This is a genomic window from Neobacillus sp. SM06, assembly GCF_050496765.1.
Taxonomy (GTDB): domain Bacteria; phylum Bacillota; class Bacilli; order Bacillales; family Cytobacillaceae; genus JAEVLT01.
Genome location: NZ_JBNWEO010000013.1, coordinates 287356 through 518041, shown reverse-complemented (window position 1 = coordinate 518041; position 230686 = coordinate 287356). Strand labels below are relative to the sequence as shown.

Here is a 230686-nt window from a genome sequence, read left to right as displayed (position 1 = left end):
CTTGAACATGTCACAAAGCGATTCGGATCCTTTACAGCCGTTGACGATTTATCCCTTAGCATTCCGGAAGGTGAAATCTTTGGCTTTTTAGGGGCAAACGGTGCTGGCAAAACGACGACTTTCCGGATGATTCTCGGTATCCTTGATTCAAGTGGCGGCAAAATTACGTGGAAAGGTAAGTCAGTATATGACACCGCAAAACGGTTTATTGGGTACTTGCCCGAAGAAAGGGGACTGTACCCGAAGTTAAAGGTACGAGATCAAATCATTTATTTAGCGAGATTAAGAGGAATGCCAAAAGACGAAGCTGCCGTTGAATTACGAAAATGGCTTGAGCGATTTAAAATAACGGAGTATGAGACCAAAAAAGTCGAGGAACTGTCGAAAGGAAATCAGCAAAAAATCCAATTTATTGCCGCTGTCATCCATAAACCAAAACTGTTGATCCTGGATGAGCCGTTCAGCGGGCTTGATCCGGTCAATGTCGAACTGTTGAAATCGGCCGTTGTTTCTCTAAAGGAGCAAGGGGCAACCATAGTGTTTTCAAGCCATCGAATGGAACATGTTGAAGAAATGTGCGAACAGCTTTGTATTTTGCACAAGGGAAAAACGGTTGTTCACGGTGGACTAAAGGAAATTAAACGATCTTTCGGTAAAAAAAATCTTGTCATTCATGCCGATGTTGCTCTTGATTTCTTGGCATCGTATCCGGGGGTAGTAAAAGCAAAGGCGACCGCAGAAGGAATGCTGCTGCAAATTGAAGGGGAGCCGGTGGCCGAGCAAATTTTCAAAGAATTAGCAGGCAAAGGATTTGTCCGCAAGTTTGCGCTTGAAGAACCATCTTTAAACGATATTTTCATTGAGAAAGTGGGTGCTTCCTATGAATAATTTTTGGATCATTTTATGGCATACCTATCTCACAAAATTAAAAACAAAATCGTTTTTGATTACGACCTTGATTACGATTGCTATTGTTCTTGTGCTGGCAAATATCAGCACGATTATTAAAGCATTTGATAAAAACGGCGGAAAGGATACAGTCGCTGTTCTCGATCAAACCGGGCAGCTGTACGAACCGCTGAAGCAACAAGTTGCAGCAATAAATAAGGACATCGTTTTAAAACGGTACAGCGGTGCTGAAAAAGACGCCGAAAAGGCTGTTGAAAAGGGAACTTATAAAGGACTGCTCCTGGTTCGTTTTAATCAGGAAAAATTGCCAGAAGCCACGTTTAAGGCAATGTCGATTGCCGATTCAAGCATCTATACCGATCTGCAAAATGGGCTGCAGCAGGTAAAAACGATGATGGCGGCAGCAAAACTAAATCTAACCCCTGCACAGCTGCAAAAACTGTATGAACCGGTCTCATTTCAAAAAGCGGCCCTTGAAAAGAATGCCAAAACGGAGGAGCAACTCAATCAGGCACGCGGACTTGTTTATGTTTTGTTGTTTGTGATTTATTTTGCCGTAATCATGTATGCGAACATGATTGCGATGGAAGTAGCCACTGAAAAATCTTCGCGGGTCATGGAAATTTTAATTTCAAGCGTTTCTCCGATTACGCAGATGTTTGCCAAAATAATTGGCATTGCCCTGTTGAGCTTAACACAGCTTGCCGCTTTCTTAGCTGTTGGGTACTTTTCTTTTAAGCAAAACAGTGCTTCGTTAACGGGCGGTTTCTTTAATGTATTTGGTTTTGGCCAAATACCGGCTGCGACAATTGGTTATGCGGTCATCTTTTTCATCCTGGGCTATTTTTTATTTGCGACAATGGCCGCTTTTCTCGGCTCGCTTGTCAGCCGGATTGAAGATGTACAGCAGATGATTACTCCGATGACAATGCTTGTTGTTGCGGGATTTATGATTGCGATGTTTGGCCTATCAAAACCAGACTCGCCAGTTATTACGGTCACGTCCTTTATTCCGTTCTTTACTCCGATGATTATGTTTCTTCGCGTCGGGATGCTAACGATTCCTTTTTGGGAAGCCTTGATCGGGATAGCGATTCTCGCGGCAACCATTGCACTGTTGGCGATTTTTGGCGCCCGCGTATACAAAGGCGGCGTATTGCTGTACGGCAAATCCAATTCGTTTAAAGATATTAAAAAAGCATTGCAATTAACAAAAAAAGAGTAAGTAGAAAAGAGCCGGTGAAAAAAGCCTGCTCTTTTTAATATAGAACGTGCATTCGCTTTTTAAGAGTGGTAGAATAAAAGAAACGATAGTGAAAGGGTTTTAGTATGAAACAAATTTCGTTTATTCATGCTGCTGATTTGCACTTGGACAGCCCAATGGCTGGTTTAAAAACACTGCCGGATTCTATTTTGAGAAGAGTAAGAGAAAGCACATTCCAAGCGTTGAAAAAATTGACAGACGCTGCGATTGAAAGGGAAGTTGATTTTGTTATCTTTGCTGGCGACTTATTTGATGGGGAAGACCGGAGTCTCAAGGCACAGTCACGGCTGCAAAATGAAATGCTGAGACTGAAAAAGTATGGAATCCCGGTTTATATTGTCCATGGAAATCACGACCATTTAAGCGGAACATGGGTAAAGCTTGAAATGCCGGAAAATGTCACTGTTTTTTCAAGCGAGGTGGAAGTCAAAACGCTTCAAACGAAAAGCGGGGCAATCGTTCATTTGTATGGATTCAGTTACCCGAAGCGCCATGTTCTGGAGCGGAAAATTACCGAGTATCAGCCAGTTGCCGGGGCCGATTTCCATATTGGCATTCTCCATGGCAACTTAGCGGGTACGACAGAGCATGGCAATTATGCTCCCTTTACGATAAAAGAGCTGCTTGGAAAACCGTTTGATTACTGGGCATTGGGGCATATCCATAAACGGGCTATTTTAGCGGAAAACCCGCCTATCGTCTACCCCGGCAATATCCAAGGAAAGAACCGCAAAGAAACAGGCGAAAAGGGCTGCTATTGCGTAACAATGACTTCTCTTGAGACAAAGCTAGAATGGATTGAGACAGCGCCAATTATCTGGGAAACTGCTTCTATTGATGTTCAAAACGCCAAGAGTTTTCAAGAGATTTTTCATGTTTGCCAAAATGCGGTTGCCGAGTATCGTAAAACAGGTAAAGGAATATTGCTGATACTGTCGTTAAAAAATGTTCAACTGGAAGATTTTAAAGAAAGAACGGCTGTTTTCGAGCTTTTCGAGTTATTGCAGGAAAATGAAGAAAATGAGGACTCGTTTGTTTGGATTGTTCAGCTTGAGATCGAAGAAGATATGAGGTTAAATAAAGAGCGGCTTGGGAAAGAGGGCGGCTTTTTTCAAGAGCTTTTTTCAACAGCTGATCAATACAATCATCAACATCACGCGCTTGCCCCTTTATACGAACATTCATTGGGAAGAAAGTATACGGCCGCATTATCAACAGAGGAACAGCAGGAACTTGTAAAAAAAGCTGAAAATTTGCTTATTTCACTGCTTACTAGACAATAAGAAAGGAGGCGTTACACTTGAGGCTGATCGATCTGCATATTTATGGGTTTGGCCGTCTTGAGGATGTGATCATTGAAAACTTGACTGATTTTCAAGTTTTTTATGGTGAAAATGAAGCAGGAAAATCAACGATTATGGCGTTTATTCATGCTGTTCTGTTCGGCTTTCCTACTAAGCAGCAGGCAGAGCTACGCTATGAGCCGAAACAAGGAGCAAAATACGGCGGGAAACTAAGGCTGTCTCATCCACAATACGGTATTGCAGTGGTTGAACGGGTCAAAGGAAAAGCAGCAGTTGGCGATGTGACCGTTACCCTTGAAAAGGGGCAAAGCGGCGGAGAAGAACTGCTGAAAGACCTTCTATTTGAACTGGATAAGGATATTTTTCAGGCGGTCTTTTCTTTTAATTTGCATGGCTTGCAAAACATTCATCAAATGAAAGGAGAAGAACTGAATCAATTCTTATTTTCCGCCGGAACGCTTGGAACCGATCGCTTAGCAGCAGCGGAGCTTCAATTGCAAAAAGAGTTGGATTACCGGTTTAAAACAACGGGAAAAAAACCGGTGCTAAATGAAAAACTGCAGGAAGTTGATCTGTTAAACAAAGAGTTGAAGAAAAAAGCGGCAAAGAATCAGTCTTATCAATCCTTGACTGGCGAGAAAGAAGACATTGAGAAGGAAATAGCCGCACTTCAAAAACGGATCAATCAAATTCGGACACGAATAGAGAAGTTAAACGAGTGGAAAAAAGTGTCTGCTCATGTCAAGGAAGAGAAATGGCTTGAACAAGAGCTGGAGGAAATCGGTCAAGTTACCTTTCCTGCTCGGGGGATCGAGCGATATGAACAACTCAACCAGCTGTTAAAGCCCTATCATGCTCAGCTGTCCAGCCTGAATGAGCGGATCAATCAAGTACAACAACAGCTTGAAAGCATTGAGCCGGATATTGATTTCCTGCAAAACCAAGCGGAAATCGAGGTGGCAGTCAATCAATTTCCGCTCTATCATCAATATAGCCTTCAAGAAAAAGAACTAGAGGCAAAACTGGGCGAACTTGAAAACAAGATCGGCAGTATAAAAGAACAGCTTCACTTGCAACAACGTGATGAAGCTGTTGCCGCGATCAATACAAACTTATACATAAAGGATCAGGTGCAAAAACTTGATAAAAAAAGAATTTTGCTTGATCAAAGCAAACAGGAACTGGAAAACCATTTTGCTGAAGAGAAGCGCAAGCTGGAAGAGTTGGAAGCGGCCGCAGAAGCTGCAAAAGCCCAGCTGCTGCCTGATGCTGAACGAAGCAGCATGGAAGCCGAGGCTGCAAAGGCTGTTGATCGGGATCAAGTTGAAGCAAACATCAAGGCGATTCGGGAAAAGATTGCTTTTTACCAAGCGGCAAATGAACGAGAAAAACGGCAAAATCAGCAGAAATCGCTACAATATTTCATTTTTGGCCTGATGTTGTTTGGGTTAATCGTTTATAGCTGGTCGATTCAGCAAACACTGCTAACCCTAATTGGAGCGTTCCTTCTTTTCGTTATAGCTGCTTTTTTTGTTAAAGGACTAAAAAACAAATCCTTGATTGTAATGGGCGAAACGCTTGGACCGCTTTTTGCAGAGGAAAGGAAATGGCAGGAATATCTTGCATCCTCACAATATGCCAATATGACAATAGTGCAAGAAAAACTTGCCATGGACAATCGACGCCGTGAACAGCTGCAGATTTTACGTGTAAAACTGGAGCAGCAGCAACATTTATTTGACAAGGTAGTCGATCAATTCGAGATGTGGGAGAGTGATGCTTCCGCCTATGGCAAAGAAATCGAAAAGATCAGCTTGGAGCTGAACATACCGAAAGAATTGGCAAAAACACAACTCGTCGATGCTTTTCAGCAACTTGACCAGTTAAAAACGATGATACGAGAAAAACGCCAGCTCCAGACCCAGTTGGAGCAATTGCGGGAAGAGCGCATGACGATTTGGTTGCGGCTTGGAAAAACAGCGGCGCGGTATCTTGGTGAAAAGGAACCGGATATACAAAAAGCAGTATTTTTACTGCGAAATAAATTAAATGAAGAACGGGAGAAAGTGATTCTAGTAAAAGCAAAACGTGATAAACTTCAAGAAATGGAGGAGAATCGCGGACAGCTTCAACAGGAAAAAAACCATATGCAAACGGAAATCGATCAGTTGATGGCGGAGGCAAATGCCGAAACAGAGACGGATTTCTTTGTAAAAGGCGAATGGTTTACCAGAAAAGTGAAGCTGGAAGAAAGGCTGACTGATGTAAAACAGCAGCTTCATTATTGCTTTCTGAGCAAGTTGGAAAGGAATAGTTATTTACATATACCAAACTGCGAGGAAATAATGGAAGAACATCACTTGGAAGCTGAAAGGCTTCAGAAGACGCTTCTGGAAAAGCAGGAAAATCTTGCAGCAAAGCGCCATGAAATCCAGCTGCTTGAAGAAGGCGGGGTTTACTCGGAAATCCTCCATCAATTGAAGCTTAAGCAAACGGAATTGGTAGAAGAAGTGAATGAATGGGCTGTCTACCGGATTGCCCAGGACATCCTTTTGCAGACGGTTGAAAAATACAAAAGCATCCATCTCCCGCGCATGCTTACGCAGGCGGAAACCTATTTGTCTTTTCTAACTGAAGGGCGGTATTGCAAAATTCTTCTGCATCCAAAGAAAACTGGCTTTCTAGTCGAAAGAGACGATCATATCCTGTTCGAAGCGTATGAGTTAAGCCAGGCGACAATGGAGCAGGTGTATGTATCCATTCGACTGGCACTTTCAACAACGCTGTTTGCAAAGTTTCCGTTTCCGATTTTAATTGATGACAGTTTTGTTAATTTTGACGGAAAAAGAACGCAAAGGATAATGGAATTGTTGAAAAATACTAAGCAAAATCAAATATTATTTTTTACATGTCATCAGCATTTGCTTGATTATTTTAGCAATCCTGATACTCTTTTCTTGCAGAAAGGTGCTGTTCAGCGAGTTTGCTAGAGTGATATACTTTTAACGATAAGAAAGGAGCGGTCTGAAGCGATGAATCGAGGAGTTCTGCAGCATGATGTCGGGGAACAGGTGGAACTGTTCCTGTTGATTAAAACTGCAACAAAGGGAATTGCCAGTAATGGCAAACCGTTTTTAACCCTGATTTTACAGGATCAGAGCGGTGACATTGAAGCAAAGCTATGGGACGCTGGTGAAGAAGAAGAACGCAGCTATGCAGCTGAAACAATCATCAAAGTGTTAGGCGATATTCAAAATTACCGTGGAAGAAATCAATTAAGAATCCGGCAAATTCGGCCGGCTGTTCCAAGCGACAAGGTGAAGCTTGAGGATTTTTTAGCGTCAGCGCCGCTTGGCCGTGAGGAAATGTCAGGGAAACTCACCCAATACATTTTCGAAATGAAAAATCCGAATATCCAAAGAATTACACGCCATTTGCTGAAAAAATACCAGCAGGATTTTCTTGAGTTTCCTGCAGCAACAAAGAATCATCACGAATTTGTGTCCGGACTTGCATACCATGTAGTCAGCATGCTTGATTTGGCAAAGGCAATTGCCGGATTGTACCCAAGTCTTGATAAGGACTTACTCTATGCCGGTGTTATTCTACATGATCTCGGAAAAGTAATTGAGCTTTCCGGCCCCATTTCAACGACCTATACGGTGGAAGGTAACTTACTAGGGCATATTACCATAATGGTAAACGAAATTGGAAAAGTTGCTGAAGAGCTGGACATTTCTGGTGAAGAAGTTATGATTTTGCAGCATCTTGTTCTTTCCCATCACGGTAAAGCAGAATGGGGGAGTCCGAAGCCGCCGTTAATTAAGGAGGCTGAAATTCTTCACTATATTGATAATATAGATGCAAAAATGAATATGCTTGACCGGGCTATGGAAAGGGTGAAGCCGGGAGAATTCTCTGAACGCATTTTTGCCCTTGACAACCGCTCATTTTACAAACCGGTATTTCACAAATAAGGACGGCCATCTTGGTCGTCCTTTTAAATTTTTTTGTGGTGAAGCATTTTTTAAAAGCTCACTGAATATGTTGGTAAAAATGGACAACCCCCATACGAGGAAAGGAGCGAATCAAGAATGGATATTCCCATTTGGGTATATATGGTCGCCGCCGGCATTATCATCAGTGCGTTAATGGCTTATAAAACAGGCAAAGAGGAACGAGAAGCAGAATTTGAGACAATTGAAAGAGAAGGGGAGGTATACATGAAACGGCTCGAGCAGGAAAAAGAGAATCGCGAGAGCCAAAAAGCGAGCGAAGCATAACGAAAGGAGAGACCAATGATCTGGTCTCCCCTTTTTTGGCTAATCAGAATTTATATGGATAAATTCTGAACGGACGATGGACAGGACGTCCTAGTCAGGCGAGTGCCACAGGATGTGGCAGGTATACGAGCGTGGTAAATTCAACTACGCCTCTGTCTACGTCCAAAGGACTCGCCAGTCGGCGAGTTTTCATTTATATTACGAAAATGATTATTGTGCAGGGGCAGCCGATGGTGCAGTTTGTGGATTGAGGGCATCTTTCAGAGCTTTGTCATCCACTTTTACACCGGCATCTTTCATTTCCTTCTGCATGACTTTATCAATGATATCGTTCGTTAATTTTGATGATTTTACTTTGTATTCAATATCCTTTTTCATCGCATCAAAAGATTCTTTCTTCTTCTCGCCGGTTTTTTGAATGATATGGTATCCGTAAGACGTTTTAACCGGTCCTGAGATTTCATTCAATTTTAAAGCAAATGCTGCTTTTTCAAATGCCGGATCCATTTTTCCGGTACCAAACCAGCCAAGATCGCCGCCTTTTTGTGCGGTACCAGTATCTTGTGAATATTTCTTCGCTAAGTCTTCAAATTTTGCACCGGCATCAAGCTGTTTCTTCACATCATTTGCGGTAGCTTCATCCTTAACGAGGATGTGGCGTGCCTTAATGTCCGGTTGATATTTATCGTAATAATCTTTCAGTTCTTTATCGGTTACTTTCACTTCTTTCAAAGCAGCTTTTTCTTGCATCATGCCGATTTTCATTGTTTTCTTTAAATCGTCTTCATTTTTATAACCGTATTGCGCAAGTGCCACTTGGAAATTTGAGCCAAGATCTTTCTTGAGCTGATCTACTTTTTGATTTACTTCCTTATCGGTGACCGGGTATTTTTTTGCTAAAACTTTTTCATAGACGAGCTGCTGCAATGCTTGTGTACCAATTTTTTCTTTCATGGCGTTATAGAGCTCGTCCTTTGTGACGTCGCCAACCTTGCTCTCAGCTACTTTTTCCGAACCATTTTGACTGCAGGCGCTTAAAGCAAGAACTCCACTCGCTAAAGCAAGGGCTAGCATCCATTTCTTCATGATGAACCTCTCCTAAATAAAATTTCATGGGAATTTTAATCCACAGGTTTTACTATAACATAAACAATCGCTACTGCAAAAATATTATCCATATTGGAAAGGAAGTTTTTCTTTCGTAGGTAAGCGCCTAAACCATTTCGTCGGGTTTTGAATAGGATATCGTAGTAATAGATAAAGGAGGTATTACGATGAGCAATGGATATGGTGCTGGCTTCGCTCTAATTGTAGTCCTCTTCATCTTGTTGATTATTGTTGGAGCAGCCTGGCTGTAACAATAAGCAGTACAAGAAAAGTAAAATCTTTGTTGATGATACGGAAGGAGGAAGGAAAATGTCTGGTGCTGCCGGATTTTATGGTGGAGGATTTGCGTTAATCGTTGTTCTCTTCATCTTGTTGATCATTATAGGTGCTTCTTGGGTTTACTAAAGAACTGCAACAAAGCGATGAGCCATTGGCTCATCGCTTTGTTTTGCTAATGTCCCCAAGCTGAAACCTTCTGATTTCTTTAGGCTATGTGAATAAAATTTCCATATACGAGGATACAAGTAGAATCGTAATGCACACGTTAATCGTTCGAAATACTTTGTGCTGCCGTTCTTCAGGTATATCCTTTTGAACACAAAGGGAATGGGTCATTTTGTTTACATAGTAAAGAATTAAAATGGCAAGAACAATAAAAATGGAGATCATCAGCGATTCCCTCCCTTTACGTAAAGATTTTTATGTACATAAAAACAACGGCACAGACTATAAAGCTGCCGTTTCATTCATTTGGGGATTTCTTTCTTCAGCTGTTGTCCATTTTCTTTATGTTTAATACAATAACAAAAATAGGGTAAAAAAGATAGTCTAAAAAGTGGAAGATTGAGTCGCAGCTTCCGGATATTTGTGGATCCAAATAGGTAGGTTTGCCATTATGGAATCGATCCAAAAAATGGTTAGCCAATCAGATAAACAGATACTACAAGAACAAAAATTCTATGGTTTAAAGCGAGGTTTTGTAAATGAATGAACAGGATGTCATGCACCGTCTCCGTCTTCTTGAATATCATCAAAAATTACTTGTCCAGCTTGTAGCAAATCCCCAGCTTGATTTTTTAAAAAAAATTGTTGAAAAAGGAATTTCCGAACAGGAAGTTGAAGCATTTTTTAAACTCTGCGATGAGCTTACATTGCAGATGGAGGAGCAAAAAGCGGAGGGGTTTCTGCACTTTTATCCGCTTTATCATAAGTTTACAGCTTCGTTGCCAAAGAATCTTCAAGCAGACGAAGCAGTCACGTCTTGTCTCAACCAAAATCTTTATTTAGATCTCATGCGAGAATTTAAAAAATATTTCTAAAAAGTTAAACAATCTCCTGTTCGGATTTCTTGTTAGGATGATGGAGTTTCTGCAATTCCTCACTGAATTCGCTTTCAATGTTGTGAAAGGATTTTTCGAAAATTTCCATGAAATCTTCTCCGTAGATATTGCGGACAATTGCCATCATTTCGATAATTTCCGGGAATTTCCCATACAGATCGCGAAGTGGTAACGCCCCTGTAAAAGCAGCATTGTTGTTAGGGTTATAGTTTTCCATTAATTGAAGTAAAATCGATTCTCCTTCATCCGTTAACTGAATATACGTGTTCCGCTTGTCATTTTCTTTTTTTGAAAACTTTAGCAGGCCGCGTTCTTCTAGTTTTTTAGAAAAGTTGAAGGCAGTGGAAACATGCATGACACCAAATTTGGCCACATCCGAAATGGAGGCGCCGTTTAAGTGATAGGCAATCCAAAGGATATGGTGTTCATTGATATTTAAGTCAAACGGTTTAATCCATTGCTGCCAATCCTTTTCGATCGATTTCCATAGAGCCTTGCTTAATTGGGCAATTCTCTGGCTAAAAAGCATCGCTTCTTTCAATGAATAATTTTTTTCCGGCATTCCCAATTTCACCTACTTTTCTATTTCTCTATTATCATTATGCCAATAAAACAAAAATTAATAAAGATATAAATTTACAAAATTTTTAGAAAATGTTTTCCTAATAAAGTCATGTTAACAGTGGGGCGAAGATGAAAAATGTATGCATTATTATCATAAATAGTTTGCAGAAATATTTCCACCTTTTCGAAAATTATGTTAACACGTTTTGAATTTAATCGATTGTTCATAAGATGTAAAGTGCTACATATAAATGGATTAACAACGGGATAGGAGTGGAGCAGTCTTTGAGTGTCATGATGAGTGCATTTTGGCTGATAAGTTTTCTGCTGTTTCTTGGCACGTTTCGCCTTTTTGCGCAATACCGCAAACCGGGTGCTTATCCGCCAAAACATATTCTTAAGAAGCAGATGATAACTTTAGGCAGTGGGTGTATTTTCTTCTTTTTATTGGGTTTAGTGCTTTCTGTGAATTTGTAGAGCATGAAGCATGATGGTTCCTAATAAGAAAAAGAACCCAAAAAGGGTTCTGTTATTAGGAAACTTTCTTTGTTGGGACAAGTTTTTGCGACCCCAGTTTCGTCCGTTTCACAATGGATAGAGCAATCGGATAAATGATCACCATGGCAACAGTGTTAAACGCTGCTGCTGGTAGGACAACTGCTGCAAACAAGCCTGTAAATGGACCAGGCAACCCGACGATGAAATAAGCCGATGTCAAGAATGCTGCTCCTGAAATTAACGTCCCAATAGCAGTCAGAACTGCAATGCTTACAAGCGAATTTCGGAATTTTTTTAGAGCTAAAAACAAACCAAAAAACAGTAAAGCCGTTACAGGTTTGTCAATCATGTTCGGAATCTGTCCGCCGGGGAAGGTTGTTGTCAAACCAGATATAACGCCAGTGACGATTGCTAAAAGTCCAACGCTTTTTATCTCCGGAAAAAGAATGATTCCTAAAAACATCATTGTCAGCATCATATCGGGCTTCATTCCAAGAAAAATCGGCGGAATCACCGCGTGTAAAACAGCTCCCATTCCAACCAAAAGTGAAAGGGCTACAAGGTTCTTTGTATTCATTTCTCATCTCTCCTCTGCTGATCTCAGCTAATGTGTATTTCCTGCAGTGCACTTATTGCCTGCAGCGAAATCTTGTCGTTATTATATCATACAATCTGATCGTTGAAAATACGCATTCTTGGTTAATTCGAAGATAGATGCTTGCTGATACCGCTGGCGATTTGCTGAAGCTGTTCCGGTGTATAATCAGCCTGATTATTTTTCCATACGGCACCAAACCCGTCACCTTTGCCATAGCGCGGAATTAAATGCAAGTGAAAATGGAAGACGGACTGACCCGCCTGTTCTCCGTTGTTGTTCACAGCATTGAGACCAACAGGGGTGAATTCTGCCTTCAAAGCGTTGGCAATGGCAGGAACTGCTTCGAAAAGGTTTTTTGCAATTTCTGGTGTCAGCTCAAACACATTTTCCTTATGTATTTTTGGTATGACCAAAGTATGGCCTTTTGTCACTTGGCTAATATCCAAGAAAGCCAGCACATGTTCGTTTTCATATACTTTCGCTGCCGGAATATCACCATGAATAATTTTACAAAAAATACAATCGCTCATCGTTTTTCGTCCTCTCTTTTTTTTATAATTTTATCATACTTACTGGTATAAAAAAAAGGAAAGGCAGGATCCGCGTGGAATCCTGCCCTTTTGAAGGGGAAATGCTTCTAGGAAAACGTTCTTTACAGGTCTCTTTCTTTGACAAACACCTCATTTATTATGGTAGTGTTCGGTAAAGAGTGACTTTGTTCAAACTGACCATCCCCAATTCTTTTTCAGTTATAAGATAAATGTAACTTTGCTGTCTGGCTGTCCTTATGGACTTGCCAATTGGCGGGTTTCATTTATCGTTTTGGTACATGAAAAGTGGTTGATGGATCTTTGATAAACACCTCATTTCAAGTAATGAAGCCGTTTATTCTCTCAATAAACAGTCTGGTGTTATCTGAACATCAAAATGGTTATATGCGTTGTGCAAAACAACCATCCCCTTAAGGTAAACGTCTAAAAGCGAACGAATTGAATGATCTTTGTCTGCCACAGACACCTCATTTCAATTGCTGATGATTTTCATCATCGCTTGTTTTCCCCTTCGAAGATTATCATGTCCGATTCTAAAAAGAATATACATCACTTTTTTAAAGTTTTAGCTCTGTTCATTTTAGTTGTGTATTTTCCGCTCCAATCAATGAGCTTTCATTTTATTTTATAGTCGGCAATTGGTAAAATAAGAGCAAATCAAGCTTCGGAAGGACGTTGAGGATGTCTTTAGTATCGATTGAACATGTGACTGGCGGTTATACAAGAAACCCTGTTTTAAAAGACATTTCGTTTGAGATCAATGAGAGGGAAATCGTTGGCTTGATCGGCTTAAACGGTGCCGGAAAAAGCACAACGATCAAACATATGATCGGCCTGATGGAGCCGCAACGCGGAACGATCAAGTTAAACGGAAAAACATTCCAAGAGGACAAAGAAGGGTACCGTAAATTGTTTACCTATATACCTGAAACTCCTGTTTTGTACGATGAACTAACGCTTGAGGAGCATTTACGATTGACTGCCATGGCGTATGGACTTGATGAAGACGCCTATGATCGACGAGTATCATCCTTGTTGGCAGAATTTCGGATGGAAAAGCGTTTAAGCTGGTTTCCGGCTCATTTTTCAAAAGGAATGAAACAAAAGGTAATGATTATGTGTGCCTTTCTCGTTCAACCGCCGCTTTACATTATTGATGAACCATTTGTCGGTTTGGATCCGCTTGGAATTCAATCCCTTCTCGATTTATTGAAGAAAATGAAGGAAAGGGGTGCCGGGATTTTGATGTCAACCCATATTCTTGCAACGGCAGAAAAGTATTGTGATCGTTTCATTATTTTACATGAGGGAAAAATAAGGGCAGAGGGGACGATGGCGGAATTAAGGAAGCAGTTTTCAATGCCGGATGCATCTTTGGATGATTTATATATTCAGCTAACAAAGGAAGAAAATTATGTTTGATGAAAAAAAACTTTGGATCAAGAGGGCAGGCCGGCGCACAAAAGATTTGGGAAGGTATTTGCGTTATATTTTTAATGGTCATTTAGTCGTTGTCATGCTTTTTTTGATCGGTGCTGCCGGGTTTTTTTATCAAAATTGGATAAATGGACTGCAGCCAGGCTTTCCGGTTGAATGGATTATGGCGACGGTCACGGCCTTGTTTTTAACCTACAGCCCGGTTTACAATTTCCTATTTGAAGCGGACAAGGTGTTTTTATTGCCGCTTGAAACAAAAATGAAGCCCTATTTTTATCGTTCCGGATTGGTAAGTCTTGTGTTTCAATCCTATGTTCTACTGCTTGTGCTAGCCGTTTTAATGCCGATGTATGCCCATGTCAACCGTCTGGGATTCCGCTTGTTCTTGCCGTTTTTTGCTGTTTTGGTTGTCTTGAAAGCATGGAACTTGGCTGTGGGCTGGCGGATTCAATATGAACTCGACACGGCGGTTTATTCTTGGGATCGGGCAGTTCGTTTTTTGTTAAATGGGATTTTTACCTTTTTGGTATTTAAACAGGCCAATTTTTTCTTCCTTTTGACTTTAGCCGCATTGCTGTTTTTTTATTATTCTGTTTTTAAGTCCCGAACAGAACGAAAAGGATTAAAATGGGATACACTCATCCATGATGAAGAAAAACGAATGAATTCGTTTTATAAGCTGGCCAACTTGTTTACCGATGTGCCGATGTTGAAAGATTCTGTAAAGAGAAGAAAATGGCTGGACTTTCTGCTTGGACGGATTTCCTTTTCACGAAGGCAAACCTATTTGTTTTTGTTTTCAAGAACTTTTTTGCGATCTGGCGATTATCTTGGGCTTTTTCTGCGGCTGACCATCATTGGCGGCCTGGCACTGTACTTTTTCTCTTTCGGCCTCTTGCAAATTGTGTTGGCTATTTTGTTTCTGTATTTAACCGGGTTTCAATTGCTGCCTTTATGGTTGCATCATCAAAATAAGCTGTGGGTGGATTTGTATCCAGTTCCAACGCAATACAAAACAAACGCCTTTTCAACGCTTTTGTCGTTTTTACTTGGGCTACAGACGCTTCTGTTTGCCGTTTTGATTAGTCTAAAAGGGGACTGGCTGCCGGCAGGGATCGAATTGCTAGCGGGGTCGGGCTTTGTCTGGTTTTTCGTTTTTGTTTACAGAAAAGGGAGAATAAGGAAACAGCACTAACTGTATGCTGTTCACGAGCTTTTTAAAATGGGGGTGAAAAAGGTGCAGGATTATGATTTAAAGGTTTATGAAGAGGTTGAAGCGTGGAAGAGAAGAATCACGAAGCGGTCGGGTATTTTTCAGCGATTATCGAAAAGAACACAACAGCAAATCAATGATTGGGTTCCGGACAAGGTTCATGCTGTCTTGACAGAAAGCATGAAAGCAATGGTTAAAGCGACTTTGTTTGGATCGCAAGTCACCACTAAACAAGAGAAGTTCAAGGCTGTAACCCTTGCCGAAAGAGATGAAACAGTACGAAGAAAAATTGCTGTATATCAAAAAACGGCAGCCATTGAGGGAGCGGGAACGGGTGCAGGGGGAATCCTGGCCGGTCTTGCGGATTTCCCGCTGCTGTTGTCCATAAAAATAAAGCTGTTGTTTGAAATTTCTGCTATTTACGGTTTTGACCCAGCTGACTATACCGAAAGATTATTTATTTTGCACGTTTTTCAGCTTGCTTTTTCAAGTGATGAAACCCGACGCCAAACACTTGCGGTGGTGGAAAATTGGAATGAAGAAAAAAACGTGTTGAAGGATATGGACTGGCGCCAATTTCAGCAGGAATACCGTGATTCGATTGATTTTGCCAAACTGCTGCAAATCGTTCCCGGTATCGGTGCAGCTGTTGGGGCAATTGCCAATTATCAACTGCTGAAACAATTAGGTGAAACGGCGATGAATGCTTACCGTATGCGCATTATCACTACCCCGCCGCCAACTATTTTTTAATAGACATTGGAAAGAGGCTGAGTATACTCAGCCTCTTTTTGCAGCTAAATGAAGAAGATTGCTGCAATGGTCGTAACGGTAAGCCCGATAATGACTGGCACTAGATTTCTCCTTGCGAGTTCGAACGGATCAACATTGCAAATTGCAGCTGCCGGGATTAATGCCCATGGAACAAGGGTTCCGCCGCCAACCCAAATCGCTGCAATCTGCCCGAGAGCTGTAAGTGTTGCGGCTCCTTTGCCAATGGAAATTGCAAATAAGTGGGCAATCGAGCCGGCGAGCGAAATGCCTGAGAAACCTGAACCATCAAGTCCGGTAATCGCTCCTACGGCCGTTAATGTCACTGCCCCGACCGCTTTACTTAATGGAACCACATTTGCAAGAGCAACGCCAAGGTCGTTGACAATTCCTTGTGATCCTTTCGGAAGAAAATCACCGATAATTTTGGTGAATCCAGCATCGCCTAGGTAAAAGAAAGCAGCAATTGGAATAACGGGTCCGAACACTTTAAAGCCAAATTGGAACCCTTCGATTAAATAGTGGGTCATTTGTTCTAACCCTTTGTTTTTGTGCCCGGTCATGGTAATCAAGATGAGAATAATGATCGAGGTTCCGCCAATTAACGCTGTAGCGTCACCTCCTTGCAGTTTAAGAAAATACATTGCTGCTACATCAATCAAAAACAAGACGGGAACCAGCAATGCAAAGAAACGTTTTTGCCCTTTCGTCATCGAAACGGAGGAATCTGCCTTCTCAGAAGTTTCTGCATCCGCTGTATAGGAAGTATTTGTAAGTAACCCTTGTTTCATATCTTTTTTTAGGAAATAAAAGGCGACAACGGTGGTAACAATCCCCATGATAAAGACAAGCGGAACGCTGGCACTGATTACACTATGGATTGGAAGTCCGGCCGCATCGGCTGTTAATTTGGGAGCTGCTTGAATGACAAAATCTCCTGACAAGGCAATTCCGTGTCCGAACAGGTTCATGGCCATGGCGACACCTAATGCAGGCAAGCCTGCTCTTAGCGCAACAGGTAAGAGAACGGCGCCTAAAAGGGCAACAGCGGGCGAAGGCCAGAAAAACCAGGAGATGACCATCATCAGAATGCCAATTGTCCAGTAGGCGAGAGAGGGATTGCGAATCAGTTTGGTAAATGGATAAATCATTACATCGTTAATACCTGTAGCTGTTAAGGTTTTACTCATTGCAACAATAATTGAGATCACGAGAATGGTCGAAAGCAGTTCGGTAATCGCATAAATAAAACTATTAAAAATACTGCTAACAGAACTGCTTAGCGATCCGGTAGCGGTAAGGGCGAGTAAAAATATTCCCACGATACAAACGAGTGTGGTGTCCCTTCTCTTCACCATAAAGCCGATGATCAAGACGATAAAGACAATATAAATCCAATGAAGAGCGGTAAGCTCAACAATCATACAGTCTCCTCCTTCCAATATCCAAACGCTTTGGGCTGGGTATTCGCCCTGTTTGGCTGTAATACAGAATATGAAATTGTTTACAAGGCGTGAGGGGACTGCAAGAATTTATTTCACAGGCTCTTGTAGTCTAATTAGCAAAAAAAGAATGGAGCATACACTCCATTCCTGCTTTAGCCTTTTTTTCAACAAGAAAGACTGATTGGCGAAACCAGACAAGTTCATTTCGAGGCCGTTCGTTTATTTGTGAATACAAAAGCTTTTTCCTTCCGTTTGTTTTACTCAACGATGCTGTATGTTTTGACATAAGGCATGCTTGTGAATAGTTTCTCAGCAGGATCGGCGTCACCAATAAGATTGAGGCTCGCCTTATACGATGAGGAGGCCTTCCAGATTTGAAAAGCTTGTTCTGTGTCCCATATGGTTATAACAATATAGGTTTGCGAACTCAACGGCTGTAACACTCTGATTGCTGAAAACCCCGCTTCAGCTTCAATTGATGCCATTTTATTTTTAAACTGATACTCAAAAAGCCGTCGTCCCTCATCGGTAACCGGAACATGGATGAATGCGGCAAATCCCGTTTCTCCAATTGTTCCTTTTGAATCAAGGATCAGGTACTTTCGTGGTTCTTTAAAGACAGGATCGCCATTTGTTTCGTGAAGCAAAAGGGCGTCATCCTCATTCGCCATTTTCACCATCTTTTCCTCAGGATTACTTGCGGCGATCGTTGACAAATACTCCAATGTTCCGGTTGTTACGTAAATCTTGACCATCATTCCATCAACCTTTCCTTAGCAATATCCTTTTATTTTCCCTACCAAAGTATGAAAAATTCTAAACGGAAAAACGACTTTTTTTTGACAGTTATTCTCATTCCCTATACATAAAAGGAGAAAATCGTTATAGTGGAAACATACTACTATCCATACTGTCCAATACCTCGAGCATATTCTTGCCTCTGCCCATGTATACCCCTATCATAGAAGTTTCACTTTATAGAAAGTTATATTAAAATGTTTAAGCAGACATGTCTCGAAAGGTGGATATTTTTACAATGGCAAAAGCGATAAATGAAACATTTTTAAAAGCGGCAAGGGGGGAGAGAACCGACTATGTTCCGGTATGGTATATGCGTCAGGCTGGCCGCTCGCAGCCGGAATACAGAAAGATAAAAGAAAAATATTCTTTATTTGAAATTACCCACCAGCCGGAACTTTGTGCGTATGTTACCCGCCTGCCGGTTGAACAATACAACAATGATGCAGCTATTCTTTATAAGGACATTATGACGCCGCTGCCAGCGATGGGCGTCGATGTGGAAATAAAGGGCGGGGTTGGCCCTGTCATTTCCAATCCGATCCGATCGCTTGCTGATGTTGAAAGACTGGGAGAAATCCATCCGGAAGAGGATGTTCCTTATGTTTTAGATACGATTAAACTTTTAACAGAAGAACAATTGTCGGTTCCCTTGATCGGCTTTTCCGGAGCGCCATTTACCTTGGCAAGCTATTTACTTGAAGGAGGACCGTCAAGAAACTATCTTAAAACCAAATCGTTTATGTATGCAGAACAAAAAGCCTGGTTTGTTTTAATGGATAAATTGGCGGATATGATTATTACATATGCAAATGCGCAAATCAATGCCGGGGCAAAAGCAATTCAAATTTTTGACTCGTGGGTGGGCGCGTTAAATGCCGAAGACTACCGGATTTTTATTAAACCGGCGATGGCGAAAATTTTTGCGGAACTTTCAAAAAGCGGAGCACCATTGATTATGTTCGGTGTCGGTGCAAGCCACTTGGCTCTTGAATGGAATGACCTTCCGCTTAATGTGATCGGGCTCGATTGGCGAATGCCGATTGCACGGGCAAGGGAAGAAGGTATTATGAAAGCGATCCAAGGCAATCTCGATCCGACTGTCCTGATGGCACCATGGCAGGTCATTGAGGAAAAAACCCGGGATATCCTTGACCAAGGAATGGAACGGAATGGCTTTATCTTTAATCTTGGACACGGTGTGTTTCCGCAAGTGGATCCGGCAGTTCTGAAAAAATTAACGGCGTTTGTACATGAATACTCTGCCGAAAAACATCGCGAATAAAAATCTGCTTTTTTCCAAAAAATTTGTTAAAAGTCTAGATGGCAGCAGGGGAACTTTGCTAAAAGTTCCCCTGCCATAGTTGCATACTAAATGGGATAGACAAAGAGGTGCGAAAATGACGAAAAAGCGAATGGGTCTGCTTGTAATGGCGTACGGAACCCCCAATCGGCTAGATGACCTGGAACGGTATTACACCCATATTCGCCGGGGAAGAAAGCCATCGCCTGAAATGATAGAAGAGCTGAGACACCGCTACGAGATGATTGGCGGAATTTCACCTCTTGCCAAACTGGCAGTCCAACAAGCAGAAATGCTTGAAAAACGGTTAAATGCAGTTCAAGATAAAATAGAATTTAAAATGTACTTGGGGCTCAAGCATATTGAGCCATTTATTGAAGATGCGGTTGAAAAAATGCACAAAGATGGGATTACACAAGCTGTAAGTATTGTACTGGCCCCGCATTTTTCAACTTTCAGCGTAAAATCGTATAACCACCGGGCGAAAGAAGCGGCAGAAAAGCTTGGCGCCCTAAAAATAATGTCAGTGGAAAGCTGGTACAGAGAACCGAAATTCATAGAATACTGGGCTAAAGGAATTACAGATCTCTACTCTCGCATGCCACAGGGAGAAAGAAACGAGGCAATGCTCATTGTTTCGGCCCATAGCTTGCCGGAAAAAATTATTGAATTGGGCGACCCTTACCCGGAGCAGCTTCAAGAAACAGCTGATTTGATTGCGGAGAAGACGGGAATTAAGCAGTATGCCGTTGGATGGCAAAGCGCCGGCAACACTCCGGAGCCATGGATTGGCCCGGATGTTCAGGATTTAACAAAATCGCTCTTTAAGGAGCATCCATACAAGGCGTTTGTGTTTGCCCCTGTTGGTTTTGTGTGTGACCATTTGGAAGTTCTTTATGATAATGATATTGAATGTAAAGCGGTAACCGCTGAATTGGGTGCCAGCTATTACCGTCCTGAAATGCCAAACGTAAATCCGGAATTGATTGATGCAATGACCTCTATCATTTTGAAGAAAGTAGCGGAGAGTGGGCAGCATGATGATTGAAAGGGGTGACATTCGTGACGAATGAGATAAAAAAAGTCGCGATTATCGGCGGCGGGATCACAGGGCTTACCACTGCTTTTTATTTGCAAAAGTCGATTCGTGATAAAAAACTTCCCATTGAAATTAAATTAATTGAGGCATCCCATCGACTTGGCGGAAAGCTGCAGACAGTGGTAAGGGACGGTTTTACGATCGAAAGGGGACCGGATTCTTTTTTAGCGCGAAAAACAAGCATGATCCAGCTTGCAAAGGAAGTGGGAATGGACGACAAGCTGGTGCACAATTCAACCGGGAAATCCTATGTTCTAGTGAATGAGCAGCTATACTCGATGCCAGGCGGATCAATTATGGGTATTCCGACGAAAATCGGCCCCTTTCTGACAACAGGACTGTTTTCGGTTCCGGCGAAACTTCGGGCTGCAGTCGATTTTATTTTACCGAGGTCTGAAACCGGAAAAGATCAATCCCTTGGCGACTTTTTCCGCAGAAGATTGGGTGATGAAGTAGTGGAAAATTTAATTGAGCCCTTGCTCTCCGGAATTTATGCCGGTGACATTGATCAATTAAGTTTACTGTCGACATTTCCCCAATTTTATGAGGTGGAACAAAAGTACCGGAGCCTGATTATTGGAATGAAGAAAACGTCTGCCTTAAAACCGAAAAAAGCGGAAACGAGCAGTGCAAAACAACAGGGAGCTTTTCTCACTTTTACAACAGGACTTCAGTCTTTTGCAGAGGCAATTGTGGATCATATTGATCCGGAAGTGATTATTAAAGGCCATCGGGTAAAAAAGATTGTCAAAACCAAACAGCAATACGAGCTTTACTTAAACAATGGGGAGTCGATTTTGGCGGATGCAATTGTAGCTGCAACGCCGCATAAGATCACCCAGACCATGTTTTCTGATTACCGCTTTTTTGATCCATTCAAAGAGGTTCCGTCTACATCTGTCGCGACGGTTGCCCTTGCTTTTCCTAAAGAAGCGGTCAAAAAGGATATTGACGGAACTGGATTTGTTGTTTCACGAAACAGTGATTATACGATTACAGCCTGCACATGGACGCATAAAAAATGGGCTCACTCGACACCAGAAGGGAAGGTCTTGCTCCGCTGCTATGTCGGCAGGGCTGGAGATGAGACGATTGTCGATCTTTCCGATGATCAAATTGTGAAAATAGTTCTTGATGATTTAAGCAAAACGATGGATATTACGATGATTCCGGATTTTGCCGTTGTCTCGCGCTGGAATGATTCAATGCCGCAATATACCGTCGGGCATAAGCAGCGCCTTGACACAATTGAAAAGCATTTAACGGAAGAATTGCCTGGCGTGTTTCTAGCTGGTTCTTCATATGGGGGAGTTGGGATGCCGGATTGTGTCGACCAAGGTATGCTGGCAGTAGAAAAGGTTTTACAGTTTTTCGAGTTATCGGATCACTAAAAAGAAGCTATTCATTTGGAATAGCTTCTTTTTTCTTGCATCTGCGGTGTCTCCTTGATCCGCTTTTTTCGCAGGGCACTGAATCTATTTAGAAAAGCTTTTAATGAAGCGGAAAGCAAGATTCGTGGTAAACTACTAATGCTGGCGGTAAAGTTTTTAGCGATTTCACTATAAAAAGGAGTCATTTTTTATGCTGTTTATTGATAATAAAGGAATGAACGATCCGCGCATCAATCTTGCTATTGAAGAATATGCACTAAAGAATCTTGATAGCAGCCAAACCTACTTACTGTTTTATATAAATGAGCCGTCGATTATTATTGGCAAAAACCAAAATACGATTGAAGAGATCAATCTTGAGTATGTGGAGAAGAATGGAATTCATGTTGTCCGCAGATTATCGGGCGGTGGTGCGGTTTATCATGATCTTGGAAATTTGAATTTTAGTTTTATTACGAAGGATGACGGCGAAAGCTTTCATAATTTCCGCAAATTTACGGAACCCGTTATCAAGGCGCTAAAAAAACTTGGTGTTAATGCAGAATTAAGCGGCCGAAATGATATTGAAGTCGAAGGTAGAAAAATTTCCGGAAATGCCCAATTTTCAACAAGAGGCCGAATGTTCAGCCATGGAACATTGCTGTTTGACTCCGAAATGGATCATGTCGCAGACGCATTAAAAGTAAAGAAGGACAAAATTGAGTCCAAAGGAATCAAATCAATTCGCAGCCGCGTTGCAAATATTTCCGAGTTTCTTGAAGAAAAAATCACTATCGGTCAATTTCGGTTGCTGCTTCTTCAATCAATTTTTGAAGGGAAAAAGGAGATTCCAGAGTATGTTTTAACAAGGGAAGATTGGGAAAAAATCAATCAGCTTTCCAGAGAACGTTATCAGAACTGGGACTGGAACTACGGGAAATCGCCAAAGTTTAATCTCCAGCGTACCCATCGTTTCCCTGCAGGACAAATTGATGTCCGGCTTGAGGTAAACAAAGGGCTGATTGAAAACTGTAAAATTTACGGTGATTTCTTTGGTGTTGGGGATGTAAGTGAAATCGAAACAACATTAATAAATATCCGATACGAAAAAGCTGCAATCGAACAGGCACTTGCAGATGTAAATACAACCTACTATTTTGGCAATGTTTCGAAACAGGAATTGATTGATTTAATTTACTAAGAGGGAACGCGCGGTCAGCTTAAAAACTGACGTGCGTTTTTCTTTTTGGCTAAACAGAATTTATATCTTAAAAAAATCGATGGTTCCCAGCAAAAATGGGAATCAACGAAGGTTTATGATTTCCAAAATCGAACCCATTTAACGTGGAGAAGCTACTGTCGCAAATACGTTTTTTGAAAAAACTTGAATACTAAAATTTCTTTCAATATAATGAATTTAGAATATTTTAAAAATGAATGACTATTCATTCACTAAGGGGAGGGGATTGTATGAATTTATCATCACAGTTTCATGAAATCGCCAAGGCAAATGCCGACAAAACTGCTTATTTTTTTAGGGAAGAAAAAAGCACTTATGCAGAATTGGATGCGGCCATTACAAAGTTTGCCTCTGCTCTCGTAAAGATAGGGGTAAAACAAGGCGACCATATTGCCCTGCTGCTCGGCAACTCGCCGCAATTTGTTATCAGTCTTTACGGGGCATTGCGTGCAGGTGCAGTTGTTATTCCAATAAATCCGATTTACACCGCAGATGAGATTGCTTACATCGTAAACAACGGAGATGTGAAAGTAGTCATTGGTCTTGATGTGATGATTCCATTCGTTGAAAAAATGCATTCGTCCTTGCCGCAGGTTGAACATTTTATCATTTGTGAAACAGCACAGGAAAATAGCTGGATTCAAGATGGGGATAACGTATCTGTAAACGGAAAAATGAAATCGTTTACAAGAATGATTGGAGAAGGTGAGTGTTCTTTTCAAGGACCAAATCTCCAGGATGAAGATGTAGCGCTTATTTTATACACTTCGGGAACAACCGGCAAACCGAAGGGGGCAATGCTAACCCATCGCAATTTATATCGCAATGCCAAAGATGTAGCCGACTACCTCAAAATGAATGAAGATGACCGGGTTATTACGACACTGCCTATGTTCCATGTGTTTTGTCTGACTGTTGCGCTCAATGGGCCGTTAATGAGCGGGGCTGCACTGATCATTGTTCCGAAATTTAGTCCGAAAGAAATTTTTGCCCTTGCCAAAACTTATCAGGCCACCGTGTTTGCTGGAGTTCCGACGATGTATAGTTTCTTGTTTCAATATCCGGACGCCGATCCCCGGGACCTAAACTCCTTGAGGCTGTGCATTTCCGGTGGGGCATCGCTTCCGGTTGCCCTTTTGCATCAATTTGAAAAGAAATTTAATGTTGTCATTTCTGAAGGGTATGGATTATCTGAAGCGTCGCCAGTTACTTGCTTTAATCCGCTTGATCGCCCGCGTAAAGCCGGTTCAATTGGTACATCGATTGTTCATGTTGAAAATAAAGTTGTCAATGAACTTGGCGAAGAAGTAGAAGACGGGGAAGTGGGCGAGCTGATTGTCCGCGGTCCAAACGTTATGAAAGGCTACTACAAAATGCCTGAAGAAACGGCTGCGGCTATTCGTGATGGCTGGCTTTACACAGGAGATCTCGCACGAAAGGATGATGAAGGGTACTTTTATATTGTCGATCGCAAAAAAGATATGATTATCGTAGGCGGTTATAATGTTTATCCACGGGAAGTCGAAGAAGTGCTCTACAATCACCCCGATGTTGTTGAAACGGCTGTCTTCGGTGTGCCTGATCCGGATTTTGGCGAGGCCATTAAAAGTGTTGTTGTCAGCAAAAATCCCGACCTGACAGAAGCTGATTTGCTGGCATATTGCAAACAGCATCTTGCTAAATATAAAGTACCGGCTTCAATTGAATTTATCGATGAACTCCCGAAAAATACAACAGGGAAAATTTTGCGCCGGACATTAAAGGAACAACTCCTCCAATCACACGCTAAATGACCGGAAAAATGAAGGCGGATAACGATTGTCTGCCTCTTTAAAAGGGGATGAAACTGTGGGAAAGATTATGTATGTCTTAAACAACCATATTGCACTTGTGACACTGAACCGGCCGGAATCACTTAATGCCTTTAATTATGAAACTTTAGCGGAATTACAGGAAATTGTTGAAGATCTTCGCGTCAATCAGGATGTGTATGTCGTTATTTTCACTGGAGCCGGGGAAAAGGCCTTCAGCGTTGGCGCCGATTTAAAGGAGCGGAGAACGCTGAGCAGTGATCAGATCAAGCGGAATTTGTACAAGATTAATGATGTTTTTTCCGCAATTGATGCTCTGCTACAGCCAACGATTGCCGCAATCAATGGCTTTGCTTTTGGCGGCGGAATGGAGCTGGCACTTGCTTGTGATTTCCGAATTGCGGCAGAAAGCGCTGCAATGGGGCTTACGGAAACGAGCTTAGCGATAATTCCCGGGGCTGGCGGAACACAGCGGCTGCCGCGCCTGATTGGCCAAGCAAAAGCGCTTGAATTGATTTTAACAGCTAGAAGGTTGTCAGCCCATGAAGCCTTTATTTCCGGCTTGCTGACAAAAGTGGTGAAAAAGGAAAAGCTGCTGGCCGAAACCTTGCAGTTTGCTTCGCAAATGCTCGAAAACGGACCGATCGCACTCAATCAAGCAAAATTTGCTGTTAAAAATGGCATGAATGCCGATTTAAATACCGGTTTGGAAATTGAGCGTAAAGCGTATGAAGTCACGATTCCAACTGAAGACCGCCTTGAGGCGCTTGAAGCGTTTGCTGAAAAAAGAAAACCAGTTTTTAAAGGAAAATGACATGGCCGCAGCCATGTTTTTTCATTTTCTCGATTGCATAAACCTGAAAATTTGCTAAAATTTATTTTTATAAACGAAGCATTTGAATGAGGGGGAGCTTGAGAAGTGGCAGAACTTGCAATTGGAAAGGAAGCTTCAGATTTTAAAAAAGGGTTTCAAGCTGGGATCAGCATTGCGATCGGGTATTTTCCGATTGCCCTAACATTTGGCCTCCTTGCCAAAACAACAGGACTTTCGATTATCGAAACGGTTTTCATGAGCCTCATTGTTTTTGCCGGGGCAGCACAATATATTTCGCTTAGTCTTTTGACTTACGGAACGGGAATTTTTGAAATTATTTTAACTACTTTTATTGTCAATATCCGTCATTTTTTAATGGCAACTTCGCTGAATGAAAAAAGTGATGCAGATTCCGTTTTGATAAAGGCGATATATGCTTTTGGCATTACGGATGAAACTTTTTCCGTCGCGGCAACGAAGGAAGGATCGGTAAGCGCGCGGTATATGTTTGGTGTCATTTCCATTTCGTACTCCAGCTGGGTTGTTTTTTCAGGACTTGGCCACTTGATTGGGGCAAGTCTTCCACAAACACTGCAGGAAAGCATGGGGGTCGCCCTTTATGCGATGTTTATCGGGCTAGTTGTACCGTCGATGAAAAAGAGCGTAAAAGTCGTTTGTTTGGCCGCGCTTTCGGCACTGTTTAATTCGCTTTTTACGTTTGGCCATCTCCTTGCCCAAGGCTGGTCGATCGTTGCTTCGACTCTTTTGTCGGCTGTGTTGATTGAAATCGTTGAAACGACGAAAAAACGGATAAGGGGGGCGGAAAAATGAAAACAGAAATTCTTTTGATGGTTATCGGAATGGGCGTGGTTACCTATTTGCCGAGAATGCTGCCGTTTGTTTTATTTAAAGGAAAAGAACTGCCGCCATTTGTTCAAGGGATTTTAAAAAATGTCCCGTATGCTACGCTTGGCGCCTTAATTTTTCCAGGCATTCTTTTACTTCAAAAAGATATTTGGTATGGGCTGGTTGGCGCTGCTGCTGCCTTTGCTGCTGCCTTTCTCGGCGCCAATGTGATTGTCGTTGTCCTTGGGACGATTGCAGTTCTTTCCGCCTATTCTTTTCTTTTGTAAAGCCGGTTTTTGCGATCCCGGTTTTTTTTTGTTCTAAATCCTCGCTTTTTATCTAAACTAAAAACAGAGAGGTTGTACGAAAAGGGGGACAATTGATGGCGCGAAAGATGGGATTTTACGCGGTTTTGGCATTTGTGATCTATGGGTTGTTTTTTTATTGGTATTTGTTTTCCTTTGCGGATACGAAACTGCCATTTGAATATCAAGGAACAAAAGCCGATCCTGCAACGTTTTTAAATGGCAGGGAATTGATGCTGACGGAGGAGTATTCCAAAATTCGCAACCTGTTGTTTTTCTTATCAACTCCGTTTGAATGGCTTTTTTACTTTCTGATTTTGTTGTTCGGTTTATCAAAAGCATTTAAGCGTTGGGCGGAAACATCTTCCAAGCGCCGGTTCATGCAAACGGCAATTTATCTCATCTGGCTTTCGGTTTTTTCTTATGTGGCCACTTTTCCGCTAAGCTATATCAGTTATTCACTTTCAAAAATGTACAATATTTCGACGCAGAGTTTTGCTTCATGGATGAAAGATGAACTGATTGATTTTTGGATTAATTATGGAACGCTGCTGATCATTGCACCTGTCTTGTATTGGCTGATGAAAAAAAGCAGCAAGCGCTGGTGGCTGCACGCGTGGCTTTTGTCCATTCCGTTTACTTTGTTTATGACGTTTATCCAGCCAGTTGTAATTGACCCGCTATACAATGATTTTTATCCATTAAAAAACAAGGAACTGGAAACGAAAATTTTGGCGATGGCCGATAAAGCTCATATTCCTGCCAAACATGTTTTTGAAGTGAATATGGCCGAAAAAACAAATGCGATGAATGCGTACGTCACAGGGATTGGGTCCAACGCGAGGATCGTTCTCTGGGATACGACATTAAACCGCCTGAATGACCAGCAGATTTTGTTCATTATGGCCCATGAGATGGATCATTATATAGAAGGGCATATTTATTACGGAATTGGTGCGTACTTACTTCTGTCGTTGATTGGCCTGTATTTGACGTACCGAATGATGCACTGGACCGTTAGAAAATGGGGAAAAGAGCTGAAAATCCCTGCTGTCAGCGATATCCGATCACTGCCGCTGTTTTTTATGATTATTTCGATGCTGCTGTTTACTGTCAGCCCATTGACAAATTGGATGTCTCGTTATGAGGAAAAGAGAGCTGATCATTATGCGATCAATATGACGAAAAATCCGAATGCGGCGATAACCTCTTTTCAAGAGTTGACCCGCTCTGGATTAAGCCAAGTCAACCCGCCGCTCTTAGTGAAAATTTTCCGCTATGACCATCCAACCATGCTTGAGCGCATCACCATGCTTGAAGAGTACGAAACCAACCAGCGCGCTCGATAAACTAAACGAAGAAGGGACGATAGGATCGCCCCGTTTTGAAGAAAAAACCGCCAGCTGCTGGCGGTTTACGTTCCAAAGCGTTTTGTGAGTTCTCTAAACTTTTGCGATAATTCGAGGAATGTTTGGCGATCACGCCGATCGATGGCGGCGTCAATTTTTTTTGTCAATTTTTCTTTTTCGATCTTTAGTTGGATTTCTGTTAAAAGCATTTCAATGTATAAGTTCTGCATAAAACGTTCTTTATCCTGACTCCGGTTCATTGCGCTCAGTTTCATTAATTCCGTGTATGATTTTTCTTTCACGAAAATCACCTCTGGTGCTTTTTACTATTATATGGAGTTTTACAAATAAAATCAACCATTTTTTAAATTTTCTGAAAAAATATTATATTCAACAATTTTGTGACCAATTTCGCAACAAATCCCTATAAATGAAAAATATTGGAATGAACATGGTATGATGGACATGTTTAATATGGGTAAAAGGAGTGAAATCATGTTGAAACAAAAGCAAATTGAAGAGTATGAAGTTAATCCATATACAATGTTTATCAAGCCAACTGTATATGGAAGTAAAGTTTATTCGCAAATATACGAATTGGAAGATGAATTTTTGTCTCCATTCAAGCCGATCGAGATTATTAAAAAAAGCTGCGAATATTTTTCAAGCAGTTTTGAAGGCCGGAAAAATGGAACAAAACAGCTAATCGGCATCACCCATAAAGTTCCGATTGCAATTGATCCAAGCAATTATATTTATTTTTTCCCAACCACCTCACCAAATCGATCTGAATGCATTTGGGTTTCCCATGAGCATGTTCTAAACTATGCCAGGTTTGCACCAGATCAAACACAGGTCACTTTTCAAAATAAGCAATCGTTTATTTTTCCCATTTCGTACAGTTCATTTGAAAATCAATTATTGCGGACGGCCTTGCTGCGAACGAAGTTGATGCAAAGAATTGGCCAGACGGAAAGAAAGTCTTTTTATTTGTTGAACAGACCTAAATTAATCCAGAGCTTTACAGAAACCAGTCCTGAATATCTCCATGATCCTTTTCAAAAAGAATAACATTTGCTGCTAGAATGATTTAGTTATGGGACTGATGCTTTTTGGAGAAATAATATGCCATTAATTCTTGAACTTTGTTGCGAATTCTTGGATTGAAATAGTTGTGGTTTTCTTCGTATCCTTTATAGATAAACAGATACATCGTAAAAGCATCGTCCCGGTTTGTTTGTATGACTTTCAGCTGATTTTGTTTCATATACCGTTTAACCTCGGCTAATTCCTGTTGCACATCCTTCATCGTCTCCTCAATGAAATCAAGATAAGGCTTTTTCAGTTTAAACGGACTTTGACCGATAACAGCCAAATCCCGATTTAAAACAATCAACACCATTGGCAGATAGATGGCCTTTTCCATCATATCGCGATCCTTTTCAGGGATTCTCGTCATCAGCTTCACAAGCTCCTTTCATTAAGTCAAGGAACGTATGTTCGATATTATTATACAAAAAAAGAAAAGGAAACGCAAGCGGTCGGCTAATGTTCTCCGTTTCTGTTTGATTGAAATGAAGACGATATAACAGGAAGGTTGGCTAAAACTGCATTTTTCAAAAGTGCAGGTTTTTTTGTTGCCAAATCCGGCTTGTTTGTGAGAAAGTTTTTTATAGAAGAGGAAATTAGGGGGAAATTACTTCTAAGAATAATGCAGACAATACTATTTGAATGGATGGAAAAACATGAGATATGAAAACAAGCAGAAGAAAAAACGGAAAAAATGGAAAGGCATTGTCCTTGTACTCTTCCTGCTGATTTTTGCAACGTTAGGCTATGCTTATTATCAATTTAAACAGGGAGAAAAACAGTCATTACAGAAACTAGAAAAGAAAAATCAGGTTGTTTACAGTTTTGAAGGGAAAAAGGATGCATACGGAAACACGAATATTTTGTTATTGGGAAGCGATGCAAGAGGGAACGAAAAATCACGATCGGATACAATCATGATTGCTTCGTATAATGAAAACAAACGGACTTTTAAGCTCGCATCGATTATGAGGGATACTTATGTGCAGATCCCGGGCTATGGAAAACATAAAATAAACGCTGCTTTTGCTTATGGCGGGCCGGAATTGCTGCGGCAAACCATCAAAGAGAATTTCGGGGTGGATTTACAATATTATGCGATTGTTGACTTCCAAGGTTTCGTACAAGTCATTGATGAAGCCTTTCCAAATGGTGTTGAGGTAAATGTGGAAAAAGAAATGTCGGCCTACATTGATGTAAAGCTTGAGCCGGGATTGCAGAGGCTCAATGGCCAGCATCTGCTTGGCTATGTTCGCTTCCGCCACGATGCGATCGGTGATTTTGGCCGGGTGCAGCGACAGCAGAAAGTGATCAAGCTCCTAGGTGAACAATTATCCACATTTGAAACCATTCCGAAACTTCCAAAGTTGGTTGGGGTTGTTTCACCCTATATCAATACGAATATGGATACGACGGACATTTTATTTATGGCCAAAGATTACTTGACCAAAAAACAGGGAAAGGTAGCAACGATTCGAATTCCGGTGGAAAATAGTTTTACGGAACCGCGAATCAGCGGTGAAGGCGATGTCTTGGCAATTGATTTGGAAAAGAATAAGCAGGCACTTGATCAATTTTTGTCCAATTAAAGAAACCAGGTCGGTTGGCAAGTCCTTTAGACAGTTCATGAGGTGTGGTTGGATTTTAAAAAAGGAGGCAGAGGTTCATGGATTTTGCGGCGTTTCAATCGTGGTTCACGCTTGAAAATATCATGGAATTAATTCGCCAATATCGTTCATTTGGGCCTCTGCCGGGTATTTTGCTGCCAATGCTCGAAGCATTCCTGCCATTTCTTCCTTTGTTCTTATTTGTCTTGGCCAATGCAAACGCCTTTGGTCTATGGCTCGGTTTTCTTTTTTCATGGATTGGCGCAATTACCGGGGCATTTCTCGTGTTTTTGCTTGTAAGGAAGTTTGGTCAAAGAAGAGTTCTCGTGTTTTTGTCGCGGCATCCGCAAGTACAAAAGTTGATGAACTGGGTTGAACGCCATGGATTTGGACCGCTTTTTCTGTTGATGTGCTTCCCATTTACACCGTCTGCTATCATTAATATTGTTGCGGGACTTTCAAAAATCAGTGTTGCTCAATATATGCTAGCGCTGACGATCGGCAAAATGGTGATGATTTTTACCATAAGTTTTGTTGGCTATGATCTTCATTCTTTGGTGACCAAACCGCTTCGCTCGATCATTGTTGCGGTGATTGTTTTTATTCTATGGTATGCGGGCAAGAGAATTGAAATAAGGATGAATAAAAGTATGGAAAAAGCCCATAATGGGGAAGTAGAATGACGCAGAGGGTGAAATTGGAGGAGTGAGGATGAGAACAGAATGGAAAAAAGAAGGAATGGAATGGGTAAAGGCATTTGCGATTGGAATCATTATTTTTGTCTTTATTCGAACCTTTTTCTTTTCAAACTATGTAGTGGAAGGCGAATCTATGATGCCGACACTGCAAAGCGGAAACAAGCTCGTTGTCAACAAACTTGGCTATAACGCAAATGATTTGCAGCGTTTTGATGTCATTGTTTTCCATGCCAATAAAAAAGAGGATTTTGTGAAAAGAGTGATCGGATTGCCGGGTGATAAGATTGTATACCAGGATGATCAATTGTATGTAAATGGTCGCAAGATTACAGAGCCTTTTTTGGATGTTTACCGTAAAAAAGCGGATGGAAAACTGACAGGTGATTTTACATTAAAAGAAATTACTGGTGTCTCAACCGTTCCAAAAGGGAAATTGTTCGTCCTTGGCGACAATCGGCTTGAAAGCTGGGACAGCCGTCATTTTGGCTTTATTTCAACGAGTCAGGTAGTCGGAAAAGTCGATCTTCGCTACTGGCCATTAAGTGAAGTGGATACTCGTTTTTAAACGTTAAGAGTGTGGGAAAACCACACTCTTTTTTTCCTGAAAAAACCAAAGGTTATTCCAAACGTTTGTACCCCTTTTGTGGTAGAATGGAAATCAAGGAGTTAGAATAGAAGTGGGGGTAGCAGGATGTCGTTACGAATGATAATGGGTAGGTCAGGAAGCGGAAAGACAACGTTATGCCTGAATGAAATCCAGTCCCGGCTGCTGGAAAATCCGGCCGGAGACCCGATTATTTATATTGTACCCGAACAAATGACATTTTTATCCGAATATCGGCTCTCAACCAGCCCGAAAATCGGGGGGATGATCCGCGCGCAAGTATACAGTTTTTCGCGGCTTGCATGGCGGATTTTACAGGAAACAGGCGGGATCAGCCGCTATCACTTGAGCAGTGTTGGCATCAGCATGCTGATCCGAAAAATTATTGAGGATCAGAAAGAACAGTTGCACATCTTCCGGCAGGCTGCGGATAAAAATGGATTTATTCAGCAAATCGAACAAATGATGCTTGAATTTAAACGGTATTGCATTCGTCCGGAGGAATTAATTCATGAGCAGCTGCGGGATGGAACGCCGAAGACTCTGAAAGATAAATTACATGATCTTGAGATTATTTACAAAAATTTTGAAGAAACAATTTTTCAAAAGTATATTGATTCAGAAGATTATTTCCGACTTTTGGCGGAAAAAATTGCTTCCTCCAAGTATTTGCAAAACGCAGAAATCTATCTAGATGGTTTTTACAGTTTTACGCCGCAGGAATATCAAATTATTGACGAATTAATGAAGGCTTGCCAGCGGGTAACGGTTGCCATGACGGCAGATGATCGCAGCTGTCTTGAGCGCGAACCGGATGAACTTCATTTATTTCGAATGCCAGGCAGTGCTTCCTATACAATTTACGAAATGGCAAAAACAGAAGGAATCCAAATTGAAGAACCGCTTCAGCTTCAGAAAGCGAAAAAATGGAGCGAACCGTCACTACAGCATTTAGAAGAAAAGTTCGACGTGCGTCCGCATGAACCGTTTGTTGGACAAGCGGCAATCCATCTTTGCCAGGCCGTAAACCGCCGGGCGGAAATTGAGGGAATTGCCCGCGAAATCTTTGACTTGGTGCGCACAAAGGGGTACCGCTACCGCGATATTGCCGTGTTAATCCGCAATGGCCGCGATTATCATGACATCATCGAGCCGGTTTTTCGCGATTATCAGATTCCTTTTTTTATTGACCAAAAGCGGACAATGTTGAATCACCCGCTAATTGAGCTCATTCGATCAACGCTTGAAATAATCAATGGCTACTGGCGGTATGAACCGATTTTTAGGGCAGTTAAAACGGAATTGTTGTACCCGCTAGAGGAAAGTCGCATCAAGATGCGGGAGAAGATGGATCATCTGGAGAATTATGTACTTGCATATGGGATTAAAGGTGATAAATGGACACGGAAAGACCGTTGGATCTACAAACGAATACGCGGCCTTGAGCTGGAAACAAGTGTTCAAACAGACGCAGAAAAAGAAATTGAACAGCAAATCAACGAATTGCGGCTGATGATCACCGCCCCTATTTTACGGCTGTCAAGAAGACTGAAAAAAGCGGATAACGGCAGAAAATTAGCTGAAGCCGTTTATTTATTTTTAGAAGAAATGGAAATTCCGGCAAAGCTTGAAAAATGGAAAATGGAAGCGGAACAGACAGGCAATCTTGTAAAAATGCGCGAACATGAACAAGTGTGGAATGCTGTGATCGACCTCCTCGACCAGTATGTCGAAGTACTTGGTGAGGAAACAATGCCACTGAAACAATTTGCTGCTATTTTAGAAGCCGGCTTTGATTCATTAAATTTTTCATTGATTCCGCCGGCATTGGATCAAGTACTTGTTGCTGATTTGGAAAAGTCAAGGTTTTCCGAGGTAAGGGCAGCATTTGTGATTGGCTTGAATGAAGGGGTGCTTCCGGCAAAAATTTCAGATGACGGGCTTTTGGCCGATGAAGACAGAGAGCGTCTTTCCATATCGGGTATAAAGCTGGCGCCAAGCAGCCGGATTCGCTTGCTGGATGAGAACTTTTTGGCCTACAAAGCGTTCACGACGCCGTCAGAAGTCCTCTATCTCAGCTACCCGCTAGCAAATGATGAAGGGAAAGCCTTAATTCCTTCAAGCTATATTAAAAGAATCGAAGAGTTGTTTCCAAATCGGTTTCAGCGCTTTTTTACAAGCGATCCAGCTGAGTTGCCGGAATCGGAGCAGCTGCAATTTGTTGCCAGCAGGGCAACAACCCTTTCCTATTTAACATCGCAATTGCAGCTTAAGAAGCATAAGTACCCGATAAACGATTTTTGGTGGGATGTATATAACCAATATCTAGATAGCAGTTGGAAAGAGATTTTAATGAAAGTTCTTGCCAGTTTATTTTATGAAAATCAAACGGTAAGGCTTTCAAGCGATGTATCAGGAGAATTGTATGGAGACAGCATTCAAGCAAGTGTTTCGAGAATGGAACTTTTTAATGGCTGTCCGTTTTCGCATTTTGCCCAGCATGGCCTGCGGCTTCGTGAGCGGCAAATCTACAGGCTTGAAGCACCGGATATTGGCGAATTATTCCACGCCGCACTGAAACAGATTGCCGAAGTTGTCAACGAGCAAAAAATTTCATGGTCGGATTTAACGAGAGCCCAGTGTGAACAATTGGCCAGACAAGCCGTTGATGCTTTGGCACCAAAACTGCAAAATGAAATTCTTTTAAGCTCCCAAAGGCATCATTATATTAAACGAAAACTGGAACAAATCATCACAAGAGCATCCATTATTCTTAGCGAACATGCGAAGTCAAGCGGTTTTTCGCCAGTTGGCCTGGAGCTGAGTTTCGGTCCGAACGGCAAGCTTCCTCCGCTGTCTTTTTCTTTGAAAAACGGAAAGAAAATGGAGCTTGTCGGCAGAATCGACCGGGTTGATCAAGCAGTAGATGCGAACAATCAGCTTTATTTACGGGTGGTTGACTATAAGTCAAGTGAAAAAGATTTAAATTTAAGTGATGTCTATTATGGACTTTCCTTGCAAATGCTGACCTATTTAGACATCATCATCGCTCATTCCAAAGAGCTGGTAGAAGTAGAGGCAAGTCCTGCTGGTGTACTTTACTTCCATGTGCATAACCCAATGGTTAGTTCAACCAAACTGCTGACGATTGAACAAATTGAGCAGGAGATGTTGAAAAAGTTTAAAATGAATGGCCTTGTTTTAAATGACCAAAATGTCATTCAGTTGATGGATCGTACCCTTGAGACCGGCAATTCCCAAATCATCTCGGCAGGGATTAAGAAAGATGGCACCTTGACGAAAAACTCCAAAGTTGCAACGATTGAAGATTTTACGGATCTAAGGCAATTTATGCGGCAATTGTACGAGAAAACCGGAAATGAAATTGTTTCCGGCAATACTGCTATTGATCCCTATAAAATGAAAGACAAAAAACCATGTACATTTTGCGCATACAAGTCTGTTTGCCAGTTTGATGAGTCAATCGAAACGAACCAATATCGCAACCTGATGCCAAAAGGATATGATGAGACAATGGAGTTAATCAGAAAGGCGGTTAGAGTGTATGACTAAACTTATCGTTCCCCCAATGCCAAGCGGTGCGACCTGGACAGAAGATCAATGGAAAGCGATCATGGCAACCAATAAAAACATTCTTGTTGCAGCGGCAGCCGGGTCTGGAAAAACAGCTGTACTTGTTGAAAGAATCATTCAAAAACTTCTTTCCAAGGAAGACCCGGTCAATGTTGATGAACTCTTAGTTGTCACGTTTACAAGTGCTTCGGCTGCTGAAATGCGTCACCGGATTGGTGAAGCGCTAGAAGCAGCTTTGATCCGCGAGCCGGATTCAAAGCATTTACGCAAACAGCTCGGATTATTAAACAAAGCATCGATTTCAACGATTCACTCTTTTTGTATGGACGTCATTCGCAAGTATTATTATTCGATTGATTTGGATCCAGGATTTCGGATTGCTGATGAAACAGAAGCGCAATTATTAAGGGATGAAGTCATCGATGAATTATTTGAAGCCGAGTATGGAAAAAAAGACAATGAAGCATTTTTCAAACTTGTCGATGCCTTTACAAATGACCGGAGCGATGCCGCTTTGCAGGACATCGTGCGTGCCATCTACGATTTTGCCCGATCCAATCCTGTGCCGGAGCAGTATTTGAAGTCGATTGTAACCATGTATGATGTCGATTTGGATGCGGATTTAGATGGGTTGCCGTTTATTCAGGCACTGCTTTACGATATTGAATTGCAACTAACTGCCGCGCGTGAAATGATTGTAAATGCCTTCGATCTAACTAAGCTTCCTGGCGGTCCAGCCCCAAAAGCCGCCACGTTTGAGGAGGATTTACTTTTAATCGATACGTTGCTTTCCGCTGCGAAAGATTCATGGTCAACCCTTTATGAAGCAATGCAAACCTATTCGTTTGCAAAAGCCAAAACGGTTCGCGGCGGCGAATATCTCAAAGAGCTGACCGATAAGGCGAACAAGCTGCGCGATCAAGCGAAGAAAAAAATTCAGGATTTAAAGGACGAGCTGTTTTCGCGAAAACCGCAGAGCTTTCTCCAAGACATGAAAGAAATGAAACCTGTAATCGAGACGCTCGTTAATCTGGTGATTTCGTTCCATGAGCGGTTCTCAGAGCTAAAAAAAGCAAAAGGGCTTGTCGACTACTCCGATCTGGAGCATTACTGCCTCGAGATTTTAATTGGACAAATAACGGATGAAGGCGAACTGCAGCCATCAGAAGCTGCCCTTGCTTATCGAAACCACTTTAAAGAAGTTTATATTGATGAATACCAAGATGTGAATATGGTTCAGGAAACGATTGTTCGGCTCGTTTCAAAGGATGAAGAGCCAAATGGGAATCTGTTCATGGTAGGGGATGTCAAGCAGGCTATTTACCGTTTTCGCCTTGCGGAACCCCATTTGTTTTTGGAAAAGTATCATCGATTTACGTATGACGGCAGCCGGTTTGGATTGCGAATTGATCTTGCAAGAAACTTCCGCAGCCGTAAAGAGATTCTAGAAGGTACCAATTTTTTGTTTAAACAGATTATGGGGGTAAAAGTAGGCGAAATTGAGTACGATGAAGCGGCAGAATTGCATCTTGGCGCTCCATATCCGCAAGAGAAACCGCATCCTGTCGAATTGCTTCTTATCGATCAAAAAGCAGAGGAAAAAGAGACAACGGAAGAGGAGACCAGCGAGACGGACGAGCTTGATGCAGTAGAATTAGAAGCATCACAGCTTGAAGCAAAGCTAATGGCTGCAAAAATGAAAGAACTGGTAGCAAATGGAGCAGAAGTTTACAATCCGAAAACGAAATCCTCTCGGAAGATGATGTACCGCGATATCGTTATTTTACTGCGCTCGATGACATGGGCGCCGCAAATTATGGAAGAGTTCAAACAGCAGGGAATTCCCATTTATGCGGATTTATCAACGGGATATTTTGAAGCAACAGAAGTAGCGATCATGTTATCTCTTCTAAGGGTCATTGACAACCCGGCACAGGATATTCCGCTTGCCTCCGTGCTTCGCTCGCCGATTGTTGGCCTCAATGAAGAAGACATGGCCAAGATCCGTATTCAGCACAAAAAGGGTTCCTACTGGGATGCAGTCTCTTCTTATTGTCGCAACAGGCATAAAGGTGAAGAGGAATTAGACAGCAAGCTCATTCCATTTTATCAACACCTTGACCGTTGGCGGTCGATGGCGCGGCAAGGTTCGCTGTCCGAGTTAATCTGGCAGCTGTACCGCGATACGAAATTTTATGATTTTGTCGGCGGCTTGCCTGGCGGAAAACAGCGGCAAGCCAACTTACGGGCATTTTATGACCGGGCCAGACAGTATGAAGAAACGTCATTTCGCGGCTTGTTCCGCTTTTTGCGCTTTATTGAAAGAATGATGGAGCGGGGGAGCGATCTCGGTGCAGCGCGAGCCCTTGGCGAGCAGGAGGATGTTGTCCGGATTATGACGATCCACAGCAGTAAAGGCCTTGAATTTCCTGTCGTCTTTGTCGCGGGACTGGCAAGGGAGTTTAATAAAAAAGATATCATGAAACCTTATTTGCTCGATAAGGAATTCGGCTTCGCCGCAAAGTATGTAAATCCAGAAAAGCGGATCACCTACCCGTCTCTGCCGCAGCTTGCATTTAAAAGGAAGAAAAAAATGGAAATTCTTGCAGAGGAAATGCGGATTTTATACGTAGCCCTGACAAGAGCAAAAGAAAGCCTGTACCTCATCGCTTCAGTAAAGGATGCTGAAAAACGAATAGAACAGTGGCTCAATGCAGCAGGGTCGAATGCGAATTGGCTGTTAAAGGATTTTGAACGGGCATCAGCACGCAGTTATTTGGATTGGATTGGTCCAGCTCTTGTCCGCCATCGTGATTTTGAGGCGGGAGAGAAGAATGGAACTTTCCAGTTGAATGAAGAAATTTCCGATCATCCTTCCGCGTGGAGTGTTTCCATATGGACGACAGAGGAGATTCACAAGCAAAAAGCGGATACCCAAGCGGAGGAAGGCGATGTATTAAAAAAGGTCCAGCGATTGGAGAAGATACCGGTTCAGTCACCGTTTGCGCCTGAAGTAGCGGAACGGTTTTCCTGGAAATACGCTTTTGAAGATGCAGCGCGCCACCGCTCTAAACAATCTGTTTCCGAAATCAAACGGCAACGGGAGGTTTCCGATGAATACAGCGGAACAGATTTGATCCGTCCCTTTAAAAAAGCGATCTCGTCCAGACCAAGGTTTATGCAGGAAAAATCGCTATCCTCAGCAGAAAGAGGAACAGCACTTCATTTGGTTATGCAGCATGTTGATTTAACGAAGCCAATTGACGCAGATGCAATCAAAGAATTGCTCGAGAACATGAAGTTTCAAGAGCTTTTGACAGAAGAGCAAAAACAAGCCATTGATCCAAAACTGGTCGTTGACTTTTTTCAATCTCCTCTAGGTCAAAGAATGATTGGGGCGAAAAAAATTCAACGCGAGGTGCCGTTTACGCTTTCGCTCAATGCCATGCAAATTTATCCTTCGTGGAAGGGGGAGGATGAGCCTGTTTTCATTCAAGGCGTCATTGATTGCATTTTTGAAGATCGAAAAGGGATTGTTTTAGTAGATTACAAGTCGGACGGGATTACCGACCGGTTTAAAGGTGGATTTGAACAGGCGCGGCCGGTACTTGAGGACCGCTACCGAATCCAAATTCAGCTCTATGCCAAAGCAATTGAACAAATTTTGAAAACAAAAGTAACGGAGCGTTATTTATTCTTCTTTGACGGTGCCCATATTTTGGAAGTCGAGTAGGAATGAAAAATGACATAAACCTTTTTGGGTTTATGTCATTTTACCTTTTTCCTATTCGGGTATACTGTTCTGGCGGAAGTTGCAGTGCTGGCAGGTTATGGATTAATTATTTCCGACAATCGGTAAGTCAACAAGGTTGGTATCCAGAACATTCGTCCCGTTCAATCCATTATTTGTAATGATCAATCCTCCGGTGTTAAAACCCCCGGCACCTGCATTCGTTTTAGAAGTAGCTTTTGGCGAGATATACAATGCATCTCCGAATTGGACAACACCGCCTGCGACATTAATGATTTGAACAGGTCCAATTATTGCTGGCATGGTAAACATCCTTTTTTGGTGGTGGTGAAAAAAGACTTGGCAATTTATGCATTGCCGGCCGTTTGCTCCTCTACTCTTGGTAGTAACTGGCGTATATGCTTTACCCTTGCTTCCATTGAAACATGCTCGCTATTGCCGATCTGCAGAACTGAAGCGGCTGAAATACCGATTACATCCATTTGCTTTACTTTAATAACTGGATTGAAATGGGTGGTTGCTGAAGAAAAATCTTCCGTTACTGGGGGGAGCGGAATCGGTTCGTTAAAGACAGAATAACTGGAAAAATTGCCTTCATTTCCAAAAAAAATCTCCACTTCCCGATGAACCGCCAATGCCCTCGAAAAGCTATTGACGATTTTCGCATCCCCGACTTGAAGCATTGAAGCAAATGATACAACTTTGACATTTAAGTGATCAACATATGCCGTCCGCTGAAGCATCGTTAGGACACATCCATTTCAAGTGGAACAAATGGACCGATTATTAGGGATTCTGGTGGCGTATCAAACGTGGATGCAAGCTGAATCGTCTGCGTGTCACCAACCATTACTAATGAGGAACTGGCTACCCCAATGATTTTAATTGAGTCTACACATAGCTCGCGGTTATAAACTTCAAAGTTCATTTTCTTTGCTCATTCCTTTCCCCATCTCTGGCAGGTGTTTAAAAAATACGGTCACACCGTTTTGAATTTCTTGTTTCAGCCGTTCAATGATTTTTTCGTTGCTTTCTTTTGTATTATCCGGAGAACGATCTTGTTTGGCCGCTGCTTTTAAGTGAAAATCAATCCTGGTTGGAAGCTGTTTTTTAATATCCTCTTTAACAAATGGTAAATAAGCTGCTTCATTCACTTGAATTCCCAGTTTCTTTTGGGTTTCTTCAATAATGACTGGCAGGTCGCTCTCAAGATAATGTAAAATGGTTTCTTCAATTTCCATTGCTCGTTGCATTTGTTTTTGCGGTGGGATCGGCGTTTCTGCCGCTTGGTTGTTGTGGTTAACGGCAAAGTCCTCGATCCCCTGCAATTCACCGGGATTTAATCCGATGTTTAACGTTCCTTCAAGGGTCTCCACTTTTAGCTGGTCAAATTTATATTCAATGGTATCCACATGGATGGACGGTTTTTCTTTTAGCGATGTTACTTCTTCTGTAAGTCGTTGTACTGTTTTCTCTAAGGCGATAATTCGACTCTCTTGTGCTTGAAGGCAACTTTGCAGCCATTGAAGGTATTGATTGTAATTTTGAAACATTTCATCACCTCACAAATTGGCTTCTTTTTGCCCCGTCAAATCGTTTTACCGTCTTGCTTTGAGTTTCGAATAGGTGCATGCAACGGTACGGATGGTGCAAGCAAATGAGGTGTTGTAGTGGTTTCGGGCTGTTTCAAGGCAACTGGTGCCGGCTGTGTAAACCCTCCAGTATTATACAGATAGGAGGCAGGTTTAATGATGCCTGCACTGCCAATCTGCAAAACGGAAGAGTTTGTGATCCCGCCGACTTTGATAGAATGAATATGAATCGATTGTTGGATGTAGAAATTCATTTTTCATCACCTATTCGTTATGCATTCAGAATAATTCCCTGATCGATCCCATCAGAATCATATGTGTTTGTTGTACTCTGACTGTTTTCCACTTTTAATGTCTCGCCGGTATTGAATGAACCAGCACCCGAGAATGTTTTTGCGTTAGAAAGCGGCATGATTTTATATACATCGCCAATATGAAAGACAGAACTGCTTCCGAGCGTAAGCACTTGGGCAACTCCTACAATTGCTGGCATCATCGACACCCTTTTCGTTTTTATTGGCTGTTAAAAGCACAGCCCAGATAGTTATCACTTCTATCTTATGTGGAGTTTGGGCAAATGTGATTAAAACGCCCAAATTTCTTTCGGCTGCTGCTTTAAAATCGGGCTGGAAATGTGGATGGTTCGTAATCTTTGCTGATTTTTACTAATAACACTGTATTAATCTTATTTTTCGTGTTTTCAGCTTTGCTATGATATGATGAAAACGATAACGAACCAATTCATTTGTTTAGGAGGTTAAGAGGGATGACGCATGCCCACATTACGACATGGGTGATAGCCCTTATCTTATTTTTTATCGCTATAAACGTAAACAAAAAAGGAAATGAAAAAGGCTTTAAAATTTTGCAAATGATTTTACGGGTCATGTACTTGCTGATTTTGGCAACAGGCGGGATTCTCCTTTCCAGCATAGCCCATATTAGCTTATTGTATATTCTAAAAGCAGTTGTCGGGTTATGGATTCTTGTACTATTTGAATTGATTTTATTGAGAACGGCAAAAAAACAGCCGGTTACCGTTTTATGGATTCAATTTGTTGTTGCTTTTTTACTTGTTCTTTATTTAGGGCTGAAATTACCGCTTGGTTTTCATTTATTTCAATAAAAAACAGAGGATGGTTCGAATCGGAGTCATCCTCTGTTTTTTTAACTTATTAATTTTTCGATAATCAATCGCTTTCCGGTATTAAGGGTGAATTCAAAACGATCGCTTGTTTTTTCAAAATAATAAAAGTGGTGCTGGACATTGCAGATGGCATCCTGGTTGTCAAAAACCATAAAATTGACCCCATCTTTGCGCTGATCATCCGATAAAAATGACAAATGGTTATAACAGTAAAGACAATCGTAAACAGAAAATTTTAAAGAATTTAAAGTTGTAACAAATTGGAAAAAAGCATCTTCATTGATGCTGTTCAATAACATTTCCAGTGAGTAAATTAGCTGTTTGCGAACCCGAATTTGATCATGGTCGCGCAGTAAAATCCGATCCTTTCCAACTTCTAAAATTCCCGTTTCGGCCAGAATTCCTTTTTTCCAGCGATTCAATCGAAAAACTTCAACTTCTTGCTGAAGAAAGTCTTCCATCCTGATCGCTTCCTCTGTTTCCCCGTCAAAAAAGATCCATTGATCGTTTATTTGTTCAATTGTACCTTCTGTATAGGCTCTCAACTGTGTTTCAAACAGTTTTGATCTTGTTGGCTCGTGATTCATTATTTGACCTCCAAACGTTGGTGCTCTCTTTTTCTTTGTAGACACCTTGGAGAGATTTTATAACTAATTGGGCGCGATTTTTTTGGACAATTTACCAATTAAAATGGGCTGAATACTATAAAACATGTGTTTAGGATTTTACCATGCTCCATTTATTGGAGAGAGGAGGCTTTCAATATGTGCGGAATATCAGGCTGGATTGATTTTCAACGGAACTTGCGAAACGAAAAGGATATTCTTGAAGGCATGGCAAACAGCTTGGAAAAGAGAGGGCCTGATGATACAAATGTTTGGGCGAGTGTACACGCTGGATTTGGCCATAAACGGTTGATTGTGGTCGACCCGGAAGGCGGAAGGCAGCCGATGACCAGACAGGCAAATGGGAGCGAGTACACGATTTGCTACAATGGCGAACTGTATAATACTGAAGATATTCGCAAAATCCTCCTTACTAAAGGATATTCCTTTAAAGGGCATTCTGATACAGAAGTTCTGTTATCCGCCTATATAGAATGGGCGGAAGAGTGCGTAAACTATTTAAATGGAATCTATGCGTTTGCGGTTTGGGATCAGCAGAAAGAGCAACTGTTTATAGGGCGTGACCGCCTGGGGGTCAAACCGTTATTTTTTGCCGAACATAAGGCTGGCTTGATTTTTGCATCAGAAATTAAAGGCATCCTTGCCCATCCGGAAATTAATGCCGTGCTTGATCGGGAAGGATTGGCAGAAGTGTTCGGCCTTGGCCCATCAAGATCACCAGGTTCGGGGATTTTCAAAGGTTTAAAAGAGCTTCGTCCAGGTCATGCCCTCACGTTTTCGAGAAACGGCTTGAAAATCTGGCGCTATTGGAATGTGAAAAGCGAACAACATCAAGACAGTGCGGAAGAAACGGCCGAGAAAGTTCGCGAGCTTGTAACCGATGCGGTAACGCGCCAGCTTGTGTCCGATGTTCCATTATGTACCTTTTTATCTGGCGGCCTTGATTCAAGTATTATTACAGCGATTGCCGCTCAAGGCTTTACCGCTCAGGGCAAAGGCCAACTTCATACGTATTCCATTGATTATGAAGGTAATGATATCCACTTTAAAGCAAATGAGTTTCAGCCAAACGCTGACGAAGTGTATATTCAAATGGTTTCAAAAGCATATCAAACTGAACACCATAAAAAAATTATTACCCAGGAACAATTGGCGCATGACTTGCTGGAGGCAGTTTATGTAAGAGATGTTCCGGGAATGGCCGATGTCGATTCATCCTTGCTCTGGTTTTGTAAAGAAATCAAAAAGGACTTTGTGGTGAGTTTGTCTGGTGAATGTGCCGATGAAATTTTTGGCGGCTATCCATGGTTTCACCGCAAAGCCGATCTGGAACGGGAAGGTTTTCCATGGATGCGTTCCGTTGTTGAAAGGCAGAACTTGCTGGCTCCGCATTGGCGCAATAAATTGCGGCTCCATGACTATGTAATGGAGAAATACCAAGAAACGATTGCAGAAACGCCTGCTCTTGAAGGGGAAAGTACGGTAGAAACCCAGCGCCGGCAATTGTTCTATCTGAACATGATTTGGTTTATGACAACACTTCTTGATCGCAAAGACCGGATGAGCATGGGGGCGAGCCTTGAGGTACGCGTGCCGTTTGCCGATCATCGGGTTGTTGAATATGTTTGGAATATTCCGTGGGATGTGAAAATGTACGGGAATCGCGAAAAAGGAATTTTGCGGAAAGCCTTTGAAGGCGTATTGCCGGAAGATGTGCTCTATCGCAAGAAAAGTCCCTATCCGAAGACCCATCATCCCGAGTATACAAGGATCGTTCAATCATTAATGGAAGAGATTATGAAAGATAAATCATCGGCACTGTATGAATTTTTTGACCATGCATATTTGAGGAGCATTGTTGATACAGGTGGCGCTGCTTTTAAAGAGCCATGGTTCGGCCAGTTAATGACAGGACCGCAGCTCTTAGCTTACTTGGCACAAGTTCATTTTTGGTTTAAAAAATACACTATTAATGTTGTCGACTAGATAAAGAAACAGCTGCTTCGAGCTATAGGGGGCAGCTGTTTTTGTTTAGCTAAACAGCAAGTTTTTTTACCAATAAAGAAAAACCGGGCAAAAACCGCCCGGTCCTTTTTAGTTTGGTTCTGACAACTAGTCTGTTGATTTCCGGTCATATAAATTCTGGTGTATAAAAAAGCTGCGTTTTAAAAAACACAGCATGACTACACGGTTGAATTCATTTATTTGGCTATCCGTTTACAACAGTGCCGCCGTTCACATGAATCATTTGCCCGCTAATATAAGCAGAATCATTAGAAGCAAGGAACACATAGCTTGGCGCTAGTTCATACGGCTGACCGGCTCGACCCATCGGAGTCGTGCTGCCAAAAGAAGCAACCTGGTTAGCAGGAAAGGTTGAGGGAATTAGCGGCGTCCATATCGGCCCGGGCGCAACCCCGTTCACGCGAATCCCCTGCGGCGCAAGCGATTTAGAGAGTGAACGTGTAAATGAAACAATCGCACCCTTTGTTGCAGAATAGTCAAGCAGCTGCTCGTTTCCTTCATAAGCGGTGATGGAGGCAGTATTGATGATCGAAGCACCGCTTTGTAAATGTGGAAGCACCATTTTTGTCATATAAAAATAAGAAAATATATTGGTGCGGAACGTTTTTTCAAGTTGAGCAGAAGTAATATTCAGCAAACTTTTCTGCGGATGCTGTTCAGCAGCATTGTTGACAAGTATATCAATGTGGCCAAACTCTTTCAGTGTGGCTTGTACGATTTCTTTGCAATTGTCTTCACTGCCAATATCCTTGGCAAAAAGCAGACATTTTCGCCCCTCTGCTTCAACGAACTGCTTTGTTTCCTCGGCATCATTTGTTTCGTTCAAATAGACGATCGCAACATCTGCTCCTTCTTTTGCAAAATAAATGGCTGCCGCTTTACCAATTCCACTATCCCCGCCAGTGATAATGGCCGTTTTATTTTCCAGTTTCCCGCTTCCTTGATAGTTCGGATCCACAAAGTCTGGGCGCGGATTCATTTCGCTTTCGATGCCAGGCTGCCGGTTTTGATGCTGCGCTGGAAAGGCATTCTTGTTCGGTTGCTGGTTACTCATTTCTCATCCCTCCAATTCATCTATTTACATAATTCCTTTTTGAACAAGGAAAAAACATGGAAATAAATGGAGAGAACCATGTTGACACGAAAAGGGGATTATTCCTTTTCGTTCGCTAATCAGAATTTATATGGATAAATTCTGAACGCACGACGGACAGGAAGTCCTAGTCAGGCGAGTGCCACAGGATGTGGCATCAACGAGCGGGATAAATTCAACTGCGCCTCTGTCTTCGTCCAAAGGACTCGCCAGTCGGCGAGTTTTCATTTAACCACTACCGGTAATTGATAAATTGGACATCAATTGAAAGATCTGCCTCCCGAACAGCGGCAATGATTTTTTGCAAATCATCGCGGTTTTTGCCACTGACGCGGATTTGATCTTCCTGGATTTGACTTTTTACTTTCAGTCCACTGTTTTTGATGATGGTGTTGATCTTTTTTGCGTTTTCTTTGTCGATTCCTTGAACCAGCTTTGCCCGCTGGCGGACTGTTCCACCGGATGCTTTTTCAATTTTTCCATAATCAAGGTTTTTAACGGGGATTTGCCGGCGAATCAATTTGCTTAGCAAGACATCTTTCAGCTGCTCTAATTTATATTCATCATCGGAAACAAGAACAAGCTCTTCTTTTTCGAGGGTAACATCGCTTTTGCTCCCTTTAAAATCATAGCGTGTTTGGATTTCTTTCATCGTTTGTGTTACCGCATTGGTGACTTCGGAAAAATCAACTTTTGAAACAATATCAAATGAACTATCTTTCGACATGATTAAACCCCCATTGCATTTTCTATACTTTTCAAACTAAAGTTTCCCTTTACGGGTTCATTATAGTAAAATATAGCAGTTCAAACAACTCTTTGGAAATGAAGAGGAGGAATTCCAATTGTCACTTATTGAACAAGTCGGGCAAACAGCCCAGTTAACCGTCGTCCGAGCTGCTGCATTTGGCTTTTTTTTATCAGACGGGACTGAAGATGTTCTTTTGCATAAAAATGAAACCGATCAAGACTTGCAAATCGGAGAGAAACTTGAAGTGTTTTTGTACACCGATTCCCAGGGCAGGGTTTCGGCTAGTGCGAAGATTCCGGAAATGACAGCAGGGCAATATGGCTGGTTAAAAGTAACAGCTGTAAAGCCGGGTGTTGGCGTATTTCTTGATATCGGAATCCAAAAAGAATTGCTGCTTGGTGAAGAAGATTTGCCAGCACATAAATCGGTTTGGCCCAAGCCGGGTGACATGGTTTATGCCACTATCCGCGTGAGCCGAAACCATCTTTTATATGCAAAATTGGCTACGGATCAAGTGATTCAATCGATTGCCGTCAAAGCAGCAAGGAAGGATTTTAATAAAAATGTTCAGGGATTTATTTACCGCACTGCAAAGGTAGGAAGCTGGATTTATACCATTGAAGGCTTCAAAGGTTTTATTCACGAATCGCAAAGACGAGAAGAACCCCGTCTTGGTCAGAAAGTCGAAGGGCGGATTATCGATATTAAAGAAGACGGGACGATTAATGTCTCCTTATTGGCGCGGAAACAGGAGGCAGCCGGTGATGATTCCCAGCGAATTTACGCTTATTTAGAAAGCCGGAACGGTGCCATGCCTTATAGTGATAAAAGCCAGCCGGAAGATATTTACGAACGGTTTCGTTTGAGCAAAGCGGCCTTTAAGCGCGCGCTTGGAACATTAATAAAACAAGGAAAAGTGTATCAAGAAAACGGCTGGACCTATAGCAAAAAAGAGTAAAAACAAGCATTTTTATATGCTTGTTTTTTTAGCTAATCAGAATTTATATGGATAAATTCTGAACGCACGACGGACAGGAAGTCCTAGTCAGGCGAGTGCCACAGGATGTGGCATCAACGAGCGGGATAAATTCAACTACGCCTCTGTCTTCGTCCAAAGGACTCGCCAGTCGGCGAGTTTTCATTTACATACCTTTGTAAAAAACAGCAGAAACTAGCTGTGTACTAGCGAACAAGAAAGGAGAGTTTAGATGCCGCATACTTCTGATAATGATAAAAAAGCGCAGGACAATAATGCCCTTCACCATGAAAAAAATAGGATGCGCGAGAAAAATCGCAAAGCAGGCAAAAACGAATATTCGAAAAAAACAAATCATTTATAAGTGAAGCGGTAAACAGGCACAGCTATAATTGGCTGTTTTCGGCACAAATAAAAGGAGTGAGGAAAAACTCACTCCTTTTCGTTCGCTAATCAGAATTTATATCCATAAATTCTGATTGCATAAGGGCAACTACACCTCATGAACCGTCAAAGGCTCGCCAATCGGCGAGTTTTCATTTAAGGCAGTTGATTGAGGAAAAAGACAGCAATCGTTCCGGCGCCAGTATGCGAACCAATTGCAGAACCAATGTCCGAAATATAGATTTCTTTTGGATGAAAGGCTTCTTCAATCATCCGACGAATTTCTTCGGCAGTTTCCTCGTTATCGGCTTGGCTGATGCCAATGGTTTGCTCTGATAAATGCGCACCGCGTTCATACATTACTTCAATTAATCGATGAAGCAATTTTTTCTTGCCCCTGATTTTTTCGATTGGAACAAGTTTGCCGTCTTCCATGTTAAGAAGCGGCTTAATATTTAACAATCCGCCGAGAAATGCTGACGCTTTTGAGACGCGGCCGCCTTTGGCGAGATATTCCAAATCCTCTACTGTGAACAAATGCTCCATATGCTGTGCCCGGAAACGAACATCTTTTAAAATCGTTTCTTTCGAAGCACCGTCTGCTGCCAATTTAGCCGCTTCTTTTACAATCAATCCTTGCCCGACTGATGCGCACTTCGTATCCACGATCGTAAGTCCGAAGTCTGGATATTTTTCTTTTACTTGATCGAGAATCATCATTGCGGTTTGATAGGTTCCAGATAGCTGCGAAGAAAAAGCAATGTATAGTCCATCTTCATTCTTTTCGGCCATATCCGTGAATATTTTTTCAAAAAGAAATGGAGAGACTTGTGATGTTTTCGGTGTTTTTCCGTTTCGAATCGCCTCATAAACCATTTTAGGCTGAATCATCTTGATGTCTTCATATTCATTGCCATCAAGCTGAACTTTTAGTGGAAGCAACGTAACGCCCGCATTTCGATAAAACGCAAGTGGTAGATCGCATGCGCTGTCTGTCAGAATTTTCACGTGCATAAGCTCACCTGCTTTCAAGCAAATTTATACTTTTTCAGTTTAGCGTTTTCATTCTAAAAACACAATCTTTTAAAAATGGCCGTAAAAATATAATTTTGTATCATACATCTGCATGGTTTTTGACAATAATAGTAAAAAGGAGTTGATCCGATGATTTGGCTGCAAACGAAAAAAACAGCTGTCGTTATTTTTGGCGCACTTCTCAATGCACTTTCGATGAATTTGTTTTTGCGTCCGGCCAATGTGTACTCAAGCGGGTTTACGGGAATCGCCCAGCTGCTTTCAAAAATTCTCACGGTATTCACACCGCTAACGGTTTCAATGGGGTATTTATTGCTCCTGCTTAATATTCCTGTAGCCATTCTTGGTTGGAAAAAAGTTGGAAAGTCTTTTACGTTTTATAGTTTTTTAAGTGTCATCTTTTCATCCTTATTTCTGGAATTAATTCCGCTAAAAGCCGTTTCACACGATATTTTGTTGAATGCAGTATTTGGTGGCGTCATTTTAGCTGTCGGTGTCGGATTAACGCTAAAGTGGGGGGCTTCGACAGGGGGAGTCGACATCATTGCCCTCGTACTGTCGAAATTAAAAGACAAACCAATTGGAACTTATCTATTTCTCATGAATGCAATCATCATTCTTACAGCCGGCTATTTATTCGGCTGGGAAAAAGCCCTTTACACACTTGTCACCCTTTATACTTCAACAAGGGTCATTGATACTATTCATACAAGGCATGAAAAGCTGACCGCCATGATTATTACAAAAAAAAGCGATGAACTGAAAAAAGCGATCCAAGCAAAGCTAGTCCGCGGGATTACGACCGTGCCGGCTAAAGGGGCTTACACGAATGAAACGAAAGACATGATGGTAATCGTTATTACCCGCTACGAACTTTTTGAATTGGAGAGAATTATAAAAGAAGTAGATCCAAAGGCATTTACCAATATTGTGCACACGGCCAGTGTTGTTGGCTTGTTTCGCAGAGATTAAAGGAGGATGAAATTTTGCGAAAGAAAATCTTGTTTTATTTAAGTTTTTTCATGCTATTTATGAATGTAGTTCAGCCTTCAGCTGATGCGGCATATTCAGGAAAGATTCGCAATGAAAACGTGCAGATCCGGCATGTGAAAGTGCTTGGCAGCGGTGGCCGTTATACCGTTACCGGACAGGTAAAGGTGGGGGAGGGCACTTATTTTTACACAGTGGAAGATGGCCACAATGTCCTCATTCCGGAAAAAACTTTGGCAAAAAAAGCCGATAAATCAAAGTGGCTGCCGTTTAAGGTAAAAATCAATCTTGCGAAAGAGCAGCTTCCGCCGAATGGAACAATCATTTTTTATGCTTATGAACGCGATGCTCAAGGAAAAATAGTTCACGCCTATTCCATTGTATTGGAAAAATTTTATCATTAAGAAGCTGGCATCCCTTTGAATGCCAGCTTCTTGTTTACCTTAGTTGTTCAAGCTCATTTTGCATTTCTTGGAGCTGGCTTTGTTCGGCAGCGGTTGAGTTCGCATAAGCTGAGCTTACTGCATTCTTCGCTTTTTCCACAGCTGCTTGCTCCTCAGCCGGACTTGCTGATTTGGCCGCCTCCACAAATCTTCTTGCTTCCTGGAAAAGCCGATTTCCCATCTTATATTCCCTCCATGGAGGAATGATGCCCGTTAGCCATTTTATAGGCTTCCGCTTCCGCATACGTCATATGGTAGGGGATGCGTTCGGCATGTTTATTGACGGTATCCTTTCCTTGTTGGACAAAGCGCTTCGATTTGTTTCGTTTACCCATCTCGGGATCCCTCCAATAGTTTCGTGAGCTTGCCGAAACAGCGTTTGAGCCGTTTCAAAAATAGTATGCCCCAGTAAGAAGGTATTCAATGAACCATAGCGTCTTATTTAATATTTAACAATTCTGCCAAATAAACACCGACCCCATCTTCCTCATTTGTGAGGGTTACATCGTTTGCAACTGCTTTCACTTGATCAATTCCGTTTCCCATCGCCACGCCCCGGCCGGCATATTCAAGCATTTCCAAATCATTGTCTTCATCGCCAAATGCCACAATCCGCTCTCGGGGAATGTCAAAGTAGTCAGCGGCTTTTTTTAAACCAATTGCTTTATGGAGACCGCTTTTAATAATTTCAATTACATGCCAAGGAGCGGCCCAGCTGCGTTGCTCAATTACTTCTGCATGCACGTCGGAAAGATGCTGGCGAATTTTTTGCAAATCATCCTCGTTTGTATGAATGAGCAAGCTTGTTGGGGAATCTGTTAAATATCGACTCAAGTCACCAGTTGTAATTTTGGGGTTCCCCATGCTGAAAATATCCAACAATTTTTCATCATGGTAATGGAAATACACTTCATCCATCACTTCTGCAATGATATTGTGAAATTGGAATGTGCGGCAGGCATCAATAATTTGTTTGGCAACATGAATATCCAGCGGCGAATGGAACAATCCCCAGCTTGGATCTTTTGGATGGTGAATAAAAGCGCCGTTAAAATTAACAATGGGGGTGTTCAGCTCCAGTTCGTTATAATACATTTCACTTGACCGAAAAGGCCTCCCGGTAGCAATCATTACAATATGACCTAACTCTTTTGCTTTTTGAATTATTTCTTTTGTCTTTTTGGATATGGTTTTATTATCTTTCAACAATGTACCGTCTAAATCGAGCGCAATTAAATGTCTATCTGCCATAATTTCTCCTTCTTCAATAAAATTCAGTGGATTTGATTTCGAAAAAAGCCAACAACGTGCTACAATACAACTAGTATTTGATTTTTTGCTCTTTCTTATGGTAACTATGTTACCAATTTTATATAGTACCTGTAAAAAAATTCACTTAAAAAGTTTTTTGCAGCTTGTATACTATCTTTATGCTGTGGGAGGGAAAATATTGATCATCATTGAAAAGGAACGGATCGAAGGGATTCCGCTCCTTCATGTTGCCGAGCACGATGCGCGCTGGCAAAAGCTGCCGTTGATTATTTTTATCCATGGATTTACAAGCGTAAAGGAACGAAATTTGCATTATGCGTATCTATTGGCAGATGCCGGTTTTCGCGTCGTCCTGCCGGAAGCGTTATACCACGGGGAAAGAACCAAGGGTTTAAAACCAGAAGATTTTTATCAACGCTTTTGGGAAATTGTCTTGGCAACGATTGAAGAGATCAAAAGTGTGAAAGAACATTATGATCAAAAAGAATTGATAATGGATGGCGAGGTTGGCGTTGCTGGAACGTCAATGGGCGGGATCGCTGCTCTCGGTGCCTTAACCCAATATCCATGGATCAAAGCGGCTGTCAGTTTAATGGGTATGCCTGCATATGAGAAATTTTCTTATTGGCAGCTAGAGCAATTAAAAAAACAAGGAATTCATCTCCCTTTCACAGACGAAGAAATCAAAGAGCAAATCGCAGCAATCCGTCAATACGATTTAAGCCTTCAGCCGCAAAAGCTTGCCAATCGGCCATTGCTGTTTTGGCATGGTAAAAAGGATCCAATGGTTCCTTATGAACTAACCCGTGGATTTTTCGAATCCATCCGCAAGATGTACTCCGGAAACGAGGAAAAGCTTGCTTTTATTTCGGACGAGCATGCTGGACACAATGTCAGCATAGCCGGTGTTGAAGCTGCGGTTGATTGGTTTAAGCAATATCTCAATAACCGGTCTCCACAAAAGACGCGGGAAACGAACAGAGTGGGAGTGAACATTTATGAATGAAGAATTAAAGGAAAATATGCTGGGTGCCCTTGAATTGGTCATTGACCCTGAATTGGGCATTGATATTGTCAATTTGGGATTGGTATACAATATCGAAATGGATGAAGCAGGTGTTGTGACGGTTACGATGACGTTAACAGCGATTGGCTGCCCGCTTGCCGGAACAATTGTCGATCAAGTCAAACGAGCTCTTGCAGACATTCCGGAAATTAATGATGTTGAGGTCAACATTGTCTTTAATCCACCATGGAATAAAGACATGATGTCAAGATACGCAAAAATCGCACTAGGAATCCGTTAATCAAGGAAAAAACAGCAGGCAAACTGCTGTTTTTTGTATATCCATAAATTCTGAACGCACGACGGGCAAGGATAAGGAATTCTTCGGCAGCTTCATCATCGCACGAAGGAAAAGCGACAGCTTTTTCGAGGGTGCCCTAGTCAGGCGAAGGCCCGGGACGGTGGTAAAGGGCAACTACGCCTCATTGAACCGCCAAAGGCTCGCCAATCGGCGAGTTTTCTTTATAATTTTTCAGGGTAAACCGGTCATTACTAGCTTCTCTAATGCCCAATGTTCCTATTTTTCAGGCCTAAGCGGTCATTACTAGCTCCCGTAATGCCCGCTTCTCCAACTTTTCAGGCCAAACCGGTCATTACTAGCTTCTCTAATGCCCAATGTTCCAATTTTTCAGGCCAAACCGGTCATTACTAGCTCCCGTAATGCCCAATGTTCCTATTTTTTAGGGTAAACCGGTCATTACTAGCTTCTCTAATGCCCAATGTTCCTATTTTTCAGGCCTAAGCGGGCATTACTAGCTCCCGTAATGCCCGCTTCTCCAATTTTTTAGGGTAAACCGGTCATTACTAGCTTCCCTAATGCCCGCTTCTCCAATTTTTCAGGGTAAACCGGTCATTACTAGCTTCCCTAATGCCCAATGTTCCTATTTTTCAGGCCTAAGCGGTCATTACTAGCTCCCGTAATGCCCGCTTCTCCAATTTTTCAGGGTAAACCGGTCATTACTAGCTTCTCTAATGCCCAATGTTCCTATTTTTCAGGCCTAAGCGGTCATTACTAGCTCCCGTAATGCCCGCTTCTCCAACTTTTCAGGCCAAACCGGTCACTACTGGCTTCACCGGAACGCCCCCCGGAAAGCGAGTGCCTGGAGTGGAAATCAACAGACTCCGTTTATCAGCCAAACTAAAAAGGACCGGGCGGTTTTTGCCCGGTTTTTCTTATTGGAAGAAAAAAGGATTCGCTGCCTTTTCTTTTTATTCCCGAAGATAGTGAGGTAATTCACTTTTTCTGGAACAAAAGCCCTCTATAATAAGAAATAGATAGGCGTTAGCCGTTTTTAGGGGGCGTTACAATTGGTATTCAACCGTGATTTTAATCAGGATCCGTTTATTGTGATTTGGGAGTTGACCCGGGCATGTCAACTAAAGTGCCTTCATTGCCGTGCTGAAGCGCAATACCGCCGAGACCCTAGGGAGCTTACATTTGAAGAAGGCAAGCAATTAATTGATCAACTAGATGAAATGAACAATCCGATGCTTGTTTTTACGGGCGGAGATCCGTTGATGCGAGAAGACGTTTTTGATATTGCCAAATATGCGGTGGATAAAGGTGTACGTGTATCGATGACACCGAGCGCTACGCCGAATGTGACAAAAGAAGCCATCGAAAAAGCGAAAGAAGTAGGCCTTTCTCGCTGGGCATTCAGCCTTGACGGGCCGACGGCAGAAATTCACGACCATTTCCGAGGGACAGCTGGTTCATTCAAGCTTACGCTTGAAAGAATTAAGTATTTGCATGAGCTGGAGATTCCGGTGCAAATCAATACCGTAATATCCCGGTACAATATTGATTTTTTAGATGAAATGGCAAAAGTAGTAGAAGAATTAAACTGTGTGCTCTGGAGTGTCTTTTTCCTCGTGCCAACAGGAAGAGGACAGGAATCAGACATGATTTCACCGGTAGAGCATGAAAAAGTATTCAGGTGGCTGTATGATTTGAGCAAGCGTGTTTCCTTTGACATTAAAACCACGGCAGCACAGCACTACCGGCGTGTTGTGATCCAGCAAAAAATGCGGGAGGCAAAAGACCAGAGGCAGGAAATCAACTATTTAAATGCCTTGACTGAACAGGGATTAACCGGCTCGATTGACGGGCTTGGCCGGGCGCCAAAAGGGGTAAACGATGGGAACGGCTTTGTGTTTATTTCCCATATTGGCGACGTATATCCGAGCGGGCTTTTACCGGTAAAAGCAGGGAATATACGCGAAACGCCGCTCGCTGAAATTTACCGTGAATCGCCGATTTTTAAATCGCTGCGCAATCCGGATCTTTATAAAGGGAAATGCGGTGTTTGCGAATTCCGCCATGTGTGCGGCGGGTCAAGATCAAGAGCATATGCGGTCACAGGAGATTATTTAGAAAGCGAACCTTTTTGCATTTATATCCCGAAAGCATTAAGGGAAAAACAAATGCAAGGGTAAAAAAACTGGGTCAGCATTTGATCAATAAAAAGAGGGGCGGCAGATGCCGTCCCTTCTTTATCAAAAACTATTCGATGCTGCAATAAACCGCCGGGCAATTTTCGCAACCGATTTCATCTTTCAAATACTGCAGATCAAGGATTGAAATTTTCCCTTTTTTTATCGAAATGATCTGATCCCGTTTTAATTCACTTAAGATGCGGTTTGTACTTTCTCTGGAGGTGCCGCAAAAATTGGCAAGCTCCTGGTTGGTTAAAGGCAGATCGATTAGGATTCCGTCCTTTTGCTTTACTCCATAGCTATTGGACATGCGAATTAAGGTCGAAAATAAAGCGCCGCGTTTCCCGTTTAAGACAAGATCGCGAAATTTTGTTTGTGTTTTGCGAAAATGGTCGCTCATCCATTTCATAAATTCAAATGCAAGAGTGCTATCTTGAAAAATTTCCGTTTCAAGGAAATCTTTTCGAATGGCGGCAACCTCAGTTGTTTCCAGAACTTTTGCGCTTAGTAAAAATTTAGGTTCATCGGTAAATAAAGTGAGTTCGCCGCAAATATCATTCGCACCACAAATACGTAAGGACAGTTCCCGGCCGTCAGAAGTAATTTTGCTGATTTGAACTTTACCGGACAAGATGATGTAAAGCTCTTCTGCTTTCATTCCTTCTTGAAACAAATAAGTTCCGCGATCCGCTGTGAATTTTCGGTCAGCAAACCGAAGCAGCTCTTTAATTTGAATGGAGTGAGTGGCTTTCATATTCGTCATCATTCATCTACACCTTCTTCTTCATGATAAAAATTGCCTACAGGCAAACAGTTTCATCACTGCTGAACTAGATAAATTCATTTCTAAAACCATTGTAGCTCAAGATTAGCCAAATAAAAGATATTAACAATGACAATATAGTGAAAACTTTTGAAAAAAATGTTTTTTTGAAGCGAAATGTGATAATCTTTACATCGACAGGGTAAATGAGAAAGTAAAATAAGAGATTAGCTTGCCGAATAAATCATAGTTGGCAACATAAGTATAGAGCTAAGAAAGTTTTTTAAGGGAAAAAATTAACTGTTATCTTGCTTCCGAAATGTGCCGGATAACTGGTTTTTAAAATAATGGAGTTGATAAATATGGGAAAAACCATTATTAAAGATACATTAAACAGGCCTTTAAGGGATCTAAGGATTTCAGTCATTGACCGCTGCAATTTTCGCTGCCAATATTGTATGCCGGCCGATCAATTTGGACCGGAATTTGCCTTCTTGCCGAAAAGTGCTTTGTTAACATATGAAGAAATTGAACGGATTTCAACTCTTTTCGTTCAGCTTGGAGTTGAAAAAATCCGCTTAACTGGCGGTGAACCCCTTCTCAGAAAGGACTTGCCCCTGCTAGTTGAGAAGCTTTCAAAAATTGAAGGATTGTCGGATATCGGGTTAACGACAAATGGTGTAATGCTTCCAAAGCTTGCCGGTGATTTGAAAAAAGCAGGACTTAAAAGGGTGAATATCAGCCTTGATAGTCTCAATGATGAACTGTTTGGCAAAATTAACGGCCGGAAAGTAGGTACAAAGCCGGTGCTTGACGGAATTGAAGCGGCAAAAAAGGCTGGATTGGGCGTTAAAATTAATATGGTTGTAAAAAAAGGCTTAAACGATTCAGAAATTATTCCAATGGCCGATTTTTGCAAGCGAGAAGGTCTGCAACTTCGGTTTATTGAATACATGGATGTCGGCTCAACAAACGGCTGGAAAATGGATGACGTTGTTACGAAGAAGGAAATTTATCAGCTGTTAAAACAACAGTATGAGTTGGAACCCGTTGAACCTGCTTATTTTGGTGAAGTGGCGAAGCTGTATCATTACAAAGGAACGAAAGTGGATGTCGGCTTTATTACATCGGTTTCGGAATCGTTCTGCAGCAGCTGTACTCGGGCACGGCTGTCAGCGAACGGACAAATCTTTACTTGTTTGTTTAACGGAAATGGCCATGATATCCGAAATATGATGAGAAACGGGGCTACAGAAGAAGAGCTTCGCAATCGAATCATTGATATCTGGGGCGGCCGCAAAGACCGTTATTCGGATGAAAGGACGTTAGCGACAGCTTCTAACCGGAAAAAGATCGAAATGTCCTATATTGGCGGTTAACTTAGGAAAGATGGGCTTGCTGGATGCGGCCCATCTTTTTTAGCCAAAGGACTCGCCAGTCGGCGAGTTTTCATTTAGCCAAAGGCTCGACAATCGGCAAGTTTTCTTTAAAATAATGAACGCCTGCTGCCATAATCGGCAGCAGGCGTTCGCCTTCTTAGTTTGTATAGCGCGGGAAGAGAATGTTATTTTCTAAATGGACATGCATAAAAGTTTGTTCTTCGAGTGCCTCCAGGCGCTTGTATACTAAACGATATGTACCGCAAGCGTCAAAAGGAAGTTCGTAATCTGCTGTTACATCACGCAGTTCCTTTAAGATTGCCCCTGCGGCATCATGTTCTTTTTCCAATTCAACAATCGCGTTGATCGCTTCTTCCCGGTTGGGTGCGGTGCCATCATTTAGCTGTTGAATAAGCGGGAATACTGTTTCCTCTTCTTTTGCCGTGTGTTCGAGCATTTCCTTTTTAAAGGCATAAAACAGTTCATAAACTTTTAAAAGCTCAGGATGGTTCTCCCCGTGAACACGGGCAACTTTTGTTACATACGGGCTTAACATTGCTAGCTCTTCTTCAAGTGGGCGATGGTATGCTAAAACAATATGCTCGATTAATGAACGTGTATCGGAATGAATCCATTCTTCCATTTCATTTTCGTTTGGTTCGCTTGCCGTGAAAAGAGTTTGCAGCTCGGCAACAATTGTTTTTGGATCAAGTCCTCTTTCCTCGGCAGCATTTGCAAGTGGAATATTTCCGCCGCAGCAGAAATCGATTCGGTGTTTTTTAAATAAATCACTTGATTTTGGCAGTTCATTGACAATATCTTTCACAAGGGTGTTTTCACTAAAAGGAAAGCTCATCCTTCATTCCTCCTTTTTTTTCTATTAAAAGAATAACGGAACCCGATCATCATTTTGGTGATATGCATCACATTTTAAGGATGATTTTTTTGGTTCTTTTTGTACTATCGCACAATTTTTCGAACATTGGTTTGAAAATTTGCCATGTTTAAAAGTTTCGTATACCCTTAAAGTGAGAAAATCGGTTGAATGAATTCATTTACATGCTTTTAGGAGCTGATAACCATGTTAGAGAGAAGAAAGCCTATTTCCGTGAGTGAAGCGGTGGCAAAAATAATGGAGACACGAGTACAAGGTGCAACGGAATACGTAACAATTGATGAAAGCTATGGAAGGTTTCTTTCTGAAGATTTGACAGCAACAAACGATGTGCCGCATTTTGATCGTGCTCCCTATGACGGGTTTGCCGTCCGCAGTGTTGATACAAGCCTTGCATCACTTTCAAACCCAGTCGAATTAGAAGTGATTGATCATATTGGTGCAGGTGCCGTATCAGATAAAGTAGTAAAAGAAAACCAAGCTGTACGAATTATGACAGGTGCAATGATGCCGGAAGGTGCTGATGCCGTCGCTATGCTCGAAGTGGTGCAAACATCTGAAAAAAACGGCAAACCCTATATTACAATTAAGCGCAACTTAAAAAAAGGTGAAAATGTGTCCTTTCGTGCTGAGGATGCAAAAGAAGGCGAAGTGTTGGTGAAAAAGGGGACAAGGATTAACCCTGGTATTCAAGCAATGCTTGCAACATTTGGCTATGCGATAGTTCCAGTTGCCAAAAAACCGATCATTGGCTTATTCGCAACCGGCACAGAATTACTTGAAGTCGATGAACCGCTCGTTCCCGGAAAAATACGCAACAGCAACTCCCATATGATTATCGCCCAAATTGAAAGGGCGGGAGGGGAAGTACAGTACTTCGGCAAACTGCCTGATGTGTTCGATACATGCTTTGAAGCAGTTAAGGATGCGATTGAAACAGTTGACCTGCTCATAACCACCGGGGGGGTCTCTGTAGGTGATTTTGATTATTTGCCGGCCATTTATGAAAAGCTTGGGGCAAAAGTGTTGTTCAACAAAGTGGGAATGCGTCCTGGAAGTGTGACAACCGTGGCACAGTACAATGGCAAAGTTTTGTTCGGTCTATCCGGCAATCCATCTGCCTGCTATGTTGGGTTTGAATTGTTTGCCCGTCCGATCATTCGGACAATGCTGTTTTCACCAAAACCGCATTTACGCAAAGAAAAAGCTGTTCTTGGCGCCGATTTTCCAAAAGCGAATCCTTTTACCCGCTTTGTCCGCAGCACTGTAACGATCGAGGAAGGCAGGTTAAAAGTATCGCCGAGTGGTGTGGATAAATCAAATATTATTATGAGCCTTGCAGGCGCCAACTCGCTGATGATTCTTCCTGGTGGCACAAGAGGGTATGAAGTAGGAACAGATGTGGAAATCCTGCTGCTTGAGGATCAAACCGGCAGTGAGTGGCCTTGGTAAATCCTTTTATTTTCCAAGTTGTTGGTTACCAAAATAGTGGAAAAACGACGGTTGTTTCCACATTGATAAAGGAATTGAACAAGTTGGGCAGGCAGGTGGCGGTGATCAAGCATCATGGTCATGGCGGCCGGCCTGAAGTCGTTGAAACGAAGGATTCTGTGCAGCATGTAGTTGCTGGCGCCTTAGCGGCAGTTGTTGAGGGTGGCGGGAGGTTGATTCTGCAAGCGGATCAGCCGTCATGGAATTTAGCCGATGAAATTCAGCTAATCCGTTTCTTTCAGCCTGACATCCTTTTAATTGAAGGTCACAAAAAGGAAAATTATCCAAAACTATTGCTGGTAAAAGAAAAAAAAGATCTTGAATTACTTCATTTCATCAGCAATATTAAAATCGTGCTGGCGTGGGAACAAGCATTGCAAAAACAGATTGAATCCATCTCCACTGCTCCGTCCTTTCTTCTCAATGACCAGCAAGGGGTAGCCTGGACGGTTCAATACATTGAGGAGCAAGTAAAGAGGATTCCTTCTCAGTCGAAAAAATGACAATTTTGTTACAATTTTAATGCAATTTCCTGCTGCTTCCGTTATACTAGAAGTAGGGGAAAATATGTTTGTTGATATAGAATCGGAAAAAGAAGGCGGAAGCCTTCTTTTTTGCATTGAAAAAGTTAATAAAATCGCCAAAATGGCTTCGATTCATGTGACATCTTTCACTTAATTTTCCTGATTCCTGACTTATAGTAGGGGTGAGTGAAAGGAGGGTGGAGGATGAAATTATTTATGCCAAAACAACACGGAGCCTGGGCAATGGTGACGGTTCCATTCTGGCTTGGTGTGATCGCAGGTGGATTTGTTTGGCAGGATGTTCCGTTTTTTCTTGGATGGGTGTTATTATACTTGGCTACCTATCCGATGCTTCTTTTATTTAAAAAGAAGAAAACGGCCTTCTATATTGGCTGGACAACGCGCTATTTGATTCCGGCTGTACTATTATTACTGTTTCCGCTCGCTGAAAATCCAGCAGTCGTTTATTTTGGTTTGCTGATGATTCCTTTTTTTATGATCAATGCTTTTTATTCTTCCCAAAACAAAGACCGTGCGTTTATGAATGATTTAAGTGCGATTTTTGCCTTTTCTTTTGCCAGTCTGGCAAGCAGTTTTTTAAGCAGCCGAATTGTCACTGGTGAATCCATCTTTGTTTTTTCCGCATCCGTGCTTTTTTTCATTGGCAGCACTTTTTATGTCAAAACAATGATACGTGAAAAAAAGAACCCGCAGTTTAAATGGCTTTCTTGGATCTATCACTTGATCCTGCCGTTGATTTGGCTGGCGTTTGGCTATTGGATCGCAGCTATTGCTGTTTTGCCAAGCTTGCTCAGGGCAGTTGGTTTTTACGGCAAACCGCTCTCAACCAAAATGGTTGGGATTTATGAAATTGCAAATGCAGCACTTTTCTTTGCGGTCATGGCTGTTCAAATCATCGTAAACTAAAAACAGCCCATAGCAGGCTGTTTTTGTATCATCAATCGATTCTGCAAATTTCAATCGGACAGTTTTCGCAGTCAATTTCAACTTTTAAATAATCAAGATCGTGTATAGTGATCGTTCCTTTATCAACTGAGATTACATTCGCTTTGCGCAAATCACTTAACAGCCGGTTGACCACTTCTCTTGACGTGCCGCAGAAATTTGCCAATTCTTGGTTTGTTAACGGCAGCTGAATTAAGATGCCGTTAGCGGTGTTTATCCCATAGCTGTTGGAGATTCGGATTAAAGTGGAATACAATGCACCTTTTTTCCCGTGAAGAACTAAGTCGCGAAATTTCGTTTGTGATTTTCGATATTGGAGGCTCATCCATTTCATAAATTCCAAGGCTAGCGGTAAGTTATGCGAGAGCTTTTCTTCAAGCGTGTCTTTCATGATTACAGCTACTTCTCCGCTCTCTGTAACCCTTCCTGTTAATAAATATCGCTGCGATGGACAAAATAAATCAATCTCGCCAATGATATCGCCGGTTGTGCACATTCTTAAACTCAATTCCCTACCGTCTGGAATCACTTTAGTCAAATGAACCATGCCGCTTTTGAGAATAAAAAGCTCATTTGCAAAGCTTCCTTCTTGGAACAGAAAAGTTCCCTTTTCAATTTTTTTTATGTGATGGACCAATTCGAAAAGTTCACTTATGGATGCCGGTAGCTCTTTGACCGTTTGCATATTGTAACCACCTTTATAAGGGGCGAACTGAATCGCTCTTTTAGAATAAACCGTTTTACAGGCTACTAACGAAATATTAATAACATCATTATATTGTTTATTTGCGATTATTCGCAATATTAGCGGGAATGAATTCATAGATTTGTCATAATTACATTTCTATTACCGGGGAAATATTTGTCGAAAGCTGAAAATAGAAAAAAGCCCAACTGGAAATAATAAAGTCAACTGCCAGTACGCGAACCAAGAACGAGCTAGCGGCGCAGTTGCTATAAATGAACGACTGTCTTCAATTTGTAAGGAGGTATGGAAGTTGGGTCAAAACCGTCAATTCAAACCAGGCCAAAAGGCGCCAAATAATGGTGTTTATATTGAAATTGGGGAAACAGGCAGCAATGTCAATCATCCGCAAAAAATCAAGTTGAACGACGGAGATTCGTTTCCGGAAACATCCAATCATAACCGCGTTTGGACGTACAGCAGAAAACCATAAGGCGCGATAAACGTTGAAAAGTCATCGAACTCGATGGCTTTTCTTTCATACATGCATGGTCTATAATGGGGTTAATAGGTCAAAAAAGGTCAAAAAGGAGTGATCGTTTGATGGATTTGAATCAAATGACAGAACGTCTGCAAAAGGGGCTGCTCGATTCACAATCGTTAGCGATCAAATCAAATCATCAAGAAGTCGATGAACCACATTTGTTTGTTTCCTTAATGAGCCAAGAGGAAAGTCTACTTCGTGCTATTTTTGTAAGAGCAGGCATCTCTAGTGAAAAGGTTCTTGAATTTTTGCAGAACGAAATCAAGAAAAAACCGCAAGTAAGCGGTACGGGTGTTGAGCAGGGGAAAGTTTATATCAGTTCAAGGCTGCAGCGGATTTTTGTTCAGGCAGACGAAAAAGCAAAGCAGTTTTCCGATGAGTATTTGTCCGTTGAGCATGTATTGCTTGGAGCGCTTGATGTGGATGATTCCGTACTGAAAAAAGCCTTTCGGCATTTTGGTGGTTCTGCTGCGGAAGTTTTACAAGCAATTAAGGAAATAAGGGGGAATCAGCGCGTGACGTCACAAAATCCTGAAGCAACCTATGAAGCCTTAAAAAAATACGGCAGGGACCTAGTTGCTGAAGTAAGAGAAGGAAAAGTCGATCCGGTCATTGGCCGAGATGCGGAAATTCGCAATGTCATTCGCATTTTATCGAGAAAGACAAAAAATAATCCGGTTTTAATCGGGGAACCGGGTGTTGGAAAAACCGCGATTGTTGAAGGGCTTGCCCAGCGCATCGTTAGAAAAGATGTTCCGGAAGGACTAAAAGACAAAACGATTTTCTCACTTGACATGAGCGCATTGATTGCTGGCGCCAAATTCCGTGGAGAATTTGAAGAACGGTTAAAGGCCGTTTTAAATGAAGTGAAAAAGAGCGAAGGAAGAATCCTATTATTCATAGATGAACTTCATACCATTGTCGGTGCCGGCAAGACCGATGGTGCGATGGATGCCGGCAATATGTTAAAACCGATGCTTGCCCGCGGGGAATTGCATTGCATTGGGGCAACAACGCTTGATGAACATCGTAAATATATTGAAAAAGATCCAGCGCTTGAACGAAGATTCCAGCAGGTACTTGTACAAGAACCAAATGTGGAAGACACCATTTCAATTTTACGCGGTTTAAAAGAACGATTTGAAGTTCATCATGGTGTCAGAATTCATGACCGTGCGCTAGTGGCAGCCGCAACTTTATCGGATCGCTATATTACGGATCGGTTTCTGCCAGATAAAGCAATTGATCTTGTTGATGAAGCATGTGCATTGATCCGAACGGAGATTGATTCAATGCCAACAGAGCTTGACGAAGTCACCCGGAAAGTGATGCAGTTGGAAATTGAGGAAGCGGCATTAAGAAAGGAACAAGATGATGTTAGCAAACGGCGTTTAGAGGTGCTGACAAAAGAACTTGCCAATCTTAAAGAACAAGCGGATGAAATGAAAGGCCGCTGGCTCCAAGAAAAAGAAAGTATCCAAAAATTGCAGGAAAAAAGGGAGCAGCTTGAGAAGCTCCGCAGGGAATTGCAAAAAGCGGAAGATGAATATGACTTGAACAGGGCTGCAGAACTGCGGCATGGAAAAATTCCGCAAGCTGAAAGAGAGTTAAAAGACTTGGAAGCAATGACAGCAGCGCGAAATGAAGAGCGGCTGCTTCGGGAAGAAGTGACAGAAGAGGAAATCTCCACTATTGTCTCAAGATGGACAGGCATCCCGCTTTCAAGATTAATGGAAGGTGAAAGGGAAAAATTGCTCCGGCTTGAAAGCCTTTTGCACAAACGGGTGATCGGCCAAGATGAGGCAGTAAGGCTTGTAACGGATGCTGTCTTGCGAGCAAGGGCTGGGATTAAAGATCCAAACCGGCCGATCGGTTCATTTTTATTTTTAGGACCGACAGGGGTTGGAAAAACAGAGCTCGCCAAGGCACTCGCAGAATCGTTATTTGATAGCGAAGAGCAAATGACAAGAATTGACATGTCCGAGTATATGGAAAAACATACAGTTTCAAGGTTAGTCGGCGCCCCTCCAGGGTACGTTGGTTATGAAGAAGGCGGTCAATTAACAGAGGCTATTCGAAGACGGCCTTATTCAGTTGTGTTGCTTGATGAGGTTGAAAAAGCCCATCCTGAAGTATTTAATATTTTATTGCAAGTGCTAGATGATGGAAGGATTACCGATTCTCAAGGGCGTATGGTTGATTTTAAAAACACGGTGATCATTATGACGTCGAATATCGGCTCGCAACTCTTGTTAGAACGAGCGGAAAAAGAAATCAGTGAGGAAACGTCCAACCGCGTTTTCCAACAATTAAGAGCCCATTTCCGCCCTGAATTCCTCAACCGCATTGACGAAACGATTCTATTTAAGCCGTTATCGATTTCGGAAATTAAAGAGATTGTCGTAAAACTAATCGGCGATTTACAGGAACGACTAAACGATCAGCAAATCGCGCTAAACCTGACGGATGCTGCAAAAGAGTTTATCGCGGCCAACGGATTTGATCCCGTTTATGGAGCCCGTCCACTGAAACGATTTATTCAGCGGAATTTGGAAACCAAATTGGCTCGCGAAATCATCGCTGGCAATGTCCGGGAACATTCCCGTATCCTGATCGATGTTGAAAACGGGGAATTGACACTCAAAGCAGTGTAAAAGACGATCGATAAACCGCGCGATATCAATGCTTTCAGAAAGCGGCACACAACAAATGGTAAAAGGTCATCCTGCTAAATTGCAGAATGACCTCTTCACAAAATTATTTTAATGGCTCTCTTTTGGTTCGTTCGGAATAACGGCTGTAATAATCGCTACAAAAACGGTAAACACAATGGCTAACAAGAGACCGGTTTCAAATTTGTAGGCAATCCCAAGCATTGAGCTGACAACATAGGTTAACATCTGTGTAAGAAGAAAAGCCCAGAATAAAGTCCAAAAATAACGCATCATTCTCACCTCAACTCGATTATAGATCTTTTTCGGATTCCTTGCATCCATACAACTGCCAGTTTCATTTATTAATCTTAACATAAGCGAAAAAAAAGATAAATGTTCAATTGGTTGATTCCGCGACTTTACAAAAATATATGGCAAGTTTGGGCTAATTTCCTTTCAGATTATGTGAACAAACATACAATAGGGTGAGGAAAATATGTAAAAGGAGATATTTCGATGGAAAACCGGAATTTTCAGCTGGATGCAGAGTGGAATATAATCCATTCTCCTGAAAAGCCTACAGGTTTTGGCATCTTACTTATTGGGGATGAACGGCATTTTGTAGATGAAAGCAAAAGCTTCTGGTTGCAGAATGAAGGCAGACTGGCGATGATCAATCAATTGAAAGAGGCAGGGTATACGATTTTTTCCTCAAATCTTTATGGACGTAACTGGGGCAGCGATGAAGCAGCAGAGCTTGCTGTTAGGCTGTATCATTATGTTTTAAGAAGCGAGATCATGAATAATAAAATTCATATCCTTGCCGAGGGAATGGGCGCACTTGTTGCTGTCAAATTATTCGAGAAATTGAAGGGTTCGATCCGCTCAACCGTATTACTCAACCCTATTTTGTCATTAAAGCATCAGTTGGAACAAGAAAAGGAGCATAAATTTTTTTATAAAAAACTGACAAAAGAGATCGAAGCTGCATATAAACAAGATTATCGCCATTTAGAAAAAGAAATTTTTTCAAGCCAGTTGAACGTTGGAGATGAAATCCCGATCAAGCTCATTCAAGTCATGACTGGCGGCAGAAGTTACAACCAAGCAAAATTAAATCAGCAGTTGTTAAAAAAGCAAATTGACAACCATGTTGTGCAAACCAGTTTTATACTGCCTGAAAAAAAGCTGCGGCTTGGCTCAATTATCGTAAAGTTTTATAAAAGCCATGAAAAAGTCCTCTAACCATCCACCCTCCCTTACTGAAGAAATAATCTCGCTAGATTTTGCATAGGATTCATTAGTACTAAGGGAGGAGATTCGGATGGACAAGGCTGTTATCATAGGTGCCTTTGAATTTATTGGATTTTATTTTTGTGAAAAAATGCTTGAAATGGGATATGAAGTACTAGGCATCCATTTTGATGATCAGGATGACAAACTGGTGGAGGAAAAAAAACTTCAAATCGGGAGAAATGCCAATTTTAGTGAAACAAAAATTGAGGATTGGCTGAATGATACCAAACAGGTTTCAGAAAAACAAATTTTTATCTTGGACTTATATGATTTGTATATCGGTCGCCGGGATGCGACATTCCAAAAGCAGCTGGTTGCAACTCAATTGGCTGAATTTTTCAAGAGTCGCAATCAGCTGAATGACACGGTTGTGTTTGTTCTTCCAATTCAATGCCTTACCGTTGATGAACGAAACGATTCCATCGGTTTGCTTAAGGATTTTTTGGAAAAATTCTCTGCTCAAGCGGATATATGCCAGTTCCTGTACTTACCGGCTGTATATGGACGTTGGCAGCCGTCCGTTTGCTGCTTTCAAAAATGTTTCGAAGGGAAGCACGAAGATGTGCAGGAATTGGATGACAGAGAATGGAAGGGCGATGCGCTTTATGCCGATGACCTTATTGGCCCAATGATGGAAATTATTGAGGAAGGAAAACCGGGACATTATTTACTTGAAAGCGGCGAAGCAAATCGATGGAAAAATTGTGCGGAGTTTTTAACTATTCAGTATAGAGAAGACGATCGGTTTATTGCCAGAGAGGGCGATCAGATTCAGCGTGTTTCGCTTCCGAAAAACACGTCCATCCCAGATTCGTTGACAAAACAACAGGAACATTTTAATCGTTCAAGGCGATAAAGGGATACCTTAATCCGTGGGGGTTCTTCCTTCTCGTTCATGCGGGATTGCTGTACCATGCAATAATTTTCTTTTCAATTTACCTTTCCAAGGTTAGAATAATAGTGATTCAATTTAATTTTCAAGAAAAGCGATTCCAAGGGTGAGTAACAGCATCCTTTCAAGAAGGAGATTTATGGAATGATCAAAAGGTTCGGAGTCGTTCTATTAATCCTGCTGGTACTTGGTGCATGCAGTCAGCCGAAGTCAACGGGAAAATTGCGAAATGTGGGTCTGCTCGTTCCCGAGACAGTCAATGACCAGGTATGGGGAACAAAAGGCTTCAAAGGAATGTTAAAAATCCAGTCCGATTACAAAGTGGATATTTTTTATAAAGAAGGCATGAATTCCGAGGCCGTTGTTGAACGGGCAGTAAAAGAGTTTGACCAAAAAGACGTCAATTTAATCTTTGGACATGGCTCTGAATACGCGGAATATTTTAATAAAATTTCGAAAAAATACCCGCATATCCAATTTGTCAGCTTTAATGGAGATGCAAAAAACGCCAACACAACGAGTTTGAATTTTAAAGGCTATGCGATGGGTTTTTTCGGGGGAATGGTTGCTTCCCATATGTCAAAAAACCATAAAGTAGGAATTATTGCAGCCTACGAATGGCAGCCGGAAGTAGAAGGCTTTTACCAAGGGGCACTTGCTGAAGAGAAACAGACAGCGGTTGACATTCAGTATGTCGGCAGCTGGGATGACAGCAAGAAAGCTGTTCAACTTGCCGAAAAAATGATGCAAAGCGGCGTCGATGTGATTTACCCAGCGGGGGATGGCTATAATGTTCCTGTAATTGAAAAGGTGAAAGAAAAAGGCTATTACGTGATCGGTTATGTTTCGGATCAATCGGATTTAGGGGAAACGACCGTGTTGACCAGCACGATCCAGCAAGTCGATGCCCTTTATGAAAAAGTGGCTAAAGACTATAACGATGGAAAATTAAAATCAGGGAATTTATCGTTTGATTTTCAGGATGATGTCGTTACATTAGGAAAGTATAGTCCGCTCGTGGATAAAAAATTTATCCGTAAAATGAATAAAAGCATCGAAACGTATAAGCAAACTGGAAAATTGCCGAACAGCCAGTAGATGCAAAAAATGTAAGCTGCCTGAGTTGTTTCAAGGCAGCTTATTTTTTTTGAAAGAGCTGAAGAACTTTCGGATATACTTGCTGAAACAGCGGTTTTAACTGACGGGCTGATTCGACCAATGTATCAATGTTATACATAAGTTCCTCATAATCAATGCCAGTCTGCTGTACCCTTTTTTCTGGAATTTTCCTCGGCCCGAACATAAAACGGGTAAAATAATCCTCTTCCTGCTCGTTCGTAACTGGATTATCATTTTGTGTAAATGAATCTTTAGATTCACTCATCGTTCTTCCTCCACCTTCGAATTTTCCTTATTTTAGTCTATGAACTGGATGATAAAAAGACTGGATATTAGCGGATGCTAAGAAGGAATTTAAAGGTTGCTTTTTTTCATCAATGTTTGATAAAATTAGTACCAAGTCATAATAATTGATAATAATATATTTTAATAAAAAGGAGATGCGGGATATGAACGCAGGGATTGTTGGGATCGGAAGATTTTTGCCTGAAAAGGTAGTTACAAATTTTGATCTTGAAAACATGATGGATACATCTGATGAATGGATTCGCACAAGAACGGGTATTGAAGAACGCCGAATTGCCGATGATGATACCGATACATCGGATATGGCGTTTGAAGCAGCCAAAAAGGCGATTCAAGATGCTGGCATTACAGCAGAAGAAATTGATTTAATCCTAGTGGCAACGGTAACGCCAGATCAACCGTTCCCATCTGTTGCCTGTATGCTTCAGGAAAAATTGGGTGCCGCCAAAGCGGCAGCAATGGATATAAGTGCTGCTTGTGCCGGATTTATGTATGGAATGGTTACCGCAAAGCAATTTATCGAAGCAAATGTTTACAAGTATGTTTTAGTCGTCGGGGTAGAAAAGTTATCAAAAATAACAGACTGGAGCGATCGCAACACAGCTGTCCTATTCGGCGATGGTGCTGGGGCTGCAATTCTTGGGCCTGTTTCTGGAAATCGTGGTATTCTATCATTTGAGCTTGGTGCGGATGGAACAGGAGGAAAACACCTCTACCAGGATGAATACATCATTATGAATGGCCGAGAAGTGTTTAAATTTGCTGTACGACAAATGGGCGAAAGCTGCATCAATGTTCTTGAAAAAGCAGGACTTGCTAAGGAAGAAGTCGATTTCTTTATTCCTCATCAAGCCAATATCCGCATTATGGAATCTGCAAGACAGCGATTGGAAGTTCCTGAAGAGAAAATGTCAAAGACCGTGCAAAAGTACGGAAACACTTCCGCCGCTTCGATTCCGATTTCGATGGTTGAAGAATTGGAAGCTGGAAAAATTAAGGATGACGATCTGATCGTCATGGTAGGTTTCGGTGGCGGTCTTACTTGGGGAGCGATTGCGCTTCGCTGGGGAAAATAAAAACGCTTGAGTTTTTACTACTGGAAGTTCTTTTGGAAAAAAGGTAAAGTCTTATGAAGAGATAACTTAAAAATATAGATAGAGATAGAAGGAGATGGAATCAATGGAAAAACGCAGAGTTGTTGTGACCGGTGTAGGAGCCATCACTCCGCTTGGGAACAACGTGGAATCAACTTGGCAAAATATTATAGATGGAAAATCCGGCATTGGGCCATTGACTCGTGTAAATGCAGATGAATATCCGGCGAAAGTTGCCGCGCAAATAAATGATTTCAATCCGGAAGAGTTTATGGACCGTAAAGATGCACGAAAAATGGATCGTTTTACCCAATATGCGGTTGCGTCATCACTGATGGCAGTAAAAGATGCCAATTTGACGATCAATGAAGAAAACGCTGATCGTGTCGGCGTCTGGATCGGTTCCGGCATCGGTGGGATGGAAACATTTGAACAGCAATATGAAACTTTCTTAAACCGCGGCTACCGCCGGGTAAGCCCGTTCTTTGTTCCGATGCTCATCCCGGACATGGCAACAGGTCAAGTCTCAATTACCCTTGGGGCAAAAGGGTTTAACTCTTGTACAGTTACTGCTTGTGCGACTGGAACGAATTCTATTGGTGATGCCTTTAAAGTCATTCAACGCGGGGATGCGGATGTGATGATCACCGGCGGAGCCGAGGCGCCCATTACGAAAATGTCGGTTGCCGGTTTTTGTGCCAATACAGCACTCTCTACCAATCCAGATCCGCAGACGGCAAGCCGGCCGTTTGACAAAAACCGTGACGGCTTTGTAATCGGGGAAGGTGCAGGCATTATTGTTTTGGAAGAGCTGAACTGCGCTTTGGCACGCGGTGCAAAAATTTATGGCGAAATCGTCGGCTACGGCGCGACCGGGGATGCTTATCATATCACGGCTCCCGCACCAGGCGGTGAAGGCGGTGCAAGAGCAATGAAAATGGCATTGAACGATGCGGGATTAAAACCGGGGGATATTGATTATATCAATGCGCACGGAACAAGCACTGAATACAATGACAAATTCGAAACCGCTGCAGTTAAGGAAGTTTTCGGGGAACATGCATACAAACTGGCGATGAGTTCAACGAAATCAATGACTGGCCACTTGCTTGGTGCCGCTGGCGGTGTCGAGGCAATCTTCTCCTTGCTGACACTAAAAGAAGGCATTCTTCCGCCAACGATCAATTATGAAACACCTGATCCGGATTGTGATTTGGATTATGTCGTCAACAAAGCCCGTCGCCAACAGATTCAAGCCGTTATGAGCAATTCACTCGGCTTCGGCGGCCATAACGCAACAATTGTTTTTAATAAATATGAGTAAAAAATCGGCAGGGAAACCTGCCGATTTTTTAGCTAATCAGAATTTATATGGATAAATTCTGAACGCATAAATTCAACTACGCCTCTGTCTTCGTCCAAAGGACTCGCCAGTCGGCGAGTTTTCATTTATTGCGTATGAACGAGACTTCATGACGTAAAATGGCAAAAACACTGCTTTTATAGTATTCCAAATTTTAGTTAACCAATTTTCACTCTTTTCATAAACTGCTTTATATATACAATGAAATGGTGTGAAAAAAATGGGCGTAATCGAGACAAGCAATTGGCTGGAGAAAGACTTTGCAAATCCCGAAACTGTTTGCAAGAAACTGGTACCTTATTTTAACGGCATTTCCGCGAAAGAAATTTACCACCAACTAACGGAATTTGGAATGTACAAACCATCACGAACAACCTGGCAATCGTTTGAATCCCTCAAAGAAGCAAATGTAACAAAAAAAATCACAGAAATGTATCGATCCTATCAAAAAAAATGGAACGGTCCCGACGTTCCGCTGTTTCTTTTTCCCATCGACCAAGGCGGAGGTTTTTTCCGTCGGGAGAACAAAAAGAAATCTGGAGTTTCTTTCCCTGATAAGCTGTTTTTATTTTTATCTCCGGAGTGCAGCGAAAGAGAAATCGAAGCACTATTTGTCCATGAATACCACCATGTCTGTCGCCTAAATAAGCTGAAAAAGGACCCGGCAGATTTCACCTTACTCGACTCGCTGATGATTGAAGGACTGGCCGAATACGCTGTCCTCAAAAACTGCGGCGAAAAGTATTTAGCACCATGGTGTCGTTACTATACCAAAAAGCAGCTTGATTCTTTTTGGAAAAAATATTTATCCGATCATTTGGAAGTTCGGAAGGACGAAAAACACCATGATGCCCTATTATATGGCCATGGATGGATACCCGATTTACTCGGTTATGCTGCGGGTTTTGACCTTGTCAAAGAGTATTTTTCCAAAAACCGCTATACCACGGAGCTTTCGTTCGCCATTCCAGCTGAAAATTTTTTGCCAAAATAAGCATCCATCAACAAGCAAATAAATGTCTTCGCAGTCTGGAGGAGGCATATATTTGCTTGTTTTTACATATGTATAGGGAAAAGTAGACAGGGATTTAAGGTGATGATTGAGATGGAAACGGACAAGTTTTATCGTTTGTTTTTCTGGCTGTTTGGAGTTGTGATGGCTGCCGCTGGCGGTGTATATGCAATTACCTACTTAAACTTGTTGCCGGCTGGTTACACTTTCGATGAATACCTCCTTTTCCTTTCCCGCCGAATCGAATTTTACCTCTTGCCGCTAGGCTTGATCGTAATTACTGCAAGCATTTTTCACCCTGAAAATGAAAAAGAGAAATAACTGGTGCAATGTATATAAACAGGAATAATTTAACTGATGTCTGCCCATACTGATTGACAAACAGATTCTTGAAGTGAGGGGTTATGCAATGTTATATCTTCATGATGTTTGGGTAAATTGGTTTGAAGGGGAAGAAAACGGTTATAATATTTGCCATTTTCACGAGTGGCGCAAAGATGATGGGGTTGAACTTCTGGATCAAGTGCCCCTCATTAAAGTGGAATCGATTTTATTTGACTATATTGAAAATCAATTAGCAGAATTGCCTCAACAACTTCTTGATGATATTTTTCAAAAGGCCTATTTGCGAAAAAATCATGAAAGGATTCAGCTGGAATATTGCTTTGTTGTTTCGGATGGGAGCGGAATTTTAGCTGTTGACACAATTGGCTACAACTTGCCGATCCGTAAAAGCAGACTGATTCCAAGGCAGGAACAGCTCGTTTATGAAATGCTCGAAAATCAAGAAACAAAGGAGTATCGCTTTGACGTCAAACAAGCCGCGAAAGAGTTTCATATCCTTTCGCCAGAACCGGATTTAATGCGAGGATTAACAAGAAAGGAACGGCAGTTAAAGCAGCTTTTGTTTATGGCCCTTGATCAGCTTCATTCTTCAAGTAATGAAGCGGAGGTTCGCTATTGGTATACCGAATGGTGTCCCGAACGCTATTCATTCATTCAAGAATTGCCGTTTGAAGAGGCATGGAATCAGCTGTATGAAGAAAGCAAATATGGCTGGTCGAAAAAGCATGAACATTTTTGCGAGAATTTAATTAAAGGACAGCCATTTTTTGAAAAACTTTGGGAAATGGAACATGGATCAAAAGTAAATTAAAAGCCTGACCCAAAAGGTATTTTTGCAATACCTTTTGCGGGTCAGGTTTTTGAATTGAAAGGATTATCTTTTTCTTCCCAAACCCATTGCGTTTTCCATTTTTTTTAGCATTTTGCTGGCAACCTTATTTGCCCGTTCAGCACCTTCGTCCAAAATATCATCCAGCTCTTTTGAATCAATTAACTGATGATATTTTTCTTGAATTGGCGCAAGTTCATTGATGACCACTTGGGCGAGATCACCTTTAAAATCACCATAGCCTTTGCTTGCGTACATTTCTTCAATCTCTGAAATCGGTTTATTGCTTAAAGTAGAATAAATGGAAAGCAAGTTAGAAATTCCTGGCTTGTTTTCAAGGTCAAATTTAACGATTCCATCTGAATCGGTAACAGAACTTTTAATTTTTTTCTCAATTTGCTTTGGATCATCTAGAAGGGTAATGAAAGCCTTTTGATTTGGATCGGATTTGCTCATTTTTTTCGTCGGCTCTTGAAGCGACATGACCCTTGCCCCGACTTTTGGGATCCGAACTTCCGGAATGGTAAAAATTTCATTGTATTTTTTATTAAATCTTTGCGCTAAATCGCGCGTTAATTCCAAATGCTGTTTTTGATCCTCTCCGACAGGAACAAGATCTGTACGATACAATAAAATATCTGCAGCCATCAATGGCGGGTATGTCAATAGACTCGCTGATACCGCTTCCTTCCCAGCCGATTTGTCCTTAAACTGCGTCATTCTTTCCAGTTCACCAATATACGAAATGCATTGCATCATCCAGCCTGCCTGGGCGTGTGCCGGCACTTCTGATTGAATGAACAACGTCGCTTTTGAAGGATCAATCCCAACAGCTACATAGAGAGCAGCCAAACTTTTGATATTTTTCCTTAGCACCAAGCGATCCTGGGGCACGGTGATTGCGTGCTGATCCACGATACAAAAATAGCAGTTGTATTCATGCTGCAGCTCCACAAACTGCTTTAGGGCACCGATATAATTGCCAAGGGTAATCGTTCCGCTTGGCTGAATGCCTGAAAAAATAGTTTTCACGTTAAAAGCCTCCTAAATAATTTTTATCTAAAACAAAAAACCATCCATCCCAAACAATAGGGACGAATGGTTCGCGGTACCACCCTAATTACTCAAATCTTGAGTCACTTCAATTCCATACTTCAAAAAAAAGCATGGCTCCCCGTTAACGCAGGGTCACGTCTATTCCTACTATCCTCATTTAAGTGCAGAGTTCAGATAGAAGCTCAAAAGTCCATTCCGTACTGTCACGTGTTTGTTTTCACCAGCCACAAACTCTCTCTAAACGCGATCAATACGTACTATTCTTTCTCAATGCCGTAAATTTTAAATTAGCTAATCCTATTATAATGAAATGCATATTTGTAATCAAGCATGCTAAACATAATAGATAGCAAGAGCAATTAGCATACATAGGATTAGAAGCAATCCGTATAGTAACAATGGTTTCATGCTAAGTGAAACAAGCTTGGATAAAGGGGTGATTTCTGCTATTTTTGATTTTTCGTGTGCCCGTGAAAAGGCTTTCGAGAATCCTTTTGTTACCATATCAAAAAAACCGGTATGAATAACGTAAATCAACAAGGCGCTTAAAAGAAACAGGGAAGCGAAGGAAAAGGACATATTAATATAATATTCTAATGTAATTTTATTATAATAAAGTAGTAAAGTGATGAAGATCACTAACTGGATCATTAAAAAAATCCCTACTTTTTTTATAGGAAATTTCAAAGGAAAACCTCCAATTCCGAGTTTCTAAAGGGGGAATTACCAACATAAATAGAGTGTAATATAAATTATAACATATATAAAATATAAGGTAGATGACAAACATGTGTAATTATTGTTTCTAACATGTAAATTTTTTTTAAAAAAGTAATGTACAAAGTTTTTCTGGAAATGTATAATTAGCATTGTAGAATTTTTCAGAAAATAGAAAAGGGAGGTCTACATACTTGAAAAAGTCAAAATTTTCATTATTAGTTGTATCAACACTTGCTGCAAGTATATTTTTGAGTGCTTGTTCTGGCGGATCAGGCACGAACAAAGATACAAGCAAGGATACAAAGGGTACTACTCCACAGCTTGCCGAAAAACAAGTCATTAATGTTCTGGAAACGGCTGAAATTCCAACTTTGGACAGCGTAATGAACCAGGATGTGTTAGGCAGTGAGATACTTGCTCAAACAACTGCTGGTTTATATCGCTTGGATCAGACGGGTACTAAGGCAATTCCTGATGATGCTGCTGGAATGCCGAAATATAACGCTGATAAAACAGTATTGACCATTAGTTTGAAAAAGAATGTCAAATGGTCTAACGGAGATCCTGTTACCGCAAATGATTACGTTTTTGCATGGCAGCGTGCGATTGATCCTAAAACGGCATCACCATATGGTCCATATATGATGTCAGATAAAATCAAAAATGCAACTGCAATCAGTGAAGGAAAAGCACCGGTTTCTTCTCTGGGTGTTAAAGCAATAGACGATTATACATTGGAAATCACATTAGAAAGACCGCTTCCATATATTGATTCATTATTAACATTTACAGCATTCTATCCGCAAAATAAAAAGTATGTGGAATCACAAGGTGCTGATTATGCAAAAGATGCTGCTCACTTGCTTTACAGCGGTCCATTTAAATTAACTAAATGGGACGGAACATCAGCTGCTCAATGGACGTTAGAAAAGAATGCTGATTATTGGAATGCAAAGAATGTTACATTGGAAAAAGCTAATTTTAACGTTGTAAAAGATCCACAAGCTGCTGTAAACGCATATGAAGCTAAACAAGCTGATATTACTGGAAGACTTGCTTCATCAGCAATCATTTCGCAGTATCAAGGCACTAAAGATTTAGTACAATATCTCGAGCCATCGATGTGGTGGTTAAAGATGAACGAAAATAATCCTGTTTTGAAAAACGTTAATGTACGTAAAGCAATTGCATTAGCAATTGATAAGAAAGCATATACGAACAACGTATTGTCAAACGGTTCGATCCCTGCTAACTTCATTGTACCAAAAGAGTTTGCGTTTAATAATGGCAAAGACTTCCGTTCTGATGCCGGAAACTATTTGAAGACTGATAAGGCAAAAGCTAAAAAACTTTGGGAACAAGGTTTGAAAGAAGTAGGCAAAACAAATGTAACGTTTACTATGGTTGGTCAAGATACTGAAACAGCTAAGAAAGAGGATGCATTCATTAAAGACCAATTAGAGAAAACTCTTCCTGGTTTAACGGTTAATATTCAAAGTGTTCCTTTCAAAATCCGTATCGATCGTGAAGATAAACAAGAATATGATTTATTGCATGCTGGATGGGGACCAGACTACTCTGACCCAATGACCTTCATGGATCTGTTCTTAACAGGTGGAGGCCAAAACCACATGAGCTACAGCGATGCAAAATATGATAAGTTAGTTAAAGATGCTCAAACGACTTTGGCTGCTAAACCGGATGAGCGATGGAAAGCTTTGCAAGATGCTGAGAAAATTTTGTTGGAAGATGATGCAGCATTGGCACCACTATATCAGCGTTCTGTAAACCTTTTAGTAAATCCGAAAGTAAAAGGCCTGCAACACAATCCGTATTCTGACTTTAGTTTCGAATATATTAAAGTTTATAAATAAGAGGTATTATTTGTTAAAAATAACAAATAAAAGGTGTTTATAATCAAATAAAAAGAGAGTATATTAAGTTATACTCTCTTTTTACCTGTAACAGAATTGTCGAAAAGTGTCTAACATTTTGTGAATTAAGAGGTGTCGACATGGTAAAATATATCCTCCAGCGGATTGTCTATATGATTATTACGTTATTCATAGTTGTATCTGTAACCTTTTTCCTCATGAAGTTAATTCCAGGAACTCCTTTTAATAGCTGGGAAAAACTTTCAGAGACCCAGCGCCACATTTTATTGGAAAAGTATGGATTTGATCAGCCTGTGCCTGTTCAATATGCTCACTATATAATGAACATGGTAAAAGGCGATTTGGGTGTCTCCTTTCAGTTTAATAATACCCCGGTAACTGAACTTATTGCGCAACGACTTGCTCCATCGGCGATACTTGGCGCCCAGGCGATGATTGTTGGGGCAGTGCTCGGTATCCTTTTAGGAGTTTTGGCTGCCCTAAAACAAAATAGTTGGGTTGATTATGGCGCTACGTTTATTGCTGTTATTGGAAAATCCATTCCAAGCTTTGTTTTTGCCGGCCTATTGCAATACTATATTGCGGTGAAACTAGGATGGCTACCAGTAATGTTTTGGAAAGGTCCTGCCTATACCATTCTGCCAACCATTGCTTTGGCAATGTTCCCGATTTCCATTGCCGCCCGTTTTATGAGGACAGAGATGGTGGAAGTGTTGGGATCGGATTATATAACTCTTGCAAAAGCTAAAGGCGCAAGCTATTGGCAAATAAGTTTTAAACATGCACTAAGAAATGCATTAATTCCGGTCATTACCGTAATGGGACCGTTAGCAGTAAGTCTAATGACGGGTTCGCTCGTTATCGAAAATATTTTTGGAATTCCTGGTATCGGGAATCAATTTGTGCAATCGATCATGGTAAATGACTATCCGGTTATTATGGGAACTTCCATTTTGTTTGCGGCATTATTTGTCGCTATTATCTTGGTTGTGGATATTCTTTATGGAATTATTGACCCGCGCATTCGTATTCAGGGGGGGAAAGGGTAAATGCTTAATAAAGAAGAAATTTCAAAGGATATGTTTGTACCCGCCCAAATTGATCCATCCAAAAGTGAGACCATTGCCAAGCCAAGTCTAAACTTTTGGCAGGATTCCTGGCTGCGGGTTCGTAAAAATAAAGGAGCAGTCATCAGCTTAGTGGTTATTGTTCTTTTACTTATTCTTGCGTTTATTGGTCCATTACTTTCACCATATAAATATGATTACCAAAATACTGATAATCATGACTTGCCACCACGGGTACAGGGTTTGGAAAACATTCATTGGCTTCCGTTTGACGGCACTTTAACCAATAAGGCCGGCATAACTTATAATGCCTACGAAGTTCGTCATGTGAAAGAGTATTATTGGTTTGGAACGGATGAACTGGGGCGTGATATTTTTGCCCGTACTTGGAAAGGAACACAAGTATCTCTGTTCATCGCCTTCATGGCAGCATTAGTAGATATGGTGATCGGTGTTACCTACGGAGCTGTTTCCGGATACGTCGGCGGCAAAGTGGATAGTGTTATGCAGCGAATTATGGAAATCATTATTGGAATTCCGAACCTGATCGTTGTCGTCTTAATGATTCTCGTATTAAAACCGGGTATTATCCCAATCATTATTGCCATCACTATTACCAGTTGGACGAGTATGGCGCGTGTGGTTCGTGCCCAAGTTTTAAAGTATAAAAATCAGGAATTTGTCTTAGCTGCTAAAACATTAGGGGCGAGCAATATTTCGATAATTTTTAAGCATATGATTCCGAATATGTTTGGTATTATCATTATTAATACGATGTTTTCAATACCAAGTGCGATTTTCTTTGAAGCGTTTTTAAGTTTTATCGGATTAGGGCTGCAAGAACCCAATGCTTCATTAGGAACTTTAGTAAACGAGGGCTACAAATCAATGCGTGCATATCCATATCAAATGATTACGCCTTCGATTATGATTGCATTAATCATGATATGCTTCAATTTAGTTGCAGATGGATTACGGGATGCCCTTGATCCAAAAATGCGTGATTAGAAGGCAGGTGAACGGCAGTGGAAAAAATATTACAAGTAAAAGATTTAAATATATCTTTCCATACATTTGCGGGCGAAGTGAAGGCGATTCGAGGAATCAGCTTTGATTTATATAAAGGGGAAACATTGGCGATCGTTGGCGAATCAGGTTCTGGAAAATCTGTTACCACAAAATCCATTATGCGTCTACTTCCTGAGAACAATTCCGAAATTAAAAACGGTGAAATCTTATTTAATAATCAAGATCTTACGAAGCTTTCGGATAAGCAAATGCAAAAAATCCGTGGTCATGATATTTCGATGATCTTCCAAGATCCAATGACTTCATTAAACCCGACGATGAAAATCGGAGTTCAGATTATGGAACCTTTAATTAAACATCAAAAAATGAGCAAGTCTGCGGCCAAAGAGAGAGCAGTTGAATTGTTGAAACTTGTTGGGATACCTAAACCGGAATTGCGTGTTGATCAATACCCGCATCAATTTTCCGGGGGTATGAGGCAAAGGGTCGTCATTGCGATTGCATTGGCCTGCAATCCGAAAGTTCTTATTGCGGACGAGCCGACAACGGCGCTTGATGTTACGATCCAGGCGCAAATTCTTGAATTAATGAAAGATTTACAGAAGAAGATTGATACTTCGATCATTTTTATCACGCACGACCTGGGTGTTGTGGCAAATGTCGCAGACCGCGTTGCGGTTATGTATGGCGGTAAAATTGTTGAAATTGGTACGGCAGATGAAATTTTTTATAATCCAAAACATCCATATACATGGGGATTAATCAGCTCAATGCCTAGTCTGGATACCCGCGATGAGGAACTTTTTTCGATTCCGGGAACACCACCGGATCTTTTGGATCCTCCGAAGGGAGATCCGTTCGCACCAAGAAATCCATATGTTTTAAAAATCGATTTAGAGCAGGAGCCGCCAATGTTCAAAGTTTCGGATACTCATTATGCTGCTACTTGGCTTTTGCATCCCGATGCACCGAAAGTGGAGCCGCCTGACGCTGTAAAACGGCGTCAAAGCCAATTCCCTGGTAAAAAGGAGGGGAACTAATTGTCACAGGCTGAGAAACTGCTTGAAATTAAAAATCTCAAACAGTATTTTAATGTTGGAAGGCCTAATGAAGTAAGGGCTGTTGACGGAATCTCCTTTGATATTTACAAAGGGGAAACGCTTGGACTTGTCGGTGAGTCTGGATGTGGCAAATCAACCACAGGCCGGACCATTATCCGTTTATATAATGCAACGGATGGAGAAGTATTGTTTAATGGTGTAAATGTTCATGGCAAAAAAAATCATGCCCAGTTAAAAGACTTTAATCGAAAAATGCAGATGATTTTTCAGGATCCTTATGCCTCGTTGAATCCTAGGTTAAAGGTTGCGGATATCATCGCCGAGGGTATTGATATTCACGGGTTGGCTAAGTCGAAGAAAGAGCGGATGGAGAGGGTGTATGAGCTGCTTGAAACAGTCGGCTTAAACAGGGAGCACGCCAATCGTTACCCGCATGAATTCAGCGGCGGTCAGCGGCAGCGGATCGGCATTGCCCGCGCCCTTGCTGTTGAGCCGGAGTTTATCATTGCTGATGAGCCGATCTCCGCTCTGGACGTATCGATTCAGGCGCAAGTCGTTAACCTAATGAAGCATTTGCAAAAGGAAAAAGGGTTGACGTATTTGTTTATTGCCCACGATCTTTCGATGGTGAAATACATCAGTGATCGAATTGGCGTTATGTATTTCGGCAAACTAGTGGAACTGGCTCCCGCGGATGAATTGTATAGGAATCCGATTCACCCGTATACCCAGTCATTGCTATCGGCAATCCCTTTACCGGATCCGATTTCGGAGAGGACGCGCGAACGGAAATCTTATAACCCTAGTGTTCATCATTATGCAGAAGGAGAACAGTTGGAGTTTAGAGAAATCACGAAAGGCCATTTTGTTCTCTGTTCTGAAAAAGAATATAAGGAATACAAAGGAAAATACTGAGCATAAAAAAACGATCTCAACTTGAGATCGTTTTTACTTTCTGTTACCGCCAACTTTTTTCCAACCGGTTTGAAAATGCTCGGATTGCATCACATATTCAGAACGTTTTTTTCCGCCAAACACTTTTTCTCCAATTCCGTTTGCGATAACACCCATTAATGCAGTAAGACCAACAATCAATAATGCAACGATCAGTAAATCGGTTATGTATCCAGCCAATCTAATCACCTTCCTGCTTTTCTCGATACTCAATACCAATTTCATTTCCTCTCTTTCTATTCTAAAAGAATTTTTTTCATATGGAAAGGGCAAAATGCGGAAAAAACAGCAATACCCCAAAAGAGTGAATGCGTTTTCAATTTTCATTTTGTAAATGAGAATAAAAAATTAATAAAATTTTAAGGTTTTAAAGGTATAATGTAAGGGTAAAAAGAAATGAAATAAAATGAAAAGGAAATGTGGACAATAAAAATCACATAAAAACGAATGTTATCATGTTAATTCATGAAACAATGTAAAAATCAAGGGTTTTTTTAAGGGAAATGTGAGACTTTTGTAAATATTTTTCGTCTAATTAACGAAAGAAATAGTTGATTATTTTTCAAAAAGGATACCTTTTTAGGATGCAGTGGTGTATAATAAATGATATAAATTACTTATTTATAGTTATTTTAATTTAGAGTAAGTCCAATTCAATTGCACATACGTTCCATTTATAGATTCAGAACTAATTTTGAAGGAGTGTGGGAACAAATGGTAACTTTATACACTTCACCAAGTTGTACATCATGTCGCAAAGCTAAAACATGGCTCGAAGAGCACGAAATTCCATACAAAGAAAGAAATATTTTCTCTGAACCGTTAACCATTGATGAAATAAAAGAAATTCTCCGGATGACAGAGGATGGAACAGATGAAATTATTTCAACTAGATCAAAGACGTTCCAAAAACTAGACGTTAACCTTGAAACCATGCCGTTGCAAAATCTGTTTGAATTAATCAAGTCAAATCCAGGGCTTCTTCGCCGCCCGATTATTATCGATGAAAAACGGCTGCAGGTCGGATACAATGAAGATGAGATTCGCAGATTTTTGCCTAGAAAAGTTCGTACATTCCAACTGCGCGAAGCACAGCGCATGGTCAATTAAGCCGTAGAAGGTCTTCATATGGAAGGCCTTCTTTTTTATTTTAACACTTGCGCCATAAGATTCTGTTTGATATTATTAAAAGAATCTAAATGTGAACTTTTGCTTATGGGCGAAATAACAGTTTTTCAATTTTTGTTATATTTTATTTCCCTTATTGCTCCTTTTGTCATAAAATATAAGTACAAGAGTATATTCTTTTTTGTTTTGAAAGAAATGCTCGTGTTGGGTAAATGGTAATACTCAGCACTATCTGTTTTGGGGGTATTTTGTCCCTTCAATCTGGAAACGGAAGGGAGAGTTAACGATGGATATCGAACGAATCAACGAGAATACTGTGAAGTTTTACATTTCATATGGTGATATAGAAGAACGAGGCTTTGACCGTGAGGAAATATGGTACAACCGCGAGCGAAGCGAAGAACTTTTTTGGGAAATGATGGATGAAGTTCATCAAGAAGAAGAGTTTGCAGTAGAAGGACCGCTGTGGATCCAAGTTCAAGCTTTAGAAAAGGGGCTTGAGATTTTAGTAACAAAGGCACAGTTGACAAAAGACGGGCAAAAATTTGAATTGCCGATACCGCCGGAAAAATTTTCAGATTTACCGGGTGACGCGAATATTGTAGATCTTTTGGATCAACATGCTTCTTTTCAGAATGAGGATGATTATCTTTTAAGCGGTGATGATGAATCATTAGATTTCCTCCTTGTATTTCAAGATTTTGAGGATCTGATCATGTTATCGAAACAGCCGGGGCTTGAGAATCTGGATGCGAAACTGTATCATTTTGAAGGCAGATATTATTTATATGTTGAGTTCCCGGAAGATTCGATTGATGAGGAAGAAATCGACGATATTTTAAGCATTCTGTCCGAATTTGGAAATGAGACACCCGTTACGATCCACCGGCTTCAAGAGTATGGGAAAGAAATTCTTTCGGAAAATGTCTTTACTGAAATCAGCAAATATTTTACTTAATTTTTTACCGATTTCCTAGCTGAAATCGGTATTTTTTGCAATTAAGGCAAAATGCTCTGCATAGCGACGAAAATAGTTGGGTAAAGGAATGGACTGGCAGGTGATGAATTCTGAAGAACACAGTAAAAATCTTTCTTTTCTTACTTGTTTTAACGGCTTTTTTGTTTATTTTTAAAGATCGGTTGGAAGGAGGAGTGTTTGGCTTTCTAAGTCTATTGATTACATTGTCCGTCATTTTTATTGGATTTGTGATTTTCTTTGAGAATCGCCATCCGACGCAAACATTGACATGGCTGATTGTGTTGGGAAGTTTTCCACTGGTTGGATTTATTTTTTACCTTTTGTTCGGTAGAAGTTACCGAAAAGAAAAAATGTTTCGCAAAAAATATTTTCTTGATAAGCAGGCATTCTTAACCGTTGAAGGGGAGAGCGATCCGCGCAGCGAGGAAAAAATTCAGCAGATGGGGGATCATCAAAGCCGGCTGTTCCAATTGGCGCAAAAGCTTGGCAACAGTCCGATTTCATTTGATACGGCAACGAAAACTCTCACAAATGGAACTGAAACGTTTTCTCATATTATTCGTCAATTAAAGCGGGCAAGACATCATATACATTTGGAATACTACATTGTGCGTCACGACCATATCGGTCAGAAGATTAAAGACATCTTAATTCGAAAAGCGAAAGAAGGTGTAAAAGTCCGGTTTTTATACGATGCGGTTGGCTCGTGGCAGCTTTCAAAGAAGTATATTGCTGAATTAAGGAATGCTGGGGTTGAAGCTGTGCCATTCGGGCCGGTAAAACTTCCTTTTTTAAATAACAAATTTAACTTTCGCAACCATCGCAAAATTATCGTGATTGATGGAAATATTGGCTTTGTAGGCGGACTGAACATTGGCGATGAATATTTGGGTAAGGATAAGAGTTTTGGTTTTTGGCGAGATACGCATTTAATGTTAAGGGGAGAAGCCGTTCGTACCTTGCAGTTAATTTTTCTCCAAGATTGGTACTATATGACCAACCATAGTTTTTTGACCGCTGAGTATTTATCACCCCAGCTTGGCAACAAAAGCCATGGCGGTGTTCAGTTAATTGCCGGAGGGCCTGACAATGAATGGAGCGTGATCAAAAATATCTTTTTTTCGATGATCACCTCGGCAAAGGAATCGGTTTGGATTGCATCCCCCTATTTCATCCCGGATGAGGATATCTTGTCGGCGATTAAGGTCGCTGCACTTAGTGGAATCGATGTACGGCTGCTTGTCCCAAACCGGCCGGATAAGCGTATTGTGTTCCACGCATCCCGTTCTTATTTTCCCGAGCTTTTAGAAGCCGGTGTCAAAGTATATGAGTATCAGCTTGGGTTCATGCACAGCAAAATAATTATTGTTGATCACGAGTTAGCCTCAATTGGGACTTCCAATATGGATATGCGCAGCTTCCATTTGAATTTTGAAGTCAATGCCTTTTTGTTTCGGACGAAAAGCACGCAAAAGCTCGTCGCAGAATATATTAAGGATCTTGAAACAAGCGTAGCGCTAGACAGCGAAACATTTAACAAAAGACATCTTGGCTTTCGCTTTTTGGAGTCCATGTCGCGGCTTCTATCACCACTGCTGTAATAATGAACTTTTTTTGAAACCATTCCTTTTTCGGAATGGTTTTTTCATAAAAAAAAGGATTTTCCGGTTGAACAGCGAATTGTAGAAATAGAGGTGGTGATAAAATGTTATCGGCGTTGACAAAAGCCGGGAAACGAATCAGCTTAGGTTATCCTTATAAAAAAGAAACATTGCTCTATTTTCGAAGCAAAGAAGAATTTTTTTGTCCGATCTGCGGCGAAAAGGTGTATCTCAAACTTGGTGAACAGAAAATTTTTCATTTTGCCCACAGAAGCGGCGGAGCATGCCGGGAATTTTACGAAAATGAAACCGAGTATCATATGGATGGAAAACTGCAGCTTTACCGTTGGTTAAAAAAACAAAAGATTGATGCGGTGCTGGAGTACTATGACAAAGATATTAAACAGCGGCCGGATATTGCTTTTCAAGTCAATGGCCAAAAATTCGCGCTGGAATACCAGTGCTCCTCTCTCCCGGAAAAAAACTTCACGAAAAGAACAAATCTGTATTTGCAAAAAGGCTACATGCCACTTTGGATTGTTGGCGGGAACCATCTGAAGGAAAGTCAGCCGGGAGCCGTCAGCTTGAACAGCTTTCATTATTTATTTTTACGGGAAAATGCAGATCGCCACATGTTCCTTCCCTTTTTTTCACCAGAACACAGCCGCTTCATTGTCCTTTCTTCCATTTTTCCTTACACAACAAAATACGCTCTTGTAAAAAAAGCTGAGTTTCCATTAAAGCAATCAAGTGTGCAATCAATCATCAATCCCGTCATTCTGCCGGTAGTAAATTCAAGTTTGTGGAAAACAAGAGCAGATTTGCATCAATCGAATTGGTGTATGCATCCTGGAAAAGAGCAAAAGAATTTTTTTGAGGAATTGTACATCAACCGTTTAAACCCTTTTCTGCTCCCGGTTGAAATCGGGCTTCCGATTCCACATGGCCAACTTATTCAAACCCTTCCATTTGTTTGGCAAACGTATTTTTACCTCGATGTCCTGTTCCATAAGAATCCGGGAGAGTGGATTTCACCTGATGAAATAAAATCGTCGTTTTTGAAAAGAGTTGCGTCGGGACAAATCATGGTTCGGATTACCCCGCAGGTCACCAGCGATTATGCGCTAGAGGCAGTGAAGGAATATTTGCACATGCTCGAAAAACTAGGCAGGATCACACCGCTTCAGAATGGTTATTTTCGCGTTGAAACTCCTTTAGTTATTCCAAAAACGAACAGTGAAAAAGAAGCAATCTCCAAAAATTTTGCAATGTTAAAATAATGGAATCTTGAGAATGGATATTTGCAATGTTAAAATTATGGAATCTTGAGAGTGGATAAATGATACCGAATGGATTAGCATAAAATAGGGTGGAATGGAAGGAAAAACGCAAGGGTATGGAGAAGAATAGGACGTTACTCTTTTCGTATTTCGAAATTTTGGTTAGGAGGCAGAAACAAGATGGCAAATGAATCAGCAGTCAAAATGCTCCCCGCAAGAAGGGAAATCCCAGTTGAAGATACATGGAAACTGGAAGATATTTTTTCAAGTGATGAGGAATGGGAAAAGGAATTCCAGGATGTTAAAAACCAAATCCCCGGGATACAGGAGTTTCAGGGCAAGCTCGGGGAAAGTGCTGAGAAATTGTACGAGGTTCTTCAATATGAAGACCGTCTGCTTGAACGGATCGGCAAGTTATATACGTATGCCCATATGAGATATGATCAGGATACAACCAATTCTTTTTACCAGGGATTGGATGACCGGATGAAAAATCTCTATTCGCAAGCAGCCAGTCAGCTTGCGTTTATTGTCCCGGAGATCCTTTCGATTGATGAAGGCAAGTTAGCTGGATTTTTAAATGAAAACAAGGAACTGAAGTTATACGCACATGCACTAGAAGAAATCAATTTGCAGCGTCCTCACGTCCTTTCGGCTGAAGCGGAAGCCCTGTTGGCCCAGGCTGGTGAGGTCATGAACGCATCGAGCACTACTTTCGGGATGTTAAACAATGCCGACTTGCAGTTTCCTTCCATTAAAGATGAGAATGGAAACGAAGTAGAAGTCACACATGGCCGCTATACAAGATTTCTTGAGAGTGCCGATCAGCGCGTTCGCCATGATGCGTTTAAAGCGGTTTATGACACATATGGACAGTATCGTAATACATTTGCCAGCACTCTTAGCGGCAATGTGAAAAAAAATAATTTTAATGCGCGGGTAAGAAAATATGATTCTGCTAGACAGGCTGCCTTGGCCGCCAACAAAATTCCAGAAAGCGTCTACGATAATCTTGTCAATACGGTAAATGACCATTTGCCGTTATTGCATCGCTATGTGAAGTTGCGCAAGAAAGTGCTGGGTCTTGATGAACTTCATATGTATGATTTATACACACCACTTGTCAAAGATGTCAAAATGGAAATTCCGTATGAAGAAGCAAAGGAAATCGTTTTAAAAGGGCTGGCGCCAATGGGCGAAGACTATACCAAGGTGTTAAAAGAAGCATTTGAAAATCGGTGGATTGATGTTCATGAAAATAAAGGAAAAAGAAGCGGCGCTTATTCATCGGGTGCTTATGGCACCAATCCGTATATTTTGTTAAACTGGCAGGACAATGTGAACAACTTGTTTACACTTGCCCATGAACTCGGCCATTCTGTCCACAGTTACTATACAAGAAAAACGCAGCCATATCCATATGGAGATTATTCCATTTTTGTTGCCGAAGTTGCTTCAACGTGCAATGAAGCGTTGCTAAATGATTATTTGCTAAAAACAATTGGTGATGAACAGAAGCGGATTTATCTTTTGAATCACTATTTGGAAGGGTTTAGGGGAACGGTTTTCCGCCAGACCATGTTTGCCGAGTTTGAGCATTTGATTCACCAAAAAGCGCAAAACAATGAGGCATTAACGGCTGAGCTATTCACGAATGAATACTATCAGTTAAATAAAAAATATTTTGGTGAAGAAGATATTGTGATTGATGAAGAAATTGGTTTGGAATGGTCAAGAATTCCACATTTTTATTACAATTACTATGTGTATCAATATGCGACAGGCTTTAGTGCGGCAACAGCTTTAAGCAAGCAAATTCTTGAAGAAGGGGAATCGGCTGTCAAACGGTATATTGACTATTTAAGCGCCGGCAGCTCGGATTACCCGATTGAAGTGCTAAAACGGGCAGGTGTCGATATGACAAGCTCCGAACCGATTGCGAATGCCTGCAAAGTGTTTGAAGAAAAGCTCAACGAACTGGAAAACTTGCTTTCATAGAAACAAAAGGATGGCAGCTCGCTGCCATCCTTAAAACCCTTTAAATCTCTTCCGGTCATTTAGTGCAGCGAAAAAGAGCAGGAAAGAGATAAACAACAATGGGATGCTAATCATAAACGGGAAGATCCTAAGTAAGGCCAGTAAATGAAGAAAAAAAGACACAACCATAAGCAGCAGCAACCCAACGAACAGTAGCTTATTCAAAAAACCCCCACCTTACTGATTATTCACTACTATATTTATGGCTATTTTTTTATTCTATGATTTTGACAATATTGTGAAATCTGGCACAAACTTATTGTCAATATCCGAAATTACGTGTTATATTTTATACGTGAAGTTGATCACAACAAACATATACCCCTTTGTTTGACCGTGAAAAATTTCTCCCATCCCCTTTGTTCGTATTTATAGAAAAAGGCTTTACAGCTAGTTGCTGTAAAGCCTTTTTCCTTTTATAATCCTCATAAAAAAGGCCGTATCCGTAAATTGGATCGGTCTTTAGCTTTCAATATATTTCCAAAAAGTTCCATATTTCGCGGGTATTTGCTCTACTTTTTGTTTTAACAACAGTTTTTTCATTTCTCGTTCCACTTGGGTAATGGACATATTATATACTACGGCAATTTCCTGGGAGGCTACAAGCCGAAAAACCTTCATAAACACCTCAAGAGGAGGCGGAGGCGATTGACTGGGTTCTTCCGTAAGCATCTCTTCTAAAATTTGAACGTAAATTTCATAAGGGTATGCACCAGCAATTTTAATTCCTTCTTCCTCAGCATTTTCATTAAAGAAAACAAGCGTAGGAATTTCTTGCACTTCCATTTCAACCGTAATTTTCAAATCACATTGCAGCGCTTTTGCTGCGCCTTCTGAATGTACATCTGACAAAAACTCCTGCACGTCAAGCCCGGCATCGTTGGCACATTGTTTCAGGACATCTAGATCGGTTACATCTTTCTTTTCTAAAAAAAGCATTTCTTGCAGCTTGCGCAAAAAACGGATGCCTGCTTTTCTGCCTTGCAATTCGGCTGCTTTGATCGCAATGGAAGCAATATAAGGAGCCGCCACCGGATTTTCAAGCCAAAGATCCCCATCGCACGACATCCCTGAGCGGCTCGCCGTTTTTTCCCACAATTCTTTAATGTTTTCAAACTTTTGCTTTTTGTTGATATTTAAATTTGCCAATTTACCGCTCAATACATGTTTTAAGGAAAAGTATCGTCCGTATTCCACCTGTAATTTTTTTACTATTGGTTCCAATGCCCAACACTCCGGACAGATTGGATCGATGAAAATGTAAATTTCGATGGGCTTTTTTTCACTGCCATGGCAATGATGGGCTAAAAAACCATGCTCTTGTCCATTCACTGCATCTCACCTGGCTGCTGCACTTCATAATCAGGCGTGTTAATCATATGCTGGGCTTTTAAAACCAGCCGGGAATATAATTCATCGAGATCAGGATGTTGCCCAACCAAGCCGTAAAAAGTATCAACAAGACGATGCAATGTTTTTTCGCCAATCGCCTCAAATGGTGTCATTTTTTTCTCGATCATGTTGGTTAACTCCTTTTTCGGGTTCTGTACGTCTTATTTTACCCTATGCCGTTTTTATATCTCAAATAAATAGCTTCACTCATTTAGTAGTGTTCACAAAAAAACCCTCTGTTCATAATGACAGAGGGTCGGAAGTTTTATCCAAAGTAGGAATTTGTTATGTTTCTTACATACTTAACCGTTTCTTTAAAAGGAGGAATGCCCCCGTATTTGTCCACATTTCCCGGTCCGGCATTATATGCGGCCAGTGCCAAATTCACATTTCCTTCATATTTGTCGAGCAGTTGTTTTAAGTACTTTGTACCAGCAAAAATATTTTGCTCGGGATCAAAGGGATCGTTTACCCCAAGCGATCTTGCTGTTTGCGGCATCAGTTGCATTAACCCTGAAGCACCGGTAAGGCTAACGGCTTTTGGGTTGAAATTCGATTCGTGCTGAATAACCGCTTGAATCAATTTTGCTGGAACACCATATGTTTGAGCCGCTTGAGAGATTAGGGCGTCAACGCTTTCGTTCGTGCTTCCACTTGATGTTAACATGGATAAAGGCGGCAATGAAGGAAGATTGAAAGAAACAGATACTGATTCGGAAGGCTTTGATTGCTCAACGGTTTTTGGATGGGCAAAAGTTGAATTGCCATTTTCCGCAAGTACCTCATTTAAAAGATCTTGGAACAATGAAGAAGAATCGGATGCGGAATTGCTGAAATTTTGGACAGCCTTCAGTTCGAGCATTGCTTTCAAGTTATCGATTTTCATAAAACAGTTTCCCCTTATAAATTCATCATTGAATATTTTCTTTCGTAAAAACGACGAACCTTGTTTTTTGTTTCCCGAACAGGAATGCCGTGTTTGGCAAGGAATTTGTGGAAAAATGCTTGTCCTTGCTTTACATTCTCTACTTCGTATTCTAACTCATAATCTTCTGTATTTAAATAGGTACTGTAGTCCAATACCAACAATCCGTTCGAATCCTTTATTTCCGCCCGTTTTGTAACAAGAGAACCAAAATATTCAAGTATTGAAAAAGGAATACCCATTTTTTCAATAAGCTGCTGAACGGTTCCGCTTGGCAGTATATTGCGGCTTATAGCCTGTTGGGCTTCTTGGACTGAAAGCAGCTCATTTGTTTCCAACAAACCTTCCTTGTACGGTTGTTTCAGTGTCAGTTCGTACTGTCCATTTTTTTCCCGAATCCTTAAGGCCGCACCATTTCTCTTCAACTGAAAATCTGCCGTATCAAAATAATGATTTTCTTGGGTGAAAATCGCATCTTCTTCCAGCTTGAAAAATTCAAACAGCCGCTCATATTCCTCTTTTGTCAGCATATTTTTAAATTCAATCTCCAAATTTTGCAATAAACTCAATCCTTCCTTCATGCATGTTCTTGTTTATTTTATAATATCAGAATTTATATGTTGCCCCTTTTTAACGATTGCCTGAAGAGTAAGACATGTATTCCAATATTCTGAAACGAATCTTTTTGACCAAAATCATGAATCTGTGACATGAAAAGTAACATGCAAGGAATTTATTCCATTAGTAGGGTGTTTCATGGTTGACTGTTTGATTTCCGCTCCAGGCGGCTTCGCTTTCCGCGGGCGTGCCGGGGAGCCTCCTCAGCGCTTTTGGCGCCTGCGGGGTCTCCCCTGCCCCGTACTCCCGCTGGACATTGAATAAGCTTCTTGAATCATCAACGCACGAAGGAAATGCGATAGCATTTTCGAGGAGTCTTCGCCGCCTTCCGCTCCAATCCAAAATGTGAGCGGAATCGACCATAAGTAAAATGATAGCGTTTCTTTGTCAAATTTCTACGATAATAAATTTTTTGGTTTGCCAAATAGGCATGTATCAGGTCTTTTCAGGCTATTCACATGCATGGTTTAGGTTAAAAATGTGAGATATACTTGCGTGAATGTCTTAAATGAGGTCTATGTTTTTCAACTTCAACGATTTCAATCTTGCATGCTTCACCATTTTGTAAAACGGTCTTACTTCTTCTGTGAAACACTTTTTTTCAACGGAACCTCCTCAGCCATTAACAGTACTTGACCAACATAAGATATGTAAAAATAGGGGCAAATCCTTCGCAACCTTTGTAAGTACGGTTGACGCCTTCCTTCTTGGTATTACAGTTATCAAGTGACGAGAATCGAAAGAGAAATTGGAGCCAAGGAATAAAGGCTCAGACTGGTAAGAACCCGATGGCCTGGTCAAAGTGCTTATGTTACTGAGAGCACAAGGGATGATTGCTTATTTCATCATTGCCAAAAGCAATTCGAATAAGGAAAAAAGTGTTCCGCAAAGGAGTACAAACGAGCTGATGTTCTCTAGCAAATGATCGCTTCGAATCCTAGGGTTCATTCGTTTATGGCACTCTGTTGATTGGAGCGGAAGGCGCCGACTCCTGGGGGATTAGCGTTACAGGCGAGACCCCGCAGGACATTGAATAAGCTTCCTAGAAATAACATCGCACGAAGGAAATGCGGATGCATTTTCGAGGAGCGTTAGCGACGAGGAGGCTCAGGCGTTCTGCCACCCGGAAAGCGAGTGCCTGGAGCGGAAATCAACAGACCCCGTTTATCCGCCAAACTAAAAAGGACCGGGCGGTTTGTGCCCGGTTTTTCTTAGTCTAATTCGCCAGAAACGCAATCCTTGGGAGAAATGCCTGATTATGATAAAATAAGAAAGGCAATAAATGACTGTTTTAATGACGAAAGGAGTAAGGGGCTAGTTGATTTTGAAATCAGCATTCCCCGGCACAACGAATGAATAAAAGACTTACAATGAATTCAGCAAAACGAAACAATGATCAGGTGCAACTTATTGCAAACGAACCGATTACCTCTTTAAAACCAACAGGCCGTATGCTAGTGGATTCCGACCATTTTTCCTTTGTTTATTTAATGGAGAATGAAGAGACAACTTATACATATATATTGATTCCTGAACATGTTTGGCCGGTTTTAAAAGAGACAATGGAAGGAAATCTCCCTGTTTTCCTTACATATGGGGAAGAACAAGTCGAATTAACCGGGTTCCAAGCCGAATTTGCTTATTTGATTAGCAATATTAAGGGGAATGGAAACTACGGGGAGGAAATGGTGGAGAAAGTCGAAAAATTGTTTTAAGTTTAGATCCGAAAATTGGCTTGAGGTGTAGTGGATGAAACATTGGGATCAGTTTCTAGCGCCCTATAAACAGGCGGTTGAAGAACTAAAGGTGAAATTAAAAGGGATGAGGGGCCAATTTGAATTGGATTCTTCCCATTCTCCTATTGAATTTGTGACAGGCAGAGTTAAACCGATTGCGAGCATTCTCGATAAAGCCAATCAAAAAGGGATTCCGCTCGACCGGTTGGAAATGGAAATGCAGGATATTGCCGGGTTAAGGATGATGTGTCAATTTGTGGATGATATCCATATGGTAGTCAATCTTTTACGGAATCGTAACGACTTTGAGGTTGTCGAAGAGCGGGACTATATTTCTCATAAAAAATCCAGCGGCTACAGATCGTACCATGTGGTGATCCGCTATCCTGTTCAAACCATTCACGGGGAGAAAAAGATTTTAGCAGAAATTCAAATTCGTACGCTGGCAATGAATTTCTGGGCAACGATTGAACATTCGCTTAATTATAAATATAAGGGCGCTTTTCCATCCGATATTCAGATGCGATTGAAGCGTGCGGCAGAGGCAGCATTTCTCCTGGATGAGGAAATGTCGCTAATCCGCGGAGAAATTCAAGAAGCGCAAGCCTTTTTCACCCGGAATAAAGAGCAGAAGCAAGAGACAAAAAAATAACGGTGCATTGGTAAAAGCAAATTTGGGGAAAAAGGAGCGAAAAAGATGAAGTTTGCCATTACATCAAAAGGAGATCAAAAATCGAACACGTTAATGCATAAAATGAGGACATATTTGCTCGATTTCGATCTTATCTATGATGAGGATCAGCCCGACATTGTCGTTTCTGTCGGCGGCGATGGAACGTTATTGTATGCCTTTCACCGCTACAGCAGCCGTTTGGACCGGACGGCATTTGTTGGTATCCATACTGGGCATCTCGGCTTTTATGCAGATTGGACGCCGGAAGAAATTGAAAAACTGGTGATTGCCATTGCGAAAACACCTTATCAGACGGTGGAGTATCCGCTCGTTGAGGTTATTATCCGCTATCAGCACGGGGGGAAAGAATCACGGTACCTTGCTTTAAATGAATCAACAGTCAAAAGTGTGGAAGGGACTCTTGTTATGGATGTGGAAATCCGCGGTGAACATTTTGAACGTTTTCGCGGCGATGGTCTATGTGTCTCAACACCATCTGGAAGCACAGCTTACAATAAAGCACTTGGCGGCGCAATCATCCATCCTTCGCTGGCTGCGATCCAGGTGGCAGAAATGGCGTCGATTAACAATCGGGTGTTCCGAACGGTCGGTTCTCCGCTGATCTTGCCCGCCCACCATACATGTATGCTGAAACCGGTAAATCGGGCGGATTTCCAAGTGACGGTTGATCATCTGACCCTTCTACATAAAGATGTGAAGTCGATTCAATTTAGAGTGCCGGAGGAAAAGATTCGTTTTGCACGGTTCAGACCGTTTCCTTTTTGGAAGCGGGTGCATGATTCTTTTATTTCCGACTCTGATTAGAAAAATCATGTAGAGAAAAATGGATTGAGGTAAAAGATGGCTTTACAATTTCGACTAAACTGGTTGATTGAACCGACAGATACAGGAAAGCTAGTAAGGGATTTTGCGAAGGAGAAGGATATTTCCCGTTCGGCATTGACAGATATAAAGTTCAAAGGCGGCAAGATTCTCGTGAATAAGGCGGAAGTGAATGTCCGTTATCGCCTGCAGCAAGAAGACTTCCTGGAAATTATTTTTCCGCCAGAAACAAAAAGCGATGGTGTAGCTGGTGAGGAAATCCCTCTAGATATTGTTTATGAAGATGAATTTGTTCTTGTGATCAACAAACCTCCGGGCATGAATACAATTCCGTCAAGAGAACATCCTGCAGGAAGCCTCGCGAATGCTCTTATTGGGTATTATGAAAAAAGTGGAATTGAGGCCACTGCCCATATTGTCACAAGGCTTGACCGCAATACTTCCGGGCTTGTTTTAATTGCCAAGCACCGCCATGTCCATCATTTGTTCAGCAGGGCCCAGCAAAATGGGGGCGTAAAAAGGGGTTACGAAGCATTTGTAAGCGGCAAAGTGGCAGCTGAGCGCGGAACGATTGAACAGCCAATTGGCAGAAAAGCTGAAAGCATTATTGAACGGGAAGTGCGGGAAGATGGCCAATATGCCTGCACCCACTTTAAAGTGCTTGCAAGAGCAGAAGATTACTCCCATTTGGAATTGCGGCTTGAAACAGGGCGGACGCACCAAATCCGCGTACATATGTTATCTATTGGCCACCCGCTTCTTGGCGATGATTTATATGGCGGAAGTACGGAAAGGATCAAGCGGCAGGCGCTCCATTGCAAACAGCTCGCTTTTTGGCATCCTTTTTTGAATAAGCAAATGAAATTTACCATTCCGCTCCCCGAAGACATGAAAAAGCTGACCGCAGAATAAGGACGGTCAGCTTTTTGTCCATTTCATTTACCTGAGAAGTAAAAATGAAACCACCCTGTTTTATCACGCAAACGCCGTAACGCTACGGGCACTTATACCTTAAAAAGTCATGCATATTCCTTAAATTTATCGGCAATATATGGCATAGTAGAAGAAATTGAGACAACCTCTTTTTCCGGATAACGGAGAGCAGTGAGTTTGCCGCCAAAAACGGCACCTGTATCGATGTTGTATGTGTTGTTGATAATCCTTGCGTCTGTTACTGGCGTATGGCCGTAAACAATGGTTGCTTTGCCGCGATAGTTTTTGGCCCAGTCTCTTCTCACGGGAGTTCCGTCCGGATTTTTTTTCCCGGTAATATCTCCATATAGGACAAAGGTTTTGACTTTATTGTTTGCCAAGCCAATATACTCTTCTTTGATTCCGGCATGGGCGATAATCAGTTTTTCATTGTCAAGAACAAGGTAAAGCGGAGCACCTTCATACAGTTCAATGAATTGCTGGCGGATTTTTGGTTGTTTTTGCTTGCCAAGAGCTTCAAATTCAGCTACAGTAGTTTCTAACCCATGGGTCACTTGCACTTTATTACCAATCAGGAATCGATAGAATTTGTTGCAATGATTTCCAGGTGTGTAAAAAGCCTTTTTTTGCTCAATGACGAGCCTCCAGACAATTTCGACTGTTTTCAGTGATTCCGGGCCGCGGTCCGTAAGATCGCCAACAAAGCCGAGCACCCGATTCTCTGGATGGAGCGGAATGCCCGTTTCCCAGCTATACCCAAGTTTCTGCGTTAATTGTTGAAATTCCGGCAAACAGCCGTGTATATCTCCGATGATATCAATGTTCAACTGTAAACCTCCTATTGAAATTTTTCCGTAATAAAATTTCACTGCATTTCGGTAAATAAACAAGAAAGAAAGGAGAATGGCTTTGCAGCAACATGCATCCGTAATTTCCTTGTTAATTGTTGTGACAACTGCATTCCTGACACCGATTATTCTACACCGTTTAAAGTTAAATTATATCCCTGTTGTTGTCGCTGAGATCATTATGGGACTGATTATTGGCAAAAGCGGCTTTGATCTTGTGCAAAAAGACATTTGGATCCAAACCCTTTCGACGTTAGGCTTTATCTTTTTAATGTTTTTAAGCGGCTTGGAAATTGACTTTTCAGCGTTTAGCGGCAAGAAAAAACGTGAATTACTGTCAAACGGCAAACAAGAACCCAATTCGTTTATGGTGTCCTCGGTTATTTTTGGCGGTATATTTCTTCTTTCATTGGGACTGTCGTATTTGTTTGTCTGGGCAGGCTTTATCGAAAGCGCCTTTTTAATGACGATGATTATTTCCACCATTTCCTTGGGAGTGGTTGTACCAACATTGAAGGAAGCCCATTTGATGAAGACAGGGATTGGCCAAATTATCCTGCTGGTTGCCGTGATTGCCGATTTGGCAACAATGATTTTATTAGCGTTTTTTGTTTCCTTGCGCGAAGGCGGACAAGGAAAAACCTGGCTATTGTTAATTCTTTTCGCAGCGGGAATCGCCCTTTATTTTATCGGGCGAAGATTTAAAAACCGCAGCTTTATTGAAGCATTGTCAACAGGGACTGTGCAAATCGGAACAAGAGCCGTTTTTACTCTTATTATTGTTCTCGTTGGTTTATCGGAAACCGTTGGTGCCGAGAATATATTGGGAGCGTTTCTCGCCGGTGTACTTGTTTCATTGTTGTCACCGAATCAGGAGCTTGTCCATAAACTTGATTCGTTCGGCTACGGATTTTTGATCCCGATTTTCTTTGTCATGGTCGGGGTCGATCTTAATCTTTGGTCGCTTTTAAGTGATAAAAAATTGCTTCTGCTGATTCCGTTGTTGTTAGTAGGTTTATTGCTATCCAAATTACTGCCGGTTTATCTGTTGAAACTTTGGTATGATACGAAAACGGTGCTGGCTTCTGGATTTTTGCTGACATCCACTCTGTCGCTTGTGATTGCAGCGGCAACGATTGGGGAAAGGATGGAAATCATTTCGGCGCAAATGGGAGGTACGTTGATTCTCGTTGCCGTTATCACCTCCATTTTTACGCCAATTGTCTTTAAAAAACTTTTCCCGAGGGAGGAGGCCGCCAATCGAAAAATAAAAGTTGTTTTTTTTGGAGCAAACCAGGTGACAATGCCGGTTTCAAGAGAATTGAAGTCCGGTCTCTATGAACCGATTTTGTACCATACACGAATCGAAAAATCAGATAAGCAAATTGCCGACTCTTTGTTTGAAATCAGGGAAATTCCAGATTACTCGCCGGAAACGATCGAAAAAACGGAAGTGTTTACGGCTGATGTTGTTGTGATTTCAACAGGGGATGAAGAAGAAAATGCGACTTTGGCGATGGCAGTCAAAGAAAGAGGAATTGAGCGGGTGATTGCCAGAATTGAAAGTCCGGATTTAGAAGAGAGCCTGCGCGAGCACAATATCGAAGTATTCTCTGTGTTTATGTCAACGAAAGCGCTGCTTCGTGCCTTAATCGAATCGCCGAAAGTGATCAATATTTTGACCAATCAGGAAGCATCCTTATATGAGATCAGCATGCAAAATGCACAATTTGCAGGAATGACATTAAGAAAATTCCCATTTACAGGTGATATCATTTTCGTGAGGATATTCCGCGGAAAGGATTCGCTTGTGCCTCATGGCGATACGGAGCTGGAGCTTAATGACCGCTTGATTGTCACTGGTTCAAAAGAATATGTGGATCAGTTGAAACGCGAACTTGAATTTTGCGAGGTTTGTTAATCGCGGTAAACACTTTTCATTTAAGATGCAATAGTGTAAAATTAGTACCAAGTACTAATAACTTGTGATAACAGGAGGATTTTCAAATGAATGTATCATTAGATGGAAAAACATTTGTTGTAATGGGTGTAGCCAATAAGCGCAGCATTGCGTGGGGAATTGCCCGCTCCCTTCATCAGGCGGGTGCCCGGCTTATTTTTACATATGCAGGTGAAAGACTTGAAAGCAGTGTCCGTGAGCTTGCCGATTCGCTGGAAGCAGAAAACACGCTTGTTCTCCCATGTGACGTAACGAAAGATGAAGAGATTGCCAAATGCTTTGCGTCCATCAAAGAGGAAGTCGGCGTGATTCATGGAATCGCACACTGCATTGCGTTCGCGAATAAAGAAGAGCTTCAAGGCGAGTATTTGAATACAACAAGAGATGGCTTTCTGCTTGCCCAAAATATCAGTTCGTACTCGTTAACAGCGGTTGTGAAAGAAGCGCGCACCCTAATGACGGAAGGCGGCAGCATTGTGACGTTAACCTATCTTGGCGGCGAACGCGCAATCAAAAACTACAATGTGATGGGCGTGGCCAAGGCTTCCCTTGATGCAAGTGTCCGCTATCTTGCCGCCGATCTCGGCAAAGAAAACATTCGGGTTAATTCTATTTCTGCCGGCCCGATTCGGACATTATCGGCAAAAGGGGTTAGCGATTTTAACTCGATTTTGAAAGAGATAGAAGAAAAAGCACCATTAAGACGGACGACAACACCTGAAGAAGTCGGCGATACTGCTGTGTTCCTATTCAGCGATCTTTCCCGCGGCATCACTGGCGAAAATATTCATGTGGATTCCGGATTTCATATTTTATAATTTTAAAAAAACAGCCTGTCCCGATCATGGGGGCAGGCTGTTTTTTATGCGTTATTTTCAACACCATCGACTTTATGCATACAAATAATAGGAAGGCAGAGAAACTTTTTGAAAAAGAGGTGAGGGAGATATGCCAAAGGAAAAATTAAAAACGAAGCCTTTATTGTTTATTCGGCAGCCGGAGTTTGAAGTAAATCATTTTCAAATGCAACAGAGCTACCGATTTAAAGTTGACGACCAGGAAAATACGCTGAAAAGATATGATGAAGCTGATTTTAAAGAGGAAATTTTAATCGAAAAACAGCGGCCGAACAATGACGTAAAGCAACCGCAGGCAGCAGTCAGTGTTGAGCAGAAGGAAGAACGAATTGTTGAACGGCCGGTTGTTGAACAAAGCTTTATAGAAAAAGAAAATCATCAGGCGATTCGTGACGAAATCCTTTCTGGTAATAATGAGCGCAATGCGGGTGCACAGGGTAACGGTGAAGCTGCAACAAAATCAGAAATTTCGCGGATGACTGAAGCTGTTGTCCAAGCGGAAATTAGTGAGTTTTCAGATGCAGACAAAGATCTAGCCATGGTAGAGGAAAATCAGGTGGCAAGCGCAGAAGAAACAGATGTTGCGGAATGTGAGGTTGAAGAAGAACACGTATTCAATCAAGCGAATGAAGCAGTAATAGACCTAGACGAGGGCGGGGAAATTTTTGATGAAGCGGATGGAGAAAGTGAAGCAGACCATGAATCTGATTTAGGAGGAATGGGGGACGAAATGGGAAGTGAAGAGTCTGCTGCTGAAAATCTAACTAGCCAAACTGAACAGTTGGATGAACTTAGAGCGCTGATTACAAGATTAGCACGTTATCCAAATGTAATCGAAAGGCCAATATGTGAAGCTGTTCTTAATGGGAAAAAAGTAAATTTGCAGGTATTGAGCAAACGAGGAGATCTCGTCAAAGTCAAGGTTGCCAGGACAATCAAAAAAATTCCCATTACTGAATTTGAGCAGCTTTCGATTTTGCCTTCATGGAAGGGACTTTAAAAAACGCTTTAAAAGCGTTTTTTCTTTTTTAATTGATTCATTCGTACAAGCTAAATTTTAACACTTTCATAAATATAGTAGGGAAGAGAGCAAATCGCTTCTTTTTCCGCTATAACAACAAAAAAAGAGGGGGCTTGTTTTGACCCCCTTCGTTTCTCTCTATATTTCGATTGGCGGAAGGCATGTGACTGCACAGAAGCAATTAAGATCGACTGTAATGCAGGCGCCTGTTCCTACCAATGTTGCCCCGGTAAGAGCTGTGAAAATAGCTGGAAGATCAAGAGCTCCCGTTGCATCAAGTGGTGTTGGTAAGCTTAAAAGCTCAAGGGTGGCGCAGCATGTTTCGGGATCGACTTCGACAACTCGGAAAATAGTTGAAATAGGGAAAGTAAAGGTAGCGGTGAGCGGAACTCTTAATGCGCCAAACCCGATATATGGCAGACAAGTGTCCTTACAGGTTAAAATAACTGGAATGGTGTTGGTGCCCCCGGTCGTTACCCCGCCAACTAGTTCTTGAATTGCACGGTTACAGCTTGTGGAACAGCCATTGTCAACACGGTCTTGTGCTTCAACGATCGCAAGTAAAGTATCACATACACAATTGCTTGTGTAAAATTCAGTACCGCAACTCATGGTTTATCCTCCTTATAGTTAAGATTATTTTCATTTACAGATTATGAAGAAAGTGGAGAGATGGGAATAAGCAAAGTGCCCAACTTTTGGTTATTTTCCTTAACTGACGAGCCTTGATTGCAACAGTACAAAACAAGAGGTGAGAGGTTGTGTTTTCCGCAGATTTCTGGGAGATTCTGATTCTGGGGTTAGCATCGTTCCGATTAACAAGATTACTGGTTTTTGATAAAATTAGCGGATTTTTGCGGAGGCCTTTTTTCGACGAGCTTAGTGAGGTAAACGAAGCAGGCGAAACAGAGGTTTATTATGTTCCAAAATCATCCGGCATCAAGAAGTTTTTCGGAGAACTGCTGAGCTGTTACTGGTGCACGGGAATTTGGGCAAGTACATTTTTGGTTTTGCTTTATTGGCTGTTCCCGGTTGCCGGTGACGTCGTCATTGTCATCCTCGCTGTTGCAGCGGTCGGATCCATTCTTGAATTGTTTGTCTCCAACATGCTAGGCAACTAAAATGAGCAAGGTTTTGTTTGCTTCATATAGTATGGAGAATCAATTTTTCAAAGGAGCGATGAAGATGTATCGGCAAAAAAAGGCAGCACAGCCTGCGGCAAAACAAGTGATTAAGCAAGAACAAACCAAAGTTAAAAAAGGATGCGGCTGTGGCAAGCGGAAAAAAAACATGTGAAAACCTGTCGCTGTTTAAAAAAGTATGCAGCAGCGATAAAAAGATTGGCTGTTCCCCAGCAGCCAATCTTTTTATTTTAGGTATTAGTCGAGAACCCTCGTGACTTCAGTCATGGGTTGTTGACATGTAAATCTTTGAGCATGTCCAAAAAGTGTGCGGCATATTGGCTAGGGGTAAAATGTAGCTGAATTTGGTTAAGGGCGGTCTGACTCAAGCGGGTTCTTTCGGCTGAGTTTGACAGCAATTCGCGAGCTTCCATCACCGCTGTATCCAGATCGTCTTGCGGAAAAATTTTACCAGAAAAGTTGTGTGTGACGATGTTTAAAATTCCGTCAGAATTCGAACAAAGAACGGGGCAGCGGCAGCTCATTGCCTCAAGAACAGCATAGCCAAAGCCTTCCACCCTTGAGGTAGAGCAAAGGAATCCTCCTGAATGGCCAATCTGCGAATAATAATAGGGCATTTGTTTATGTGGAAGATTTTTATAGATTTTAAGTTTGTCAGTTAATTGGAGTTCTTCCACCTTTTTTGCAAAATGGGTACGCTCGCTTGCTGCAGAAAAAGAATCATCCTCAAACATCCATAATTCAAGCTTGGGGTTTAATGAGAGGAGCCGGGCGCCAATCTCGAGAAAGGCTTCCCAATTTTTATTTTTTTCGATCCGGCCAACCCAGCCAATGATGGGCTGTGGATGTTTAGTATTTGGCTTGTATTTAAAAATCTTTGTCGCGATACAGTTGGGAAACGAAAATTTTTTCATATCGGGGTAGTATTTATCGATTAATTGAATTAAGTGAGGAGTTTTGGGATAAAGCAGGGCATCTGCATTGGAGCGAATGGTGGTTTGGGCAGATTGAAGCCAGTTGTCGGCTTGCTGGTAACTTCCAAGACCTTGGACTTCGTATAGGATCACGCCTTTGTATCCGAAGTCCCTCGCTTTTTTTGTAAATAAATGATCAGAACAAACGATGATGGCCGCGTAATTCCCCTCCGTTAAAATCTGGCGGATTTCTTCATCGGAATGGGTGATAAATGTTTTTTCGCGTTTGATATTTTGCAGGCCGGGGCCTTTTGCGTAATACAGAAAGTGAAACTTTATTCCATACGGTTTTAAAGCAAGACTTCGTTGGCGGGCAAGCGTTTCAACTCCTCCGCTTGGATAATAGTAAACGAATAAAATATTCATGGGGTTGTCCCTCCTTAACGGATTCACATGCAGTATATGAAAAACAGACAGAAAATTCTTGTGAAAAAACAGAATTGGACTCACTCATGTTCTTTTCGTTTCATAAGGTAAAATGAAGTTTTTAGCACGTATGTTAACTGGAGGAGGGAACGCCATTGGCGGTTTTAGTAACCGGGGGCTGCGGTTTTATTGGTTCCCATATTGTTGATCAACTGGCTGAAAAAAATGTTGACGTGGTTATTTTAGATAATTTATCATCTGGATCAAAGGAAAATATCAAAGCTGATGATTTTCCGGTGTATGTAATGGATTTGCTGGATCCGCGAATCGAAGAGATTTTTCGCCATCACTCTATTCATACCATTATCCACCAAGCTGCCCAAGCAAGTGTCCCGCAATCGATTCGATCCCCCTATGAAGATGGAGCGGTTAATATTGGCGGAACGATCAGACTCGTTGAACTGGCCAAAAAATACGAAGCGAAAAAAATGGTTTTTGCGTCCTCATCTGCTGTTTATGGCACCCCTTTGTTTTTGCCGATTCCATCCGATCATGCTGCAAACCCTCTATCCCCATATGGACTTTCAAAATTAACCGCCGAAAAGTATTTGCAGCTTGCCGCTCTGTTGTATGAAATTCCCTCTACCATTTTGCGGTACGCCAATGTCTATGGCCCGCGGCAAAACGCTGCAGGCGAAGGCGGGGTGACAGCCATTTTTGCCAAAGCATTTGTTTGCGGCACCGCACCGATTATTTTCGGCGATGGCCATCAGACGAGGGACTTTATTTTTGTCGAAGATGTAGCCCGTGCAAATCTCGCCGCTTTAGAAAATGGAACTGGAGAAGTGCTGAACGTTTCAACCGGAGTTGAAACGAGCATCAATGAACTGTTTGAACGGATGCAGACCATCCAATCTTCCTCTCTTAAGCCGATTTATTTAGCGGAAAGACAGGGCGATATTAAGCGAAGCGTGCTTTGCAATAAAAAAACAAAAACAGTCCTGCAATGGACACCGCACACTTCATTGGAAGAGGGGCTTGCGAAAACTCTCGAATATTATCAACGAAGAAAATAGCAGCATATATTTGTTTTTAAAACAGGCTGTACTCCTATGGAATTTGTCCAAACCGTTTAGAGCAATCGTCATATAAAAATAGTGAGCTGTTGAATACGGCTGAGAAATAGACGGAAAGGGGATAAAACATGCAAAGAGGAAATCGATCACTAAGGAGATACTTGCTTGATCTCATGCTGGCAGGAACGGTTATTACCCAAGTGTATGTGTTACAGACACAAATTCCTGGTGAGCCTGCGTTAACAGGCGTAAGAGTGATAGATCTTGAGGGGGATTATGTAAGATTTGAATTTGTTGCCTCCCCGGGAGCCGGAACGGTTCTTGTCGTTCTTGATAAAATTGTTGCCATTGAAGAGTAAATTTATTACTTACGGAAAGAGCTTTTTTCAGCTCTTTCCGATTTTTTTAAGAAAAAAAGAGGGATCAAACGGTGCTAAAAATCTTGTTTCTGACGAAAAGTTTTTTGCAGCGGGTTGAAAAGAGCTCCTATTATTTGGAGTTGGAATTGAAAAGGCAGGCGCAAGTGCTTGCCCTTGATCGAGATGGGGACATTTCAGAGATTCTTCAAGGGATAAGCTTTACACCCGATTTTATTTTGATAAATGACTTTAAACCCGATTATTCCCCAAGAGTGTACGGTTTTCCGAAGCTTTCGATGCCATACGGCGCGATTATGCATGACTTAAAATATAAAATATTTGAACGTGGTCGATTTTTTGAAAGGGAAAATATCCGCCATATTTTTACGGTTTACCGGGAAGCCAGCTTCAAGTGGTTTCCACAGTTTGCCGACCGGTTCATTTGGTTCCCACATCATGTCCCGCATGAGATTTTTAAAGATTACAAGTTGGAAAAACAAATTAATTGGCTGATGACCGGGGCGATGTTCAAACATCTTTACCCAGCTAGGGCGAAAATGCTTGAAATCATGAGGAACGAACCAGGTTTCGTCTATCATCCGCACCCGGGTTATAAAAATCTTGCGGACGCAAGTGCCGGTGTGCTTGTTGGCGAGGACTATGCCAGAGAAATTAATCGGGCAAAAATGCAGATTACCTGCGATTCGAACGATCATTTTCCAGTGATGAAATATTTTGAAACGACGGCGTGCAACACACTGCTTCTGGCAACACCGTCTCAAGAGCTGGTGGATCTTGGTTTTGTTGATGGAATAACGTTTGTTGCCGTCGAGCCAACGACAATTTATGAAAAAGCGTACTACTATTTGCACCATGAGAAAGAACGGCTGAAGATTGCCAAACAAGGGTATGAGATGGTTCGTGAACGACACTCCACCGAAATAAGAGTAAGCGAATTACTTGATAAAATACAGGAAATCATTTCTAGCCATAAAACATCCTCGAATTCCTAAAGGGTCGAGGATGTTTCATGGATGGCTAATACCCGAACTCCAAACCGTATTGATTGCGGAAGAAATTGGCTTCCTTTTCCAGTTCTTCTTTTAGGCGAAGGTTTGAGCTTGGAACGGGAATTGGTTTGTGAATTGCTTCCGCTTTAGTGACGACGACTGTTTCATTCCAGCCGAAGCGGCGAAGTTCCAGAAACAATGACGCATCATCCCTAATATAAATGGGCGGAATCGAAATGGATTCCGAAAGAGCGGAGCGGCATAAGGCCATGCAACCGATTGGCCCCCAGTCGGTCACATCGTATTTGCCTTTTATTTCGGTTAATTCCTGACGATACAATGTTTGATCCTTGATTGTGAACTTCGAGCCGGCAAATTGAATCTTGCCATCCCGCCCTCGCACAATGCCCGTGAAAACATTGTGATTTGGATACTGCTCCATTGCTTCAAGAATAGTTTCAAGCCAGTTTGGCATTAATTGCATATCATCATCAAGTGAAACAACCACATCAAATTTGCGCTTGACTTGTTCAAACATCAGCCGTCGAGCTCCGGCTGCGCCGGATTTTTTAGAATTTAGAAGTCCTGTATCATTGTAAACGACTAGTTCAATGTCCCTTCGTTGGTGCTTGTTTAAAATTGCAAAAAGAGATTTGATAAGCGGTTTTGCATGATCATTGTAAATATACAGGTGAAAGGGAGACGGAATGTCTTTGCAGAGATGCTCAACTATCCAATAGAGAACCGGCTCTCTTCCGGCCGTGGTAGGAATCATAAAACAAACAGACGGGTTCAATCCATTCACTCCTTAAATCTTTTTGAAAGTAGTTCGTCATCCTAAATGATGGGAGTCCCACCATATCATATGAACCATTTGAATCAAGCGTATAGGTTTTGATGAACCATTTTAAAATTGCTACATATTGTAAAAGTGTACAGTCGTTAGTCAAGCTCTACCTTGTTTGTCTTAATGGAGCCAGGAAGAATGGGTAGAACATGCTAGATGATGGAGGAAGTTATGAAAATATTATTTGTTTTTTATGTGCCGAGCGGCGGGCTTGAGACCTTGAATCGTCAGCGGCGGGCCGCTCTTAAAGAACACCAATGCGAATTTCTTTATTACAGGCAAGAACGATCGTTAATCAATGATCATGGAGCACCCGTTTATATTACGAATGAGGATGAGCGGATCAAACAGATTTTGGATGAAGGGAGCTACGACTTAGTTGTGGTTACATCAGATGTTGGCACAATGCCGCGCTTTCGGAAATTAGGCTATAAAGGGAAATTTATTTATGAAATTCAAGGTTTTGGAGCTAAAGAGTATGCACGAAGGGTGCTGACTCATGCAAAACCGATGATTGTCCAGCATGCCAATGGGCTGTTAACACCACGAACGCCATATGTAATGGAAATCTTTAATGACCTGTTTCCAACGATTCCAAAATACAATTTTAATAATTGCCTTGACTGGCCGATGTATGCTTACAAACCGCTGCCAAAACACCCAAGGCCCATTATAGGATGGATTGGGAGAATTGAAGATAACAAGAATTGGAGCGAGTTTCTTAAAATTGGCCAAAAGCTGATCCAAGATCATCCGGCAATAGAACTTTATATGTTCGAGGATCCGACGCTGTCGACTACAGCAGAGCGTGAAAAATTCCAAGCATTGATCAAGGAACTTAATGTAGAAAATCATTTGACTATTTTCGAAAATGTGCCAAATAGTGAAATGAGAGATTATTTTTCAAAAATCGGCGATTCTGGCGGGTTCTTCTGCATGACTTCAAAGACTGAGGGTGCACCTTATTCACCGCTAGAGGCAATGGCCAGCCGCTGCCCTGTGCTGACAACCGATTGTTATGGTGTACGTACAGCGGTCACTCATAATCAGACCGGCAAATACTATCAAATTGGCAATATTGATGATGCGGTAAAAGAGGCGAAAGAGCTCATGAGCAATTTGCCCTTAAGAGAGAAAATCAGACAACAGGCTTTAACCCATGTTCAAACCAATTTCAGTCTTGAACGATACCATATGAATTTTTCAATCATGCTGCAATCTTTGGGCCTTGGAAAAAAATAAAGGAAGGTGAGAAAAGTGGATCAGTTTTATGTCATTGGTGCCCAGCAAAAAAATGGGGTTTTTAATGACTGGGAGCAATATGAAAAAGGCTTGATTTTAAAAGTTTCACCTAAGCAAAACACGGCAAAAACATGCGTCAAATATGTTTCCCCGCCTGAAGTCCTTCCAAATACGAATCCTTCCATCTCATTTACTGCGGGAACAATGGAACAAAACCTTCTCTATGTGGGAACAAATACCGAGATACTCGTATTTAGACTGCCTGATTTTCAAAGGATGGGGTATGTAACCTTACCTTGTTTTAATGACATTCATCATGTTCGACCCACCAAGTCGGGAAATTTCCTTATTGTAAATACTGGCTTGGACATGGTGCTAGAAGTCTCCCCAAAGGCCGAAATCAAAAAGGAGTGGTCTGTAACCGGGATGGAACCATGGGAAAAATTTTCCCGGGCGATTGACTATCGAAAAATCGCAACGACTAAACCACATCATTCCCATCCAAACTTTGTTTTTCAACTGGGCGAAGATGTTTGGGCAACACGCTGCCTGCAGAAAGACGCGATTTGTTTAACAAAGCCGGGAAAAAAAATCGATATTGGCGGAGATCTTATTCATGATGGAGTCGTTTTCGGAAATTTCCTTTACTTTACGCAAGTAACCGGGAAAGTGGTGATGGTCGATCGTCAAACTCTAAAAGTTAGCAAGATTTTAGATTTAAATAAGCTGACGCCTTCAGGAAAACATCTGGGCTGGTGCCGGGGAATCAAAGTATTGGATGATGAAAGCGTGATCGTTGGTTTTACAAGAATTCGGCCATCGAAAAAGCTTCAGGCAGACGGTACGATGAAGTGGGAGGGGCAGTACGGAACAATGCCAACAAGAATTGCCTGCTACAATTTAAGACTTGAAAAGCTGCTTTGGGAACAAGAATTGGAGGAATATGGGATGAATGCGATTTATTCCATCCATTCGGCAACGCCCGGTGAGCAAAGATGAACCCGAAAGTGTCCATTATTATTCCATTTTACAATTGTCCATATGTTGATCAAGCCATTCAGAGCGCTTTGGAACAAACTTACCCAAATACGGAAATCATCGTGGTAGATGACGGTTCAACTGACTTTGTGGATAAAATTCGCCCGTTTCGGGACAAACTTACTTATCTCAGAAAGGAAAATGGCGGGACAGCTACCGCTTTAAATGATGGGATTGCTGCAGCAACGGGTGAATACATTGCCTGGCTTAGTTCTGATGATCTGTTTGTTCCGGAAAAACTTTCAAAGCAAATGGAATTTATGCAAAACAACAAAGCAGAAATCAGCTTTACAAACTATCATGTTATAAATCAACATAACGAAATTGTGATTCCTTTTTGCGGCCGAAAACTGGGGCATATGGCGAATGATATTTATCACGAATTTTTAACCTATAATGTGGTGAATGGCTGTACCGTGATGATTAAAAAGGACATCTTTAAAAAAGTTGGGGAATTCAATCCTAAATTGAAGTACACCCAGGATTACGAGATGTGGTTCCGCTTGCTCCTGAATGGATACGAAATGCACTATTTGGATGAAGCACTGACACATTTCAGACAGCACGCAGCATCAGGCACGTCAAAATTTCGTCCGCAAATGCGCCAGGAAATGAGAGTAATTGAGAAAATCTATCGGCCAAAACTACTCTCGTTTATAAACGCACGAAATCAAAAAAATAGCTTATCGTGATAAGAGAATCAGCATTTATCCACAGGATAAGAGCTGATTTTTTTTTATACAGGCTTGTGAACTAGTCCAACGATTCTGTACGGACATAGGTTATAAGGAGTACACCATAAAGAGAGAAAGAAACGGTTATTAGGAGATGAAACAAGTGAAGATCCTTACAGTTCTAGGAACTCGACCGGAAATTATCAGATTAAGTCTGATTATAAAAAAGCTCGACCAGTATGCGGATCAGCATGTTCTTGTCCATACAGGGCAAAATTTCACGGCAACGCTTAGCGATATTTTTTTCAAAGAACTCAATATCCGCAATCCCGACTACCATATTCACATGGAGCAATTAACGCTTGGCGCACAGCTGGGTACGATATACCGAGAACTTGAGAAAATGATTGAGCATGAGAAAGCGGATAAAATGCTTGTTCTCGGAGATACAAACAGTGCGCTGTCTGCATTATTGGCCGAAAGAATCGGAATTCCCGTCTATCATATGGAAGCTGGCAATCGCTGCTTCGACTTAAACGTACCTGAGGAAAAAAACCGCAAAGTCATCGATGCAGTGTCAACATTCAATTTGCCCTACACCGCAAAAAGCAAGGAGAATCTAGTAAAAGAAGGAATTCCGTCAAAGAAAATTTTTGTCTCCGGCAACCCGATCTATGAGGTATTAACCCATTTTAAAAATGAGATTGCTGCAAGTACGATTTTAAAAGACTTGCAGTTATCGAAACAAAACTACTTTCTTGTCACTGTTCATCGAGCCGAAAATGTTGATTTTGAGAATTCTTTTAAAGAAATTCTTACAGGTTTAAATCTTGTAGCCAGCCATTTTGGATTGCGAATGATTTGCAGTGTTCATCCGCGGACACGCTCCAAGCTCAACTATATGGCCGGGATTTCAATGCATCCCCTTGTCGAATTTCACGAGCCATTCGGCTTTTTTGATTTTGTCAAACTGCAGCAAAATGCATTTTGCGTTATGACTGACAGCGGCACCGTTCAAGAAGAAAGCTGTATTTATCACGTTCCCGCTGTGACGTTGCGCAATAGTACGGAAAGACCGGAAACAGTCGAGGTCGGCAGCAATATTGTTTCAGGTGTGGATGCGGGCAGTATTTTGCGCAGTGTGCAAGTGATGACAAGGGAGCCTAGACAATGGCCATTGCCAGACGGCTATCAAGATTTGAATGTATCGGCAAAAGTAGTCAAATTTATTTTGGGAGGGACGGGTGTTGTTTGAAAATCAAACCATTTTGGTAACAGGAGCTACAGGATCCTGGGGTCATGAACTAGTCAAACAGCTTTTAGAAAAAAATCCAAAGGAAATTCGTATTTTTTCCCGGAATGAATCAAGTCAGGTTGCCATGCTGCGCCAGTTTGCGAATGAAAAACTTGTCTTTATCATCGGCGATGTTAAAGAAAAAGACTGTATCATTGAAGCCTGTGCCGGCGTTGATTACCTCTTTCATTTAGCAGCATTAAAACATGTGCCCGTTTGCGAGGATCAACCGCTGGAAGCGTTAAAAACGAATGTCATCGGAACGCAGAATGTAATAGAGGCTGCAATCAAACATCATGTGAAAAAAGTCGTGTATATTTCGACAGATAAAGCAGCCAACCCATCCAATTTTTATGGATTCACGAAAGCGATGGGCGAAAGGCTGATTATTCATGCGAATATGCTTAAGACGGATACGAAATTTGTTTGTGTCAGAGGAGGGAATGTTTTAGGAACAAATGGCAGCGTCATCCATGTATTTAATGATCAAATAAGGACTAAAAATTTGATTGGGATTACCGATAAGCGAATGACACGGTTTTTCTTAACGCTTGAGGATGCGATTAAATTGCTTTTTAAAGCATCCTATGAAAGTGTCGGCGGAGAAATTTTCGTCATGAAAATGCCCACTTGCAAAATTCTTGACCTTGCAGAAGTATTGATCGAAGCATCCGGAAAAAAAACGGTTAAAATCGTCGAGCTGGGAATCCGTCCGGGCGAAAAATTGCATGAAATTCTTTTTTCCGAATACGAAAGCAAAAATACAATTGTTTTTGATGAAAACTATTACGTCATTTTGCCGACGATCGACATCCCCGGTCTAAGAAAGCACTACAGCGGTTTTTCTTCTGTGAAACTCGAAAGCTACAACTCAAGCGAAGGACTGATGACGAAGCAAGAGCTGAAAGGGCTGTTGATAAAGGGAGGCTTCTTATCATGAGGCTTCTCATTTTAGGCGGCAGTGGAATGGCTGGACACATGATTTTGAATTATTTTCGCAAAAAGAAAGAAATCGAAGTTTTGTTTACAAGCCGAAATAGTCAAGAAAAAGATGCCATTTTTTTAGACGCTGTTCAATTTGACGAGGTTCGCAGATTAATAGAGAAGCTGCGCCCGGATGTTATTGTGAATTGTATTGGACTATTAAATGAACAGGCTGCTCGCCAACTGACCGATGCGATTTGCCTGAATAGTTTACTGCCGCATTTATTAACGGAATTGGCTGACAAATATGGCGGAAAAGTCATGCAGATCAGCACCGATTGTGTATTTGAAGGGACGAAGGGAGGGTATACGGAAACAGATCTTCCAGATGGGGTGTCCGTGTATGCGAAAACAAAATCACTAGGAGAAGTAACAAGCGGACGTCACTTAACGATCCGCACCTCTATTATCGGGCCTGAAAAGAAACAAACTGGAATCGGCTTATTTCACTGGTTTATGCAACAATCCGGAAAAATCAACGGCTATCAAAATGTTTTATGGAATGGGGTCACAACTCTAGAATTGGCAAAGGTAATCGATCAATCCATCACCCTGGACTTGTCCGGCTTGTACCACTTAACGGCTCCTGTAAAAATATCCAAGTATGAATTGCTCCTGCTCCTTCAGAACGTTTTCAAAAAAACGGATGTGGAAATCGTTCCGGACGGCAAAATCGTCCTCGACCGCACCTTAACGGATACAAGAAAAGAACTTCCCGATCCTGTCCCTGATTATCCGGAAATGATTACGGCGTTGTCCAACTGGATGATGAGCAATGGCTAAGCAAAAGAAAATTCTGATAACTGGGGCAAATGGATTTACAGGTCAGCACGCTTGTGCATATTTTTCCGAAAAAAATGTTCAGGTGGTTGGGTTAGGAAGAAGGAAAGCAGAAGGTTCATTTTTGCAATGCGATCTCGGAAATGATCGGGAAGTGATGGACGTGATTGCCTTCGTCCAGCCCGATTTTGTTCTTCACCTTGCCGGGAAAAACAGTGTGGCCGAATCATGGACAAATCCGGCTGAACCGATTCACACAAATGTGATGGGAACCGTTCATTTGCTTGAAGGCATCCGGACAAAGGCACCAAATGCCCGAACGATTGTGGTAGGTTCCACCTTACAAATGCCGTCATTGTCTTCGGATCCGCTCCATCCTTATGCCGTCTCGAAAGCGATGCAAGTCCTTGTTGCAAGAACATGGTATCAGCTTTTTGGCATGAACATCCTCATTGCCAATCCGTCCAACCTAATTGGCCCTGGGTCTTCAACAGGCGTTTGTTCAATCTTTGCCGAAAAAATTGTTGCAATGGAGAATGGTGCGATTCCACCCGTTCTTTCCATTGGGGATGGAGCACAAGTAAGGGATTTTTTGGATGTCCGCGATGCTGTCAGTGCATATGCCCTTTTGTTTGAAAAAGGAAAGCCGGGCGAGCAGTACGATCTTGGAACAGGAACAATGCGAACGGTAAAAACGGTTGCCGAGCAATTTCAAGAACTTGCAAAAGTGAAGTTCACTCTCCAACAGAAAGAAGAATCAACCTCCTTGCAGCCGGGTGGTCCCAATTCGGATCGACTTGAAGCCATCAAAAAGCTTGGCTGGAGCCCCGCATATTCCTTTCGCCAGTCCGCTCGTGATATCATTCAATATTTCCGCAGCAAATATACGAGCGGAGAGGTGTAAACAGTGACGGCGAAAGTATCAATCGTAATTCCGTTTTACAATTGCCCATATATTCAGGAAGCCGTCGAAAGTGCGCTCTCTCAAACCTACCAATCAATCGAAGTCATTGTTGTCGATGACGGTTCAACAATGCATCAGGATCTGCTGAAACCTTATTTGCCTCAAATCCGTTATTTCAGAAAAACAAATGGAGGGACCGCTTCTGCCTTAAATGAAGGCATTCGGAATGCAACGGGAGAGTACTTTTGCTGGCTAAGCTCGGATGATCGGTTTTTGCCTGACAAAATAGAAATGCAACTTGCATACATGCAACAAATGAATGCAGCTGCTTCCCATTCTGCTTTTTATATAATCGACGCATTAGGCAATATCTGTAGTGAAGCGATCGGGCAAACATTTCGAAATAAGCTCTCTTTTTTAAAAAGGATGAGAGGCGGATGCCCGATTAATGGCTGTACGGTAATGCTGAAGATGAAAGTTTTTACAGAAATAGGATATTTTGATGAAAGTCTGCCGTTTACCCACGATTACGATTTCTGGTTAAGGTTGATTCAGCATTACGATTTCCATTTTTTATCTGAGCCGTTGACGGAGTACCGCCATCACAACGAGATGGGTTCAAAAAAATATTTTGAAGAAATTCGAAAAGAGGTTCGAATGGTGAAACAACGGCATGCCGCCAATATGCAAAGTCTGATAAAAAGAACTTTCAGTAAAGAGGTGTAATTGGTGAAAAATCAGCCGCACGGTGGAAAACTGGTTAACTGTTATGGTGAGAAAGAGGAATGCGTCAAGAGGCGAAGTATTGAAATTGACACAACGGCTCTTTCGGACTTAAAATGCCTTGCAAATGGCGCCTTCAGCCCCCTCGATGGCTTTATGAGCGAAATTGATTATGAAAGAGTTGTTTTGCAGATGCGGCTCGCAAATGGGCTGGTGTGGCCGATCCCGGTCACCTTGCCTGTTTCGGAACAGGTTGCTGCAGAAATCACAAAGGGTGAAGAGGTAGTACTGACATACAATCAGCAGGCTGTCGGAAAAATCCATGTCTTGGAGCGGTTTCAGCCTGACAAACAGCTGGAGGCATTAATGGTCTATGGGACAGACGATGAAAATCATCCTGGCGTAAAAAAACTGTTTAATCGCGGCAATGTTTATCTGGGCGGTCCTGTTGAAGTCTGGCGCCAGCCTGAGTGGGAGAGCGAAGAAGCGTTTTGCCTAGAACCGCGGCAAACGCGGCAGATTTTTTCAGAAAAAGGCTGGAAAACAATCGTCGGCTTTCAAACACGCAATCCGGTTCACCGCGCTCACGAATATATTCAGAAAGCGGCATTGGAAACGGTCGATGGCCTTTTGCTTCATCCGCTTGTCGGCGAGACAAAACAGGATGATATCCCTGCAGACATCCGCATTAAAAGCTACCAAGTTTTGCTTGAAAACTATTATCCGAAAGACCGCGTTGTGCTTGCCGGCTATCCAGCGGCAATGAGGTATGCCGGGCCGCGGGAAGCAGTTTTTCATGCGCTTGTCCGCAAAAATTATGGCTGTACCCATTTCATTGTCGGGAGGGATCATGCCGGGGTCGGCCATTACTATGGAACGTATGAGGCCCAGCAAATTTTTGAACGATTTGATCCTGAGGAAATTGGCATCGCCATCTTGAAATTTGAACATTCCTTTTATTGCTATAAATGCGATGGGCTGGTATCCATTAAAACATGTCCGCATACCTTTGAAGACCGGCTCATTTTATCGGGAACGAAGGTACGCGAAATGTTGACAAATGGACAACGGCCACCGAAAGAATTCAGCCGCAAGGAAGTCATCGATGTTCTGATGGACGGGTTAAAACAACAAAGGGAAGCGGGAAACTAAACAAAAGGCAGTTTTGCGAAACTGATCGAGTATCAAACGAATTTGATGGTTGATGAGCTTGAAAGCTATTTGTTTGTGCGATCCGCTTAACAGTTTGGTTATACTGATTGCAATTTTTGAGAATTTTTTTAAAAAGGGTGTTTAGCTTGGAAAATGTTTTTTGGCAAAAACAAGCGATTGATAAAAGCCTGCGGCAAAGGCTAAATGGCCACAAAAGTCTAGTCATTTGGTTTACGGGTTTATCAGGCTCGGGCAAGTCCACAATTGCCAATGCGCTTGAGTTGGAGCTTCACAACAGAGGGCTGAGAACCTTCCTGTTGGATGGCGATCATATTCGTCACGGTTTAAATTCGGACTTGGGGTTTTCCGAAACGGACCGAATTGAAAATATTCGCCGCATCGGCGAAGTCGCAAAGTTGTTTGTGGGAGCAGGGTGCATTGTGCTTGCCGCATTTATCTCACCATACCTTCGTGATCGGGAACGGGTTCGTTTTCTGTTTGCCGCAAATGAGTTTGTTGAAGTATATGTAAAATGCCCGCTTGCTGTCTGCGAACAACGTGACCCAAAGCAGTTGTATAAAAAAGCGCTAAACGGTGAAATTTCTAACTTTACGGGAATTTCCGCTCCGTATGAAGAACCGGAAAAGCCGGAAATGGTCATTGAAAGCGACCGCGAAACAGTCGAAGATGCGATTCGAAAAATAATCCGCTACTTGGAAGAAAGAAACTGTTTTACCATCTAAGCAAAAAACCGAACTGCCAGGCAGTTCGGTTTTTTGTGGTTCAAACAAGGGAAGAATTTTCCGACCTGTTGAATGCCGTCTCGAACACAAGAACGATTTTGTTTTCGATTCCAAAATACCATCTCTTCGCCTTCTTATTGTTTATCATGAGTACGATATTCATTCAAAAAAGTTGTGAATGGACAAGTATCTACCGAAATTCCCATTTTCTTTAAAAATGAAAAAATTGGCAGGGCATAAAATTTTTTTCTCAGTGGAAAATAAAAAAACTCACCGATTGGCAAAAACAGACCATCATCCAAATGATGATGCAAAGAAAATCGTATAAAAAATTGAGTGAATAGGCGGGAAGGAATGCTTATGAAAAATTTTTGCAAATCATTTTTATGGATCCTTTTAGTCATATCTGCAATCGGAGGATGCAGCCAAAATGGAAAAACGCAGGACAGCAAACTGGCGCTGTTAAAAACAACCAACCCTGCCCCAAAACAAATCATTAACAACAACCCTACTAAGGCTGGAACTGCTGCCAGGATTAAACATGACATCAGTTCATTTCCCGAAATTTATGACGTTGCAGTTGTTCAGGGGAAAAAAGATACGCTTGTCGCCTATAAGGTAAAGCATTTGCACAGATTCCGAATGAAAGCGATTGAAGCCAAAATGAACAAGCTTCTTGAAAAAAAATATCCGAACGAAAATTTCAGTGTCTCCAGCGACTATAAAATTTTTCTAGAAGCAGTGAGACTGAACGAACGAATGAAAAATCCCAAGTTTTCGAAAAAAGCAGCTGAAAAACAGCTTCAGTCCATTATCAAGCTCAAAGATGAAACGACATAAGGAGGAGAAGGACAATGGCGAATAATCAAAAAAACGTGACGCCAGAGCAGCAAAAATATCAACAGCTTCAGCAAAAGCATGAATTAAAACGGCCTATCTTAAAAAACTGCATTAAAGCTTTTTTTGTGGGCGGATTGATCTGTGTGATTGGCCAGGCGATCAGTTATTTTTATATTTACTATTTTAATTTTACGGAACAGACAGCTGGGAACCCGACTGTTGCGACAATGGTTTTTTTGTCGATGATTTTAACAGGATTTGGTATATATGACCGGATCGGCCAATTTGGCGGTGCTGGCAGTGCTGTGCCTGTTACAGGATTTGGAAATGCTGTTATCTCCGCTGCGATAGAGCATCGTACCGAAGGCTTTGTGCTCGGTGTCGGCGGCAATATGTTTAAATTAGCGGGATCCGTTATTCTTTTTGGGGTTTTTTCCGCATTTGTGGTCGTACTCGTGAAATCAGTTTTGGTCATATGGGGGGTTTTGTAATTGTTAAAAGGGCACCAATCTTGGGTTTTTCAAAACCGGCCAATCATCGCCGCAACTGGAGTTACCGGTGGACCTTTTGAAGCAAATGGAAACCTGGCCAACGATTTCGATATTTTGCACGAGGATTTATGGATGGGGATGGAATCCTATGAAAAAGCCCATCGTGTTTTACTGGAAGAAGCAATGCATACAGCATTACATAAAGCAAATATCCAAAAAGAGCAAGTCAAGTTTCTGCTTGCTGGCGATTTAATAAATCAAATAACGCCGACAAGCTTTGCAGCCAGAACCATGCAAACTCCGTATTTTGGCTTGTTTGGCGCCTGCTCTACCTCAATGGAAGGACTTGCACTTGCTGCGTTCATTGTAAACTATCAAGGGGCTGATTATGTTCTAACAGGTGCTTCCAGCCATAATGCAGCCGTAGAAAAGCAATTTCGCTATCCAACCGAATACGGCGGGCAAAAACCGCCTACAGCGCAATGGACCGTAACCGGAGCTGGAGTTGGACTTGTTTGTCAAAATGATGGTACGCAAAATCATCCATACATCACCTCGGCAACAATCGGCAAGGTAGTCGATATGGGGCTGTCTGATCCATTTAATATGGGTGGAGCGATGGCTCCGGCAGCTGCAGACACGATCATGGCTCATTTTCGCGATTTGCAGTTAGAACCTTCGTACTATGATTTAATTATAACCGGAGATTTAGGGAAAATTGGAATTGAAGCCGCTTTTGAACTAATTCAAAAAAGTGGTTTAAACATGGAACGGAGTCAATTTGATGACTGCGGGCTGCGAATTTATAAGGAAGACCAGCCTGTTCAATCCGGTGCGAGCGGAGCAGGGTGTTCGGCGACTGTTTTATACGGGCATCTTTTAAATCAAATGAAACAGGGGGAATACAAGCGCATTCTTGTAGTGGCAACCGGAGCACTATTGTCCCCATTAAGTTTTCAACAAAATGAAACGATACCTTGTATTGCACATGCTGTGGCGATTGAAATGAATGGAGAAAAGGGGTGAAGAACGTTGGGAGCAATGTTTTTCTGGGCATTTGTGGTCGGCGGGCTCATCTGTGTGATTGGCCAGTTATTGTTTGATGTTGCAAAGCTGACTCCTGGACATACGTTAAGCTTGCTCGTTGTCATTGGTGCGGTATTGGATGGCTTCGGCCTTTATGAACCACTTGTTGACTTTGCGGGTGCAGGTGCAACAATTCCCATAACAAGCTTTGGCAACTCCCTTGTTCATGGGGCACTCCAGGAAGTGCAGCAGCATGGCATTGTCGGGGTTTTAACCGGAATGTTTGAAGTAACAAGTTCAGGAATTTCCGCTGCAATCATTTTTGGATTTATCGGTGCCTTAATTTTTAAACCAAAGGGGTAATTTTTGGAAGTGTTTGCGTGTCTGATGCCGTAATAGAGCTGTTTAACGAAAATAAAACTTGCCCGGATCCTTGTTCAATAGTGGTCGCGCCTATACACTTTTTCGTGTTGTCTCATATCTTAATCATGAGATTAGATAAGTGAGGTGACAGTCTATGTGCTTCGGATGGGGCGGTTACGGCTACGGCGGCGGTTTCTATGGCGGTTCCACTTTTGTATTAATCGTCGTATTGTTTATCTTATTGATCATTGTCGGGGCAAGCTTTTATTGATAAATAAGAGCTTTGCAGCAAGGGTGGCTATATTTTAGCCACCCTTCACCTTTTCTGCCTTCCTTCATACAATAAAGTAGTTTATGAAGGAGCGTGAAAGTTCAAAATGGATAATGGATTTTTTAAGAATATTGAGAAAAAAACAGGCGTTAATATGAAAGACATCTTCGATTTGGCGAACTCATTGCAAAATGCCAATTTTAAAGACGAAAAAACAGTTCGCAGTGTGATTCGCCGTGTTTCGCAAATTGCCAACAAACCAGTCAACAAGGAATTAGAAGATAAAATTGTCCAATCAATCATCAATGACGGCAAGCAGCTCGACTTTAACACCATTGCCAATATGATGAACAAAAAATAAATCATAACCACCCTTTTTGCAGGGTGGTTATGATTTTATGAATGCAGGGGTGCAAGAAAGCGAGAGCGCTGTGCTTTTTTCCCGCGCCGCCTTTGTGGGATTGACAAATAAAGTTGATTTCTTGCCCGGGTTACTGCTACATAAAGGAGGCGGCGTTCTTCTTCCATTGCAGCCTGATCCGCGTTTCCAAGCGCAAAGTCATGGGGCAGGCTGCCATCAACCGCTCCGATTACGTAAACAGTCCCGTATTCCAATCCTTTTGCCCGGTGAATGGTGCTTAAGGTAATTTTATTGTTTAGATGCACTCCCATCTTCTTCACTTCTTTATTCATCGCAGCCATATGGCGCGCATGCTCCAAAAGTGCCTCAACCGTTGCAAAGTTTTTTGCCACTACCTTTAAATCCCTAACATCGTCTGAACCTTTTTCAAGTTGATTTGCTTCTGTTCCCCGCTTTTTTAAAAACTCTTGAAAGCCGATTTCTTTTTCAATTACTTCGATTGCTCCAAGCGGTTTGCATGTTTTTAGCGACCGGATCAGGGCCACTGCGTTTTTCAGCTTTTTTTCCTGAAAGGAGTGTCCGGTTTTCACCTGGCCGAGTGCTTCCAAACAACTGCAATCATGTAAAATACTTGTCGCTTTGATGTCTTTTAGCACCGCTTGTTTTAAAAACAATGGCGGCAAAATATCGGAAAGTGCCGCAGTATCGTCCTCATTGATGCTAATTTTTAAAAAAGCAAGCATACTTTTGACGATCCGTCTTTCATAAAAGGAATCGGCATCTTGATCAATCGCAAAAGGGAGATTGGAATTGGCCAACCGTTCAAAAATCGCCCGCGAAGCAGCATTTGTCCGAAAGAGAATCGCAAAATCGGACGGATTGGCACCATTTTCCATTTTCTCTTGTAAATCGGTGACAATCATTGTTGCCTCTTCCTCTTCATCATATGGAAAAAATACAATCGGATGCTGGGCCGATGAATATTGGGCAGCCATTTTCTTTGGCCTCCGGCTTTTATTGGAGGAAATAATCTGATTTGCGGCAACAACAATCTCATGGGTTGAACGGTAATTTTGATTCAAGGCGATAACTTCAGCATTCGGAAAATCCGTTTCAAACTCGAGCAAATAGCGCGGGTCACTGCCGCGAAACGAATAGATTGCTTGATCGTCGTCACCTACTGCGAATACATTTTTGTTTTTCGCGGAAAACAGTTTGATGAGTTCGTATTGTACTTTATTGATGTCCTGAAACTCATCAATTAAAAAATAGTGAAACCGATTTTGGTAGCGTTCGAGCAATTGCGGTGAAGAGGTGAAAAGCTGATAACAGCCGACAAGCATATCATCAAAGTCAAACAGATCCGTTTGCATTTTATAATCCTCATACTTTTGATACAAAAAGGATACATCTGATTCCCATTTTGACTCGGGATTGACCGCATTTGGAGCAATCAAGCTGTTTTTCCAAAAGCCAATTTGCTGCAATGCAAGATCGAAGGCAAATTCCTTTTCCGAGAGTCCGAGCTCTTTGCCGGCTTCCTTTAAAATGCGATCACGTTGCCAATCCTTTTTTAATAATTTCTCTCCAGACCATTTTTCTGGGGAATGGAATAAAAGAATCCGATAAAAAATACTATGAAATGTACCCGTGACGAGTTGATTGATTGTAGTGCTGTTCATGTTCGGATAGGAAAGCAATCGCCTTTTCATTTCCAGAGCCGCTTTCGAAGTAAAAGTGACAAGCATGATCGTTCGGGGATCGATTCGCTTCACATCAAGCATATAGGCCGTTCTGGCTGTGAGTACCCGAGTCTTTCCGCTGCCAGCACCCGCCAATACGAGCAGTGCTCCGTCTGTTTTAACAACTGCAGCGGCTTGATTTCGATCAAGCACAATCCCTTGTTTAGCTAATTTTTGCAAATAAGGTTCCCCTAAATTTTGAATGGATTGATTGGAAAAGCGGAAAGGGGAATCCGTTTGAATTCTTTTAGCGGGACGAAAAGGCTTACTGTTTTTCTTTTCGGCCGTAATGGCCCGTCCTTTTGGGAGCCGAAACCCATTTTGCTCGACATAGGCTGGAACCTCTTCTTTTACTTGGTTTTGCTCGGGCGACGGATCGGAGCATATTTTTTGAACAGAATACACATGAAAAAAATATGGTTCGCGATCGATGCCGAGATATAGGCGGACTGGTTGGCCGCAAGAGGAGCAAGAAAGCTCATCTCTTTTGCCGGCGTTGTATATTTTTTGAAACTTCTCCCGTTCCAACGTTTCAAGTTTAATAAGTTTATTTTCGTAAAGTGCCGTTTTCAATGTTTTCCCTCATTTGTTATTAAAAATAGGACAAATCTAATCATACCATAAAAAAGATGTTTCAATTTTTAAAAAAAGGGTAAAGGTAAATTGTAAACAAAAAGGGGTGTTTGCTAATGGGCTATATTTTGCCAATATCTTTTGAATCCTATCAGCAATACAGTCTCAGAGATATGAGGGAAGACATCAATCCGTTTCGGGCAGATCAAATTGGGCGCACCGGAAAAGCAAGCCTGTTTCAAACCAATACTCTTCCCGTTCATAAAACATCCTTAGAACTGAAAAAGAAGGTCGAACCAGTAAATGGATCAATAGATAAGATGTACGCGGAACTCACCGGAATCGGCCGGCGTTTTGATCGGAAAGTCTAATAAAAAAGCACACGGATTGCGTGTGCTTTTTGTGTATGACTTAGTTTAAAGTCTTTTTATCATCGTTTTATGAGGAATGCCGGCATCCATAAATTCATCGGAGACCACTTCGTAGCCGAGGCGCTCGTAGAAATGAATTGCGTGCGTTTGTGCATTTAATTTTAACTTCTCTAAGCCTTTTTCAGAAGCAAAATTTTCAATTCGGTTCATGATCTCTTTGCCAGCACCAGTGCCTCTTGCTTCTTTTAACACGCAAATGCGCTCGACTTTGCCGTAGCCGTCCACAATGCGAAACCGACCAGCAGCGATCGGTGCTTCTCCTTTGTATAGAACAAAATGGTGAGAGTCATCCTCATATTGGTCAATTTCTTCTTCAACAGGAACGTTTTGTTCCTCAACAAAAACGGTTTTCCGGACGAAAAAAGCGTCCTCTAATTGTTTTTTATTTGATACGATCGTGACAGTCACTGCTTATGCTTCCTTTCCAAGACGAAATGTTTCATAAACGGTCCAAGAACCATTTTCAAGCTGATAGAGCAAATGGAAACGGTCAATCTCTTCTTTATGCTCCACTTTCAACATTCTTAAAGAGCCATAAACATCAAAATGTTCATCATTTGATAGCTTTTGCCCAATGGTAATGTGGGGCACAAACGAATATTCTGAAGGATCTCCCGGGAATTCTTGACTGATTTTCGTGTGCAGCGCTTCCAATTCTGGCGTCGAGTTTACTTTAATGTAAATCACATTATTCACCGGCTGGAAGGAACTGATTTTTGTCGTCACCAGCAGAAAAGGTTCGATTTCCTTTGCTGATTGCCTTAGTTTATCGGCGATGGGTTTAATTTCCTCTTCCGAAGCCTCAAACGCACTTTTTAGCGTTACATGTGGAGGAATTAAGGCATAATGCGGATCATACCGTTTACGATAGGAATTAGCCAAATCTTGAAGCGATTTTGATGGAAAAATAACAACTCCAAATTTCATACAGTCAACCTCCAGATTTTTCGATTTTATTTAAAAAGGTACAAACGGCTTTAAAAAATTATCACCAATTTTCTGATTTTAGGAACAGCTTAACGTTAAGGGTGAATTTTGTCAAGGAAGCTAGTCACGTCTCATATCGACGCCAGTTCATGTGTTAAAACATCCCATTTATAGTGCGGTTCACCCCAGGCTTCCAAAACGTTTATATATGATTCCCAGCACCCTCTTCATAAAAATAAGAAAATGGCTTTGTGGAAAATCGTTAAAGTGGTAAATAGCTGTTGACAACCCTTTGAAATCATATTATAGTAATTACTGTCTTCAATAAAAATAGAAAACATCACGATCTGTTAGCTCAGCTGGGAGAGCATCACCTTGACAGGGTGGGGGTCGGGGGTTCGAGCCCCTCACAGGTCATCACTACAGAAAAGAAAGAAAAACGTCCTTGGCGAATAAGGGCGTTTTTCTTTTGTGAGAAGCCTGCATTTATATAGTTACTCAAAGGATAACGAAACTGAAAAACTTCAGGTAGAAGCTGATTGCAAATAAAGCTGCGGTATTCATTTTATCCCTCGTTTTGAAAAGTTAACAAAAAGGTCATAAAAATGCTAGAAAAGTAGATTGATTTTTTTGAACGAGTGAGCTTTAATAAAGTTGTTGATAGCCTCTCGTATTCTCCTAAATTCCCCGAAAGGATGGACCCACATGACAAAAGAATATCTTGATTTGAAAATGGATTTTATGTTTAAACAATTGTTTGGAGATCCACGCCGTAAGTCGATTACCATTGCCTTCTTGAATGATTTGCTTCACCGAAAAGAGAATGACCGAATTACAGATGTTGAATATGAAAATACCGAACTCATTAAAGAGGCCCTTGATGGAAAAACGAGCAGATTGGACGTACTTGTGCACACCTCCAATGGCGAAAGAATCAATATTGAGATTCAATTGTCCCATCAGCATGACATGCCAGAACGAGTGCTTTACTACTGGTCCAAGTTGTTTTCTGCATCCTTAGCAAGTGGTGAAGATTATCAACTGCTGCCCCCCACGATCATGATCAACATAGTAAATTACCCGCTTTTTCCTCACGAAACCGATAGCTTTCATACTGTTTTTCACATAAAAGAAGATACTGAACATTTTAGTTGGAGCCCCCATCTTGAATTCCATGCGATCGATCTGTCACAATTTATGGTAAAATGGAAAAAATACAAACGAGAAATGAAGCAGAATCCGCCGAAAGAATTACCGTGGTTGATGATGCTCTCAGCAGCCAATTATCAAAAGAAAGTCTTTGACGAAGAGATTTTTCAGGAATTGGAGGTCTTGGCAATGAATGAACAGGAAATTCGAGAAGCCCTAGTCGAGTGGGAAAATTTAAGCGCAAATAAGGAAAATAAGGAACTATACGAAGCCAGGCTGAAATTTTTGCGAGATCAATTATCGAACATACGAGGAGAACGCCGGGAAGGGATAAAAGAGGGAATTAAAAAAGGAATAAAACAAGGAATTGAACAGGGAATAAAACAAGGAATTGATCAAGGATTAGAACAGGGAAAAGAAAAAGAGAGAAAGGAAATCATTCAAAAAATGCTGCGAAAAGGGATGGATGTTAAAACGATCGCCAATATTCTTGATTGCAGCAGGGAAGAGGTTGAAAAATATCAAGGATAGATAAGTTTCTCTTAGCATGAAAATAACTTCGAGCATGTTTTGTAAAATAAGCTCACGAAATTCCCTATAGTTTGTTCATAGTAGGAGCCCAGTCACCATCAGCTGGGCTTTTAATTTTGACAATTTAACGATATTTTTTTGACGAAAATGGTAACAAAATTTATTTGTGACGCTGGTCACATATTTCTTGTTTTTTAAAGGATTACGATTTCCTTATAAAGGGAGGGAATTGTATGAAGAATAAAGATCTAATTGCTAAGTACGGATTGAAAGGAAATCCGAAAACAGGTTTGACAATGGCAACGTTTGGCTATTTTGTTGGGTTTGCGGCGGTATCCTTATTTGGAACAGTTGCAACAGAGTTAAACAAAGCGCTGGGGCTGTCAGGATTGTTGCTCGGATTTTTAGTTGGTGCCCCGCAGCTTTTGGGCTCACTGTTACGAATTCCTTTTGGGGCATGGGTCGACAAGGCCGGAGGGAAAAAACCAATGATTATCCTGTTATCGATTGGGATCGTTGGAATGATCGGTTTAACTTCAATTATTTACTCAGGGCAGCTCACAACGGAAAAATTCCCATGGGTCTTGTTTTTTGGATTATTAGGCGGCTGCGGTGTAGCTACATTTTCGGTAGGCGGGCCGCAATCCTCGTATTGGTTTCCAAAAAATAAACAAGGTTTGGCATTGGGAACATATGGCGGTTTAGGAAACACCGCCCCAGGAATATTCGGTATTATCCTTCCAATGATTCTAGCAGCATATGGATTGCCGGCTGCCTATACAATGTGGCTTGCGTTCCTTATTATTGGTACTTTGATCTATGCTTTCTTCACAAATGATGCTTATTACTTCCAGTTGAAAAAGAAAGGCTTTACAGATATTGAAGCACGCAAAGTTTCCAGCGAATTGGGTCAGGAGCTTTTCCCATCAGGGAATGTAGCAACAGCTTTAAAAACTTCAGCGAAAATTCCGGGGACTTGGGCATTGGTTGCATTATATTTTACATCATTCGGCGGATTTCTAGCATTGACATCATGGTTTCCTACGTATTGGGTTAAGTTTCATGGCATGAGTATCCGAACTGCAGGCCTTTTAATGGCACTTGGTTTTTCCCTTTTTGCTTCAATTATTCGTGTATATGGCGGACGCTTAAGCGACCGATTCGGCGGTGAAAGAATTGCAATTATGAGTTTTTCGTTTGTTCTCCTCGGATCTGTTATTTTAACATTTACTTCTTCTTTTGGCGTTGCGCTCGTCGGTGAAATTATAATGGGGGCTGGTATGGGGATTGCCAATGCGGCTGTTTTTAAACTTGTCCCAACATACGTCAGTAAAGCGCCTGGAGGAGCAAGTGGATGGGTTGGTGGTTTAGGTGCGTTTGGCGGATTCGTCGTTCCACCGTTATTAGGGAAATTTACGGATGTATATGGAATTAGCGGATATGCCAAAGGATTTGTCATTTATATCATCCTTGCAGTCATTTCAATCTTTATCTCTTATTTCTTAATGAAAAAATATAGCAATCAAAACCAAAACATCGACCACACAAGAAAATCAGCCTAAAAGAAAAAAGAAAAGCCCGCTGGATATTTCAGCGGGCCTTTCTTTAATAGTTTATCAAACTTTGAACTTATGCAATTCCTGCTGTAGATGATCGGCTAATGAGGCTAATTCTTGGGACGAGGACGATATTTCCTGCATGGACGCGAGTTGCTCTTCGGTTGCTGCGGAAGATTCTTGTCCATTTGCCGCATTTTCTTGAGCTGCACTTTTTACTGTCTCTATTTCCTGTTCGACATTTTTGCTGGCTCCTGCGATTTGCTCAACAGACGCTGTTACGTTCACCACCATATCCCTGACATCGGCAATCGCATCCTCAATTGTCTTAAATGAAATATTTACTTTTCTGGAAGTTTCGATTCCACTTGCAACCTTCACGAGGCTTTCTTCAATTGAATTGACTGCCCTTGTTGTTTCCTGTTGTACCTCTTGGATCATCTTTGTTATTTCTTTTGCCGAACTTCCTGATTGTTCCGCTAACTTTCTCACTTCTTCGGCTACTACGGCAAAACCTTTTCCTTGTTCTCCTGCTCTTGCCGCTTCAATTGCAGCGTTTAAAGCAAGAAGATTCGTCTGGTCAGAAATAGCTGTAATGATACTCACAATGTTATTAATGATTTTTGATTTATCATCTAGAGATTGGATAATTTCATTTAGTGTTTTAATTGAATTGTCGATATCCTTCATCTGAATGACAATTTCTTGAACACTTTCTTCACCAATCGTTGTAAGTTGCGTAGTCTCCCTCGTTTTGACCGACATGTACTCACTGTTTTGTTTGATTTGCTCGATTCCTGTAGACATGCCATGGATGACTACTGAAACTTCATCGACGCTATTCAGTTGTTTAGCGATTTTATCAGCAGAATTTTGCGAGATGGCCGCCACTTGCTCTGCGGATTGTGAACTCATTTCAGCACTTGCATTCAGCTGTTGGGAAGAAGAAGCCAGCTGCAAGGTGGTTTGCTGGATATTGGAAATCAATACCTTCAGGTTTTCGACCATTTGATGAAAAGATTTTACGAGAATTCCGACTTCATCGTTGCGATTTATGTAAAGATTTTCACCAGTCAAATCCCCTTTTGCCACTTGATTTGCTACAGCAGACAATTTTTTTAGCGGATTGGCAATCTGAAAATAGAAAATCCACCAGCCTGCAATACTAAAAAGGATAATAATTAAATTTGAAATGAGTAAGCGAAATTTAACATCTTTCACTTTTTGCCGAGAAAAATCTCCGTAAAGCAATACTGCTTTGTTCATTTCCGACAAGAGTTGTTCATTTGTTGTAACAATATCGTTAAGCGCACGGCCCGATGGATCATTCCTTTTCTCGATTTTCTGAACATTTGCCTTAAAAGGCTGCCACAACTGGTCTACTTTCTGCAATTGCTGCAACGTCTCTTCGGAAGACATTGCGGGTACCTCAAGCTTTTTGTTCCCGTTCATAAGCGCCTGTAATAGTTGCTCAAATTCTTTTCTCGTTGCCGTCAAATTTTGAACGTCTTTATTCGAAGATGTTTGCTTAGTTGCTAAAATCAATGATTCCTTGCTCATTTTTTGAATCAACATCCGCTCTCTGCCGGCCAGGTTGATAATCTGGGCATCTTCTTCCTGATCGGATAGAAAACTGTTGATAATCAAATAGCTTGCAATACTAATCAATGACATTATCAAAAAAAATAGAGCGATTTTCACGGTGATTTTCATGTTGCTTCCTGCCTTAAACATTCATTTTCCCCCTAGAGTTTTTGTTTCATTCTATCAACTAAACAAATCCCATTCTTTGAAAAATATCACAGTTTGAATGGTGAATAGTATGGTGCTACAAGAAGTCAAGACAGTTTTTTTGAAAAATTAAGGTGTATACAAGATTAAATTACTTAGATATTTCTATAATACAAGGGTCTTGATCTCCTCTTCCTGTATGGAAATTGAGGGGAATAGCGCCAATTAGATATTGTCCACAGGTGGAGGACATAGTATAAGCGAAGGCGTGGGAGAAATGGTTTCCTCCTACACCCAAGATCACCCCAAAGCGCTGAAATGTTGGTAAAATTTCATCCTCTTCATAAAAGATTGGTTCGTTAGAACGAATCTTTTATGAAGAGGGCAGCAAGCGAAGCGCGGTAGGATTTTTTAAGTTTAGATATAAATATAAGACAACTTTCTTGACGAACACCGCTACTGTTATTCACATGTGGATAACAGTACAACATCCCGGTTATACACAGCAGCTGGTGTATGGTTATCCAATGACTGGTGTGGTAAGTAGTGGTTGTGTAGATGGATATAGCGTTCCACACCTTGCCTCGTTTCTCGCGGGCTAGTATAGTCGTTGATATAAATCTCATTGTACTTCAGGCTACGCCAGAACCGTTCTATAACGATGTTGTCCTTTGCACGGCCTTTGCCATCCATGCTGATGCGGATTTCGTTCTCCTTTAGCAAATCTGTGTACTGTGGGCTGGTAAAGTGGCTCCCTTGATCACTGTTAATAATGGCGGGTTTGCGTTTGGCTAGCGCCCTTCTCATAGTCTCTAATACGAACCCGATTTCAAGGCTTTGATCCAATTGCCAATCCACAATGAAGCGAGAATACCAATCCATGATGGCGTAGAGGTACATCCAGCCTTGCTTCATCCGGATATACGTGATATCCACACTCCAAACCTGGTCGGGCTGAGTAATGTTTAGCCCTCGAAGTAGGTAGGGGTAGATCCGGTGCTGGAGATCCCGTTTGCTAAGGTTCGGACCGGGATAGATAGCCATAATACCCATCTCTCGCATGTACTTTCTTACTGTATTTTCGTGAATAAGATCCCCTTCTCGATTCATAATGGCAGCTATCTTTCGATAGCCCAGAAAAGAATGCTTTGTGTATAGCTCATCAATCCGGTGCTTGAGGCGAATTTCCTCCGGAGAGGGAGGGACCGGCTTATAGTAAAGACTGGTGCGGTTTAGATTAAGTAAATCCGCTTGTACGAGGATGGAGTGTTCGGAGCAATCCCATTCTATGAGATCAATACGCTCTTCACGAGTAAAGTTAGAGGCCAGATTTTTTTTTAAGCCACGACAATTGGGTGGTTAACTTACCAACCTCGGCGTAGAGTTCATTGATTTGTTGTTCATATTCTTTTTTCATTTTGGTGATACCTTTACGATCATCAACAAACAGCTGTGAGAGGTTTTGTACCACCTCGGATTTCCACCGGTTGAGGACATTGGTATGGATCCCATGCTCAGAAGCGAGCTGTGAAACTGACTTTTCTTCCTTTAGGATTTCCAGTACAATTTGCGCTTTTTCTTCTGGGTTAAACTTTCTTCGAGTGGTTGACATACAACTAAGAAACTCCTTTTTTATTGTCTAGTTTATATGTAGCATTATATAGTGGCTCGTTTTTAAATGTTAAAAAATTATTCATAAATTAAAAGCCAATGAGCATTGGAATTTTTGTATTATGATAATGTTCATGAAATAGTAAAAACTGTTTGCAATTTCTGTGACCTGCATCACAACATCCATTACCGGAAAAATAGAAGATGAAAGTAGGAAAAATCAGAAACGGGAAGATAGGCAAGGCGGAAGAAGGCTAAACATGAATAGAAAAGAGCGGATTATGAACAAAGATTTGCTGCTGTTTCTGTTGAAAAATGGGATGATTGCGATGTTGGTTTCATTCGTAATCGTTCTTTCAATCATGTCCATGCTTCAAGTGGATATTCATTATCAGAATGCGCTGCCAATCTTTTTTTTCGTGTTAATGATTATCACAGTTTTTTTCATGATCATTTATGTTCAGGAGAAGAAAATTAGATCCCACCAAGAACAATTGCTTGCCGTCATTAAGAATAGCAGTCAAAGCATACTGATTCTCGATCAAGAAAAAAATATTGTCAGTATAAATAAAACAGGAAGAAAATTCCTTGGAATTGAGTCGACTGACATTACCAATTTCTGTGATATTTGTTCCACTTATCGGGGCGTAGATAAAATTTGCGATTCCTCAAACTGTTTATTATACAATGTTCAAGAAAACCCGACGGAAATTTTGCTAAAAAGTAAAAATAGCTGCTTAATTCCTGTTTTAGCTACCATATCGAATTACACAACGTTAACCGGGGAGAAAGGCATTGTTGTGGGCTTGCAAAAGGTGAGTGAAAAACGAAAGGCAGAGCATGAAAAAATTGAAAAAATGATTACCCACTCTATCTTTCAAGCTCAAGAGAAAGAGAGAAAGCTTATTTCCAGAGAGCTTCACGACGGGATTGGCCAATCCTTGTTCGGCATCTTGTTGCAAACGGATATTGTTAAGTCGGTTCTTCAAAATGAAAAGGATATGGAAAAACATCTCGGCATGCTTCAGCAAATGGTAAAACAAACGATTGAAGACGTTCGCAATCTTTCTTCGGAATTGAGACCCTCAACTCTCGATGATCATGGTCTTATTGCAACGCTAAAAAACTTTATTCGCGATTTTGGCAAACGGTTCGGAATTCAAATAAATTTTACCTATATTGGCGAAAATGAGCGGCTTCCGGCGGCAATTGAAACCGCTCTTTACCGAATCGCACAAGAGGCGCTAATCAATGCGGCAAAATATGCAGGGGCGGAAAGAATTGATATTGTGGTCAATAAGCTTGAACACTATGTATCCCTGTCAATAACAGATTTTGGGAAAGGCTTTGAACTGAATCCCTCCAATCGGAACGGAGTTGGTTTGTATAGTATGGAAGAAAGAGCTTCCATATTAGGCGGATCTTTTCAGATTCAATCGGAAATTGGAAAGGGGACGCAGATTCAGGTGACAATTCCAATTTTATCAAGGTGATGATAATGAGCAAAATTCGAATTTTTTTGGTTGATGACCATGCAGTTGTCCGGGATGGGCTGCAAATGCTGCTGAATGCCCAAAAGGATATGATCGTGATTGGTGAAGCAGCTGAAGGAAATGAAGCATTGTTGAAGATCCCGCAAACCAATCCGGATGTCGTCATTATGGATTTAAGCATGCCAAACGGAAGAGATGGACTGCCGACAACGAGTGAAATTATTCAAAACTATCCTCATATAAAAGTTCTCATACTGTCCATGCATGATGACCAGCAATCATTATTTAGAGCATTGAAAGCGGGTGCATCTGGCTTTTTGTTAAAGTCCTCGCTCGGTCAGGAACTGATTGACGCCATCAGACAGGTGTATTCCGGCCAGGCTTATCTTCATCCAACTGCTCAGAAAAAAGTAATTGAACATGTTTTCCATGATTCCGGCGAAGAATACGATGATTCCTTTGATCTTCTTTCGGAACGGGAAAAGGAAATATTCAGTCTTGTCGCAAAAGGGTATACAAATAAAGAAATTGGGGAACTGCTGAACATCAGCCCGAGAACTGTCGAAACCCATAAAGCCAAAACGATGGAAAAATTAAATCTTTCAACAAGAAGAGACTTGGTTCAATTTGCACTAAAAAGAGGCCTCTTGGACAATTAGGTGATAATGATGGGAAAAATAACATTAAAAGATTTATTAACTTTAAAACTTAATTCAGTTGTTGCTGGAATAAAGGCGGATTTCTCAGCTTTAGCATTCTATGATCCGATTAATATGGAGTTTCGCTGGAAGCTGGCAATCGGTTCTCTTAATAATCGCTACATCGGTATTGTTGTCAGAAGTGGAAAGGGGATTTGCGGCCGGGTATTAAAAACGAAAAGAGAGTTTTTGATCACGGAGTTTCCTGAAGAACTTGAAGATGAATTTCTCGAATTTCCGATTCTAATTGCTGAAGAATTGAAATCAGCAGTGGCTGTTCCACTCTTTTTTCAAACACAACTAATTGGTGTCCTGCTGATTGGCCAGCGAACGAAAAGGAAATTTTCCAATGAGGAAATTAACTATTTAAAGAAACTCTCTGATGAAATTGTTCTTTCTTACACGCAGGGAAGAAAGGGAGAGCCCCAAAATGATGAAAAAAAAGAAATCAAAAAGGCATTCCTATCCCAATACTTTGTCCAAAAGAAACTCATCTGGGGAGACAAATTAGACATTATCTTGCTTGATCAGCGGATTACCTTGCTTTCAGAAAACGCTCAGCAAAAACTAATTTCCATATTTGATTTTTTGCTTGATCATGCATTTATACAAAAGTCGCAACAAAAGGTGAACGTACTAATCGAATTGCGATCCGAGCATCAATTTTCAGTTCAAATCGAAACGGAAAAGCAAATGAAATTATCCGAAAAAGCATTCTCCCGGCTTGCCGATGAAGTAAGGATGTTAAACGGAAACATTGATATAAATTTTAAAAATGAAAAAACGATCTTAACAATGAACTTCTTTCTCAGTTTATTGATTGAAGACGAGTTATAACGAAGTTTGCGCCTTTTTGAAAAAGGCGTTTTTTAGCTAATCACCAGAATTTATATCCATAAATTCTGAACGCACGATGGGCAGGATAAGGAATTCTTCGGCAGCTTACTCATCGCACGAAGGAAAAGCGACAGCTTTTTCGAGGATGCCCTAGTCAGGCGAAAGGCACAGGACGTGCCGTTTTGAGCGTGAAAAGGGCAACTACGCCTCCTATTTTTCAAGGTAAACCGGTCACTAGTAGCTTTCCTAATGCCCGCTTCTCCTATTTTTCGGGGTAAACCGGTCACTAGTGGCTTTTCTAATGCCTGCTCCGCCTATTTTTCAAGGTAAGCCGGTCATTACTGGCTTTTCTAATGCCCGCTCCGCCTATTTTTCAAGGTAAGCCGGTCATTACTGGCTTTCCTAATGCCCGCTCCGCCTATTTTTCGAGGTAAATCGGTCATTACTGTCTTTCCTAATGCCCGCTCCTCCTACTTTTTAGTGCAAACCGGTCACTAGTGGCTCACCCGCACGCCCCCCCCCCGGAAAGTGTGCACCTGGAGCGGAAATCAATAGACTAGTTGTCAGAACCAAACAAAAAAGGATCGGGCGATTTTTGCCCGGTTTTCTTTAGCTAATCAGAATTTATATGGATAAATTCTGAACGGACGATGGACAGGACGTCCTAGTCAGGCGAGTGCCACAGGATGTGGCAGGTATACGAGCGTGGTAGATTCAACTACGCCTCTGTCTTCGTCCAAAGGACTCATCAGTCGGCGAGTTTTCATTTATATGGCAAAAACAATTTGTGTCTAATCGGGTAAGTCACTACACATAAATAAGTGATTTTCCTGATAAAACTGCGGCTTTCCCCTGATACCTCTTAGTTCTGCTTGCGTTTACACTTAAACCGAGAAGATGAAGGAGGAAAGAAAAAAATTTGAAGTTACTGAATCCTCCTATTGAAAGGAGATTTCTATGAAAACCAGATCGTCAAAATGGATGAGCAAACTCCGTTTTTTCAAGCCACTGGAAAATTATTCGGATGGCTGGAGCCAACTTTCAGCCGGTAACAGAGAATGGGAAAAAGTTTATCGTGACCGCTGGCAGCATGACAAAGTGGTTCGAACAACACATGGCGTTAACTGTACCGGTTCCTGTAGTTGGAAGGTTTTTGTAAAGGATGGAATCATCACCTGGGAAAACCAGCAGACCGACTACCCAAGCTGTGGTCCGGATATGCCAGAATTTGAACCACGAGGATGCCCCCGTGGCGCCAGCTTTTCATGGTATGTTTACAGTCCATTGCGCGTGAAATATCCGTATGTCCGCGGCAGTCTTTTAAAACGATACCGCGAAGCATTAGCCAAAGAAAACGATCCTGTTCAAGCATGGGGAAGGATTGTCGAGAATCCTGATCACTTGATGCAATACAAATCTGCCAGAGGAAAAGGCGGATTTATTCGAACATCATGGGAAGAAGTGAACGAAATCATTTCCGCTTCGCTTCATTATACGTTAAAAAAATACGGGCCGGACCGGATTGCCGGATTTACGCCTATACCTGCTATGTCCATGGTGAGCTATGCCGCTGGCGCCAGATTTTTATCCATGCTTGGCGCTCCAATGCTAAGTTTCTATGATTGGTATGCCGATTTGCCGCCAGCTTCCCCGCAAATATGGGGCGAACAAACCGATGTTCCTGAAAGCAGTGACTGGTACAATGCTGGCTATATTATGATGTGGGGTTCCAACGTGCCGATGACAAGAACGCCTGACGCCCACTTTATGACAGAAGTGCGTTACAAAGGGACGAAAATCGTTACTGTTAGTCCTGATTATGCAGAAAACGTAAAATTCGCCGATGATTGGCTCGCGATTCAGCCAGGTGAAGATGCAGCCCTGGCTCAGGCCATGACACATGTTATTTTAAAAGAATTTTATGTTGACAACCAAACAGTGTATTTCTATCAATATGCGCAAAAGTATACCGACCTTCCCTATTTAATTAAGTTAAAAACAAATGGCGACGCATATGCCGCAGACCGTTTTTTAACAGCAAATGATTTAGGTTTGCCTTTAACAAAAGCTGAATGGAAAACAACGGTCATTGACCATCAAACAAAAAAGATTATCGTTCCGAACGGAAGCATCGGGCACCGCTGGGGAAACAAGGGCAATTGGAATCTTCTTTCACAAGATGAAGAAGGAAATCCATATGAAGCGGAATTGACTGTACTTGGCCAGGAAGATGACAAGGTACAAGTTGATTTTCCTTATTTTGATAAACAGGGGACCCAAATTGTTTCGCGAAAAGTACCGGTGAAAAAAGTAACATTGGCATCTGGTGAACAAATCTGTGTGACAACGGTTTTTGATCTGATGCTTGCGCACTACGGGATAGACCGGCCGGGACTCCAAGATGGAAAGCCGGCAAATTATGATGACGATCAACCCTATACACCCGCGTGGCAGGAAAAGTTTACCGGAATCGACCGCAAACAAGTGATAAAGATTGCGAGGGAATTTGCGCAAAACGCGGTTGATACAAAAGGGCAATCGATGATCATTATGGGTGCAGGAATCAATCATTGGTTTAACGGCGATACCATTTACCGCAGCATTCTCAATCTTGTTTTATTAACAGGTTCACAAGGAGTGAATGGAGGGGGATGGGCTCACTACGTTGGCCAGGAGAAAGTGCGCGTCCCTGAAGGCTGGGGAACGATTGCTTTTAGCCGCGATTGGTCCATGCCGCCGAGATTGCAAAACGCAACGTCATTCTATTATTTTGCCACCGATCAATGGCGGTATGAAGAAATTTCGATGAATGATCTTGCCTCGCCGCTTGTGAAAAAAGCAAGGTATCAGCACTCGGCAGATTACAACGTTCTAGCAGCCCGGTTAGGTTGGCTTCCATCCTATCCGCAATTTAACCGCAATTCGTTAGAACTGTATGAACAGGCAAAACAACAAGGCGCTACAACAGCTGAAGCAGCAATTCAATATGTCGTAGACGAATTAAAAACAGGAAAAATGGAATTTGCGATAGAAGATCCGGATAATCCTGTGAACTTTCCGCGGAATTTATTCGTTTGGCGTTCAAATTTAATTTCAAGTTCAGGAAAAGGGCATGAATACTTTTTAAAACATCTTCTCGGCACAGCCAATGGCTTATTAGGAAAAGAAAACGATCAAATGAAGCCGGAAGAAATAAAATGGCGGGAAAAAGCGGCAGAAGGAAAGCTGGATCTTCTTGTCAGTGTTGACTTTCGGATGGCGGGCAATGCACTCTATTCGGATATTGTTTTGCCGGCGGCCACTTGGTATGAAAAACATGATATTTCAAGTACTGACATGCATCCGTTTGTGCATCCATTCAATCCGGCAATCAACCCGCCTTGGGAAGCAAAAACGGATTGGGAAACATTTAAAGGAATTGCCAAAGCATTTTCAGCTATGGCAGAAAAACAGTTTCCTTCACCTGTTCAAGATCTCGTTTCCATCCCGCTTCAGCACGATTCACCGGATGAGATCGCCCAGCCATTCGGCCAAGTGCGTGACTGGAAAAAGGGGGAAGCCGAACCGATACCTGGCGTGACAATGCCAAGGTTTGCGTTCGTGGAACGCGACTATACAAAAGTATATGAAAAATTCATTGCCCTCGGGCCATTAGCAGAAACGAAACCGATTGGCGCCCACGGAATCGCATTTTCTGTTCAGGAACAATATGAGCAGTTGAAAAGAATGAATGGAACGATTGAGCAAAAAGGGATTTCCCATGGACTGCCAAGTATTGAGACAGCCCGTTTCGCCGCTGAGGCCATGATGTGTTTATCGAGTGCCACAAACGGCAAAGTGGCGCTGAAAGCCTGGAAAGATGCCGAAGAAAAAACAGGTCTTTCATTGAAGGATATTGCTGAGGATCGGGCGGCTGAACAGCATACGTTCCGCGATATAACCGTGCAGCCGCGTGAAGTGATTCCAACGCCTATCTTTACGGGGTCAAATAAAGACCGCCGCCGCTATTCGCCTTTTACAACGAATATTGAGCGAATGGTCCCGTTCCGTACCTTAACAGGGAGACAGCATTTTTATCTCGATCATGAAATTGTGCTGGAATACGGAGAAAGTTTCCCTATTTACAAACCGACCCTTCCGGAAATGGTTTTTGCAAAGCGGGACAATATTCCTGGCCATCAAGAAAAAGAGGTCCAACTCCGTTATTTAACACCGCACGGAAAATGGAATATGCACAGCACCTATCAGGATAACTTGATGATGCTCACTTTGTTCCGCGGCGGCCCGCATGTATGGATCAGTGATCAAGATGCTGAGCTAGCCGGGATTAAAGATAATGACTGGGTAGAAGTGTTTAATCGCAACGGCGTTGTTGCTGCTCGGGCTGTTACAAGCCACAAAATGCCGAAAGGAACACTCTATATGTACCATGCGCAGGACAAACATATTAATACACCAGGCACTGCCATCACCGGAGAACGCGGAGGAACACATAATAGCCCGACAAAAATCCATGTAAAACCAACGCAAATTATTGGCGGGTACGCCCAGCTTAGCTATGGGTTTAATTATTACGGTCCAATTGGGAATCAGCGGGATCTTTACGTAACTGTACGCAAGATGAAGGAGGTGTCTTGGCTTGAAGATTAAAGCGCAAATCGCAATGGTAATGAATCTGGATAAATGCATCGGTTGTCATACATGCAGTGTGACGTGTAAAAATACATGGACAAATCGTCCGGGTGCCGAATATATCTGGTTCAATAATGTAGAAACAAAACCAGGTGTCGGTTACCCGATTCAATGGGAGGATCAGGAGAAATATAAGGGCGGCTGGATGCTCAAAAACAATGAGCTGGAATTAAAGTCAGGAAGTAAAGTAAACAAACTTGCTTTAGGGAAAATTTTCTACAATCCAGATCTGCCAACAATGGATGAATATTATGAACCGTGGACATACAATTACGAAAAATTAACGAGTAGTCCGGAATCAAAACACCAGCCGGTTGCCCGCCCAAAATCGCTTGTGACTGGTGAAACGATGGAACTTGAATGGGGGCCAAACTGGGAAGATGATCTGGCAGGTGCACATGTGACCGGACCAAAAGATCCAAATGTACAAAAACTGGAAGAATCAATAAAATTTGAGTTTGAGCAAGCATTTATGATGTATATGCCAAGAATGTGTGAACATTGTTTAAACCCAAGCTGTGTTGCCTCTTGCCCGTCCGGCGCTATTTATAAACGGGATGAGGATGGAATTGTGTTAGTCGATCAAGAACAATGCCGCGGCTGGCGGTACTGTATGACGGGATGTCCATATAAGAAAGTTTATTTTAATTGGGAAACGCAAAAAGCGGAAAAATGCACTTTTTGTTTTCCGCGAATCGAAGCCGGTCTGCCAACTGTTTGTGCAGAAACATGTACTGGTCGGCTGCGCTATATCGGCGTTCTGCTTTATGATGCCGATCGGGTGAAAGAAGTTGCTTCCGTTTCAAGTGAACAGGAGCTGTATCAACAACAATTAAGCCTATTTCTTGATCCAAATGATCCAAAAGTGGCTGAGCAAGCAAAAAGAGATGGCATTTCGGAGGATTGGCTCGATGCTGCCCGGAAATCGCCCATTTACAAACTGGCCATTCAATATCAGATTGCCTTGCCACTTCATCCGGAATACCGAACCTTACCAATGGTTTGGTATGTACCGCCGTTAAGCCCGTTTACTCAATTGTTTGAAGGTAAGGATCTAAACGGATCCCTTGAATCAATGTTTCCAGCAATCAGCCAAATGAGAATCCCGATCGATTATTTGGCAAGCATGCTAAGTGCCGGCGATTCAGACGTAATAAAGGACGTTCTTCAAAAGATGGTCGTCATGCGCCATTATATGAGAGCAAAAAAACTGGGTGAGACCCCGAGCAGTGTCCTGCTTGAAAAAGTTGGCATGAATGCTCATCTCATTGAGGAAATGTACCGCTTGCTGGCAATTGCAAAATACGAAGATCGCTTTGTTATACCTACGGCACATAAAGAAAATTTTGCAAATCTTTATCAGGAACAAGGCTCAACAGGTTATGAATTCGATTGTAATACATGCGAGGTAGGTGGTTATGATGGAACGAACGGACAATTTCATTTTCTCAAACAATGAAATTGAGGTGCGAAATTCTTTCCGTATGATTTCCTATTTGCTGCAATACCCTGAAAAATGCTGGCTGCAATGGAGAGAATTAGTAGATGAAGCCAATCAATTCACAGATTCTAATATAAAGGAACCATTGCTTTCCTTCTTAGGTGAAATTGGTGAAATCTCACTGGATGATCTAACCGAACAGTATGTTAATTTGTTTGACTTTAATCCAAAGTGCCCGCTCAACCTCACCTATTTAAAAGCAGGTGAACGGCGGGAACGGGGGCAGATTCTTGTTGAGTTAAAAGAATTATACAGAGAAAATGGGTTTTTAATGACAGATGAAGAGCTGCCTGATTTTTTCCCGCTTGTGCTAGAGTTTGTTTCGGCTGCCCCGCTAAAAACCGGGGCAAACTTGCTTGATAGTTTCAGAGACTCGATCCAGGAGCTGAAGGATGAATTGGAACAAAGGAAAAGCCCTTATGGCTATTTGGCCTCGGCGTGTTTATCGGGCATGGATGCTATCGAAAAAATCATTTTATTAAGGGAAGGTGATTGAAAATGAATCAATTTCTATGGGTTATTTTCCCTTATTTAATGATCACGATTTTTATCGGCGGACATATTTATTCCTACTCTGTAAATCAATTAAAATGGACAGCAAAATCAAGTGAGTTTTTTGAAAAAAATCAGTTAAAATGGGGCAGCATGCTGTTTCATATCGGGATCTTGCTTGTTTTCTTAGGGCATGTGGCAGGATTGCTGATCCCAAAAGCATTTCTGGAAAATGCGGGGATAACTGAAACAGTCTATCACGTCGGAGCGGTTTACGGAGGGGGATTTGCGGGTCTGTTGACGCTCGTGGGGATCATTATTTTATTGAGCCGCCGTCATACAAATGCGCGGATTCGGCTGACAAGTGATGTTAGCGACATGGTTACAATCTGGCTTATTTTTTTGATTATCATTGTCGGACTTTACAATACGTTAATTCGCAATCAGGTATATCCGACGTTTGATTATCGGGAGACAATCAGTCCATGGGTGAGAGGATTGCTTACCTTTACGCCTAATCCTGAGCAAATGAAAGAGGTACCATTTGGTTTTCAGCTCCATCTATTGCTGTCCTTTCTTCTAATCGGGATTTGGCCATTTACACGTTTAGTTCATGTGTGGAGCGCCCCGCTTAGTTATTTTAAACGGAGTTACATTCTTTATCGGAGAAACAGGGAGTTTTAATCAGCTATGAGGACTAGAGAGGTAACAGGATGCCAATTTAAATCTAGTCCTCTGTGATTTTTTTCGAACTCCCTAAATGGGCAACTCATTATGGGTTGGATGTTTGACCTTATGGATAGGGAGTTGGACAAAATGATTGTTCAAAAATACTCTGAAACCGTTTCTTTTCAATTAAATGAGCTGCTGAAGTCTTCTGGGCGGACTATTTTCGCAGAAAAAGGAACCTTCTTATTTTCTGAAGGGCAACCCGCGAAAGAAATGTATATTATTCGAAATGGAAAGATTATGATTTCGAAAGTGAATTCGGATGGAAAAGAACTCGGATTGCGTCTTTGTCAAACAAATGATATGGTTGGCGAGTTAACGTTATTTACGGAAAATCCAACCTATTTTTTCAATGCAAAAGTGCTTGAAAATACGGAAGTTGCTGCAATTGATATTGAAACGCTTGAACAGGAACTTTTTCAAAATAGCAAACTGGCGATGGAATATTTAAAATGGATGAACGATCATTTTCGCAGAACGATTACGAAATTTCGCGATCTTGTGCTTCTTGGGAAAAAGGGGGCTCTTTATTCCACCCTGATCCGTTTGTGCAATAGCTATGGAATTTTACAAGAAGACGGAATTTTTATTCATCTTCAACTATCAAGCCAGGAATTAGCGAATTTATGTGGGATAGCGAGAGAAACGGTTTCGAGAATGCTGACGGATTTAAGAGATCTGGGGATTATTTCAGTTAAACGAAAAATGATTACCGTCCATCATGTACAGTATTTGAAAAACGAGATTCACTGCGAAAACTGCCCTGTTGAGTTTTGTAATATCAAATGACAATGTAACAAGTTTTTCAAAACTGAATCCTCAGCACATTGCTGAGGATTCAGTTTTGCTGTTCGCTCGCTTTTGACAACGAAGGCAACTTATAGGAATGATTAAAAGCAGCCTGGATACATTCCTGTTGAGATGGCTATTCTGTTCCAGCAATTGATCGTATTAATGGCCATAATTAAATCAACATATTCTTTTTCTGAAAAGAATGTACGAACTTTCTCGTATAACTCTTGAGGTACACCGTTTTTTGCAATCAAGGTAACAGTCTCGGTTAATTCCAGAACAGCCTTTTCCTTTTCTGTAAAAATATCATTTGCTTCACGCCAAACACTTATTAAATTCACACGTTGGCTTGTTTCTCCCATTTTCAGCAAATCGGTGGTGTGCATATCAACGCAAAAAGCACAGCCGTTTATTTGTGAAGCACGAATTTTAATCAGTTCATAGATTTTTTTGTCAAGCCCGCTTTTGTTTATAAACCCTTCCAATTTAATGAGTGTTTCGTAGCTTTCCGGATTTTCTGAACGGTAATTGAACCGTAATGACATGTTAGAGCCCCTCCTTCATTTTTCATGAATTCCAAATTCCGTGATGCCGATTACCTTTATGAAAAAGATAATATCTACATATTTATTTTATACCTATTTTTAAGCCGAGCATAGTAAATAGGATGTTTACTAGAAAAATTATCAAAGCTTCAAAACGATTGCTTTTTTGGTTCGATTATTTTACTTTTAAATGTATTTTATTCCAAATCAAGGAAAATATATGGTTAGGATTCCCTGAAAAGGTAAACAGGAATTCGAAACCATATTGAACGGAGGAAAGTTTCGTGCATTACAAAAGATTATGGATTAGTTTGGCAATTGTCTTTATTGCATCATTCGCCGTGCTTGGCTATTATGGCGGACGTCTTCTTTATACTGAACCTCCTATCCCGTATCAAGTTGTTTCCTCTGATGGGACGGTTATCTATACAAAACAAGATATTCAGCAGGGACAAAATGTCTGGCAATCAATTGGCGGGCAAGAATTGGGAAGTGTGTGGGGGCATGGTGCTTATGTCGCGCCAGACTGGACAGCTGACTGGCTCCACCGCGAATCCATGTGGATGTTAGACAGCTGGGCCAAGCAGGAATTTGGTCAAAACTACTCTGCAGTAAATGATGAAAACCAGGCTGCTCTTCGTGCCAGGCTGAAAAAAGAAATTCGAAAAAATACTTACGATAAAGAAACAGGAAAAATTACGCTTTCCCCGTTAAGGGCAAGCGCGATTGCGAATGTTAGCAGGCATTATGCTTCTTTATTTACAGATGATCCTAAGTTTGACAAATTACGCAACGATTACGCCATGCCGAAAAACGTGATCAAAGATCCTGACCGCCTTCGCTCGTTTATTAGTTTTCTTTGGTGGGCAACGTGGGCAACCGAAACAAATCGCCCCGGCGATCAGGTGACCTATACAAACAACTGGCCGAATGAAGATTTAATTGGCAACCGGCCAACAGGTGAAATGGTTGTTTGGTCTGTGGTCAGTTTTGTCCTGCTGTTGGCTGGAATAGGCGGCTTGGCATGGTATTACGCTGCTCAAAAACATCATGAAGCGGAGGAATCATTTCCAGATAAGGATCCATTACTTGCGCTTGATCCTACGCCATCGATGAAGGCTACCCAAAAATACTTTTGGGTCGTTGCTGCCCTCTGGCTTGTGCAAGTTTTACTCGGAGCTATAACGGGGCATTATCAAGTTGAAGGGAGCGGATTTTATGGAATTCCGCTAGATAAATGGATTCCGTATTCGTTAACAAGGTCATGGCATACGCAGTTAGGCATTTTATGGATTGCTACCGCCTGGCTGGCAACAGGCCTGTTCATGGCACCTGCCGTTTCAGGTTACGAACCGAAGTTTCAGCGCTTCGGCGTCAATTTCCTATTTGTCTGTTTATTGATCATTGTAGTGGGAGCAATGGTCGGACAGTGGTTTGCCGTCCAGCAAAAGCTTGGTAATGTTGCAAACTTTTGGTTTGGGCATCAGGGATATGAATACACAGATACCGGACGTTTTTGGCAGCTCTTTTTAACAATTGGTTTGTTTTTATGGCTGTTTTTAATGGTTCGTGCCATTTGGCCTGCTTTTAAAAATTTAAAAGAAAGCCGGCATTTGCTTGCATTGTTTATAATCGCATCTACAGCCATACCTGTTTTTTATATTCCGGCATTGCTGTGGGGGCAGCACAGTAATTTGGCCATTGCGGAATATTGGCGCTGGTGGGTTGTCCACCTCTGGGTAGAAGGATTCTTTGAAGTGTTTGCAACAGTCGTCATGGCCTTTCTTTTTACAAGAATGGGGTTGCTGGGGCTTAGGACTGCTACCACCTCGGTGCTATTCTCCACCATTATCTTCCTGTTCGGCGGGATTATCGGGACGTTCCATCACCTGTACTTTAGCGGAACACCTACAGGGGTGATCGCATATGGTGCAGCCTTTAGCGCACTAGAAGTCGTTCCACTTGTATTAATTGGTTTTGAAGCATATGAAAACGTAACACGAAGCCGCGCCCGTCAATGGGTGGCTGCTTACAAGTGGCCAATCTATTTCTTTATTGGTGTTGCTTTTTGGAATCTAGTCGGTGCCGGGTTATTTGGCTTTTTTATCAATCCGCCAATCGCCTTGTATTATATGCAGGGGCTTAATACGACGCCTGTCCACGGACACACAGCATTGTTTGGCGTTTATGGTATGCTTGGCATCGGTCTAATGCTCTTTTGTTTACGCGGTTTGACGGTAAAAAGAGGATGGAAAACCGGTGCGCTGACATTTGCCTTCTGGGCTATTAATATTGGCCTGATTTTAATGGTATTGATTAGTCTTCTGCCAATCGGCTTGATGCAAACATGGGCAAGTGTGCAGCATGGCATGTGGTATGCCCGTTCAGCAGAGTTTATGGCGCGGCCGATTGTCCACTTATTTGTTTGGCTTAGGATCATTGGCGATACGATTTTTGCCCTTGGAGCGCTCGCCCTTGCATGGTTTATCCTTGGTCTCAAAACAGGCTGGTCTTTAACAAATGACCGGCTTGAATATGATAAAGACAATAGCAAAAAAGTTTAAAAACGGCCTGCCTGCTTTTCCATTAAGAGGAGCAGGCAGCCTCAATAAATGTGAAAGTTGGATTCTTTAACTTCTTCCTTCCTTTCAGATTCCATTGTATAATGCAGGGGAAGGGAGAAGGGATATGACGGAGACACGCAAAGATCGACTAAACCGCGTAAACAGCACACGGCAAAAAAGGGCGAGAAAACGGTTATTTTACCAATTGTTGCTCTTATTTCTAGCGACTTTTTTATTGATGTATTTTCTTAAGCAACAGGACACCACCAAGACGAAAACGAATGCCGGTAAATTGGAACATCATTTTTCAGAAAAAAAGGCGCCTTTAAAGAAGCCATTGTCTCCCGAAGTGAAAGACGTTTTGAATGACCCAGCCATTGACGAGTACTTGAAAAGTTTGCATTTTAACGGTGCTGCGTTAGTGGTGATGGATAATAAAATTTTAATCAATAAAGGATATGGATTTGCCAATATGGAAAACAAACAGCCAAATAATTCTTCGACTGTTTTTTATATTGGGTCGATTACAAAAGTGTTTATTTCGACGTCTGTGATGCAGCTGCAGGCACAGGGAAAGTTACATATCAACGATCCGCTCGCAAAATATATTCCCGATTTTCCGAATGGAGATAAAATTTTGCTCTATCATTTGTTAACCCATACATCGGGGATTCCCGAGCATGCAGAAACGGGACAGAAAATTTCCCATGATGATTTGATCAAGAAAATTGCACGCGGAGCATTGAAATTTCAGCCTGGGACACAGTGGAATTACAGCGACTCCAATTATGCCATTCTTGCGTTTATTGTTGAAAAAATTTCAGGAGAACCGCTTGATACGTATGTAAAACAGCATATTTTTGACCCGGCAGGTATGAAACATACAGGCTTTGGAGAGACATATGCCGACCAACCTTATGCTTCCAAAGGCTACAAGGAGAAGGACGAACAATACATTTCGCCCACACTTCCGGATATGTCTCAGCTGTTTGGCAGCGGTGATGTTTATACGACCCCCTATGATCTCTATTTATTTGACAAAGCCCTCTATTCGGGAAAATTTTTATCAGGGGACAGTTTAAAGCAATTTTTCACTCCATTTAAAAGCAATTACGCGCTGGGTTTATACAGCGACCCCGGAAGCTATTCCGACCATGGCGTCCTGCCCGGATGGAATGCACTGAACAGCTTTAGCAAAAACGGAAAAAAATTCATCGTTCTGCTGTCAAATGTCCAAAATGGCGTCGCCTCACTAGGAGCCGTCAATAACCAGATTTATTTGATGTTGAGGAGATGACAAATAAAGCATCCATCAACACCATGTTTTGCAAGTATGAATAGAAAAAAGCAGGCTGTAAATTTTTCACAGTCTGCTTTTTTCGCTTTACGCTGTGACCGGATTCAACATTACGGACACAAGCCGATCCATACCGAGTTTGATTTTTTCTGGTGTCGAGTGGCTAAAGTTCAAGCGGAAGGTGTTAAGCCCTTCGTTTTCACCTACAAAAAATGGCGCACCCGGCACGAAGGCAACCCCGCTTGCGACAGCCGTGTTTAACAGAGTGGCTGTATTCAGATTGCCTGCGGCCTCTACCCAAATGAACATACCGCCTTTTGGTTCTTTCCAATTAAAGATGCCAGGCTCCAATTTCGTTAAAGAATCGCGCATGATCAGCATTCGGCTGCGATATTGCTCTCTTAAGACTTGGATGTGCCTGTCAAGCGGAAAGTCCCTTAGTAAATAGTATAGTGCCTGCTGATCGATGGAACTGGAATGCAGATCAGCCATCTGCTTTGCTTGCGCCATCATTCGCACCACTTCAGCCGGACCCGTTACCCAGCCTGTTCTTAGTGCCGGGGCGACCGATTTTGAAAACGTACTCGTGTACATGACATGGGTTAGCTGCTTATCCAGCGAAGCAATTGGTTGATAAACTTCGTCTTCCTGAAATTTAATATCTCCATATGGATCGTCTTCCAGAATTAAAATATTATAGCGATCGCATAATTCCAAAGCGGCTTTGCGACGTTCCAAGCTCCATACCTTCCCATCCGGATTCGAGAAAGTTGGGATAACATACACAAATTTAGGGTGATGTATTTTTATTTTTTCTTCAAGATCAAGCGGATCCATTCCGTCTTGATCACCATTTACGGCAATAATTTCAGCACCGTTGAAGCGGAACACTTGCAATGCCGAGAGGTAGGTGGGGTTTTCTGTTAATACAACATCTCCCGGCGAGAGCATTACCCTTGAAAATAAGTCAATGGTCTGTTGCGAGCCGGTTGTAAGCAGAATGCGGCCAGGATCCGACTCGATCCCTTTTTGCGCCATTCTTGCCTGAATGGCTTCTCGAAGCGGGATAAATCCTTCCGTTAACCCGTATTGCAAACACGATCTTCCGGATGCAAAAACTTTTTCGTACGCTGCATTGATCGCATCAAGCGGAAAATTTTCCTCCGACGGAAGGCCACCTGCAAAAGAAATAACATTTCCTTGCTGAATGACATTTAAAATATCCCTGACTGCCGATGACTTTAAATTATGGGTTTGCTCTGCAAATAAATACTCCATTTTATACCCTTCCTTATGATTGTTCTTACTCCATCTTAAAAGGAGCTAGTGGAAAATAAATGCACTCGAATAACAAGTAGTATAGCACAAAATGAAAAAGAAAAAACAATAATTTCTGAATATTAATAAATTTTAATCTTTACCGATCCAGTTTCAACTTTTTCCAGAAAAAAGTACTGGATCAACTCGTTGATTTCGAGAAGGCAATTAATGCGTTAACCGCAAAACAATAAATGCAAAGGATGGGTGTTTTTACTAGGCCGGAATGAGCCCCCAGACAAACAAATAATAGAATCCAAATGCAAGGACAATCAATAGTAAGGAGAACGACAAGGTTAAAATGAGAAATTTCGAGAAGACAAAAGATTGCCTGTTAATGTCGATGCTTTTTTTAAAATAGCTGACTGTGGTAGAAATAAGGGTCACGATGCCAACAATAATCGAAGCAAGGCCACCGATTTGCGCCAGCAAATCACTCAAGCCAATTTTTGCGGAAAGGCTGGAAAAGTGAAGATTGGTTATTAAAAATCCGACGCCAATGATCGTAATGCATGTGCGAATCCATGCTAGATATGTGCGTTCGTTCGCCAAATGCTGCTGAATATACCGTGAATCGACTGTTTGCTGCTTGTTTTCTTCCATCTTCATCCTCCGCTCTGGCAGTTCTAAAATGACACTCCCCTTTATCGTTACCATTTTGCAAAACAGGGTAAACTATTTGCAAAGCAAATGAGGAGGAAAATAATGCAAAAATTATTAACCATTGTTCAGCAAAATGATACACACGGTGTTCTTACGGAACATCCAGAATTATTTTGGGGAGGGAATGGGCCGTTTATTCGAAACGTCGGCGGATTTGCGAAAATGGCTCAGTTCGTAAAAGAACTCCGCTCCAAGAATGAAAATGTCCTTTTTGTCGATGGCGGTGACTTATTTCATGGGACAGCACCACTTGTTTTTTCCAAAGGAGAGGCGATTCTTCCATTGCTGGAAAAAATGAGTCTTGATGCGGTTGTTCCCGGAAATTGGGATTTTGCCTATGGAAAAGAACAGCTCTTAACGCTGACGGAAAAGCTGCCATTTTCCACATTGGCCTGCAATGTTTTGGACCAGCAAACAAAAAAGCCGATTTTTGCTCCGTACGAAATAAAAGAAATCGGGGAGGTGAAAGCTGGGTTGATAGGCTTAACCTATCCATATGTCAATGTCACAATGCCAGCATCTTTTTCAACCGGATTGGTTTTTAATAAAGGAATCAATCAGTTGCCAAACATTATTCAACAGCTGAAAGCAGAATCGGTTGATGTCATTATTTTGATCAGCCATATGGGTTTGCCGCTTGATGTAAAACTCGCTTCATTGGTCAGTGGAATTGATGTTATTTTGAGCGGACATAGTCATGATAGGGTCATGAAGCCCATTGTGGAGAATCAAACCGTTATCGTACAGGCTGGGTCAAGCAGCTCATTTGTTGGCAGGCTTGATATCGGACTGGAAAACAGCCATATCGCAGCAATGAATTACCAGTTGGTTCCGCTTGAGTCGGAAGATTATCAGGGGGATGGGGAGATTTCTTCTTTGACTGCCAGCATTCTTGCGCCCTATGAAAGCATGCAAGAAAACAGAATCGGAGCGACAAAAACATTGCTGCACCGTGGGACTTTAAACGAAGCTCCGATGGACAAGCTGATTACGGAGGCATATTTGCATCAATACGAGGCGGATCTTGCTTTTTCCCATGGATGGCGGTACGGTACGCCGATTCCGCCCGGGCCGGTTACGGAATATGACCTGTTTCAAATCATACCGGCCAATCCGGAGATTTTTCTCGTCGAACTATCCGGCGAACAGTTGATTAAAGCACTCGAAACCAATTTGGAACAGGTTTTTTCTGCCGATCCATTTGAGCAAAAAGGGGGCTATATTTTGCGTTCAAGCGGAATGTCTATGACGTTTAAGCCGTATAATCCAAAAGGTCATCGAATTCAGACATTATCGATCAACGGTCGGGAGTTTAAACGAGAGGATCGCTACAAAATTGTATCGGCGGGAGAACAAATTTTAAAAAAATTTGAAAATGCAAAAACGTATCAGAATACGAAAGCGATTGACGTTCTTAAGGAATTTTTCCGCATGAAAAACACCATCGAATTGGATTTAGTGCCAAAAATCAGTAGTGTCTAGCAGTTTTTAATAAAAAATTAACATTTCTTTGGCATAATCGAAGTGGAAGGAGGGAGAATGATGAAGTTTAAACTGAGTGAAACGGGTGCATTTCAAACAGAATTTGAATTTGGCCAGCTGAGCATTTCCGGAAATTCCGATATTGGCTTTAAGCCGGTGCAGTTGATTGTTTCGGCAATCGCCGGATGTAGCGGAGGTGTTTTTAAAAAAATATTGGAGAAAAAAAGAATTGCCTATAACGGAATTGAAATCACAGCCGAAGTAGAAAGAAATCCGGACGAAGCAAACCGGATCACAAAGATTTCGTTCCACTATGTAGTCGATGGGGAAAATCTGCAGCTTGAGCAGCTTCAAAAGTCGCTGGACGTTGCATTTAAAAACTGCGCAATGGCCCAATCCGTCAAAGGCGCAATTGAAATCAGTGAAACTGTATCAATCAAAGATCAAGACTAATAACAGGTGCCCGCTTTTCGAAGACGGGTTCCTGTTTTTTTGATACAAATAAAAATAATTGTGAAATCATCTGGTTTGCTGCTAAACATGTTATCGAGATTCCTTTCCTGCCAGTATGTTATAATGATTCAAAAAAGCTAGGACTGGGGGAAAGCCAATGATTCAATCGGTCGACAGGGCACTTCGAATCATCACGTATGTAAGCCAGAAAAAGGATGGAATGGGGGTAACCGAACTTGCCTCTCTTTTGGATCTAAATAAAAGTTCGATTTTTAAACTATTAAGTACCCTTGCCGCTCATGACTTTATTGAGCAGGATCAGGAAACCAAAAAGTACAAATTAGGCTATAAATACTTGGAATTAAGCTCTATGCTGCTTGAATCTCTTGATTTGCGAACACAAGCAAAACCCTATTTAAAGGAACTGGAATCTGCGACAAACGAAGTGATTCATCTTGTCGTTTACGACCAGGGAGAAGTGGTTTACATTGAAAAGTTGGAAGGAACCGAAACCTTAAGAACCCATTCGAGGGTCGGAAAAAGAGCTTCCATGCACTGCACGAGTGTCGGAAAAGTGATTTTGGCGCATTTACCGGGGGACGAAGCGGCGGAGATTATTGCGAAAAAAGGGTTGGAAAAACATACAGAAAAAACAATCACTGATCCAACCATTTTCGTTAAAGAACTGCAAAAAATACGGAAACAAGGCTACGGCGTTGAAATGGAAGAAAATGAAGAGGGAATTACCTGCATTGCTGTGCCAATTTTTGATCATAAAGGCGATATCACCGCTGCTGTTAGTATTTCAGGACCATCTACAAGGATGACAGAAAAACGGCTGGAGGAATTAATGCCGTTGATTAAGAAAACAGGTAAAACGATCTCAAAGCGGCTCGGGTATCAGCCCAATCGGACGAGTTAGAGAATTTGGGGTCAAAAAGGGGGAAATTAAGTGTATAATCAAATTGAAATTTTCTGAAAAAAATGTTATTTTGGAGATAAACCAAGTCATTTTCCTGTGGGAAATTTATTTTTTGCAAAATAGGCGAAACTCGGTTTCTTATAATGAAACGTATGCTTACTTTTTAAACAAAAAAGGAGACTGGCAAATTTAATTCCTCAGAGGGGAGGAATTGGGTTTTAATTTTTCTAAAAACTTCAAATAGTCGAATTTCGCGGGATTTTTTTAAAATTGTCAAATAGGGGTGTCTATATGATTGTTGCCGATTTAATGACGGGATTGCAAACGGTAATTCCGAAAGAGCAAATGGAAGATGGGAAAAGCAATTTTTCATCACTGGGGAACAATGGGCACATCATCGTCTATCCAAAAACAGAACAGGAAATCAGCGATCTACTGAAGTATGCTAATGACAATGGAAAAACGATTACGATTGCAGGTGCCGGAACGAAGAGGGGATTCGGTGGGGTAGTAGAATCCGCGGACATTCTGTTGTCATTAAAGTACTATACCGGTATTATCGAACATTCTGTGGGCGATATGATTGTTACAGTGAAAGCCGGAACAAAATTTAACGAACTTCAGGACACTCTCTTACTGCATCACCAGAAAATTCCCTTGGACCCTGCCTGGGCATCCGAAGCGACGATCGGCGGGATTGTGGCGGCAAATGACAGCGGTCCGAAACGGCTTGGATATGGGTCTGCAAGGGATTTGGTCATCGGCATGCGCATTGTGTATCCGGATGGCACAATCATCCGCACTGGCGGCAAAACAGTAAAAAACGTCGCAGGGTATGATATGAACAAATTATTTATTGGTGCAATGGGAACTCTTGGTGTCATATCTGAGATTACCCTTAAACTTCGTCCTCAGCCTAAGTTTGAGAGCCTTATTTTGCTGGCTTTTCCCAATGGAAAATTGGATAAGATCCGCGACTTTGCTGTGAAACTATTGGATTCAGCAATGGAGCCGGTTTCACTTGAAGCAATCGGTCCATCTTTGGCGGAAAAATTGACTGGAAATGCCAACTATATAGTAGCCATCAGCTTTGAAGATGTCGAAAGTTCGGTTCGTTACCAAGAAGAATTTGTCCGAAAAAATTTGCCGGATGGAGCTGAAATGGTTGTTTTTGAACAGGATGAAGCGGCTGCTTTCTGGCAAAGGTTCACGGAAATTTCTCCAAACGGCTTGCGGGTAAAAAATGAAAACGCTACCGAAGCATCGCTGAAAATTGGGGTGAAAAACCTGGATGTTTTGAACGTAATCAAACAAAGCACTCTCCTCCAAGATCCTCACCAGCTTAAAATTGAAGCGCACGGCGGACTCGGCCATGGAATTGTTCATATAAACCTAATTGGCGCCAGTCAAGATGTAATAAAGGCCACATCCCTTATTCGAACATTTGTCGCCAGTCTAGGCGGCTATACCATTATTAAGCATTTACCTTTTGTTTTTCGAAAGGAAATCAGTGTTTGGGGTGAGAAACCTCCTTACTTTTTCTTATTGGAAGGAATTAAAGCAAAAGTTGATCCAAATCGCACTCTGAATACAAAACGTTTTGTTGGAGGGATTTAGACGATGAGCCTTAGAGAAATCGATGTGAACGAAGGTCCTGCATGCACGGAGGGCGGGCTGGGCAATTATTTGTGGAGCGACCCGCCAAAGGAGAGCAAATGGGCGGATTGTGTGCATTGCGGCATGTGTTTGGAATCCTGCCCTACCTATGAACAACTTGGCCAGGAGCAGCATTCGCCAAGGGGACGGGTGCATTTGATCAAGTCGGTTGCCGAAGGAAAATTGGAAGTAAATGAATTTTTCAAGGATCCGGTCTTTACGTGCCTTGATTGCCGTGCTTGTACAACCGCTTGTCCGGCAAATGTTGACGTTGGCGGATTGATTGAGGAAGCGCGCGGGCAGGTTCTTCAAGCCATGCCGCTGACCGGGGCGAAAAAAATCGTCAGCAAGCTGTTTTTAGAAGGGCTGTTCCCGCATCCGAACCGTTTAAATTCAGTAGGGAGCCTGCTAAAATTTTACCAAAAAAGCGGCCTGCAAAAAGTTGTCCGAAAAACAGGGCTGATCCATGTCATGCCAGATCATTTGGTTGAGATGGAAGCGATCATGCCGGAAGTTAAAACGCCAATGCGGAAAAAATACAAAAATATCAAGCTCATAAAAGCGAAGAACGAGAGCAAGCGTGAAGTGGCGATGCTGACGGGCTGCATTATGGATGTGATGTTCAGCGATATTAATGAATCGACAATCAATGTTCTTACCAGAAATGGGAACGATGTCACGATTCCAAAAAATCAAACATGCTGCGGGGCATTGCACGTCCATGCTGGAGATCGCGAAATGGGAAGAAAGCTTGCCAAACAAAACATTGAAGCGTTTAAAGATGCTGAAACAGTGATTGTCAATGCGGCTGGTTGCGGCTGTATGTTAAAGGAATACCCCGAATTATTCCATAATGATCCGGAATGGAAAGCAAAGGCGGAGGAATTCTCGGCAAAGGTCGAAGATATTTCCAAATTCCTTTATGACACAGGCTATGAAAAGCCAAAAGCAGAGATTAAAACGAGGATTACGTACCATGATGCCTGCCATCTGGCTCACGGACAAGGAATTCGCGAAGAACCGCGTGACCTGTTACTAAACATTCCGGGTGTGGAAATGGTGCATATGCCAAACTCTGACCGGTGCTGCGGAAGTGCGGGAATCTACAATATTACCAATCCGGAAATGGCTAGTGCGGTACTGGAAAGCAAGATGACAAATGTTCCGGATGACGTTGAAATGATCTCCATGGGCAATCCGGGCTGCATGCTGCAAATGGCGATGGGCGTTCAAAAATATGGCAGAAACCAAAAAATTGTTCATACCGTGCAATTATTAGACTGGGCCTATAAAAAAGAAGAGGAACAGGAGGGCCGGAAATGATCGATCAACCGATTCAATCCAAAGATCCGCATATTTTAAATCTTGCCAAGTTGCTAAAAGGCCCGCGCTCAATCTTGTATAAAAAAGAAGATTTGCTTTCCTATGATTGCGATGGTTTTACGATTCACAAAGCGTTGCCGAAAGCGGTTGTTTTTCCGCGCAATACCGAAGAAGTGGCGGCTGTAGTGAAATATTGCCACAACAACCAACTGCCGTTTTTGGCACGGGGGGCCGGCACGGGTTTAAGTGGTGGGGCAATCCCGCTTAACGGAGAGGTAATCATCAGTTTAGTCCGCATGAAAAAACTGCTGCATGTGGATACGGAGAATCGAAGAGCGGTTGTTGAACCGGGCTTTGTCAATTTGAAATTGACAAACTCGATTGCTGATCGGGGTTATTACTATGCTCCGGATCCATCAAGTCAATATGCCTGTACTATTGGCGGCAATGTCGCGGAAAATGCCGGCGGTGCCCACTGTTTAAAATACGGTGTTACAACGAACCATATTTTAGGTCTGGAAATTGTGCTACCAAATGGAGAAATCATTGAGATTGGTGAAAACGGTATTCCTGACTCTCCCGGATATGATTTGCTTGGATTGTTGACAGGGTCGGAAGGAACACTTGGAATCGTTACGAAAATCACAGTGCGAATATTAAAAAATCCCGAAGGCAAAAAAACGGTGTTAGCGTATTTTGATAAAGTTGAAGACGGCAGCCAGGCAGTATCAGATATCATTTCTGCAGGGATGGTTCCGGCGGCATTGGAAATGATGGATAAGATTGCGATTGAGGGTGTTGAACAAGCCGGTTTTCCCGTCGGTCATCCTCTTGACATTGAGGCCCTGCTATTAATTGAAGTCGACGGAATTGCCGCCGGGATTGATGACCAGATTGAAGCAATTGTAAATGTTTGTAAAAAGCGAAATGTCCGTGAAGTGAAGGTCGCAAAGGACGAACAAGAACGAGCCAGATGGTGGGCAAACCGGAAAACAGGATTTGCCGCAATGGGTGCCATTTCTCCGGATTATTTGGTTCAAGATGGTGTTATTCCGCGAAGCAAGCTTCCAGAAGTGTTGGAGCGGATTGATAAAATTAGCAGAGAAGTCGATTTGCGCATCGCCAATATTTTTCATGCTGGGGACGGAAATCTTCATCCGCTTGTTTTGTTTGATGCGCGCAAGCCTGGAGAAATCGAACGGGCACTAAAAGCCGGGAGTGAATGCCTCCGCGTTTGTGCAGATGTCGGCGGTTCGATTACGGGCGAGCATGGCGTGGGCATCGAGAAGCGGGAAGAGATGCGATTTGTGTTTAATGATGACGAAATTTTGGCCCAAACGGCCATTCGTGATGTATTTAATCCAAACAATCTATTAAATGCGGGCAAGCTTTTTCCAACGCCGGGACGCTGTGCCGAGGTAAAAATGGAATTGAAACAGGCAAAATAAGAGATATGAATGAATCGGGCATACAAGAAATGCCCGGTTTTTTGTTCTACTATCAGAATTTATATCTTAACTTCTCTCTTGAACAGTAAAAGGAAAATACTGGTCGGCATAGACGTTTATCGCCATAAGATAGTAATAAAAATGGGGAATTCTAGGTAATCGGGTGATGATTCGTTTATGGACCCTGCTGAGTGCCCGTTTCACCTATTTTTTAGAGCAAACCGGGCATTACTGGCTTTTCTAATGCCCGATTCCCCTATTTTTTAGAGCAAACCGGGCATTACTGGCTTTTCTAATGCCCGATTCCCCTATTTTTTAGAGCAAACCGGGCATTACTGGTTTTTCTAATGCCCGATTCCCCTATTTTTTAGAGCAAACCGGGCATTACTGGCTTTCCTAATGCCCGTTTCACCTATTTTTTAGAGCAAACCGGGCACTACAGGCTTTCCTAATGCCCAATTCTCTTATTTTTTAGAGCAAACCGGGCACTACTAGATTTTCTAATGCCTAATTCTCCTATTTTTTGCTAGTTTGTTGCAAGGTCTAAATAAAATGATGTCCTGAAGCATTATTTAAAACTTTTGTCATTCGTGCTACATTGAATAGAGTGAATTGTGTTTTTGAAGGAGGGTTAGAGCATGGCTAAACGGATTTTAGTTGTTGAAGACGAAGCCCAAATCGCTAGGGTGTTACAAATGGAATTAGAATTTGAAGGATATGAAGTGCATGTTGAGGACAATGGGAAATCAGGGTTGGAGTCCGCATTGAAAGCAGGAGTCGATTTGCTTCTCCTTGATGTAATGCTGCCTGAACTTAGCGGAATAGAAGTGCTGAGGCGGTTGCGGAAAGTCAATGAACGATTGCCGGTGATTTTATTAACAGCAAGGAATTCGACATTCGATAAGGTAAATGGACTTGATCAGGGGGCAAATGATTATATTACAAAGCCTTTTGAGATTGAGGAATTACTTGCGCGTGTCCGGGCTAGTCTTAGACAAGCTTCTGCAGGAAAAGACGTTGCGGAAACAACCTCAAAAATTTCGATCGCGGATTTAAGTGTAGATCTGGATACGAGAGAAGTGAAGCGCGCAGGAAACATAATTGCATTGACTCCGAAGGAATATGATTTATTGCTTTACCTGCTTTTGAATAAAAACAAAGTCGTTCCTCGGGATAACATTCTCCTTAATGTCTGGGGGTATGAATACGAGGGAGAAACAAATGTCCTTGATGTTTATGTCCGACATCTTCGGAAAAAAGTCGACGAAGGATTTCCGGTTCAACTCATCCATACTGTCCGCGGAATTGGTTTTACATTAAAGGAGAACTAAATGAAGATCTCAACCAAAATTAACTTGCTCACAACCGCATGGATGATTGGTATTTTAATTGTTGCCAATATCGTCATCTTTGTTTCATTCATGAAATTTACTGTTAGTATGGAAGAAATCGTTTTAGTCCAGCGGGCTAAAGACATAATTGATGAGTTGAATACATATGGTACCCAATCAAATACCCGTGATATTTTAAAGGATAACTTAACCTCCCATACGTTGATTCGAATGATTAGGCCTGATGGCAGTATCGAGGAACAAGTAACAAATGACCGTCATCTAACAGGGCTTAAGGGGAAATTCAGTAAAAAGCCGCAGGTTGAACAGCGAGTGATTCGAATTCGTCAAGGAGAAAAGCAAGTTTTAATTGTCCGCAGGCCGATCATTATCAATAAAAATGTAGTCGGGACAATCGAAATAAGTGAGCGATTGCTTGGGCTTGAACTGCGTAAAGATATGCTTATTTTCATTCTAACAATCACTACGATTCTTGCCGGGTTGCTGGCATTACTTGGGGGCAGATGGCTGGCAAATACCATCATGCGGCCAATTGCAGAGATGATCGGCACGATGGAAAAAATTGAGCGAAGCGGTGTGCCGCAGAAAATTGCTATACCAGCCGATAAAAAGGATGAACTGCAAAAAATGGCAGCAACCTTCAACCGGATGATCGAAAGACTGCAAACCAATATGGAAAAACAAAAGCAGTTTATCTCGGATGCTTCTCATGAGTTAAAAACTCCATTAACCATTATCAAAAGCTATGCAAGCCTATTGAGACGAAGAGGGACCAGCAACAAAGAAATTGCCGACGAGGCAATAACGGCCATTGATTCAGAAGCAAGCAGAATACAAAAAATGACAGATACCCTATTAGCATTAGCCACCTTGGAGAATGAAGTTGTTCTTGAAAAAAATGTGATTGATTTAGCAAAATTAAGTATGGAAATGGTAAGAAATTTTACAAATGTGTACAAACGGGAAATTACGCTTAAGGTAAGCGATCCTCCGGTTATTTTTGAGGCGGACGAAGAAAAAATCAAACAATTATTGATTATTTTTCTTGATAATGCACTAAAGTACAGTGCCAACAAGATCGAGATGGAAGTAGAAAAAAATGAGAACTCGATTCGGATTGTCATTAAAGATTATGGGATCGGGATTCCGGCACACGAACTTGCAAATATTTTCGAACGGTTTTATCGGGTTGACAAGGCAAGAAGCCGCTCGACAGGCGGTACTGGACTAGGCCTTTCGATTGCACAGAGCATTGTGAAATTGCATAAAGGTGAAATCAATGTCACAAGTACAGAAGGAAAGGGTACGACGGTAGAATTGAGGTTCCCTCTATAAGCGAACTAAGATCAGCTTCTGAAACATTAAAATTCTCTGCTGCTTACTATCTGCGAAGAGTAATTTCCTAAAACGAAAATTGAATAAAATCACAAAACTAATTAGAACTTATCGAACCGATTCAAAGTCTTTTAAAATAATGAAACCCAATCCAGGAATGGTGAGGTTTCTTACATTACAATATGAGGAAGGTAGACAATGTCGCATTTTGTTCAGTCGATTTTTGACATGCTATCAAATTTAGGGTATACCGGAATTGCCCTAGCGTTGATGGTCGAAGTGATTCCAAGTGAAATTGTTTTGGCGTACGGAGGGTTTTTAATCTCAAAAGGTGATCTGTCATTTTTCGGAGCGGTTATTGCCGGTACGATTGGCGGGGTAGTTGCCCAGTGGTTTTTGTATTGGATCGGTCGCTATGGCGGCAGACCGGTATTGGATAAATACGGAAAATATTTGCTGATCCGCCCGCACCATATTGATCTTTCGCAGCAATGGTTTAGCCGCTATGGTTCAGGTGTTATTTTTACCGCCCGGTTTATACCTGTTGTTCGGCATGCCATTTCGATTCCGGCCGGGATTGCCCGAATGTCTTTTGCCCGTTTCACCCTGTATACCGTTTTGGCGATTATTCCGTGGTCGATTTTATTTCTTTATTTAGGCTATACGCTTGGAGCAAATTACACGCATATAAACCAGGCGGCTGCACCTTATGTCCGTCCGGCCATTATCCTTGCCATAGCACTAACAGCTATATATGTTTTTATCAAATGGAGGGGAAAGCGCACCGCCGGCAAAGATTGATACTCTTTTTTTCAAAACTGTAGAAATCTGCCTGATTGGCAGGTTTCTTTTTTTCATATAAGAGCAACAGGACTAAATTAAAATTGGGATAAAGCAACTTGAAATTTTTGGGATGGAGGAGAAGGCCTTAGATGATTTTTCTTAGTTTCTCGACTTCTTATTTATCTTTTTTGTAAATGGAACCTAAAAAAGGGCATACTTATCCCGTCATCAGTTTTCGCACTTACAATAACTGGTAGTTACGTTATTAAAAATTTCTATGCGGATAGTTTTGTCCACCCTCGATAGAGCTGTCCAGTTTCTTGAACGGACATATAAGCCAAGACGTGTGAGGTTATGATGCATCGATCTACATGGGCCTCTACTGCTACACGTCCCCGTTTGTGGACTCTACGTAAGCTAAGTCCTTCTTTGGCTTGTGCGTTAACTCGCTCGATGGCCGTTCTTTCCGAAAATTTTGTTTTAAATGATTGAAGATGTTGCGGAAATTCCGGATCTATTTGCGGCGTTTGCGATTGTTGAATCCGAATTGTTCTGCCTGTTTGGGCTCCGCTACAACATTGAATATGGCAGGCTTCCGAACAAGTGAGCCCTTCTTGTTTATACTTTGGATCAAATACGGGACATGTCCAAACGTATTGCTTTTTTGTTTCATCCAGCCCTTTCAATTTTAACTTATGTCCACTAATACAATGTGGAACACCATACTTATCGAGTTTTGCCATTCCACGGGCATCCAGTTCTTGATCCTTGATTTTTCGTGGATTAATCGGAGCCAATAGTTTGGTCTGAAGAATGTTTTTTGCATATTGTTGATTATCTTTACTTTGATAGATTCCATCTGCGCTTACGTATTGCACGTTTTCCAGAAATTTTTCAGGAAGATCTTGCTTTACCTTTTCCAAAGTCGGTTCGAGAGTTATGGCATCACTTTCTCCACCTTTAAAAACACATCTAGATAATGGGAGTTCCGATTTAACACCGCATACAAGCGCTACTTTATGGGCTATGTAAGAAACAGTATTGCTTTTTCTCATAAGTCCAACATTGTCATCCGTAGGGATTTTCGGACAATCGCATGGTTCAGAATGGCCACATTTGCGAACTGCATTTAAAGTGGCTTCGGCTTCGACATGTGTAGTATCGACGGCCAATTGTTCTTCTTTCTCTATAATTCCTTGTTGGATGTTGAAATTCACCATAAGCTGACGAGCCTTTTCCCATAATCCGTTTTCGATCATAATCTGATCAAAACGTTCAAAGGTCCTAAGGCACGGAGTGCTGGTAAAACCGCAAACCATTCGAAAATCAGAGTTCCCCACCACTTGGAAATGAACACTTGTGACCATGACTTCCACATAAAGAAGTGGGGCTAAGAGAAACGATTTTAACAGTACATAAAAGTCAATTCCCTCTCGTCCTCTAGACGATTTTTTTGGCTTCGCACTCACGTCCCTTGGCAAATGTGGAAATAATTCGACTTGAGATTCATCAGAATTCCTTTGATTCCTCTTGTCCCAATTTCGCTGAAACCTTGCATTAATGTACTCTTGTTCAATGGGAGCGAAAACCTCTTCCCAAGGGAAATCAAGCGCCAATTTTACATAAGGAAGGTGGCGCAAAGAGGAGAAGTTGTCTTGCGCAAATGAAAATGAGGGTTGAAGGTAGATTACATTTGAATATGATTTTGGTATAATAGAATCAGTCATAATGAATTCCTTTCGTAATGGTTGTGTTGGTACTTCTATTTTACCAAAGGAGATTCATTATGGCTTTTCTTTTTGTCTAAATAGGCAAAGTTTCTATCTTCCATTAAACCCCTGTAAAAAATTAGGGTAAAAAAATTATAAAACGACCGAATTTGGTCCTATTTCGTCTAAAGTGAGATTTGACAACTCGAAAGGCATTCGTTCCACGCAGTGACCGTGGAAACACTTTTTCAATTAATAATCAAATAAAGTCAATACTATCAAGGGTTCAGGATTTTTGTCCTGTGGCTCATAAGGGAAAAGATTTTGAAATAATATAGCCAAGTAGAAAATAATTTCTGTGCCTTTTTTGCATACGTATGGTATATTTATAAGTAAAAAATTTAGAGAATCTTTTGATTAAGGGAAGGTGAAACAATGCTAACAAGCGCAAAAGTTAATGACAGCAGTCTTCCGTTGCGCCGGGATGTCAAGCTGCTTGGCCAAATTCTTGGTGAAATTCTTGTCAGTCACGGTGAACCAGAACTTTTTAACAAAGTTGAAAAAATCCGGTTGATGTGCAAATCCCTGAGGAATGAATTTGATAAACAGACTTATTCAGAATTAAAAGATGAAATTGCGCAAATGAGCGCACCAATAAGAATGCAAATTATTCGGGCTTTTTCCATGTATTTTCACTTGATTAATGCTGCAGAGCAGAATCATCGCATCCGCCGCCGCCGTCAATACCAGCTGGAAAAAGAAACAATGGTCCAGCCGGGGTCGATGGATAGTGCGGTGCTTTCATTAAAAGAAAACCAAGTCAGTGAAGAAATTATTCAAAATGTTCTCAATACGCTGTCGCTGGAATTGGTGATAACAGCCCATCCGACAGAAGCGACAAAGCGATCGATTCTCGAAATCCAAAAACGGATTGCTGAAATTTTGAAAAATATGGATAATCCAATTTTAACAAAAAATGAACGGACAAATTTGGAAGAAAGCCTATTTAATGAAGTAACCATTCTTTGGCAGACAGATGAGCTGCGGCACCACAAGCCATCCGTGTTGGATGAGGTTCGCAACGGATTGTATTACTTTGATCAGACGCTTTTTGATGTCCTTCCCGATATTCACCAAGAAGTGAAAGACTCATTGGATAACCATTATCCCGATTTTCATTGGAAGGTCCCGAATTTTCTCCGCTTTGGATCATGGATTGGCGGGGATCGCGACGGGAATCCGAATGTTACATCTGAAATTACTTGGGAAACTCTTCACAAGCAACGCCGTTTAGTGTTAAAAAAATATAAGGCTGTTTTGGTCGACTTGATGAAGCGCTACAGCCATTCAACCACAAGGGCTCTGATCAGTGACGAAATCCTGAATTCGCTCAAAGAGGATGAAGAGAAATACTTGACTGAAGATAAAAGATGGCCGATTGAAGCCGAGGCGTATCGTCGCAAGTTTGCCATCATTATTGAGCGTTTAAAAAATGTCGGTAAATCGGAATTGGGCTATGCTTCCTCTGAGGAGCTGTTAGAAGATCTGTACATGATCAAGCGAAGCTTAACAAAGCACCATCCAGCTGCACATGAAATGAAATTGCTGCAAAAACTGATCAGGCAAGTGGAACTGTTTGGCTTCCATTTGGCGACATTGGATATACGCAATCATAGTGGAGAGCATGAGGCTGCTATTTCGGAGATTTTGGCCAAAGTTCGTCTCGCGGAGAACTATGCTTCGCTTTTGGAAGAGGAAAAAGTCGCGATTTTACAAAATATTCTCCAAGATCCACGCCCGCTATTGTTGCCAAATGAGGATTATTCACCAGAAACACAAGAGATGATCAAAGTATTCCAAATGATCAAGAAAGCCCATAAAGAATTTGGTCGGCGTTCAATTATGGTTTATCTTGTCAGTATGACGAAATCGCCGAGTGATTTACTCGAGGTACTTGTATTGGCAAAAGAAGCAGGGGTAAACAACTATCATGCCGACGGTACTGTCGAAAGTCATTTAAATGTGGCTCCATTGCTTGAAACGATTGATGATTTAAACGCAGGTCCGGCAATCATGGAAACATTATTTCAAATGCCCGTTTATCGTCAGCATTTGAAAAACATGGGTGATCAGCAGGAAATTATGCTCGGCTATTCGGACGGTAGCAAAGATGGCGGAACCCTCACAGCCAACTGGAAGTTGTACAAAGCGCAAATTGAGATTCACAACATGGCGCTAAACTATCAGATTGGACTTAAATTTTTCCATGGGCGCGGTGGTTCGCTCGGACGAGGCGGCGGAACCCTTAATAGCAGTATTCTTTCCCAGCCGGCGGAGACACTTGGGGAAGGTGTGAAAATTACGGAGCAAGGGGAAGTCTTATCCTCCCGCTATTTGCTTGAAGATATTGCTTACCGCAGTTTGGAACAGGCTGCGTCAACGTTGTTGAAAGCTGCTACCCATGTTTCGACTGATTCAGAACAAGGACATTTGCGCGATGTAACGTGGGAAGAAGCAATGGAAGAAATTTCTGCCATTTCGCTAAAAAAATATCAATCCCTTGTGTTTGAAGATCCGGATTTTCTAACGTATTTTCATGAAGCAACCCCATTGCGCGAGCTTGGAGATTTAAACATTGGTTCAAGGCCGATGAGCCGGAAAAACCGCGGCCGATTTGAAGATCTAAGGGCCATTCCGTGGGTGTTCGCCTGGACGCAATCCCGCCAGCTCCTGCCTGCTTGGTATGCTGCAGGAACCGGTTTAGAAAGTTATGCAAGTGCAAGCGAGGATCATTTAAAATTGCTGCAAGAAATGTATGCAGAATGGCCGTTTTTCCGTTCAACGATTAATAACTTGCAAATGGCGTTGATGAAGGCAGATATTACCACAGCAAAGGAATATACTTCTCTAGTGCAAGATCAGGAAGTGGCAAAACGAATTTTTGATAATATTGTTGATGAATTCAAACGAACAAAAGAGGTTCTTTTAAAAATCACGGGCGATGATGATTTGCTCGACCATACGCCAAACATTCAGGAATCGGTTTACCGCCGCAACCCGTATGTTGATCCGTTAAACTTCATGCAAGTGGAATTGATCCGTCAGCTGCGAAAACAAGAAGAACCTGCAGATGACTTGCTGATGGAAGTGTTGCTTACCATCAGCGGCATTGCAGCAGGACTTCGAAATACCGGTTGATGATTAAAAACTCGCCTCGGCGAGTTTTTTTCTATTTGCCAAACAGAAAAATCATGAACACGTAGTGAGTTATTAAAATTGTCCATTTTGTGAAAAAAAATCGAAAAATGCGATTTGAAACATAAATGTAATCTATTTATTACCTTTTTGACAAAATATGATGCTATACTTATGAAAAGTAGGACAATAGTAGCTGTAATAGTAAGAATTTTGTCACAAAATAGAGTTTTATAAACAAGTAGATACATAGATTTATGTCGAAATAGGATAAAAAGACCTCGTGTGAGCGAAAGGAATATGTATGTTTGCCGGGAGAATAGGGGAAGAACGATGAAAAACAAGCTGGCAGTGATTAGTACAACAGTTATGCTCGGGATTGGAAGTTTTATGGCGGTTCCAAATGTGAAAGCGCAATCAAATAATCCTTTGCAAAGTATTCAAGGACAACGCACAACTATTCAGGCAAGTATTTCGCAGGCTGATTCCACCATTTCTCAAGTTCAATTTCAACTTGCACAACTAAATGAACAAGTAAGCCGCCTTGATCAGGCGATTCAGAAAAACAGTGACATGATGGTAAGCACCGAAGGGAAAATTACAGATACAAACGCAGAAGTCGCTCAGCTTCAAAGTCAAATTACTATTCTTAAAGATCGAATCGCTAAGCGAAATGAGGTACTAAAAAAGCGTGCACTCTCCTTCCAAGAATCGGGCGGAGAACTAAGCTATCTTGATGTATTGCTCGGGGCATCAAGCTTTAGCGACTTAATCGACCGCGTCAGTGCGGTTACAACGATAGTGGAAGCTGACCAGGACTTGATCAGACAGCATGAGGCGGACAAACAGCAAGTAGAAGCGAAACAGACAGAAGTTGAAAAAAGGCTTGCTGACTTACAATCAATGAAAGCTGATTTGGTTGCGATGCAAGCGCAAATCAACAGCCAGAAAGTGCAGAATGATACATTAAAGCAGCAACTCCAACAAAAACAACAAAACAGTCTTGCACAAAAAGCCAATTTGCAAAAACAAGATACTATATTGGCTTCACAGCAGTCGGTAATGGAACAGGCACTTATTCAGCAATCAGTTGCCCAACCTTCTACATCAATTCCGGCACAAAACACCAATTCAAGTGTAGTATCGAGCGTTGGAACATCTGCAAGTTCAAGTTCAGCAGCAAGTAGCAATACTAGTTCATACACCACTAGCCGGCCGGCAGCTTCTAGCAGTTCAAAGGGAAGTGTAAATACGGTTTTAACTGCCGGGTATCGTTATTTTGGAAAATCAGTTTATGTTTTTGGTGGCGGCAGATCAGCTTCCGATATCGCCAATGGATTCTTCGACTGTTCCGGTTTTGTTCATTGGGCATTCGCCCAAGCAGGTATTTCCGTCCCTGCAAGTACAGATGCTCTAACCGGAGCAGGCAGACAAGTTCCTGCAAGCCAAATGCAGCCGGGTGATCTCGTATTCTTTGATACATATAAGAAAGATGGACATGTTGGAATTTATATGGGCGGCGGTAAATTTATCGGTTCCCAAGATTCAACAGGGGTAGCCATTGCCAATATGGCAAGCGGATATTGGGCTCAACATTTCAATGGCCGAGTGGTTCGGGTTTTTTAAACAACGTAGCCAATGTTCAAAATTGATTGAATGAAAAAAGGGATCATCCCATTTGGGGACGGTCCCTTTTGTTTTCACCAAAAACAAACATTCGCTGTCCGAGATAATTGCTGATTGTGTAGATCCCGGTTCCAACTAAAACGGCTGCATCTGCAGCGTATTTATCACTGATCAACGGTAATTGCTGAAGAACAATTATGGCTAGTTTTTCCCCAAGATAGTAGGAAAGAAAATAGCAGGCAAGAATGACAGCAACAAAACGGAACATGCTTTTTCCGACAGCTGTGCTGCTCTTAAAGGTGAATGTTCGGTTTAGAAAATAACTGACAACTGCGCCGACACTATTTCCGATAAAGGTGGCAGTCCAATAGGAAAAAGACAGACCATGCAGAAAAAAGTACATGGCGGAAAGGCCGACAATTGTGTTAACAACCCCGACTAACAAAAAGCGGACAAAAGAGTGCTGCAGCATTTATTCGTTTCTCCTTGAAAAATAAAATGATTTTTCTTTCACAAGTGTTTCTTCTTCGGAAAACAGGTCTGTTTCAATGGAAAACCGCGGGCGGTTTTTCGTTTCTTCGTATATTTTTCCAATATACTCACCAATCAATCCGACGCTCATTAATAGCAGTCCGCCAATAAACCAAATGGAAATGATAATGGACGTCCAGCCCAATTCAGCCCGGCCAAGAAATTTCACCACCAATGCATAGATTCCGGCTATGCTGCTAATGAAAAAGGATAGCGCTCCGATTAAAGTAATCATCCGGATCGGCACAACGCTGAAGGAGGTAATCCCGTCAAATGCAAAGGCAAGCATTTTTTTTAGCGGATATTTGGAAACTCCGGCGAAGCGTTCTTTCCGGTCATAATATACTTTTGTCGATTTCAGGCCAATCAATGAAACAATGCCGCGCAGAAATAAGTTTTGTTCAGGGTAACGGCTCAATTCTTCTAGTGCTCGTTTGCTTAACAAACGGTAGTCGGCATGATTATAAACAACATTGACTCCCATTTTATTCATAAAGCGGTAAAAGCCTTGAGCCGTTGCTCTTTTGAAAAAGGTATCGGTATCGCGACTTTTACGAACCCCATACACAATATCGTACCCTTCGAAATATTTAACCATAAATTCACGAATAACAGAAATATCATCTTGCAAATCGGCATCAATCGAAATGACACAATCTGATTTTTTTCGAGCCGTTTCAAGACCTGCAAGTAATGCCTTTTGGTGACCATAGTTTCTTGTTAGTTTTATCCCTTTGACGAAGGGATGCTGTTGGGATAGTTCTTCAATCAGTTCCCACGTTTTGTCGGAGCTGCCATCATCTACATAAAGAATTTTACTCGTTGGGGCCGCAAGCTTTTCGACGATCAGAGACGAAAGCATTTTGCTTAACTGGCTGGTTGTTTCGAATAGAACTTCTTCTTCGTTATAACACGGCACAACAATCGTAAGTACCGGTTCGTTCATTGTGTATTCCTCCAATATGACTAAAAATCCCTTTGCGGCTAATCAGTTATTTATTCTACAATGAAAAGACGAAAAAAGCGAAAAAAAGGTTCACTTTTTTGGCAAAGAAAATAATTTGTTTCGAATGAACTTTTTTTGACATTCATCTGTCTTTTTAATCGAACCGTTCATACGGCGTTAGGAAAATGCTGTTGATTTCGTTTCCATGCTACATCGTGAGCAAAGTCAACAATGCGGTAACAACCCTTTTCGTAAAAATGAATTGGAAACAATGGTAAAAAACATTGTGAGGAGATCAATATGAGAAGAAATCGCGGAGGAAAAATCCTGATTTTGTCAGGCAGGTTTGGCGAAGGGCATGTACAGGCGGCAAAAGCAATTGAAGAGGCAGCCAAACTTGACGAACCTGGCATTCAAACAATGATTGTTGACTTTATGGAATGGGCTCATCCAGCTTTATTTCCAGTCAGCCATTTTGTGTATATGAAAGGGATTAAAACCTTCCCACAATTATATGGATACATTTATCAAAAAACGTACAAAAGCACTGCCTTCTCAAAAAAATTGAATGCGGCTTTTTCGATGGGAATGCGCAAAATGTTGTCGCTTTTAGTTATAGAGAAGCCATCTATTGTTGTCAGCACATATCCGTTTGCTTCAAGCGTGCTATCTAAATTAAAAGAAGCTGGTTTGACAACTGTGCCATTAGTTACCGTGATTACCGATCACACGCATCACAGCTATTGGCTGCATCCCCATACGGATCAATATATTGTCGGCTCGAATGAAATAAAGGAAAAACTAATTCGCACCGGAATTCCAGCAGAAAAAATTGCGGCAACCGGAATCCCGATTAGGTCAAAATTTCTTAAAAAAAAGAATCCTAGTGCCTTAATAGAAAAATTTAGTTTGGAAAAAAACAAACGGACGATAATGATTATGGGAGGCGGCGAGGGGTTAATTGGCAAGGGATTGCTGAACCGAAATACGCTTGAACAATTTCCAGAGCCGCTGCAGCTTCTTGTTTTATGCGGGCATAATGAAAAATTAAAAGAACGGCTGCAAAGCGAGTTATCCGGTTCGAAGCATGCTATCAAGCTAATTGGCTATACGGATCTTGTTGATGAACTGATGACTGTTTCGGATATTCTGATTACAAAACCGGGGGGAGTGACAACGTCAGAAGCGGCGGCAATGGAGCTGCCGATGCTGCTATACAAACCACTGCCCGGTCAAGAACAGGACAATGCCCGCTATTTGACGGATGCCGGGGCAGCCATTCAGGTAAAGCAGCCAGATGAGTTATTTTGCGAACTAAACGGCATGCTTGAGAACGAGCTTTTGCTTGCCAGAATGAAAGAGAATTGCCGAAAAATCCAAACAAATCGATCAGCCTTTTATGCCGTACGGCTGATTGTTGATTTGATGGACAATCGGATATTTGTTCCTGCAAATTTAAGCAAACAAAGAAAGTTTGGACGATTTGGTGCGTGGCGAAAAACCATTTTGCATGGATAATAGATTGCAAGATTGGAAGGTCTTATAAAGATTTCATACAAGGAAGGTCAAATACGTGTTGCTACTTCTAATTATTTTACTCTCTTTGCTATTATTGTATACTCTTATTCCGTTTGGATTATCGCGCTTGGGCGGGATTGGCGTTTTTCAAAAAGCGAGCCATGATGAACGACTTGCGTTCACCTTTGATGATGGACCAGACCCGGTTTATACAAATGAATTGCTTGATTTGCTGCAAAAATATCAAGTGAAAGCAAGTTTTTTTGTTGTTGGATCAAGGGCGGAGCAATACCCGGAAGTGATTCGCAGGATATACAAGGAAGGTCATTTAATCGGAATTCACAATTATGTTCACCGTTCCAATTGGCTGATGACTCCATGGAGGGTTAAGCAGGGAGTGGCGAAAACAGCAGACATCCTTGAGGGAATTACAGGAGAACGGCCGGTTTATTACAGGCCGCCGTGGGGGGCGCTGAATATCTTTGACCTATTTATTCACAAAGATTTCCGCCTTATTCTTTGGTCGGTCATGGCGGGTGATTGGCGCAGCAAGGGCGGAAAAGACAAGATTTTACATCATCTCAGGAAGAATATTAAACTCGGTTCAGTCATTTTGCTGCATGACTGCGGTGTGACCTTTGGAGCAGAAGAAGAAGCGCCAAAATATACAATTCAAGCGCTGAAGCAGCTGATCAAGGAACTGATAGAAAAAGGGCATTCCTTTGCCCGGATTGACGAAATGGTCATAAAAGAAAAGAGGTAATCCGATGGATTTACCTCTTTTCTTTTTTAATTTCTGCTTTGATCAAGTTTAGGAGCCTTGATCCCTCTATTAATAAAATAATTAGGCTTACCCAAACACCGCCGAAGACATAGCCGGCAGTCAAATCACTTGGATACTGCAAATTTAGATATACTTTGCTGATAAATAGAAACAGTAAGAAGAAAAGGATCACAAGTGCCATTATGCTGTTCATGAACGTGCTTCTGCTGTGCCGGATGATCACATACATGAAAAAGATAAAAAGGACAATCGCAATCAATGCTTGGTCATTTGGAAAGGATTTGCTAATCGGTTTTGCCGTCGGAATAAACGAGAACAAAAAGTTCAGCCCTTTGCCAAATGTAACTGCCCCCAACATGGCGATGATAAAATACTGAATTTCAAGCCATTTATTCTTTCCTTTGAACAAAATCCAGATAACAGCCAGTATACCAACAACTACAAAGGTGACCCACGAAGTTAGCTGATTGAACATCAACATGCTATTTTTCCACGTACCATTAAACGAATAAAGAATGACTGTTTTGGCAATTGTATTAAATTGGCCAAATTCGTTTTCGATGAAATCCTGAATCAGGCCGATCATTAAGCTGAAAAGAGCGATAAAAACAAGCGCCATTGCAAAAACAATGAGCTTAATTTTGAGAAAACTGTTGAAGCGCTTGAAAAAATTTTCGAACAGTAAAACTGCATTTTCGGATAGTTTCTGTCTGTTTGTTTTGATCAGAAAATAAACGATATAGCCGCCGCCAAGGACGAGAATAGCTATCACGATATACAAGTTTGCCTGCTGATGGAATTTCTCCCACTGCGGACCAAAGATTCTTCCTAGCGAAATAAACGTCCCCACCCAGAAAAATACACCAATATAGGCGAAAAGGGCATACGATTTAAAAGGGATCCGGGTAATGCCTGAGAATAAACTCGTAATATGGCGAACGCCTGGAATGAAATAGGAAAATACGAGCAGTCTTTTACCAAAACGCTCATTCCATCTGGATATTTTTGCGATCTTTTCAGGCCCCATATGAATCTTGCTTCCGTATTTTTCAAAAAAGGGCGCCCCTAATTTGTATCCAATCCAATACGATATCGAAACCCCGATAATGCCGCCCAAACCGCCGAAAAGGATCGTTAAATAATAATTCAATTTTCCTTGATAAACGAGAAATCCTACATAGCTCATTAAAATTTCGTTTGGGATTGGAATGATAATTAATTCCAACATCAAGGAAAAGAAAAGGACGATGTATCCGTATTGATCTAACAGCTGAATGAGCATGTTCATTTTTTCTCCTCCTGAAAGCTGATTACTTGTTAAAAGACATTGATTGATGTTTAAAAGTTCATATAAGAATCTTTCTATTTTTCCAAACTTCTTGAAAAGCTAAACGTCTTTGGGAATTTATTCTGCACCCGGAGCGGAAATCAACAGACTCCGTTTATCCGCAAAACTAAAAAGGATCGGGCGGTTTTTGCTCGGTTTTTCTTAATTGAATACGATGGATAATGTTGGACATCCTTACATACTCTATACCTATCATAATGAATTTATTGGAGCGGTGACAAGGGAATGGTAACATTGGCGTTTTTTATCATCAGTGTGCTGTTGTCAATCATCATCACATTTTTTGACACAGTGATTTTTGGCTATTCATTTTGGGAATCGTATTTAAACCTTTTCTATACCGAAATTGCTGTCGGAAAATACATTGTTTTTACGGGTGCATTTTTTGGTTTCCTTATAAGCATGATCATTGATTTGCGCATGTATCTTACAAAACGAAAAATAGGGGAGAATCAACGGTAACATGCAAAATCAAAAAGAAAACATTTCGTTGAGCCAGCTGCTGACATTGCTGTTGAACTTTTTACTTGGCAGCGCAATCGTGATAGGCAGCGGCAATGATGCCAAAAATGATGCATGGATTGCCAATATCATCGGCGCTAGTTTAGGAATTGGAATCATTTGGTTTTATTATTTGCTAGTAATGCGAATGCCAGGTAAGAATCTTTTTGAAATCATAAACGATTGTTTTGGACGTAAAGTTTCGATTATCTTGTCATGGTTGTATATCGTTTATTTTTTTTATATTTCATGCAGGGTTGTTCGTGATTTTGTGAATTGATGGCGTCGGCCATTATGCCCAACACGCCGATTGAAATTATTTCACTGACATTCACTTTGCTGATGGGCTATGTCATTTACCTCGGAATAGAAGTATTGGCAAGGACTTCCGAGATTTTTACACCTTATCTTTTTGGCTTTTTTGCATTACTAACAATCTTTCTAATGGTAAGCGGAGAGGTGAATTTTTTTCAGCTACAGCCGATGTTGTCAGATGGGTTCAAACCGGTTGCCAAGGCAGTGTTTCCCGGCGTTGTCACCTTTCCGTATGGTGAATTGATTGCTTTTACTGTCATTCTTCCAAATGTCACCAATACGAAATATTTGTTGCGGACATCTATGATTGGGGTCGCTGTTGCTTCATTTTTTATCATTGTTTCTTCCATTTTGATGGTCAGTACGCTCGGTGTAGATACGATGCTGCGTTCAAATTTTCCCTTGTTAAGTGTAGCGCGCAATGTGTCAATTGGGAACTTTATCGAAAGGATTGATGCCCTTGTTGTTTTTATTATGATGCTAAATCTTTTTGTTAAGGGGTCCATTTTTTTCTTTGCTGGTTTAAAAGGTTTGGAGCATATTTTTCAAATCCCTTTTCGCTATTTTTCTATGCCAATGGCTATGGTTATTTCATTTTTTTCTGTCCTCCTTTCCGTAGATTTTGCCGATCATTTGCAGGAAGGGACAAAAATCGTACCTTACTTTTTGCATCTGCCTTTTCAATTTTTTATACCAATGATTGTGTTTGTCTTGTTGGTGTGGAAACAGCAGAAAACTACGCTGAAACAATGAAGGTGAGAAAATGCCTCCGTTAATTACGATCCGTAAATTAAAAAGCAAAATAAAAGGGAAAGAAGAACGAGGGACATGTGTCGAGGAGCCACAGGAGGCAAGTAGCGAAAATATTACTTTTGAGACCTTGCATAAAGCGTTAATGACTTCATTTGGCACTTCTGCTGATTTCTGTGCCGTCGAAGGGAAGATTGTCAGAAAAGAAGCTTATTTTTACTACCTGGAAACAATGGTTGATTCAAAAAGTGTAACAGAGACAACGGCAAGGCTTCTTAGTATCCATTTGGAAGACGACACAACTATTAATACGATTGAAGAACTAGGAGCGTTAATCAAAGAAAGCTTTGGCGGTGCAAACATTCATTTGCTGAAAACGCCGGAAAAAGTTAGCTGGGCCATTTTAAATGGCAGTATCGTTATTTCGGTTAGAGGGATTGCGCAAACGATTGCCATCAATATGATGATTGATGAAAAAAGAGCTGTGACAGAGCCGAGTACCCAAACGGTTGTCCGCGGCCCGAAAGATGGATTTATTGAGTCGCTTGCGACAAATGTCAGTTTGATCCGCAGAAGGATTCGCAATCCGAATTTACAATTTGAAGAATTTATTATTGGCGATGATTCGAGAACATCGGTTTACCTTGGGTTCATTCGCGGGATTGCCAATGAGAGCATCGTTGAGGAAGTCCGCAATCGCTTGAAAAAAATTCATGTCAGTGCCGTTTTTGAATCGGGCAATATTGAAGAAATGATTGAAGACAAAACATTTACCTTTTTCCCGCTTACTTTAAATGCGGAAAGGCCGGATACCGTTGCCGCCAATTTAATGGAGGGGAAAATGGTTATATTGATTGACGGAACACCCTTTTGTTTACTTGTTCCGGCTGTTTTTGTTAATTTTTTTGAAATCTCTGAGGACTACTACCAGCCTTTTTTGCTTGGTAGTTTTATCCGGATTATCCGCTATCTATCCTTTATGATTGCTCTATTGACACCGTCCATTTATGTAGGGGTGCTAACATTTCATCAAGAATTGCTTCCGACTAATTTTTTGTTGAGTGTAATTGCCCAGCGGGAAGGGGTTCCTTTTCCGGCGGTTGTTGAAGTGTTTTTAATGGAGATTACGTTTGAAATCCTTCGCGAAGCAGGTGTAAGGATGCCAAAAGCGGTCGGGCAAATGGTATCGATCGTCGGAGCACTCGTTATCGGACAGGCGGCTGCCGAAGCGGGGATTATTTCCAATATTATGATTATCGTTGTTTCGATAACGGCAATTGCCAATTTCGTGTCGCCTACATATAGCTTCGCTGCTGCTTCCAGGCTGCTGCGGTTTATATTTATTATTGCTGCATCGATTTTAGGTTTGTATGGCGTGCTTTTAGTACTGATTTTTATGGTCGCACATTTGAGTTCGCTACGGTCATTTGGCGTTCCCTATCTGGCTCCGATTGCCCCGTTCATTGTTGAAGATCAAGGAGATGTGTTTGTTCGTGCGCCCTTTTGGGCAATGAAGAAACGTCCGAAATACTTGCGCACGGAAAACAATGTAAAAGTATATTCGGATGTCAATCCATCGCCGCCCCAAGCAGAAGGAGGGCCTAACAAATGAGCAAAAAACGGTTTGTCCTTTCCTTTCTTAGTCTTTTGCTGCTGAGTGGCTGCTGGGATCAGCGCGAGCTTTCTTCCATCACCGTTGTAACAGGAATTGCGGTTGACAAAGGAGATGATGGGAAATATCGAATGACTGTTGAGGGTTTGAATGCGCAGGAGCTGAACGCTAAAACGACTAGCGGCTATGCCCCGTCCATTATTTTTAGCTTGGAAGGGCGGACACTGTCTGAACTGGCGCAAAAAATGAACATCGGGATATCAAGAAATTTGATTTACTCCCATATGAAAACATTACTATTTAGCGAAGAAGCAGCGAGAGGAGGAATGATGAGTTTTTTGGATTATCTTGAACGGAATCGGGAAATCCGCGATGATTTCAATATTGTCATTGCAAGAAACAATCAAGCGAGTGACGTTCTAAGGGTAACATATCAATTTCAAAAATCAACTGCATTAAAGCTTTTTACCCAATTGAATTCGATGGTGAAAAATTGGGGCGGCGATCCCGATGTCCGCTTGAATGACGTGATTTCGGCAATGGTTTCCCCAGGAAGGCAACCTGTTATGGCAGCAGTCACGATCCAAGGCAATCCCAAAAAGGGCATAAGTGTTGACAATATGAAGAAAGTAACACCAGATGCGCTGGCCGTCCTCAATTCGTTGGCTGTTTTTAAAAAAAAGAAATTGGTTGGCTTTTTATCGATTTCAGATGCCCGCAATTATTTATGGATTGAAGACAATATTCGCCGCACTTCCGTTTCCGTCCCTTGCGGAAGAAACAAATTTTTTGCTCTCCAAATTTATAATTCAAAAACGCGGAGAACGGCGCGAATGATCAATGGAATTCCCCGCTTTCGTGTAAATGTCCGGGCGGAATCGTATTTGGATGGGGATCAATGTGTTGAAAAGTTAACAGATGTACATACCTATGCAAAATATGAGAAATTAGCTGAAGCGCAAATTAAAAAGGAGATCACATCTACGATTCAAAAAGCACAAAAAAAATATCAATCGGATATATTTGGTTTTGGTGAAGTTCTTTTTCGCCAGCACGCCCAGCAGTTTAAAAAAACAAAAGATCAATGGGATAGGCGGTTTGCTGAGGCGTATGCAGATATTGACGTTAAAGTGAAAATCAGAAGAACCGGTATACGCACAAGGGGACCAATCGAAAAATAGATAAAGGCGCCTAACGCGGAATCTTGTAAGGCGTAAGCCCATTTTTATAGAAATGGGCTTATTTTCTTTGCGAAATGCGGTTTATTTGTTATGGTGTCAATTGCACTTTTTCTCTTTGTTGAATAGGATATATGGAATTTACAAAAGGAGGTAATGAACATGTCAGGTGCTGTAGGTGCATACGGCGGCGGTTTTGCCCTGTTAGTAGTTTTGTTTATCCTGTTAATCATTATTGGGGCTTCTTGGGGATTTGGAGGATTCTATTAAAATAATAAGGAGGTTATTTATATGCCATTCGGGTATGGATATGGATACGGAGGATACGGATTTGGAGGATGCGGCTACGGTGGATTTGGCGCTGGCTATGGCGCCTTTGCTTTAATCGTTGTGCTGTTCATTCTGCTCATCATTGTTGGTGCTGCATGCTTTACTTGGTAAAAGAATAAAAGCGGGGTTTCCCCGCTTTTTATTTTGCCTCTGTTTGCCAATGTTTAAAAGCCTCGAGTTCGGAAGCGATTTTTTTTAAGGTAAAGCCGATGACGGCGGCATCATCAAATAAGCCAAGACCAACAATAAAATCCGGGACAAGATCAACTGGTGAGACAAAATAAATAATTGCTCCGATTACGGTTAAAATCGTTCCGGGAGATACGTTGCGATAATCTCCTTTTGTATAGGCTCTGACAAGGTCTGTTAATAGTTTCAGCTTGTCCCATGCATTCCCTAAAGAATCTTTCTGGATCATGGCTTTTTTTACTGCTTTCGTAAGCAATTTATCTGTTTTTTTCGGTTTGTTTAAGTATTCCTTTGCTTTCAGTTCATATTTTTCTTCGTGAAAGGACAAATCATGCTCATTTTTTTGCAACATCGGTGCACACTTCCTTACCGTAAAATTCGGAAAACGGATCCTTTTTCAATACCTTTCCACCAGAAAAGAAATTTAAACAAAAAACACCAGACAGTTGTCTGTCTGGCGTTACGCGATAACGAGGGTGTTTGCCCCGTTAACAATTTCTTCGACTTCCGCCCCTTCAAGCGTTTCTTTGTGCAATAATGCATCGACAAGCTGCATATACTGTGCCTGATTGCCTTTGATAATTGCTTCGGCCTTTTCAAGCCCTTTTTGAAATAATTCCTGCATTTTTGTTTCTTTGTCCTGTTTATTGAATGTCAGTGAAAACCCGTCCTCCAACATTCCAGTATCAACCATTTGCTCGATAATATGCTTGGCCTGCTGGACATCGCCGCTGACACCAATGCTATGTTCACCAAGATACAGTCTCTCAGCGACCCCTCCGGCAAGTACCATTGCGACGCGGTCGAGTAAATCACTTGTCGTTGAAAGGTGTAGTTCCTTTGGAATAGGAGCGACATATCCGAGAGCCTCGCCACGCGGAATAATCGTTGCTTTTCTTACAGAACCTGGCTTTGTAATAGAAGCAACAACAGCGTGTCCAGCTTCATGAATTGCAACCCTGCGTTTTGTCTCCGCGTCCTGCAAAGAACGGGAAGTGTTGCCAAGAATGGTGCGATCAAGTGCATAATCAAGATCGCTTTTTTCGATCACTTTATGGCCATTGCGAAGGGCTCGTCTGCTAGCTGTTTCAAACAGCGACTGCAGTTCGGCACCTGAAAATCCAGAAGTGCTTTCAGCCAAATCATCCAATACCATGTAAACATCTTCAGCAAGCTGTTTTCCTTTGGAATGAATGTCAATAATCTCCCTTCTTCCTTTTGTATCAGGAAGGGGAACATGGAAGGTAAAGTCAATTCGTCCCGGGCGAAGGAACGCTTCATCAAGCATATCTTTTCGGTTTGTTGCTGCAATGAAAAGAATGCCATCATTGTTATGACCGCCATCCAATTGAACGAGCAGTTCGGTTAATGTTTTTTCTGCTTCTTCTCCGCCATGTGCTTTTCTTTTTCCGGCCAAGGCATCGACTTCATCGATGAAGATAACCGCCTTGTCTGCTTTACGGGCGCTCTGAAACAATGAACGGACGCGGCTAGCGCCGACCCCGACAAATAATTCGTTAAAAGCAGACCCGCTAGTAGAAAAGAAAGAAGCGTTCATTTCTTTGGCAATCGCTTGTGCTAGAAGCGTTTTTCCCGTGCCAGGGGGTCCGTAAAAAAGAATGCCTTTCGGCGGTTTGATGCCCATTTTGATTGCTTTTTCCGGTTCTTTTAAAATGGCAAGGGTTTGGGTGATTTCTTCTTTCATCTCCGCACTGAGTCCGCCAATGTCCTCCAGTGTGATCAAAGGAAGCGGACGCGGTTTGGCAAGACTGTTCTTCATTGAATTGCTGAGCCCAAAACCGCCTTTTGTTTTCTGCAGCGCAAAAGCGGCAGCAGCAAGCGCGACAACAACACCGCCTAATATCCACTTACCGTATCGGCTGCTGCTCGAAAAAGAATAATCAACATTGTATTTTTCAACGAGTTTGTTCACCATTTGACTATTTGGCGGCACATGAGACACATATTTTCCGTTTTTCGTCACTAAATGCAGGCTGCCATCCGCATTTTCTGTAAGTGAAACGGCTTGTCCTTTTTCAGCTTGAATCGTTTTTTCCATTTGGGAAAATGGGATGGATGTTTCCTGATTCGATCCGATTAAAAACCAAGTTAAACCTGCTGTGATTATAAGAAACGCTGCCAAGAGCGGTATGAACTTTGAAACTGCTTTTTTACTTTGATTCAAACCCTTCATCTCCTATACTTTAAGAGTCTGTCTCTATTATAAAAGGTCTAGCTGAAAATAGGGGATGGTAATTAGTGGTAAATACTAGAATGAATGCATCAATTAAGTGAACTGCGCAATTTTACGTAAAGGATTGCAAACTTTGCTTGAGAACTATAAGATTGAATTTATGGATATAAAGTCTGATTAGCAAAAAAAGAGAGGAAAGCGAAATGAGTATCAATTTTAAAGATGATGTAATGTCGCGCCGAACATTCGCGATCATTTCCCACCCTGACGCCGGTAAAACGACGTTAACGGAAAAACTATTATTATTCGGCGGTGCCATCCGTGATGCTGGTACGGTAAAAGCCAAGAAAACCGGAAAATTTGCAACAAGCGACTGGATGGAGATTGAGAAGCAGCGCGGGATCTCGGTTACGTCAAGTGTTATGCAATTTGATTACGACGGTTTTCGGGTCAATATTTTGGATACACCAGGACACCAGGACTTTAGTGAAGACACGTATCGGACGCTGATGGCTGTTGATAGTGCAGTCATGATCATTGACTCGGCCAAAGGAATTGAGGAGCAAACATTGAAATTGTTCAAGGTTTGCCGCATGCGCGGAATCCCGATCTTTACATTTATGAACAAACTGGACCGCCAAGGGAAAATGCCGCTTGAGCTTCTTGCAGAGCTCGAGGAAGTTCTCGGAATTGAATCCTATCCAATGAACTGGCCAATCGGCATGGGAAAAGAATTTCTCGGCATCTATGACCGTTTTTACAACCGAATCGAACAGTTCCGCGTCGATGAGAGCGACCGGTTTATTCCACTGAACGATGACGGAGAAATTGATGGCGACCATCCATTGAAACAGTCTGGCCTCTATGACCAGACATTGGAAGAAGTCTTGCTCTTAAATGAAGCAGGAAATACATTTTCGCCCGAAAAAGTAGCAGAGGGAGCATTAACACCCGTATTTTTCGGGAGTGCATTGACAAATTTTGGAGTCCAAACCTTTTTGGAAACGTATTTGCAATTTGCCCCGCCGCCTAAAGCCCGGAATTCGACAGCTGGAGCAATTGATCCGCTATCAGACCAATTTTCCGGGTTTGTTTTTAAAATTCAGGCCAACATGAATCCAGCACATCGTGATCGGATTGCCTTTGTACGGATCTGTTCCGGGAAATTCGAGCGCGGCATGATGGTTAACCTCCCGCGTTTAGGAAAGCAACTAAAATTGTCTCAGTCAACGTCGTTTATGGCAGAGGAACGGAACACAGTTGATGAAGCTGTCAGCGGTGACATCATTGGACTTTACGACACGGGTACCTACCAAATTGGTGATACGCTGACGACTGGCAAAGAAGATTTCCAGTTTGACCGCCTGCCTCAATTTACGCCTGAGCTGTTTGTTCGTGTGTCGGCGAAAAATGTGATGAAACAAAAATCGTTTTATAAAGGAATTCAACAGCTTGTTCAGGAAGGTGCGATCCAGCTGTTCAAAACAGTAAAAACAGACGAATACCTTCTTGGTGCTGTCGGTCAGCTTCAGTTTGAAGTGTTTGAACACCGGATGAGAAATGAGTATAATGCAGAAGTGTTGATGGAAAGACTGGGTTCCAAAATTGCCAGATGGATTGAAGGCGATGTGGTTGATGAAAACCTCTCCAGCTCGCGCAGCCTGCTTGTTCGCGACCGCTTTGACCATTTTGTTTTCTTATTTGAAAACGACTTTGCCATGCGCTGGTTCCAGGAAAAAAATCCAGACGTTAAACTTTATAACCCAATGGATCTCCATGACTAAGAAAAACCGGGCAAAAACCGCCCGGTCCTTTTTAGTTTGGCAGTTTAGCTCAAAAAGAGCGAGAAAACATCTCGCTCTTTTTGTCTGTTTATAAAAAACGTAAACAAGTTATTTTGATGTATTCAGACGTAAATTTTCCAGAAAAATGGATATCCTAAATTCACGATGATAAAAATTTAACCTGCCTGGAAAAAAATAAAATAAAAAGAGAGAAATAATGATGAAAACAATGAGTCGACTGGAAGCTATTTTATGGAACATTGCCTTGCCCGGCTTCAGCCAACTGCTGCTGGGAAAGTATATTAAAGGGATTTTGTTTGTTTTACTGGAGTTTGTCATTAACGTTAACAGTCAATTCAACCTTGCAATCATCTATAGCTTCCTTGGAGAAATCGAAAGAGCGGAGTCTGTGGTTAATTACGAATGGTTAATGTTCTATCCCTGTGTCTATATGTTTGCCATGTGGGATGCTTATCGGATTGTGATGCCGCCCGATGAGCGTTTTTCATTCTTGCCATTTGTTTTTGCCGCCTATTTTATTACCGTTGGACTGATGTATTCCTCCAGATTTACTTTATTTAAGCAAAACCTCGGCCCGGTCTTTCTCCCTATGGCTTTTTTGCCATTGGGTTTAGCCGTCGGATGGATCATAAAATATTTTCTTATAGTCAAATCTTCTCGCGAATAGCTGAATTCTCATTCACTCCAGCCGCATGACTGGGGTTGTTTTTTTCTAGGTCGGACTGCCCAATTTGCTGAGAGAACCAGATTTTTGTTTTATTCACCCCCATAATCATTTTTCTGAAAGCGTACCTGTTTAGTGAAAATGCGGCCGCGAAAAAAACATAGAGGTGAATCTGATGGAAATATTTAGTCATAAAGAAGTATCCAAAATCGCGAAAGGAACACTTGCTGTTGTACTAGCAGGTACCTTTGTCTTTTCGGCATCGAATGCTTTTGCAGAAGGAACAGCTGATAAAACGCCAGCTGTGACAGCAACAACAGATACGAGTCAGACAACTACAACTTCAGCTGCTGTAGAAAGTAAAGAAGCACCATCATTATTGCCTGGAGACTTCTTTTATTTCGCCAAGCTCGCTTTTGAAAAAATTAAGCTCGCTCTGGCATTTGATAAAGTGAAGGATGCTAAATTGCTGGCAGGTTATGCTGCCGAACGTCTAGCAGAAGCTGAAGCCCTTTTTCATGAAGGGAAACAGGATGAAGCTTTGACCGCAATTCGAGCAGCAATGGATAATATGAATGAAGCTGATCAATTAATCAATGAAAACAAGGAAACATCTTCTTCGACCGTTAAAACTGAGACCAATACTGCTAATAAAGAGGAAGTTCAGGTTGCTAGCGAGCAAGCAAAATCTGGGAACCAAGAAACTGAGGATCAGTCTGTATCGAAAAATAATGATGATGAACAAGTAAACGAAGTTCAAGAAATTTTGTCGAAAAATATCACAGCCTTAACAGCCGCAATGGAAAAAGTGAAAAATCCGGTTGCAAGAGCTGCCTTACAAAAAAACATTGATAAAAGCTACGCGAAACTTGCAAAGAAAATAGAAAAATTCGAGCAAAAACTCGCAAAAAGAGCGCAAAAGGAAGAACAAAAAGCAGTAACGGAAACAGTGACAGCAGGAAAGAATCCAACAGAAATTTCCACGGAGGGAAAAGTGACCACGGAAGTAAAATCTGCCCCTGTTACAGCGGAAGTGCATGCTGCAGTTTCTCAATCGGGAGAAATGAAAGCTCCAGTCTCCACGACTGGGAATATACAAACAAAGGAACAAGTCCATGCAGAGACGAAACCCGTTCCCTCAGTTGTAAAACAAGAACATCAGCAAGTAAAGCAGCAAATCAAACAACAAATAAATCAAGAAATCAGACATGAAACGAGACATGAAACAAAAAAAACGGTCAAAGAGGAAATCAAAAAAATCCCAAAAAAGATAAATGAACAAATCGAACAAAGTCAAGCAGAAGGTAAATTGTTCATAAAAGGGCAAAAAGAGAACGACCTTGAATAGTTTTGAACTTAGCCAGGAAAAGATAGCCTGATTTGGGGCTATCTTTTCTACCGATCCTTACCCCCACAAAACCCCAAACCCTATCCGTATGTTATAATTGTGTAGATAGAGAGGTGAGGGTAGTGCTAAGTTTATTGTTCATGGCCAAAAAGAAAAAAAAGCCATTAGAAGAATCCGTGCTGATGATCCAGCAAGGCGACAAAGCTTTATTAAATGAAACGATCGATGCCTATAAGCCATTTATTGCAAAAACGGTATCGTCCGTATGTAAGCGGTACATCCATGAGACAGACGATGAATTTAGCATTGGCCTTATTGCGTTTAATGAAGCAATTGAGAAATTTACTCCCGAACGGGGAGGATCGTTATTAAGCTTTGCCGATGTGTTGATTAAAAGAAGGGTAATTGATTACATTCGCAAGCAAACAAGAAACCAACACCTCAGTATGGATCTTACGATTGCAAACCATGAGGATGATTCGCCCGGAACTGTAATCATGAACGAACTTTCCCTTGAAAGCTTTCAAAAGAAAACGGAAGAAGAACGGCGAAAAGAGGAAATTTTTCACTTTCAGAAACAATTGCAGCAATTCGAATTAAGCTTTAGCGATTTGCTTGAAAATTCGCCGAAGCACGCAGATGCCAGAAAAAATGCTATCCAAATCGCGAAAGTCCTTGTAGAGAATAAAGAATTGCTTCAGCTCCTATTAGAGAAAAGGCGCCTTCCAATCAAACAATTAGAACAAATGGTGAAGGTCAGCAGAAAAACGATTGAGCGAAATCGTAAATATATTATTGCGATCGCCCTTATTTTAACAAGTGATTATATTTATATGAAGGACTATTTAAGGGGGGTGCTTGAAGCATGAAAAAAGGAATCGTGATGGAAATTAATGATGGCTATTTAACGTTGTTAACTCCTGACGGTGAATTTTTACGCGCCCGAAAACAAAATCAGCCATATGCCATTGGCGAGGAAATTGTTTTTTTTCCCTCTCGACTTCCGGAGAAAAAACAATCCATTCCCTTTCTAAAACGAATGCTATCGTTGAAATCATTGGCAGCAGTGGCCATTGCACTGATCATTTTTTTCGGATCTTTTTTGTCCGTGTCTCAAAATAACAAGGCATATGCCTATGTGTCAATTGACGTCAACCCTAGCATTGAACTTGTTTTAAACAAAAAAATGCAAGTATTGAAAGTGACTGCCTTCAATCAGGACGGAAAGAAGATTGTTGCCCGTATTGGCGATTGGAAAAAGAAAAAAATTGCTGATTTAACTCAATTGCTTTTGAGTGAAATGAAAAAACAAGGGTATTTGAACGAGCATCATCTTGTTGTAATTTCCACGGTGAGAACCGATAAAAAAGAAGAAAATGCGGAAAAAATATTATCGGAAAACCTGAAAGAAATAAAAACAATCATAAAGGAAAATCATCTGGAATTATCTGTTTTGAACGGTACTCCGAAAGAACTGGAAAAAGCTCATCAATTGGGGATTACAACTGGTAAATATAAGGAAAGCCAGCAACAGTCAAAGGAGAAAAAGCAACCGTCATCACATGGTGAAATGAACGGTGTCAAAGAAGAAAGCCCAAAAGCGGAAAAGAATGAAACAGCGACACCAAAAGCTGCTTCAGTACCAAGTACACCTGCTAAACAGCCTAAAGAAGCTACTAGAGGAAAAAAAGTAACACCACCAGCGTCACAGGCTTCACCAGCGGCAATAACTTCAGGGGGCAGCAAGGAGCAAGGTAAAAAAGAAGATTCAGCCAACTATCCGCAACCTCCTGTATTTCGTGCTCCCGGGCAGGTAAAAAAGATTGAAGAACCGGTAGAAAAGGCAAAAGATGTTGTGAAAGAGAAGCTTGACAAAGAAATCAAACACGAGTTTGAAAACAATAGTCAAAATGAAATAAAGGCAGAAGAACAAGAAAAAAAACATTTCAACAGCCAATTAAGGAACAGCTAAACATCCAAGTTGAGCTGCTGCCTGATATTCAATTGAATCACAATGAATGGGAGCGCCATAATTCCGATTAGCAAAAGTCCGGCTTTTAGCCGGACTTTTTTCCATTTTTATTTTATTTTTGAGGAGAGTGTCCAGATAATTGGGCTTGAGCTTGCTGAACAAGCCGTTTTGTAATTTCGCCGCCGACCGAGCCGTTTGCGCGGGAAACCGTATCAGAACCAAGCTGTACGCCAAATTCCTGGGCAATTTCGTATTTTACCTGATCCAAATATTGTTCAATTCCGGGAACCAAAAGCTTATTGCTGCTTCTTGCCATATGTTTCCACTCCATTCTATTATTCACTTCAGAGAGTTTTTCTCTGTAGGAATAGTTTTCGAAGTTAGGAAATTTTAATGTGTGGAAATGTTTCGCAATTGGATAATCCAATTATTGTTGGAAAAACTAAATTTGGCTGATTTCTACGCTTTTACTGCTTCCAACAGCAAATCGACAATATGGACGGCTCTGGCTTTTGCTGTTAAGCCTTCGCGCTCGATTCCCAGCTTCATTTGCAGCAAGCAGCCGGGATTGGCGGTTACGATCGTTGAGGCAAAAGTATCTTTCGCTTGAACCATTTTATAATCAAGCATCTTCATTGACATTTCTGTTTCAACAATATTGTAGATGCCTGCTGAGCCGCAGCACCGGTCGGCGTCCTTCATTTCCCGGTATTCCACTCCTTTTATCGCTTTCAGCAGCGTACGGGGAGCGGCTGCCGTTTTCATCACATTGCGAAGGTGGCAGGAGTCTTGATAGGTAACAACTTGTTCGGGAACTTCGAGCTCGACTTTTTCGTGAAAACGGACGGCAACGAGTATTTCTGAAATATCCTTTATTTTTTCGGTGAATGCTTTTGCCCGTTCCCGCCATATCGGATCATCTTTTAATAAATGATCATAATCAAGCAGGAAAGCACCGCAGCCGCCGGCATTGGTGATAATGAAGTCTGCACCCAGATCTTCAAATGCTTGAATATTTCTCTTTGCAAGGTCTTTAGCACTGGCTTTTTCGCCGCTGTGACCGTGCAGTGCGCCGCAGCATGCCTGATCTTTTGGAATGACGATCTCACAGCCGGCAAGCTGAAGCAGCTTCATGGTTGCATCATTCGTCGGCATGAACATAGTATCCATCAAACAGCCGCTAAAAAAACCGACCCGATAGTTTTGATTGCCAATAGCGGGAAGGTGTGCCGGCCGATTTTTCATTTCTTTCATCGTCGGAACGTGTGGCAGAACTTTTTCCATTGTTGCCAGGCTATCCGGAAGTAAACTCAAGAAACCGATTTTCCGTGCGATGGTTTGAATGCCGGATCGTTGGTAAAAGCCAATTAGTCCTGTAAGGCTTTGCATGCGGTTTTGATGCGGAAAAAGACCTTGAAAGACTGCTTTCCGCACGGCACGGACCGGCAGGGAAAACTTTTTATTTTGATTGATCAGATCTCTGGCGTCTTCTAACAGATGACCATAATTCACGCCGGAAGGGCAAACCGGTTCACATGCCCGGCAGCCGAGGCAAAGCTCAAGCGAACGTTCGAAATCTTCATCCGGTTCAATAAGCCCATCGACAACTGCTTTCATTAAGGCAATTCTTCCCCTAGGTGAGTGCGACTCTTGATAGCCGGACTCGATATATGTCGGGCAAGTGGGGAGACAAAAACCGCAGCGCATACAATTTAGCAGTTCATCTTCATTCATTTTTTCCTTAAATTGCTGTTGAATTCTTGCTTGCTCTTTTGCCGTTGTCATCTTGTCACCACCACGCGCTTCCTGCTGTCTTTTGCAAAAACTTTGCCTGGGTTCATAATATTGTTCGGGTCTAACGATTGTTTAATTGCTTTCATGGCATTAATGCCTTCTTTGCCGAGCTTCCATTCCAAATAAGGAGCTTTCATGGCACCGACGCCGTGTTCACCAGTGATCGTGCCGCCCAATTCAATCGCTTTTTGGAAAATTTCAGCGAAGGCTTTTTCGACGCGTTCCATTTCATCATGGTTTCTCGAGTCTGTTGGACAGGTTGGATGAAGATTTCCATCGCCTGCATGGCCAAATGTACAGATTTTCACGTTATACTTTTCTGCGATCTCATTGATTGCTCGTACCATTTTCGCAATTTCCGATCTAGGGACGGTTGCATCTTCAAGAATCGTTGTCGGCTTTAATCTTGCGAGGGCGGAAAGAGCGGTTCTCCTTGCTGTTCTTAGTGCGTCCGCCTCGTTTTCTGTTGAGGCCACTTCTACGGAAACGGCATTTTCTTGCTTGCAAACTTCAGCCATTTTGGCTAAATCGCGTTCCACTACTTCCGGCGGTCCGTCCTGTTCAATTAATAAAACGGCTTGAACATCGGTAGGGAGACCAATTTGTGCATGGGCTTCAACCACTTGCAATGTTGGCTGATCCAAAAATTCAAGTGTTGTCGGAATGATTTTATTTGAAATAATCTTTGAAACGGTTCTTGCTGCTGCATCAATATCCTGATAGAGCGCAAGCATTGTTTTTTTCGTTTCCGGCATCGGAATAAGCTTTAAGGTTGCTTCCGTTATAATGCAGAGCGTTCCTTCTGATCCTACAAAAAGGCGGGTCAAGTCGTAGCCTGCGACATCCTTTGCCAGTTTACCGCCAGTGCGGATTACATCGCCATTCGGGAGAACTACTTCGAGAGCGATTACGTAATCTCTTGTTACCCCGTATTTTAAGCCGCGCAGTCCCCCAGAATTTTCATTAATATTGCCGCCGATTGTTGAGATTTTCATTGAGCTTGGGTCAGGCGGATAAAAGAGGCCTTTTGCTTCTACGGCATTGATCATATCAAGCGTAATGACGCCGGGCTGAACGGTAATCGTTAAGTTCTCTTCATCAATTTCAAGGATTTTGTTCATATGTTTAAAAAGAAGAACAATTCCGCCTTCGGTTGGACATGTTCCGCCGCAAAGGTTGGTGCCTGAACCGCGTGGAACAATGGGAATCTGCAGTTCATTGCAAACTTTCACAATCTCAGCTACTTCCATTGTATTGCGGGGGCTTACCACCGCATCTGGGAGTGATTGAAAATTCGGAGTAGCATCATAGGAATATACTAATCTACCTGTATTACTTTCATCAAAATTTTCACGCGAAACAATCGAAATGATCTGCTCTTTTGCAGCTGTGGGCAGCATGGTTTTTCCCCCTTCTTTGTATACGGTTACATTTAGCTGTGCGAAAACGAAAACCATGCTTCCATTATACCGGAATAATGATCCATGTGGACAAAAAAAATCCGGGTTTCCCCGGATAATTTTGCCCTAATTTAATTAATCACTGCCATGGCTTACATCTTTCGTTGGATGCATAAACGGGCTAGCTTGCGGTTTCCGTTTTTCCTCTAACAATTCTCGATTTTCTGTGGTGTTCCAGCCGATATCATTGGTTGGATGAACCCATTCATCTCCTGCCATGATTTCCGGATCGGTTTCTTTTGACCAGTTCTCTAAAGGGGAATTTGATGATGCATAGCGGCTGTCACCAATTGTTACTCCGTATTTGTTCACAAAGGGCGGCTCCATCTTCATGCCGGTTTCTTTAAAACTTGGGGCATTGATTTGATGGGGAAGCGTTTCATCAATACTTAAATTTTCTTGGTTATTTTTCTTATTTTGCTTCACTTTGCATTCCTCCTGTTATTTATAGAATGTAGATTACAATGTTTTTTTATAAAAAGAAATAACTGGCATGGATAATAAAGGCGCGTTGTCGTGAAAATAAAATCGAGATTATTACTATACAATAGGAGGCTTTGGAAAATGGCAAAGCGAAAAGCGGAAATAAATGTGGTTGAGAAATATTCAAAAACACCTCACAAAAATAATCAGGAAACTGAGTTTTCAGCTGAATTTGCAAATGGAGAAGAGCCGATTAAAGGAGCTAATCGCAATTCAATAGTAGGAAAAAAGGGAAGATCGTAAATGAAAAAGAAAGCAAAGGATACAAATGTGCGCGAAGAATTTAGCGTTGAATTTGGTGATATAAATGGTACGAAGTTGTTAGATTTTCCATTGATGGAAAAAGTCAATACAAAAAAAAGCAAAAAGAAAGATAAGCCGGTTTGATGCCGGTTTATCTTTTACCATTTATTTCGCTGCCTTCCTTGTACTTTCCGAAACGAAATCTGCCAGAAGAACAAGAGCCAAATAACATATAAGCAGAAGTGTAATCATTGTATATTGAAAATAACTCATTGCCAGCTTGAATTCCATCCCTAGTCCGCCAGCACCGACAAATCCGACAACAATCGTTGTCCGCATAATCACTTCCCAACGGTATAAAATATACGTAAGAAACCTTGGCAAAACGGCAGGAAAAATTCCGTAAAAGAATATTTGTCCTTTGGAGGCGCCAACAGATGACAAGTTTCGAATTGGTTCCAAATCCATATCTTCGATTGCTTCAGCCCATAGCTTGCCCAAGATTCCAAAATTATGAAGTGCTAGTGCGATCGCACCAGGTAGTAAACCGGGTTTGAAGATAAAAATGATGATCATTGCCCATATCAATTCAGGTACAGATCGTGAAAAAATAAAAAGCAGACGAATAAGTCCATATAAAATCCACTTATACCATTTTTTTGATTCTTCTAAACTTGCGTTTGCAATATTTCTGACAGAGGGAAGAACTGTCAAAAAAGCAGCAATTGTTGCAAAACCAATGGCCATAATACTCATTTCTAAAGTTTGAAATGTCAATATCAACGCATTTGACCAGCTTTCCCAACTTAAAAATGCTTTATCAACTTCTCTTATTCCAACCATGTCAGCAAAAAATGATTTGACACTCGCGGCATTTTTTTTAGAAAATAACGCCAAAAATTCGTTGGTCTGCCCGATCGTAATAGATCCCCATGCAGCAATGATAAGAAGAAAGAGAAGCAGTGTATAAATCCACCCGAGATATAGCCTTTTTTGAAAATGTTGTTCTTTCAGTTCTTTACGAATAAAATGGCTCCAAATATCAACCCATAATACAAGGATGATTAATAAGTAAATATATGTCCAAACTTGATCATATTTTAAATCAGAAAGCGCTAATTGAATTTGATATCCAAGCCCGCCAAGGCCGACAAAACTCATAATCGCTGCTGAGCGTATTGCACATTCAAACCGATACATTGCATAGCTGATCATATCAGCCCAAACGAGAGGAAGATAACCATAGAAAAGGATTTGTAACCGGGAAGCACCCGAAGATTCCAATGCCCTTATCGGTTCTTTTGGAATATCATTCAACATATCAGCAAAAATCCGTCCGAGAATTCCTCCATAAGGAATTGCCAGAGCAAAAATGGCGGCATATGGGGAAAGACCGACTGCCGCCACAAACAACCAAGCCCAAATAAGTTCATGAATTGAACGGGTAATGCCCAGGACACCTCTGAAAAAAATTTTTGAAAGAAGTCTTGCAATGCGGTTTGAAGTCAGTATGCCCGATGCCAAAATTCCAATAATAAATGCATAGATAATAGCTAATGTCATCCCTGCAACCGCATAGTATAGAGTAGTCCAAGCTGATTTTAACCCCAACAGCAATATAGCAGGAGAAAAATCGGGATGAAAGAATCCCTCCATGATTTGGCGTATTGCTTGGATACCTCCTGCATGAACAAGGTCAGCATCCCATTTTACCGATAAAAGACTAAGACCAAAAACCAAAAACAACAAAAGGGTAAGAAAGAAACGTTTATGAAGACGTAGGAAAGGGATGGTCATTTACTCCTTCTCCTTTTAGTTGATAAAGGTCCTTTAACATTCCATCTGTTACCTTCTCTGTCGGTAAATCAAAGAATAGTTCTCCATTTTTTAAAGAAATAATTCTTGTAAAGTATTTACGGGCATATTCGACAGAGTGCAGGCTAGCAATCAGTGTTTGCTTTTGTTCTAAAACAATGCCGGTCAATAAGGCTAATAGATCATTAGCCCTTGCCGGGTCAAGAGAAGCAACGGGTTCATCTGCAAGGATAATTTCAGGTTCTTGCACCAATAATCGAGCGACCGCAACGCGCTGCTGTTCGCCTCCCGATAAGGTGGAGGTGATCTCATATGCCTTTGTAGTAAGACCAACCCTTTCAAGCGCTTTTAGTGCAAGTTCTTTCTCTTGTGGGAAAAGTAGGGAAAAAATGGATTTCAGCAATCCCCAATCAGCTAGTTTTCCTGCTAAAACATTATGGATCACAGCAATTGGTTTAATAAGATCAAATTGTTGCCGTATGACACCAATTTTTTTGGCAAATGCCTTCCTGTTCCGATAGGTAGATAGCGGTCTTTGATCAATTAGCACCTTCCCGCTGTCAGCAGGCAGATTCCCTGCAAGGATGTTAAGGAGGGTAGTTTTCCCAGCACCACTTGGACCAATAAGAGCTATCAATTCCCCTTGATGGATGGAAAAAGATGCGGAAGATAAAGCGAGCTTCTGCTCAAAATGTTTTGAAATGTCTTTCGCTTCAATTTTTATTTCTGAAAGCATTGTTTATTCTCCTACTTGATGATCTTGAGTTCTTTTGCGACTTTCTGAATCTTGTCATAGTTATCGTTCTTCGTTTCGATAAATTTGTTTGTTTGGAATAACTCTGCGATTTCCTTTTGATCCCCATTATAGGAAAGAAGAGCATCTTTTACTTTTTCTTTTGTCCCTTTTCCGAAAACTTCATCAACATTGCTGTTGATCGTCCAGTTGTAATCATAAAAAGCTGGTGTTGTATAGAAAACCTTCACTTTTTTGGGATTAACTTTTCCTTCCTTAACAGCTTTTTGCCATACTTCTTCATTTAAGGCACCTGCTTGAAACGCTCCGGATTCAATAAGCTTGTATGTGGTATCATGCGAACCGGAGAAGTTCGGTTTGCCATCAAAATCTTGTTCAGGATTTATGCCAGATTCCAATAAATAATAGCGCGGCATTAAGTGTCCGGAAGTTGAACTTTCGCTGCCAAAGGTAAATGATTTCCCTTTTAAATCTGCTATTGAGTTAATACCCGAGTCGGTTCTGGTGATAAAAACAGAATGAAATTTTGCATCGTTAGGTCTTTGTATAATCGATTGGGCACCTGGTACGCGGTTTCGAGCTTGAACACTCGTTAAACCGCCAAACCATGCTAAGTGAATATCGCCGCGCTGGAAACCGGTCACAAGGGCTGCATAATCTACTGATGGTACAAATTCAACCTTCAGGCCTGTTTTTTCTTGGAGATAGTTGGCTACTGCGGTCATGCCTTTTTCCAAATCTGCTGCATTTTGGTCAGGAATTGCTCCGATTTTAAATACTGCATTTGCTTTTTCATTCTTAGTTGTTTTGCTGTTAGGCAAATTGTTTTGGCTACATGCTGCCAGTGCAAATGTCAATAATGTAAGAATAAGCAATGAAATCCTTTTTTTCATAAATATATCCACCTTGCATTTAATTTTTTTGCGGTAAAATATCGGAAAATGCCTTAATAATCGGGCGGTTTTCTTCCTCAGGCAATGCAGCGAAGTAAAAATTTCTGCTAAACGGAATGACAGGTTCAATTATCTCAATCCGGTTTGCTTTTGTTGCAGTTGCAGCTGCCAATTTTGAAATAAAACTTATACCCAGTCCCGCTTCAACGGCTGCAATAACGGCATCTGTACTGCCGATGGATACAGCTGCTTTTATATCATGAAGAGCATACCCTTGCTGGATTAGAAATTCCTCCATTACTTTTCTTGTTCCTGACCCTTCTTCCCTTACTACAAAGTCAAATCGTTGAATTTCGTTAAAATTAAGGTCCTTTGATTGAACTAATGGATGACCGATTGGAGTAATCAAAACTAGTGAATCAGAAGCAACTTGTTTAAATTTTATTTTACTTGATTCCTGCTTAAGTCCGACAATGGCAATATCTATTTGGCGATCCAACAGTTTTTCAATCATTTTTTTTGAGTCATCGATAACGACAACTACCTCAACTTTAGGAAATTTGTGTCGAAATTCCTTTAGTAAAGGGGGAAGGAGATAGGTTCCAGGAATTGTACTTGCTCCGACGGTTAAAGTACCTGAAAGAACATCTTGAAGGCTATGTAGTTCGTCTTCTAATGTAATCCATCTTTTCATAATATCTTTCGCAGCTTGATACACAATTTTTCCTGCAGCCGTCGGCTGAACTCCTGCTAGTCCGCGTTCAAGAAGGTTCACGCCAAGGTCATCTTCTAAGCTTTTAATCTTCAAACTTAACGCAGGTTGGGAGCTTTTTAAAGAAAAGGCAGCTTCCGAAAAACTTTTCTTCTCAACAACAAACATAAAAGCTTCTAGCTTTTTTAAATTCATTCGCACCCCTCCTATTTAAAAAAATTATACTTTTTATAAAAAAAATTTATACATTAGACAAAAAAATTATTCCGATCATTTATTGTCGGAATCCTATATTTATTATAGGTATGTTGTGGCATTTTGAAAAGTAATTTTGACGATTTTTTAATTTTGGATCGGAATTCGAAAGTTCAAAAAATTGTACCAAGTTCATTTATTTAAGAGTGAACTCAATCACACTTAGAGTTGCTGGAAGTGAGTATGCTTATCATAAATCTTAAGAAACTTCTTCAAATGTTGTTTCTCGAGGGAAAATCTTATTTTTTATGAAATGAGGAGAATACGATGAGTGAGATCATTAATAACCGTGAGTTAAGGCCAACACATCCATCTGAACGGCAAGCACTCTTAAAATCAATTATTAAAGATTTGCATAACGGTAAAAGTGTTGAAGAAGTAAAATCACAGTTCGAAAATGCTGTTGGACATATTAGTGTCGCAGAAATTTCACAGCTTGAACATGCGCTTATGGAAGAAGAAGGAATTCCTGTTGAGGAAGTACAGCGTTTATGTTCAGTTCATGCAGCTGTCTTTAAAGGCTCGATTGATGAGATTCACCATTCAGATCAGCCGGAAGAAACACCAGGGCACCCTATTCATACCTTTAAACTCGAAAACAAAGAAATCGATTTGCTCGTTAATTTTAAAATAAAGCTTCATCTTGAACGCTTTGAAAAGGATGGAAGTGTAGAAAATCGAAACAAACTGATTTCAGATTTAAACCTTTTATTCGATATTGACAAACACTATAGCCGCAAGGAAAATTTACTTTTTCCCTATTTAGAAAAGTACGGCATTAATGGCCCTTCCAAAGTGATGTGGGGAGTGGATGATCGTATACGTCAAGCCATCAAAGAAGCAAAGCAAATGTTATTAAATGATAACGGTGCAGAAAAGCAAAAAGTGATTCATGCTGTTTCTTATGCAGTCCAGGAAGTAAGTGATATGATTTTTAGAGAGGAACAGATCTTGTTTCCGATGGCGCTTGAAACCCTTACTGAAGATGAATGGTTAAAAATAGCGCAAGAAAGTGATGAAATAGGTTTTTGCTTAGCAGGCCCTGAAAGTGTATGGAATCCAAAGCGTGAAGAAATAAAAGAAGAAGCAGCCGCTAAAGGCTTTATTCGGTTTGAAACGGGAATTTTATCTGTAGCACAATTGGAATTAATGTTGAATCATTTACCAGTTGATATTACTTTTATTGATAAAGATGATGTTGTCCGTTATTTCTCACATGGAAAAGAGCGGATTTTTGCCCGTACAAAAGCCGTGATTGGAAGAACCGTCCAAAACTGCCATCCACCGAAAAGCGTTCATGTTGTGGAACAATTGTTGGCAGATTTTAAATCGGGAAAAAAAGATCATGAAGATTTTTGGATTAAATTTGCGGGAAAGTATGTTTATATTCGTTATTTTGCTGTACGTGATGAAAACGGGGAATATGAGGGTACATTAGAATTCACCCAAAATATTGCTCCCATCCAGAAAATAACAGATGAAAAAAGAATTCTCTTTTGATTTATTAGGAATGGATGTGAGTGGGGAAGGCCATTCCTACGGACTTCCCTCAACTCAATTAAATAGAATAGATGAACGTTTTTTCTTTCACCGGATCAAAGTAGGCTAGAAGGACTGACTGTTTTTTCTTAATAATACCTGTTTTGATGTACAATCCAAGATCAAACGATAATTCTTCTAGCATTGTATGTTTGTTTAAGCTTTTTTCATCGAGCTTCAGGCTTTTGAACGTTTCGCCTAAAAGCTGTGGCTGATTCATAATTTGGCTGTACAAGGCACTCCTCCGTTTTTTCTCCAAATTGCTTTCCCACCAAGGTTTGCGTGGCTTATATTTATGGTTTTTCAAATAATCGTATTTCATTAAGCCCATTATGACATCGAAATCGGCAATCGATTTTGCTTTTAAAAACAGCAGCAGCCTGCGGTATAAATCTTCCAGCTGATGACCGATTCGCGCCCAGCCTTCTTTATCCCAAAACGTGCCAAATTCTTGGAAAAAATCAAATGGTGAAGGAAATGCTTTTGCTACTAAGTATTCAACGGTATGATCCATTCGGTGATCATTCCAATATTTCTCCAATACATCTTCCACTTGTTTGATTTTAATAATATCGTGAAACGAAAGGACATTATTGCCAACGATTTCGTATGGAGAATGATCCATAAAGGTATAGCCATGTTCCGCCGCTCTTAGACGGAGTCCTGTGCCCCGCAGCATTTTAAGAAAACCAAGCTGCAATTCTTCCGGACGCAATGCAAAAACGTCATTAAAGGTATGGCGGAAAGAGTGATAGTCTTCCTCAGGCAAACCGGCAATCAAATCGAGATGTTGGTCAATTTTTCCGCCTTCTTTTACCATCGTAACCGTTCTTGTCAGCTTTGAAAAATTTTGTTTGCGGTGCACGAGCTGGTTCGTGTAGTCATTGGTCGATTGAACGCCGATTTCAAAACGGAACAATCCTTTCGGAGCATTGTTATTAAGAAACTCAATTACTTCCGGCCTCATAATATCGGCTGTGATCTCGAATTGGAAAACAGTGCCGGGCACATGTTCATCAATTAAAAATTGGAACATTTCAAGCGCATAGCTGCGGCTAATATTAAATGTCCGGTCAACAAATTTCATAGTTTTCGCACCGTTTGCCATTAAATAACGGATATCTGCCTTAATTTTTTCCCGGTCAAAATAGCGGACACCGACCTCGATGGATGATAAACAGAACTGGCAGCTGAAAGGACAGCCTCTGCTCGTTTCAATATAAACCACCCTCTTGCCGAGGTCAGGAAGATCTTCAGGGAAACGGAAAGGGGATGGAAGATCGCGTAAATCAAGCTTGTTCATTTGCGGTGTAAACAAGACTTGGCCATTTTCACGGTAAGCAATGCCCGGAACTTCTGCGAAATTTTGACCGGATTCGATTGCTGATAGCAGCTGTTTAAACGTTTGTTCGCCTTCTCCAATGACGATAAAATCCACTTCCGGCACTTTTTCCATCCATTCAGCCGTATCGTACGTCACTTCGGGTCCACCGAGGATAATATGGATGGAAGGATCAATTTTTTTTAGCACTTTGATGACTTTGATGGTTTCTTCAATATTCCAAATGTAGCAGCTAAAGCCGATTACGTCAGGGCGCTGCTGGTACAAATCAGAGACAATGCTTAAAGTTGGATCCTTAATTGTGTATTCTTTTAATTTGATTGCAAAATCGGGTGCAGCGTATGCCTTTAAGTAGCGAATAGCAAGATTCGTGTGAATATATTTTGCATTCAAAGTAGAACAAATGACGTTCATTCGGACAAATCAAACTCCTTTTATAGGTTAAACACAACAGTTAATTATAGCGGAATGGTGGGCAAAAAAATAGACCCCCGCCAGCTGGCAGGGGTTTTGCTTTTATGTTATGGCAGCATGAAGGCCAAGATGTTGTTTTGTAAGAAGACGAGAATGCCGATTAGGAAGACTAGGAAAATACTATGTTTAATCGTAAAGCGAAGCAATTCCGATTCTCGGCCAACGAGTCCAACGGCCGCAGCAGCAACGGCAATCGATTGCGGGGAGATCATTTTTCCTGTTACTCCCCCAGAAGAGTTTGCTGCAAGGGCGAGAGTCGGATCCATTCCAATCGATGTCGCCGTTACTTTTTGCAGGTTGCCAAAAAGGACGTTGGCCGATGTATCCGAACCGGTGATAAAGACTCCAAGCCAGCCAAGGAACGGCGAGAAGAACGGGAAAAGAACCGAGCCTGTTTTTGCTAACGCCATACCAAGTGAAGTGCTCATGCCGGATACATTTGTTACATAGGCAAAGCCGACAACAGAAGCGATTGTGATAACCGGGTATTTCAATTCGTTTAACGTTTCTCCAAAGGTAGCAATCCAATTTTTCCAAGAGATGGAGACAATATACTTGGTGATCAAAGCTGAAATCAAAATGGCGGTTCCTGCCGCTGCAAGCAATTCCAGTTTATAAACTGCAGGCACAGGCTGCCCGGCGCCATTAGCGACTTTGTTGTTTAAAAACGGCACAGCAGGAACAAACGTTAACGCTTGACCAAGAACGTTAACCGCTTTCAAAACAATGTTTGTACCTGCATAATGGCCTGTCAATGCCAGTTTAATAGTAGGAATACCCCATAAAGAGATAAGTCCAGTTAAGATCAAGAAAGGAGACCATGCTTTGAACACCTGTCCGCCTGTGTAAGTTTCCCGGTGATTACTGGAGCTTTCAGCAGCTACTGTAGCCGCTATTTCCTGCTCAGATTTAAAACGGAAAATTGATTTTGGTTTCCAAAATTTTAAGAAGATTGCTAGAGCGAATAAGGACACAAGAGATGAAAGAATATCTGGGAGTTCAGGCCCTAAGTAGTTGGATGATAAAAATTGCGTAATTGCAAATGAAACGCCTGAAACAATAATAGCTGGCAACACTTCCATTGTTTTTTTAAACCCAGCCATAATAAAAACAAGATAGAATGGAATAAATACGGATAAAAACGGCAGCTGGCGGCCAATTACTTTTGAAATTTCAGTTGCCGCAACGCCAGTAGGGCCTTCCATTGCAATAACTGGTGTTCCGATTGCGCCAAAGGCAACGGGCGCTGTATTGGCAATCAGGCAAAGACCTGCTGCATAAAGCGGGTTGAATCCAAGTCCGACAAGCAAAGCAGCGGAAATGGCAACCGGGGCACCGAACCCTGCGGCACCTTCCAAAAAGGCACCAAATGAAAAGGCGACTAATAATGCCTGAAGCCTGCGATCCTCGGTAATCGACAGTACCGAATGGCGGATAATATCAAACTGTCCCGTCTTAACAGTCAGTTTGTACAAAAATACTGATGCGATAATGATCCAGCCGATTGGCAGAATTCCATAAACAGCACCTTGAGTTGCCGACATAAAGGCAATGCCAGCGGGTACTTTGTACGCGATGATGGCAATAACTAAGGCGATCAATAGAGTAGAAAGTCCAGCGATATGCCCCTTCATTCGTTTAATGGCCAATGCCCAGAAAAAATAGAGAATCGGAATTAGTGCAACGATGGCAGTAAGAGCGAGATTCCCGCCTACTGCAGTTGAATTTGCTGTAAACAAACAAATACCCCCTTAATTTTTTATTTTTCTCCCAAATGCGTCCTTTCTTTTAGAATAGTAACCGCTTACAAATGTTCCGAAGTCATCAGATGACTGGATGAATGGTGCTGCTAGTGAGAATTATATGGGGGAATTGCAAAAATTACAAGAGTTTTTCGATAATTATAAATAAAAATTATCCTTTGCAGCGGCTACTTTTCTTTATATGATTAATATTACAGTATTTGTTTTTTTAGAATTTTGTCAAAAAGAAATGTTATATAGACTAGGGGCTGGAAAAATGATTTATAAAAAAATAAAGCCGAAAAAAATTTATGAGGAAGTAACAGAAGCGATTTATGAAATGATTCGCACGGGCAAGTTAATGCCAGGGCAAAAACTCGATTCAGTGCAGCAGCTTGCGGAAAACTTTCAAGTAGGCCGCTCAGCCATCAGGGAAGCGCTGACATCGCTAAGGGGAATGGGACTCATTGAAATGCGGCAAGGGGAAGGTACATTTATTAAAGAATTTTCAACAGATCAAATTATCTTTCCGTTGTCTACAGCAATTTTAATGAATAAAGAAGATATTTCCAACCTTTTGGAAGTGCGTAAAATAATCGAAGTTGGTGCAGTCTCTGTTGCTGCCAAAAAAAGAACAGCAGAACAGCTGGGGGAAATCGAAGAAGCGCTGAACGATATGAAACGAGCTCATGGCAATCAGGAACTTGGGGAAGAAGCCGATTTGAAATTTCATTTGGCAATTGCCAAATGCTCGCAAAATACACTTTTAATCAATTTGTTGAATCAAGTGTCTGAAATGATGGCAGTCACAATGAAGGAAACCCGTCGAGTATGGCTGTATTCGAACGAAATTACAATCGACCAATTGTATGATGAACATGATTTGATTTTCCAAGCGATTCGGGATCAAGATGAGGCAAAGGCAAGCCATTTTATGATGGTTCATCTTGAAAATGTTGAGGCCATCCTGGCAAAATATTATGAACAATCAAATAGGAGAAAATAAAGCATCAAGGGGGTTGCAGAACTTCCTGTTTTCTTTCATGAAAATGAATGATGAAAAAAAATGATTGAAAACCCTTTCTAACAGTAGGATAATGAACAAAAAGAGTAGATTTCTAGATTTCTGACTACTCTTTTCTTCAGTCATCTGATGACCGGTTGACTGCAAACTTACGATTAATGGAGATGGAAAACGATGAAAGTAACCCTTTTTGCAACATGTTTGGTTGATATGTTTCAAGGCAATGTTGGAAAAGCAACTGTCGAGTTACTTGAACACCTTGGCTGTGAAATTGAATTCCCTGAATCCCAAGTCTGCTGCGGGCAGCCTGCATATAATAGCGGGTATGTAAACGAAGCCAAAGAGGCAATGAAGCGGATGATTGATACTTTTGCCGATGCAGAATATGTTGTCTCCCCGTCCGGATCTTGCGCCTATATGTTCCACGAGTACCCGGAAGTATTTAAAGGGGATCCTATATGGGAGCCAAAAGCGAAAAAATTGGCAGCAAAAACATATGAACTAACCCAATTTATAGTGGATGTTTTAAAGGTTGAAGATGTAGGTGCCACGTTTGAAGGGCGTGTTACATACCATACTTCATGCCATATGACAAGGCTGCTCGGCGTAAAAGAAGCCCCGATGCTTCTTTTAAAAAATGTAAAAGGACTTACATTTACAGAACTGCCGGGAAAAGAGCAATGCTGCGGTTTTGGCGGAACATTTTCAGTGAAAATGGCACAAATATCTGAACAAATGGTGGATGAAAAAGTGCAGCATGTCGAAGAAACTGGCGCGGAATATCTGATTGGTGCTGATGCGGGGTGCCTGATGAATATTGGAGGTCGAATTGAACGTAAAGGAAAGCCGATCAAGGTTTTGCATATTGCGGAAGTTTTAAACAGTAGACCGTAATGCGGTGGAATTTTAACAAACATTGACCGTTGAGCTTTGTCATTCTAATCGACGGTCGCATTGAAGCTCGCTGGAAGGCTAAGGAGAAAGGGAGGTTTTTTCGGATGGCAATGAAAATAGGCAATGACCCCTTTAAAGAGCGCGTTGATAAAGGCATTCATGATGATTTTATGCGGGGAGCTGTTGCAGGGGCACAGGATGGTATGGGAGTAAAGCGGCGCAATGCTGCAGAGGAACTCGGCAACTGGGAAGAGTGGCGAAATCATGGGGAAGAAATACGCCAGCATGTCCTCAACCATTTGGATTACTATTTAGAACAATTAAGTGAAAACGTTGCCAAGAGAGGCGGCCACGTTTTTTTTGCTCAAACAAAGGAAGAAGCAAACGAATACATTCGCGGTGTGATTCAAAAGAAAAATGCAAAAAAAATAGTGAAATCCAAATCGATGGTGACCGAAGAGATTAGCTTAAACGCCGTTTTGGAAGAAGAAGGATGCGAAGTAGTTGAAACCGATCTCGGCGAATACATTTTGCAAATTGATGACCATGACCCGCCGTCGCATATTGTAGTGCCAGCATTGCACAAAAATAAAGAACAAATTCGCGATGTATTTGCAAAAAAGCTCGGTTATGATCAAACGTCAAAACCTGAAGAACTGGCACAGTTTGCCCGTGAAACGTTACGAAAAAAATATTTGGCTGCAGATATTGGCATCACCGGCTGTAATTTTGCTGTAGCGGAAACCGGATCGTTTAGTCTTGTAACGAACGAAGGAAACGCCGATCTCGTCACCGCACTGCCGAAAACGCAAATAACGGTTATGGGCATGGAAAGAATTGTGCCAACTTTTGAAGAAATGGAGGTGCTGGTCAGTTTACTAACAAGAAGCGCGGTGGGTCAAAAGTTAACGAGCTATATTACGGTTCTTACCGGACCTCGGGAAGAGCTGGATGCCGATGGGCCTGAAGAATTTCATCTTGTGATTGTGGATAATGGCCGTTCAAGCATTTTGGGCGGTGAATTCCAATCCGTTCTTCAATGTATCCGTTGTGCCGCCTGCATTAATGTCTGTCCAGTATACCGTCATGTTGGCGGTCATTCATACGGATCGATCTATTCCGGGCCAATCGGTGCTGTCTTGTCCCCGCTGCTTGGTGGATATGATGAATACAAAGAGCTACCGTATGCTTCGTCATTGTGCGGTGCCTGTACTGAAGTTTGTCCAGTTAAGATTCCGCTGCATAATTTACTGTTGAAACATCGCCAAATCATCGTTGAAAAAGAGGGCAAAGCACCAATTTCGGAAAAATTAGCGATGAAGGCTTTTGGTCTTGGTGCCGCTTCACCGATGTTATATAAATTAGGTTCAAAAATCGCCCCGGCAGCGATGAATCCATTTACAGATGGAGGGAAAATTTCAAAAGGTCCCGGGCCGCTTAAGGCATGGACGGAAATCCGCGACTTTCCCGCTCCGAATAAAGAACGGTTTAGAGACTGGTTTAAAAATCGCGAAAAAGGAGAGAAAAAGTCATGACAGGTACGATTCAAAACCGGGAAAATTTTCTCAATCAAATCGCAAAAAACCTTGGCCGCTCGCGAATCACAAAGCCAGTTGAAAGGCCTAGATGGAAGCATCAGCCGCAGCATGAAGTATTAAAACATGCTAATCAGGATGAACTATTGGAAGTACTGATTAACCAATGCAAAAACATTCATACGGCTATTCATATTTCGGATACGCAAACCTTGGCGGCAACGATAAAAGAGGTTGTAAAAGAGTATGGTGGCGGGCCGGTTATCACTTGGAGGGATGAGCGCTTTAGCAAATGGGGGCTGGATCCTTTATTGAAACAGGAATGGCCAGCAGAATCAATTGATGTCCATGAATGGGACTATAAGCGTGGATCGGAAAATATTGCAATAGCAGAGCGTGCAAATGTTGGAATTACCATTAGTGACATTACACTTGCAGAATCAGGAACCGTCGTTCTTTTTAGCAATGAAAACCGCGGTAGAACCGTCAGCTTTTTGCCAACCACCTATATTGCTCTTGTTCCAAAAAGCTCAATTGTACCAAGAATGACCCAGGCCGCACAGAAAATGCGCGAGATTGAGAAACAGGGAGGCAAAGTGGCTTCCTGTGTTAACTTTATTACTGGTCCAAGCAACTCAGCCGATATTGAATTAAATTTAGTCGTTGGTGTCCACGGCCCGGTAAAGGCTACTTATATTGTGATAAGCGATCTGTAACAATCGGGTTCGTCTCTTTGAAGGGAGACGAACTTTTTTAATACTGCCCCGCTGCACTCGCTTGCGAAGTGGTCGAATCCGTCTTGAAATACGTCGAATCCGCCCAAAATTGCGGCGAATTCCTCTCCAATTACGTCGAATCCGCCCAAAATTGCGGCGAATTCCTCTCCAATTACGTCGAATCCGCCTCCAATTGCGTTGAATTCCTCTCCAATTACGTCGAATCCGCCCATAATCACGTTGAATTCCTCATCCCCATAGCTGTATCGATTGTTATATAACAATTTATTCCCTGTTATATAATTATTCTCAATTAATAAAGCCGAATATAATAACGTTTTTATCAAACGAAAGCAATGTGTACTACAAAATATTTTAAAATGTTTAACATTTGTCACAGCTTACGAAAAAATGTTGCCATACAATAATGACAGGGAAGTTAATTTTACAAAATACAACTTAATTTCTGAAAACATAAGGACAGCAAGCGCGCAATGCTCAATTCTGCATGAAAATGAGCAGCCTGTTTTCTTATGGGAATTTCTTTAAGAATAGAGGGAGGGAGATTATGTCAGTCTTACCAAAGAAAAATGACCTTGGATTTTATGAAATCCGCCTTGAATCAATAGGGGGACTTGGAGCGAATTTGGCTGGTAAAATGCTTGCAGAAGCAGCAGTACTAGGACTCGGTTTAAACGGTTCCAACTTTTCATCCTACGGTTCGGAAAAGAAAGGATCTCCAGTAAAAAGTTTCATTCGATTTTGTGATCCAGGGGTTCCGATTCGCGACCATAGTCCTATCGAACAGCCGCATGTGGTTGGAGTTTTTCACGAAGCATTATACAAAACGATCGATGTCGTCAGCGGGCTGAATGCAGATGGAATCGTTCTCGTGAATACTACACGTGATTTTGATGATGTAAAAAAAGATTTAAAACTGGAATATGGCACTCTTGCGATTGTGGATGCGCTTACCATTGCGGTTGAAGAGAAAACGAAGGTCAATACAGCAATGCTTGGGGCGCTTTATCGGATTTGCGACTTTCTGGATCCCGATAATATGAGAGGCGTGATCCGGAAAACCTTTGAAAAGAAATACCCGCATCTTGTCGAACCAAACCTGCGCACATTCAACCGCGGTTACAATGAAGTTCGGTTTAAAGAATACAAAGTCCCGGAAGGTGCAGAAGGAAAAAGTTTCTCCCGGCCGCTGCCGCTCCTTGGATTCAATACACAAGAACTAGGCGGGGTCGTTACTGCCCAGGCGAATAGTATTTTAAAAGATTTAAGCGGATCAAGACAAGGATTCTTGCCTGAGTTTAAGCAAGAAGCATGCATTAACTGTGCTGCCTGCGATAACGTTTGCCCGGATATGTGCTTTGTTTGGGAAGAAGGCGAGGATAAGCGCGGCAGAAAACAAATGTTTTTAAAAGGTATCGACTATCAATACTGCAAAGGCTGCTTAAAATGTGTTGAGGCATGTCCGACAGACGCATTAAGCGATCTGAGGGAAGTCATCGGCTATGCTGAAGAACATCGCGTGAAGCAAAACTTTCCTTATGTGGCAGGGGGGATCTCATAATGGCAGTGTTAGAAGAAAATTTAAATAATAGCTTACTAGCAGAGCAGATTTCAGTGTTTGAATCAGGGAATGAAATGGCGGCTATGGCTGCAGCGCAAATTAACTATCATATTATGGGGTATTTTCCGATTACGCCTTCTACCGAAGTGGCGCAATACTTAGATCAAATGAAAACGCGCGGCGAGCATGATATTAAATTGATTGCTGCTGATGGTGAACATGGCTCTGCAGGTATTTGTTACGGTGCAGCGGTAACAGGTGCAAGGGTGTTTAATGCGACAAGCGCAAACGGATTTTTATATATGCTTGAACAGCTTCCGGTTCAGTCCGGTACACGTTTCCCAATGGTGCTAAACTTGGTTACTCGGGCTGTCAGCGGACCGCTTGATATTCGGGGGGATCATTCTGACTTATATTATGCACTAAATACTGGCTGGGTTATTTTAACAGCAAAAACACCGCAGGCAGTCTATGACATGAATATCATGGCACTGAAAATTGCCGAACACTCAAAAGTCCGCCTCCCTGTAATTGTTGCATATGACGGTTTCTGGACATCCCATCAAAAACGGCGTGTTGAATTTTTCAAAAATCGTGCTGTTGTTCAGCAATTTGTTGGCGAATGTAATACAGAATACAACTTTATTCGCGATCCGAAAAAACCGGTAACTATTGGTGCGCATATGGATGGAGACAATCTCCTAAACAACCATTATCAGCAATCTGAAGCGATGTACGCTGCTGGTGAGGTCTTTAAAGAAGTAGCAGCGGAGTACGCTAAATTGTCAGGAAGAGAATATCCGGTTCTTGACTTATATCATATGGAAGATGCAGAAGTGGCAGTATTCCTATTAAACTCGGCAGCAGAATCAGCGAAAGATGTCGCAGACAAACTTCGTGAACAAGGAATTAAAGCAGGTGTGATCAGCCCGAACATTCTCCGGCCTTTCCCGGCAAAAGAAATTCGCGAAGCACTCAAAAATGTTAAAGCCGTTTTAGTTGGTGAGCGTGCGGATTCCTTTGGCGCTGGCGGTCCAAACTTAACACATGAAGTGAAATCTGCCCTTCAAGACGAAAAGGGAAACCAAACCATTGTTCTAAGCAGAGTTTTCGGTCTTGGCGGAAAAGACTTCTATGCAAGCGATGCCGAAAGCTTCTTCCAATTGGCGCTTGATGCAGCGGAGAAAGGCTATGCTGAAAAGCCATTCGATTATTACGGGATTGTTCCCGGCAATCCGGAAAAAGCTCTTAAACCAGTGATTGAACCGCAGCATGGAGATGCGTACAAAACCGGTTTAATTGATGTCCAAATGGACCCAGATACTAACAAATTAAAAGTGAAAATCCCGCCGCTTCGTGCTCTAACAACGAAGCCGAAACGACTGGCGTCCGGTCATGGCGCTTGTCCGGGCTGCGGCATTTTCTCAGGCCTTGAATTGTTCTTTAAAGGGATTGAAGGAGATATTGTCACGCTCTTCCAAACAGGCTGTGCCTATGTAACGACAACATCGTATCCGTACAGCTCCCACAGGCAAACAATGATGCATAACTTGTTCCAAAATGGTGCTGCAACGCTTTCTGGTACTGTCGAAGCCTTCCTTGAATTAAAGCGTCGCGGGGAAATCCAAGTATCAGATGATGCAACCTTTGTGATGATAACCGGCGACGGCGGCATGGATATTGGCATGGGCTCTGCGATAGGTACAGCGCTTCGCGGACATAAATTAATCATGCTTGAATACGACAACGAAGGCTATATGAACACCGGATCGCAAATGTCTTATTCGACACCATTCGGTCATATGACAAGCACAACGGGAGTAGGGAAAACCCAGAAAGGGAAAGCATTCCACCATAAGGATACGGCTCAAATTATGGCCTCAACCAATATTCCTTATGTCTTTACCGGTTCTGAAGCATTCCCGCAGGATTTGGTAAAGAAAGGTGCTAAAGCGCAGTGGTATGCGCAAAACGTCGGTACAGTTTACGGCAAAATCCTGATTACGTGCCCATTAAACTGGAAATCTGAAGATCGGTATGGCAGCACGATTATGGAAGCAGCTGTAAATTCTTGCTTCTTCCCGCTTTATGAAGTGGAGCAGGGAGTTACAACGATTACGTATGATCCAGAAACAAAAAACAAGCGAATTCCGCTTTCCGATTGGTTAAAGTATATGGGCAAAACAAAGCATTTACTAAAAGAGGAAAACAAACCGCTCTTGGAAGAATTTGCAGAAGAAGTTGAAAAAAGATGGCAGCGTTTGAAAGCTAAACACGACCATCCAATGCTGTAAAACTGCATGTAAAAAAGCAAGGTGTATACCACCTTGCTTTTTTACATTGTGATAATTTGATTAAGCCTTTCTTGAGCGAACATGCTCATGTTTGAAAGGTTTTCGCTGAAAAAAAGAAAACGAATGCTCAAGTTTGAAAGATTTTTGTTGAAAAAAGAAGGACGATGTCGGTAAATGATCACAAACCATGACAGGTTTTTGTCGAAAATCAAAAAAAAACAATTTGTTTTGTCTAATTTTGCGAAACTATTTACTTTTATAGTAAAAGTTGTCATAATGCATCAAGTAGACTATTTTTTTAGGAATGACTGCAGTCTTTAAGGGTCATAATTAGGAGGATTATTCGGTTGTGTAGTAATAGTAATCGTCGTGCCGTAAAGATGCTGGAAGAGATCAAAGCCAAAAGAGAAAGTATGATTCATTGTGCTAGCCAAAATGGTTTTACCAACGAAATGACTATAAAGTTGAGCCAAGAACTGGATGAGTTAATTAATGAATATCAACGAACCTTTCGGTCACATAAAGAATCCGAAAATGCAGGGAAAACATTCGTAAAAATGGTAAAGGTTATGCCTGGAAAAAAACTTGTTGAAATTTAAGAGTGAGAGGCTGAGGAAAGCATGCAGAAATGCACGATGTTTTCCTTTTATTTTTTTGCTTTTTTCGGGTATAAGAATTGAAAAAATCAAGAAATCTGCTGACTGTGATATTTATCATTGTTCAAATATCCCCTTTTATAGTTAAATTAGTGCAAGTTTTACTCTTATGTTCACCACAATAAACTTCACTTCAAGATTCTACTCCATGAACCTTTCAAAATCTAATTTTGCATCAAAAAGAAAAATACTTTGGTACTATGCTTATGTTGCGATTCATATATCGTAATAAATAGCATTTTATAAAAAGAAAAAAGCGTAAACCTCAATTTGAGCCGCTATTATGGAGGAGGGGAATTTCTACATGCATATTGTCGTCTGTGTGAAGCAAGTACCAGATACAAAAATCATTAAAATTAACCCAAAAACAAACACACTCGACCGCCGCAGTGCTCCGGCCATTTTAAATCCATACGATGCACATGCCGTTCAAGAGGCTGTCCGAATTAGACAGCAAACTGGTGGCACGATTTCCGTTGTCTCGATGGGGCCGCCGCAAGCGACCGAAGTGATTAAAAAAAGCGTTGAAATTGGCGCGGACAAGGGCTATTTAATTTCAGACCGAGCCTTTGCCGGTGCAGATACGCTTGCTACAAGCTATGCATTGTCAAAAGCCTTGGAAAAAATCGGGTCAGAGCTTCCGATTGATCTGATCATTTGCGGAAAGCACGCAATCGACGGAGATACCGGACAGGTCGGTCCCGGAATTGCCAGAAGGCTTGATATCCCGCCGATTACGAGTGTTTTAGAAGTGGCGGAAGTGAATGAAAAAGAAAATACAGTTTTGCTCAAGCGAAAGTTATCGAATGGTTATGAGCTTATTCAATCTGAATTGCCTTGTTTACTAACAGTTGAAAAAGAAATTAACGATATTGACTATTCACCAATGCCAAATATGATACGGGCTGCTAGGTATGAACCGGTTATTTGGACTGTGAACGATCTTGAAGCGGTAGACCGTGCACAGCTCGGGTTAAAGGGATCGCCTACCATCGTTGGCAAGATGTTTACTCCACCAAGACCCGAAGGCGGCAAAAAGTTTGAAGGTTCTGCAGATGATCAAGTCAAGCAATTAATGGAAATCTTATTGGAGAAAAAAGATTTATTGACCTCAAAATAACAGGCTGATAGTGTTGCAGGGAGGGGCTTATATGAACTTGGACGAATACCGTGGAGTATGGATATTCATTGAGCAGACAGACGGAGAGATTGCGGGAGTTTCATTAGAATTGCTTGGTGCGGGAAGAAAATTGGCAGATAAATTGGAAGTTCCACTGGCAGGCGTTTTGCTCGGTGAAGGTATAAAAGCGCTGGCAAATCAAGTGATCGCCCATGGGGCGGACGAAGTATATGTAATCGATCACCCAGTGCTGAAACACTATCGAACCGAATCCTATATGAAAGGCGTTATCCAGCTGGCAGAAAAATACAAGCCGGAAATTTTCCTTTACGGGGCAACGCCAAATGGAAAAGACTTGGCAAGTGCAGTGGCAACAGACTTAAGCACGGGTTTAACCGCCGATACGACCATGTTGGATGTTGATTTGAATAATCGTTTGCTCGAGGCGAGCCGCCCGGCTTTCGGGGGAAATATCATGGCTACGATCCTTTGCAAAAAACATCGGCCGCAGATGGCAACAGTAAGACCAAAAGTGATGAAGGCTCTCGAAGCTGATGCTGCAAGAACGGGAAAAATAATTGAAGAAACAATCGACCTGAAAGAAGAAGACATGCGGACTAAAGTGTTAAAGATTGTGAATGAGGTAACAAAAAAGGCAAGCTTGGCTGATGCCCATGTTATTGTCTGCGGCGGCAAAGGAATGGGAGATGAACAAAATTTCCAATTGCTCTATGAGTTTGCTGAGACGATCGGGGCAAGTGTTGGCGGTACAAGAGATGTCGTGGAAGCAGGTTGGCTCCCGCATGAGCTGCAAATTGGCCAGACAGGAGAGACGGTTACACCGAAAATTTATTTCGCTGTGGCACTCTCGGGAGCCATTCAGCACGTTGTGGGAATGAAAAACTCTGAGTTGATTATTGCCATCAATAAAGATCCGAATGCGCCGATTTTCGATGTAGCCACATACGGAATTGTAGGGGATGCACTTGAAATAATTCCCAAACTGACAGAGCAGTTAAAACAGCTTAAGAATGAAAAAGGCGGTGAAGTAAGCTATGCCTGAAAAATTTGATGTCATTGTGGTCGGAGCAGGTCCGGCCGGCACCGCTTGCGCCTATGTATGCGCGAAAAACGGTTTAAATGTATTGCTGCTTGAACGCGGGGAATACCCCGGCAGTAAAAATGTAATGGGCGGCGTGCTGTATCGAAAACAAATGGAAGAGCTTATTCCGGAATTTTGGAAGGAAGCGCCGCTTGAGCGGCCTGTGGTTGAACAGCGATTTTGGATGATGGATAAAGAATCAGTTGTTTCCTTTGGATACAAGGGACTTGAGTGGGCCGTTGAGCCTTACAATAACTTTACCGTTTTACGAGCGCATTTTGATCAGTGGTTTGCTAAGAAAGCTGTCGAGGCTGGTGCCCTTCTGATCAATGAAACGGTTGTGAAAGAGTGTCTTGTTGAAAATGGAAAAGTTGTCGGCGTTCGCACCGACAGGCCGGATGGTGATCTTTTTGCCGATGTTGTAGTCTTGGCCGATGGGGTCAACTCCCTCCTTTCAAAACAATTGGGCTTCCATAAAGAACTTCGCCCCGACGAAGTGGCCTTAACGGTAATGGAAGTGATTAATTTGCCGAAAGAAAAAATCAATGACCGCTTTAATCTTGAAGACAATCAAGGATGCACAATCGAAATTTTTGGAGACTCGACACAGGGCAACTTGGGCACCGCCTTTTTATACACGAATAAAGAAAGCTTAAACATCGGTGTTGGAACTACATTATCAAGTATGATTAAGGCGAAGCTCAAACCGTATGATCTGCTCGATTATTTAAAAAATCATCCCATGGTCAAACCAATGCTCGCAGGCGGGGAATCGGCTGAATATCTCGCCCATTTAATTCCGGAAGGCGGCTATCGATCTGTTCCAAAAGTTGTCGGTGATGGGGTCGTCATTGTTGGAGATGCCGCACAGCTTGTCAACGCCATCCACCGCGAGGGATCAAACATGGCAATGGCGTCAGGAAAAATGGCAGCAGAAGCTATTGTCAAAGCAAAAGCAGCCAATGATTTCAGCGCTTCAAGACTGAATAGCTATCGTGATGCCTTGTACAACAGCTTTATCATAAAGGATTTGGAAAAATACAAAGATGCCGCCCATACGTTTGAAAAATACCCGCAATATTTTAAAGAATACGTTCCAATGATGAACAAAGCGGCAAGCAAATTCTTTACTGTTGATGGTACTCCAAAACGGGATAAACAAAAGGATATTATGCGCAGCATCACTTCAGAGCGGGGAACGATCAACGTACTTAAGGATATGTATCGTGCCTGGAAGGCGGTGAAGTAAAATGTCAACAACTACTCTTGAGGAAAAGCAATACCTTCTCCGGTTTAAATGTGATACGAAATCTCATTTAACGGTGCTTGACCATGATGTTTGCATGACCCAATGTCCAGAAAAACTTTGTACCGTTTTTTGCCCTGCCGAAGTTTATAAATGGGAAGGAACGCGGATGCAAGTTGGCTATGAAGGCTGCCATGAATGCGGCAGCTGCCGAATTGGCTGTCCATACCAAAATATTAAATGGGAATATCCAAAGGGCGGGCACGGAATCGTATTCCGGCTTGCCTAGAAAAAAGGAGCCAGCTGCTTATTTTGCAGCTTAGCTCCTTTTTTTGTCATTCATGTAAAGACCAAAATGATTTTTCCTATATGTATGTTTTTTCACAAAGGGATTGAAAAAAAGGGAAAGCGAAATGGTAAGAAGGAATGATGGGGTTAGCTGATTTTTTCTTGAAGGTTTGAAGTGTGGAGTTCATCGTTTTTACCATATGTTTCAACCGTACGGGCAAGTTCAATTGCTTCATTAAACGAATCCATTGCCGGAGATTTATAAAAAACTTGATCCCAGTTAAAGCTTCCATCCGCATTTGCGGAATAAAGGCAAACTTTCCAATGATAATAGTCTTTCTGCTATCCAGGCTTTATTTCACCTTCAAGGGCGATCAGCCAATGGGTTGGTAGTGTCAAAAGTTCTATGAAAACTACCTAGCGATTTAATATTTCTTCCATTTACTGGGCGGGTATGCCCCCGCAACCGCTCTTGACAAACACGCCAATGGTTTGCGTTTACTTTACCAAGGGCGACGGGGACAAAAAGAAGGCATGCTAAATAGCCCTTGGTTTTTCCATTTTAAACCATTGGCTAGTTCGGTTTGTCAAGAGTTCGCTTCGCCGGATGCTAGTTTTATTCAAGGGCTCTGCTAAACAAAAAGTTAGGTAGACCGCTGCTGGATAATCCAGCGTTGAGCTAATTCCATTAACTTTGTCCATCGCGCGGGCATTGTAGGAAGCCCTGATAGTTCTGGATTCACTACCGGGACTTTGCCCTCTAAACTTGCATGTGGACGAAGGAAATTAAAGTACGCCACAAACAACGTGACAAAAGAAACTGAACCATGTTCCGACCCAAAGCCATGAGTGGAACGATAGTTGCCCTTAAAAGTGCGGTTAAGTCTCTCGATAATTTGCTTAAGAGGTCTGTATTCCGTCGAAACAGGATCGTCGTTTGTCAGCCCAATCACTTGCTTCACATCAAAGGAAATGCCGTGCTGTGCGAAGAAATGTTGGGCTAGCAGATAGATCGGATTTCCGTCTACCACAAAGGTTAAATCTTTTGGAATCTCTTTCATCTTCAATAAGACATCATCCATTGCACGAATAGCGGAAACCGTATCTCGATTCGGTGAGACCGGATAAGAAAGGATGATTTTCTTCACCGCATCGAAAAAGAAAAATAAGTAATGCCAGTGACCATTCACTCGAATATAGGTTTCATCGCCACAAAATTGATCGGAAAGCTCGTAAGGGTAATGATCAATATATGGCTTAAGCAAAAGAGCGACGCTGTTTTCGTAGTTCAAAATCGTTTGATGTGAAATGGATACACCATGGACATCCTGCATAATGGCAGCTGTTTTACGAGCTGAAAGGCCATAGTTGACATGGTAAGTTAGAATCAACCCCAATGTATGTGGAGATGCGTAAATCTTTGACAAATCCACTACTGGAAGTTCAGGTGATTCCTTGGAAAGAGGCTTAAAATCAAGGTGAAACCGGCGAAAAATGTATCGTAATTTAAATGCCTGCGGATCCTTTTTAAACCGTTTCTTTTCTTTGGAAGACATGCCGTTTAGTTTCTTTTGGTAATAGGGACAATCGTTATTTTTGCACTTGAACACGTCAAAATCTTGTCGCTCCTTAACTTTTTCAAGGGTTTTTGAACAATGAGGGCACTTAAGAATAGCCTCTTTCAAATAACGACTCTTATTGTTAAAAAGGCAGGAACATACCTTACATTGATACTGTCCTTTGCCTCCATTATTGGCATAAAGATAATCCGATGGAGCACCACACGCTGGACAGTTCATTGACTTAGGTACAATTGCTTTTGTATTTGAACGTCTTTGAACCGGTTTTAAGGGTTTACCGTTTTTCTCAAGATAATCGGTGAGGAGTTTTTGATAATCAAGTTTTTCAAAGGTTTCGATGATAGGAAGTTCATCGACTTGAAGTTTTCGATAAGGTTTATTAACAGGCGTTTCTTCTCATTAGCCCCAAAATGAACTTGGACAATAAGAGTGATCTATTTTATACTACTTAATGTACCAAGGAGGTTGTCATCATGGCACGAACAAAACATTCAAAAGAATTTAAACTACAAGTGATAAAAGAGGTTTTGGAGACTGGCAAAAAAGCGGTAGTGGCTCGTCGCTATAATCTTAATGCTAATATGGTAGGCCGTTGGTGTACGGAATATAAAAATGGGCAATACGGTGATGTAGATGTCACAGCTATGCCTGATCTTGACCCAAAAGAAATGTCAAAAGAAAACGAAAAACTAAAAATACTACTAGGTGAAAAAGATCTTGAAATCGCGATTTTACGTGATCTTATAAAAAAGAAAAACCCTCACTTGCTGAAAAACTTGAAGTAGCTGAAAAGTGGATTCAAAAAGGCTACTCCATTTCAGTGGTGCTAAAAATCATTGGTATTCCTCGTTCCACCTACTATTATCAAAAAAACTACCGTGTGGAAGAGAAAAAAGTAAGTGAGGGACGTCCAGCACCAGGCTATTCTTTCAAAGAGGACGGCCAAAAAGTATCAGATGAACAGATCAAGGAGTTTTTATTAGAGGGGATTGCCGGCGATGCCTATAACTATGGCTATCGCAAGCTCACAAAGTTTCTTTATCGGAACCATAACCTCGTCATTAACAAGAAAAAAGTGTACCGATTATGTAAAGAATTAGGGATCTTACGTCCACAGCGTAAGAAAAAAGTCTCGCATCCTAGAAAACTAGCACGAAATCGCATCATTACTAGCTCAAATCAAATGTGGGAAGCCGATATAAAATACGGATTTGTTGAAGGTGAAGACCGCTTTTTCTTTGTCATGTCAATTATTGACGTTTATGACAGGGGGATTGTCGATTATCATATGGGCTTGAGTTGTACAGGCAGCGATGTCAATCAAGCAATGCAACGAGCACTACTGAAACGCCAACTACTTAATGCTTTGGAAAAACCTGTTATCCGAACAGATAATGGACCACAGTTTATTTCTCATACTTTCGAGGAGTTTTGTGAAAATTATAAAATAGAGCATGAAAGAATACCGCCCAAAACGCCAAATATGAATGCCCATATCGAATCATTTCATCGGATTTTTGAGGACGATTGCCTATCTAGATGGCAATTTGAAACATATGCACAAGCATATGAAGTCGTCACAGAGTTTATGGTATTTTATAACGAAAGACGAATGCATTCAAGCATTCTAGATCTATCACCAAAAGAATTCTATGAGAATCAGGGTTCATTAGTAATTAAGGAAGTTCGAGTGTAACAGTGCCAAACTTCAGCCAAAGCACCAGCTTGATTAGGAGTGGCGGGCATGATAGCCTTGTTTGGCGATGCCGATGTTGTGACATCTGGCTGCTCGGCTGGGAAGTCATGCCCGCAGAGGCTCCTTGTCAAGCAGCATGGCCTTTTTGAAGAATAACGAAAGACAATCCAATTTTAAAAAACAATGGAAATGAGAGAATAAGAGAGATATTGTCCAAAATTCGGGGGTTAATCCGTCTTCAGGTTTTTCAAACATACCCTTTCCAACGAGAAGTGTAAGTAATGTTCGAATTACCTGATCTTGATGCTTGATAAATTCCATTAAATAAGTTAATAATTGAGGGTACAAACTTGTCACTTCCAATCTGGGATGTTGTGTGTGGGGTAACCTCAATTATCCTTAGATTTTAGGGGGTGGCAAGTTTTTTGCATTTTAAAGCCCACTAAATCAAGGATTTATTAACTTTTTAATATATAACTTTTGACAATACGAATGGGTTGACAGGAGTGCCGAAAATGAAATGTCATTTGAAGAAAATGCGGTACGGTCATTCATACCAATTGGAATTAAGGCTTTTTGGTAAAAATCTCGAAAATTCGGATAGCTCATAGTGTCACCCTTTCAGAATGGTATACAACCATTATATGAAAGTTTGCCATATTTTTTGAGCAAAAAGAAGTAAATTTTTCGAAAATTTTAGAAAATTTTCACGAGATTGTCACAACGAAAAGAACGTAAACAAAAATCATTGGTTGCAGTGACCTCGCTCACACCATTTTCTTGATTGGGCTTTTATACTAAACGTAGAAAAAACAATGAGGTGAAAAAAATGAGTGGTTGCATGAATGCATTTTCAGGTATGCCTGAAGTTGAATTATCTGCAGGGCTGGCTCAATTAAAAAGGGAACACAAAGGTTTATACGAAATGTTGGATGGAGTGTTTTCACTTACAAAAAAAATTGAGAATGACGAAGCGATCGCTGTAAATTTTGCTGAACTAAGAAACAAAGTAAGTGAATTTAAAGCAGTGCTTGACCCACATTCAGAACGGGAAGAAAATGTGCTGTTTCCTATGTTGGGTGCCTATATCGGGACAACTTCAGGCCCGATTGCTGTTATGGAATATGAGCATGATCAGGCAAAAGAATACATTCGGAGCTTCTTGGAAAAATCAGAAGCTGTTCAAACTTCGGATGATGAGATGAAAAACATAAAGGACCTGGCAAAAAATGCTTACCATATTTTAACGGAACACTTTGCGAAAGAAGAAAATGTCCTCTTCCCAATGGCGGAGCGAATGTTATCCGATGAAGAAAAAGAGGAATTTTATCAAAAAATACAGCAAATCAAAGGTTAAAAGAAAAGATGGGAGAAAATTCCCATCTTTTTCATTTAGCTGAGTTTTCTTTAGCTAATCAGAATTTATATGGATAACTTCTGAACGGACGATGGACAGGACGTCCTAGTCAGGCGAGTGCCACAGGATGTGGCAGGTATACGAGCGTGGTAAATTCAACTACGCCTCTGTCTTCGTCCAAAGGACTCGCCAGTCGGCGAGTTTTCATTTATTCCATGCATTTACTTGCTTGTCGGAAGGAAGGAGGTAGCTTGTCAGACCGATTATTGGCAAAAGGCCGAGCAACCCGATCATTGTCGGTAGTCCGGTTAAGTCGGCGATCGAGCCCAGTCCAACTGATCCAATAGCCCCCATGCCAAATGCAAGCCCGACGGTTAGCCCTGACATCATGCCGATTTTGCCAGGGATGAGCTCTTGAGCATAAACAACGGTAACCGAAAAACTAGTCATTAATATAAAGCCGGCGGCAAGAAGGAACAGGAAGGCCGCATAGGATGGCAAATACGGAATGAGCACTGAAAAAGGAATCGTCGCCAGCATGGAAAAGGCAATGATATTTTTCTTGCCAAACCGGTCGGAAAGTGGGCCGCCAAAAAAGGTTCCGAAAGCACCGGCTACTAGAAAGGCAAACAAGAAAAACTGTGATTCCCGGATCGACATGCCATATTTATGAATGGCATAAAAAGCATAAAAATTTGTCATTCCGGATATGTACCAAGACCGTGCGAAGATCAGCAACAGGATTAAAAATAACGCTTTTCCAACCCCTTTGGCAACTCTGTCCCGGTTTCCTTTGACCGCTGCTTTCTTTTTCAAAGAGGCAGCTGCCTGTACTAATTGCCGGTTGTACCAAATGGCAATATAAGTAAGCAAAACGACCGCCAGCGCGGCAACAATGGAGAACCAGGAAGCACCTTTTTGGCCTAAAGGTACAAAAATTAACGCCGTAATAAGAGGGGCCAAAGCCTGACCGGAATTGCCGCCAACCTGATAAATTGATTGGGCAAGTCCTCTTCTAGTTCCCGCCGCCATATGCGCTACCCTGGATCCTTCCGGGTGAAATACGGCAGAACCGAGTCCGATAAAAATGACGGACAAAACAATCCACTGAAAGCTGGCCGCAAACCCGAGACTGAGGACACCGGCAAATGTAAAAGTCAATCCAACAGGCAGGGCGAACGGCATTGGTTTCTTGTCGGTAAATAAGCCGATAACCGGCTGCATCACCGAAGATACCATATTTAATGAAAAAGCGATGATACCAAGCTGGGTGTAGGATAGACCCATTGATTTTTCCAAAATTGGGAACATTGCCGGTACAACTGCCTGGATAGCGTCATTTAATAAATGGCTGATGCCGATAATAAACAGGATTTTAAAAACGGTTGAACTGTTGGCATCTGCTGCCTTTGTCTGAATTACTGCTTGCTGCCCCATCCATCATTCTCCTTCACTCGTTGGTCTTAGAAATTATAAATTTTTACCTTGTGAACAACCTTGCATGAGTTTACTGAATCTAGCTCCACAAGAATTAGCTTCGAAAGCGAAGCATCGCACGAAGGAAAAGCGATAGCTTTTTCGAGGAGCGCCTAGCCAGTTTTCATCCCCGAAAAGCATCTTCGAGTTGCTTGTGAGAAGCTCTGCTTTGAACAGCTCGATGTCTTAAGCCGTCCCCCTCCGGAGGTCAGGATCGTCCTGCGGGTGCCGTCTTAAGCTTGTCTGGGCTGACCAAGGCGCTTCCGCCAATTGTTCTTTTCTACCATCTTTATCTTACATAAATTTTTGAAAAAGATAAATTTAATCTTTCGGATTCCTAAAAAATAAACCGCTCCTAAAGATTAGGAACGATTTACAAGGCTAGTGGCAGTTGGATTGTGATAGTTGTTCCAGCATTAACCTGGCTTTCAACCTGAATGGTTCCGCCAAATGAATGAACAATTCGTTTGCATACGACCAAACCGAGACCGGTGCCTGTTTTTTTTGAGGTGTAAAATGGTTGAAATATTTTCTTTAACTCTTCTTTTGGAATTCCTTTGCCGTTGTCGGCTATTTTGATCTCACAATCCTGATTCTGCTTTTTAAGGGTGATTTCCAATGTTCCTTTGCCATCAATTGATTCAAACGCATTTTTAGTGATGTTTAAGACCACTTGCTTCATTTGGTCTTTGACACACTCTACATTGACAGGTTCAGATGGAAGTCGCCAAACACAATCGACATTGTGAAGATGACCGTCTGATATAATGATCGGTCTTAGTTCATCGATTGTTTCCGTTAGATTCACAACCTCAAGTTTCTGAGCAGTTGGTTTCCCAAGTATCAAAAATTCACTGACAATCTCATTGATTCGATCGAGTTCTTTATGAATCACGTCAAAATAATAATGATCCTCCGGGGCAGAGTATTTTTCGCTTAACAACTGAATCAGACCTTTTACACCGGTAAGCGGGTTGCGAATTTCGTGCGCCGTACTTGCCGCTAGGGTGCCGACAAGCTCCAGTTTTTGTGCTTCGTTTTGTTTCTTCTCTTCTCTGGCTTGTCTTTTTAGTAAAAAATATTTTAATAAAAGGTAAAAAACATGGACAACGATAAGCACTGGCAAAATCTTTTCGGCAAACTCCTTGCTGATGACTTTCCAATCCTGCTTCGCTATTTTTACGTTGACATTCCACGGCAGATTGTTTAGCGGCACCTTTACCCAATCGCTGTTTTCCAAAGGCGGATGAAGCCTGTTGGCGTTTGTTATAACCGTATTCGTGCCATTGGCGATCACCACTTCTGAATCGGGTGTAAGGACTTTCATCAGATTGGCGATGTAATCGATTCTTAGCTGGGCAACAAAAAGGCCCTTAAGCGTATGGTTTTCGTCAGAAACTGGAACAGCCAGCCCAATAATCTTCTGCCCGTTCTTTCCTGTTTCCGGGTGATTTGAAATGATGGTATCATTCATCCTTAACGCTTCATGAATATAATCCATTTGGGAAAAATTAGGCGTCAAAGAAATAGGATCTGATTCAGTAAGCACTTTTCCGTTTCGGTTCAGCAAAAATAATTCACCGTACCGTGGATCACGATTTTGAATTTGTTTTAACAACGGCTGAATTTTATCCGGTGAATCTAGGTTTGTATTTACTGACATGGAGAGGATACTTAAGCTTGTTAATGTTTCACTGATGAATTGATCCCAGTTTTTTTGATGAATGGATCCAACCCAAATAGCCTGGTTCTTTCTTTCCTCCTTCTCCTGCTTGATAATTCCGTTGAAAAAATAGCTGCCAAAAAGTACGACGGGAAGAATAACAATTAAAATATAGAGTAAACCATTGCCGTGAATTTTTTTCATATAAAAACCTCTAGTAAAAATTGACTGTTTTTATTATACCATTTTCACGGACGAATGGACGCAAGAATAGGGAAAAAGTGCGGCACAATCCAACGAATTGAATGCTGCTTAAAAATGGGAGTGAACCTCGAGAAACGGTCATTAAGAATGGTTGTAAAAGATAATGAACAACTAGATCCTTATTACAACCGAAATCGAAGCAAATTGACAGTTTAGTAAAATTTTCTTATAATAATTTTGAAATTGAGATATTTGAAAAATGTTAGGAAATCAAAAATGATGTATCAATGGTACGAATTCTGATTGTTAAAAAGGGTGATTGTTACAATGGAGAAGGATTCAATAGCTCAATCGCTAAAACTATTTATTGTTCTTTCCAGAGCTTATAAAGCCATTAATGAGCATGTAAATAAGGCGATTCAACAGAACGGCTTGAATCCGACTGAGTTCGCTGTTCTTGAACTTCTTTATCATAAAGGGGATCAGCCTTTGCAGCAAATTGGGGGTAAAATTTTGCTGGCAAGCGGCAGCATCACTTATGTTGTCGACAAACTCGAACAAAAGGGCTTGTTAAGGCGTGTTGCCTGCCCAAATGACCGCCGCGTTACCTATGCTCAAATAACTGAGGAAGGCCAAGCACTGATTGAAGAAATTTTTCCGGAACATGCAGAGCGAATTGATGAACTGATGTCCAGTTTAACGGATACAGAAAAGGCAGATGCCATTCGATTGTTAAAAAAATTAGGACTGCCTGCAGGCAAATTTTAAACGGTGTTCACACCGTTTTTTTTAACGGGAAAACAATTTATTATTTCCTAGACCAAAAAAGCACGAAGCACAAGGATTGTGCTTCGTGTTTTTGGTTTTGATTATTTTGAGGTAACTGTTTCGGCGGTCACGCTTAATTCGCCATCATTTACGACAGCTGCCAGTATTCTGGCTTCCGGCTGATCAAGAATAAAGTCAGCAATCTGATCTTCCAATTGTTCTTGGATGACACGGCGCAATGGACGGGCGCCAAAGATTGGATTGAAGCCGAGTTCCGCGAGTTTTTCTTTTGCTTCAGGGCTGATTGTTAGTTCAAGCTGTTGTTCTTTTAAAGCTTCTTGCAGCTCGTTTAACATCAAGTCAACGATTGAAAGCAGATGTTCTTTTTCAAGAGCCTTGAATTCAATAATGCTGTCAAAACGGTTAAGGAATTCAGGCTTAAAGAAACTGCCCAATGAGTCGATGATGCTTGATTCTTCTTCAACATCATTTTTTCCAAAACCGACATGAATGGCTTTATGGCCGACGCCAGCATTGCTCGTCATAATAATAACCGTATCTTTGAAACTTACAGTTCTTCCCTGGCTGTCTGTAAGGCGGCCGTCTTCCATTATTTGCAGAAACATATGCTGTACATCCGGGTGCGCTTTTTCAATTTCATCCAGCAAAATGATGCTATAAGGATTTCGGCGCACTTTTTCTGTCAGTTGGCCGGCTTCATCATGGCCTACGTATCCTGGCGGTGAACCAATCAATTTTGAGACGCTGTGTTTTTCCATATATTCGCTCATATCAAGTCGTATCATCGAGTCCTTTGAGCCAAATAGCTCTTCTGCAAGGGTTTTGGTTAATTCTGTTTTACCGACACCGGTCGGCCCGACGAAGAGAAAAGAACCAATCGGACGATGCTTTGATTTTAAGCCGGCTCGGCTTCTTCGGATTGCCTTTGCAACCTTTTTCACAGCCTCGGCTTGTCCAATCACTTTCCGGTTAATGTTTTCTTCAAGATGTTTCATCTTCACTTGCTCATCTTCTTGCAGCTTGCCAACAGGTATACCTGTTTTTTGTTCAATAATTTCTTGAATATGCGCGACGTCAACAACCGGTCTTTCAGAAGCGGCAGCAGTGTTTAGCGATTTTTCCAACTTTGCTTCTTCATCGCGCAATGTTGCTGCTTTTTCATAGTTTTCGGCTTTTAAAGCATCTTCTTTTTCTTTAGCAATTTCTTTTAGCCTGTTTTCGATTTGCTCAGCGCTTTTGTAGTCGGAAGTCAAGTTCAGTTTTGACCCGGCTTCATCAAGTAAGTCGATTGCCTTATCTGGCAGAAAGCGGTCTTGAAGATAGCGGTGCGATAGCTGTACGCAAGCTTTGATCGCTTCTTCTGAGTATTTGACTTCATGGAAATCTTCATACTTCGCTTGGATTCCTTTTAAAATTTCAACGGCAGCATCTAGCGACGGTTCAAGTACATGAACAGGCTGGAAGCGGCGCTCTAAAGCAGAATCTTTTTCGATTTGGCGATACTCCTTCAACGTCGTTGCCCCGACAACTTGCAGTTCGCCTCTTGCCAAAGCAGGTTTTAAAATATTGCCTGCATCCATTGAACCTTCTGCAGAACCAGCACCAACAAGCAGGTGAATTTCATCGATAAAGAGAATCACGTTTTTCCGTTTTTGCAATTCGGCGATCAGTTGCTTCATCCGTTCCTCAAATTGTCCACGGATGCCTGTATTCGCAACAAGGGAAGCAACATCAAGCAAGTAAACTTCTTTATTTTGCAGTTTTCCAGGAACCTGTCCTTCGGCGATTTTAAGGGCAAGTCCTTCAGCAATGGCTGTTTTACCAACCCCAGGTTCACCAATTAACACAGGGTTGTTTTTATTGCGGCGATTCAAAATTTCAATCACCCGTTTAATTTCTTCATCACGGCCAATGACCGGATCAATTAAACCTGCTTTCGCCAGCTGTGTTAAATTGCGGCCAAATTGGTCTATGAAGCCATTTCCGCCTTTTTGTTCTGTTTGCAGCTGGTGAAAGTTACTATTCGCCTGTTGACTCGGCTGTCCAAACGGATTATTTTTTGCCGAGAAAAATTGATCAAATGGAAAATTTCCAAAGGAGTTGAATGGTGCTCCGAAATTGGCACCAAGGGCTTTCTTTTCCTTTTCATAACATACATGGCATAGATTCATTTCTTTATGTTGTCCATTAATATTCACACTTAGATGCAGATTTGCTTGGTTTTCTTTACACATTTGACAAAGCATAAATAAAAACCTCCTCTAAATAAAAACTTTGGTCAATTGACTTTGACTAACTTTGACCTTTATGACTTGAGTATACTCTGACCTTTTTTGACTTTCAAGTATTTTGTTTATGGAAATTTTTTCTTACCGAGAAAAAAGCTCGTCTTTGTTTGTCCATCTCCACATATAGTAAAGATGAGGAGGTAGCGTTTATATGGGGGGAAAGAAATGGGCGGCTGCGTTGCAAATTGCGGCTGTTTATGTAGGGACAGTGGTAGGGGCAGGATTTGCAACAGGCCGAGAAATTGTAGAGTTTTTTTCACGGTTCGGCTTTTTTGGTTTACTTAGCATCCTCATGAGCGGTTATTTGCTGATCGCGATGGGAACAAAACTAATGAGAATGGCCGCGCAAATTGGAGCAAAATCATATCAGGAATTCACGATTTATTTGTTCGGATCTTGGATTGGCAGAGGGATTAACTTACTGATGCTGTTCATGCTTCTTGGAGTAAGTGCGGTTATGCTTTCGGGTGCGGGTGCCGTTTTTGAAGAACAGCTTGGACTTGGAAAAAGCTTGGGCGTTTATTTAACGATTTTTTTATCAATAGCGGTGATGCTTGTCGGGGTAAAAGGGTTGTTTGTTGTAAATACGTTTGTCGTTCCACTGATGATTTCTTTTAGTTTGTTGCTTATGGGGTTTTCGATTCAAATGCCGCATTTTGTGGAGCAGCTTTTGTGGATTCCCCATGCAGACGATGGCTGGAAGGCCGTAGTTGCTCCGTTTTCCTATTCAGCCTTTAACCTTGCATTGGCTCAAGCGGTTTTAGTGCCGATTGCAACAGAGATTAAGGATGATTGGACAATCAAATGGGGCGGAATTTTAGGTGGGATTGCATTGACGGTTATTTTGCTTTCCAGTCATTTTACCTTGATCATGCTGCCCAATTTGCAAAGTTATCAAATTCCGATGGCAGTAATCATGAAAAATGTTGCCTCCAGCCTTTACTGGATTTTCGTTCTTGTGATTTATAGTGAAATTTTCACTTCTGTGATTGGAAATGTTTTTGGACTAGAGCGGCAAATGAAACAATATGTACCAATCCCGACGATTGTTTCCGTTATTTTTATATTTTCAATTGCCTATATCATCAGCCTTGTTGATTATGGTGAACTTCTTTCCTATTTGTATCCGCTGTTCGGTTATGTGAGCCTTCTTTTTTTTATCTTGTTATGGATGAAACCGTTAAAAATAAAAGGTGAATAGCGATCGCAATACGAACAAAAGCATCTGTATAAATTAATCAGATGCTTTTATTTTAATGGTATAAGAATGAACAAAAGAACATCAAAAATTAGATGTGAAACAATCACCAATGGCATGCTTTTTTTCTTAAAATACAGCCAGCCCCAGACGAATCCGGTGAATAATGCGGCAAGAATCAATAACAATTGGCCAGAGTAAATTTGTACTGAAGCGTATAAAACGGCTCCAAGCAAAATGCTGGCAAAGGGGTTAAACTTTTTCATTAACCTTTTTTGGATAAATCCCCTCCAGAAAAATTCTTCTCCTGGTGCAGCAACTAAAATTAACGCTAAAAACTCCCAAAAAGCTGATGGAGCATACCATCTATATAAGCGGCCCACACTACTTTCAAATGGCAGATGAAAGAGTTGGATGCCTTTATAAGCAAGCCAGATTACTGCGAACAGAAGCACGCCGGAAAGAATGCCGAAGAAGATGTAGGAAAAAAAAGATACTTCGTCGTCAACTTCTCCTTGAAACGTGGCATATGCAATTAGCATGAGGATGGAAGCAGCAAAAATATACCAGAAAATTGATCTTTCGCTAAAACTGAAAAAAAGAAGAAAATGTGCAAGCACCAACCCGAGAACAAGGCGCAGATCGACTGTATGTAATTTCATTCAATTATTCCCCTTTCTAAAAACAAAGTTTATTTTAACAAAATAACGCGTGAAAGGGAAAGGAATTACCTCACATTTTCATAAGATCGAAAAAAAAAGAAAATCCTATAAGATGAAAGGAGGGGATTACCTATGTCAAAATCAAAACGTGAACAAGAACGGGAATGGACGGTTCGCAAGCAGGATCAGAATCCGCATGGAAAAATAAAATCGCTTAAGGAGTTAGCTGGAAAAAACGGAAACGACAGCAACTAATTTTTCCCAATGCCCAATGACCCTTTCGAGTGGTGAGGGCATATTTGATTTATTGGCTTTAATAGAAAAAGCAGCCAGAAAGGCCGCTCATTTTTCGAAAGCGTATTCTGTGATTAAAAAGCGCTTTCTTTTATTACCTTGTAATTTTTATGGTTGATAACAGTACGCTGCTCCAGTTCCAGATCACGATAATTGTCCATATACGTTAGGTCAACAATAACAGAGTTTTCATTTACTTTTTCAACGATTCCCTGCAATCCCCCGCGGAACTCAATGACATTTCCTACTTCTGCTTTTTTCAATGATCCTCTCTCCTTTACCTGCCAGCTTATACCAATGAAAAATCTATTTAAATAACAGTTTGCACTACTTTTTTATTTTCGTAAAGTCTTTAATATGACAATTTCATAAAATCTTGAAAAAAGGAATCGTCATCCTTTAAAATTTCTTGTATAAAGATACGTTTCTTATTTTAATATAATGACTGTTTCGAAGGCAGTACACTCTAAATAGCTGCTAGCTTGTAAATGGTCAAAGGAGAGATTTTAGTGAACGAAGAAAGCATTCAGGGGCTATTGGATCAATTAAAGTCTGGTGCTCTTTCCGAACTTTATGTGAAGAAAGAGGACTTTTTGAAATTTCGTTCGGTACTTGTCAAAAGACCGGATTTTAAGCATTTTCGTGGAATTGGACAGCACGGTGGTCATGTAATCTATCAATATATTGCGACACCGCGGAGCTAGCCAGAAAAAGGTATTGAAAAATATGTTTTTTTCTGCAAAACCCTTGTCCTATTTTTGTTCTAAATAGTAAAATATGTATATAGGAAAGGGGTGCTGTGGATGAAGGCGTTAAGTAAAATGGAATTTTTACTGCATCAAATTGAAACAAAGCGTAACGAAATGGTTTTATCCGCTGTCAAAACAGGCCTTTCTAGTGAGCAAACGCTCAGCAAAAGCAGGGAGCTTGATGATTTATTAAATCTCCACCAAAAAATTTCGACAACTAAAAAGGCGAGATCATCTCGGCTATATAGCTAATTTTGCGTATATCAAATCCAGCACTCCCAAAGGCTTCCTCTCTTTCAAGGATGAATCGTTTATACGAGAGGGAGATTTGCCTGCTGGTGAACGTAGGAAGGTCATCAGACATTTCACATTCGACTTACAGAAAATAAATTCTGATTGGCTAAAAAGGGCGATTGACTTTTAACATGATCAACCGCCCTTTTATTTTATAGAACGCATACTTTGCAAAAAAACCTTCCAAAAGAACTGATTGGGGAAAGGAACATCAGATAATGAATCAAAAAATTTTACCTGCTTCTGCCAACATGAAAGAATTTGAACGATTTTTAAAAAGCTCTTATCAGATTGGAATTTTTCTTGATATGCACATTGCTCAGCTGAAAAATATTAATCAACTCGCTAAGCAAAATGGAAAGAAAATGATCTATCATGTCGATTTAATCCATGGAATCAAGAACGATGAATACGCGACCGAGTACATTTGTCAGGAATTCAAACCACATGGTTTAATTTCAACAAAATCAAGTGTGATTTTAAAAGCAAAGCAAAAAGGAGTAGTGGCTGTTCAGCGGATCTTTATGCTTGATTCCCACGCGCTGGAAAAAAGCTACAAGCTTGTTGAAAAAACACAGCCCGATTATATAGAAGTCCTGCCGGGAGCGATGACATGGATGATTCAAGAAGTAAAGCAACGCCTGAACATCCCTGTGTTTGCTGGTGGTTTGATTCGCACACCGGAAGAAGTGGAAAATGCCTTAAAATCAGGGGCAGAGGCGGTCACAACTTCAAAAAAAGAACTATGGGACAAATTTGAAATCGTTAACAATTGAATGAAATAGTAAAACGAGGGGGATTTTTATGGAAAAATACATTTTATCACTTGATCAAGGAACAACCAGTTCGCGGGCGATTCTGTTTAACAAACAGGGGGAGATTGTCCATATTGCGCAAAAAGAATTTACCCAGTATTTTCCGAAGCCGGGTTGGGTTGAGCATAATGCGAATGAAATTTGGGGCTCCATTCTATCTGTTATTGCTGCTGTTCTGTCCGAAACCAATACAAAACCGGAGCAAATTGCCGGGATTGGGATAACCAATCAGCGGGAGACAACGGTTGTTTGGGACAAGGATACAAGTGAACCTATTTACCATGCGATTGTCTGGCAGTCGCGGCAAACAAGCGAGATTTGTGAAGAACTAAAAGCTAGGGGTTTAAATGAAGTTTTTCGCAAAAAAACGGGCCTGCTGATCGACGCTTATTTCTCTGGAACAAAAGTAAAGTGGATTCTTGATAATGTGAAAGGGGCCCGGGAAAAAGCCGAACAAGGAAAATTGCTGTTTGGGACGATCGATACGTGGCTGATTTGGAAATTGTCCGGTGGCAGAGCGCATGTAACAGATTATTCCAATGCCTCACGGACACTGATGTATAATATCCATGAACTTCAATGGGACGAAGAATTATTGAAGATTCTAACGGTTCCGCAAGCGATGCTTCCGGAAGTTCACCCTTCATCGGAAATTTACGCAAAAACCGTTGATTATCATTTCTTCGGCAAAGAAATACCGATTGCCGGTGTCGCTGGCGATCAGCAGGCCGCATTATTCGGTCAGGCCTGTTTTCATGAAGGCATGGCGAAGAATACGTATGGAACCGGCTGTTTTATGTTGATGAATACGGGTGAAAAAGCCGTGCAATCGGACAATGGCCTTTTGACCACTATTGCCTGGGGGCTGAATGGAAAAGTCGAATACGCGTTGGAAGGCAGTATTTTTGTGGCGGGATCCGCTATCCAATGGCTTCGGGATGGCCTTCGGATGTTAAAAAATGCTAGTGACAGCGAGGAATATGCCATCAGAGTTGCCTCGACCGATGGAGTATATGTTGTTCCTGCCTTTGTCGGACTTGGCACACCTTATTGGGACAGCCATGTTCGCGGTGCTGTTTTCGGATTAACACGCGGCACTACGAAAGAACATTTTATCCGGGCTACACTTGAATCGCTGGCTTATCAGACAAAAGACGTGCTTTCGGCGATGGAAGCAGACTCTGGGATCGGGCTGAAAACGCTCAGAGTTGACGGAGGGGCTGTTAAAAACAATTTTTTAATGGCTTTCCAGAGCGATATTTTAAATGTACCGGTTGAACGCCCAAAGGTGAACGAAACAACCGCGCTTGGAGCAGCGTATTTAGCAGGACTTGCCGTCGGTTTTTGGGAAAACCAGGCGGAAATCTCTAAACAATGGGCGCTTGACCGTCAATTCAGCCCAAATATGTCCCGAGATGTGCAAAATGATTTATATTCTGGATGGAAAAAGGCAGTAAATGCGGCGATGGCATTTAAATAAGTATGCAAATTGTCCTATTTATGATATTATATAATTAAGTTAATAAAAGGCAGGAGAAATCGGAGAGACCACAAATGCATTATCGGATCCGCGGTAATGATATTTGTGGTCTCTTTCTATTTTAAAGGAGACGATGAAACATGAAATTTTCCGTTTTAAACCGAAAAGAAATTATCGAAAAACTTCAGGGAGAAATCTTTGATGTACTTGTAGTTGGAGGAGGTATTACTGGAGCAGGCATCGCACTTGATGCAGCAACAAGAGGCATGAAAGTAGCTTTAGTGGAAATGCAGGATTTTGCAGCGGGAACTTCCAGCCGTTCAACAAAGCTTGTTCATGGCGGATTGCGTTATTTGAAACAATTTGAGGTAAAAATGGTTGCCGAAGTCGGAAAAGAACGGGCGATCGTTTATGAAAACGGCCCCCATGTCACCACTCCGGAATGGATGCTTTTGCCAATTCATAAAGGCGGAACATTTGGCAAATTTAGCACATCCATCGGGCTCGCGGTTTACGACTTCTTGGCTGCAGTGAAAAAATCAGAACGCCGTTCCATGCTCACAACGGATCAAACTCTTGCAAAAGAACCCCTGATTAAAAAAACCGGCCTAAAAGGCGGCGGGTATTATGTAGAATATCGAACAGATGATGCAAGATTAACGATTGAAGTCATGAAAGCGGCACATGAAAAAGGGGCGGTTGTTACCAATTATACAAAAGTCGTTCAGTTCCTTTATGATCAGCAGCGAAAACTAAGAGGGGCGGTAGTGGAAGACCAATTAACCGGGGAAAAATTCGAGGTGGTTGCCAAGAAAATTGTCAATGCGGCAGGTCCATGGGTTGACCAGATCCGCGATATGGATCAATCCAAAAAAGGAAAGGTGCTGCAGCTTTCAAAAGGGGTTCATCTCGTTATTGACCAATCCCGGTTTCCGCTCAAGCAAGCAGTTTATTTCGACACACCCGACGGGCGAATGGTTTTCGCCATCCCCCGTGAAGGCAAAGCATATGTCGGCACAACAGACACCTTCTATAATGAAGATGCTGCAACTCCTTATATGACGATTGCCGATCGCAGCTATATTATCAATGCCATTAACTATATGTTTCCTGATGTAAAAATAAGTGAAAAAGATATTGAATCAAGTTGGGCTGGTGTTCGTCCGCTTATTTACGAAGAGGGTAAATCCGCCTCGGAAATTTCAAGAAAAGATGAAATTTGGGAATCAGCTTCAGGTCTTATTACGATCGCTGGAGGAAAATTAACGGGCTACCGGAAAATGGCGGAAATGGTTACAGATCGGTTAGCAGAAAAGTTTTCGACAGAAGAGGGAAGAACTTTCCCGGCATGCTGCACAAAGCATTTGCCGATTTCCGGCGGTGATGTCGGCGGATCAGCAAATTATAAAACGTTTGTTGCATCCCATATCGCGCTCGGCGTAGCAGCAGGACTGACAAACGAAGATGCGGAAATGTTAGCCAATCGTTATGGATCAAATGTGAAAACGGTCTTCCAGCTTGCCAAAAAATTCAAAGCAGAAGCTCTAAAATTTGGTTTGCCGCTTTCACTGTTTGCCCAGCTTATTTATGCGATTGAAGAAGAAATGGCAGCAACACCCGTTGATTTCTTTCATCGCCGGACTGGAAAAATATTATTTGATATCCAAACGGTACGCAAGTGGTCCAATCAAGTCATTGCTTATATGGCTGAAAGGTTTTGCTGGAGCGATCGGCAAAAGCAGCATTATTCAGAAGAGTTAACAAAGGCATTAAATGCAGCAGTCATTCCTGCCGATGATCAGGGCAATTTTTCTTCTTCAGCAGTAAACGAACGGTAAAGGAAATCAATTTTCAAGCGAAAAAATAGCTTCCAAAATACTGCAAAATTTGCAGCATGGTGCAACTGCCGGCAGATTGATTGGCTGGCAGTTTTTTTTGTCAAAAACTTTTCATTTTCTAATATGATTTTTTTAGTTGTCGGACTGAAGGAAATCGTGATATTCTTTTTACTAATGCAGCTTGTTTTCTTTTTCGTTTTCAGTCCGTTATACATCTTTCATTTGTTTAGGGGAAAACTAGTTCTATCCAAAGTCCAATATGCCTGATTTTCTTAGTAAATCTGAATTTATATCATAATTCTGACCCACGACGGGCACGATGCCCTAGTCAGGCGAAAGGCACAGGATGTGCCGTTTTTGAGCGTAATAAATTCAACTACGCCTCATGAACCTTCCATAGGGATTCGCCAATCGACGAGTTTTCTTTCATTTTTAGTCTATTGATGGGTAGTTGACTAAATGACGCAAATTGTATAAGTTAATGAGGCAAGCATTAATTTTCACTTTTCGACATTATTTTTAAAGGAGATTGATTGATCATGGCAGAAAAACAATTTAAAGTAATCGCTGAAACAGGTATTCACGCTAGACCTGCAACATTATTGGTGCAAACGGCGAGCAAATTTGATTCTGAAATCAATTTAGAATATAAAGGAAAAAAAGTAAATTTAAAATCAATTATGGGCGTTATGTCTTTAGGTGTTGGACAAGGTGCAGACATTAAAATTTCTGCAGAAGGAAGCGATGCTCAAGACGCATTAAACAGCCTTGAAGAAACATTGAAAAAAGAAGGTTTGGCAGAGTAATGACGTTTGTTAAAGGAATTGCCGCCTCAAATGGGATCGCAATTGCAAAGGCATATCGTCTTGTTGAACCCGATCTTACGTTTGCCAAGAAAACAATCGAAGATGTGGATTCGGAGGTAAAGCGGTTCGAAGCGGCAATGAGCAAAGCCAAATCCGAGCTTGAAGCGATTCGTGATCATGCAAGCAATGAACTTGGCCCCGATAAAGCTGCAATCTTTGAAGCGCACTTACTTGTTTTAAGTGATCCCGAATTAATTTCACCAATTGAAGATAAGATTAAAACAGATAAAGTAAATGCAGAAGTGGCACTAAAAGAAACGGCTGACATGTTTGTGACAATGTTTGAACAAATGGATAATGAATACATGAAAGAGCGGGCTGCAGACATCCGTGACGTGACAAAGCGTGTTCTAACCCATCTGTTAGGTGTTCAAATGGTGAACCCAAGCATGATATCAGAAGAAGTGATCATCGTTGCCGAAGATTTAACACCATCTGATACAGCCCAATTAAACCGCCAATTTGTTAAAGGTTTCACAACCAATATTGGCGGACGTACTTCCCACTCTGCCATTATGGCTCGTTCGATGGAAATTCCGGCTGTTGTTGGGACTAAAACAGCGACAGAAGAAATTAACAATGGAGATATCGTTATTGTTGACGGATTGAAGGGAGAAGTACATATCAATCCGACTCCTGAACTTGTTGAGCAATACCGGAAAATTCATGAAGAGTATGAAACGCAAAAAGCGGAATGGGCTAAGCTCGTGAATGAGAAAACTGTTTCCGCCGATGGGCATCATGTTGAATTGGCTGCAAACATTGGTACACCTAAAGACTTAAAAGGTGTAAAAGAAAATGGCGGGGAAGGCGTTGGCCTGTATCGGACTGAATTCCTTTATATGGGAAGAGATCAGCTGCCTAGCGAGGAAGAACAGTTTGATGCCTATAAAGCGGTTTTAGAAGGCATGGAAGGAAAACCAGTTGTCGTTCGTACCCTTGATATCGGCGGTGATAAGGAACTTCCTTATTTAGAATTGCCGAAAGAACTGAACCCATTTTTAGGCTTTCGGGCCATTCGCTTATGCCTGGAAGAACAGGGGATTTTCCGTACTCAGCTTCGTGCCCTGTTAAGAGCAAGCGTATATGGCAATTTGAAAATCATGTTCCCGATGATTGCGACATTGGATGAATTCCGCGCGGCAAAAGCGCTGCTAGAAGAAGAAAAGCAGAAGCTTGTTGCAGAAGGACAAAAGGTTGCTGACAAGATTGAACTTGGGATCATGGTTGAGATTCCATCGACTGCGGTATTAGCAGATCAATTTGCAAAAGAAGTTGATTTCTTTAGTATTGGAACAAATGATTTAATCCAATATACAATGGCAGCGGACCGGATGAACCAACGGGTCTCCTATTTGTACCAGCCATACAGCCCATCGATTTTGCGGCTCGTAAAAATGGTCATTGATGCAGCCCATGCTGAAGGGAAATGGGCCGGAATGTGCGGTGAAATGGCTGGAGATGAAATTGCCATTCCAGTTCTGCTTGGACTGGGGCTTGATGAATTTTCAATGAGTGCTACATCCATTTTGAAGGCGCGTTCGCAAATTCGCAATTTAAGCAAAACTGACATGCAGAAGCTCGCTGAAACAGTTCTTACCATGCAGACTACAGATCAAGTTATCGAAGCTGTAAAATTTGCAGTAAAATAATTAAAAAATGGTTTAAAAGTTTTCGATAGGGGTAATGAATAGATATGCACATTGAAGGTGCAAACATTCTCAGTTTCCCCCTTTTTTACCGGCTGTCATACAGTCGGATTTTTTTTACCCTGCGATTCAAAATAGTTGACGGGACGTTTTCTTTTTTGTATCATTTGCTCTGAATTAAAAATAATTCAAACCGAGATATTTTTCTTGGTTAGTTTTATTATTTTTGATTCAAACTAAACTGTAGTCAATAAACAAGGAAAGGTGAAAACAAAAATGGCGAAACTATTGTACATCACAGCACACCCTCATGATGAAAGCCAGTCATACAGCATGGCAGTTGGAAAGGCGTTCTTGGATACGTATAAGGAAGTAAATCCAAGCGATGAAGTGGTTCATATTGATTTATATAAGGAAAACATTCCGGAAATTGATGCAGATGTTTTCAGCGGCTGGGGCAAGCTTCGCTCCGGTCAGGCATTTGATACTCTTTCTGCTGAAGAACAAGCAAAAGTCGGGCGTTTGGCAGAATTAAGCGAGCAGTTTATTTCAGGTGACAAATACGTGTTTGTAACACCACTTTGGAATTTCTCATTCCCGCCAGTAATGAAAGCTTATTTTGATTCTGTAGCAGTTGCAGGCAAGACCTTTAAATACACAGAGCAGGGACCAGTTGGACTTTTAACCGACAAAAAGGCTTTGCATATCCAAGCTCGCGGCGGAATTTATTCTGAAGGCCCTGCAGCTGAAATGGAAATGGGTCACCGCTATATTAACGTGATGATGAACTTCTTTGGTGTACCAAGTATTGAGGGCTTGTTTGTTGAAGGACATAATGCCTTCCCTGAAAAAGCGGAAGAAATCAAAGCCAATGCGATTGCTCGTGCAAAAGACATGGCTCATACGTTTTAGTCAAGGTGGACAGATCTGTTTTCTAGATCTGTCTTTTTTATAGAGCAACAGGACTAAATTAAAATTGGGATAAAGCAACTTGAAATTTTTGGGATGGAGGAGAAGGCCTTAGATGATTTTTCTTAGTTTCTCGACTTCTTATTTATCTTTTTTGTAAATGGAACCTAAAAAAGGGCATACTTATCCCGTCATCAGTTTTCGCACTTACAATAACTGGTAGTTACGTTATTAAAAATTTCTATGCGGATAGTTTTGTCCACCCTCGATAGAGCTGTCCAGTTTCTTGAACGGACATATAAGCCAAGACGTGTGAGGTTATGATGCATCGATCTACATGGGCCTCTACTGCTACACGTCCCCGTTTGTGGACTCTACGTAAGCTAAGTCCTTCTTTGGCTTGTGCGTTAACTCGCTCGATGGCCGTTCTTTCCGAAAATTTTGTTTTAAATGATTGAAGATGTTGCGGAAATTCCGGATCTATTTGCGGCGTTTGCGATTGTTGAATCCGAATTGTTCTGCCTGTTTGGGCTCCGCTACAACATTGAATATGGCAGGCTTCCGAACAAGTGAGCCCTTCTTGTTTATACTTTGGATCAAATACGGGACATGTCCAAACGTATTGCTTTTTTGTTTCATCCAGCCCTTTCAATTTTAACTTATGTCCACTAATACAATGTGGAACACCATACTTATCGAGTTTTGCCATTCCACGGGCATCCAGTTCTTGATCCTTGATTTTTCGTGGATTAATCGGAGCCAATAGTTTGGTCTGAAGAATGTTTTTTGCATATTGTTGATTATCTTTACTTTGATAGATTCCATCTGCGCTTACGTATTGCACGTTTTCCAGAAATTTTTCAGGAAGATCTTGCTTTACCTTTTCCAAAGTCGGTTCGAGAGTTATGGCATCACTTTCTCCACCTTTAAAAACACATCTAGATAATG

General features: G+C 41.5%; 220 protein-coding genes, 1 tRNA gene, 2 pseudogenes and 1 other annotated feature (2 of these 224 running past the window's edge). Of the genes and pseudogenes, 152 read left to right on the top strand and 71 right to left on the bottom strand.

What is annotated here, in order from left to right; translation table 11 throughout:
* From ACQYAD_RS07630 to ACQYAD_RS07605, 6 genes are all read left to right on the top strand, one after another.
* Positions 1-888: the 3' portion of an ABC transporter ATP-binding protein gene (locus tag ACQYAD_RS07630; protein ID WP_430236858.1), read on the top strand. Its footprint begins 12 nt before the window's first position; only the last 888 of its 900 coding nucleotides appear in the window; the start codon falls outside the window, past its left edge; the stop codon is at positions 886-888.
* Positions 881-2134, top strand: coding sequence for an ABC transporter permease (locus ACQYAD_RS07625; RefSeq protein WP_430236856.1), 1254 nt, complete (start codon positions 881-883; stop codon positions 2132-2134). Before ACQYAD_RS07630 ends, ACQYAD_RS07625 begins: the two co-directional genes overlap by 8 nt.
* A 104-nt stretch (positions 2135-2238) precedes the next feature.
* Entirely contained in the window at positions 2239-3456 is a 1218-nt protein-coding gene (locus ACQYAD_RS07620; protein WP_430236853.1) for a metallophosphoesterase family protein, read from the top strand.
* A gap of 17 nt (positions 3457-3473) precedes the next feature.
* Positions 3474-6467: an AAA family ATPase gene (locus tag ACQYAD_RS07615; protein WP_430236851.1), complete on the top strand. Its 2994-nt coding sequence runs from the start codon at positions 3474-3476 to the stop codon at positions 6465-6467.
* 42 nt (positions 6468-6509) lie between these two features.
* Positions 6510-7454, top strand: a complete 945-nt coding sequence (yhaM, locus tag ACQYAD_RS07610) for a 3'-5' exoribonuclease YhaM (RefSeq protein WP_430236849.1) — start codon at positions 6510-6512, stop codon at positions 7452-7454.
* Positions 7455-7571: 117 nt separating this feature from the next.
* Positions 7572-7760 (top strand): sporulation YhaL family protein, encoded by a 189-nt coding sequence (locus ACQYAD_RS07605; protein WP_430236846.1) that lies wholly within the window; start codon positions 7572-7574, stop codon positions 7758-7760.
* Between the two features lie 210 nt (positions 7761-7970).
* Here the strand turns inward: ACQYAD_RS07605 and ACQYAD_RS07600 are convergent, their stop codons facing one another.
* Positions 7971-8846, bottom strand: a complete 876-nt coding sequence (locus ACQYAD_RS07600) for a peptidylprolyl isomerase (protein ID WP_430236844.1) — start codon at positions 8844-8846, stop codon at positions 7971-7973.
* A 188-nt stretch (positions 8847-9034) separates the two neighbouring features.
* Between ACQYAD_RS07600 and ACQYAD_RS07595 the strand changes: the two genes are divergently transcribed.
* Together ACQYAD_RS07595 and ACQYAD_RS07590 are read left to right on the top strand one after the other, a co-directional pair.
* Positions 9035-9118 carry a YjcZ family sporulation protein gene (locus ACQYAD_RS07595; protein WP_430237230.1) on the top strand — a complete coding sequence of 28 codons (84 nt, stop codon included), beginning with the start codon at positions 9035-9037 and terminating at the stop codon, positions 9116-9118.
* Positions 9119-9176: 58 nt separating this feature from the next.
* On the top strand, positions 9177-9272 hold the full coding sequence (locus ACQYAD_RS07590) for a YjcZ family sporulation protein (protein ID WP_430236842.1): 96 nt from the start codon (positions 9177-9179) through the stop codon (positions 9270-9272).
* 84 nt (positions 9273-9356) lie between these two features.
* On the opposite strand, the gene ACQYAD_RS07585 is transcribed toward ACQYAD_RS07590, so the two are convergent.
* Positions 9357-9536 (bottom strand): hypothetical protein, encoded by a 180-nt coding sequence (locus ACQYAD_RS07585; RefSeq protein WP_430236840.1) that lies wholly within the window; start codon positions 9534-9536, stop codon positions 9357-9359.
* Between the two features lie 314 nt (positions 9537-9850).
* Between ACQYAD_RS07585 and ACQYAD_RS07580 the strand changes: the two genes are divergently transcribed.
* Entirely contained in the window at positions 9851-10186 is a 336-nt protein-coding gene (locus tag ACQYAD_RS07580; RefSeq protein ID WP_430236838.1) for a DUF1878 family protein, read from the top strand.
* A 4-nt stretch (positions 10187-10190) separates the two neighbouring features.
* Here the strand turns inward: ACQYAD_RS07580 and ACQYAD_RS07575 are convergent, their stop codons facing one another.
* The 3 genes from ACQYAD_RS07575 to ACQYAD_RS07565 form a co-directional block, all read right to left on the bottom strand.
* Positions 10191-10769, bottom strand: coding sequence for an HTH-type transcriptional regulator Hpr (locus ACQYAD_RS07575; RefSeq protein ID WP_430236836.1), 579 nt, complete (start codon positions 10767-10769; stop codon positions 10191-10193).
* A 534-nt stretch (positions 10770-11303) separates the two neighbouring features.
* Entirely contained in the window at positions 11304-11846 is a 543-nt protein-coding gene (locus tag ACQYAD_RS07570; protein WP_430236833.1) for a tryptophan transporter, read from the bottom strand.
* Positions 11847-11968: 122 nt separating this feature from the next.
* A complete protein-coding gene (locus ACQYAD_RS07565) occupies positions 11969-12397 on the bottom strand; it encodes an HIT family protein (protein ID WP_430236832.1) in 429 nt (142 codons plus the stop codon).
* Positions 12398-13099: 702 nt separating this feature from the next.
* Between ACQYAD_RS07565 and ACQYAD_RS07560 the strand changes: the two genes are divergently transcribed.
* From ACQYAD_RS07560 to ACQYAD_RS07550, 3 genes are read left to right on the top strand one after another with little or no spacing between them, the layout of a single operon-like run.
* A complete protein-coding gene (locus tag ACQYAD_RS07560; RefSeq protein ID WP_430236829.1) occupies positions 13100-13840 on the top strand; it encodes an ABC transporter ATP-binding protein in 741 nt (246 codons plus the stop codon).
* Entirely contained in the window at positions 13833-15050 is a 1218-nt protein-coding gene (locus ACQYAD_RS07555) for an ABC transporter permease (RefSeq protein ID WP_430236827.1), read from the top strand. Before ACQYAD_RS07560 ends, ACQYAD_RS07555 begins: the two co-directional genes overlap by 8 nt.
* Before the next feature lie 42 nt (positions 15051-15092).
* Positions 15093-15821, top strand: a complete 729-nt coding sequence (locus ACQYAD_RS07550) for an EcsC family protein (protein WP_430236825.1) — start codon at positions 15093-15095, stop codon at positions 15819-15821.
* Between the two features lie 44 nt (positions 15822-15865).
* Here ACQYAD_RS07550 and ACQYAD_RS07545 read toward each other — a convergent pair whose 3' ends face one another.
* Positions 15866-17263 (bottom strand): hypothetical protein, encoded by a 1398-nt coding sequence (locus ACQYAD_RS07545; RefSeq protein WP_430236823.1) that lies wholly within the window; start codon positions 17261-17263, stop codon positions 15866-15868.
* A gap of 278 nt (positions 17264-17541) precedes the next feature.
* Positions 17542-18039, bottom strand: coding sequence for an antibiotic biosynthesis monooxygenase family protein (locus tag ACQYAD_RS07540; protein ID WP_430236821.1), 498 nt, complete (start codon positions 18037-18039; stop codon positions 17542-17544).
* Between the two features lie 281 nt (positions 18040-18320).
* On the opposite strand from ACQYAD_RS07540, the gene hemE reads away from it, so the two are divergent.
* The 9 genes from hemE to ACQYAD_RS07495 all read left to right on the top strand — a co-directional run bounded on the left by hemE (position 18321) and on the right by ACQYAD_RS07495 (position 28219).
* Positions 18321-19367, top strand: coding sequence for a uroporphyrinogen decarboxylase (gene hemE, locus ACQYAD_RS07535; protein WP_430236819.1), 1047 nt, complete (start codon positions 18321-18323; stop codon positions 19365-19367).
* A 115-nt stretch (positions 19368-19482) separates the two neighbouring features.
* The gene (gene hemH, locus ACQYAD_RS07530) at positions 19483-20433 is read left to right on the top strand and encodes a ferrochelatase (RefSeq protein WP_430236817.1); all 951 of its coding nucleotides are present in this window, start codon (positions 19483-19485) and stop codon (positions 20431-20433) included.
* A 14-nt stretch (positions 20434-20447) separates the two neighbouring features.
* Positions 20448-21875, top strand: coding sequence for a protoporphyrinogen oxidase (gene hemY / locus ACQYAD_RS07525; RefSeq protein ID WP_430236815.1), 1428 nt, complete (start codon positions 20448-20450; stop codon positions 21873-21875).
* A 190-nt stretch (positions 21876-22065) separates the two neighbouring features.
* Positions 22066-23055 carry a lipoate--protein ligase gene (locus ACQYAD_RS07520; protein ID WP_430236812.1) on the top strand — a complete coding sequence of 330 codons (990 nt, stop codon included), beginning with the start codon at positions 22066-22068 and terminating at the stop codon, positions 23053-23055.
* A gap of 269 nt (positions 23056-23324) precedes the next feature.
* On the top strand, positions 23325-24887 hold the full coding sequence (locus ACQYAD_RS07515; RefSeq protein ID WP_430236810.1) for a fatty acid--CoA ligase family protein: 1563 nt from the start codon (positions 23325-23327) through the stop codon (positions 24885-24887).
* A 55-nt stretch (positions 24888-24942) separates the two neighbouring features.
* Positions 24943-25719 (top strand): enoyl-CoA hydratase-related protein, encoded by a 777-nt coding sequence (locus ACQYAD_RS07510; protein ID WP_430236809.1) that lies wholly within the window; start codon positions 24943-24945, stop codon positions 25717-25719.
* A gap of 105 nt (positions 25720-25824) precedes the next feature.
* Positions 25825-26550: an AzlC family ABC transporter permease gene (locus tag ACQYAD_RS07505; RefSeq protein WP_430236807.1), complete on the top strand. Its 726-nt coding sequence runs from the start codon at positions 25825-25827 to the stop codon at positions 26548-26550.
* The gene (locus ACQYAD_RS07500; protein ID WP_430236806.1) at positions 26547-26852 is read left to right on the top strand and encodes an AzlD domain-containing protein; all 306 of its coding nucleotides are present in this window, start codon (positions 26547-26549) and stop codon (positions 26850-26852) included. Before ACQYAD_RS07505 ends, ACQYAD_RS07500 begins: the two co-directional genes overlap by 4 nt.
* Positions 26853-26947: 95 nt before the next feature.
* Positions 26948-28219, top strand: a complete 1272-nt coding sequence (locus ACQYAD_RS07495) for a M48 family metallopeptidase (protein WP_430236804.1) — start codon at positions 26948-26950, stop codon at positions 28217-28219.
* A gap of 65 nt (positions 28220-28284) precedes the next feature.
* On the opposite strand, the gene ACQYAD_RS07490 is transcribed toward ACQYAD_RS07495, so the two are convergent.
* Positions 28285-28521, bottom strand: coding sequence for an IDEAL domain-containing protein (locus ACQYAD_RS07490; RefSeq protein ID WP_430236801.1), 237 nt, complete (start codon positions 28519-28521; stop codon positions 28285-28287).
* A gap of 193 nt (positions 28522-28714) precedes the next feature.
* Here ACQYAD_RS07490 and ACQYAD_RS07485 point away from each other — a divergent pair, with 193 nt between their 5' ends.
* A complete protein-coding gene (locus ACQYAD_RS07485; RefSeq protein ID WP_430236800.1) occupies positions 28715-29290 on the top strand; it encodes a competence protein ComK in 576 nt (191 codons plus the stop codon).
* Positions 29291-29309: 19 nt separating this feature from the next.
* Here the strand turns inward: ACQYAD_RS07485 and ACQYAD_RS07480 are convergent, their stop codons facing one another.
* Positions 29310-29678, bottom strand: coding sequence for a hypothetical protein (locus ACQYAD_RS07480; RefSeq protein WP_430236798.1), 369 nt, complete (start codon positions 29676-29678; stop codon positions 29310-29312).
* 286 nt (positions 29679-29964) lie between these two features.
* Here ACQYAD_RS07480 and ACQYAD_RS07475 point away from each other — a divergent pair, with 286 nt between their 5' ends.
* The 5 genes from ACQYAD_RS07475 (at position 29965) to addA (ending at position 39544) form a co-directional block, all read left to right on the top strand.
* Positions 29965-30897: an LCP family protein gene (locus ACQYAD_RS07475; RefSeq protein WP_430236795.1), complete on the top strand. Its 933-nt coding sequence runs from the start codon at positions 29965-29967 to the stop codon at positions 30895-30897.
* Positions 30898-30974: 77 nt separating this feature from the next.
* Positions 30975-31598 carry a TVP38/TMEM64 family protein gene (locus ACQYAD_RS07470; RefSeq protein ID WP_430236792.1) on the top strand — a complete coding sequence of 208 codons (624 nt, stop codon included), beginning with the start codon at positions 30975-30977 and terminating at the stop codon, positions 31596-31598.
* Between the two features lie 28 nt (positions 31599-31626).
* A complete protein-coding gene (gene lepB / locus ACQYAD_RS07465) occupies positions 31627-32178 on the top strand; it encodes a signal peptidase I (protein ID WP_430236790.1) in 552 nt (183 codons plus the stop codon).
* 126 nt (positions 32179-32304) lie between these two features.
* Entirely contained in the window at positions 32305-35790 is a 3486-nt protein-coding gene (gene addB, locus ACQYAD_RS07460) for a helicase-exonuclease AddAB subunit AddB (RefSeq protein ID WP_430236788.1), read from the top strand.
* On the top strand, positions 35783-39544 hold the full coding sequence (addA, locus tag ACQYAD_RS07455; protein WP_430236785.1) for a helicase-exonuclease AddAB subunit AddA: 3762 nt from the start codon (positions 35783-35785) through the stop codon (positions 39542-39544). Before addB ends, addA begins: the two co-directional genes overlap by 8 nt.
* A 102-nt stretch (positions 39545-39646) precedes the next feature.
* Here the strand turns inward: addA and ACQYAD_RS07450 are convergent, their stop codons facing one another.
* The 6 genes from ACQYAD_RS07450 to ACQYAD_RS07425 are packed head-to-tail and all read right to left on the bottom strand — an operon-like array spanning position 39647 to position 41647.
* Positions 39647-39865: a spore germination protein gene (locus tag ACQYAD_RS07450; protein ID WP_430236783.1), complete on the bottom strand. Its 219-nt coding sequence runs from the start codon at positions 39863-39865 to the stop codon at positions 39647-39649.
* Between the two features lie 44 nt (positions 39866-39909).
* On the bottom strand, positions 39910-40305 hold the full coding sequence (locus ACQYAD_RS07445) for a spore germination protein GerPE (protein ID WP_430236780.1): 396 nt from the start codon (positions 40303-40305) through the stop codon (positions 39910-39912).
* Positions 40306-40307: 2 nt separating this feature from the next.
* Complete coding sequence (locus tag ACQYAD_RS07440; RefSeq protein ID WP_430236778.1) at positions 40308-40490, bottom strand: spore gernimation protein GerPD; 183 nt, start codon at positions 40488-40490, stop codon at positions 40308-40310.
* Positions 40480-41115, bottom strand: coding sequence for a spore germination protein GerPC (gerPC, locus tag ACQYAD_RS07435; RefSeq protein ID WP_430236776.1), 636 nt, complete (start codon positions 41113-41115; stop codon positions 40480-40482). Before gerPC ends, ACQYAD_RS07440 begins: the two co-directional genes overlap by 11 nt.
* Before the next feature lie 35 nt (positions 41116-41150).
* Positions 41151-41408: a spore germination protein GerPB gene (locus ACQYAD_RS07430; RefSeq protein ID WP_430236773.1), complete on the bottom strand. Its 258-nt coding sequence runs from the start codon at positions 41406-41408 to the stop codon at positions 41151-41153.
* Positions 41409-41425: 17 nt separating this feature from the next.
* Entirely contained in the window at positions 41426-41647 is a 222-nt protein-coding gene (locus ACQYAD_RS07425; protein ID WP_430236770.1) for a spore germination protein, read from the bottom strand.
* Positions 41648-41920: 273 nt separating this feature from the next.
* Here ACQYAD_RS07425 and ACQYAD_RS07420 point away from each other — a divergent pair, with 273 nt between their 5' ends.
* Complete coding sequence (locus tag ACQYAD_RS07420; RefSeq protein WP_430236767.1) at positions 41921-42280, top strand: YisL family protein; 360 nt, start codon at positions 41921-41923, stop codon at positions 42278-42280.
* Between the two features lie 41 nt (positions 42281-42321).
* On the opposite strand, the gene ACQYAD_RS07415 is transcribed toward ACQYAD_RS07420, so the two are convergent.
* Positions 42322-42888 (bottom strand): DUF2777 domain-containing protein, encoded by a 567-nt coding sequence (locus ACQYAD_RS07415; protein WP_430236765.1) that lies wholly within the window; start codon positions 42886-42888, stop codon positions 42322-42324.
* A gap of 177 nt (positions 42889-43065) precedes the next feature.
* On the opposite strand from ACQYAD_RS07415, the gene asnB reads away from it, so the two are divergent.
* Entirely contained in the window at positions 43066-44913 is a 1848-nt protein-coding gene (gene asnB, locus ACQYAD_RS07410; protein WP_430236763.1) for an asparagine synthase (glutamine-hydrolyzing), read from the top strand.
* Between the two features lie 223 nt (positions 44914-45136).
* On the opposite strand, the gene ACQYAD_RS07405 is transcribed toward asnB, so the two are convergent.
* Together ACQYAD_RS07405 and ACQYAD_RS07400 are read right to left on the bottom strand one after the other, a co-directional pair.
* A complete protein-coding gene (locus ACQYAD_RS07405; RefSeq protein WP_430236762.1) occupies positions 45137-46006 on the bottom strand; it encodes an SDR family oxidoreductase in 870 nt (289 codons plus the stop codon).
* A gap of 274 nt (positions 46007-46280) precedes the next feature.
* Positions 46281-46772, bottom strand: coding sequence for a YajQ family cyclic di-GMP-binding protein (locus ACQYAD_RS07400; protein WP_430236761.1), 492 nt, complete (start codon positions 46770-46772; stop codon positions 46281-46283).
* A gap of 118 nt (positions 46773-46890) precedes the next feature.
* Here ACQYAD_RS07400 and ACQYAD_RS07395 point away from each other — a divergent pair, with 118 nt between their 5' ends.
* Both ACQYAD_RS07395 and ACQYAD_RS07390 read left to right on the top strand, forming a co-directional pair.
* Complete coding sequence (locus tag ACQYAD_RS07395) at positions 46891-47754, top strand: CvfB family protein (protein WP_430236759.1); 864 nt, start codon at positions 46891-46893, stop codon at positions 47752-47754.
* Between the two features lie 250 nt (positions 47755-48004).
* Positions 48005-48136: a DUF3941 domain-containing protein gene (locus ACQYAD_RS07390; protein WP_430236756.1), complete on the top strand. Its 132-nt coding sequence runs from the start codon at positions 48005-48007 to the stop codon at positions 48134-48136.
* Between the two features lie 176 nt (positions 48137-48312).
* Here the strand turns inward: ACQYAD_RS07390 and ACQYAD_RS07385 are convergent, their stop codons facing one another.
* Positions 48313-49170, bottom strand: coding sequence for a DegV family protein (locus ACQYAD_RS07385; protein WP_430236755.1), 858 nt, complete (start codon positions 49168-49170; stop codon positions 48313-48315).
* A gap of 150 nt (positions 49171-49320) precedes the next feature.
* Between ACQYAD_RS07385 and ACQYAD_RS07380 the strand changes: the two genes are divergently transcribed.
* Both ACQYAD_RS07380 and ACQYAD_RS07375 read left to right on the top strand, forming a co-directional pair.
* Positions 49321-50163, top strand: coding sequence for a YitT family protein (locus ACQYAD_RS07380; RefSeq protein ID WP_430236753.1), 843 nt, complete (start codon positions 49321-49323; stop codon positions 50161-50163).
* A gap of 14 nt (positions 50164-50177) precedes the next feature.
* Entirely contained in the window at positions 50178-50585 is a 408-nt protein-coding gene (locus ACQYAD_RS07375) for a Gmad2 immunoglobulin-like domain-containing protein (protein ID WP_430236752.1), read from the top strand.
* Between the two features lie 34 nt (positions 50586-50619).
* Here ACQYAD_RS07375 and ACQYAD_RS07370 read toward each other — a convergent pair whose 3' ends face one another.
* The 3 genes from ACQYAD_RS07370 to ACQYAD_RS07360 all read right to left on the bottom strand — a co-directional run bounded on the left by ACQYAD_RS07370 (position 50620) and on the right by ACQYAD_RS07360 (position 51875).
* Positions 50620-50805 (bottom strand): DUF3813 domain-containing protein, encoded by a 186-nt coding sequence (locus ACQYAD_RS07370; protein WP_430236751.1) that lies wholly within the window; start codon positions 50803-50805, stop codon positions 50620-50622.
* A gap of 1 nt (position 50806) precedes the next feature.
* A complete protein-coding gene (locus ACQYAD_RS07365; protein WP_430236750.1) occupies positions 50807-50959 on the bottom strand; it encodes a hypothetical protein in 153 nt (50 codons plus the stop codon).
* A gap of 103 nt (positions 50960-51062) precedes the next feature.
* A complete protein-coding gene (locus ACQYAD_RS07360) occupies positions 51063-51875 on the bottom strand; it encodes a Cof-type HAD-IIB family hydrolase (protein ID WP_430236749.1) in 813 nt (270 codons plus the stop codon).
* A gap of 199 nt (positions 51876-52074) precedes the next feature.
* Between ACQYAD_RS07360 and yjfP the strand changes: the two genes are divergently transcribed.
* The 3 genes from yjfP to ACQYAD_RS07345 all read left to right on the top strand — a co-directional run bounded on the left by yjfP (position 52075) and on the right by ACQYAD_RS07345 (position 55398).
* Positions 52075-52902, top strand: a complete 828-nt coding sequence (yjfP, locus tag ACQYAD_RS07355) for an esterase (protein ID WP_430236747.1) — start codon at positions 52075-52077, stop codon at positions 52900-52902.
* A complete protein-coding gene (locus tag ACQYAD_RS07350) occupies positions 52895-53203 on the top strand; it encodes a metal-sulfur cluster assembly factor (protein ID WP_430236745.1) in 309 nt (102 codons plus the stop codon). The genes yjfP and ACQYAD_RS07350 overlap by 8 nt, the downstream gene beginning before the upstream one ends.
* Positions 53204-54270: 1067 nt before the next feature.
* Positions 54271-55398, top strand: a complete 1128-nt coding sequence (locus tag ACQYAD_RS07345) for a TIGR04053 family radical SAM/SPASM domain-containing protein (RefSeq protein WP_430236744.1) — start codon at positions 54271-54273, stop codon at positions 55396-55398.
* A gap of 67 nt (positions 55399-55465) precedes the next feature.
* Here ACQYAD_RS07345 and ACQYAD_RS07340 read toward each other — a convergent pair whose 3' ends face one another.
* Positions 55466-56164: a Crp/Fnr family transcriptional regulator gene (locus ACQYAD_RS07340; protein ID WP_430236742.1), complete on the bottom strand. Its 699-nt coding sequence runs from the start codon at positions 56162-56164 to the stop codon at positions 55466-55468.
* A gap of 359 nt (positions 56165-56523) precedes the next feature.
* Here ACQYAD_RS07340 and moaA point away from each other — a divergent pair, with 359 nt between their 5' ends.
* A complete protein-coding gene (moaA, locus tag ACQYAD_RS07335; RefSeq protein WP_430236741.1) occupies positions 56524-57540 on the top strand; it encodes a GTP 3',8-cyclase MoaA in 1017 nt (338 codons plus the stop codon).
* A gap of 157 nt (positions 57541-57697) precedes the next feature.
* Here moaA and ric read toward each other — a convergent pair whose 3' ends face one another.
* Positions 57698-58396 carry an iron-sulfur cluster repair di-iron protein gene (ric, locus tag ACQYAD_RS07330; RefSeq protein WP_430236740.1) on the bottom strand — a complete coding sequence of 233 codons (699 nt, stop codon included), beginning with the start codon at positions 58394-58396 and terminating at the stop codon, positions 57698-57700.
* 225 nt (positions 58397-58621) lie between these two features.
* Between ric and ACQYAD_RS07325 the strand changes: the two genes are divergently transcribed.
* The 3 genes from ACQYAD_RS07325 to ACQYAD_RS07315 all read left to right on the top strand — a co-directional run bounded on the left by ACQYAD_RS07325 (position 58622) and on the right by ACQYAD_RS07315 (position 61377).
* Positions 58622-59887 (top strand): molybdopterin molybdotransferase MoeA, encoded by a 1266-nt coding sequence (locus tag ACQYAD_RS07325; protein ID WP_430236739.1) that lies wholly within the window; start codon positions 58622-58624, stop codon positions 59885-59887.
* Complete coding sequence (gene mobB / locus ACQYAD_RS07320; protein ID WP_430236738.1) at positions 59875-60429, top strand: molybdopterin-guanine dinucleotide biosynthesis protein B; 555 nt, start codon at positions 59875-59877, stop codon at positions 60427-60429. The genes ACQYAD_RS07325 and mobB overlap by 13 nt, the downstream gene beginning before the upstream one ends.
* 225 nt (positions 60430-60654) lie before the next feature.
* Complete coding sequence (locus tag ACQYAD_RS07315; RefSeq protein WP_430236736.1) at positions 60655-61377, top strand: YwiC-like family protein; 723 nt, start codon at positions 60655-60657, stop codon at positions 61375-61377.
* Positions 61378-61408: 31 nt separating this feature from the next.
* Here the strand turns inward: ACQYAD_RS07315 and ACQYAD_RS07310 are convergent, their stop codons facing one another.
* Positions 61409-62101: a Crp/Fnr family transcriptional regulator gene (locus tag ACQYAD_RS07310; protein ID WP_430236734.1), complete on the bottom strand. Its 693-nt coding sequence runs from the start codon at positions 62099-62101 to the stop codon at positions 61409-61411.
* Positions 62102-62414: 313 nt separating this feature from the next.
* Between ACQYAD_RS07310 and ACQYAD_RS07305 the strand changes: the two genes are divergently transcribed.
* Together ACQYAD_RS07305 and clpB are read left to right on the top strand one after the other, a co-directional pair.
* Entirely contained in the window at positions 62415-62594 is a 180-nt protein-coding gene (locus ACQYAD_RS07305; RefSeq protein WP_430236733.1) for a YjzC family protein, read from the top strand.
* Between the two features lie 110 nt (positions 62595-62704).
* A complete protein-coding gene (gene clpB / locus ACQYAD_RS07300; protein ID WP_430236732.1) occupies positions 62705-65299 on the top strand; it encodes an ATP-dependent chaperone ClpB in 2595 nt (864 codons plus the stop codon).
* A gap of 108 nt (positions 65300-65407) precedes the next feature.
* Here clpB and ACQYAD_RS07295 read toward each other — a convergent pair whose 3' ends face one another.
* A complete protein-coding gene (locus ACQYAD_RS07295) occupies positions 65408-65593 on the bottom strand; it encodes a YjzD family protein (RefSeq protein ID WP_430236731.1) in 186 nt (61 codons plus the stop codon).
* Between the two features lie 222 nt (positions 65594-65815).
* On the opposite strand from ACQYAD_RS07295, the gene ACQYAD_RS07290 reads away from it, so the two are divergent.
* From ACQYAD_RS07290 to ACQYAD_RS07280, 3 genes are all read left to right on the top strand, one after another.
* On the top strand, positions 65816-66544 hold the full coding sequence (locus ACQYAD_RS07290; RefSeq protein ID WP_430236729.1) for a hydrolase: 729 nt from the start codon (positions 65816-65818) through the stop codon (positions 66542-66544).
* Positions 66545-66623: 79 nt separating this feature from the next.
* Positions 66624-67451, top strand: coding sequence for a hypothetical protein (locus ACQYAD_RS07285; protein WP_430236728.1), 828 nt, complete (start codon positions 66624-66626; stop codon positions 67449-67451).
* Between the two features lie 180 nt (positions 67452-67631).
* A complete protein-coding gene (locus tag ACQYAD_RS07280) occupies positions 67632-68585 on the top strand; it encodes a BMP family ABC transporter substrate-binding protein (protein ID WP_430236727.1) in 954 nt (317 codons plus the stop codon).
* A 40-nt stretch (positions 68586-68625) separates the two neighbouring features.
* Here the strand turns inward: ACQYAD_RS07280 and ACQYAD_RS07275 are convergent, their stop codons facing one another.
* Entirely contained in the window at positions 68626-68871 is a 246-nt protein-coding gene (locus ACQYAD_RS07275; protein WP_430236725.1) for a hypothetical protein, read from the bottom strand.
* A gap of 184 nt (positions 68872-69055) precedes the next feature.
* On the opposite strand from ACQYAD_RS07275, the gene ACQYAD_RS07270 reads away from it, so the two are divergent.
* The 5 genes from ACQYAD_RS07270 (at position 69056) to ACQYAD_RS07250 (ending at position 73537) form a co-directional block, all read left to right on the top strand.
* Positions 69056-69988, top strand: a complete 933-nt coding sequence (locus ACQYAD_RS07270) for a beta-ketoacyl-ACP synthase III (protein WP_430236723.1) — start codon at positions 69056-69058, stop codon at positions 69986-69988.
* A gap of 103 nt (positions 69989-70091) precedes the next feature.
* Positions 70092-71330, top strand: a complete 1239-nt coding sequence (fabF, locus tag ACQYAD_RS07265; protein ID WP_430236721.1) for a beta-ketoacyl-ACP synthase II — start codon at positions 70092-70094, stop codon at positions 71328-71330.
* Positions 71331-71589: 259 nt separating this feature from the next.
* The gene (locus ACQYAD_RS07260; protein WP_430236720.1) at positions 71590-72363 is read left to right on the top strand and encodes a DUF2268 domain-containing protein; all 774 of its coding nucleotides are present in this window, start codon (positions 71590-71592) and stop codon (positions 72361-72363) included.
* A gap of 111 nt (positions 72364-72474) precedes the next feature.
* A complete protein-coding gene (locus ACQYAD_RS07255; protein WP_430236719.1) occupies positions 72475-72702 on the top strand; it encodes a hypothetical protein in 228 nt (75 codons plus the stop codon).
* An 88-nt stretch (positions 72703-72790) separates the two neighbouring features.
* Positions 72791-73537: a YjbA family protein gene (locus ACQYAD_RS07250; protein WP_430236718.1), complete on the top strand. Its 747-nt coding sequence runs from the start codon at positions 72791-72793 to the stop codon at positions 73535-73537.
* A 63-nt stretch (positions 73538-73600) separates the two neighbouring features.
* Here the strand turns inward: ACQYAD_RS07250 and trpS are convergent, their stop codons facing one another.
* Together trpS and ACQYAD_RS07240 are read right to left on the bottom strand one after the other, a co-directional pair.
* Entirely contained in the window at positions 73601-74587 is a 987-nt protein-coding gene (trpS, locus tag ACQYAD_RS07245) for a tryptophan--tRNA ligase (protein ID WP_430236716.1), read from the bottom strand.
* A 55-nt stretch (positions 74588-74642) separates the two neighbouring features.
* Positions 74643-74891 (bottom strand) — a binding site (T-box leader).
* A 53-nt stretch (positions 74892-74944) separates the two neighbouring features.
* On the bottom strand, positions 74945-75298 hold the full coding sequence (locus ACQYAD_RS07240) for a DUF3899 domain-containing protein (RefSeq protein ID WP_430236714.1): 354 nt from the start codon (positions 75296-75298) through the stop codon (positions 74945-74947).
* A 224-nt stretch (positions 75299-75522) separates the two neighbouring features.
* On the opposite strand from ACQYAD_RS07240, the gene ACQYAD_RS07235 reads away from it, so the two are divergent.
* The 5 genes from ACQYAD_RS07235 (at position 75523) to ACQYAD_RS07215 (ending at position 81298) form a co-directional block, all read left to right on the top strand.
* On the top strand, positions 75523-77205 hold the full coding sequence (locus ACQYAD_RS07235; protein ID WP_430236713.1) for a peptide ABC transporter substrate-binding protein: 1683 nt from the start codon (positions 75523-75525) through the stop codon (positions 77203-77205).
* A gap of 140 nt (positions 77206-77345) precedes the next feature.
* Positions 77346-78275, top strand: coding sequence for an oligopeptide ABC transporter permease (gene opp3b, locus ACQYAD_RS07230; protein WP_430236712.1), 930 nt, complete (start codon positions 77346-77348; stop codon positions 78273-78275).
* Positions 78276-79301: an oligopeptide ABC transporter permease gene (gene opp3C, locus ACQYAD_RS07225; RefSeq protein WP_430236710.1), complete on the top strand. Its 1026-nt coding sequence runs from the start codon at positions 78276-78278 to the stop codon at positions 79299-79301.
* Positions 79302-79318: 17 nt separating this feature from the next.
* Complete coding sequence (locus ACQYAD_RS07220; protein WP_430236709.1) at positions 79319-80362, top strand: ABC transporter ATP-binding protein; 1044 nt, start codon at positions 79319-79321, stop codon at positions 80360-80362.
* A complete protein-coding gene (locus ACQYAD_RS07215) occupies positions 80363-81298 on the top strand; it encodes an ABC transporter ATP-binding protein (protein WP_430236707.1) in 936 nt (311 codons plus the stop codon).
* Positions 81299-81331: 33 nt separating this feature from the next.
* Here the strand turns inward: ACQYAD_RS07215 and ACQYAD_RS07210 are convergent, their stop codons facing one another.
* Positions 81332-81517 (bottom strand): hypothetical protein, encoded by a 186-nt coding sequence (locus ACQYAD_RS07210; RefSeq protein ID WP_430236706.1) that lies wholly within the window; start codon positions 81515-81517, stop codon positions 81332-81334.
* 534 nt (positions 81518-82051) lie between these two features.
* Here ACQYAD_RS07210 and spxA point away from each other — a divergent pair.
* From spxA to pepF, 5 genes are all read left to right on the top strand, one after another.
* Positions 82052-82447 carry a transcriptional regulator SpxA gene (spxA, locus tag ACQYAD_RS07205; protein ID WP_430236705.1) on the top strand — a complete coding sequence of 132 codons (396 nt, stop codon included), beginning with the start codon at positions 82052-82054 and terminating at the stop codon, positions 82445-82447.
* A gap of 304 nt (positions 82448-82751) precedes the next feature.
* Positions 82752-83423, top strand: a complete 672-nt coding sequence (gene mecA / locus ACQYAD_RS07200) for an adaptor protein MecA (RefSeq protein ID WP_430236704.1) — start codon at positions 82752-82754, stop codon at positions 83421-83423.
* A gap of 110 nt (positions 83424-83533) precedes the next feature.
* Complete coding sequence (cls, locus tag ACQYAD_RS07195) at positions 83534-85045, top strand: cardiolipin synthase (protein WP_430237228.1); 1512 nt, start codon at positions 83534-83536, stop codon at positions 85043-85045.
* A 104-nt stretch (positions 85046-85149) separates the two neighbouring features.
* On the top strand, positions 85150-86325 hold the full coding sequence (locus ACQYAD_RS07190) for a competence protein CoiA (protein ID WP_430236703.1): 1176 nt from the start codon (positions 85150-85152) through the stop codon (positions 86323-86325).
* 180 nt (positions 86326-86505) lie between these two features.
* A complete protein-coding gene (pepF, locus tag ACQYAD_RS07185; protein ID WP_430236701.1) occupies positions 86506-88323 on the top strand; it encodes an oligoendopeptidase F in 1818 nt (605 codons plus the stop codon).
* A gap of 30 nt (positions 88324-88353) precedes the next feature.
* Here the strand turns inward: pepF and ACQYAD_RS07180 are convergent, their stop codons facing one another.
* From ACQYAD_RS07180 to ACQYAD_RS07160, 5 genes are all read right to left on the bottom strand, one after another.
* Positions 88354-88527: a hypothetical protein gene (locus tag ACQYAD_RS07180; RefSeq protein ID WP_430236700.1), complete on the bottom strand. Its 174-nt coding sequence runs from the start codon at positions 88525-88527 to the stop codon at positions 88354-88356.
* 297 nt (positions 88528-88824) lie between these two features.
* Positions 88825-89694, bottom strand: coding sequence for a ClpXP adapter SpxH family protein (locus ACQYAD_RS07175; protein WP_430236698.1), 870 nt, complete (start codon positions 89692-89694; stop codon positions 88825-88827).
* Positions 89691-89882, bottom strand: coding sequence for a hypothetical protein (locus ACQYAD_RS07170; RefSeq protein ID WP_430236697.1), 192 nt, complete (start codon positions 89880-89882; stop codon positions 89691-89693). Before ACQYAD_RS07170 ends, ACQYAD_RS07175 begins: the two co-directional genes overlap by 4 nt.
* A 137-nt stretch (positions 89883-90019) precedes the next feature.
* Positions 90020-90640 (bottom strand): lytic transglycosylase domain-containing protein, encoded by a 621-nt coding sequence (locus tag ACQYAD_RS07165; protein ID WP_430236696.1) that lies wholly within the window; start codon positions 90638-90640, stop codon positions 90020-90022.
* Positions 90641-90654: 14 nt separating this feature from the next.
* On the bottom strand, positions 90655-91239 hold the full coding sequence (locus tag ACQYAD_RS07160; RefSeq protein WP_430236695.1) for a CYTH domain-containing protein: 585 nt from the start codon (positions 91237-91239) through the stop codon (positions 90655-90657).
* Positions 91240-92667: 1428 nt separating this feature from the next.
* Here ACQYAD_RS07160 and ACQYAD_RS07155 point away from each other — a divergent pair.
* The 4 genes from ACQYAD_RS07155 to ACQYAD_RS07140 are packed head-to-tail and all read left to right on the top strand — an operon-like array spanning position 92668 to position 95461.
* Complete coding sequence (locus ACQYAD_RS07155) at positions 92668-93012, top strand: hypothetical protein (protein ID WP_430236694.1); 345 nt, start codon at positions 92668-92670, stop codon at positions 93010-93012.
* 34 nt (positions 93013-93046) lie between these two features.
* Positions 93047-93685 carry a GTP pyrophosphokinase gene (locus ACQYAD_RS07150; RefSeq protein WP_430236693.1) on the top strand — a complete coding sequence of 213 codons (639 nt, stop codon included), beginning with the start codon at positions 93047-93049 and terminating at the stop codon, positions 93683-93685.
* 45 nt (positions 93686-93730) lie between these two features.
* Positions 93731-94531 (top strand): NAD kinase, encoded by an 801-nt coding sequence (locus ACQYAD_RS07145; RefSeq protein WP_430236691.1) that lies wholly within the window; start codon positions 93731-93733, stop codon positions 94529-94531.
* Between the two features lie 36 nt (positions 94532-94567).
* Entirely contained in the window at positions 94568-95461 is an 894-nt protein-coding gene (locus tag ACQYAD_RS07140) for an RluA family pseudouridine synthase (RefSeq protein ID WP_430236690.1), read from the top strand.
* A 107-nt stretch (positions 95462-95568) separates the two neighbouring features.
* Here the strand turns inward: ACQYAD_RS07140 and prpE are convergent, their stop codons facing one another.
* On the bottom strand, positions 95569-96309 hold the full coding sequence (gene prpE, locus ACQYAD_RS07135) for a bis(5'-nucleosyl)-tetraphosphatase PrpE (protein WP_430236688.1): 741 nt from the start codon (positions 96307-96309) through the stop codon (positions 95569-95571).
* A gap of 82 nt (positions 96310-96391) precedes the next feature.
* On the opposite strand from prpE, the gene ACQYAD_RS07130 reads away from it, so the two are divergent.
* The 3 genes from ACQYAD_RS07130 to ACQYAD_RS07120 all read left to right on the top strand — a co-directional run bounded on the left by ACQYAD_RS07130 (position 96392) and on the right by ACQYAD_RS07120 (position 100147).
* Positions 96392-98251 carry a monovalent cation:proton antiporter family protein gene (locus tag ACQYAD_RS07130; protein ID WP_430236687.1) on the top strand — a complete coding sequence of 620 codons (1860 nt, stop codon included), beginning with the start codon at positions 96392-96394 and terminating at the stop codon, positions 98249-98251.
* An 86-nt stretch (positions 98252-98337) separates the two neighbouring features.
* A complete protein-coding gene (gene fabI / locus ACQYAD_RS07125; RefSeq protein ID WP_430236686.1) occupies positions 98338-99108 on the top strand; it encodes an enoyl-ACP reductase FabI in 771 nt (256 codons plus the stop codon).
* Between the two features lie 130 nt (positions 99109-99238).
* On the top strand, positions 99239-100147 hold the full coding sequence (locus tag ACQYAD_RS07120) for a hypothetical protein (RefSeq protein ID WP_430236684.1): 909 nt from the start codon (positions 99239-99241) through the stop codon (positions 100145-100147).
* Between the two features lie 159 nt (positions 100148-100306).
* On the opposite strand, the gene ACQYAD_RS07115 is transcribed toward ACQYAD_RS07120, so the two are convergent.
* Positions 100307-100780 (bottom strand): CotY/CotZ family spore coat protein, encoded by a 474-nt coding sequence (locus ACQYAD_RS07115; RefSeq protein WP_430236682.1) that lies wholly within the window; start codon positions 100778-100780, stop codon positions 100307-100309.
* Positions 100781-100929: 149 nt separating this feature from the next.
* Here ACQYAD_RS07115 and ACQYAD_RS07110 point away from each other — a divergent pair, with 149 nt between their 5' ends.
* A complete protein-coding gene (locus ACQYAD_RS07110) occupies positions 100930-101289 on the top strand; it encodes a DUF1360 domain-containing protein (RefSeq protein ID WP_430236680.1) in 360 nt (119 codons plus the stop codon).
* A gap of 284 nt (positions 101290-101573) precedes the next feature.
* Here ACQYAD_RS07110 and ACQYAD_RS07105 read toward each other — a convergent pair whose 3' ends face one another.
* Entirely contained in the window at positions 101574-102650 is a 1077-nt protein-coding gene (locus ACQYAD_RS07105; RefSeq protein WP_430236678.1) for a glycosyltransferase family 4 protein, read from the bottom strand.
* Positions 102651-102805: 155 nt separating this feature from the next.
* Between ACQYAD_RS07105 and ACQYAD_RS07100 the strand changes: the two genes are divergently transcribed.
* The 3 genes from ACQYAD_RS07100 to ACQYAD_RS07090 all read left to right on the top strand — a co-directional run bounded on the left by ACQYAD_RS07100 (position 102806) and on the right by ACQYAD_RS07090 (position 105098).
* Complete coding sequence (locus ACQYAD_RS07100) at positions 102806-103726, top strand: NAD-dependent epimerase/dehydratase family protein (RefSeq protein WP_430236676.1); 921 nt, start codon at positions 102806-102808, stop codon at positions 103724-103726.
* Between the two features lie 128 nt (positions 103727-103854).
* Complete coding sequence (locus ACQYAD_RS07095) at positions 103855-104085, top strand: hypothetical protein (protein WP_430236674.1); 231 nt, start codon at positions 103855-103857, stop codon at positions 104083-104085.
* A gap of 71 nt (positions 104086-104156) precedes the next feature.
* Positions 104157-105098: a glycosyltransferase gene (locus tag ACQYAD_RS07090; RefSeq protein ID WP_430236673.1), complete on the top strand. Its 942-nt coding sequence runs from the start codon at positions 104157-104159 to the stop codon at positions 105096-105098.
* Between the two features lie 25 nt (positions 105099-105123).
* Here ACQYAD_RS07090 and ACQYAD_RS07085 read toward each other — a convergent pair whose 3' ends face one another.
* Positions 105124-105891: a glycosyltransferase gene (locus tag ACQYAD_RS07085; protein ID WP_430236671.1), complete on the bottom strand. Its 768-nt coding sequence runs from the start codon at positions 105889-105891 to the stop codon at positions 105124-105126.
* 222 nt (positions 105892-106113) lie between these two features.
* On the opposite strand from ACQYAD_RS07085, the gene ACQYAD_RS07080 reads away from it, so the two are divergent.
* The 16 genes from ACQYAD_RS07080 to ACQYAD_RS07005 all read left to right on the top strand — a co-directional run bounded on the left by ACQYAD_RS07080 (position 106114) and on the right by ACQYAD_RS07005 (position 118828).
* The gene (locus tag ACQYAD_RS07080) at positions 106114-107184 is read left to right on the top strand and encodes a glycosyltransferase family 4 protein (RefSeq protein WP_430236670.1); all 1071 of its coding nucleotides are present in this window, start codon (positions 106114-106116) and stop codon (positions 107182-107184) included.
* A 15-nt stretch (positions 107185-107199) separates the two neighbouring features.
* Positions 107200-108183 (top strand): hypothetical protein, encoded by a 984-nt coding sequence (locus tag ACQYAD_RS07075; RefSeq protein ID WP_430236669.1) that lies wholly within the window; start codon positions 107200-107202, stop codon positions 108181-108183.
* Complete coding sequence (locus tag ACQYAD_RS07070) at positions 108180-108914, top strand: glycosyltransferase (protein WP_430236668.1); 735 nt, start codon at positions 108180-108182, stop codon at positions 108912-108914. Before ACQYAD_RS07075 ends, ACQYAD_RS07070 begins: the two co-directional genes overlap by 4 nt.
* A 145-nt stretch (positions 108915-109059) precedes the next feature.
* Complete coding sequence (gene wecB / locus ACQYAD_RS07065; protein WP_430236667.1) at positions 109060-110151, top strand: non-hydrolyzing UDP-N-acetylglucosamine 2-epimerase; 1092 nt, start codon at positions 109060-109062, stop codon at positions 110149-110151.
* Positions 110144-111130, top strand: a complete 987-nt coding sequence (locus tag ACQYAD_RS07060; protein WP_430236666.1) for a polysaccharide biosynthesis protein — start codon at positions 110144-110146, stop codon at positions 111128-111130. Before wecB ends, ACQYAD_RS07060 begins: the two co-directional genes overlap by 8 nt.
* The gene (locus ACQYAD_RS07055) at positions 111127-111957 is read left to right on the top strand and encodes a dTDP-4-dehydrorhamnose reductase family protein (RefSeq protein ID WP_430236665.1); all 831 of its coding nucleotides are present in this window, start codon (positions 111127-111129) and stop codon (positions 111955-111957) included. The genes ACQYAD_RS07060 and ACQYAD_RS07055 overlap by 4 nt, the downstream gene beginning before the upstream one ends.
* Positions 111950-112858 (top strand): NAD-dependent epimerase/dehydratase family protein, encoded by a 909-nt coding sequence (locus ACQYAD_RS07050; RefSeq protein WP_430236663.1) that lies wholly within the window; start codon positions 111950-111952, stop codon positions 112856-112858. Before ACQYAD_RS07055 ends, ACQYAD_RS07050 begins: the two co-directional genes overlap by 8 nt.
* A 3-nt stretch (positions 112859-112861) precedes the next feature.
* Positions 112862-113584, top strand: a complete 723-nt coding sequence (locus ACQYAD_RS07045) for a glycosyltransferase (RefSeq protein ID WP_430236662.1) — start codon at positions 112862-112864, stop codon at positions 113582-113584.
* A gap of 3 nt (positions 113585-113587) precedes the next feature.
* Positions 113588-114733: a sulfate adenylyltransferase gene (gene sat, locus ACQYAD_RS07040; protein ID WP_430236660.1), complete on the top strand. Its 1146-nt coding sequence runs from the start codon at positions 113588-113590 to the stop codon at positions 114731-114733.
* A gap of 146 nt (positions 114734-114879) precedes the next feature.
* Positions 114880-115476, top strand: coding sequence for an adenylyl-sulfate kinase (cysC, locus tag ACQYAD_RS07035; protein ID WP_430236659.1), 597 nt, complete (start codon positions 114880-114882; stop codon positions 115474-115476).
* A 354-nt stretch (positions 115477-115830) separates the two neighbouring features.
* Positions 115831-116316, top strand: coding sequence for a sporulation protein (locus tag ACQYAD_RS07030; protein ID WP_430236658.1), 486 nt, complete (start codon positions 115831-115833; stop codon positions 116314-116316).
* Between the two features lie 14 nt (positions 116317-116330).
* A complete protein-coding gene (gene spoVAC / locus ACQYAD_RS07025; RefSeq protein WP_430236657.1) occupies positions 116331-116807 on the top strand; it encodes a stage V sporulation protein AC in 477 nt (158 codons plus the stop codon).
* Positions 116808-117833, top strand: coding sequence for a stage V sporulation protein AD (gene spoVAD / locus ACQYAD_RS07020; RefSeq protein ID WP_430236656.1), 1026 nt, complete (start codon positions 116808-116810; stop codon positions 117831-117833).
* 6 nt (positions 117834-117839) lie between these two features.
* Complete coding sequence (gene spoVAE / locus ACQYAD_RS07015; RefSeq protein ID WP_430236654.1) at positions 117840-118196, top strand: stage V sporulation protein AE; 357 nt, start codon at positions 117840-117842, stop codon at positions 118194-118196.
* 154 nt (positions 118197-118350) lie between these two features.
* On the top strand, positions 118351-118467 hold the full coding sequence (locus ACQYAD_RS07010) for a YjcZ family sporulation protein (protein WP_430236653.1): 117 nt from the start codon (positions 118351-118353) through the stop codon (positions 118465-118467).
* 106 nt (positions 118468-118573) lie between these two features.
* On the top strand, positions 118574-118828 hold the full coding sequence (locus ACQYAD_RS07005; RefSeq protein ID WP_430236652.1) for a stage VI sporulation protein F: 255 nt from the start codon (positions 118574-118576) through the stop codon (positions 118826-118828).
* A 35-nt stretch (positions 118829-118863) separates the two neighbouring features.
* Here ACQYAD_RS07005 and ACQYAD_RS07000 read toward each other — a convergent pair whose 3' ends face one another.
* Complete coding sequence (locus ACQYAD_RS07000; protein ID WP_430236651.1) at positions 118864-121143, bottom strand: UvrD-helicase domain-containing protein; 2280 nt, start codon at positions 121141-121143, stop codon at positions 118864-118866.
* 116 nt (positions 121144-121259) lie between these two features.
* Between ACQYAD_RS07000 and ACQYAD_RS06995 the strand changes: the two genes are divergently transcribed.
* Entirely contained in the window at positions 121260-121514 is a 255-nt protein-coding gene (locus tag ACQYAD_RS06995) for a hypothetical protein (protein ID WP_430236649.1), read from the top strand.
* Positions 121515-121559: 45 nt separating this feature from the next.
* Here the strand turns inward: ACQYAD_RS06995 and ACQYAD_RS06990 are convergent, their stop codons facing one another.
* Together ACQYAD_RS06990 and ACQYAD_RS06985 are read right to left on the bottom strand one after the other, a co-directional pair.
* Complete coding sequence (locus tag ACQYAD_RS06990) at positions 121560-121982, bottom strand: GNAT family N-acetyltransferase (RefSeq protein WP_430236647.1); 423 nt, start codon at positions 121980-121982, stop codon at positions 121560-121562.
* A 3-nt stretch (positions 121983-121985) separates the two neighbouring features.
* The gene (locus ACQYAD_RS06985; RefSeq protein ID WP_430236646.1) at positions 121986-122501 is read right to left on the bottom strand and encodes a YjcG family protein; all 516 of its coding nucleotides are present in this window, start codon (positions 122499-122501) and stop codon (positions 121986-121988) included.
* A 344-nt stretch (positions 122502-122845) separates the two neighbouring features.
* Between ACQYAD_RS06985 and ACQYAD_RS06980 the strand changes: the two genes are divergently transcribed.
* The 3 genes from ACQYAD_RS06980 (at position 122846) to ACQYAD_RS06970 (ending at position 125743) form a co-directional block, all read left to right on the top strand.
* A tRNA-Val gene (locus tag ACQYAD_RS06980) sits at positions 122846-122918 on the top strand.
* Between the two features lie 288 nt (positions 122919-123206).
* A complete protein-coding gene (locus tag ACQYAD_RS06975) occupies positions 123207-124181 on the top strand; it encodes an Rpn family recombination-promoting nuclease/putative transposase (protein WP_430236645.1) in 975 nt (324 codons plus the stop codon).
* 233 nt (positions 124182-124414) lie between these two features.
* Complete coding sequence (locus ACQYAD_RS06970; RefSeq protein ID WP_430236644.1) at positions 124415-125743, top strand: MFS transporter; 1329 nt, start codon at positions 124415-124417, stop codon at positions 125741-125743.
* A 54-nt stretch (positions 125744-125797) separates the two neighbouring features.
* Here ACQYAD_RS06970 and ACQYAD_RS06965 read toward each other — a convergent pair whose 3' ends face one another.
* Both ACQYAD_RS06965 and ACQYAD_RS06960 read right to left on the bottom strand, forming a co-directional pair.
* Complete coding sequence (locus ACQYAD_RS06965; RefSeq protein WP_430236642.1) at positions 125798-127471, bottom strand: methyl-accepting chemotaxis protein; 1674 nt, start codon at positions 127469-127471, stop codon at positions 125798-125800.
* 459 nt (positions 127472-127930) lie between these two features.
* Positions 127931-129080, bottom strand: a protein-coding gene (locus tag ACQYAD_RS06960; RefSeq protein ID WP_430234555.1) for an IS3 family transposase whose coding sequence is annotated in 2 segments (ribosomal slippage) — positions 127931-128807 and positions 128806-129080 — 1152 coding nt in all. Because the reading frame shifts where the segments join, the coding sequence is not laid out codon by codon here.
* Positions 129081-129339: 259 nt separating this feature from the next.
* On the opposite strand from ACQYAD_RS06960, the gene ACQYAD_RS06955 reads away from it, so the two are divergent.
* From ACQYAD_RS06955 to ACQYAD_RS06920, 8 genes are all read left to right on the top strand, one after another.
* Positions 129340-130572 carry a histidine kinase gene (locus tag ACQYAD_RS06955; RefSeq protein ID WP_430236641.1) on the top strand — a complete coding sequence of 411 codons (1233 nt, stop codon included), beginning with the start codon at positions 129340-129342 and terminating at the stop codon, positions 130570-130572.
* A 5-nt stretch (positions 130573-130577) separates the two neighbouring features.
* A complete protein-coding gene (locus ACQYAD_RS06950) occupies positions 130578-131231 on the top strand; it encodes a response regulator (RefSeq protein WP_430236640.1) in 654 nt (217 codons plus the stop codon).
* A 9-nt stretch (positions 131232-131240) separates the two neighbouring features.
* Entirely contained in the window at positions 131241-132107 is an 867-nt protein-coding gene (locus ACQYAD_RS06945) for a GAF domain-containing protein (RefSeq protein ID WP_430236639.1), read from the top strand.
* Positions 132108-133064: 957 nt separating this feature from the next.
* On the top strand, positions 133065-136757 hold the full coding sequence (locus tag ACQYAD_RS06940; RefSeq protein WP_430236637.1) for a nitrate reductase subunit alpha: 3693 nt from the start codon (positions 133065-133067) through the stop codon (positions 136755-136757).
* Positions 136747-138258: a nitrate reductase subunit beta gene (gene narH, locus ACQYAD_RS06935; protein WP_430236635.1), complete on the top strand. Its 1512-nt coding sequence runs from the start codon at positions 136747-136749 to the stop codon at positions 138256-138258. The genes ACQYAD_RS06940 and narH overlap by 11 nt, the downstream gene beginning before the upstream one ends.
* Complete coding sequence (narJ, locus tag ACQYAD_RS06930; RefSeq protein ID WP_430236634.1) at positions 138221-138796, top strand: nitrate reductase molybdenum cofactor assembly chaperone; 576 nt, start codon at positions 138221-138223, stop codon at positions 138794-138796. The genes narH and narJ overlap by 38 nt, the downstream gene beginning before the upstream one ends.
* A gap of 2 nt (positions 138797-138798) precedes the next feature.
* Positions 138799-139476: a respiratory nitrate reductase subunit gamma gene (narI, locus tag ACQYAD_RS06925; protein ID WP_430236632.1), complete on the top strand. Its 678-nt coding sequence runs from the start codon at positions 138799-138801 to the stop codon at positions 139474-139476.
* A gap of 132 nt (positions 139477-139608) precedes the next feature.
* Positions 139609-140310 (top strand): Crp/Fnr family transcriptional regulator, encoded by a 702-nt coding sequence (locus ACQYAD_RS06920; protein ID WP_430236631.1) that lies wholly within the window; start codon positions 139609-139611, stop codon positions 140308-140310.
* A gap of 101 nt (positions 140311-140411) precedes the next feature.
* On the opposite strand, the gene ACQYAD_RS06915 is transcribed toward ACQYAD_RS06920, so the two are convergent.
* Positions 140412-140858: a carboxymuconolactone decarboxylase family protein gene (locus ACQYAD_RS06915; RefSeq protein WP_430236629.1), complete on the bottom strand. Its 447-nt coding sequence runs from the start codon at positions 140856-140858 to the stop codon at positions 140412-140414.
* Positions 140859-141142: 284 nt separating this feature from the next.
* Here ACQYAD_RS06915 and ACQYAD_RS06910 point away from each other — a divergent pair, with 284 nt between their 5' ends.
* Both ACQYAD_RS06910 and ACQYAD_RS06905 read left to right on the top strand, forming a co-directional pair.
* Positions 141143-143422 (top strand): nitric-oxide reductase large subunit, encoded by a 2280-nt coding sequence (locus ACQYAD_RS06910; RefSeq protein ID WP_430236628.1) that lies wholly within the window; start codon positions 141143-141145, stop codon positions 143420-143422.
* Between the two features lie 124 nt (positions 143423-143546).
* Positions 143547-144719, top strand: a complete 1173-nt coding sequence (locus ACQYAD_RS06905; RefSeq protein WP_430236627.1) for a serine hydrolase domain-containing protein — start codon at positions 143547-143549, stop codon at positions 144717-144719.
* An 87-nt stretch (positions 144720-144806) separates the two neighbouring features.
* Here the strand turns inward: ACQYAD_RS06905 and ACQYAD_RS06900 are convergent, their stop codons facing one another.
* Both ACQYAD_RS06900 and ACQYAD_RS06895 read right to left on the bottom strand, forming a co-directional pair.
* Positions 144807-145997, bottom strand: a complete 1191-nt coding sequence (locus ACQYAD_RS06900; RefSeq protein ID WP_430236626.1) for a PLP-dependent aminotransferase family protein — start codon at positions 145995-145997, stop codon at positions 144807-144809.
* A 255-nt stretch (positions 145998-146252) separates the two neighbouring features.
* Positions 146253-146639: a YidH family protein gene (locus tag ACQYAD_RS06895; protein WP_430236624.1), complete on the bottom strand. Its 387-nt coding sequence runs from the start codon at positions 146637-146639 to the stop codon at positions 146253-146255.
* 102 nt (positions 146640-146741) lie between these two features.
* On the opposite strand from ACQYAD_RS06895, the gene ACQYAD_RS06890 reads away from it, so the two are divergent.
* The 9 genes from ACQYAD_RS06890 to ACQYAD_RS06850 all read left to right on the top strand — a co-directional run bounded on the left by ACQYAD_RS06890 (position 146742) and on the right by ACQYAD_RS06850 (position 157471).
* Entirely contained in the window at positions 146742-148181 is a 1440-nt protein-coding gene (locus ACQYAD_RS06890) for a bifunctional metallophosphatase/5'-nucleotidase (protein ID WP_430236623.1), read from the top strand.
* A 60-nt stretch (positions 148182-148241) separates the two neighbouring features.
* Positions 148242-148634 carry an OsmC family protein gene (locus ACQYAD_RS06885; protein ID WP_430236622.1) on the top strand — a complete coding sequence of 131 codons (393 nt, stop codon included), beginning with the start codon at positions 148242-148244 and terminating at the stop codon, positions 148632-148634.
* A 157-nt stretch (positions 148635-148791) separates the two neighbouring features.
* Positions 148792-149556 carry an IclR family transcriptional regulator gene (locus tag ACQYAD_RS06880; protein ID WP_430236620.1) on the top strand — a complete coding sequence of 255 codons (765 nt, stop codon included), beginning with the start codon at positions 148792-148794 and terminating at the stop codon, positions 149554-149556.
* Positions 149557-149847: 291 nt separating this feature from the next.
* Positions 149848-151173 (top strand): FAD-binding oxidoreductase, encoded by a 1326-nt coding sequence (locus ACQYAD_RS06875; protein ID WP_430236619.1) that lies wholly within the window; start codon positions 149848-149850, stop codon positions 151171-151173.
* Between the two features lie 3 nt (positions 151174-151176).
* Positions 151177-152535: a (Fe-S)-binding protein gene (locus ACQYAD_RS06870; protein WP_430236617.1), complete on the top strand. Its 1359-nt coding sequence runs from the start codon at positions 151177-151179 to the stop codon at positions 152533-152535.
* Positions 152532-153983: an FAD-linked oxidase C-terminal domain-containing protein gene (locus ACQYAD_RS06865; RefSeq protein ID WP_430236616.1), complete on the top strand. Its 1452-nt coding sequence runs from the start codon at positions 152532-152534 to the stop codon at positions 153981-153983. Before ACQYAD_RS06870 ends, ACQYAD_RS06865 begins: the two co-directional genes overlap by 4 nt.
* A gap of 638 nt (positions 153984-154621) precedes the next feature.
* A complete protein-coding gene (locus ACQYAD_RS06860; protein ID WP_430236615.1) occupies positions 154622-155314 on the top strand; it encodes a response regulator transcription factor in 693 nt (230 codons plus the stop codon).
* Positions 155315-156670 carry an ATP-binding protein gene (locus tag ACQYAD_RS06855; RefSeq protein ID WP_430236613.1) on the top strand — a complete coding sequence of 452 codons (1356 nt, stop codon included), beginning with the start codon at positions 155315-155317 and terminating at the stop codon, positions 156668-156670. It begins immediately after the preceding gene.
* A 198-nt stretch (positions 156671-156868) separates the two neighbouring features.
* Positions 156869-157471, top strand: coding sequence for a DedA family protein (locus tag ACQYAD_RS06850; protein ID WP_430236611.1), 603 nt, complete (start codon positions 156869-156871; stop codon positions 157469-157471).
* 257 nt (positions 157472-157728) lie between these two features.
* Here the strand turns inward: ACQYAD_RS06850 and ACQYAD_RS06845 are convergent, their stop codons facing one another.
* Entirely contained in the window at positions 157729-159180 is a 1452-nt protein-coding gene (locus ACQYAD_RS06845; RefSeq protein ID WP_430235218.1) for a transposase, read from the bottom strand.
* A gap of 417 nt (positions 159181-159597) precedes the next feature.
* Between ACQYAD_RS06845 and ppc the strand changes: the two genes are divergently transcribed.
* Both ppc and ACQYAD_RS06835 read left to right on the top strand, forming a co-directional pair.
* A complete protein-coding gene (ppc, locus tag ACQYAD_RS06840) occupies positions 159598-162360 on the top strand; it encodes a phosphoenolpyruvate carboxylase (protein ID WP_430236609.1) in 2763 nt (920 codons plus the stop codon).
* A gap of 330 nt (positions 162361-162690) precedes the next feature.
* The gene (locus ACQYAD_RS06835) at positions 162691-163983 is read left to right on the top strand and encodes a PcsB-like coiled-coil domain-containing protein (RefSeq protein ID WP_430236607.1); all 1293 of its coding nucleotides are present in this window, start codon (positions 162691-162693) and stop codon (positions 163981-163983) included.
* 43 nt (positions 163984-164026) lie between these two features.
* Here the strand turns inward: ACQYAD_RS06835 and ACQYAD_RS06830 are convergent, their stop codons facing one another.
* Both ACQYAD_RS06830 and ACQYAD_RS06825 read right to left on the bottom strand, forming a co-directional pair.
* Positions 164027-164455 carry a GtrA family protein gene (locus tag ACQYAD_RS06830; RefSeq protein WP_430236605.1) on the bottom strand — a complete coding sequence of 143 codons (429 nt, stop codon included), beginning with the start codon at positions 164453-164455 and terminating at the stop codon, positions 164027-164029.
* Positions 164456-165460: a glycosyltransferase family 2 protein gene (locus ACQYAD_RS06825; RefSeq protein ID WP_430236604.1), complete on the bottom strand. Its 1005-nt coding sequence runs from the start codon at positions 165458-165460 to the stop codon at positions 164456-164458.
* A gap of 300 nt (positions 165461-165760) precedes the next feature.
* Here ACQYAD_RS06825 and ACQYAD_RS06820 point away from each other — a divergent pair, with 300 nt between their 5' ends.
* Together ACQYAD_RS06820 and ACQYAD_RS06815 are read left to right on the top strand one after the other, a co-directional pair.
* A complete protein-coding gene (locus ACQYAD_RS06820; protein WP_430236603.1) occupies positions 165761-166978 on the top strand; it encodes an MGDG synthase family glycosyltransferase in 1218 nt (405 codons plus the stop codon).
* 55 nt (positions 166979-167033) lie between these two features.
* Positions 167034-167741 carry a polysaccharide deacetylase family protein gene (locus tag ACQYAD_RS06815; protein ID WP_430236602.1) on the top strand — a complete coding sequence of 236 codons (708 nt, stop codon included), beginning with the start codon at positions 167034-167036 and terminating at the stop codon, positions 167739-167741.
* Between the two features lie 10 nt (positions 167742-167751).
* Here the strand turns inward: ACQYAD_RS06815 and ACQYAD_RS06810 are convergent, their stop codons facing one another.
* A complete protein-coding gene (locus tag ACQYAD_RS06810) occupies positions 167752-169050 on the bottom strand; it encodes a VTT domain-containing protein (RefSeq protein WP_430236600.1) in 1299 nt (432 codons plus the stop codon).
* A gap of 285 nt (positions 169051-169335) precedes the next feature.
* Here ACQYAD_RS06810 and ACQYAD_RS06805 point away from each other — a divergent pair, with 285 nt between their 5' ends.
* The 6 genes and pseudogenes from ACQYAD_RS06805 (at position 169336) to yjcZ (ending at position 173907) form a co-directional block, all read left to right on the top strand.
* On the top strand, positions 169336-169572 hold the full coding sequence (locus ACQYAD_RS06805) for a hypothetical protein (RefSeq protein ID WP_430236598.1): 237 nt from the start codon (positions 169336-169338) through the stop codon (positions 169570-169572).
* A gap of 1 nt (position 169573) precedes the next feature.
* Positions 169574-170679, top strand: a pseudogene (locus ACQYAD_RS06800) (GerAB/ArcD/ProY family transporter).
* Between the two features lie 10 nt (positions 170680-170689).
* Positions 170690-172288 (top strand): spore germination protein, encoded by a 1599-nt coding sequence (locus ACQYAD_RS06795; protein ID WP_430236597.1) that lies wholly within the window; start codon positions 170690-170692, stop codon positions 172286-172288.
* Positions 172285-173469: a Ger(x)C family spore germination protein gene (locus tag ACQYAD_RS06790; RefSeq protein ID WP_430236595.1), complete on the top strand. Its 1185-nt coding sequence runs from the start codon at positions 172285-172287 to the stop codon at positions 173467-173469. Before ACQYAD_RS06795 ends, ACQYAD_RS06790 begins: the two co-directional genes overlap by 4 nt.
* A 159-nt stretch (positions 173470-173628) precedes the next feature.
* On the top strand, positions 173629-173736 hold the full coding sequence (locus ACQYAD_RS06785; protein ID WP_430236593.1) for a YjcZ family sporulation protein: 108 nt from the start codon (positions 173629-173631) through the stop codon (positions 173734-173736).
* 21 nt (positions 173737-173757) lie between these two features.
* A complete protein-coding gene (yjcZ, locus tag ACQYAD_RS06780; protein ID WP_430236591.1) occupies positions 173758-173907 on the top strand; it encodes a sporulation protein YjcZ in 150 nt (49 codons plus the stop codon).
* Positions 173908-173935: 28 nt separating this feature from the next.
* Here the strand turns inward: yjcZ and ACQYAD_RS06775 are convergent, their stop codons facing one another.
* Positions 173936-174337 (bottom strand): YkvA family protein, encoded by a 402-nt coding sequence (locus ACQYAD_RS06775; RefSeq protein ID WP_430236590.1) that lies wholly within the window; start codon positions 174335-174337, stop codon positions 173936-173938.
* 108 nt (positions 174338-174445) lie between these two features.
* A complete protein-coding gene (locus ACQYAD_RS06770) occupies positions 174446-176179 on the bottom strand; it encodes an AAA family ATPase (RefSeq protein WP_430236589.1) in 1734 nt (577 codons plus the stop codon).
* A 203-nt stretch (positions 176180-176382) separates the two neighbouring features.
* On the opposite strand from ACQYAD_RS06770, the gene ACQYAD_RS06765 reads away from it, so the two are divergent.
* The 5 genes from ACQYAD_RS06765 to ACQYAD_RS06745 all read left to right on the top strand — a co-directional run bounded on the left by ACQYAD_RS06765 (position 176383) and on the right by ACQYAD_RS06745 (position 181968).
* Positions 176383-177963, top strand: a complete 1581-nt coding sequence (locus tag ACQYAD_RS06765) for a peptide chain release factor 3 (protein WP_430236587.1) — start codon at positions 176383-176385, stop codon at positions 177961-177963.
* A 220-nt stretch (positions 177964-178183) separates the two neighbouring features.
* Positions 178184-178651: a hypothetical protein gene (locus ACQYAD_RS06760; protein WP_430237226.1), complete on the top strand. Its 468-nt coding sequence runs from the start codon at positions 178184-178186 to the stop codon at positions 178649-178651.
* A 172-nt stretch (positions 178652-178823) separates the two neighbouring features.
* Entirely contained in the window at positions 178824-179996 is a 1173-nt protein-coding gene (locus ACQYAD_RS06755; RefSeq protein ID WP_430236585.1) for a DUF5667 domain-containing protein, read from the top strand.
* Between the two features lie 113 nt (positions 179997-180109).
* Positions 180110-180865 carry an RNA polymerase sigma factor SigI gene (gene sigI, locus ACQYAD_RS06750; protein WP_430236583.1) on the top strand — a complete coding sequence of 252 codons (756 nt, stop codon included), beginning with the start codon at positions 180110-180112 and terminating at the stop codon, positions 180863-180865.
* Positions 180862-181968 carry an anti-sigma-I factor RsgI family protein gene (locus tag ACQYAD_RS06745; RefSeq protein ID WP_430236581.1) on the top strand — a complete coding sequence of 369 codons (1107 nt, stop codon included), beginning with the start codon at positions 180862-180864 and terminating at the stop codon, positions 181966-181968. The genes sigI and ACQYAD_RS06745 overlap by 4 nt, the downstream gene beginning before the upstream one ends.
* A 112-nt stretch (positions 181969-182080) precedes the next feature.
* Here the strand turns inward: ACQYAD_RS06745 and ACQYAD_RS06740 are convergent, their stop codons facing one another.
* The 4 genes from ACQYAD_RS06740 to ACQYAD_RS06725 form a co-directional block, all read right to left on the bottom strand.
* Complete coding sequence (locus tag ACQYAD_RS06740) at positions 182081-182284, bottom strand: small, acid-soluble spore protein, alpha/beta type (protein ID WP_430237225.1); 204 nt, start codon at positions 182282-182284, stop codon at positions 182081-182083.
* Between the two features lie 143 nt (positions 182285-182427).
* A complete protein-coding gene (locus ACQYAD_RS06735) occupies positions 182428-183753 on the bottom strand; it encodes a (Fe-S)-binding protein (protein WP_430236580.1) in 1326 nt (441 codons plus the stop codon).
* Entirely contained in the window at positions 183750-185162 is a 1413-nt protein-coding gene (glcD, locus tag ACQYAD_RS06730; RefSeq protein WP_430236578.1) for a glycolate oxidase subunit GlcD, read from the bottom strand. The genes ACQYAD_RS06735 and glcD overlap by 4 nt, the downstream gene beginning before the upstream one ends.
* A 135-nt stretch (positions 185163-185297) precedes the next feature.
* Complete coding sequence (locus ACQYAD_RS06725; protein ID WP_430236576.1) at positions 185298-185648, bottom strand: DUF3905 domain-containing protein; 351 nt, start codon at positions 185646-185648, stop codon at positions 185298-185300.
* Positions 185649-185786: 138 nt separating this feature from the next.
* Here ACQYAD_RS06725 and ACQYAD_RS06720 point away from each other — a divergent pair, with 138 nt between their 5' ends.
* Positions 185787-185948, top strand: a complete 162-nt coding sequence (locus tag ACQYAD_RS06720) for a hypothetical protein (RefSeq protein WP_430236574.1) — start codon at positions 185787-185789, stop codon at positions 185946-185948.
* Positions 185949-186092 (top strand): hypothetical protein, encoded by a 144-nt coding sequence (locus tag ACQYAD_RS06715; RefSeq protein ID WP_430236572.1) that lies wholly within the window; start codon positions 185949-185951, stop codon positions 186090-186092.
* 21 nt (positions 186093-186113) lie between these two features.
* On the opposite strand, the gene ACQYAD_RS06710 is transcribed toward ACQYAD_RS06715, so the two are convergent.
* The 4 genes from ACQYAD_RS06710 to ACQYAD_RS06695 are packed head-to-tail and all read right to left on the bottom strand — an operon-like array spanning position 186114 to position 190317.
* Complete coding sequence (locus ACQYAD_RS06710) at positions 186114-187745, bottom strand: PhnE/PtxC family ABC transporter permease (protein WP_430236570.1); 1632 nt, start codon at positions 187743-187745, stop codon at positions 186114-186116.
* Positions 187717-188499: a phosphonate ABC transporter ATP-binding protein gene (locus tag ACQYAD_RS06705; protein WP_430236568.1), complete on the bottom strand. Its 783-nt coding sequence runs from the start codon at positions 188497-188499 to the stop codon at positions 187717-187719. Before ACQYAD_RS06705 ends, ACQYAD_RS06710 begins: the two co-directional genes overlap by 29 nt.
* Before the next feature lie 11 nt (positions 188500-188510).
* Complete coding sequence (locus ACQYAD_RS06700; RefSeq protein ID WP_430236567.1) at positions 188511-189410, bottom strand: putative selenate ABC transporter substrate-binding protein; 900 nt, start codon at positions 189408-189410, stop codon at positions 188511-188513.
* Between the two features lie 19 nt (positions 189411-189429).
* Complete coding sequence (locus tag ACQYAD_RS06695) at positions 189430-190317, bottom strand: selenium metabolism-associated LysR family transcriptional regulator (RefSeq protein ID WP_430236565.1); 888 nt, start codon at positions 190315-190317, stop codon at positions 189430-189432.
* Between the two features lie 327 nt (positions 190318-190644).
* Between ACQYAD_RS06695 and ACQYAD_RS06690 the strand changes: the two genes are divergently transcribed.
* Positions 190645-191877 carry a DUF438 domain-containing protein gene (locus ACQYAD_RS06690; RefSeq protein WP_430236563.1) on the top strand — a complete coding sequence of 411 codons (1233 nt, stop codon included), beginning with the start codon at positions 190645-190647 and terminating at the stop codon, positions 191875-191877.
* Positions 191878-191935: 58 nt separating this feature from the next.
* Here the strand turns inward: ACQYAD_RS06690 and ACQYAD_RS06685 are convergent, their stop codons facing one another.
* The gene (locus ACQYAD_RS06685) at positions 191936-193672 is read right to left on the bottom strand and encodes a B12-binding domain-containing radical SAM protein (RefSeq protein ID WP_430236562.1); all 1737 of its coding nucleotides are present in this window, start codon (positions 193670-193672) and stop codon (positions 191936-191938) included.
* Between the two features lie 107 nt (positions 193673-193779).
* On the bottom strand, positions 193780-195471 hold the full coding sequence (locus tag ACQYAD_RS06680) for an L-lactate permease (RefSeq protein WP_430236560.1): 1692 nt from the start codon (positions 195469-195471) through the stop codon (positions 193780-193782).
* Between the two features lie 280 nt (positions 195472-195751).
* On the opposite strand from ACQYAD_RS06680, the gene ACQYAD_RS06675 reads away from it, so the two are divergent.
* The 4 genes from ACQYAD_RS06675 to ACQYAD_RS06660 all read left to right on the top strand — a co-directional run bounded on the left by ACQYAD_RS06675 (position 195752) and on the right by ACQYAD_RS06660 (position 199643).
* Positions 195752-196480, top strand: coding sequence for a FadR/GntR family transcriptional regulator (locus ACQYAD_RS06675; RefSeq protein ID WP_430236558.1), 729 nt, complete (start codon positions 195752-195754; stop codon positions 196478-196480).
* 192 nt (positions 196481-196672) lie between these two features.
* Positions 196673-197392 (top strand): (Fe-S)-binding protein, encoded by a 720-nt coding sequence (locus ACQYAD_RS06670; RefSeq protein ID WP_430236557.1) that lies wholly within the window; start codon positions 196673-196675, stop codon positions 197390-197392.
* Between the two features lie 104 nt (positions 197393-197496).
* Positions 197497-198927: a LutB/LldF family L-lactate oxidation iron-sulfur protein gene (locus tag ACQYAD_RS06665; RefSeq protein ID WP_430236555.1), complete on the top strand. Its 1431-nt coding sequence runs from the start codon at positions 197497-197499 to the stop codon at positions 198925-198927.
* Complete coding sequence (locus tag ACQYAD_RS06660) at positions 198924-199643, top strand: LutC/YkgG family protein (protein WP_430236554.1); 720 nt, start codon at positions 198924-198926, stop codon at positions 199641-199643. Before ACQYAD_RS06665 ends, ACQYAD_RS06660 begins: the two co-directional genes overlap by 4 nt.
* On the opposite strand, the gene ACQYAD_RS06655 is transcribed toward ACQYAD_RS06660, so the two are convergent.
* Positions 199619-199927 (bottom strand): hypothetical protein, encoded by a 309-nt coding sequence (locus tag ACQYAD_RS06655; protein ID WP_430236553.1) that lies wholly within the window; start codon positions 199925-199927, stop codon positions 199619-199621. The two genes, ACQYAD_RS06660 and ACQYAD_RS06655, sit on opposite strands and share 25 nt — an antisense overlap.
* A 284-nt stretch (positions 199928-200211) precedes the next feature.
* Here ACQYAD_RS06655 and ACQYAD_RS06650 point away from each other — a divergent pair, with 284 nt between their 5' ends.
* The 7 genes from ACQYAD_RS06650 to ACQYAD_RS06620 all read left to right on the top strand — a co-directional run bounded on the left by ACQYAD_RS06650 (position 200212) and on the right by ACQYAD_RS06620 (position 207932).
* Complete coding sequence (locus ACQYAD_RS06650) at positions 200212-201225, top strand: 2-oxoacid:acceptor oxidoreductase family protein (protein ID WP_430236551.1); 1014 nt, start codon at positions 200212-200214, stop codon at positions 201223-201225.
* Positions 201225-203519, top strand: a complete 2295-nt coding sequence (locus ACQYAD_RS06645) for a thiamine pyrophosphate-dependent enzyme (RefSeq protein ID WP_430236549.1) — start codon at positions 201225-201227, stop codon at positions 203517-203519. Before ACQYAD_RS06650 ends, ACQYAD_RS06645 begins: the two co-directional genes overlap by 1 nt.
* A 347-nt stretch (positions 203520-203866) precedes the next feature.
* Positions 203867-204118 (top strand): aspartyl-phosphate phosphatase Spo0E family protein, encoded by a 252-nt coding sequence (locus ACQYAD_RS06640; protein WP_430236547.1) that lies wholly within the window; start codon positions 203867-203869, stop codon positions 204116-204118.
* Positions 204119-204479: 361 nt separating this feature from the next.
* Positions 204480-205295, top strand: coding sequence for an electron transfer flavoprotein subunit beta/FixA family protein (locus ACQYAD_RS06635; RefSeq protein ID WP_430236545.1), 816 nt, complete (start codon positions 204480-204482; stop codon positions 205293-205295).
* Between the two features lie 31 nt (positions 205296-205326).
* Positions 205327-206358 carry an electron transfer flavoprotein subunit alpha/FixB family protein gene (locus tag ACQYAD_RS06630; RefSeq protein WP_430236543.1) on the top strand — a complete coding sequence of 344 codons (1032 nt, stop codon included), beginning with the start codon at positions 205327-205329 and terminating at the stop codon, positions 206356-206358.
* Positions 206351-207646 carry an FAD-dependent oxidoreductase gene (locus tag ACQYAD_RS06625; RefSeq protein ID WP_430236542.1) on the top strand — a complete coding sequence of 432 codons (1296 nt, stop codon included), beginning with the start codon at positions 206351-206353 and terminating at the stop codon, positions 207644-207646. Before ACQYAD_RS06630 ends, ACQYAD_RS06625 begins: the two co-directional genes overlap by 8 nt.
* Before the next feature lies 1 nt (position 207647).
* Positions 207648-207932 (top strand): ferredoxin family protein, encoded by a 285-nt coding sequence (locus ACQYAD_RS06620; RefSeq protein ID WP_430236541.1) that lies wholly within the window; start codon positions 207648-207650, stop codon positions 207930-207932.
* Between the two features lie 643 nt (positions 207933-208575).
* On the opposite strand, the pseudogene ACQYAD_RS06615 reads toward ACQYAD_RS06620, so the two are convergent.
* Positions 208576-209904 (bottom strand): annotated as a pseudogene (locus tag ACQYAD_RS06615) (IS6 family transposase); the annotation flags it as partial.
* Positions 209905-209984: 80 nt separating this feature from the next.
* Here ACQYAD_RS06615 and ACQYAD_RS06610 point away from each other — a divergent pair.
* A protein-coding gene (locus ACQYAD_RS06610; protein ID WP_430236539.1) for an IS3 family transposase occupies positions 209985-211207 on the top strand; the annotation gives its coding sequence in 2 pieces (ribosomal slippage) (positions 209985-210273 and positions 210273-211207; 1224 coding nt in all).
* A gap of 829 nt (positions 211208-212036) precedes the next feature.
* Positions 212037-212564: a hemerythrin domain-containing protein gene (locus tag ACQYAD_RS06605; protein WP_430236537.1), complete on the top strand. Its 528-nt coding sequence runs from the start codon at positions 212037-212039 to the stop codon at positions 212562-212564.
* 204 nt (positions 212565-212768) lie between these two features.
* On the opposite strand, the gene ACQYAD_RS06600 is transcribed toward ACQYAD_RS06605, so the two are convergent.
* Both ACQYAD_RS06600 and ACQYAD_RS06595 read right to left on the bottom strand, forming a co-directional pair.
* Entirely contained in the window at positions 212769-214001 is a 1233-nt protein-coding gene (locus tag ACQYAD_RS06600) for an MFS transporter (RefSeq protein WP_430236536.1), read from the bottom strand.
* A 412-nt stretch (positions 214002-214413) separates the two neighbouring features.
* Positions 214414-215907, bottom strand: coding sequence for an ATP-binding protein (locus ACQYAD_RS06595; protein ID WP_430236535.1), 1494 nt, complete (start codon positions 215905-215907; stop codon positions 214414-214416).
* A gap of 327 nt (positions 215908-216234) precedes the next feature.
* Here ACQYAD_RS06595 and ACQYAD_RS06590 point away from each other — a divergent pair, with 327 nt between their 5' ends.
* Entirely contained in the window at positions 216235-216675 is a 441-nt protein-coding gene (locus ACQYAD_RS06590; RefSeq protein WP_430236533.1) for a MarR family winged helix-turn-helix transcriptional regulator, read from the top strand.
* A 101-nt stretch (positions 216676-216776) separates the two neighbouring features.
* Here the strand turns inward: ACQYAD_RS06590 and ACQYAD_RS06585 are convergent, their stop codons facing one another.
* Positions 216777-218942, bottom strand: a complete 2166-nt coding sequence (locus ACQYAD_RS06585) for an AAA family ATPase (protein ID WP_430236532.1) — start codon at positions 218940-218942, stop codon at positions 216777-216779.
* 193 nt (positions 218943-219135) lie between these two features.
* Here ACQYAD_RS06585 and ACQYAD_RS06580 point away from each other — a divergent pair, with 193 nt between their 5' ends.
* Positions 219136-220185, top strand: a complete 1050-nt coding sequence (locus tag ACQYAD_RS06580; RefSeq protein WP_430236531.1) for a YkvI family membrane protein — start codon at positions 219136-219138, stop codon at positions 220183-220185.
* A 47-nt stretch (positions 220186-220232) separates the two neighbouring features.
* Here the strand turns inward: ACQYAD_RS06580 and ACQYAD_RS06575 are convergent, their stop codons facing one another.
* Positions 220233-220844: a CPBP family intramembrane glutamic endopeptidase gene (locus ACQYAD_RS06575; protein ID WP_430236530.1), complete on the bottom strand. Its 612-nt coding sequence runs from the start codon at positions 220842-220844 to the stop codon at positions 220233-220235.
* Between the two features lie 132 nt (positions 220845-220976).
* On the opposite strand from ACQYAD_RS06575, the gene ACQYAD_RS06570 reads away from it, so the two are divergent.
* On the top strand, positions 220977-221099 hold the full coding sequence (locus ACQYAD_RS06570) for a DUF6254 family protein (protein ID WP_430236528.1): 123 nt from the start codon (positions 220977-220979) through the stop codon (positions 221097-221099).
* A gap of 113 nt (positions 221100-221212) precedes the next feature.
* On the opposite strand, the gene ACQYAD_RS06565 is transcribed toward ACQYAD_RS06570, so the two are convergent.
* Complete coding sequence (locus ACQYAD_RS06565) at positions 221213-221401, bottom strand: YkvS family protein (protein ID WP_430236526.1); 189 nt, start codon at positions 221399-221401, stop codon at positions 221213-221215.
* 246 nt (positions 221402-221647) lie between these two features.
* Here ACQYAD_RS06565 and ACQYAD_RS06560 point away from each other — a divergent pair, with 246 nt between their 5' ends.
* The 8 genes from ACQYAD_RS06560 (at position 221648) to ACQYAD_RS06525 (ending at position 229741) form a co-directional block, all read left to right on the top strand.
* Entirely contained in the window at positions 221648-221842 is a 195-nt protein-coding gene (locus tag ACQYAD_RS06560; RefSeq protein ID WP_430236524.1) for a hypothetical protein, read from the top strand.
* Between the two features lie 99 nt (positions 221843-221941).
* On the top strand, positions 221942-222139 hold the full coding sequence (locus tag ACQYAD_RS06555) for a Spo0E family sporulation regulatory protein-aspartic acid phosphatase (RefSeq protein WP_430236522.1): 198 nt from the start codon (positions 221942-221944) through the stop codon (positions 222137-222139).
* A 260-nt stretch (positions 222140-222399) separates the two neighbouring features.
* Complete coding sequence (locus ACQYAD_RS06550; RefSeq protein ID WP_430236520.1) at positions 222400-222957, top strand: glycerol-3-phosphate responsive antiterminator; 558 nt, start codon at positions 222400-222402, stop codon at positions 222955-222957.
* Between the two features lie 28 nt (positions 222958-222985).
* Positions 222986-224476, top strand: coding sequence for a glycerol kinase GlpK (glpK, locus tag ACQYAD_RS06545; RefSeq protein ID WP_430236518.1), 1491 nt, complete (start codon positions 222986-222988; stop codon positions 224474-224476).
* A gap of 140 nt (positions 224477-224616) precedes the next feature.
* Positions 224617-226314, top strand: a complete 1698-nt coding sequence (locus ACQYAD_RS06540) for a glycerol-3-phosphate dehydrogenase/oxidase (RefSeq protein WP_430236516.1) — start codon at positions 224617-224619, stop codon at positions 226312-226314.
* 539 nt (positions 226315-226853) lie between these two features.
* Positions 226854-227120 carry a phosphocarrier protein HPr gene (locus tag ACQYAD_RS06535; protein WP_430236514.1) on the top strand — a complete coding sequence of 89 codons (267 nt, stop codon included), beginning with the start codon at positions 226854-226856 and terminating at the stop codon, positions 227118-227120.
* Complete coding sequence (gene ptsP / locus ACQYAD_RS06530) at positions 227120-228832, top strand: phosphoenolpyruvate--protein phosphotransferase (protein WP_430236512.1); 1713 nt, start codon at positions 227120-227122, stop codon at positions 228830-228832. Before ACQYAD_RS06535 ends, ptsP begins: the two co-directional genes overlap by 1 nt.
* A 273-nt stretch (positions 228833-229105) precedes the next feature.
* Positions 229106-229741 (top strand): FMN-dependent NADH-azoreductase, encoded by a 636-nt coding sequence (locus ACQYAD_RS06525; protein ID WP_430236510.1) that lies wholly within the window; start codon positions 229106-229108, stop codon positions 229739-229741.
* A 238-nt stretch (positions 229742-229979) separates the two neighbouring features.
* Here ACQYAD_RS06525 and ACQYAD_RS06520 read toward each other — a convergent pair whose 3' ends face one another.
* Positions 229980-230686, bottom strand: partial view of a transposase gene (locus ACQYAD_RS06520; RefSeq protein ID WP_430235218.1) — the 3' portion only. It continues 745 nt past the right edge of the window; the window shows 707 of its 1452 coding nt (coding positions 746-1452); the start codon falls outside the window, past its right edge; the stop codon is at positions 229980-229982.

Coding starts and splice junctions, on each gene's coding strand:
- ACQYAD_RS07625 (WP_430236856.1), top strand. CDS start 881: ATGAATAATTTTTGGATCATTTTATGGCATACCTATCTCACAAAATTA.
- ACQYAD_RS07620 (WP_430236853.1), top strand. CDS start 2,239: ATGAAACAAATTTCGTTTATTCATGCTGCTGATTTGCACTTGGACAGC.
- yhaM (WP_430236849.1), top strand. CDS start 6,510: ATGAATCGAGGAGTTCTGCAGCATGATGTCGGGGAACAGGTGGAACTG.
- ACQYAD_RS07605 (WP_430236846.1), top strand. CDS start 7,572: ATGGATATTCCCATTTGGGTATATATGGTCGCCGCCGGCATTATCATC.
- ACQYAD_RS07600 (WP_430236844.1), bottom strand. CDS start 8,846: ATGAAGAAATGGATGCTAGCCCTTGCTTTAGCGAGTGGAGTTCTTGCT.
- ACQYAD_RS07595 (WP_430237230.1), top strand. CDS start 9,035: ATGAGCAATGGATATGGTGCTGGCTTCGCTCTAATTGTAGTCCTCTTC.
- ACQYAD_RS07590 (WP_430236842.1), top strand. CDS start 9,177: ATGTCTGGTGCTGCCGGATTTTATGGTGGAGGATTTGCGTTAATCGTT.
- ACQYAD_RS07585 (WP_430236840.1), bottom strand. CDS start 9,536: ATGATCTCCATTTTTATTGTTCTTGCCATTTTAATTCTTTACTATGTA.
- ACQYAD_RS07580 (WP_430236838.1), top strand. CDS start 9,851: ATGAATGAACAGGATGTCATGCACCGTCTCCGTCTTCTTGAATATCAT.
- ACQYAD_RS07575 (WP_430236836.1), bottom strand. CDS start 10,769: ATGCCGGAAAAAAATTATTCATTGAAAGAAGCGATGCTTTTTAGCCAG.
- ACQYAD_RS07570 (WP_430236833.1), bottom strand. CDS start 11,846: ATGAATACAAAGAACCTTGTAGCCCTTTCACTTTTGGTTGGAATGGGA.
- ACQYAD_RS07565 (WP_430236832.1), bottom strand. CDS start 12,397: ATGAGCGATTGTATTTTTTGTAAAATTATTCATGGTGATATTCCGGCA.
- ACQYAD_RS07560 (WP_430236829.1), top strand. CDS start 13,100: ATGTCTTTAGTATCGATTGAACATGTGACTGGCGGTTATACAAGAAAC.
- ACQYAD_RS07555 (WP_430236827.1), top strand. CDS start 13,833: ATGTTTGATGAAAAAAAACTTTGGATCAAGAGGGCAGGCCGGCGCACA.
- ACQYAD_RS07545 (WP_430236823.1), bottom strand. CDS start 17,263: ATGATTGTTGAGCTTACCGCTCTTCATTGGATTTATATTGTCTTTATC.
- ACQYAD_RS07540 (WP_430236821.1), bottom strand. CDS start 18,039: ATGGTCAAGATTTACGTAACAACCGGAACATTGGAGTATTTGTCAACG.
- hemE (WP_430236819.1), top strand. CDS start 18,321: ATGGCAAAAGCGATAAATGAAACATTTTTAAAAGCGGCAAGGGGGGAG.
- hemH (WP_430236817.1), top strand. CDS start 19,483: ATGACGAAAAAGCGAATGGGTCTGCTTGTAATGGCGTACGGAACCCCC.
- ACQYAD_RS07520 (WP_430236812.1), top strand. CDS start 22,066: ATGCTGTTTATTGATAATAAAGGAATGAACGATCCGCGCATCAATCTT.
- ACQYAD_RS07515 (WP_430236810.1), top strand. CDS start 23,325: ATGAATTTATCATCACAGTTTCATGAAATCGCCAAGGCAAATGCCGAC.
- ACQYAD_RS07500 (WP_430236806.1), top strand. CDS start 26,547: ATGAAAACAGAAATTCTTTTGATGGTTATCGGAATGGGCGTGGTTACC.
- ACQYAD_RS07495 (WP_430236804.1), top strand. CDS start 26,948: ATGGCGCGAAAGATGGGATTTTACGCGGTTTTGGCATTTGTGATCTAT.
- ACQYAD_RS07485 (WP_430236800.1), top strand. CDS start 28,715: ATGTTGAAACAAAAGCAAATTGAAGAGTATGAAGTTAATCCATATACA.
- ACQYAD_RS07480 (WP_430236798.1), bottom strand. CDS start 29,678: ATGACGAGAATCCCTGAAAAGGATCGCGATATGATGGAAAAGGCCATC.
- ACQYAD_RS07475 (WP_430236795.1), top strand. CDS start 29,965: ATGAGATATGAAAACAAGCAGAAGAAAAAACGGAAAAAATGGAAAGGC.
- ACQYAD_RS07470 (WP_430236792.1), top strand. CDS start 30,975: ATGGATTTTGCGGCGTTTCAATCGTGGTTCACGCTTGAAAATATCATG.
- lepB (WP_430236790.1), top strand. CDS start 31,627: ATGAGAACAGAATGGAAAAAAGAAGGAATGGAATGGGTAAAGGCATTT.
- addB (WP_430236788.1), top strand. CDS start 32,305: ATGTCGTTACGAATGATAATGGGTAGGTCAGGAAGCGGAAAGACAACG.
- addA (WP_430236785.1), top strand. CDS start 35,783: ATGACTAAACTTATCGTTCCCCCAATGCCAAGCGGTGCGACCTGGACA.
- ACQYAD_RS07450 (WP_430236783.1), bottom strand. CDS start 39,865: ATGCCAGCAATAATTGGACCTGTTCAAATCATTAATGTCGCAGGCGGT.
- ACQYAD_RS07445 (WP_430236780.1), bottom strand. CDS start 40,305: ATGCTTCAGCGGACGGCATATGTTGATCACTTAAATGTCAAAGTTGTA.
- ACQYAD_RS07440 (WP_430236778.1), bottom strand. CDS start 40,490: ATGAACTTTGAAGTTTATAACCGCGAGCTATGTGTAGACTCAATTAAA.
- gerPC (WP_430236776.1), bottom strand. CDS start 41,115: ATGTTTCAAAATTACAATCAATACCTTCAATGGCTGCAAAGTTGCCTT.
- ACQYAD_RS07430 (WP_430236773.1), bottom strand. CDS start 41,408: ATGAATTTCTACATCCAACAATCGATTCATATTCATTCTATCAAAGTC.
- ACQYAD_RS07425 (WP_430236770.1), bottom strand. CDS start 41,647: ATGCCAGCAATTGTAGGAGTTGCCCAAGTGCTTACGCTCGGAAGCAGT.
- ACQYAD_RS07420 (WP_430236767.1), top strand. CDS start 41,921: ATGACGCATGCCCACATTACGACATGGGTGATAGCCCTTATCTTATTT.
- ACQYAD_RS07415 (WP_430236765.1), bottom strand. CDS start 42,888: ATGAATCACGAGCCAACAAGATCAAAACTGTTTGAAACACAGTTGAGA.
- asnB (WP_430236763.1), top strand. CDS start 43,066: ATGTGCGGAATATCAGGCTGGATTGATTTTCAACGGAACTTGCGAAAC.
- ACQYAD_RS07405 (WP_430236762.1), bottom strand. CDS start 46,006: ATGAGTAACCAGCAACCGAACAAGAATGCCTTTCCAGCGCAGCATCAA.
- ACQYAD_RS07400 (WP_430236761.1), bottom strand. CDS start 46,772: ATGTCGAAAGATAGTTCATTTGATATTGTTTCAAAAGTTGATTTTTCC.
- ACQYAD_RS07390 (WP_430236756.1), top strand. CDS start 48,005: ATGCCGCATACTTCTGATAATGATAAAAAAGCGCAGGACAATAATGCC.
- ACQYAD_RS07385 (WP_430236755.1), bottom strand. CDS start 49,170: ATGCACGTGAAAATTCTGACAGACAGCGCATGCGATCTACCACTTGCG.
- ACQYAD_RS07380 (WP_430236753.1), top strand. CDS start 49,321: ATGATTTGGCTGCAAACGAAAAAAACAGCTGTCGTTATTTTTGGCGCA.
- ACQYAD_RS07370 (WP_430236751.1), bottom strand. CDS start 50,805: ATGGGAAATCGGCTTTTCCAGGAAGCAAGAAGATTTGTGGAGGCGGCC.
- ACQYAD_RS07365 (WP_430236750.1), bottom strand. CDS start 50,959: ATGGGTAAACGAAACAAATCGAAGCGCTTTGTCCAACAAGGAAAGGAT.
- ACQYAD_RS07360 (WP_430236749.1), bottom strand. CDS start 51,875: ATGGCAGATAGACATTTAATTGCGCTCGATTTAGACGGTACATTGTTG.
- ACQYAD_RS07350 (WP_430236745.1), top strand. CDS start 52,895: ATGAATGAAGAATTAAAGGAAAATATGCTGGGTGCCCTTGAATTGGTC.
- ACQYAD_RS07340 (WP_430236742.1), bottom strand. CDS start 56,164: ATGATGACGAATATGAAAGCCACTCACTCCATTCAAATTAAAGAGCTG.
- moaA (WP_430236741.1), top strand. CDS start 56,524: ATGGGAAAAACCATTATTAAAGATACATTAAACAGGCCTTTAAGGGAT.
- ric (WP_430236740.1), bottom strand. CDS start 58,396: ATGAGCTTTCCTTTTAGTGAAAACACCCTTGTGAAAGATATTGTCAAT.
- ACQYAD_RS07325 (WP_430236739.1), top strand. CDS start 58,622: ATGTTAGAGAGAAGAAAGCCTATTTCCGTGAGTGAAGCGGTGGCAAAA.
- ACQYAD_RS07315 (WP_430236736.1), top strand. CDS start 60,655: ATGAAATTATTTATGCCAAAACAACACGGAGCCTGGGCAATGGTGACG.
- ACQYAD_RS07310 (WP_430236734.1), bottom strand. CDS start 62,101: ATGCAAACGGTCAAAGAGCTACCGGCATCCATAAGTGAACTTTTCGAA.
- clpB (WP_430236732.1), top strand. CDS start 62,705: ATGGATTTGAATCAAATGACAGAACGTCTGCAAAAGGGGCTGCTCGAT.
- ACQYAD_RS07295 (WP_430236731.1), bottom strand. CDS start 65,593: ATGATGCGTTATTTTTGGACTTTATTCTGGGCTTTTCTTCTTACACAG.
- ACQYAD_RS07290 (WP_430236729.1), top strand. CDS start 65,816: ATGGAAAACCGGAATTTTCAGCTGGATGCAGAGTGGAATATAATCCAT.
- ACQYAD_RS07285 (WP_430236728.1), top strand. CDS start 66,624: ATGGACAAGGCTGTTATCATAGGTGCCTTTGAATTTATTGGATTTTAT.
- ACQYAD_RS07280 (WP_430236727.1), top strand. CDS start 67,632: ATGATCAAAAGGTTCGGAGTCGTTCTATTAATCCTGCTGGTACTTGGT.
- ACQYAD_RS07275 (WP_430236725.1), bottom strand. CDS start 68,871: ATGAGTGAATCTAAAGATTCATTTACACAAAATGATAATCCAGTTACG.
- ACQYAD_RS07270 (WP_430236723.1), top strand. CDS start 69,056: ATGAACGCAGGGATTGTTGGGATCGGAAGATTTTTGCCTGAAAAGGTA.
- fabF (WP_430236721.1), top strand. CDS start 70,092: ATGGAAAAACGCAGAGTTGTTGTGACCGGTGTAGGAGCCATCACTCCG.
- ACQYAD_RS07260 (WP_430236720.1), top strand. CDS start 71,590: ATGGGCGTAATCGAGACAAGCAATTGGCTGGAGAAAGACTTTGCAAAT.
- ACQYAD_RS07255 (WP_430236719.1), top strand. CDS start 72,475: ATGGAAACGGACAAGTTTTATCGTTTGTTTTTCTGGCTGTTTGGAGTT.
- ACQYAD_RS07250 (WP_430236718.1), top strand. CDS start 72,791: ATGTTATATCTTCATGATGTTTGGGTAAATTGGTTTGAAGGGGAAGAA.
- opp3b (WP_430236712.1), top strand. CDS start 77,346: ATGGTAAAATATATCCTCCAGCGGATTGTCTATATGATTATTACGTTA.
- opp3C (WP_430236710.1), top strand. CDS start 78,276: ATGCTTAATAAAGAAGAAATTTCAAAGGATATGTTTGTACCCGCCCAA.
- spxA (WP_430236705.1), top strand. CDS start 82,052: ATGGTAACTTTATACACTTCACCAAGTTGTACATCATGTCGCAAAGCT.
- mecA (WP_430236704.1), top strand. CDS start 82,752: ATGGATATCGAACGAATCAACGAGAATACTGTGAAGTTTTACATTTCA.
- ACQYAD_RS07190 (WP_430236703.1), top strand. CDS start 85,150: ATGTTATCGGCGTTGACAAAAGCCGGGAAACGAATCAGCTTAGGTTAT.
- pepF (WP_430236701.1), top strand. CDS start 86,506: ATGGCAAATGAATCAGCAGTCAAAATGCTCCCCGCAAGAAGGGAAATC.
- ACQYAD_RS07170 (WP_430236697.1), bottom strand. CDS start 89,882: ATGATCGAGAAAAAAATGACACCATTTGAGGCGATTGGCGAAAAAACA.
- ACQYAD_RS07165 (WP_430236696.1), bottom strand. CDS start 90,640: ATGAAAATCGATAACTTGAAAGCAATGCTCGAACTGAAGGCTGTCCAA.
- ACQYAD_RS07155 (WP_430236694.1), top strand. CDS start 92,668: ATGAATTCAGCAAAACGAAACAATGATCAGGTGCAACTTATTGCAAAC.
- ACQYAD_RS07150 (WP_430236693.1), top strand. CDS start 93,047: ATGAAACATTGGGATCAGTTTCTAGCGCCCTATAAACAGGCGGTTGAA.
- ACQYAD_RS07145 (WP_430236691.1), top strand. CDS start 93,731: ATGAAGTTTGCCATTACATCAAAAGGAGATCAAAAATCGAACACGTTA.
- ACQYAD_RS07140 (WP_430236690.1), top strand. CDS start 94,568: ATGGCTTTACAATTTCGACTAAACTGGTTGATTGAACCGACAGATACA.
- fabI (WP_430236686.1), top strand. CDS start 98,338: ATGAATGTATCATTAGATGGAAAAACATTTGTTGTAATGGGTGTAGCC.
- ACQYAD_RS07120 (WP_430236684.1), top strand. CDS start 99,239: ATGCCAAAGGAAAAATTAAAAACGAAGCCTTTATTGTTTATTCGGCAG.
- ACQYAD_RS07115 (WP_430236682.1), bottom strand. CDS start 100,780: ATGAGTTGCGGTACTGAATTTTACACAAGCAATTGTGTATGTGATACT.
- ACQYAD_RS07105 (WP_430236678.1), bottom strand. CDS start 102,650: ATGAATATTTTATTCGTTTACTATTATCCAAGCGGAGGAGTTGAAACG.
- ACQYAD_RS07095 (WP_430236674.1), top strand. CDS start 103,855: ATGCAAAGAGGAAATCGATCACTAAGGAGATACTTGCTTGATCTCATG.
- ACQYAD_RS07080 (WP_430236670.1), top strand. CDS start 106,114: ATGAAAATATTATTTGTTTTTTATGTGCCGAGCGGCGGGCTTGAGACC.
- ACQYAD_RS07070 (WP_430236668.1), top strand. CDS start 108,180: ATGAACCCGAAAGTGTCCATTATTATTCCATTTTACAATTGTCCATAT.
- ACQYAD_RS07055 (WP_430236665.1), top strand. CDS start 111,127: ATGAGGCTTCTCATTTTAGGCGGCAGTGGAATGGCTGGACACATGATT.
- ACQYAD_RS07050 (WP_430236663.1), top strand. CDS start 111,950: ATGGCTAAGCAAAAGAAAATTCTGATAACTGGGGCAAATGGATTTACA.
- ACQYAD_RS07030 (WP_430236658.1), top strand. CDS start 115,831: ATGCTTATGAAAAATTTTTGCAAATCATTTTTATGGATCCTTTTAGTC.
- spoVAC (WP_430236657.1), top strand. CDS start 116,331: ATGGCGAATAATCAAAAAAACGTGACGCCAGAGCAGCAAAAATATCAA.
- ACQYAD_RS07010 (WP_430236653.1), top strand. CDS start 118,351: ATGTGCTTCGGATGGGGCGGTTACGGCTACGGCGGCGGTTTCTATGGC.
- ACQYAD_RS07005 (WP_430236652.1), top strand. CDS start 118,574: ATGGATAATGGATTTTTTAAGAATATTGAGAAAAAAACAGGCGTTAAT.
- ACQYAD_RS06995 (WP_430236649.1), top strand. CDS start 121,260: ATGGGCTATATTTTGCCAATATCTTTTGAATCCTATCAGCAATACAGT.
- ACQYAD_RS06985 (WP_430236646.1), bottom strand. CDS start 122,501: ATGAAATTTGGAGTTGTTATTTTTCCATCAAAATCGCTTCAAGATTTG.
- ACQYAD_RS06975 (WP_430236645.1), top strand. CDS start 123,207: ATGACAAAAGAATATCTTGATTTGAAAATGGATTTTATGTTTAAACAA.
- ACQYAD_RS06970 (WP_430236644.1), top strand. CDS start 124,415: ATGAAGAATAAAGATCTAATTGCTAAGTACGGATTGAAAGGAAATCCG.
- ACQYAD_RS06965 (WP_430236642.1), bottom strand. CDS start 127,471: ATGTTTAAGGCAGGAAGCAACATGAAAATCACCGTGAAAATCGCTCTA.
- ACQYAD_RS06955 (WP_430236641.1), top strand. CDS start 129,340: ATGAATAGAAAAGAGCGGATTATGAACAAAGATTTGCTGCTGTTTCTG.
- ACQYAD_RS06950 (WP_430236640.1), top strand. CDS start 130,578: ATGAGCAAAATTCGAATTTTTTTGGTTGATGACCATGCAGTTGTCCGG.
- ACQYAD_RS06945 (WP_430236639.1), top strand. CDS start 131,241: ATGGGAAAAATAACATTAAAAGATTTATTAACTTTAAAACTTAATTCA.
- ACQYAD_RS06940 (WP_430236637.1), top strand. CDS start 133,065: ATGAAAACCAGATCGTCAAAATGGATGAGCAAACTCCGTTTTTTCAAG.
- narJ (WP_430236634.1), top strand. CDS start 138,221: ATGGAACGAACGGACAATTTCATTTTCTCAAACAATGAAATTGAGGTG.
- narI (WP_430236632.1), top strand. CDS start 138,799: ATGAATCAATTTCTATGGGTTATTTTCCCTTATTTAATGATCACGATT.
- ACQYAD_RS06920 (WP_430236631.1), top strand. CDS start 139,609: ATGATTGTTCAAAAATACTCTGAAACCGTTTCTTTTCAATTAAATGAG.
- ACQYAD_RS06915 (WP_430236629.1), bottom strand. CDS start 140,858: ATGTCATTACGGTTCAATTACCGTTCAGAAAATCCGGAAAGCTACGAA.
- ACQYAD_RS06905 (WP_430236627.1), top strand. CDS start 143,547: ATGACGGAGACACGCAAAGATCGACTAAACCGCGTAAACAGCACACGG.
- ACQYAD_RS06900 (WP_430236626.1), bottom strand. CDS start 145,997: ATGGAGTATTTATTTGCAGAGCAAACCCATAATTTAAAGTCATCGGCA.
- ACQYAD_RS06895 (WP_430236624.1), bottom strand. CDS start 146,639: ATGGAAGAAAACAAGCAGCAAACAGTCGATTCACGGTATATTCAGCAG.
- ACQYAD_RS06890 (WP_430236623.1), top strand. CDS start 146,742: ATGCAAAAATTATTAACCATTGTTCAGCAAAATGATACACACGGTGTT.
- ACQYAD_RS06885 (WP_430236622.1), top strand. CDS start 148,242: ATGAAGTTTAAACTGAGTGAAACGGGTGCATTTCAAACAGAATTTGAA.
- ACQYAD_RS06880 (WP_430236620.1), top strand. CDS start 148,792: ATGATTCAATCGGTCGACAGGGCACTTCGAATCATCACGTATGTAAGC.
- ACQYAD_RS06875 (WP_430236619.1), top strand. CDS start 149,848: ATGATTGTTGCCGATTTAATGACGGGATTGCAAACGGTAATTCCGAAA.
- ACQYAD_RS06870 (WP_430236617.1), top strand. CDS start 151,177: ATGAGCCTTAGAGAAATCGATGTGAACGAAGGTCCTGCATGCACGGAG.
- ACQYAD_RS06865 (WP_430236616.1), top strand. CDS start 152,532: ATGATCGATCAACCGATTCAATCCAAAGATCCGCATATTTTAAATCTT.
- ACQYAD_RS06860 (WP_430236615.1), top strand. CDS start 154,622: ATGGCTAAACGGATTTTAGTTGTTGAAGACGAAGCCCAAATCGCTAGG.
- ACQYAD_RS06855 (WP_430236613.1), top strand. CDS start 155,315: ATGAAGATCTCAACCAAAATTAACTTGCTCACAACCGCATGGATGATT.
- ACQYAD_RS06850 (WP_430236611.1), top strand. CDS start 156,869: ATGTCGCATTTTGTTCAGTCGATTTTTGACATGCTATCAAATTTAGGG.
- ACQYAD_RS06845 (WP_430235218.1), bottom strand. CDS start 159,180: ATGACTGATTCTATTATACCAAAATCATATTCAAATGTAATCTACCTT.
- ppc (WP_430236609.1), top strand. CDS start 159,598: ATGCTAACAAGCGCAAAAGTTAATGACAGCAGTCTTCCGTTGCGCCGG.
- ACQYAD_RS06835 (WP_430236607.1), top strand. CDS start 162,691: ATGAAAAACAAGCTGGCAGTGATTAGTACAACAGTTATGCTCGGGATT.
- ACQYAD_RS06830 (WP_430236605.1), bottom strand. CDS start 164,455: ATGCTGCAGCACTCTTTTGTCCGCTTTTTGTTAGTCGGGGTTGTTAAC.
- ACQYAD_RS06825 (WP_430236604.1), bottom strand. CDS start 165,460: ATGAACGAACCGGTACTTACGATTGTTGTGCCGTGTTATAACGAAGAA.
- ACQYAD_RS06820 (WP_430236603.1), top strand. CDS start 165,761: ATGAGAAGAAATCGCGGAGGAAAAATCCTGATTTTGTCAGGCAGGTTT.
- ACQYAD_RS06810 (WP_430236600.1), bottom strand. CDS start 169,050: ATGAACATGCTCATTCAGCTGTTAGATCAATACGGATACATCGTCCTT.
- ACQYAD_RS06805 (WP_430236598.1), top strand. CDS start 169,336: ATGGTAACATTGGCGTTTTTTATCATCAGTGTGCTGTTGTCAATCATC.
- ACQYAD_RS06795 (WP_430236597.1), top strand. CDS start 170,690: ATGCCTCCGTTAATTACGATCCGTAAATTAAAAAGCAAAATAAAAGGG.
- ACQYAD_RS06790 (WP_430236595.1), top strand. CDS start 172,285: ATGAGCAAAAAACGGTTTGTCCTTTCCTTTCTTAGTCTTTTGCTGCTG.
- ACQYAD_RS06785 (WP_430236593.1), top strand. CDS start 173,629: ATGTCAGGTGCTGTAGGTGCATACGGCGGCGGTTTTGCCCTGTTAGTA.
- yjcZ (WP_430236591.1), top strand. CDS start 173,758: ATGCCATTCGGGTATGGATATGGATACGGAGGATACGGATTTGGAGGA.
- ACQYAD_RS06775 (WP_430236590.1), bottom strand. CDS start 174,337: ATGTTGCAAAAAAATGAGCATGATTTGTCCTTTCACGAAGAAAAATAT.
- ACQYAD_RS06770 (WP_430236589.1), bottom strand. CDS start 176,179: ATGAAGGGTTTGAATCAAAGTAAAAAAGCAGTTTCAAAGTTCATACCG.
- ACQYAD_RS06765 (WP_430236587.1), top strand. CDS start 176,383: ATGAGTATCAATTTTAAAGATGATGTAATGTCGCGCCGAACATTCGCG.
- ACQYAD_RS06760 (WP_430237226.1), top strand. CDS start 178,184: ATGAAAACAATGAGTCGACTGGAAGCTATTTTATGGAACATTGCCTTG.
- ACQYAD_RS06755 (WP_430236585.1), top strand. CDS start 178,824: ATGGAAATATTTAGTCATAAAGAAGTATCCAAAATCGCGAAAGGAACA.
- ACQYAD_RS06745 (WP_430236581.1), top strand. CDS start 180,862: ATGAAAAAAGGAATCGTGATGGAAATTAATGATGGCTATTTAACGTTG.
- ACQYAD_RS06740 (WP_430237225.1), bottom strand. CDS start 182,284: ATGGCAAGAAGCAGCAATAAGCTTTTGGTTCCCGGAATTGAACAATAT.
- ACQYAD_RS06735 (WP_430236580.1), bottom strand. CDS start 183,753: ATGACAACGGCAAAAGAGCAAGCAAGAATTCAACAGCAATTTAAGGAA.
- glcD (WP_430236578.1), bottom strand. CDS start 185,162: ATGCTGCCCACAGCTGCAAAAGAGCAGATCATTTCGATTGTTTCGCGT.
- ACQYAD_RS06720 (WP_430236574.1), top strand. CDS start 185,787: ATGGCAAAGCGAAAAGCGGAAATAAATGTGGTTGAGAAATATTCAAAA.
- ACQYAD_RS06715 (WP_430236572.1), top strand. CDS start 185,949: ATGAAAAAGAAAGCAAAGGATACAAATGTGCGCGAAGAATTTAGCGTT.
- ACQYAD_RS06710 (WP_430236570.1), bottom strand. CDS start 187,745: ATGACCATCCCTTTCCTACGTCTTCATAAACGTTTCTTTCTTACCCTT.
- ACQYAD_RS06705 (WP_430236568.1), bottom strand. CDS start 188,499: ATGCTTTCAGAAATAAAAATTGAAGCGAAAGACATTTCAAAACATTTT.
- ACQYAD_RS06700 (WP_430236567.1), bottom strand. CDS start 189,410: ATGAAAAAAAGGATTTCATTGCTTATTCTTACATTATTGACATTTGCA.
- ACQYAD_RS06695 (WP_430236565.1), bottom strand. CDS start 190,317: ATGAATTTAAAAAAGCTAGAAGCTTTTATGTTTGTTGTTGAGAAGAAA.
- ACQYAD_RS06690 (WP_430236563.1), top strand. CDS start 190,645: ATGAGTGAGATCATTAATAACCGTGAGTTAAGGCCAACACATCCATCT.
- ACQYAD_RS06685 (WP_430236562.1), bottom strand. CDS start 193,672: ATGAACGTCATTTGTTCTACTTTGAATGCAAAATATATTCACACGAAT.
- ACQYAD_RS06675 (WP_430236558.1), top strand. CDS start 195,752: ATGATTTATAAAAAAATAAAGCCGAAAAAAATTTATGAGGAAGTAACA.
- ACQYAD_RS06670 (WP_430236557.1), top strand. CDS start 196,673: ATGAAAGTAACCCTTTTTGCAACATGTTTGGTTGATATGTTTCAAGGC.
- ACQYAD_RS06665 (WP_430236555.1), top strand. CDS start 197,497: ATGGCAATGAAAATAGGCAATGACCCCTTTAAAGAGCGCGTTGATAAA.
- ACQYAD_RS06660 (WP_430236554.1), top strand. CDS start 198,924: ATGACAGGTACGATTCAAAACCGGGAAAATTTTCTCAATCAAATCGCA.
- ACQYAD_RS06650 (WP_430236551.1), top strand. CDS start 200,212: ATGTCAGTCTTACCAAAGAAAAATGACCTTGGATTTTATGAAATCCGC.
- ACQYAD_RS06645 (WP_430236549.1), top strand. CDS start 201,225: ATGGCAGTGTTAGAAGAAAATTTAAATAATAGCTTACTAGCAGAGCAG.
- ACQYAD_RS06635 (WP_430236545.1), top strand. CDS start 204,480: ATGCATATTGTCGTCTGTGTGAAGCAAGTACCAGATACAAAAATCATT.
- ACQYAD_RS06630 (WP_430236543.1), top strand. CDS start 205,327: ATGAACTTGGACGAATACCGTGGAGTATGGATATTCATTGAGCAGACA.
- ACQYAD_RS06625 (WP_430236542.1), top strand. CDS start 206,351: ATGCCTGAAAAATTTGATGTCATTGTGGTCGGAGCAGGTCCGGCCGGC.
- ACQYAD_RS06620 (WP_430236541.1), top strand. CDS start 207,648: ATGTCAACAACTACTCTTGAGGAAAAGCAATACCTTCTCCGGTTTAAA.
- ACQYAD_RS06605 (WP_430236537.1), top strand. CDS start 212,037: ATGAGTGGTTGCATGAATGCATTTTCAGGTATGCCTGAAGTTGAATTA.
- ACQYAD_RS06600 (WP_430236536.1), bottom strand. CDS start 214,001: ATGGGGCAGCAAGCAGTAATTCAGACAAAGGCAGCAGATGCCAACAGT.
- ACQYAD_RS06595 (WP_430236535.1), bottom strand. CDS start 215,907: ATGAAAAAAATTCACGGCAATGGTTTACTCTATATTTTAATTGTTATT.
- ACQYAD_RS06590 (WP_430236533.1), top strand. CDS start 216,235: ATGGAGAAGGATTCAATAGCTCAATCGCTAAAACTATTTATTGTTCTT.
- ACQYAD_RS06585 (WP_430236532.1), bottom strand. CDS start 218,942: ATGCTTTGTCAAATGTGTAAAGAAAACCAAGCAAATCTGCATCTAAGT.
- ACQYAD_RS06580 (WP_430236531.1), top strand. CDS start 219,136: ATGGGGGGAAAGAAATGGGCGGCTGCGTTGCAAATTGCGGCTGTTTAT.
- ACQYAD_RS06575 (WP_430236530.1), bottom strand. CDS start 220,844: ATGAAATTACATACAGTCGATCTGCGCCTTGTTCTCGGGTTGGTGCTT.
- ACQYAD_RS06570 (WP_430236528.1), top strand. CDS start 220,977: ATGTCAAAATCAAAACGTGAACAAGAACGGGAATGGACGGTTCGCAAG.
- ACQYAD_RS06555 (WP_430236522.1), top strand. CDS start 221,942: ATGAAGGCGTTAAGTAAAATGGAATTTTTACTGCATCAAATTGAAACA.
- ACQYAD_RS06550 (WP_430236520.1), top strand. CDS start 222,400: ATGAATCAAAAAATTTTACCTGCTTCTGCCAACATGAAAGAATTTGAA.
- glpK (WP_430236518.1), top strand. CDS start 222,986: ATGGAAAAATACATTTTATCACTTGATCAAGGAACAACCAGTTCGCGG.
- ACQYAD_RS06540 (WP_430236516.1), top strand. CDS start 224,617: ATGAAATTTTCCGTTTTAAACCGAAAAGAAATTATCGAAAAACTTCAG.
- ACQYAD_RS06535 (WP_430236514.1), top strand. CDS start 226,854: ATGGCAGAAAAACAATTTAAAGTAATCGCTGAAACAGGTATTCACGCT.
- ptsP (WP_430236512.1), top strand. CDS start 227,120: ATGACGTTTGTTAAAGGAATTGCCGCCTCAAATGGGATCGCAATTGCA.
- ACQYAD_RS06525 (WP_430236510.1), top strand. CDS start 229,106: ATGGCGAAACTATTGTACATCACAGCACACCCTCATGATGAAAGCCAG.